This is a genomic window from Bacillus sp. MMSF_3328, assembly GCF_030733525.1.
Lineage (GTDB): Bacteria > Bacillota > Bacilli > Bacillales > Cytobacillaceae > Bacillus_AB > Bacillus_AB infantis.
This window is the reverse complement of sequence record NZ_JASHIV010000006.1, coordinates 1-230,686: the sequence shown is the minus strand read 5'-3', so window position 1 is coordinate 230,686 and position 230,686 is coordinate 1. Positions and strand designations below refer to the sequence as shown.

The window sequence follows — 230,686 nt, the reverse complement described above, 5'->3', positions numbered from 1 at the left end:
GCGTACCACAGAATAAGCCACTGAGCTTCCGGAACTTAGGGACAAAACATCTTCTTCCTCACAGCCTTCGGCCAACTTGACATTCCCCGCCATTCAATAAATGATAAGGTTAATAAATATAAGGATGATTACAATGAATGATACGGTACATATTTTGATTATCGAAGACGATGAGGACATTAATCGCCTGCTGTGCAATATTGTGAGCAAAAGCGGCTATTCGCCGAAGCCGGCTTATTCGGGAACGGAAGCATTGATTTACCTGGATTCCGGGAAGTGGGATATGATTCTGATTGATCTGATGCTCCCTGGATTATCCGGTGAAGAGCTCCTGAAAAAGGTGACGAATGAGAGCAATATCCCCGTGATCATCATTTCGGCGAAGCTTGAGACTCAGTCAAAGATCCATGCGTTAAGAGCCGGGGCTGATGATTACATAACCAAGCCTTTCGATATTGAAGAGGTTTCTGCCAGGATTGATTCATGCCTGAGAAGATATCGGGACCTGTCGGGTACGCCGGTAACGAATCAATTGACCTATAAGGATATTGTTGTGGATGTGGACGCTAAGACTGTGAGCGTGAATGGGATTCAGCTTAAATTGACGGCCAGGGAATATGATATATTGCTTCTGATGGTGTCGTCCCCTCATAAGGTTTTTTCCAAGGCGAATTTGTTCGAGAGCGTGTGGAATGAAAAATACCACGGAGATGAAAATACGATCAATGTCCATTTGAGCAATATCAGGGGCAAGCTGGCGAAAGCAAATAGTGATGAAGAGTATATTGAAACGGTCTGGGGAATGGGCTACAAGCTCAAATCTTAAGGTTTTCTTAAGGATTTGCTTAAGGGTTTCTTATGTTTTCCTTCTTATAGTATAAGAGTGTTCAAAGTTGAATAATGACGTAAGGAGGAAACTCTTCATGAATGACTATGTATTGACGACCAGCCAGCTGTCGAAGAAATATCAAAAGAATATGGCGCTCGATAAAGTGAGTGTAAAAATAAAAAAAGGCTCCATTTATGGTTTCATCGGACAGAATGGGGCAGGGAAATCCACGCTGATCCGGGTGATAACAGGACTTGCGTATCCAACCGCGGGGACATTTGAGTTATTTGGAAAAAACAATGAACCGGATATCATCGAGGCCAGAAAGAGAATCGGAACCATTATTGAAGGGCCGGCCTTATATCCTCAGATGACGGCCAAGGAAAACCTGGAAGCACACCGCCTTTTGAAAGGCATACCAGGCAAAGAATGCATCGACAAAACGCTTAAGTTGGTTGGTTTGCAGGATACAGGAAAAAAGAAAGCGAAGAATTTTTCTTTAGGAATGAAGCAGCGCCTCGGACTGGCGATTGCCTTACTCGGAGATCCTGAGTTTTTGATTTTGGATGAACCTATTAATGGGCTGGATCCTATGGGGGTTGTGGAAATCCGCGAACTGCTGAAAAAACTGAACAGGGAATATGGCATCACGATTTTGATTTCAAGCCATATTTTAAGCGAGCTGCATTTATTGGCCACTCATTATGGCATCATCCATAAAGGAGAGCTGCTGGAACAGTTATCTGCGAAAGAGCTTCAAGAAAAATGCCAGCAGTACTTGCATATCAAAGTAGATGATCCAAGCAAGGCGGCAACGATCATAGAAAGCAGGTTATCTGCGCCTGATTTTGAAGTGATGCCTGAAGGTACAATTAAACTGTTCGCCTCTGTTGATCTACCAGGAAAAGTTTCCAAAATGTTAACCGATGAAGGCTTGATCATCGAAGAGTTCATGCCGATGGGAGAAGATTTGGAGACATATTTCACCAATCGCATCGGGGGTGTCCAGCATGGGTAACTTAGTGAGAACAGAGTGGTATAAATTAAAGAAAGATCGATCATTCCGATTCCTGAGCTGGATGCTGCTTGCTGCAGCAGTGCTGTTTCCTCTTCTAGAATTCGACAATGGCGCTACAGGCCTGCCGGCAGTAAGTGATTTCTACCGGGAAAGCATTCTTGGGCCGCATGCCAATATAGTGAAGCTGATCCCCAGTATTCTCGCCGGTTTCTTTATTACGAGTGAATACTCCATGGGGACGATGAAAAGCATCGTATCTTCAGGAAAAAGCAGGCTGAGTATCTACTCTGCGAAGTTAATCGTGTTTTCCATTGGAGCGGTCATCATATCTTTGATTTTACCTGTTGTGATGACAGGGGCGAGTGCTGTCTATTTTGGATTTGACGGTATGCCTGACCTCTCCTATTATCTTCAAACCATAGGGCTGATTATTTTATACGGAGCGGCCTTTGCCTCCATCATGGCTATTTTTTCGATCCTGTTCACGGACAGCGGAAAAACGATAGGGTTTTTATTGCTATTCTTTATTTTTGCTGACTGGCCGCTGCAAATGCTGGCAGCCAAAGTGCCGTTTTTTGAACCGATACTCAATCATTCTGTTTTTAAGCTGATCTATGACATCAGCATCGTGAACAGCTTGAACAGCAGTGACTTGTTTTTCATAGTAGCGATTCCCATTCTGACGTTCCTGCTGTTTTGGGGAATAGGCGTCTATATTTTTAAACGAAAAGAAATCAAGTAACCAGAAAGCGGGTGAGGTCCAATGCTCTATCTGTTCATCATTGTCCTGATTGCATTCGCCATTGTCCTCACCCGTTTCTATCTGCTGAAAAAAGAAATCAAACGGACAGCCTGGCAGCTGCGGGAATTAAACCAAAATAAAACAGCCAAGAAGGTCGATATCAGCTATCATGACCGCCATTTTGAGGAGCTGGCAAAGGAAATCAATAACCAGATTGACCAGACGAAACAAGCAGAGGCAGTCAAGCGCTCAACGGAAAATGAGCTGAAACAGGCCATCTCTCATATCTCACATGATATCCGCACGCCGATGACCTCGATTCTGGGATATATTCAGTTTTTGGAATCCGATGAACTAAGCCCCGAGTTGAAAAAGGAATACATCGCAACGATAAAAAATAGTGCAGGAAGATTAAAAACCCTCCTGGAAGATTTTTTCGAGCTGTCGATCATCGAACAAACCGATTACCCGATGAAGCTGGAGAGGGTCAGATCCAATGACTTGATCGCAGACGCTTTATTAGGATTTTATGAGGAATTCAAAAAGAGAAACATAGAGCCGGACATCCATATTCCTGATCATGAAATCATGATCGATGCCGATGCATCTGCTGTTAAAAGAGTCGTGGAAAACCTAGTGGTCAACGCGATTCGGTACTCAACAGGGAATGTGTCCATCAGGCTTGAAGAAAGGGATGCAGCGGTTGTATTGAGAATTTCCAACACCGTCGACAAACTGAGTGAACAGGACGTACACCACATGTTCGACCGGTTCTATAAAGCCGACCAAACCCGGACAGGCAAAGGAACCGGCCTCGGACTGCCCATTGCCAAAAGCCTGATGGAAAAAATGAACGGCAAAATCTCAGCTGAACTAAAGGGGAATCAATTGACTATGGTTTGTGAATGGAAATAAGCCGAGGTAAGCCATGGGGACAGACCCCCTGGCTCTTTTTTTGTTTGGATCGGAGACCTGTCTCTGTTTGTCTCTTTAGCCTCAGGGAGGGAATCGATTATTTCGGGATAACAACCATTGCATTACGTGTAGACTCATTGCGCAGTTTATAAGTCAATTACAGAATTTTGTGTTAAAATATCCCAAATGGGTTTAGGGGGGAATTATTTTGAAGGCTCTTTGCTTTTCTTTTTATAACAATAATCCTTCTTACTGCTTGCCAATCTAAGACATTGTATTTTGAGGGCGCAAGTCAAAACTGGTATGGAAAAATCAGAGTGATACAGACAGAAGACACACAGGAACAAAACTTCACATTAAAGTATGAAGGGAGTAATCTAAAAAGTATTACAGGTAAAGAAATTAAATATCGTATTGAAGCAGAGTCTGGAATTACCGAGGGAATGGGAACTTTATCTAATGGCGGGGTTCTGCAAAGTCAGGATTTTGGAGATATGTGCAGTGGGTGTGCCTTTATCCAACAAAATACTGTGATTACAATGACTGTTGAATGGGATGAAGAAACCGAAAGTATCGAATTAAAGAAGGAATAACGCCTTGTATTTGTTTAATCCCTCTGTTCAATCAGCTGCCGCTGCGAGGCGGCTTTTTTTATAAAAAGCCGTGTGAGTCCACCACGAAAAACCATGCAAATAGATTATAATTAGAAGAAGCGACAGTGGTGTATTGCCCTGCTCATTTATTGAAGAAAAGGTGAGAATAGCTTGCAAGGAAAATATGTCACAAACCGTTCAATATCACTTCCCAGATTAGCAAAATATTATAGTTCCGGAATGTTAATTACATTCATAGGCTTTTTATTGAACGAATCTGGAGTAGTGGCTCATTTGACCTTCTCATTAAACACCTTCATCATTCTATTTCTTCTTTTACCCTGTTTCTATACTTACATTATGGTTTTCAGTGATTTCAATGAAGCCGCCTCCCGCGTGAAATTGATCCTTGGTGTAGTGACAATGATCGGAGTAGTAATGGGCCTGTTTGTCTGTGGTTTTCTTTTTGGAGTGGAAGCTGAATGGTTCAGATAAGATGATTAATCATGTAAAGGTATTGGGGAATAGTTTACTTTTAAGCTGATCGATGAAATTTTGAGGAATATATAGCTAATTATAATCAAAGCAGAAATAATAAACCAACTGGTCAGCACTCTTAAAAATTGGGGGGAGAGAAATATGCTTATTGTGGCAGGATGGTATGTTGGCTGGTTTTTGATGCCCATATTGTGCATTGTGTTTTGTTTGAATTTAGTCTCTATATTGAAAAAGGTGAAGAGCGGCGAAAAAACAGCAATCAATACAGTATTGCTGACAATATCTTTTACACTTATCATGTGGACCATTGCCGTACTGGCTTCAGCAAGTATGTATTAAGATTATTACTTGCAGATCATGCGGTCCGGGAAGATAAGCTCAATAGCGATTGGAGGATTAATGGAAAACTTAATAGATTTACAACAAAGTTATAAACAAAACCAATTTTCTATTGAAATAAGGGATTATATTAGTGCTGTTGAACACAGTTTTGTTGTACATTGTGAATCTTTATTAAATGAGTTTAAGCCTTGTTTTGAAAAGAAAAACCAAAGAATTCTCATTGAGGTATTGAAAGATGGTGTAGATAAATTTCTGCCTGGTTATATCTCTTATGTTTTTATAGAAATTGAATCCCACTTAGGAAGACATAAGATTCAATTAAGAATTCCTATATGGAGTTGCCAAAGAACAATTTTAGGAATTCCAATTGCCAAAAAGGTTCCTGGCAGTAAAGTAACAGGAACTTTAAATACATTAAAAAATGCCGAAAGTGTCCTTCGGGAATTTATTCAAGACAACCTGGAAAAGGGGAGTTAAATTCCTTTATTAAGCTGCGAAATCAAACAGCTTTTTTTCTTTTTATAAAAGGGGAAGGATAGTGAAAATAGTTATGAAACTTATTTTATCGAAAAACGTCTATTCTATAAGGTTATAACAAAGTAGCATGATTAATGGAGGTATATATGAGGGGCTTATTTATTAGCTTTGCAATCATCTTGTTAGTTTCTTGTGATAACCAATCCTTAGCAACAGTTGTTGATGATTATGATGTTAGTAAATTAAGCATTGATTTTGGTAATGAAAAGGCATACGAGATAGGAGCTAATGCTGAAGGAATGCCGATTTTTAAAGATTCTAAAAAAGCATTAGAACAGGCAAAGCTGGACTACAAGGAAGCCTTTGCAGCAGCAGCTAAGGAGTTTGATCTAGAACCCGTTAGTGATAGTAACTATAAAGAATACAAACAATATGGGTGGCAATTATCTGTGGGGGATAAAGATGTTCAAGAACAAGGTGTGGGATTATCGAAGTTTTTTGATATATATGAAAATAGTTTTGAATAAAAGTTAATATTAGGCTGTCATAAGGCTGAGTTTTTGGAGCCAGGGGGTCAGGTCCCATGGCTCTTTTAGAAATTGGGCCAAGGGGTCTGTCCCCATGGCCCGGTATTCATTATAAGGAGAACTCTAAATCACGAAATGGATTAGGATTGTATAGACACAGCTTCTATTCGATCTTTAGGTTTTAAATTGCCTGCGACAATGCCAATTAATATGATGACAACTCCCAGCCATTGTGAAAAGCTTACAAATTCAGCTAATATAAGTGCCGATAATGTTACAGCTACTGGAAGCTCCGAAGCAGTCAAAATCGTGCCAAGTCCTGGGCCTATATGGGGCATGCCAATTGAAAATAAAAGTGGTGGTAAGGCAACACCAAACAAGCCGAGTAATAAACCATACGGGGCGACGCCCATTAAGACAGGTAAATCAACTAGAAACATTGGTGGATATACTAAAAGTACGACAATTAAACCACCAGTAGATAGGAAAGCACTTTTCAGGACAGGCGGAGTATCTTTTCCGACTGAACTGCTGAGAAATATAAAAGTTGTAAACGTTAAAGCCGAAAGCAGCCCCCAAGCAGACCCATGCAAGGAGAGAGCAACTTCATTTTTTGCAAGTAAGCCCGCAGCTAGAAATGAGCCTATAATAAGAATGCCAATTGAGATGATTTTCCCTTTTGTTGGTTTTTTCTTATGAAAGACCCACTCGAAAAGCGTACCAATCCATACAAATTGAAATAAAAAAATGATGGCTAGTGAAGCATTGAGTGTCTGCAGCGCCTGATAATAAAACACACCTGTCAAACCAAACGGAATTCCAGATAATAGTAATTTGTAAGTTTGTTTTAAAGAAATTTTTTGTTTTTTTCTAAACATAACTAGCACCCAGGTAAGTAAGACCCCAAATAAATATTGGGCACCCGTTACCTCTGTTACCGAATAATTTGCTGCATAAGCAAGCTTCACAAATGTAGACAACACCCCATAGCAGCATCCACCTAGAAAAACGATTAGTACATAATGCCAAGTTTTCATTTACTCTGCCCCTTTCTTTACATAAAAAAGCCACACAACCGTCAACTGACAATTGTGTGGCGAAAATAGAGCTAGCTCTAGAAAAATCCACGTCCTAAATTGGTTTTATTATTCAATTCTTCAAAAAGTATAAGAGTAAGGGTGCCTATTGTCAACGGGTATTTTGGGTGACACTCTCTAGGAATACTGAAGGTTATTTGTACTAAAAGGTGCTTTAAAATCCAGCTGTCAATAAGGCAGCTGAATCTTATTTAACTAATGGGAGAGTAGTTCAATAGGATTTCGCTCCCCACCTTGCTAAAAAACTGTATAATTTAGTAAAAGGGGGAGGGAGTTTATGAGAGACATACTAGGTTATTTCCTTATAGCTCAAGCCATTCTCACAGGCGTTATTGTTTATTCAATAAATAGTTTATCTGATTCTATCAAGGCATCTGCTGCTTACGTTGCAACAACAGATAGAGATAAGCAATTAAGCTGGGGCTCTGATCTAGGGATGCCTGCAATTGCGTTATTTTTGCTAATAGCAGTTGCAGGCTTGGGTATTTTTTTGGTTGTAAATAAAAAGGGAAACTGAAATAGAAGAGTGTATTATTCACTAAGGAAAATGCACTTTTTCTACGTTCCTTACTAAACTAATGGGTGATTGATCCAAGAAGGATTATCGCCTTTTTTGCTGAAAATTACTTAATGGCTAAAACATCTATTTGCTCACGCTGTACCAGGAGATATGATTTTAAAGGGGAGATTAAACAGTGGAAGGAGAAAAACAAAAGAAAGTCCAAAACTTATATAGAAGGATAAAACACCAGAATAGAGCAGATAAAAAAGGCAATGAAATAGGAAGATTTGGAATCCTAGTTATTCTGCTATGGCTCTTACTTCTTGTATTGAATGCCCTTTTTGATATATAAAATAAGATTGGAATTTGGAGCTCACAAGAATGTAAACGTGATATTAAGAAGATCCAGCTGTCATTAGGTGGTCGTTCTTTGCGAGGAAGGGACAGCTTAGTTGAAGAAGAATACAATAATATATCGTGATTTAAACTAACAAAGGGTGATGAGATGAAAAAGGTGCGGTATATACTTGGCATATTAATAATAACTATTGTTGTGTTCATTTTTGCAGGTAAATTACACTACCCCTCTCTTCCAGTTGAGGATGTATCAGCAAATGAAGCTATTGATAAACTAAAAGAATCGGATAGTAAGATAACTGAAATTTCAGTAGATGGGGACTTTCTTTGGTATATCACACGTAGTGAGGATAAAGGTATTTCAATCGCTGATGAATATACTAAACAAATGGTTGCCTCATATGGATGGGAATTTAAAGAAAAAGATGGTGCCGGCCTGTTCTTTGAAAAAGAAGGTAAGAGGCTAATTGCCACCACTCAAATGTGGACTGAAAATTATGTACTCGTAAAAATTCCTAGTGATTTTAAATGAACTTGAGGAGCCAGGGGGTCAGGTCCCATGGCTCTTTTTGAAATTGGCCAAGGGGTCTGTCCCCATGGCTCTTTTTGAAATTGGGCCAGGGGGTCTGTCCCCATGGCTTTTTTTTGAAATTGGGCCAAGGGGTCTGTCCCCCTGGCTTTCTTTTTTGAAATTGGGCCAGGGGGTCTGTCCCCATGGCTTTTTAAGAATTATTTAAGAACTACATAAGGATTCATTTAGAATTGCTCCTTATAATGAGTGCATATTAGCCGATAAGGCTATAAAAACTTATGATTAGAAGGAGTTTTTTGCATGGCAAAGAAAGTAGGGTATTATACGGTTTTATCCCACCTTTGGATTCAGTGGATCATTTTGGGGAGCATTTTACTTAATACGTTTATGGTGTATCCAAATATTTTTCATAACGTACCATTTTCATTGGAGCAGTCCATGGACTGGATGGCAGTTGCTAGTCCACATACTTATTTTCCGCCTTTGGGCTTTGTAAGTATACTGACCGGCGTTTTGGCAGGAATTTTTGTGTGGAAAGTGAAATCTGCAAGAAAGTGGGTGCTCCTCAGCCTGCTGGCAATCATATTAGAAGGGGCAGCTTCCATTCTTTTTGAATGGCCACGGAATGAAATCATGTTTATTGAAGGTGCTGACCTCCATTCTATAGAATTCCTTAAGCAAACGGTGAAGGAATTTAAAATCGTCCATTGGTTTAGGGTTATATGTAATATTCTTGGATCACTGTTCATCTTCACAGGGTTTATTAAGCTTGATCGATTCTTGACAGCAGATAAAGGCTATCAAGGGGAAGTTAGTAATTAAGAATATCGAGATGTTGTTTCTGTCTATTGTAATTTTAAACTATAGGTGCGATGTCCAAAAACAGCTGCCAATTCTAGGCGGCTTTTTTTTCGTGATTAAAATTAATAAAGGGTGATGAGATGGGATATTCCCAGACCCCAAAAGAATAAGCTTCAGAAAAAAGGCGACGAAGAAGTACAAAAAGTATTATGAATGAACAACCTGAAAAGGAACATATTAAAATTAAGTAAAGTTTTAAAAAAAATCAAAACCTGTTGCATATATAAGTGAATTATTATATATTGATATCGTAAAGCGGGAGGTGAATAGACGTTGAAAGTGTCCACAGTTGAAGTTGAAAAAGCTGCCAGCATCTTAAAATTATTGGGTGATAAAACGCGGTTAACTATGCTGAAGATCCTGGATAATAATGATTGCTGCGTTTGTGAATTTGTTGAGATTTTTAAAATGAGCCAGCCTGCCATCAGCCAGCATATCCGAAAGCTAAAGGATGCAGATGTGGTAAGGGAGGCCAGGAGAGGCCAGTGGATCATTTATTCTCTGAACAAAGCGAGCGGCTACTACCCGCTGGTGAAGGATGTACTGGATCACCTTCCGAGTCAGGATTATAAATTGAAAGAACTTGAAGAACAGGGATTAAGAATTTCTTGTGAGTAAGAGGGGGGTAGCATGTTTTGACTCAAATAATTTTGGCATCATTGATATTTTTGGCAACCCTCATATTGGTAATATGGCAGCCGAAAGGATTATCGATTGGCTGGTCTGCATGTGGGGGCGCTATTCTTGCCTTGATTGTAGGAGTAGTTGACTTCAATGATGTGATTGATGTGACATCCATTGTCTGGAATGCAACGCTTGCTTTCATTGCGATCATTATTATTTCGCTGATTCTGGACGAAATTGGATTTTTTGAATGGGCAGCTCTGCATATGGCAAGAGCAGCAAAAGGAAGCGGAGTAAGAATGTTTGTTTATGTTTCCATTTTGGGTGCTTTGGTTGCAGCATTTTTCGCTAATGACGGAGCCGCATTGATTCTGACACCCATTGTTCTTGCAATGGTCAGAAACTTGAAGTTTGATGAAAAAATGGTTTTTCCTTTCATCATTGCGAGCGGATTTATTGCCGATACAACATCATTGCCGCTGGTAGTCAGCAACCTTGTTAATATCGTTTCGGCTGACTTTTTTGGAATCGGGTTTGTGGAGTTTGCATCCAGAATGATTATTCCAAACTTCTTTTCACTCGCAGCAAGCATCATTGTCCTGTACTTATACTTTAGAAAAAGCATACCGAAGAACTATGATTTATCCCATCTGAAGGAACCTTCTGCAGCGGTTAAGGACAGCAAGATGTTCCGGCTGTCATGGCTTGTACTGGGAATCTTGTTAATTGGCTACTTTGCAAGTGAATTTATTGGATTGCCTGTTTCAATCATTGCCGGTGTCGTTGCCATCTTCTTCTTATTAATGGCACGCAGGAGTTCAGCCGTGAATACCCGCACAGTCATTAAAGGGGCACCTTGGGCAATTGTGTTTTTCTCCATTGGAATGTATGTAGTGGTATACGGGCTGAGAAACGTGGGCCTTACCAATGTGCTGGCCGATGTGATTCAAATGACAGCTGACCAGGGGCTGTTTGCGGCAACCATCGGGATGGGCTTCATTGCAGCCATTCTTTCATCTGTGATGAATAATATGCCAACCGTTATGATTGACGCACTGGCCATTGCTGACACGGATACCAGTGGAGTGATCCGGGAAGCATTGATTTATGCCAATGTCATTGGATCTGATCTGGGGCCGAAGATTACACCTATCGGATCTCTGGCAACCCTGCTGTGGCTGCATGTATTGTCTCTAAAAGGAGTAAAAATCTCCTGGGGAACCTATTTCAAGACTGGAATTGTTCTAACCATTCCAACATTGTTCATCACATTAGTTGGGTTATATATTTGGTTGCTGATCATCTAAAAAACTTACCTAAAAGGAGAATCTCAACATGACTAAAAAAACAATCTACTTTCTATGCACAGGAAACTCTTGCCGCAGCCAAATGGCAGAAGGATGGGCTAAGCAGCATTTGAGTGATGAGTGGAATGTATACAGTGCAGGAATTGAAGCACATGGTTTAAATCCTAATGCTGTAAAGGCCATGAAGGAAGCAGGCATCGACATCTCCAATCAGACTTCTGATATCATTGACACTGAAATTTTAAACAATGCGGACCTGGTTGTAACACTTTGCGGTGATGCAGCTGACAAGTGCCCGATGACTCCTCCTCATGTAAAACGCGAACACTGGGGATTTGACGATCCAGCCAAAGCGGAAGGAACAGAAGAAGAAAAATGGGCCTTCTTCCAGCGTGTACGCGACGAAATCGGCGACCGCATCAAAACGTTTGCCGAAACTGGCAAGTAAAAGAAAATAGCCAAGAGAAATTACTCTCTTGGCTAGCTTTTTGCCTTTCATATAAGCATATGCTTATTTCATTTTAAAGGAGAGAGTCTCATGACAAAAGTGGAAATTTTTGATCCGGCTCTATGCTGCCCTACCGGGGTGTGCGGACCGAGTGTGGATCCGGAACTGACCAGAATGGCTTCCGCCGTATTTTTGCTGGAAAAAAAGGGTTTGACATTAAACGATATAATTTGGCAAATGAACCTGCTGTGTTTGCGGACAATAAAGAAATCTGCAAGGTTCTTCATGAAAAGGGGCCAGAAGCCCTGCCGGTCACGCTGGTGGACGGATCAGTTGCCAAGGCGGGCAGATACCCCTCTAACGAAGAATTGTCTCAATGGTTCGGAGTGGATGCTGACTCACTGGCTGAGAAAAAGCCCAGCGTTAAATTCAAGATCGACCTGAAATAGGAAGGAGGAATAAGCATGTTTCAACCATTTGATGCAAGAGCAGTTGCGAACACTAAATTCCTTTTCTTTACAGGTAAAGGCGGGGTGGGCAAAACCTCAGCCGCTTGCGCTTCTGCTGTCAAGCTGGCTGATGAAGGAGAAAAGGTCCTGCTCGTCAGTACAGATCCTGCATCGAATTTGCAGGATGTGTTAGAGGTTGCTTTAACAAATACACCCATGCCCATTCCCGGAGTTTCCAATCTTTCAGCATGTAATCTTGACCCGGAGGAGGCTGCACGTGCCTATCGCGAAAAAACAATCGGGCCTTATCGCGGCAAGCTTCCGGATTCAGTCGTAAATACAATGGAAGAACAGATGTCAGGTGCCTGTACAGTCGAGATTGCCGCGTTTGATGAATTCACCAGCTTGCTTTCGGATGCTTCAGTTGTAGAAGCTTACGACCACATCATTTTTGATACAGCACCAACAGGGCATACCCTTCGCCTGCTTCAGCTGCCAACAGCCTGGAGCGGCTTTTTGGAGGAAAGTACACATGGTGCCTCATGTCTGGGTCCTTTATCTGGACTCGCGGAGAAGAAGCAGATTTACTCCGTAACCATGGAAGCACTGGCCAATCCCGGCCTCACCACACTGATTCTGGTGTCAAGACCGGATGAATCATCTTTGCTGGAAGCGAGCCGTGCTTCCAAGGAATTAAAAGAGATTGGGATCAAGAACCAAAGTCTGATTATCAATGGGTTCATGCAGTCGCATATTCCTGATGATGAGGTTTCAGCATCATTTTTCCAGCGTCAGCGGAGTGCATTAAAAAGGATGCCGGATGAATTGAAGCAAGTGGCTGCTTATTCTATTCCGTTTGTATCATATTCCCTTACAGGGCTTAACAATCTGCGCTACCTATTTAAGCAGTTTACTCTTCCGCAGACAGAATTGGCTATTGATCAAAAGTTCTTCAATTTGCCTGGATTAAGTGAGGTCATTAAAGACTTTTCTACAAGGGGCACCCGGGTCATTTTCACCATGGGCAAGGGCGGAGTTGGCAAAACCACAATGGCATCTGCCATTGCAGTTGGGTTAGTGGAAAAAGGTCATCATGTGCATTTGACCACCACTGATCCTGCTGCGCATCTTGAATTTGTTTTTCAAAACAGCCAGTTGAATCAAAAATTGACTATCAGCCGGATTGATCCGAAAAAAGAAGTTGAGGCCTATAAATCCCAGGTACTGTCCAATGTAAGGGATGATTTGGATGATGAGTCTCTTGCTTTTATAGAAGAGGACTTAAATTCCCCATGTACTGAAGAAATTGCCGTATTCAGAGCATTCGCAGAAGTTGTAGCAAAATCGGAGAATGAAGTAGTGGTCATTGATACTGCTCCATCAGGACATACCCTTCTGCTGTTGGACGCAGCACAGTCGTTTCATAAAGAACTTGCACGCTCTGCGGGTGATATACCTGAAAGTGTCCAAATGCTTCTTCCAAGGTTAAGAAACCCAAAGGAGACGGGTGTCGTCATTGTGACCTTGGCTGAGGCCACTCCTGTGCTGGAAGCTGGCAGACTGCAGGAAGACTTGAAGCGTGCAGATATCACACCTGAGTGGTGGGTGATTAACCAAAGTCTGTATGCGACAGAAACAAAGGATCCTGTTCTAAACGGAAGGTCAGGTGCCGAATTCAGCTGGATTGAAAAGGTGGCAGATGAGCTGAGCGAGAAATGCGCCATTGTACCGGTTCAGGGAGAAGCAGGCACTGGATATCAGGAATTAAAGAAGTTCATCAACCACTAATGGAGGGATTAGGATGGAAAAAGTCGTTATTTTAGGGACCGGTCCAGCTGGATTGACAGCTGCTATCTATTTAGCTCGTGCAAATATGGAGCCGCTGGTAATTGAAGGCACACAGCCAGGAGGCCAATTGACATTAACAACCGAAGTGGAAAATTTTCCGGGGTTTGCAGGTGGAGTAATGGGCCCGCAATTAATGGACAATATGAGAAAACAGGCAGAAAGATTTGGAGCCAGGTTTAAAAGGGGATGGGTTACTGAAACCGACCTCTCGCAAAAGCCATTTATACTAAATGTGAGCGGTTTGGGAGAAATAAAGACAGAAGCGCTGATTCTTTCAACCGGTGCATCTGCCAAGCTTCTGGGTATTCCTGGTGAATTAGAAAATATCGGACGGGGAGTCAGCACATGTGCTACTTGTGACGGATTCTTCTATCGCGGCAAGAAAGTAATAATTGTTGGAGGCGGAGATTCGGCTATGGAAGAAGCAAGCTTCCTAACGAAATTTGCTTCCGAAGTGACCATTGTTCACCGGCGTGACGAACTCAGGGCCTCAAAAATTATGCAGGACCGCGCGAAAGAGAATCCAAAAATATCCTGGGCGCTTAACAACACACCGATTGAAGCGGTATCAGATGGAATGAAAGTAACAGGCTTAAAAGTCCGCAACAATGAGACGGGTAAAGAAGAAGTAATTGAAACAGACGGAATCTTCGTGGCGATTGGACATACACCAAACACAGCATTTCTCAACGGGCAAATCGAAACAGACGAAACAGGCTATATTAATGTTATCCCTGGTACGGCAGAAACCAATATCCCTGGCATTTTTGCCTGCGGGGATGTACAGGACAAGAGATATCGCCAGGCAATTACAGCTGCAGGGACAGGATGCATGGCAGCACTTGATGCCGAACGATATCTGGAAGGAACGGCAACACATGATTGGAGCAAATCATTATAAAAGGCGGGAACAGCATGACAAAAAATTATCATGAACTAATAAAAGATCGCATTTACATTGGCGGAGCAGATGATGTAGAAGAAATGATGAAAAATGAAAAAGCAGATGTGATTTTCGATCTTCGGGCAGAGGCTCCAGAAGCGGACTATGAGCGGATTCACAGCCCGATTGTAGATGATGCTGAGCAGCAGGATGAATCAATTAAACAGTCTGTGGAGCATGTGGTAAATGCCTATAATAGAGGGGAAAAAGTATACTTCCACTGTGCAGGCGGAAGCAATCGTACAGGAACCGTTGCGATCGGTACATTACTCTCTTTGGGGAAAGCAAAGACGATCGGGGAAGCAGAAGAAATGGCGAAGGCCGCCCGGCCAAAAATCAATGTGAAGCCAGAGATGAAAGCATCCCTTCAGCGCCTTTTCCCTAATGCTTAATGTAGCCAGGGGGTCTGTCCCCTTGGCTCTTTTTTGAAGCCAGGGGGACAGACCCCTTGGCTCTTTTTGCTTTTTCCTGCAGCTCTAAACACCCTCGGTGAGAGACAAATATTACAAAAGTAGAGACACTCTTATTCCTGAAGCTGCTTTCCTATGATTTACTCTTCCTTATAAACATATCGGGAACCCATTATCAATCAACCATTCCCTAGAAAGTGGGTGGGAATGTTGCAACCTCGAGAAGAGCCAGGGGGACAGGTCCCTTGGCTCTTTTTTATAACGGGCCAAGGGGTCTGACCCTGTGGCTTAATTGCCTCTTTAACCGATTGGATTTTAATAACTGGTATCCGATATGTTTTCCTAAACTTAGAGACAGGCTAGTGAGTAAGAAAATACATTAGCTCCTAGAGGATATGGATATTAGCATATAGTATCGGAAAGGATAAGTGTAGATTTAGGGTAGGGGTTGAAAAGGCATGAAACCATCATATGAAGATGTTAAAGAAGCTAGAGAATTATTGAAAGAAGTGGCTTTTAAACATTGGATCCAAGATGATTTATTCACTTGGAAATGGTGGGTATTACTCGCAGCCACAATTATCCCATGGATATTATGGCTTAGCTTTCGCGATAAAAAGAGAACATTTGAAATTTTAAGCTATGGACTCATCTGGGCAGCTGCGGCTTCGCTTTTTGATGTCATTGGCGGAGAATTGATCCTATGGGGATACCCAGACAAATTGTTGCCGATGGTCCCTCCTTTGTTTCCGGCAGATATTACAGTCATTCCTGTTTTATTTATGTTTATTTACCAGCTTTCTAAAAGGTATTATAGTTATTTTATTCTGTCTGTGCTGGGGTCGGCATTGTTTGCTTATGTTTTTGAGCCCCTATTTGTTAAAGGAGAAATGTTTATTTTACATAACTGGACACATACAAAGTCCTTCTTAGGATTTTTTCTTCTATCTCAGATTGTGTATTTGATAATAGCCAGACTGAAATCGAGTATATAGACTTGAATTGTTTCCAAGTCATTAAACTAAATATGTCTCCGAATTCCGATTTAGGAGCCAATGTTGCAGGTCAGCTGACAAAATAGGCAGATGTTCTATTTGAAAAGAGACGGTATTTCTGTAATTAGTTTTATCTGTGGAAGATTGTATTGAACAAATGGGTGCTATAGCAAGATTTATCCACTACAGGAACATTAGAAATTAATCCATATAGTTAGTAGGACTTTGAATAAACTCTGCCTAATTCCTCGGTAAAAGATAAGGAGGATTAGGCTTCTTTGCAGCAAACCCTTCAGAATTTAAAGGGTCAGCCCCTTTTTCTTAGCATCCTCATCCAGCCCTGTGCCAATTGCTATACCCATACACATTCCCAGCGGCAGGCCCAGTACCAGATTATCAATAACAACAAGGCCAATTGCTGTACCAATACTTATGCCAATGGACATATATAATGCCAGATAATACCCTTGCGTTACCAGTTTGTGCTGTTTCTGCAGATGGGAGCTAATGGTGCCAATTAGTTTTTTATGATGTTTAATCTCACCTTCTGTAAGATGTTCTGCTTTGCTTTTAAGACGGATCAGGTGATTTTCTAATTCTAAAAAAAGCTGATCACATTTTTCACAATCTGATGAAAAGGAACTTAGCCTTTGTATGATTCTTTTGCATTTATCCAATTCAAGCTTCGCAGCTGTTTTTGCATCAGCTTTTTGTCCGATTTCTTCAAGGAAACTGTTAAGTTCATCAACCCGCTGATTATCCATATTCACCCTCCGGAGAATGTTATTATCTTTATTTACGTTTTACTGAGGGTATAGTTTCAATTTTCTGATGAGCCAAGGGGACAGACCCCTTGGCTCTTTTTGAGGCTGAGCCAGGGGGACTGTCCCCCTGGCTCGAAAAAAGACAAAAATACCCAAAATGTGTGAATATTTGCTAAAATATAAGTACATAGAACAGAAGGCGAATGGTGCCCAGATGAGTATAGTGAAAGATTTCCTGCTGCAGTTGACACTCATGGTTATTCCGATCTTCAGTTATTTTACGTTTATTCTGGAGAAGGTAAAAGAGGAGCGGTCCATTAAGATATTGATGACACTTTTGTGGGGAGTGTCTATCTTATTGTGCATGTCCTTTCCTGTGGAATACGCTGAAGCGGCGCGGCTCGATATCCGGTTTATCCCTCTCTTATTTGGAACGTTGTACCTCGGAGTATGGTCCGGTGTGTTTCTGACAGCCCTGATCATTCTATACCGCCTGTCTTTCGGAATCAGCATGGGTTTTTTGACGACTGTCATGGTGTCAATCATTACGCTCCCCGTCATTTTGTCGGTTCAGCGATTATTTTTACGTGTGAATAAAGATCGAAGGATTATCATTTCGACAGGATTATCGTTCTTTTACTGTCTCTGCGGCATGGCGGTGTCCGGGATCATGAATGGCTTCTCTACCAACGTGTTGAAAGTTCAGGGTATTCATCTGCTTTTTACCGTTGCCGTGACGTGGTTCTGTACCGTATTAGTTGAGAAAATCCGTGTGAACCACCAGCTCAGGCTGAAGGTCCAGGACTCTGAAAAATTCAGGGTGATCAGTGAACTCACCGGTGTGTTTGCCCATGAAATCCGCAATCCTATGCAGGTGACCAGGGGATTCCTGCAGCTCCTTGATGACCCGGAGCTCCCTTATCCCAAAAGAGAATACATTAAGCTTTCAATTGAGGAATTAGACCGGGCCAATGAAATCATCAACGATTTTCTCACTTTCGGAAAACCTTCCGGCAGTACAGATAGAGCCGTCAATGTCAGTGAACATTTAAAACGTACAGCAGCGCTGATTCAAACTTTCAGCGTGAATCAGCAGGTTGAATTTCAAACCGACATTCAGGATGACTGCTGGATAAAAGCAGATCCCCAGAAGCTGAATCAGTCCCTGCTCAATATCTTGAAAAATGCAGTGGAGTCCATGCCGAATGGCGGGACCGTGTCGCTTTCATGTCATCATACCGCCAGTGGACACATCAGGCTCACCGTCAAGGACCAGGGAATCGGCATGAACCCGAAACAGGTCCAGCGCCTTGGATCGCCTTATTATTCTCTTAAGGAAAAAGGGACAGGACTCGGGATGATGGTCAGCTACCAGATCATCCATTCCTTTAAAGGGAGAATCAGAGTAGAAAGCGAAGAAGGGGTGGGGACGGAATTTATTATTGATTTTCCGGGTGTTGAACCGTAGGGAGCCAGGGGGACAGACCCCGTGGCTCTTTTTGTGAAAACTGTTGTTATATTTAGACCTAGTGAAAATTTACATTTTGTGGTATTGTTCAAAGGGAAGGCTTATTCAGCTAACAGTCAGTTTAGTAGAAGATTATGAAAAGGGGTGATGTTTTGCCCAAGTATATAGTTCTAATCTTTACTTTTATTATAATTGTCACGGGTTGTCGTGAAACAGAAATACAACTAAGTGAAAATGCCAAAATCGCAAAAGACTACCTAGAACAGAATGAGTATGAAGTTATTTCATATCAGGGTGAGAGTGATCTAGAAATTACTAAAACAGAATTACGCACTATGCCTATCCAACAACTTTGGTCTGTTCAACGTATAGAACCTGATGAATATCTGAATAAGAAAATAGATGCAATTCTTTTTACAATTAAAAATCATCCATTAGATGATGTATTTAATAGGGGAGAAACTTCTGTAACAGTTTGGTTATTAGATGGAGAAGTTATTGGAGGTTTGTCATCTCCGATTTCTAAAAGCAACGATATAGTTGGAGCTCCATATTCTTTGAATGGTAAAACCAGTGAGGAAATAAAAGGAGATTATTCAACGTGGTTAAAAGAGTGGACAGACAAGTACGGAGATTAATACCTTATTAAGTTAAGGAGAGAGCCAGGGGGACAGACCCCGTGGCTCTTTTTGTGAGTGAGCCAGGGGACCTGACCCCGTGGCTCACTCTACGACAATATTTCCAACATATTGGGCATCGCCTTTGTCTGTGTCGAGGTCAAACACTATCACATATTCACCAGTTTCTTCAGGTAAGTAGAAAGATTGCCCTTTTTCTAATTTCAATTTTGTCTCACTGTCGTTTTTCCAAACCGAAACACTGACTCCATCAGAATCAAAATGGCCAGCTTCGAGGATGTATTGAACTTTTTGTCCTGAATTAAAGTGCATCACTTCTTGTTTTTTAGCTAATGCTTGAACATCATCCGTTTTCTTGTTGTATTGTTCGTCGAAGTCCCACTCAACATTCGCTTCTTCAAGTGCTGTTTCTTGGGTAATATCATCAGGATTAAATAGAGAAACTGTTGGCGGGGAAAAATCATAGTCTTCTCCAAAACATCCGGCTAAAACAGAAACACATAGCAAACATGAAATGAAGCTTAAAAACCTCATATTAATCACTCCACATTTTTTGTAAAAACCATGGGGACAGACCCCTTGGCTCTTTTTGAGATTGGGCCAAGGGGTCTGTCCCCATGGCTCGGATCTGCCCCCATGGCTCACGGCAGCTAAAGCGTCTCATCCAATCTCTCAATCTTTGACCGGGAAATCAAATAGACAGTGCCTAAAATATCGATTTTGTCTCCCTTAACTCGCACAGCGCAGTCTTTGTTTGAAGCATAGATATTCATTTCCTCGGATAAGGGGGAGAGTTCATTTTGAACGAGTGCAAGGTTATGTTCGAGGTCAAAATGAGAAAGGACGGCAAAATCGCCAAGGCCGATTCCGTCGTACAGAGTGCTGACTTCGACGTTATAGCCAAGGATTTTTGAACATAACCATTTAGCAGACATATTAATCGCACCAGCGCTGGCTCCCATAACAGTGGCACGGCTTTTTTTTATAGGATCCGACAGCTCATATTCTGCAAGGAACCTATTTTGTTCAACGGTATTTCCGCCTAACAAGAAAATGACTGAAGCATTACTAATTAAAGTATGGGCCTCTTCCTTCAGGATACGGTAATTAATCAGGTGGTATTCATCAAATGCGATGCCGGCCTGGTCCAGCCACGAGCGTTCCGTAGCGCCCATTTCTTCATAGATAGATGGATTTGAGCTGATCATAACAAGCGATTTTCTATCAATTATATCCTCCTGAAGCCGCTTGCTCAGCTTCTCTGGAAAATGATTATTAAACCAGCCTAAATAGTAGTGAGTTTTCATGTTTACCTCCGTAGTAGAAAAGAGCCAGGGGGTCTGACCCCGTGGCTCTTTTTGTGAATGGGCCGAGGGGTCTGTCCCCGTGGCTCAAACTGGACCAAGGGGTCTGTCCCCCTGGCTCAGTGAATATCCTGAATAACCTTCTCCAAAAACTCACCCATCCTTTTAACGGCGGATTCGGAAAAGTCGAAGCTGACGCCGGTTTCTTTATAGATATCGGCGATGGATTGATTGTAGTCGGCACTTGCGCCTTTTTTAAATAATTCCACGGCTTGCTCTGGGTTGTTGTGATAGTTCTCAAGGATTTGCAGAGACCCAAGCATGGAGATGGAGTATTCGATGTTATAGAAAGGCACTTGGAAGTAGTGCAGGGTGTCTGCCCACAAAATGCCCATTACGTCTTCGAGACCGGATGTGTCGACAGGGCTTAGGCCATATCGTTTTGCGATTTCGAAGTATTTTTCATCGCGCTCTTTGGCGGTGTGATTTGGATTGGTGTACATCCAATGCTGGAAGAGGTCGCCTGATAATGGGCCGTATAGCATGGTGAATGCCCGTCTCAGTTCTTCACGCTGGGCGCTCTTGAAGTCTTCTTCTTCTGGATAGAAGCGGTCGAGCTTGTCGAGTAAGAGCAGTTCCATCCCATGGGAATAGAGTTCAGCGACTTCCATGCGGTGCTGGTGTTCTTCCAGCGGACCGTGCTCAGCAAACTCGAGGTATCCATTCACTGCATGGCCCATTTCGTGGATAAGGGCGATCAGCGAGAAGAAGGATGGACTGAAGTTAGCAAATACAAAGGTATCTCCTGAAACAGACAAGGTGGTGCAGAAACCGCCTGGGCTTTTGCCTTTCCGGTCTCCTAAATCCAGCAGCCCATTTTCTCTCATATAATCGAAACGGTCTGCAAAATACGGATCCGTCTTGCCCAGCATTTCAGAAACGCCATCCATCAGATCTGACACTTCGGTATATGGCGGGTTTTTCATCAATTTAGCGGTGTTATCCCAAGGGCGATAGGCATCAACGCCAAGCTTGGATTTGAAAACCTCTGCGAGGCGGTTCCAGGCAGGGATGATATGCTTCTCAACATTTTCATGGAAGTCATAGCAATCCTGGATCGTGTACTCGCGGTTTTTTACCACAAACATATAATCGCGGTAATTCTCAAAGCCTGCATTTAAAGCGATCTGGTGGCGCAGCTGAACGAGTTCGTCCATGATGCTGTCCATATCTGGCTTGATTTGTCGGTGGGCTTCCAGCATGGCATAATAAGCTTTTTCCCTCACGCTTCTGTCCAGATTATCGAGCTGGGACTGGATAAATGGATAAGGCTTTTCCTCGCCATCCCATTCAACGGTCAGCCCTGCTATGATTTCGCTGTACTTTGTAGAAAGCTCCTGCTCTTTTACCATCAATGGAATGTTTTCTTCCCTAAAAAGTTTAACCTTGGACTCACGGACACGGCGCATTAAACCGTAGCGCTTGTCATCCAATTGAGCAGCATAAGGTGACTCACAGAATTTCTCATTCATTTTGGCTTCATATTTCATTAGCAGCGGCTGAATGACCTGCTGATCGTGAAGATAAGTCGACTTAATGTCCGCATCTTCGGTATTTCGGTAAAAATCAACCTGGTGGCCTGTCATGGCTTCATCAATTTTAATTCCTAATTCCTTTTCATCCTTCAGCCAATTTTCAAGGTCAGAAACGGAATCGATCGGCACCTCAAGTAAAGCTTGAAGCTGCGCTTCAACTCCTTCCGCATCCTGGAGATCGATTAATTCTTTATAATAATTGCTTTTTACTTCCTGTGTCATGAAATAGCTCCCCTTACCCCTTTGAATTATTTTAATTGTCTCAATAATCATATTATAGAATTCCGGCTATTATTTCTAGCTTTTCAGACCGATGCTTTAAAAGATTGTGTGGAGGGTAATATATATTTATAAACTTTGAGAAGATGGAGGACTGTTAAATATGCTAAAACAAGAAGAAATGGAAACGCTGAGAGAGTTAATCAAAGACGTGGACACGGCCATGCTGACAACGGTCTCTGAGGAAGGGCTCGTTTCACGCCCGATGAAAACACAGGAGGTCGAGTTTGATGGGGACCTATGGTTTTTTACTAAAAAAGAGACAGATAAATATGAAGAGATTTTACATGACAAAGATGTGAATGTTGCATATGCAGGCAAATCCTATGTTTCTGTCCGCGGCAGAGCGGAAATTGTTGAGGATATAGGGAAGAAGAAGGAATTGTGGAGCAAAATGTATGAGAAGATTATGCAAACTTCTTATGACGATCCGAGCGTCGTGCTGATCAAGGTAAAGGCAGAAGCAGCCGAATATTGGGAAAGCGGCAGCTTTACAAAGAAAGCCGTCTTCATGCTGAAGCGGATTACAGGGCAGGATGCAGAAGAAGCAGGAGTTAATGAGACGGTGGAGATGGAAAAGTGAGCCAAGGGGTCAGGTCCCTTGGCTTTTTTTGTGGTTTGAGCCGGGGGGACAGGTCCCTTGGCTCTTTTTGAGTTTGGGCCGGAGTGGGCCATGGTGTCTGTCCCCCTGGCTCGGCCGGGGGACAGACACCATGGCTCGGCCGGGGAAGCCAACTCTGCGGCTTAAATATTTTGAATTTTCAGCTTGTCATAGTAATATATTTTTAGTCGAAAAATGTGAAAAGGGGGCGAAGTTTTGGAGGATACTTTGATTAAAGCCGATGATTATGTGACGCTGTGGGGGATTATTGTGGTGTGGGCTTCGGCGAGTATTATTCTGGAGCAGCGCTACAGCTGGGCGGCGAAGATTTCTGGTGCAATCATTGCGCTGATTGGGGCTATTATTCTATCTAATACCGGTATTATTCCGACAGCGTCGCCAGTGTATGATGCGATCTGGACTTTTATCATTCCGCTCGCCATTCCGCTGCTGCTGTTTCATGTGAATTTTAAGAGAATCTGGAAGGAAAGCGGGCGGCTGCTGATTATTTTTCTGATCAGTTCGATTGGTACGGTTGCAGGAGTGATGATCAGTTTCTTTTTATTGAAGGATCATATACCGGTCCTGGATAAGCTCGGCGCCATGCTTAGTGCCTCCTATATTGGCGGCGGGGTGAACTTTGCAGCCATGGCAGCTAAATTCGAGGCACCTGGAGAAATGGTTTCTTCGGCAGTGGTCGCAGACAACCTGATGATGGCGATTTACTTTATCGTTTTGATGATGATTCCGGCCATGGGCTTTTTTAGACGGCGCTTTAGGGCACCGCACGTGGAGAAAGTGGAAAGCGGAGGAGTCAGAGAAGAAGGGAAGACACTTGCGGAAAGCTTTTGGGAGCGAAAGGATATATCTTTGAAGGATATTGCGTTGTCTGTAGGGACTGCGTTCCTTCTTGTGGTGGTTTCTTTTAAAATCGCCGCATTCATGGATGGGTTGATACCTTCCGGGGAGGATACTTCTTTCTTTTTAAATCTGCTGAATGGATTGTTCGGTGACAATTACTTGATGCTGACAACGTTAACTTTCTTGGCACTTGCCTTGTTTCCGAGATATTTTGAGTCGATTAACGGAAGCCAGGAAATTGGTACTTTCCTCATTTACTTATTTTTTGTGGTGATTGGCATTCCGGCATCCATTCCGCTGATTGTTCAAAATGCGCCGCTGCTGCTGGTGTTTGTATTCATTATTGTGGTAGTGAACTTGGCCGTGTCATTGACTGCTGGCAAGTTGTTAAAGTATAACCTTGAAGAAATCCTGCTGGCCAGCAATGCGAATGTTGGCGGCCCGACAACTGCAGCAGCCATGGCTATTGCAAAAGGATGGAAGGATCTGATTGGGCCGATTCTTGTGGTTGGGACGTTAGGGTATATTATAGGGAATTATGTAGGGACTACGTTGGGGTTGTGGTTTTCTGGATTTATGTGATGAGCCGGGGGGACAGGTCCCTTGGCTCTTTTTTGAGTTTGGGCCGGGGGGTCTGTCCCCTTGGCTTGCTTAGGACTTTTTGGGCCGGGGGGTCTGTCCCCCTGGCTTGCTTAGGACTTTTTGGGCCGGGGGGTCTGTCCCCTTGGCTTACTTGGGGCTTTTTGGGCCGAGGGGTCTGTCCCCCTGGCTTGTTTTTAATTTATCCAATAAATGTTATAATAGGTTTACAAATGTTTTAATCGTATCCGGGATTTCGCTGTATTGTTTTGCAGATTGAATTTCGGATACTTTTTTTATTTCCTTTTCAAACTGAAGGAAACTTAAACAATTGTGCAGCCTTTTAGGAAAGATAGTCGGATGAAAAACAGCATCTGGGTTTTTCTACAATATAAGGAGGATTAGAATAATGAATCTAATCAATAAGAAGGTTACGCACAAGCTGTTTGGTATGGGGAGTATAGTTGAACATAATGATACTAGTATAGTGATACATTTCGCATCGGAAAAGAAGAAGTTTGTTTTCCCTGATGTATTTGGAGAGCACTTGAAACTGCATGATGAAATGATTTCTAAATCACTCGATGCGATTATACAAAATAAGGAAAATGAGCGTAGGGAAGAAGACAGGAAGAAGGAAGAAGAAAAGAATCGATATCGGAAAAGTCAGGAACTCCGCTTGGGATATGAAAAACTGATGAAAAATCATAAGCTTCATCCGGAATCACAAATGGTTTTTTGGTGTGATGCAGAAGAACAGGATCGTTCTTTTTCAGAGTGGAAGGTTTTTTCTGGTGTTATTAAAAGCGGCAATAACAAGGGGAAGCCAAACAAACCCAGCCGCCTGCACCAAAATAGTGCTGTTCTGCTGACAGCAGTAGATCCCAGTAAGCCTGAAAAAGACAGACGCATCTTAGGTGTCTACATGGTGAAGGAGAAGTTTATTGGCAAGCTTTGTGAAGATGGAAATATTCCGGCTCATTCAACATACAGACTCCAGCTTACAGAAGAGGAATCGGAACAGATGCCCTTCTGGGATTATTATGTGAATGAAAAATCTCCTCAAAAAATGACATGGAATACAGGGAAATACCGCTATTTTGAAAATTCATGGATGGCTCAAACTTTGCGTGATATAGTCGCGCTGAAAAGTGACCCAAAAGAACGGGAGCATGCACAGCAATTTTTTGAGCATTTTTGTAAGATGAATCAAATAATCGAGCAGGATTTGCCCAAGCCTAACGGTGCGTTAATGCGTAGTTAGAGGTGAGGGAGCCAAGGGGACAGGTCCCTTGGCTTTTTTGTTTTTTGAGCCAGGGGGTCTGTCCCGGTGGCTGGGAGAGCCAAGGGCAGAGAGCCAAGGGGACAGACCCCCTGGCTCTTTTTGAGTTTGGGCCAGAGGACCCGACCCCCTGGCCCGGGCAGGTTCCTTGCTTATAAAAAATATCTGTACTATAGTATGTCGAGTCAACAATAAATGCATTAATTTAATGGGCAAGGCCATATGTGAATAGGAGAAATCATTCCCATAAGCTTTGGTTCCAAGCTATAAAATCACTAGAGTATACAATACAAAGGAGTGTTCATGATGGAAAACTACCAAGAGCTTTTGAATAAACAACGCGCCTATTTCCGTTCAGGAGAAACGAAAAGCGTTTCATTCCGACTCCGCACATTAAATACATTAAAATCCCTTGTGCTAAAGCACGAACAGGATATTTTTGATGCTGTTAAGCAGGACTTGAATAAGTCCGAGCTTGAAGCGAAGCGAGCTGAAGTTGGACTAGTTATCAGCGAGATTGACTATATGGTGGAAAATCTAGAAGAATGGGCAGCAACGAAGGAAGTGCCGACACCAGCTTCTCACGAGGGTGCCAGAAGCTTTGTTCAGCCTGAGCCATATGGTTCCGCACTGGTGATTGCACCTTGGAACTACCCGTTCCAGCTAGCCGTGACACCACTTGTAGGTGCGATTGCCGCTGGGAACACAGCTGTGTTAAAGCCATCTGAACTTACGCCGAAAACATCTGCCCTGCTGTCTGCAATGATTAATGACAACTTCCCTGAAGAATATCTTCGGGTGGTGGAAGGGGAAGTGGAAACAAGCACAGCTCTTCTGAAAGAAGACTTTGACTATATTTTCTTCACAGGCAGCACAGGCGTTGGGAAGATCGTAGCGGAAGCGGCGGCCAAACATCTGACACCGACGACGCTTGAGCTTGGCGGAAAAAGCCCGACGATCGTTCATAAAGATGCTGACCTGGATGAAGCTGCACAGCGTATTGCGCGCGGTAAATTCGCGAATGCCGGCCAAACATGCGTGGCACCGGATTATCTTCTTGTACACAGCAGTGTGAAGGATGAACTCATGAACAAGTTCAAAGAAGTCATCACAGCGGCTTTCGGTGAGAATATCGTGGAGAACCCGAACTTCGGACATGTTGTCAGCGAGCGGCATTTCAATCGCCTTGTCGGCTTCCTTGATAACGGAAGCATTGTGGCAGGTGGTCAGCATAACCGCGACGAGCTCATCATTGAGCCGACCATTCTGGATAACATTTCATGGGATGATTCCGTCATGCAAGATGAAATCTTCGGACCGATCCTGCCTGTTATGACCTATGATAACCTGGACGAGATCATTGAGCCGATCATGAACCGCCCTAAACCGCTTGCTCTCTATCTTTTCTCAAATGACGAATCGGTACAGGACCAAATTCTGGGCTCAATCTCCTTCGGTGGGGGATCCATCAACGATACCATCAACCACATGACATCCCATTACCTGCCATTCGGAGGTGTAGGCGCGAGCGGCATGGGAGCCTATCACGGGAAAGCAAGCTTTGATACGTTTACTCACTTTAAGAGTGTGTTGAAACGATGAGCCAAGGGGACAGACCCCTTGGCTCTTTTTTTTGTTTGGGCCAGGGGACCTGACCCCCTGGCCCATGTTATGCTATTGGCAATGATAGGAATGGTGATTATAAATTACGAGGGTGGATTAGATGGCTAAAATGGATCAGATGATGCAGATTCTCTGGATGCTGAGTTCGGGGAGGAAGGCTACTGCGAAGCAAATGGCTGAAAAGCTGGAGGTTAATATTAGAACGGTTTACCGGTATATTGATGCTCTTTGTGCCAGCGGTGTCCCGATTATCGCGGAGGCCGGCCATCATGGCGGATATACGCTTTTACACCAATTCGTTGAAAGTCCTCTCCTGTTTAGTGCGGAGGAACAAACTGCCTTGCTTCAGGCAGCTGCTTTGGCGAAAGAGGCTGGGTATTTTTCAGGGGAGCTATTGGATAAAGCAGCATCAAAGCTGTCCATGTTCTCAACGCCTGAGCAGGAAAGCATGGTCCGGCGGCGTGTGGAGGGGCTTGATGTGATCGGTTCTGCCGCTGGTCTGCCTGAGGGTGCCATTTTGAGGGAGCTTGAGCATGGGGTCTTCAACCAGGTTTCTATGGAAATTGATTATTATACGGTTCGTGAAGATCAGCCTAAGCGGAGGAAGATTGACCCTTATGGAATCATTTATTGGAACGGCCGCTGGTATGTGGCGGCATTCTGCCATCTGAGGAACGAAATCCGCAGTTTCAGGGTCGATAGGATTGCCGGTATGGCTGAAACCGGAACCAGCTTTAACCGTCCAGCAGGTTTTTCAGCCAGCGGTTTTTTTATGAAGAACCTGCTTCCGGAGAAAGAACAAACGCAGGAATTTGTGCCTTTTGTTGTCAGCGGCAGAACCGGCGCACTGGATGACTTATGCCGGCATTGGTTTTTAGGTCATCATCTGGCAGAGCGCACTTCAGAAAGGGCTGTGTTTCTTTTGGAAAAAGAAGCCTTGCATACCTATGTGGCGCATCTGCTCCTGCCTTATGGGAAGTCGGTTCAAATTCTGGAACCGGCCAGTATGAAGAAGAAAATGCTGCAGGTTTTATATGAATTGGCTGATCACTATCAAAAATGAAACTTTACTGGCGCGGGCTGTCAGTGAAGTTTTTTTATAATGGGCCTCTAATGACTGGTAGAGGAGATCTGATGATGCACAAAAGAAAAGCTTATCTTTATGTTTTTAATACGATGTCAGACTGGGAAGCGGGGTATTTGATTGCCGAACTGAATTCGGGCAGGTATTTCAGGAAAGGGGTGGCGCCAATAGAGGTGATGACCGTAGGTGCGGACAAAAAACCTGTAAAAACAATGGGAGGGGTGGCCATACAGCCTGATTTATCTATGGAAGAGTTCAGTTTGGGGAGCCAAGATATCCTGATTCTTCCGGGCGGGGATACCTGGCTTGAGCCCATTCACGAGTCCATCCTGGAAGAAGCCTCTAACGGGCTGCAGAGGGGAACTATTGTTGCCGCCATCTGCGGCGCAACCATGGGCCTGGCAAATAAGGGGCTGCTGGACACAAGGAGGCACACAAGCAATGATCCAGGCTATTTGAAAGCCGTCTGCCCGCTTTATGCCGGGGAACAGCTGTATCAATTCGAGCCCGCAGTGGCAGACGGGAGTCTGGTTACCGCTTCAGGCATAGCTCCCTTGGAATTTGCTGCAGAGGTCTTGAAGGAGCTCGATGTTTGCAGGCCGGAAACATTGCAGGCATGGTTCAAGCTTAATAAGACGCATGAGCCGGGGTACTTCTATGAGCTGATGAATACTCTACAATGAAGGAATGGGGTTTCAGGCCGGCTGAGGCTGGCCCCTTTGCAGGTGTGGGCCGAGGGGTCTGTCCCCTTGGCCCGCAATTTAGAGCCAAGGGGACAGACCCCCTGGCTCTTTTAGATTTTGAGCCAAGGGACCTGTCCCTATGGCCTAATCTTATCCAAAATAAACGCATAACAAGCCGCGGTTTCCTTGAGATGGTTGAAACGTCCTGAAGCGCCGAAGTGGCCGGCCCCCATGTTGGTTTTAAGCACGAGAGTATTTTCATCCGTTTTCAAAGTTCTTAGGCGTGCCGCCCATTTGGCGGGTTCCCAGTAGGCAACCCGAGGGTCGTTCAAACCGGTTGTGATATACATGTGCGGGTAGTTCTTGGCTTCAACATTGTCATAAGGGCTGTAAGATTTCATATAGAAATAGTCTTCTTTATTTTCAGGATTGCCCCATTCATCCCACTCCAGGGTGGTGAGGGGAATGGTTGCATCAAGCATGGTTGTGACGACGTCGACGAATGGAACTGCCGGCACGGCCACCTGGAACAGATCACCGGCCATATTGGCCACTGCGCCGACGAGCAAGCCGCCCGCACTGCCGCCATAGGCTGCCATTTGGCTTGAGGATGTGTAGCCCTTTTCAATAAGAAATTTCCCCGCAGCAATGAAGTCGGTGAAGGTGTTCCGCTTGTTCTGCATCTTTCCGTCTTCATACCAATTCCGTCCCATCTCGGATCCGCCGCGCACTTGTGCCGTGACATAGATGACCCCTTTTTCCAGCAGCGGCAGACGATACGGATCAAAACGAGGATCGCTGTTTGCTCCATAAGATCCATATGCATACAGAATCAACGGTGCAGGTCCATTATCCAGCGCACCTTCCTGATAGACGACGTTTAGAGGGACTTGGACTCCATCCTCGGCAGACGCCCACAGCTGTTCCTGCTGGAAGAGGGACGGATCATATTCACCGCTGACAGGCGCAACTTGCAAACAATTCCTCTCGCCCGTAAGAAGATTCAGCCCGTAAGTTGTTTTTGGCGTAACCAAGGACTCAAATTGGAGAAGTGCCTCTGCTGTTTCGTAGCTTTGACCGGGCAAAACGGATACGGTAAAGAGGGGCTCATCCCATTCTATTCGAGCCATCTCACCATCGTGCAGTACCCAAATTTGCGTCAGTCCGTTCTCCCGGCCAAAAAGAAGCAGCGTATCCTGATATGGGTACATAGCTTGAAGATAACGATCCTCGCTATGCCCGACAACCTTCATCCGTGCAGAAAGGTCATCAGCCGGGCAGCGGAGCAGCTGGAAGTTCAACGCATCCTCATTTGTCAGTATGAGCAGGTCATCCTCCCAATGCTCGACACTATACTCTATCCCTTCCCGGCGCTCATCTACTAGCTGTAAAGGAGTCAACGGAGAAGCTGCATCCAACAGGCGGATCTCGCTCGTCGTTTTTGACCTGGAATGTGCAAAAATATATTTCCCGCTCTGCGATTTTGACACATACAAAGAGAATGTTATGTCTTTTTCTTCATATAACAGTTCATCACTGCTGTTTTCACTTCCAAGGCGATGCCTCCAAAGCTGGTATGGCCGCTGACTTTCATCAACCGTTATGTAGAAAATATACTCTCCGCACTCACTCAGCTCCATGCTGCCATGTATAAATACATTCGGTACTTTGTCCGGAAGAAGCTCACCTGTCTCCAGATCTTTTACATAAATGGTATACCGGTCAGTGCCATCACGGTTCTCCAAATAAGCCAGTCGGTTATGATCTGTGCTTATACGCTGCAGTGTTACACTTAAATAATCACCCTCAGCGGCTAAATTGTTCAGGTCCAGTATGACTTCCTCTGCCGCTTCCGGCAGCTGCTCGCGGTTTGCTGCCTTCTTGCGTGCATAAATCGGATACTGCTTGTCCTTGTCCAAAAAAGAATAGTAGAAGTACGGTCCATGCTGCACAGGCACCTTCACTTCTGAATCAGGAACACGGTCAACCATGCTTTGGTAAAGCTGTTCAGTCTGTTCCTCCAACGGACTCATGATCTCGTCGTAATATCGATTTTCTTCCTCGAGATAAGTAATGACCTCCGGATTGTTGCGGTCCCTCAGCCAATAATAATCATCTTCTCGCACATCCCCATGCAGGTTGTGCGGGTGGGGGATTCGTTTTGCAATAGGTGGTTTCATTGGGATTCTCCTTTCGTTGTTGGTAATAGTTTCGAGGTATTGGGGAGGAAATCCTCTTTTTGAGCGGAGGGCGGTTTTGGGCCGAGGGGGCGGGTACCTTGGCTCTTTTTTGAGGCTGGGCTACAAAAGCAAGGAACAAAACACTATTACTTTCTTCTGCTTTCTTGTTAGCATAAGAATACATTTGAATAATTTTCCAATAAGGCACAGTTAATTATAATATTTTATTTTAAAATAGAAGGACAATTAAAAGAAAGTGGATTTAGCTATGCTATTAGATGCAGCTACAAACAAGCCAGTTGTTTTTTATTTTCGAGAAGTGGGAAAGAAGAAATAAAGAGTAACCGGTACCTTTCTGATTATGGCTGGGAATTTAATTGGCTCCACCCAATATCGCATGGTTTTAGGGTATTCGGGTTAGTTACCAACAAAAATCCCGACTTTGTAGAAGGTCTTATTGCTTTAAAAGAAAATCCTGATGAAGACTTTCTTTGTGTAGATGTAGATATAATTGAATCTGCTCCGCAATACAAAAAGTTTATAAAGGGTGTACTAAACAAAGAGCGCTCAAATATTAATGTGGGCAAGAATTCTCATAGCATTTGCCTGTTGGTACAGCATAGATAAAGGGTATGATGGGTATGTAGGACTTACATCCAAGAGCAGCAAATATCCATTTTATATGAGTATGGGAGCCAGACAGACGTTTGGGCAATACATTATGTTTGATGACATTGCAGCTAGTAGGCTGGTCAAGCAATATTTTCCGGGAGGTGTATTATGGTGGCAGGACTCAAATTCAAATTGAGAAAGATTAAAAGAACGCCAGATGTGCATACTATTGCCAGGAGTGATATTATGCGCAGAGATATCGACAAGTTTGATAATGCTTTCCCAGATGGTGTATTTGTATTCCCGGCATCCCCCGAATCCCCAAAAGTGAAAATAAGAGCGTTAGATAAATACTGTAAAGAACATGGAGTAGAGCCAAAAGATTTAACAGAAGACGAAATGAAGCCGTTTCTTGTATATTAAGAAGTCCCTGCAGGTTGGGGGGCTTTTATTTTTGGGCCGAGGGGACAGACCCCTTGGCTCTTTTTAAGACTGAACCACTTGACCTGTCCCTATGGCTCCGCTTTATTGGGTATAATAAAGAAAACACTGTTTGTTTCGGCTACTCATAATTTCAGAATGAGCCACGGGACCTGTCCCCCTGGCTCACCACCCAATAGTATGGAGGCGAATATAACTTGAAATCATATATTCTAAGAATAGAATTAGAAGGGTCAAACCCATTAATATGGAGAAGAGTCGTCATGCCAGCGGGAGCGACGTATAAGAGGCTCCATGATGTCATCCAGAATGTGACCAATTTTCGAAGTGGTTATCCTTATGACGGTTATCATCTTTTTGAGTTTGACCTGATTGAGGACCAGAGGATTGTTACAGATAATGAAGAAGCTTATCTTGAGCATCAGCATTTTAAGAAAAACAAGGCCATGTATGCAGAGCGGCTTAAATCAATGCCGGTGGAAATGTTAGATTTTGAGAAGAATTATCAGGAAAGATTGAAGATTGAAGTGCGCAAGCCTAGCGGTTTAAAAATCGATGATTATCTGGAAAAATATAAGGAAATCAAATATTCCTATGATTTTGGTGACGGCTGGCGTTTCAACGTGAAGCTTGAGCAGACTGTCGATGACTACTACTTTGGTTTTCCAACCCTGCTTGATGGAGCAGAAACGGCACCCCCTGAAGATGTGGGCGGGATGCATGGATTCTATGAATTTCTAGAAGCTTATCAGGATGAGAAGCATCCTGAACATGAGGACATGAAAGTTTGGGCAGAAACGATGTATTTTCGGGAATATGATCCTGATTCCCTTAATAGTAGACTAAAAGGGCTTCATTATAAGAAAACTGAGTGGGATAAGATTAACCACGAAAGATATGAAGTTATTGAGGATAAGTATCGGAAGTGAGCCAGGGGGACAGACCCCTTGGCTCTTTTTAAGAATGGGCCAGTGGACCTGACCCCCTGGCTCAAAAATGCAGGAGTTTTCATCTCCTGGTCGAATAGGTATTATGAAAGCCAGGGACTGCATGGCTGAATGGCTGGTCCCTGCGGCTAAAGAATGGAGGTGCCAAATGCCTAGACAGGCAAGGAAGAAGAGTATGACCGGAATATATCACGTCATGTTAAGGGGGATCAATAAGCAGACGATTTTTGAAGATGATGAAGACAGGAGGCGATTTATTTATACGGTATTGAAGTATAAGAAGAAATATGATTTCGATCTTTTTGCTTACTGCCTTATGGATAACCACGTTCACCTGCTGCTGAAAGAAAAAGAAATAACTTTATCAGATATAATCAAAAACCTCAGCTCAAGCTATGTTTATTGGTATAACACTAAATATGATCGCAGCGGCCATCTGTTTCAAGGCCGGTTCCGAAGTGAAAATGTTGAAACCACACCTTATTTCCTCAAAGTAATCCGCTATATACACCAAAACCCTCTGAAAGCTGGTCTGGCCAGGACTGCATTCTCCAGTAAATGGACCAGTATCAATGAATATACATCTCCATCAAGCGCATTAAACACCGCGGCTGCCCTTAAATTATTCTCCCAAAACAAAGACGAATCCATAACCTTATTCAAAGAATATATGAATACACTAAACCAGGATGAATGCCTGGAGGATAACCCGCGTTCACGCAAAACAGATGAACAACTGATCAGCTATATACGTGAAATTGGAATTCATCATACCAGTATGCTGCAGCAAATGAATAAACCGCAGCGAAATAAGATCTTAAGAGAATTAAGAAAACTAGAAGGAGTCTCGGACCGGCAAATATCGAGAGTTACGGGGGTATCGAGAAGCATTATTCAGAGATTAGGCTGAGCCGCAGGGACAGGTCCCGTGGCTCATTTGGGAAAGTGGGCCAAGGGACCTGACCCCTTGGCCCACCCCCTTTGCTCAACCCCCTGGCCCAAAACGAGCCAGAGGTCCTGACCCCCTGGCCCACCAAAACGAGCCAGAGGACCAGACCTCCGCCAAATTCCCCTTTGATTTTTCCCAATCCTTGTCATATAATAAAAACTAACTAAGGATGATAATCATTATCAACTGAAATGACTGTTTATAGAGACAGAGAATTAAGAGGATTAGCTATGAAACTATGGGTTATGACAATTGCAGCTTTTGTGTTGTCTGGTGTGTCGCTTTTTATTGGGGCGATTGATATTGGGATAGGTGATTTGCTTGATTGGGAGTCGGATGAGGCGCAGATTTTCCTGATCAGCCGGGTGCCGCGTTTGATGGCGATTGTTTTGGCTGGGGCGGGGATGAGTATTGCGGGTTTGATTATGCAGTCTTTGAGCCGGAATAAGTTTGTGTCGCCGACGACGGCCGGTACGCTGGATGCAGCGAAGCTGGGGATTTTGATCTCGATGCTGTTTTTTACGAATGTGACGTATACGCAGCAGGTGCTGTTCAGCTTTGCGTTTGCTTTGGCGGGGACATTTGTATTCATGCAGATTCTCGACCGGGTGAAATTCAAGGATGTTATTTTTGTGCCGCTGATCGGGATTATGTATGGTAATATTTTATCCTCGATCACGACGTTTTTTGCTTATGAGGCAGACCTTCTCCAGAATATTTCTTCCTGGCTGATGGGGAGCTTCACGTTAGTGATTTCTGGCCGGTATGAGCTTTTATACATAAGTGTTCCAGCGGTGATCCTGGCGTATATTTACGCAAATAAATTCACGGTGGCAGGCATGGGCGAGGATTTTGCGAAGAATCTGGGCTTGAGCTATAAGGTTGTGCTGAACCTGGGGCTGATCCTGGTTGCCATCATTTCCACAACTGTCGTGCTGACAGTCGGTGTCATTCCGTTCCTTGGGCTGATTGTGCCGAATATCGTTTCGCTTTATCTGGGCGATAATTTGCGCAAATCCATCCCGCATACCGCTTTATTGGGGATTGTGTTCCTGCTCATTTGCGATATCATCGGGCGGATTGTGATCCATCCATACGAGATTCCGGTGAATGTAACAGTGGCAGTCATCGGCAGTGCGATCTTCTTAATTATGCTGTTTAGGGGGAGAGCATATGCGAAAAAATAGTACGAAGCTGATATTCCTTGCCGTGCTGGCCATTATTAGTATATTATTCTATGCTTTTTACGATATTAAAGGCGGCTTCGACTACGCCTTCCCAAGGCGGATGATGAAAATAGCTGCCATGGTGATAACCGGAACCGCGATTGCTTATTCGACCGTCGTGTTCCAGACGATCACCCATAACCGCATCCTGACGCCTTCGATGATGGGGCTTGGCTCCATGTATGAAGTGGTGCAGACCCTGATCTACTTTTTCGGCGGATCGATGTCTGTCTGGGTGCTGAATAAATACTTGAATTTCGGCACAGCGATTTTTGCGATGGTCCTGTTTGCGCTCCTGCTTTATCGCTTCTTATTCAGAGCTGATAAGTATCCTATATATCTGCTTCTGTTGATTGGGATGATCATCGGGACGCTGCTCGGCAGCCTTGTGACTTTCCTGCAGGTTATCATCGATCCAGTTGAATATTTAAGCCTTCAGAGCCGCTTGTTTGCGACTTTTACCAATGTGAAATCTGATTTATTAATGATTGCGGCAGGCATACTGCTTGTGGCGTTCATTTACGGATTCCGCATCATGGGCCAGCTGGATGTGATGTCGCTCGGACGCGACAATGCGATGAATCTTGGCATCAATTATGACCGCATGGTGATGAATATCCTCATCCTGTCGTCCGTGCTGATTGCCACTTCGACCGCATTAGTGGGGCCGATTACCTTCTTTGGCCTGATCGTAGCCAATCTGTCTTATCAATTTTTGGTTACCTATAAGCATTCAGTGCTGATTTTGGGTGCCAGCCTGATCAGTATCATTGCCCTTGTCGGCGGGCAGTTCCTTGTGGAACATATCTTTGAACTGCGCACCACATTAAGTGTGATTATCAATTTTGTCGGCGGTATTTACTTCATTTACTTATTATTAAAAGAAAGTAGGTCAGCAGGATGATAGAGATCAAGGGTCTTACAAAGCATTTTGGCAAAAAGCCTGTTGTGGAGGATGTGTCGGTCACAATCGAGCCGGGGACGATTACGTCATTCATCGGACCGAATGGGGCCGGGAAATCGACGCTTCTTTCGATGGTAAGCCGTCTATTGGATTCAGATACAGGTGAAGTCCTGCTGGATAAAAATAATATTAAAAAATGGAAGTCCAATGGGTTCGCCAAACGCGTATCCATTTTGAAGCAGTCCAATTATATCAATGTCCGCTTGACCGTGCGCGAGCTGGTTTCGTTTGGCCGCTATCCGTATTCAAAAGGCCGCCTGACAGCCGAGGATGAAAAACTCGTTGAGCAGGCGCTTGAGTATATGAATCTGATGGAGATGCAGGATCAGTTTCTGGATGAACTGTCAGGCGGGCAGAAGCAGCGTGCGTTCATTGCCATGGTCATTGCGCAGGATACGGATTATATTTTGCTTGATGAGCCGCTCAATAACCTTGATATGAAGCACTCTGTCCAGATCATGAAAATTTTGCGCAGGCTGGTCGATGAGCTTGGAAAAACGGTTGTCATTGTGCTCCATGATATTAACTTTGCGTCTGTGTATTCGGACCGCATTGTCGCTTTGAAGAATGGGAAGCTTGTGAAAAACGGGAAGACCCATGAGATTATTAACTCTGACGCTTTGCGGGAAATTTACGATATGGACATTCCTATTCAGGAGCAGAATGGATGCCGTATTTGTGTTTATTTTAATTCACATGCTTGAAAAATTTCTGGGCAGTCTCTGCAAAATAGTCTACTAGAAGGCTGTCTTGCGGTGATTGTCTTTTTTTTACAAAAAATCAAAATTATTTATAAATCTAGTTGACTTTGAGATTTACCAGCTCTATAATGAGAATTGTTATCAGTGATAATGATTATCATCATCAAATACCAAATACATAGCAAGGGGAGAACGACAGATGAAAAAATGGAAAATCGCGAGTGCACTACTAGCAGCTTCACTCATGCTTGCAGCATGTGGATCCGATGAGGAAGCCTCAGGAGAAAAAGAAGTTAAGCCTGCAGCTGAGCAGACTTCCGGGGCAGCAGCTGAGCAGAATGGTGCTTACCCGATGACGGTATCTCCGACGGTGGCTTCTGTCGAAGGGGAAGAGGGCGCTGAACCGTACAGCTTTGAAGATATAACATTTGAAAAAATGCCGGAGAACATCGTTGTCTTTGATTACGGTTTCCTGGATACATTGGATGCACTCGGCGTTGAAGGAATCACAGGGGTTGCAAAAGACTCTTCCTTGCCGGATCAGCTTGAAAAATATACTTCTGACGAATATACAAGTGTGGGCAGTTTAAAAGAGCCGCTACTTGAAGATGTTGCCGAGCTTGACCCGGACGTCATTTTCATCTCAGGACGCCAGTCACCATTCTATGAAGAGCTGAGCGAAATTGCACCGGTCGTATTTGTTGGAACTTCACAGGAAGACTATTGGGGCACATTCCAGTCATCTGTTGACCTGGCAGCGAAAATGTTTGGAAAAGAAACTGAAGCAGAAGAATATATGGCGAAGATCGATACAGCTTTAGAGGAAGTCAAAACGCTGTCTGGAAACTATGAAACATCTTTAGTGACCATGTATAACGAAGGGAAATTGTCCGGCTTTGCTACAAACTCCCGTTACGGCTACATCTATGATCAATATGGCTTCAAGCCGGTAACAGAAGATATCGAAGCTTCATCCCACGGATCAAACTTCGGTTTCGAAGCACTACTGGAATTTGATCCACAGGTATTATTCGTAATCGACCGCACAGCAGCCGTTGGCGGCGACTCCAACATCAAAGCCGATATGGAAAATGCCATCATCAAGAAAACAGAAGCCTACAAAAACAAGAAAATCGTATACCTCGACGGCCCGCTATGGTACCTGAGCGGCGGCGGACTCCAGTCCGAACTTTCAAAGATCGAAGAAGTATTGGCTGAGTTGAAATAAAAGTGAGCCAAGGGGTCGGTTCCCTTGGCTCTTTTTTGAGACTGGGCCAGGGGGACAGGTTGGCTGCTCTTTATGAGACTATGACGCGGGATTTGTCCCTGGCAGGGCCAGGGGGTCGGTTACCTTGGCTCTTTTTGAGACAGGGCCAGGGGGACAGGTTCGCTGCTCTTTTTGAGAATATGACGCGGGATTTGTCCCTGGCACATAGGGGAGTGATTTTATGAAGAAGATAAATGATTATATTGATTCGGTGTTCTATAAGGAGGATGCACTGCTGGAGGAAGTTCTTTCATCCATCGTGGAAAATGGGATGCGGTCTATCTCTGTCTCACCATCCACCGGAAAGCTGCTGACAATGCTTATCTCCATTTCAGTTGCCAAGAATGTACTGGAAATAGGAGCGCTTGGAGGGTACAGCGGAATCTGCCTTGCCAGGGGATTCGGCAGCGAAGGAAGATTGACTTCACTTGAACTGGTGGAAAGCTATGCAGAATTGGCACATAGGAATCTGGCAAAAGCAGGTTTTGGTGGTCAGGTGTCGTATTTGACTGGACCAGCTTTGGAGAGCCTGGACCGGCTTGTGGGAGATAATAAGAAATTCGATTTTTTCTTCATTGATGCAGATAAAGAGAATTACGAAAACTATCTGGAGCATTGCATCCTGCTGGCAGAAAAGGGAGCATTGATTGTTTGTGACAATGTACTAGCAAAAGGTACGGTGGCTGATGAGGATAGAGAACCAACACGCCATACCGAATTTATGAAAAAGTTCAACCAAGCTGTTGCAGACCACCCGAGATTGGAATCTGTACTGGTGCCGATTGGGGACGGGCTGACGGTATCTAGGGTAAAGTGAGCCAAGGGGACAGGTACCGTGGCTCTTTTTGAAACTGGGCCAAGGGGTCTGTCCCTATGGCTTACTAATTGGAGGGATCTAAATGTTTGTACAAATACGCAAATGGACATTGACAGAAGGAAATGCTGATAAGATTCTTGATCGGTTTCAGAAGAAGCCGGGTGAGGAGCCTTCACTGATCGAGCAGCGAGAAGGATTCATTGGACGTGAGCTGATGGTGAAGAATGCCCGCCGCGGAGAAGAAGAGGTGGTAATGATCATCCGCTGGGAGTCAGAAGAAGCATGGAAGGCATGGGAGAAGAGTCCGGAGCATATTGCGGGGCATAAGAACAAGATTAAAGAGAATGGCGGGAAGCCGCCGAAGCCTGAGTATGTCATAGATATGGAGATTGGTAATTATACGGTGGTTGAGTGAATTTGAGCCAAGGGGACAGACCCCTTGGCTCTTTTTTTGAAGTGGGCCAGGGGGTCTGTCCCCTTGGCCCGCGGCCCGGCCAACGAACCTCAACCTTCACATATAAATTAGTTGAAAGTGACCTAACGTCATCTTATATACTGATAATTAGATTTTCTACTTTAGGGTGTGGAAGGGGAATGTTTAATTTGAAGAAAGATGACGTTGTTATTTATGCATGTGTGATTGCTGGAGCTGGTGTGGGCTTGCTTTTTGATCATGCTTTTCCAGGAGTATTGATTGGCTTAGGAATAGGCTATTTGTTTAAGACTCTATTATTCGATAGTTCGGATAAGAAATAAGGGAGTGGTCATAGATTGTTCCATATTAATGAAGTGAAGAGGATGAGTGGATTATCTGTCAGGACACTAAGATACTACGACAAAATTGAGCTTCTGAAGCCCGCTTCAAAAACTCAGGGAGGGCACCGTTTATATTCTCATGCCGAATTAAAAAAGCTGCAGCAGATCCAATTTTTAAAAACCATTGGGTTTCAATTGAGTGAAATTAAAGAAATGTTAGAGTCCGAAGATTGGGATTGGTCCATCAGCCTACAGAAGCAGCTTTCATATGTGTTGGACGAAAAAGAACGCCTTTCGGGAATAGAGCTGAATCTACGGGAGCTAATAAATGGAATTGCCATTGAGGGAGAGGAATTCAGGATACAAAAAATCATGAGTTTATATACCAGGGATCCCAAAGCTGTGTTTACTTACAAGAGCGGGGAGTTTCAGGTGAAGGATACAGACGTGCTGGAAAAACTTCCGCATATGGCCAGTACTGACCCGGATTCTTTGGAATGGATCGCTCTGGTCGGGCAATTGAAAAAATACATGCATCTTGGCTATGAACATACACGCGTCGTCAATATTATTAAGAGAATGGTTGAAAAGAAAGAGGAAGATTTTAAGGACGAAGAAGAATTTTTAAATAAACTATGGGATATTAGAATGTCCCCTGAGGAGTCCGAAAAATACAGTCTTTATCCCATCGACCAAGAGGTCCTTGTCTTTATGGAACAGGCATATACCTATTATCTCGGCAAAAAATCTTAGTTTTCAAGACAACTTTTCAAAGTGGAGGGAGAAAAATGGGGACAGATCTATTGATTTATCTGGGCGGCCTGGCGCTGCTGGATACATTAAGCCCGGCCATCATAGGTGTTACGCTATTTCTCATCTTAAAAGATAGCGAACACCTGACATCAAGATTAATGACCTATTTGGCAACCGTGGTGCTGCTATATTTCTTTTTAGGCATCATCCTGATGGCAGGGCTACAATATATGACTGAAGCATTCACCAGTATTCTTCAAAATAGATTATTTAGTACAGCCGTTTTTATCATAGGCATATGCTTATTTGCGGCCAGCTTTTTTATTCCTCAAAAAAAGGACCACAGTATCCCGGAGCCTAAATCGAAAAGTCTCATCTCCATGATCCTTATTGGCCTCACGACGTTTTTAATTGAGGCAGGCACCGCATTCCCTTACTTTGCCGGTATTGGCTTATTGTCGGCAAGCGATCTAACGATTTATTATTGGCTCCCCATTTTAGCAGCATATAATATGATTATGATTCTGCCGGCGATGTTTATTTTTCTAGGATATAAGGTGTTTGGAAAGCGGGTAAACACTGCCTTGGCTAAACTTCGAGTCAAAGTTGCAAAAAGTTCAGGTTCTGTCCTCTCTTGGGTTATGTGTATCGTGGGGCTGTTATTGATGTTTTATACGATTGATTATTTATGATGTTAGCATTAACTTTCTTGACTAAGGAAATGCATGTCCAGCCGTCTCGATCGATTTGTCTATCATATAAGTCCGGCACTTTTTGCAAAAAAAAGAAGCAGATTATCTGCTTCTCTCACATGCCCAATTATCATTATCACGGTCATGTTTTGAATCATACGCCGGATGACTGGAGTCTACTCCATCTGGATATACTTTTCTTAGTTCGGTGCAATTCGCGAATGATTCTGTTTGTACAGCTGTCTGCTCGGCCTCAGCTTCAGCAGCTTCTTGTTCTTTGCGTTTACGTTCTGCTTCCAATGCGGCTTCTTGCTCCTTGCGTTTACGTTCTGCCTCTAAAGCCGCTTCTTGTTCTTTTCTTTTACGCTCTGCCTCAAGTGCAGCTTCCTGCTCTTTTTTCTTTTTCTCTTCTGCTAGTTTCTGCTGTTCAGCCTGCTTTTTTGCCTCTTCTTCAAGACGTTTTTGCTCAGCGGCTTTTTCAGCTTCATCCTGCTTCTTCTGTTCAGCTAATTTAGCGGCCTCCTCTTCCTTTTTCGCATTTTCAGCAGCCTCTTTTTCAGCAGTACTATCGTCTACAGTAGCTGTTGCTGCTACCTTACTTACCTTAAGGTCCGCAGCACTATCCTTTTCAGTTAAAGTAGCAGATGGGAAAGCGGCTGCCAGGATGAATGCTGAAATTAGTCCTAGTGCCATTAGATATTTGGATTTGGAAAATTGAATCCTGCCTTTTTGATAGAGTCTATTTAAAAAATATCCTGCAAGGAAAATAATGATGCCTATCCATGCTTTTGGGGACAAGGCTATACAGCCGAATAAAAATATAATGGCGATTATCAGCAATATTAACTTTACAAACTTCAAGATGTATCCTCCTAATGGTAATATAATCATAATACCATATATTTACTGTAGGAGAAAATGTAATTTGGGCCAAGGGGACAGGTACCTTGGCTCTTTTGAGATTGGGCCACGGGGTCTGTCCCCCTGGTTCAAAACAGGGCTCTGTCCCACATTGAGGTGCCAAATGATTAAGTTAATTAGAAAGATACCAGGATTTGTTTTAAGTCTCGTCTTTGGAATATTTCTGGGGGCAATAGCCAAGTATTTAGATACGGTCTCTGTTGATGGGCACTGGGGGCGCTATATCCTAAGCTATTCAGGGGATATTTTTACGAGGCTCGGCATTTGGGTATTGATCGGGACCATTTTGGCTGCGTATAGTAAGACATTGTTACGAGCGGCTCTGAATACGTTCCTGTTCTTCAGCGGCATGCTGATAAGTTATTATGTGTATTCTGCCTATTTATTCGGCTTTTTTCTAACGAGTTATTTTCTTCTGTGGGGCAGTATAGCCATCGTATCTCCTTTCTTGGCTATGATTGTTTGGATAGCTAAGAATGACCCACGTCTAGCTTTTGTCCTGCCGGCTCTCCCGATGGGACTTTTATTAAGCCTTGCCCTGGGAATAGGTCTATTTTATGTGGATGTATCTTATGTAGAAGAGTTAATGATGTACATCGTTCTATGTATCATCTTTTATAAAACAGGTAAGCAAATGGCTATTGTCGTTATTCTTTCATTCGTTGTTGCTATTATTTTTGGCCTTTATAGTCCATTTCAATTTTGAGCCAGGGGGTCAGGTCCCGTGGCTCTTTTGAAGTGGGCCAAGGGGTCTGTCCCCCTGGCTCTATCCCCCCAGCTTCTCCGGATTCATAGTAATATAAATCTCCGCAATACATTCGTCAAAGATCGAAAAGCTTATGGTGCTGTGGATGCGGCCGTTCATGTAGTTGACCATGGCAGGCTGGCCATTGACGGTGGTGAGGGTAAATTGCACTTCATTGGATAAATTGCGTGTAATTCCCTGTAAGAAGGCCAATACCCGCTGGCGGGTCAGAATCGGACGTACGGCTGCTTTGACTTTTCCGCCGCCGTCGGAGTAGAGTGTGACATTTTCTGAGATGAGTTCGAGCAGGTCTTCTGTACGTTCTGTTTGGAATGCGAGGATGAAGCGCTGGATCAATGAGAGATTCTTTTTGTAATCCAGGCTTTCTCCTTCCGCTCCGGCCATTTTCTGCTTGGAGCGGCTGAACAGCTTGCGGCAGTTTTCTTCTGTTTTTTCAATCATTCTGCTAATCTCCGAATATGAAAAGCCGAACGCCTCCCGCAGCAGCAGGACTGCCCGTTCATGAGGGGTGAGATACTCCATCATCCGTAAATAGGCGATGCTTAAATACTCCTTTTCCATGAGGATTTCCGACGGATCGGTGTGCTGGCCCACGGGCTGCAGAAGGGGCTCCGGGTTCCAAGGGCCGATGTACTGTTCTCTTTTTACCTTGGCGGATCTTAAAAAATCAATGCAGCTGTTTGTCATCATTCTGCATAAATAAGCCTTTTTGTTCTCAACCTCCAGTTCAGGCAGCTGATAGGCCCGCAGGAAGGTTTCCTGGATCAGATCTTCTGTTTCTGAGACAGAGCCGGTCATGCGGTAGCCGAGAGAAAATAATAATGGCTTATACAGCACATAATCTTCATTGCTAATTTGCATGCTTTATCCTCATTTCTTTATCTATCACTTCGAGGGCAGCCTGTTGTCCGCTTTCTGCCGCAGCCTCTGACAATATGAAAGAATGCGAAGCCCAATCTCCCGCAGCATAGAGCCCGGGGAGAATGGCGGAACTGCGGGAAAATAACGATGTGTCATTGACCTTTGGCAAGCGGCCATTAACCGTTATTTGCGGAAGGCATCTCTTCGTAATGATATATTTCTGCCAGCCAGGCTGTAATACCTCTAAAAAATTCTCCAGCTTCCTTTTTTCTTCAGTAGCATTAATGGACTCATTGGGATGGTGGTATTTCAGCACATGGAGAATGGTGCTTTCTCCTTTCTGTGACAGCCGGGCATAGTTGGAGTGAACAGAGTAATAGTAGGGTGCATCGATTCCCATGGCAAATAAGTTTTCCGGATTGGGAAGCCTGGATAATGCAACATCCAATGCGGCCGCTTTGATGGGTTCAAAGTGATTGAAAGGCAGCTTGGCAGATTCGCCGAGCAAACCATTCAGTGCTTGAGGGGGGCCGGTATAAATGATGTTACTGCAATAGATCGGTTCCTGATTGGATACTGTGATCTGCCACTGGCCGTTGTCCAAAGCAGTCAGCTGCTTCACATTTGCACTGGTCTGAATCTGTACATGGTTGGTCACGGCTTGGTTGTACAGCTGATCAATGATGGATTGCCACCCGCCATCCACATAAATCACACCGCCCATGCCGATTTGCATGTGGGCCAGCATGACGCTTGCACTGATTTGTTCGGGGGCATGGGAATAGCTCACAAGACGTCCAAGTGTAAAAAGAAGCTTCTGGATTTTAGGAGTCTGTGTTGTTTCGTCCACGAACTGCTGGAAGGTGAGATTGCTGAATTGGCCTGGCTTCAGCTTCTGAATCCTGCGCAGAATCCCTATCCATTCTATTTTTTCTTTCCAGTTTAAAAGCTTTGATTGCAGGACTCCGGTTGGTGAAAATGGTGCCGTAAAAGATTCGTGGCCATCCATTAACAAACCGCCTATTTTAGGCGCACTGCCATTGATCTCTACACCCAACTCTTTGAGGATGGGTACAGCCTTGCCATTTTTATAAAGGGCATGCGGTCCCATATTAAAATACTGTCCGCTGATGATATCCGTTTTCGCGCGTCCCCCGGCAGATTTCGCTTTTTCAAGCAGCAGAGTCTTCATCCCGGCTTTTCCTAAAACAGCTGCGGAAACAAGGCCGGCTAAACCGCCTCCTATAATGACAGTATCCCAATGATTTTGAGTCATAAATATCCCTCCTGTTTTAAATTCATTCTTATGACGGTTGAAGGAGGAGTTTTGTGACTGATGAGCCAAGGGGACAGGTCCCTTGGCTCTTTTTAAAATGGGCCAGAGGACCTGTCCCCTTGGCTCAAAGAAGAGAAAAGAGGATTATTAGGAGGATATTCGATAGAGACCAGCGAAACAGAAAATATGGAGTCATAGGGTGATGGTAAGATGAGCCACGGGGTCAGACCCCTTGGCTCGTTTTGAGATAGGCCACGGGGTCTGTCCCCATGGCTCATAAGGGAGGCTGAAACATGAACTTAAGTAATTTCAAAAGTGCAATTGATGCCGCGATTCTCGACAGAGGACATGACTATTATATAGACGGGCGCCTGGAGCATATAGAAACCAATGCTGAAAATAAGTATTTTTTCCAAGCGGAGGGGACGGATTTTTATGAGGTTTGGGTTGAGATTAAGGAAGATGGGGAGATTGCCGATTCCGAATGTGATTGTCCCTATGATTATGGCCCGATCTGTAAGCACCAGGCTGCAGCTTTTTACCAGCTGGCGGGAATGTTGGATGGAGTTAAGCAGGAAAATAGGGCAGTGAAAAAAACTGAGAAAGTTCCCGCTCTGGAAGAGGTCCTGGCTGATTTATCAAAGGAAGAATTGATTCAAATTCTTCTGGAAGCCGCCTATTATGATGAGGGACTTGAAAGAAAACTCTTATTGAAATATGTAAAGGGAGGCAGCAAACAAGAGCTGAAGGCATGCAAAAAGCTGATCAAGGATATTGTGAGGGAGTATAAAGGCAGGGGCGGGTTTATTACTTCCAGAAACGCTGGCCGGTTTACGATCGAGCTGGAAACAGTCCTCGAAAAAGCGGGTGATGTCAGTGATCCGGAGCTGGCTGCAGATATTTCTTTGTTACTTCTGGAGGAAGCTATAGCTTCCTTTCAATATACAGATGATTCAGATGGAGACGTTGGTTTTCTAATCAAGGGGACTCTCGAGAAGATTGAGGAAATCGCCATGGATGCAGCTGGAAGTGACCAGGGAGAAGTGGTGTTCAACAAGCTATTAAAGGCTGCAAATAGTAACATGTTTGAAGGCTGGGACGAATTCCAGATTGACCTTCTCCAAATTTGTCTGATATTTGCCTCGACTGATTATTATAGAGAACAATTAAGAAATATTATTGAGTCCCAGCTACTAAGAGAAGCGCCGGATGATAGGTATTCGAAATACAGGAAGGAAAACCTGCTTCAGCTATTATACCAGCTGCTTGATCAGTATGGGCCGGCGGAGGAAGCGATGAAGTTTATGCAGGAGCACCTGCACTTTTCCTCTTTTAGAAAGCAGCTGCTGGAGAAATATCTAGTGGAAAGTCATTATGAAAAAGTCATCGAAGTTTCTTTGGATGGAGAGGACCAGGATAGAGAGTATCCTGGACTGGTAACTAAGTGGAAGGAATACCGTTACAAAGCGTATAAAGACCTCGGAAGGAAAGAAGAGCAGCAATCATTGGCGAGAGAGATGTTTTTAGATGGCGACTTTGGCATGTACGGGGAATTGAAAGAGCTTGGAAAAGAGAATGAACGGTTTTATGAGGAGCTTAAGGAAGAGCTGAAGGGGAATAATAGATGGCTTAGTGAACGCCTGCTGCTTCAATTGATAGAAAAGGAAAATGATACGGAAGAGCTTATGATCTTTGTCCGGAAAAATCCCAGCTATATTGAAAAATATGCCGGAAAGCTCGCAAACCATTATAAGGAAGAAGTTACCGGGATTTACAGGGTATATATCTATAATGAAGCAAAATCTGCATCCAATCGAAGCCAGTATCGGGAGGTTTGCCGGAAGTTAATTCATTTTAAGAAACTTGCCGGGAAGCCGGAGCAGGCTGAAATCATTGAAAGGCTGGCAGAAGATAATAAAAGAAAGCCCGCTTTTTTGGACGAGCTGGAGAAGATACGGTGATGTGAGCCATGGGGACAGACCCCTTGGCTCGTTTTGAGACTGGGCCAGGGGGTCTGTCCCCATGGCTTAAGGGAAGGAGGTCAAGCATGGGACAAGAGAGAGGTTTGAATCGCATACATATTTTGTTTGGGGAGTCCCCTGCTGGATCTTTGAAAAATGCCTTTAGGGATATGGGTATTTATGAGCAGGAGAGGGTTGTGTTTTTTAGGGACATCTTTTCAGTTGGTCCTGTTTGGATGCTGCATGAAGAGAGCGGGAGAGAAAACAGGATAGAATGGATGAAGGATTTGATCAGTGATGATTATGAGGAATATCCCGAATATCGAAATAAGTTTGAGAAGACGATCAGACAGATACAGGGTATTTCTGATGGCTCTCATATTATTATCTGGCATGCTGATAATGCCCACGAGCAGACGGGATTGCAGTTTGTTGTGTATCTTTTGAAGGGGAAAAATATAGATATCTCCGCGATCAACACAACAAAAGCGGGTGAAGAAATGTTTCCAGACAAAAAAGTGAAATTTACTCCATTGCACACAGGGGAAATATCCCCTGAGACACTTCAGCTGATCTGGGAAAGCCCATTTGGAAAATGGTTAACAGACCATGATAGAGAACATCTGGAAAAAGAGTGGCTGATCCTTTCAGAAGATCGGGCAAATTTAAGAGTATGGAGAAACCAACTGATCCACAGCTTTCCCGAAGACTACTATGATACATTTATAAAAAGCAGGGCCGAAAAGCTGCATGCCAAGCAAAAGGAAAAGGATTTCATGAAATCAGCAAGGCTGATTGGCGACGTGCTTGGGCGTTTGGATCAGTATGTAGGAGACGAATTTCTTGAATATCGATTGAAGAAAATGATAGCAGCAGGCGTATTCGAGGCGGAAGGCAGCCTGCTGGCGATGAGGTTTTATAGTGTGAGGCTGCACCAGGGGTACAGGTCCCTTGGCTCGTTTTGAAAGTGGGCCAGGGGGTCTGTCCCCATGGCTCAAAAAGGAGTTGTCACTCATATGCCAGATTTATCTCATGATGAAATAAAAGCTATTTTGAGGGGCGCAGATGAAATCATTCTTCAGGGAGGCAGGACACTTCTTGCCAAGATTTTGAAGGGTTCAAAAGAGAAAAAGGTGCTGAAGCTTGGATTGGACAAGTCCCCTGTTTACGGTTATTACCGGGCAGAAAAGCTGGAAGAAGTAATTGGGAAAATTGACTGGATGCTGGACCATGACTTTCTGGATATAGAGTATCAGGGGAAACTCCCGATGATTGTGTTTACGGAGAGGGGCTGGCTGATTGAAGCTGACCAGATGACCGATGAATTGATCTATGAATGGAAGGACTGGATCCACCAGGGAGTACTGGAACCGGATATGCTGTATTTAAAGGATCGAAATCGCGAGATGATTCTTTTGATGCTGGAAAAAATCAAGGAATCCAGAAACAAAGAATTTATGCCTTACTTACGGTTATGGGAAAATATCGAATATAAAAAAGTCCGCGCCGCAATTAGGGAAACCATTAATCTGCTGGAAGAGAATAAGCAGGGAGATAGCAAGGCAGCCAAGGAACGAAAATTGATACTGGATGAAGCTTTATTAGGTTCAGCTCCTCAAGATCTTCTATTAAAGTGCTATGAGTGCGGAGATAGATTCACTTTTTCTATCGGTGAACAGCAGTTTTTTAAACAGAAGGGTTTTGCACTTCCGAAGAGGTGCAGCGGATGCCGGGAATCACGCGAGTTGGAAAAGTTTTTCGATTGGGAGTATTAGGATTGTAGATAAGGAGCAATAGCAATTGGGAAAGAAGAAAAAGCATGGGCATTTTTGCATAGGATGCGGCATGGATAAGCCTAAGGAAAAGTTTAGCGGGAAGGGTCACAGGCAGCATATTTGCAAGACTTGCAAGAGAGCGGGGAAAACAGGAATGGTTTTCTCCACTTCTGAATACGACCGAGAAATGAATAGGTTAACCAGGGCAATCAGAAAGGGCATGATTTTGTATACGGAGAGAATGAACTTTTTCTTATTCGAATATAAGAAAGAACTATATATCACAAGAGAAGAGTTTAACTCTGAGATTTTTGTGTATCAGGCAAATAGGCAGCAGGATTTTATTGTGTCAGAATCCTTATATCAATATGAATCTCGGCTGGCAGTCTTATATAGCAAATACTATAATGCGATGGAAAACGGGCAGAGTGTAGAGTATACCGAATTAATAGAAGAAGATGACGATCCAGAAGTAACCTTGACCCAGAAACAAAGGCATTATAAGAATATGATTCTTTCAATTAATAATATGGAATGAGCCATGAGGACAGACCCCTTGGCCCGTTTTGAGACTGAGCCAGGGGGTCTGTCCCCATGGCTTCTAACTAGGAGGCGAAATAAGTGAAAAAGATCATTCTCACGACTGAAAGCGGCGCTGATTTGCCGGCTGATTTAACTGAAAGGTATAACGTTCAGGTGGTTCCGATGCACATCGTAATGGATGGGAAGGATTATTTGGATGGCCATTTGCCGGTTGAAGATATTTATGATTATTATGCACGAACGAAAAAGATTCCCTCTACGACATCAACGAACTCTTATGAATACGAGGAGTTTTTTGCGAAGATAAGAGAGGATTATCCGGATTGCGTCATTATCCATATTGGCTATACAAGCAAAGCTTCTTCTTCTTTTCAGAATGCCGTAATCGCAGCGGAAGAGTTTGAAGATCTATTCCTGATTGATGCCCTAAATGTGACAGGCGGATTGGCTGCCGTTGTCATCTACGCAGCAGAACAGCTGGAACAGGAACCTGGCATGGAGCCTGCAGCCCTGGTTGAAAAAATAGAAAGCATCGTGCCTAAGTCCAGGCTGGCTTTCATCCCTGGCAGCCTGGATTTCTTGCGAGCGGGCGGGCGCGTAAGCAATATGGCGTACCTTGGCGGAACACTTTTAAAAATAAAACCTTGCATAGAATTGGTTGACGGGAAGCTCGTCTCCACGAAAAAATACCGCGGAAAAATGAGCACGGTGGCTGAAAAAATGATGCAGGATTATTTGAATGATTACAAGATTGACAGAGAGCAGCTTTACTTCATTTACTCAATTGGCCTTGATGAAACAATTAAAAAGCGGATGGACAAAATCGCCGAAGAAGCTGGATTCAAAAACGTAATGTGGATCCAAGCAGGCGGCATGATCTCCACCCACTCCGGAGCCGGCGGTTTTGGGGTGGCTGGATTAGAAGTGTGAGCCGAGGGGACAGGTCCCTTGGCTCTTTTTGAGATTGGGCCAGGGGGTCTGTCCCCTTGGCTCTTTTTGAGATTGGGCCAGGGGGTCTGTCCCCTTGGCTCTTTTTGAGATTGAGCCAGGGGGTCTGTCCCCCTGGCTCACTAACAGGTATAATTAGGAAATAGAGGGGGGAACATGTTGATCATCCCAAATAAAGTGAATGCTGGTTTACTTGAGGATATTAGTAGAAACGATTTACTGTGGATTGTTGGTTGGTTCGAGAAGCATCAGCGGTCTCTTTATATATTAGGCTGGTCTTATCTTAGGAATCAGCAGCAGCTGGAAGAGCTTTTCTACCAGACTATATTAAAAGCACGGAAGGATTTTCCGAAAATAAAAAGCAAAACAACATTTGATATATGGGTAACAAGGGTTTTTATAGATAAATGCCGTGAGCTTGCTGCAAGCGGGAGTATAGAAGCTTCAGAGGAAAGTGATGCGCATGAGGAACTGTTCAACGCGCTTGAACAGTTAAAAGGAGAAGAGAGGGAAGCGCTTGTTTTTACCTATCTGCAGGGACTATCCAGTGAGGAAACAGCCAGCCTTCTCCAGCTTTCCGTTAAAGAGGTAAAGGAGCTGCTGGTTTCTGGAATCCAGTCGCTCAGAAATGGACTTAGGTATGGGGAGCATTTTAATGGCTGTGCGGAGTACCAAAAGTTTTACTTAGATTATCTTGGGCGGAACATGGAGAGGCCGCTTAAGATTGATTTCGAAAAGCATATTTATCATTGCCCGGACTGTCAGGAGGATCTGGCTTCTTTTCAGGAAGCACAGCTGCATTTGACGAAGATCATGGAGGCGTTTCAAATTCCGGCCGGCTTTATGGAGAGCATTAAAGAAAGAATTGCCCAGACTGAAAACCTGAGGCAGCAAAAGAACAACAAACGTAATAGAATCGGATTTATTGCTGCAAGTGTATTGGCTATACTCATGTGCACTGGTTTCTTTACAGGGGCTTTCGCAAAAGTCTATTATTCCTTATCTGAGGAAAATCCAGAGCTCCGTCCTTTTCTGCAGGCGAAACTGGGTGAAAGGCTGAATTTGGTAGCAGAAAATAATGGGGTGAAGATTAAAATTAAGAGCGTGATCGCTGATGAGGTTCAGACGCTGATTTTTTATGAAATCGAAGATACGAAGAAAAACAATCAGTATATGATTAATTTTGATGATGGCGTTTATGTGGAGGATGAGCAGTCCATCATGAATGAGCAAATGTATCCTCCGTATAATCCCCCTGACCTGGAGTCGGATTTAAACAAGGAAGAACAGAACATCTATCATGGAAAAATCAGTCTGAGGCCGCTGCTAAAAGATAGCGGCACTATTAAGCTGAAGATTACAAAGATGATGAAATTAACCCGCGGCTCCTCTGTCCGGGATACTTTTAGCGGAAGCTTAGAGGAGGCAAGAGGTGAGTGGGAATTTGAGATTCCTGTAGTCAAGCAGCCTTCCACCGAGTATGAACTGGAAAAAGACATAGAAGTTGAGGGTCTCCCAGTCCGGATGGAAAAACTGATTCTTACTCCGACAGCCACCCTTCTGCAATATAGCATGGGTTATGCACAGTCAGGAAAAAAGAGGATAGATAATATTGATTTTGCCAGTTTAGAAGTGAACAATAAAATATTAAAAGCGGATCTTTATGGCGGTGCCTCCTTAGGTTCATGGCATGGTTATCAAGCACAATTCGAACCTCTTTTTGAAAAAAAGGCAGGGAAGATTGAGGTGAAATTCAAGAGGCTGTATTTATCTTTTGATGATTATAAATCAATTAGATTGGACCCATCCAAGCAGTACCCGCAAACCTTTAACTATGCTGGCAGCAGGATTTCCATTGATAAGGTAGAGGTTGGCAAGCCTACCACTGTTGTCTTAAGCAATCATGACATTAAAGATCGCGCCTACGAGTCGTTTCACTTCAATATTGTAACGGAGAAAAGCGAAAATACTTCAATCGAAATGGAGTCTGAAGGAGTCTACGTCGATAAAAGCGGGAAAAAATACGATGTTCATCAAATCACACCTGCTCTATACGAAAAGCTCGAGTACCTCCGCCATTTCTCTACCGTTGAAAGAGTCAAAATACAAGGTGATAATTTAGTTCCCCAAGCCCTTGAAATCTATGGGTACAGTACTACTAAATATTTGGAAGATGTTGTGAGGATATCGTTGGAATAGAGATCCAGGGGGACAGACCCCTTGGCTCTTTTTTGAAACTGGGCCAGGGGGTCTGTCCCCCTGGCTCAAATAAGGAGAATGCCGAATGATTAGAAATGCTGTTGGGGCCATCGTATTTCAGGGAGAGGAATACCTTTTGGTTCATAAGGTTAAAAGAAGTGCTTTAAAAGCTTCGGAAGGACATATGAAAGGGGAGTGGGATTTCCCTAAGGGCGGGGTCGAGGATAGCGATGAAAATCTTAAGGACGCGATATTAAGAGAGCTGGCAGAGGAAACAGGATCTGCTGAATATCGAATTATAAGGCAGCTAGAGGAAAAGATCTGTTTTAATTTTGATAAGGAGTTTGCTGAGAAAACAGGCTGGAGCCGGCAGGAAACGGTGATGTTTGTTGTTGAGTATGTGGGGGATAGGTCTGATTTGAAGGCAGAGGACAGCGAGATTAATGAAGTTGAATTTGTAGAGAGGGATGCGGTCCTGGAGCGGCTGGTTCATGGGGAGAGCAAGGAGTTTTTTATTGAGGTGTTTTGAGCCAAGGGACCTGACCCCCTGGCCTAAACCAGCCCAAGGAACCCATTCCCCTACCTCACCGCACCCCCAACAACCCCCGATTAATCACCCCATTAATAATCTCCGCCATCTCCCTAGGACTGTGATCCATCCCATTATTAAGCCATTTCTTTATCGCATGAATGCTGCCGCTGATGATGAAGGTACTGAGGTATTCAGAAAGGTTTTCATCGTACGCTGTGTCGGCGAGCCAGCTGGTCATGAAGACCTGGTGGGCGAAGTTGATGACTTTTGTTTCGAAGGTTGTGTTTGTTTTTTCGTTGAGGAGGGTGGTGCATACTTCGTGTTTGCTGGCGAAGTATTCGAGCAGTTTTTCGATCATTTGGAGGGCCTGGTCTTCTTTTTCGAAGTTGTACTGGCTCATATAGCCCTGCATGTCCTGGATGATTTCGTCTTCGATGGTGTCCAGGAGGTCATATTGATCGGTATAGTGGGAATAAAATGTGGAGCGGTTGATGTCGGCGAGACTGCAGATTTCTTTGACGGTGATATAGGAGATTTGCTTGTCCTTCAATAGCTTCATGAGGCTGTCTTTCAATACCATTATTGTATATTTTTTGCGTCTGTCCATTTTGGGAAAGGTCATAACCAGTTTCCTTTCTTTTTGCGTTTTCCAACACTTTTGATCATTGTGTCGGGAATACCACGGAAGTTAGAGAACTGTTCGTTGAATAGGCAACACCGTGTTTATATAATGATAAAGTGTATAGAAAAAAAGGGCAAGAGAGGGTGAACACGCATCAATATTGCTGCACGAATACTTAAACATAAAAAAGCCGTTGCCATTATTTTCGCGGTTTTGACTGTGCTTTGCGCCCTGGCGCAGTTCACTGTGTCGGTGAACTATGATATGAAGGAATATCTGCCGGAGGACGCTCAGTCGACGAAAGCCATGGAAGTGATGGAGCGGGAATTTGAAGGAAATGTCCCGACGAACCGGGTGATGATGCGGGACATGACCATACAGGAAGCTCTTGATTTCAAAGAAAAGCTGGCCGCGATTGACGGTGTATCTGATGTCATGTGGCTGGATGATGTGATCGACATCAAGGCTCCGCTTGAGATGGCGGACCCGAATACGGTAGATGACTATTACAAAGATGACTATGCCTTATTCTCTTTCAGCATCCGTGAAGGAGAGGAAGTCCAGATTACTGATCGCATTTATGATCTCATCGGCAAAGACAATGCGATGGCCGGGGAATCGCTGAATACGGCCACCCAGCAGAAAATGGCCGGCACAGAATCGATGTATGCGGCCGCCTTTTTGGTGCCGATCATCATCATTATTTTAGTCGTTTCAACGACCTCGTGGGTGGAGCCGCTGCTGTTCCTCACCGCCATCGGTGTATCGGTTCTGATCAACATGGGGACGAATATTTTTCTCGGTGAGGTTTCCTTTGTCACTCAGTCGGTCGCCCCGATCCTGCAGCTTGCAGTCTCGCTGGATTATGCAATTTTCCTCCTGCACAGCTTTAACGATTACCGGAAAAAGGTGGGAGACCCGCGGGAAGCGATGGAGCTGGCGATGAAGAAATCATTTTCGGCAATCGCAGCCAGCGCGTCCACAACCTTCTTCGGTTTCATTGCCCTATCATTCATGGAGTTTGAAATCGGGTCGGATCTTGGCATCAACCTGGTTAAAGGGATTTTACTGAGCTTCATCAGTGTCATGGTGTTCCTGCCGGCATTGACATTGCTTTGTTATAAATGGATCGACAAGACGCAGCATAAGCCATTGCTGCCATACATCCGCGGCAAGGGGAATTTTGTGCTGAAGTTCCGGGTGCCGGTTCTATTGCTTGTCGCCATCCTGATTGTCCCGGCCTTTCTTGCGCAAAGCAAGACCAATTTCACTTATGGAGTTGGAGAGCTGCCGGAAACAACCAGGGCGGGGAGCGATTTTGCGAAAATTAAAGAAGAATTCGGGGAAAGCACGCCGATGGTCCTGCTTGTACCAAAGGGGGATACGGCTAAGGAAGAAGAGCTCGCCAGCGAGCTGGAGAAGCTTGACCATGTAACGAGTGTCATGGCATATGTCAACACCGTCAGTGCGGCTGTCCCTCCAGAGTATCTCGACCCCAGCATCACCGAACAGTTTTACTCGGAAAATTACAGCCGGATCATCCTTCAGACAGACACAAAAACTGAGGGAGATGAGGCATTCAAGCTGATCGAGCGGGTCCAGGATACTGCTGAAAAGCTGTATGGGGACAAGGTTTATTCAGTCGGGGAAAGCGTGACATTGTATGATATCAAAAACACGGTCAAAAAAGACAACACACTGGTCAATCTGCTGACTCTCCTGACCGTCGCATTCGTACTGTTTGTAACCTTTAAGTCGATTTCGATTCCGTTGATCCTGCTGCTGACCATTCAGACAGCCGTCTGGATCAATCTGTCGGTCCCTTATTTTACAGATTCTTCATTAGTATATGTCGGCTATCTGCTCGTCAGCATCATCCAGCTGGCAGCGACTGTCGACTATGCGATCCTGCTGACAGATGCTTATAAAGAGGACCGGCAGGAAATGTCTGCGCTTGAAGCAGTCAAGAAAACGATGGATGAAAAAATATTCTCGATCGGCATTTCAGCCTCAATTTTATCAAGTGTAGGCTTTATCTTATGGATTACGTCATCGAACCCGATCGTAGCTTCAATCGGACTGCTGCTTGGAAGGGGAGCGCTGCTGGCCTTGATCATGGTTGTGTTCTTCCTTCCGGCGTGCCTGCTGATCTTCGATAAACTGATCATGAAAACAACATGGAAAGCAAACTTTTATAAGGAGAAGTGATGATGAGGAGAATGAGAAAATTCTTGGCTGTCTTTGCCAGCATCCTAATGATGATGCCCGCCCTGCTCGTTTCGGCTGATACAGCGGGCAGCAAGTCAGGGGAAAAAGTCTCCCAGGAAACAGGAGAGCTTTCCTCAAAGGATGAAGTGGTGTATGCAAAGCTCAGCCCAGCCGGTGAAAATCAGGAAGTTTATGTGGTCAACATTTTAAATATTGAAGAACCTGGGGAAGTGACTGATTATGGCCCCTATACGAACCTGAAAAACCTGACGGATCTCTCGCCGATTGAGAAATCAGACGCAGCGGTGAATGTGACGGCTGAAGAAGAAGGAAAGTTTTATTATCAGGGTGATTTGAATGAGTCAGCCCTGCCATGGAGTGTTTCCATTACGTATACATTGGATGGGCAGGAAACCGCACCGGAAGAATTGGCTGGAAAAAGCGGCCATGTACAAATTGGGATTCAAACATCCCGGAACGATAATGCAGATCCATCCTTTTTCGAGAACTATCTGCTGCAGATTTCCTTCCCGCTGAATGGGGAGAAATTCAGCAATATCGAGGCTCCGGACGGGATGCTTGCCAATGCGGGGAAAAATAAGCAGGCCACATTCACTGTGATGCCGGAAAAAGAGGGAAATCTGACACTTGAAGCAGATGTGGCGGATTTTGAGCTCGATGGCATTGATATCACAGCCATTCCGTCTTCTCTCCCGATTGATGCACCTGACATCGATGACATGACAGGTGAGATGGATACACTGACAAAAGCGATCAAAGAGGTCAATGATGGAGTGGGGCAGCTGCAGAACGGCGCTTCGGAATTGCATAATGGCGCAGCTAAGCTCAGCGATGGCTCCAGGGAGTACCGTGATGGCATAGCGTCGCTCGATGGTTCCTCTTCCAAGCTGGTCAGCGGCTCAAAGAGCATCGAGCAGGCTCTGCAAAAGCTGAATAGCAGTCTGAGCGCTGGCTCTGGAGATATGGGTCTCGGCGATTTGAAAAAGATGCAGGATGGACTGTCCCAATCCGCAGCCGGCCTGCGGGAAGTGTCCAGGAATCTGGCAGCATTGCAGCAGGCTTTTAGTGCCTCTTACAATAGCTTGAGCGAAGCAATGGAAAACATCCCGAATCATGAGATTTCCCACGCACAGATCGAGCAGCTGATACAAAGCGGCGCCGATCCGGATGTGGTCGCGCAATTGCTTGAGACTTATACAGCTGCTAAAAATGCAAAGGGAGTATTTGCTGCTGGGCAAGGCAGCTTTGCCGCTGTCAGCGGGACATTGCAACAGGTCAGTGGTTCTCTGACAGGAATGGCCAAAAATCTGGATGCAATGGCCGCGGGACTTTCGCAGGCTCTGAACAGCTCAGATGCTGCCGATGCAATGGCCCAGCTGCAGGCAGGCGTTAATGCACTTGCCGCCAATTACGAATCCTTTCACTCGGGATTGGTGGACTACACCGGCGGAGTGAACAGGCTGGCAGGTTCCTATTCTGAACTGCATAACGGCATTGCTGGCGTCGCCGACGGAACAGGAGAAATCGCCAACGGCGCAGCCAGCCTTCATACCGGTACCACTGAACTTTATGAAGCAACCAGGGATCTGCCTGAACAAATGAAAGAAGAAGTTGAAGGCATGCTCGAAGAATATGACAAGAGTGACTTCAAACCGGTATCCTTCGTATCAGCGCAAAACAAAAAGGTCAACTCTGTTCAGTTTGTGCTAAAGACAGAAAGCATTAAGCAGGAAGAAACGAAAGAAAATGAAAAGCCTAAAGAAGAGCCGAAAGGGTTTTGGGCTCGTCTGAAGGCGCTGTTTTCATAGGAGTGAGCCAAGGGGACAGGTCCCTTGGCTCTTTTTGATATTGGGCCACGGGGTCTGTCCCCGTGGCTTGGAGTACTATTAAAATTTTTTCTCACATAAGCAGCCTGAGTTAAAAGTAAAGAGGTAATCTTCCAGAGAATGTAGAAATACTAAAATATAATTTCAGACACTTTTCTTCACATGCATTGAGATTTAAGTAGAGATCCTAATGGTCTAAAGATCCAAGGGGGTTATATATGATTACGGTGGGTGAATTTGCTAATGTGTTAGAAAAGGCTAATATTATGCTGGTTGGCGGCAGGAATAATGCGGATAAGGAGATAGGGTACCTAAGCAATTTAGAGCTTACTGAAAGAACGTCGCGGATTAAGGAAAAGGGGTTTATCATGACCACTTTTCACGCCTTCGAAGACGTAAAGCAAATTGTCAGCCATCTGGAGTGGCTGCAGAATATCGGAGTCAGTGCCATTGGTTTTCATATCGCTGCTTTGAAGAAGATTCCGTTCGAAGTTATCGAGTTTTGCAACATAAATTCTCTTCCCCTCTTTGAAATTCCTGAGGATGTACCATACTTCATTATTTATGAAAAATATAATCAGTTAGTGAATCAAAGAGAAAATGAAGATGTTACGAAAATATATAAACTGAATGAAAAACTTATGGAAATCGTGCTTTTAGAGAAAGATTTAAATTCAATTGTAAAGGTGATAGGAGAGCATATAAACCATATTGTTTGCGTCTTGGATCCTTATTTCGAGCTGATTGGCTATTGGAAAAAGAAAGAGCAGACCAGGAACGAAATCAGGCATTTGATTGAGCTTATCATCGGCCAGCATAAAGAGAATGTATTAAAAGTGAGATTTACAAATCGAGAAACCAATATCACCGTCAAACAGGCAGGGAAAACTGCCGTAGATTTTAAAATATATCCTTTGTACTCAAAGCAGAACTTTCTGGGTTATATGATCATTTGCCAAAAGGGTATTTCAGACAGGTACTCGGAAGAGGTTATAAAAAATGGCCTGCGCGCTTTAAGTTTAGCGGCCTACAACAAAAATACACTATTAAACTATCAAAAGAAAAAGGATATAAAGTTATTTGAAAGCATTTTTCAAGGCGAGGCTGCAGGAATTGATCCTTCGGAGTTCTATATTGACTTAAAAAGGGTCACATGTATTCTTCAGATGCAATCGCATTACCTGGAAATGCTTCAATCAAAGCTGCAGATGCTTGCAGAGCTATTAAAAGAAAATGAGGCAAACTCGCGGATATGGATCTATAATGGGAAAATTGTGGCTGTTTTAGCATCAGATTTTGATAAAGAGACATTAACTCAGATTCTCAGGGATTGTTCACATGTCCGGATAGGCGTAAGTGCATTAGGCGCAGTCGGCACTATTGAGAGTATCCAAATCCTGTACAGCCAGTCAGCTACAGCTTTGACCCATTCTAAAACACATGAGTTACAGCTGTCATTCTGGGATGAGATGGGCATTGAAAAAGTAGGCTATAATCTCCATTCCCATCATCTATTCCCCCATTTTGATGAAGAAATACTTGGTCCTTTATTATCGTATGATCAAAAGAAAAATGCTTCATTAACAGAAACTCTCTATATCTATCTCAAACATTTCCGCAGCCTGCAGAAGGCAAGCAGTGAATTATACATACACCCGAATACAGTGAAGTACAGATTGCAGAAAATCAATGAACTTCTTCCTCTGGATATCCAAAACTCAACTCATTATTCCCTGCTCGTACTGGCCTTTTCTATATACTATTCTAAACAAAACAATGACTAATACCATTTGTTTATAAGAGACAATCTATGTCTCTTTTTTTGTTGGATCATGACAATGTAATGGTTTAACTATATTGTTATAATTCTGAATAATCAAATTAAAAGGAGAGGGTTAACCATGACAGCAGATGGAAATTGGCTTTTGCAAAATGCCAGTGTTATTGATGGGACAAGCGATCAGATTAAGGAAAATGTATTCGTCAAAATCGAAAACGGCAGGATAACAGAGGTCAATCAAGGCGAGCCGTCTAATACAGATGGGTTTGAAGTGATTGACTGTTCAGGGAAGTACATACTCCCGGGGCTTATTGACTGCCACGTTCATTTAGTGTGGAATGGCAGCGCCGATCCGCAGTCGGTTATTAAAAACGAAGAAAATGACAGAATCGCTCTGGAAGCCTATAAACATGCCTTGGACACACTCAAATTAGGCGTAACAACTGTACGGGATTTAGGTTCTCCTGACAGAACTGTGCTCCATGTAAGGAATATGATAGATTCCGGCTTACTAACTGGGCCATCTATTATTGCATCTGGCGCACCGATTTGTATGACAGGCGGACATGTATATTATCTGGGCTATGAATCAGACGGGGCAGATGAGGTCCGCAAGAATACGAGAAAGGTACTGAAGGAAGGTGCGGATCTGGTAAAAGTAATGGCAACGGGCGGGATTTATACCAAAGGTGAAGAACCGGGATCGGTTCAATTAACCATTGAGGAGTTAAGTGCTGCAAAGGAAGAAGCCTTAAAAAAGAACAAGAAAGTTGCTGCCCATGCAGATGGACTTGAAGGGATCATGAATTGCTTAGAGGTCGGAATTGATACGATTGAACATGGCATTTATGCGGACCGCCAGGCACTGGAAATTATGAAAAATCAAGGGACATTTTTAGTGCCGACCATGAAGGTAATGAGACAGCTGACCAGCAGTCCGGATATCCCGGATTATGCACTGGAAAAGGCGAAACAAGTAGTTGAACCCCATTTTAATATGTTAAAAGAGGCCGTCCAAATTGGCGTGAAAATTGCTACTGGGACAGACTGCGGCTCTCCGTTAACTCCTCCAATTTACTATTTTGATGAATTGGCGATCATGCAGGAGGCAGGGATGTCCCAGCTGGACGTCATAAAAGCTTCAACCAGCATCGCAGCAGAGTGTCTCGGAATCGAAGAGCAAACCGGCAGCATTACTCCAGGGAAGTATGCTGATTTGTTAATTGTAAATAAGAATCCGCTTGATGATCTAAACAGCTTGCGTGGAGAAAAGAAAGTTATGAAAAATGGAGTCTTCATTAATTAAACAATAAGAGGTGAGCGGGTTGAGTATATATTTAGCAGCTGTTGTTATCTATTTAATTTTAATGCTCTTGATTGGTGTGTATTTTGCCAAGAATTCAGTGAAGAACAGCGATGATTTTATGGTTGCAGGACGGAGCTTGCCTTTATTTGTTGTGATGGGGACACTGCTGGCCACATTTGTTGGATCAGGGACCGTGGTGGGCGGTGCCAGCTTTATCTATCAATACGGTCCATTTGCCGCTATTTTTAATCTGTCCGGCGGGATTGTAGGGGCAATCATCTTGTATTTTATCGCAGGAAAGATCCGGCAGGTTGAAATCTATACTGTGCCGGAATTATTGGAGCGGCGCTTCGGAAAGGGAGCCCTCTATATATCTTCTATTATCATTATTTTCGCTTTTATTGGAATTACCGCTTATCAGTTCACAGGCGGAGCATATGTCCTGCAGCTGACTACCGGCATTCCTTTGGAGATTGGCGCCATTATTATATGTGCACTAGTCATCTTTTTGACGGTTAGCGGGGGATTGTTCTCTGTAGCTTATACGGATGCCCTTAGCGCCGTATTGATTATTCTCGGGTTTATTATAGGACTTCCTTTTGCTTTAAATGCCGTCGGCGGATTTGAGGGTCTGGCGGTATCCTTGCCGGAAGTGAATAAAAGCTGGAATGGCGGATTAACTTTTCCGCAGCTGATCGGCTACTTCCTGCCGCTGTTTTTACTCGTATTAGGGGACCAAAACATGTATCAGCGATTTTCTGCGGCGAAGGATCCGGATGTAGCCCGCAAATCGACGATAGGATTTATTGTTGGCTGTATTTTCGTCATCAGTTTGACCATCATGCTCGCTACAACCTCGATTGTTCTGTTCCCGGAGATTGCGCCTGACACGGCTATTTTGTCTCTGGCAATCGATGGAGTGCCAATGGTCATTGGGCTCCTGATTTTATGTGCGGCTGTTGCTTTTATTATTACCACAGCAACTTCTTATCTGTTATCTGCCTCCGGCAATATCATCCGTGATCTGATTCAGCGTTCTAGTAAAAATGAGTTCTCAGAAAGCAAATTATTATGGCTGAACCGTATCATTGTCGTGGTATTAGGTGTCCTTGCTTATGTGTTAGGCCAGTTCTTCCCGAGCGTATTAGCTATCCAGATGTATTCCTATACGATGTATGGAGCTTCTCTCACTCCTGCCATCCTTGCGACCGTCATGTGGAAAGGCGCCACAAAAGCAGGTGTGCTGAGTTCCATGGTTGTCGGCGGTTTCGCAACCATGCTGTGGGAGATAGGGCTGGACAGGCCATTAGGCTGGAATAGTGTTCTTTTCGCCCTGCCATTATCGGTGCTGACTCTGATCATTGTCAGCCTGCTTACCAAAAACAAGAATGCTTCAGCCGACCATAATCAAACTGGCCAATATAATCTGTAAAAGGAGCTGCTAAACATGGATACATCCAAAAGGATAAAAAAATTGGGAAACTATATGGAGGAACACTCAATATCTGCTGCTTTTGTTTTTAATCCGGATCATCAATTTTACTTAACGGGTTTTAAAGCTTTAATTTATTCAAGGCCCATTATCTTTCATCTGCAGCATGGAAAATCGTCGATGATTGTTCCCGGGCTTGAGGAAACCCATGCAAAAGAAAGCGGAAGCATTGATGATGTGCTTGTGTATTATGAGCACCCAAATGCTGAAAGAGTGGAGAAAACACACGCCGAGTATATCCAGGTCTTGGCAAAGCAAAGTCCTGATGGGGCAAAGATCGGTGTGGATCTATCGTTTATCCCTGGAGAGATTCTTTTATCCCTCCAAGAACTAGGCTACCAGGTGGTGGATATCGGGGCAGTTATTTATAAAATGCGGTTTGTTAAAGATGCGGAAGAGATTCATATGCTTGAACAGGCAGGGCAATTAGTGAATCTTGCGGTAAGTAAATCATTAACGAGAATCGGCATAGGAGTAACCGAGATGGAAATCGACGCAGCGGGAAATACGGCTGTTTTTGAAGCTGCCTCTACTCAATACCCTGATGCCGTCCTAGATCTAGTGGTGATGTCTCCCTCTGGATTAACAAGAAGCATTATGCCGCATGTGTTCTCTAATACCAGAAAAATTGAAGCAGGGGATGTTATCATCCATAGCAGGCAGGTTGGTCTGAATGGATACCGCGCGGAATTAGAGAGAACGGTCATCGTCGGAAAACCCACAGCAGAGCAGCAAAGAGCATTTGAAGCCGCTATGGAGGCACAGCAGCGTGCTATCGATTTTATTAAACCAGGTGTCAAATTATCAGAAGTAGATAAAGCCGCCCGCCAGGTATTTGAAAAGGCAGGGCTCGAAAAATTTGCCATCCACCGGACCGGGCATGGTATTGGCGTCTCAGCGCATGAACAGCCATTCCTGCGGTATGACCACCATGAAATTGTGGAAGAAGGCATGGCCTTTTCAATTGAACCGGGAATCTATATTCCTGGTGTGGGCGGCTTCAGGCATTCCGATACGGTTTTAATCACATCTGATGGCTGCCGATTGATTACGGAATATCCGCGTGATATGGAGTCTTTGCTTTATTAATCTAGAAAAGCCAAGGGGACAGGTCCCTTGGCTCTTTTTGATAATGGGCCACGGGACCTGACCCCGTGGCTCCATGGTTTAAATTGGAAGTCTTGCCGCTTATCCTTTAAAATTAAATAGATAAATATACAGGCAAATTCATCGAAAGGTGAGGGCGCAAGACTATAGGGGCTAAAGCCAAGGGGCTATGTCGGCCAGTTACCGATTCATCTTTATGGACGATAGGCTAATCGGTTTCGGTTGGTCTATTTTTTATGCTGTAGGATCGAGGAAAATGAAGAGGGACAGCAATGATGAACATACAATTTGCACAAGGTTTTGGATTAGGGGCACTGACTGTTTTATTGATTGTAATTTATTTTTTCAGAAGTTGGAAAAAGAAAGAAACGGACTCTTTTAAAAATCATGAAAGTTATATGCATGTGATCGAAAACACCAAGGATTTCCTTTATTATTGCCAAGTCTATCCGGAGCTGCAATTCAAATATCTTGGTCCTTCAGCTGATGCTTTTTCGGTGCAGGTTCTAATGTAGATGCCTATTCGGACGCAGGTGTTGCCTTCAGGGATATTCACCCGGAGGATATGGATATTCTGCAAAAAAAGGTGCAGGGACAGGTGGATTTCAATCAAGCGATCGTTCAGCGCTGGAAGGATAAAGACGGCCATTACCGGTGGTTTGAAGAGTATGCGTCTCCCATATATGAGAATGGCGTGCTGGTTGCTCTTCAAGGGGTGGTGCGGAATATTGATGAGAGAAAAAAGCTGGAGGAGACATTGACATATCGAATCGCCCATGATGCGTTGACAGACATATATAACCGTGAATTCTTCGAGCAAATGATGGAGAAATATAATGAACGTGAGGATATAGCTGCAGCCATCATTTTGTGTGATTTGGACGGATTGAAATGTTTAAATGACAACCATGGACACAAAACAGGGGATTTTCTAATTAAAGAAACAGCACATCTATTAGAACGTTTTTTTACAGAGGATGCTTATGTTTCCAGGATTGGAGGAGATGAATTTGCCGTCATTCTTTTAAAAAAGGAAAAAGAACAGGTGGAGTTACTGGCCGAAAAGCTAGCTGAAGCGATTAGCAGATATAATGAAAATAGCCAGGAAGTCAAAATCAACCTATCAATAGGCTTTGCGTTCAGTGAAAATTCCCGAGGCGTAATGGAACGCTTATTTGTTGAAGCGGATAACCATATGTACCAGCATAAAAGAACGAAAAAAGGTGCCTGAATCTATCCTAACAGATGGGAGAGAGATGCCTTTCTTCGCAAAAATGGAGGATAACTATGCCCGCCAAAAAAAGAATCAGAGACTATGGAGTAAAAATAGGAACCCTTCAGACAGGTCCACGCAATAGCATCACAGATGTGGAAGGCGTAACTGTGGGGCATACCACGCTGAGCGAAGCTGACAAACAAACCGGGGTTACGGCAATTGTGCCGCATCCCGGAAATCTATTTGAAGAAAAGCTGATCGCCGCAACCCATGTGATCAACGGGTTTGGGAAGAGTATGGGGACAATTCAGATCAATGAGCTGGGTACGCTTGAATCCCCCATTATCCTGACCAATACGCTCGGCATCGGTACAGCTGCAGATGCTTTGATTCAGTATATGCTGGAGTCTAATCCCGAAATCGGCCGGACGACTGGAACGGTGAATCCGATTGTGTGTGAATGCAATGATATGTTTTTGAATGATATCAGGGCTGGGTTTATAGAGCGGGAGCATGTTTTCCAGGCACTGCAGAATGCCTCGGCGGACGTGGAAGAAGGCACTGCTGGAGCAGGGACCGGCATGCTTTGCTATTCGCTGAAGGGCGGGATCGGGACAGCTTCAAGGGTAATGGAGATGGACCATGGGACATATTCATTGGGCGTTCTCGTGCTGACGAATTTCGGCGGTTTAAAGGATCTGCGGGTGAATGGGAAAGCGGTCGGGGTAGAGCTGAGTGAGGCTATCCAAGCTAAGGAGGAGCAGGATAAAGGTTCAGTTATCATCATTGTGGCTACAGATCTGCCTGTGTCAGAGAGGCAGCTAAATCGAATTATTAAAAGGACGGTTACAGGATTGTCCCGGACGGGGTCAATCATCGGGACGGGAAGCGGCGAGGTTGTCATTGGGTTTTCGACTGCTGTGAAAATTCCTCATGAAAAACCGGCAGATTGCCTGACCTTTTCTATGATACATGAAGAAGATATTGATCTGGCCTTCAGGGCGGCAGGCGATGCAACGGAAGAAGCTGTCCTGAATTCTTTGGCAGCGGCAACACGGGTGGCGGGCCGGAATGGGAATGTGCGGCCGGCTTTGAGTGATTTGCTGCGGAAGCATGGTATCCGGCTGGTGTAAAAAAAGCCATGCTCCCAATATTGCGGGGCATGGCTCCTATTCATGATCAATCAATTCTCCGTACTTTTTCCTATTATCTTCAGTCAAAACCCCAGCTTTATAAAAATGATTTGCATAAACGAACAGCATCATTTCATTTTCTTCGGTAAACTCCAGTTTCTCCATGATGAGATTGATCGTCTCCGCATGCTCTTCAGGACTGGTATACATCGTATTCCAGGCGCGGACCTGCTGTTCAGGGATCCCGCTGAAAATGGCAGCTTCCAGCTCTTCCGGCGGGACCGGCTCCTTTAAGTGTGCGTATGGGTCTTCATCAATGTCAGTGTAGATGAAGCCGATCGGATTATATTCCTCCAAAGGGTAGGTGTATTGCCCGCTTGAGGTTGTAACCACTGCGTTTATTTGGTTTACTTCCAGCTTTCCATCTGCTAGAAGAACGGGTTCCTCCAAGCTGCTAATCTCGCTTATAAAGTCAGGCGCAGCCAGCCAATAGCGCTGCCCCTGCGGCAGCTGTGCGATATATTCCCCAAGCAGCATATCTTCTAATTTTCCTTCATCTTTTAATCTTGTATAAAGCACCGGCCTATAAAAATACTGCACAGTCAAATCCTTCATATAAATGGTCCACTGGGCATCCGGGCATTCAAACAGAACACGGAAGGCAAAGCCCGCAGCCGTTTTCTGCAGCTCATAGTATATCAGCCATTGGCCGGTCTGCAGCTGCTCAGCGGCTTCTTCTTCAGTGATATCATGGAAAGTAATGTGAATATAAGGCTTGGTGGAAAAACCGCTCTCTGTATTGATATAAAGATGAAGATTGCCATTCTCCCGCTCAATCCGCTCTATGATGGCATCATGGAGGCTATCTGTGAAAACTTCCTGGACAGCAGGTGATAAATGGGCAGCAGCCTGTGTTGTCTGCTCGTATGCGGCATCCAAAACCTGTTCAAACTCCCTGTCACTGTTGCGCATCCATTAAAGATAATCCTCCCGGACCGATTTTGGCAGGGAAGGCTGATTGAGCGTTCCATTTTCAAGATAAGGAACAAAGCGGCTCGGGAGCACAGTCAGCAGCTCAGCTTTTATATCCTCCAGTTCCTCTTTCAGGCGGGCAGGGAGATCTTCTCCTTCTTCCTTGGCTTCTCTCAAGGTGCTTTCCCAGTCAGAGTCTGTCTCAGGAATGGGGAGGAGGTTATGCTTTAAGAATGCTTCTTTTGCTTGAGTTGTTAGATTCCACATTGGGGCACCTCAAATCATTTGGTAAAAGTAGTATATTGTACATCTCCATTGAATCTAGTACACAACCCCAAATTGCCGCGATGCGCAGCCATGGCATGTATCATTGTCAAACCGATGCTCCTTGGCAACCTTTTCACCGCAAAACTGACACTTTCGATATTGCCTTTTTCTGGTGTTAATAGTCTTAAGCAGCAGTTCAAGCATCACGTCCTGCTGCTCTTCTCTGTTCAAGGATTGAACTTCCTTCCAGGATAAAGAATGTTTTGTATAAATGCCAGGCACCGGAGCCGGAATAGGTCCATTCCATTGTACAGCTTCATATCCAAAGTCCAGACCAGCATCGGTAAAACGGATATAAACCTCTGGTTCATCGGCAAATCCATCAAGCTTAAAATAAGCGGCATGATTACCAGTAAAGCTGTTAATTGAGTATTGGTCACTAAGTGATTCAATCCAGGTGAAGGCCTTCATTTTTAAAGATTTCAATGTGAGCATCCTTTTGGCTTTTTCTATTATTATAGCATTCTGGAAATTTATGTGCCCCTGCTCATTCATGCCATTACCGCGAGTAAGGGAGCCAAGGGGACAGACCCCCTGGCCCAAAACGGAGCCAAGGACAGACCCCTGGCCCAAAACCGAGCCAAGGGACAGACCCCCTGGCCCAAAACGGAGCCAAGGGGACAGACCCCTGGCCCAAAACCGAGCCAAGGGACCTGACCCCCTGGCCCACCAACCAAGCCAAGAAACCCGCTTCTCAAGCTGTTTATCCCCTCAAACTCTCGGCAATAATGCTTAATGAAGAGATTAATCTGCCCTGCAGCCAATATCCCAGTTGAAACTATCCCGCTCTTCGATTAATATATATGGTGTTGAACTAAACAAACGAAATCGATGATGAGGAAGAGTAGCTGGTGCTGTAATCTAAAGCGAGTCAGGGATGGTGTGAGCCTGATGAGGATGCATGAGCGAAGAACACCTCTGAGTTCTAACCGAAAAGGCTCACTGAGTAGGCTTAGACGTGTCCGGGACGTTATCTGCCGGAATTGATAAGCTGGCCGCATATTGCGGCAATGTGGGTGGTACCGCGGAAGCAAAGCCTTTCGTCCCTTTTAGGGGGACGTAGGCTTTTTTTTATGAACATTATTTTTTTAGGAGGATCAATCATGATTAAAGCAACTGTTAAAGAGCTGTACAGAGATCCTGAAGCCCATTTGAATGAGAAGGTGCGTATAACCGGCTGGGTCCGTACGTCCCGCGATTCAAAGACTTTCGGCTTCCTTGAAGTCAATGACGGCACTTTTCTTAAAAATGTCCAGGTTGTTTACGGAGACGAGCTGCCGAATTTCAAGGACATCACAAAAGCGGCCATCAGCTCTACTGTTTCTATAGAAGGTTCCATCGTTCTGACGCCTGACATGAAGCAGCCATTTGAAATGAAAGCTGAACAGATTACGATTGAGGGTAAATCAAATTCAGACTATCCGCTGCAAAAGAAGAAGCACTCTTTTGAATACCTGAGGACGATTGCCCATCTGCGTCCGCGCACGAATACGTATTCAGCTGTTTTCCGGATCAGGTCTCTGGCTTCTTATGCCATCCATAACTTCTTCCAGGAAAAAGGCTTTATTTACGCTCAAACTCCAGTCATCACAGGCAGTGATACGGAGGGTGCCGGCGAGATGTTCCGTGTGACAACGATGGACATGAATAATGTTCCTAAAACGGATGAAGGCGACGTGGATTTCAGCAAGGACTTCTTCAATGGAGAAGCCAATCTGACAGTCAGCGGGCAGCTATCAGCAGAAGCATTCGCTCTTGCTTTCCAGAAGGTGTATACATTCGGGCCGACTTTCCGTGCAGAAAACTCTAACACAACCCGCCATGCGGCTGAGTTCTGGATGGTTGAACCGGAAGTGGCATTCGCAGAGCTTCCTGATATCCTTGACCTGGCAGAAGCGATGATTAAGCATGTCATTCAGTATGTGCTGAACGAAGCTCCTGAGGAAATCACATTCTTCAACAGCTTTATCGATAAGACTCTTATCGAAAGGCTGAACACAGCGCTGAATACTGACTATGCACGCGTGACTTACACGGATGCAATCGAGCAGCTTAAAGAGTCAGGCGAGAAGTTCGAATATCAGCCTGAATGGGGTGCAGACCTGCAGACAGAGCATGAGCGCTACCTGAGTGAAGTCATTTATAAGCGTCCTGTCTTTGTCACAGACTATCCAAAAGATATCAAGGCTTTCTATATGAGAGCGAATGATGATGGCAAAACCGTTGCCGCTGCAGACCTGCTTGTCCCTGAAATCGGCGAGCTGATCGGCGGAAGCCAGCGTGAGGAGAGGGAAGAGCTCCTTAAAGAAAGAATCACTGAGATGGGCATGGACCTGAAGGACTACTGGTGGTATCTTGAGCTCCGCAAGTATGGAGAAACCAAGCACTCCGGCTACGGAATCGGCTTTGAGCGCCTGATCATGTACCTCACAGGCATGAAGAACATCCGTGATGTTATCCCATTCCCGCGTACTCCGGGGAATGCTGAATTTTAATTTACCTCTAAATCATTTTAAAAAGCCTGTCTGCTATTCCTTTAGCGGACAGGCTTTTTCATTTGGGATTCCAGTAAGCCGGCAGCAGAAATCCAGAACCATTTTAGGGAACCGAAATACAATGAAAGCATTGAGAGCCTAAATGCGGGAAGGGGAAGTAACAGCGTGGGGGTTATTTTAGCCATTTTCTGTGCCATAGCTTATTCTTTCAACTATATATTCATCCAGCTTGGGATGAGAAAATCCCCGCAGGATAATGGCAGTTTCCTGTCTCTGTTCATTTGTGTGCTGACCGTGACGGGGATATACGGATCGATGTTTCTTTTTGGGGAAAAAGAGATGGCGCCTGTTAGCTGGATTGGTGTCTTTTTTTATATGCTGGCAGGATTTTGTACGGTATTTTTAGGCAGGACTCTTCTGTTTGCCGGTATTCGAAAAATAGGCTCCTCCAGGGCGGCCGCGCTGAAAAATGCTGCCCCGGTTTTCACCATTATCATGGCCGTTCTTTTACTAGGAGAAACCATTTCTCTTCTTGCCGGGACTGGAATCCTCGTCATCCTGACCTTCCTCTTTCTGCAGGCACGATTTGACTTCCGCTCAGCAGGGGACCATGCGGAACGAGAGGATAAATCGGGGTTCATGCTGGCGATTGCTGCGGCCATCTGCTTTGGCATTGGCCAGGGGCTGAGAAAATTAGGAATTCTGTATGATTCTGATGCAGTCTTAGGATCATTGATAGGCTCCGTATTCGCCCTGCTCGTGTTTATTTTGATGGAAATTGGCAGAAAGCAGCTGAAGCTGACATTGGCATGGAACTTTAAAAATATCAATCTCTATTTTGTGGCAGCCGGCATTGTGACAGGGTTTGCCCAAGTCTCTTTTTTCGTGTCCCTTCTTTATACTCATGTATCGTATGTCAGTACCATAGCGGCTATTGAGCCGATCATTACGATTTTCCTGGCCAGGATGCTGTTGGCCTCTGAAGAAAGATTCGACTGGAGGCTGATTGTAACAGCCTGTGCTGTCTTTTTGGGGACGGTAATTATTATTATTGGGCAGTGAAAGCCAGAACGGATGCCATTGCAGGTTGGGGCATTCTCCAGCTTGATCAAGAAAGGCTGACAAAAAGAGAAAATGGGATAATAACAGAGTGGAAGGATCAAGAAAGCCCATACATAATTGAAGCAAGAGCTTTTATTCATGCGATTAAGACAGGGGACGCCTTAGGAATAAAATCGGACTATCTTGATGCCTGCCGAACCCAGAATGTTGCTGCAGCTGCTGTGGAATCAGCCCGTACCGGCAGCTCAGCGAGAATAGCGGAAGATTTTTAGCGTGGCAGGAAGCCGGATGGAAATTTCGTAAAGCACTCTGCTCCCCGGCTTATATAATGCAGCCGTGCAAAATACAAAGATGAATTTCCATACAATTGAAGAACTAAGCTAGAAGCTCCACGCTCAAATAGCAGTGCAAGTCTTTCCGCAGAAGTTTCTACCTCTCCATGGAAGAGAAATGCTGCTGCCAGTTCTAACTTTAGAATACGTTGCGAAAAGTCTAGAAGTCTTGATTGCAGACGGATTCATCAAATGTGTTTTATAAATAAAAAAGGTGCCTGCCCCAGCCAAAAACAAACGGAGGGAGGGCTCCTTTTCTTTATTTTACGCCAATCACATACTTGGCCAATTGAGAGTTTATCTTTTATAAAAGGTAACAAATGCAAGAGATTGGCTAAAATATGATACACTGTAAAAATGAAAATAGAGTAAAGGCAGGAAATTTTATGACTGAAAAGAGAAAGCATAAGTCGAATAAACTGAAATTTGCTATGAGGGTGCTGCTGGTCATCCTCGGGGGAGTCATAGCTGCATATGGCCTCGAAACCGTTCTGATTCCGAACGATGTCTCAGATGGAGGTGTCACAGGCCTCAGTATCGTTGGGGCGCAATTATTTGATTTTCCATTAGGGATTTTAATCGCGGTCCTGAACATCCCGTTTATCTGGCTGGGATATAAGCAGATCGGAAAAACCTTTGCGATCCTTTCCATCATCGGGATTGCTTCCCTGGCTATAGGGACAAGCATGATGCATCATACCCCGGCAATCATTGAAGGCGATACCTTGCTGGTCACAGTGGTTGGGGGGATCATCCTCGGGTTTGGCATGGGGCTGGCGCTGCGGAATGGCGGTGCTTTGGATGGCATCGATATGCTAGCCGTGCTGCTGTCCCGGAAATTGCCGTTTGGGACGAGCGATATCATTCTCTTCTTGAACATCTTTGTATTTATCTTCGTTTCAACCGTGTTTGGCCTGCAGGGGGCAATCCTGTCAGCAATTGCTTACTTTATCGCATCCAAGGTCATTCACATTGTTGAGGTGGGACTGAGCGGTTCCAAAACTTTTCAGATCATCACCACTCAGCCTGCATTGATGGTAGAGACCATTCGCGACCGTCTGGGCCGAAGTGCGACTTATAAAGAAGTCTACGGAGGCTTTTCCCATGAAAAATTCAGGGAAATCACCTGTGTCATCAACCGCATGGAAGAAACCAAGCTGAAAGAAATCATCAATGAAATTGACCCCGATTGCTTTGTCACTGTTTATGATGTTTCCGAAGTAAAGGGCGGAAATTTCAGGAAAAAGGATATCCACTAATAGAAAAGATGCCTGCTCCAAAAACTTTGGGGCAGGCGTTTTTTTGTAGAAGGGATTCCTAAAGATAACTCGAAGTTAGTATTAGAAATTATAATTGGAAATCGGGAGGTAATCATGGGAAGACTAATTCATTTCGAAATTCATGTGGATGAAATGGAGCGTGCGAAAAAGTTTTATGGAGATGTGTTTGGCTGGTCGTTTCAGGACTGGAGCGAATATGCCGGGATGCCTTACTTCGGCGCAGTGACGGGTGAAGACAGTGAAATGGGCATCAATGGGGCCTTGATCAAACGCCAAAGCCCGCCGCCCGAACCTGGTCAGCCAGTGAACGGCTATTCCTGTACTTTAGGTGTTAAAGATTATGACAGCACCGAAGCTAAAATCATTGAATACGGCGGAAAGGTCGCATTGCCGAAATACGCTCTGCCGGGGATGGCGTGGCAGGGATATTATGTGGATACAGAAGGCAATATCTTTGGAATCCATCAGCCTGATGAGGGTGCGAAATAGCGGCAAGTGCTGAAATTTCTGCGAAAATCCAGGAAGAATTTTTATATCCTATTGCTTATCATCCTGATAGCCTGGTTTAGCTTGTATGACTTTCTAACAGAAAAGGAAGTCCACCTCCTTTCTAATTGTATCCAGGCTGCCGTATATATGGCCGTATATGCCTTCCTGGATTGGGGCTTTTTCGGAAAAGAACGGAAAAAAGAATAAAGAAGCAATGGGCATTTCCTTTTGATGGGGAAATGCTTTTTTTGTACTAATAAAAAGGAACTTTTTTCCTTATAAACCGTATATGTGATTAAGTAAATTGTCGGCAAAGGGGGAGCAAGGATGTTTTATAGTGATATACAAACGGTGCTGACCGCTTTATTTTTCTGGTGGCTTGTGCTGCTTCTGTTTCAGCGCTTGGCCAATCGCTATCCTGAAAGGAATACGTGGAAAAAGGATATTTTGACTTCTTTTTATCAAAGCGTTTTGATTCTGATCCTGCTGCCGGTGCTGAAATTTATATTGAACCAGTTTGGTTACTAATCATGCGGCTAAGTAAGGAGTGAATCGATGCGAGTCAAGAATATACTTATTGCTGCATCTATTTTTCTGAACATAGGATTAGGGTTGGTTGTTTATAAAGAGTTGAGCAAACCAGATGCTGGTGAAGTTGGTGTGATGTTCAAGGAAGCGGTTAGGACAGAAAATGATCAGCAGGCCAGAACCCTCATGGCCGAGGGAAGAAAGGCGAAAATCTCTGATGAGCTGCTGCAGCAAATTAAGGTAAGGATGAGTTCAGGTACAAGCTTCAATACCTATGAGCTGTTAAAATTTGAAAATGGCGAAATGGTGCTGCTTCATTTAACGCCTGATGATCGGTATGAAATACAGGATGTGATGATTGTGCCTGAGGAGATGAGAGGGGTGTTTGATGGAGATGGACATTAACAATAGGAAGGGGAAGGCGGGCAGAAGGATAAAGGCTGCCTCTGCTGCCATTTTGCTAATGGGGCTTCTTATCGGCTGTACCAATACTGACAAGGATGCCGAGGTCACCAAAAGAGCTGAGCCTCCAAAAAATGAATTGACAAATTTTAAAACAGAAGATGGGAAAATTGATATTGTTATGCAAAATAAAGGAGAGTTTTCAACGGATACGCTAAAGCAGATCAAAGAAGAAATCCTCGGCTTTTATGCGGCATTGCAAAAAGAAAAGATTTCTCTTTCTCCACCCTCCAGGATTTATTTGAATCTGCATAATGAGCAAAAGGTCAGCTCCCATAACGGCGGCACCATCAATCTTTATTATATTTCAGAAGGAAATGATCCGCTCATTCATGAAATGACCCATGCACTTTTTAATGATGAAAAAGGACAAGTTACACAAGAAGGCTTGGCGATTTTTATGCAGGAAACCTATTCGGAAAGAAGTGTGAATCCTAATTATAAGGAAGATACACATGAAATCATGAAGGATTTAATCTCTAAAGACATCATACTGCCTCTTGAAACCCTGCTGCTAGATTCTTCTCCTATACAAACCTGGATAAAGACTCATCCTCCCTCAGATGGCTGGCTTACATCGAATCCGCTTCGTTTACAAGGTATCTTATCAATGAATATGGAATGGGAAAATTCCTGGAAATTCATGGTGAACCGGACCTTGCAACAACGATCCAGGCCGTCTATGGAAAATCACTGGAGCAGTTAGAAGGAGAATGGAAGCAATTTTTGCAGAGTGGTTCTGAACCAAATGAAGAAGCGGTGAGAAGCTATGAGTCTGGCATTCAAGGAATTATGAAGCATTTGGAAGAGAATAAAGAGCGTTTATTGGGCGGGTGATAGGGAGATTTTATAAGGATAGAAGCTCTTCCTTCAGGCTTGTTGGCAGGATAAAAGGGGCTTGGTTTAAAAAGCAGTGAAACGATTTAAACTCTGAGCAATTTACCCAAAAAATGATGTAGATTAAAAAAGCTGAGAGACAAATATCACCTGCAAAAGGGCAATATCTCTCTCAGCTCAAATTTATTAATGAGCAGTCATTTCATGCACTATTTCCTCTCCGCTTAAATCAGAGAAATAATAGGTTGGCCAGTGCTCCAGTTCTTTCAGAAGCTCTGCATGTTCTTCATCCCCGAAATAAATGTGGTAATGGTCTGCTTTTGTCGGGTAGATGCTGTGATCGCTGAATTGGACATGCTTTGGCAGCCCGTCTGTTTCTTCTCCTGCCAGATCAAATAGAAAACGGACGCCCCGGTTTCCGGCTTCATAGGTCAGGATTTCGTAGCCGTGATATTCATATTCTCCTGTTTTTGCTTCACCATTTCTGTAAAATGTCATCTCGTTATCCTTGATAACAATTCGTTCAACGTCTGTCTCATAACCAGTTTTATAATAAGCTTTGTACTCCTCAGCGGATTTATCCTTTTTTGTTTCAGCTTTGTGTTCAAAAACCTCATCCAGCGTTCCGTCCAGCAGATAAGGGTAAACAGACTGCCAGTCTCCTTCCCAGTCAGATAAAGGACGGTCTTCGACTTGGTCATCTTCAAATATCCCTGAATAGATTTGTTGTTCTTCCTCTGAGCCGTGGCTGTGGTCATGCTCGTGTTCATGATCTTCCTCGTCATCATGGTCATGTTCATGATCATGGCTCTCTTCGGCACTCTCAGTGGATTCCTCGGCATTTTCAGCGGATTCCTCAGGGGCTGCCTCTTTAGCCGGTGCATCGCTCTTTTCCTGGCAGCCTGCAAGGATGATGCCTAATAAGAAAAGGAAAAAAATAGAACTGGTAAGCTTTTTGCTCATAAATGATATCGCTCCAATCATTATGTATTGTATAAATCGTAATTGTTACTATTTATACCTTACTGAATATACTATGTGCGAAAAAATGTGTCAATGTAAACCGTAATTATTTTGATTTATGATTAAAAAAACTATTTGAAAAAATAATATTGCAGACAACATCATGTGTTATAAAATGGAGTTATTGTATACATTGAGGGGATCATTTCAAAAAGAAAATGATTAATGCTTAATTAAATGGTTATAAACTGCCTTATCAGGGAAATCTACAAAAAATGTATTGTTGTTGAGAGGAGTGTTTTTATGGAGGGCATATGGCTTGAATATGCATGGGCATTACTGATTTTAATTGGATTGGAGGGCTTGCTTTCTGCTGACAATGCGCTTGTACTGGCTGTCATCGCGAAGCATCTGCCTGAGGAAGAGAAGAAAAGAGCTATCAACTACGGAATTATTATGGCATTTGCCTTTCGATTTATCGCGCTTTTTGCCATTTCCTTCATTGCCAACGTGTGGCAGATACAGGCAATCGGGGCGGCTTACCTGCTTTACCTGGGATTGAAGCATGTGATTAAAGCGAAGTTTGGGAAAGACAACGAACATAACCGCGAGGATCTGAAAGAAGAGTCCCGCGGCAAGGGATTTTGGCCGACGGTAGGGAAAATTGCATTAGCCGATTTGGCATTTGCAATTGACTCAATCCTTGCTGCGGTTGCACTTGCTTTGGGACTGCCGGATTCACCGCTCGATGATTTCGGCGGCATGGACGGCGGACAGTTCATTGTCGTGGTCCTTGGCGGAATCGCGGGCTTGGTCCTTATTAAATTCGCTGCAACCTGGTTTGTGCAGCTGCTTGCGAAACGACCGGCACTTGAAACAACCGCCTATGCCATTGTAGCGTGGGTCGGAGTCAAGCTTGCTGTCATCACGCTTGCACATGAAGATATCGGCGTCCTAGACCACCACTTTCCGCACAGCACAGGCTGGACACTGGTCTTCTACGGAATACTGATCGCAATAGCCCTCCTCGGATGGTTTGCACCGCAGAAAAAATCGAATACCGAAACATTATAAAGAGCCAAGGGGACAGGTCCCCTGGCTCTTTTTGCGGCTGGGCCACGGGGTCTGTCCCCCTGGCTCTTTTTTCAAGAAGGATTGGCGCCGTGTTTTGTGGAACTTATGGTGGATGTCATTATAAGAAGGAGTTCAAAAAATGAATGACCGCCACGAAAATCTTTTCACCCAGCTGCAAGCTTATAGGGAAGATATTCTGCTTGTGTTAGAAGGAATAACCGCCTGTCAGGCAGAGATTGTTCCCGATAAATTCCGCAATAACATCAGATGGAATATGGGGCATATTTATCTGGACCAATATTTATGGATTGAAGCGCTGACGAAGGAAAAATCACCGGTGCCGGAAGCATTCCGCACCTGGTTTGGCTATGGCTCAACACCTGCTGATTTTACTGAAGAAACACCCTCATTTGATGAACTTAAGGATCTGCTGAGACAGCAGCCGACATGCCTGAGGAAAGCCTATGGCCACCGCCTTGAAGAAGAATATCCGCCAACAGAAATGGGAATGCAGACAATCGAACAAGTGCTGATCCGGACGATATTCCATGAAGGCATGCATCTGCAGGCTATCATGGATATTCGGAAGTGGCTTTGAGCCAAGGGGAGCCAAGGGGACAGGTCCCTTGGCTCTTTTTGGGAATGGGCCATGGGGTCTGTCCCTCTGGCTTGATTGCAGGAGGTGCAGTAAAAACCAGGACCGCAAGTGAACCTTTTTTAAATGATATTAAGAGGAAAATAGGGTTCATTGTATAACTGTTTAACCAGCAGGATTCTAACTTCCCTGCTGTACAATGCCGATAATTGATTTATTTGGAGGTTGCCTTGGGAACTAAAATCATCGTATTTCTACTTACTCTTTTCACCTTTCTTACATGGCTGTTCATGGCCATCTATTTTTCCACAGAGGATGATTGGTGGTCAGTGCTTGAAAGCAGAGAGACCAGCTATGATACAGCTGCAGCTGGAGTGTCTTATGTAAAAGTTCTCTTGGGCACAGGTCTATTTCTAGCGGGGGGAACCTTAGTGTACATGTTAATCCGCAGAAAATGAACCAGGGGGTCAGGTCCCTTGGCTCATTTTGAGGCTGGGCCAGGGGACCTGACCCCCTGGCACGAAATGAGGAGATATTTTGGAGGATCAAATAACCTATAAAATCTGGACAGTTGTGATGATTCAGGATGGAGATAAAGTGCTGCTGCTGGACAGGCAGCATGACCACTTTAAGGGCTTTCTTCCGCCGGGCGGGCGAGTGGAATTCCCGGAGAGCTTTACTGATGGAGCAATCCGGGAGGTCAGGGAAGAAACCGGCCTTGAAGTGAGCAATCTTGTATTTAAGGGGATTTCGGAGTTTGTGAATCCTGTGAAAAATGAACGGTATATGATGATGAATTATTGGACGAAGGACTTTGAGGGCGAACTGCTGGAGAATCCGCTGGAAGGGCAGCTGCATTGGATCAGCATCGAGGATGCGAAAAATCTGCCGATGCAGGAAGATATCAAACAGAGATTTGATTTGTTTTTCGAGCCGGGGACATTTGAGATTCAGACGGTTTGGGATGAGGAGAGGAATGGGCCGGGGGCCATTATGATTAAGAGAACATGAAGAGCCAAGGGGACAGGTCCCTTGGCTTTTTTTTGAAGCTGGGCCACGGGGTCTGTCCCCTTGGCTCACAATTTGGGAATGCTAAAAACGAGGTGAGGGCTATTGAAGAGAGTAGTATTTTTCTTATTGTCTATACTCTTAGTGAGTTTATCAAATGAAGCTGGAGCTGCAGAACCAAAACATAAAATAGTCGCCAAATCAGACAGCATCACTTTGCATGCCATAGAGAGGAATGGTCTTTTTTACGACTTTAAGTTGAATTTTCAGGGAAGTGAGTATTCCAGGCCCTTCTGGATAAATGTCTCCAATCCCACTTACGCCCCTGAAATCCATTACGATGATATTAATGGTGATAAAAAGAAAGAACTGATTATTATCCTGACCAAAGGTTATGGTACAGGTGTCTTAGAGCAAGAAGTGGCTGTCTTTCATGTAAATGGTCAGCAGTTGAGAGAAGTACTGGTTGACAACCCAATGGCAATTGTAAATAATAATTTAAAATCAAGCTTAACAAAAAACAAAGCAGTGATAACGATTGGACAAAAGTCTTATCAAATTGATGTTAAAAAGTTGAAGCTTTTGCCCCATACCATATTTCCAGGGATAAACTTTGGCAGCATCATTAAGTACGAAATAAGAGATAATAAACTTTATGCTGTATTGTATCCCCAGCTGTCTCCAGGTGCTTTTGCAGGCAGCATTGTCATTGAATATGAATACCGGGATCGTATGTATCAGGCAAAATCAATAATTTTTGTGAGCCAGGGGGACAGGTCCCTTGGCTCTTTTAAAACTGGGCCAGGGGGTCTTACACTATGGCCTCAAACTGGGCCAGGGGGTCTGACCCTGTGGCCTCATTGCTGTTTTAAGGGTAACTAAATAGATGAATTTTTCGTCTAGATTATAAAAGGGAGAAGGAGACATGCCAGCCATGAATCTTAAGAAACTAATTTTAGTTGTTTTGTTAGTATTGTCTATTGGTTTTCTTTTAGGATGTGGCATCAAGGAGCAGTCAAGATATTTCAAAGTCTCAACCGAAGTGAGTAAAATATCTCTATCAGGACGGGGTTTGCAGAAACTTTTTTCAACAAGCGATGCAGGGCTGCTTAGTGTTGAGGTAGTTGATCCGAAAGATGTTAGTACTTTTATAGAGATACTTGAAAATGCTGAGTTTTCTTCCGGTCCCAAGACGAGAAAAGAACCAAATCTACAAGTTACCCTTTTTTTCGAAGACACAAGTCATATGGTTTTTGACTTTTGGCTAAACCCTTACAGAAAGACAGCCAGATTTACTAACGAAAGCGGTGAAACATTTATTTTTAATAAAAAAGAAGTACTCTCCCTAGTGGAATTCTTTAGCATATCCAGATAAGGGCTCCTGTAAATTGATCATACTAGATGGAAACTTAGCTTGCGGGAAGCCAGTTAGTAAATGGGAGATAACAGACCATATATATGAACTGAGATGGCCAATGATTTACGAAGACCACCTCAGAATGAATTCCAAGTTTATTCGAAGCCTAATAAAATGCTGTGACCTAAATGATAGTAGCCAGCCTGTTGAATATGGCTACATTAATTACTGCAAATAAAAAGAAGAAAACTGATACATTTACACCTCTTAATCGTCTAATAAAGTGAGTACAAGAACTTTTTTAGGAGGAGGAAGTATGAAAAAATCTCTAACGTTTTTATTTGTTTTGATGTTGTCACTGTCTTCATTATCAGTTCCTGATGCTCAAGCAAAACCGGCTAATGAAAGGATCTTGAAACTTACCGTCAATTCACACATTTATTATGTTGATGACGTAAAATATGATTTTGGAGCAAATGAAAAAGTTGTCCCGCTTATAAAGAATGGTTCAGTATATGTACCGGCGAGAACCATACCTAATTGGTTTGGTACACCTAACTCCTATAAATCTGGTCAATTCAGAATTGTAGCTAAGGATAGAACGACTATCTTTGATACACATAAAAAGAAAATCTATATTAACGGCCGTCAATTCACCACATTAGAATCCTTTGTTTTCGAAGGAAAACTTTATTTGCCAATTGGCCGTGTAGCTGATGCAGTTGAGCAGCCGCTGGTCCGCAATGGAAACTCAATTACGATTGGACAAATGAGATAAAATTCAGGTGCTATTCTAACGAAACCTGAATCAGAAGAAAGTGACAGACATATAATTTTGTCTGTCACTTTTTCCTATTTATTCGGAATCTCTTTAATGGTTTGTTTTCCAGTTTTATGATTGTAATTCACAATGTAAAGGAGCTTCCTGGTTTTTTTTATATCAATAATCTTAACTGTTTTAGTACCGTCTTGTTCCTGCCAGGTATCCATGATGACAGGTTCAATAAATTTCCCGCTTTCAGTTAAGGATTTTACCCATTCTGTAGATGGCGATTTAGTCATGAGTTGTTCAAGTTGATACAGTGTTCCTTTATACGGAAAAGTCTCTGTTGATAAGCTGGCATGGTAGGCAGTTACAAAATCTCCGACCAGAAAGTTTTCTAATGTTAGACTTGCTCCTTTTTGGTTTTTAAACGTTATTGACTTGTCAAAAGTAAAATCGACTCTGTTAATACGGAATCCATTTGGTAAAACCTTCGTGATGTACCCGGTGTACATAAAATCTTTTTTATTTTTGAGGATTGCCTCCTGTTCTTTTTTTAACTTCTCGGCAAACTCATTTTTAATCTCTACTACTTTTAGATCCTTATTTTTTAAATTGAGAGTAGCTTCGTATTTTTTTCCGTTGGTAGTCCATTCAAAGAAATGAATGATTAGTTTATCATCAGTTATTTTTTGTAAAGAAGGCGAAATGATATCTCCCATAGGCTGATGTTTGAGGATGTAACGAACCGCTTCGCTTATTTCCTGGCTTCTCTGGTCATCATAGGTGATGACACTAGTAGCTTCTCCTTGACCAGGGAAGGATGCCATGATAAATCCAGTCGTTTTTAGATTTATAAGGCTTCCGGGCTGAAGATCTTTGGCAGTAATTTTTTTGCCAGAAGTCGTACTAATTACAGCTTTATCGATTGAATAATAAGTACTATCAACAAGAATACTTCCTTCACTTGTGTCTTGAATAATCCTTGCCGAATTGACGAGTTCCTCATTCATGTTAAGCCGACCAACATCTGCTGTGCTGTCTGGGGTGCAGCCAGTTAATGCAATAAGGAGTATAATAATTAAAAATATATTCATTTTCTTAAGCATTCTTCTTCTCCTCCCTGAACCAAGTGGAAAAGACCCTTGACATTTTTCTAATGTAAAGCCATGGATGTAGCCATTAAAAATAACGAAATGAGGCATTTGATGAAATTCCAGCTGTATTTTAGTTTATTTGTTTATGAAAAAATTGATTACTGGGTTCCTTTAATGAAGTACTTTTTATTACGTTCAGATACTATAGAAATCCATTGCTGGAATGAAGAGAAATTGATTGTGGAGGAAGTGCAATCTGTGCTTAAAGGGTTTGAAAAAACTAAGGAATACGACCTTACTATATTCAAAGGGAAAATTACACCAGACGTTGTAAATTATTTATCATATAACAATATAGACATAGAGGGGAAGATCAAATGGTTCTCTATCTTCCTAATAAATAATACCACAACCATCTTCCATTCCGAACATTGGGGTATGGAGTTTTTTGCTCCCGACGTTTACAAAAAAGATGTCGCATTCATCAAATCTATAATGCCAGTGGAAACAAATTTTCATCAATATATATGAAGCCAATGGGAGAAGCCAGGGGGTCTGTCCCTGTGGCAAGTCACTTTGTAATGTCAAAACTGAAAGTCTAAAAAAGATAAAGAGCTAAAAAATATGAAATTATAATGTAACAGGCGGGTTGATCCAGGAAGGATAACCGCCTTTTTTATTGAATTCTTATTCTATGAAAGTGCAGCTTAAAACAAGTGTCTTGTTATTAAAATAACATGGGACAAGTTTCTCCATAGTTAGGACGGTGTATGATGAAGAATCCGCGGAACATAGTACTCTTTATTGCTCAAAGCTTGGATGGATACATCGCAACAAAAGAAGACTCATTAGAATGGTTATTTAAAGTAGAGGGTGAAGGTGATAATGGCTACTCGGAATTTTATGAAGAAATTGACACAATCATTATGGGCAAAAGAACATATGACTGGATAATGAATTACGAAAAAGGTCAATTTCCATATAAAAATAAAGAGTGTTACGTCTTTTCCAGGTCTCAATTAGAAGACACAGTGATGTTAAGTTTGTGAATGAAGATATTGTAAATTTCGCCAATAGCCTAAAAAAAGAAGAAGGTAAAAATATTTGGGTAGTTGGCGGCGGAGAATTGTTACACACGTTTTTGAAAGAAAAATTACTCGATGAACTGTTTATCACAATTGCCCCTTCCATCATCGGAGATGGAATTCCATTATTTAAATCCGGCAATTATGAGCTGGACTTAAAACTTAAAGGGACCCGAACCTTTAACCAATTTGTTGAAATACATTACACAGTAAAAAAGTGAGCCAAGGGGACAGGTACCTTGGCTCATTTTGAGACTGGGCCACGGGACCTGTCCCCCTGGCATGTTTAAGGGGGAAAAATAATGGAAGTGAGAATGGAGTATTATGTTCTCGGGCTACTCACAATATCATTTATGTTTTTCAATATTGCTGCCTATTTGATGGGTGGTGTAAATGAGCCGTACAGAGACCTATTATTAACTATTGCAGTCGGTCATTTTGTGATGTCAAAACTGATTATAATTAAAAAGAAAGAATGAGCCACGGGACCTGTCCCCCTGGCTCCACATAAGTGGCAGTCGAAGAAGGAATTTTTACTTCTTATTCAAAGGGGGCTTAAGATGAATATCACCATCCGCAAGATGCACTACCAAGATACAAAACAAGTTCAAAGCATAGCGAAAACAACTTGGAATGCCACATATGAGGGCATAATCCCCTTAGAAGTACAAAATAATTTTATAAAGTTAAATTATAGTGATGAAAGTATGAAACAACGTATAGAACGTTCTATAGTTTATGTTGCAGAAGTTGAGGGAGAAGTTGTCGGTTTTGCAAACTATTCTACAGTGAGGGATGGCGGAAAGGTCGAATTGGCGGCTATTTATCTTTATCCAGAATTCCAGGGCAGAGGGATTGGCACTGCTTTGATACAACAAGCGGTTAAAGATTTAAAAGGTATAAAAGAAATTTATATCAACGTCGAAAAAGATAATAAGATTGGCATGTACTTTTATGAAGCGAAAGGTTTTGAAACAGTTAAAGAATATGAAAAAGAGTTCGATGGTCATATCTTAAAACAAGTACGGATGGTAAAAAAAGTTTAATACCTAAGTTCAGATCAGCTGCCAAACCAGGCTGTTTATTCATTAAGGGATTTTTTGACAATGTTTATGAAAGAGGATATAATTTTTGAAAATTCAATATAAAAGTGTGGATTTTTACAGAGAGCTCCAGTTTGTTGAAATGGAGCAATATTCTTCTTAATGAACAAAGCCTTGGAGCTGCTTACCAGCCTAATGAAAATTAGGGATAGTAAGACGAATCCTTCAGATTGAATGATAGGTTATGAAAGTCCTGAATAAGTTGATTTGGTGACATATTAACAAACTGAGGTGGGTACCACGAAGTTATAACTCTCGTCCTCAATCATTTTCTTAGAGGTGTGAGAGTTTTTTTGTTGCGCTATTTTGCACTTTGAATTTTAAGATCCAAAGGGGGAAAAATTCAATGAATCCTTTATTGTTAGATGTTCCTTTACAATTAGAAACAGACAGGCTTATTCTTCGAGCACCACTTCCAACAGGTGACGGTAAAATTGTAAACCAAGCAATTCGAGAATCCTTTAATGAATTAAAACCTTGGCTGCCGTTTGCTCAGAAACTTCCTGATGTTGAAGAAACAGAGATTAACTTAAGAAATGCTCACATAAATTTTTTGAAGAGGGATAGTTTTCGTTTTCTTATCTTCGATAAAGAGAGTAAGGATTTCATAGGAATAACGAGCCTTGAGGCTATTGACTGGAATATTCCTAAATCTGAAATTGGGTATTGGATAAATACAAAATTCAGCGGCAATGGATATATGTTAGAAGCAGTAAAGAAATTAGCAGACTTTGGTCTGTATTATATCAAATTGAGAAGAATCGAAATAAGGTGTGAACCAATGAACTTTAAAAGTCGTGCTATTGCAGAAAAACTGGGGTTTGTATTAGAAGGCACTTTAAGAAATGATGATTTATCCGCAGATGGCAGCGAGCTGAGAGACACTTGTTTCTATTCCATAATAAATAAAGTAAGCCTGTGACCAAATTTAAAGTAACAGAGGCTTTTATTTGAGAAAAATTCCAAATGAAGCAGCATTTCTATAAAAAGATTTAAAGGGGTTGAATTAGTTTTGCTATCCTTTCGCAGCATTGACCTATCAAGAGATGCAGAAACAATAATTAAATTCCGAAGAGATTCTTATGTTATCAGTTTTGGGGACGATTATTTATTCGGCGATAATAAAAGTTACCTGAAGAAGATTGAGACAAGGCTTGTTAAATTTCCAGGTGGGATTGTTCTTGTGGAAAATGGCGATAAACCAGTCGGACAGATTGAAATGCAAATTAAGGATATTGATAATAAACAGATTGGCTATGTAAACCTATTCTACTTAATACCAGCATATCGTGGTTTAGGATATGGATCTCAACTGATTGAGTATGCGGAACACTTTTTTCAAGAAAATAATATCAATGAATACCAATTAAGGGTATCAGCTGCCAACAAGAGAGCTATAAGGTTTTATAAAAAGCAGGGCTTTAACTCCCTGAGGATAGAAGAGGAAGGTACTGTTCCAAGAATTCGCATGCAAAAACTTTTGTAGGTAAGCAATCGCAGGATCTAAAGATTCAGTGAGGATAAGAAGCGAATCGTTCTTTATAACAAGAAGTTTAGAGATGTGTCTTATGAACAAAAATACATGCCCTTGCTGTGGTTATAAAACATTGGACAGCGAAGGTGACTATGATATCTGCGAAATCTGTTATTGGGAGGACGACCCATTTCAAAAAGAAAATGAGCTTGAAACAGGTGCTAATAAAGTGACTCTAATTGAAGCACAAAAAAACTTTATTAGGTATGGTGCTTGTGAACTGGGATTTGTTAAAAATGTTAGAGAACCAAATTCACAAGATAAGAGAGATTCTAACTGGAAGCACTTATTCACACAAGGAGGCATCACATGAAATTCACAAAAATCTTATTTCCTATAAGTATGTTGTGTATTTTCTTAGTGGGATGCAATAACGGTCTTATTAACAATCCGGTTCCAAAGGACTTTCTTAGCGATGATAGTGCTGATATATTTCTTCTGGATGGAATTGTGTATTCTAATGCCCAAGATGTTGATTGGGTTTCTGATCTGGAATATCAATTGGGTGATCAAATTGGAGAAATAACTAACATAACAGATAAGACCCGCAGTTTTAAAAACGGTACGGCAAATATATTACCTGTTGGAACTAAAATATATGAAACAGATACTCCAGCATATATTGCAAATGTTGATGGAGAGGAAATACCATATTTAAAACAGATTGAAGGTTAATCGTTACTATGGTTCAGATCGCTGCCTAACCGATGCTGCTGAAGCTTGTTCCGATCAAGGAAAATGATAGCCAGAGGAATGATACCTTCTTTCATATTACTTTTTGAAAATTCCATAATTTGATATGATATAAGTAAAGTAATAGACAGAGGGAGTGCATAAATATGGAATACATAACACTTAATAATGGGCTTGAAATGCCTATAGTAGGTACAGGTACAAATACGTATGGAAAAGAAAACAACGATTATAACGGGGCGTTAACAAATGAAATTCCTGAACTGGCATCAGCAATTGAGCTGGGTTACCGTTCCATAGACGCAGCCATCATGTATCGAAACGAAGAGCTTGTTGGAAGTGTGTTGGCAGAAAGCAAAGTGCCACGGGAAGAGTTTTTCATTACGACCAAAATTCCAGCCAGTGAAGAATATATTTCTTCCAAGGAAGCTACCCGGGCAGCTATTGATAATAGTCTGAAAAACTTCCAGACAGACTATCTTGACCTGCTTCTTATTCACTTCCCTATCGAGGACAAAGTACAGCTTAAAAACACTTGGGAAGTCTTTGAAGAATATTATGAAGCGGGCAAATTAAAAGCAATCGGTGTTTCAAACTTTGAAAAAAATCATCTGGATGAATTGAAAAAATTCGCCAAAGTGAAGCCGGCTGTTAATCAGATACAAATCAACTTAAAAGAACCCAACAAAAATCTCCTTGCCGTATTAAAAGACGAGGAAATTACGCCTGTTGCCTGGGGACCTATGAAAGCCGAAGCCCACCAAAAAGAAGCTTTGGATGAAATCGGTAAGATCTATCATAAATCCGGTGCACAAGTCTTATTAAAATACCAAATCCAACGCGGTGTGATTGTTATCCCTAAATCTCACAAACGAGAAAATCAAGCGTCCAATCTGGAACTTTTCGATTTTGAATTGACTGCGGAGGATATAGAAAAGATAGAAAATCTATAATTGCTTAGTCCTTTATCCTGGCGATATGAATATTATCGCTGGGATTTTGATTTTAGAGCAATTCAGCTGCCAATCCAGGCAGCTTTGAGATGAAAGCAACCATTATTTGTTAATTTATGGTAAAATTAAACCGATAAGGAGGCGATTAAAATTAAACGAATGCCATTTGAGCCACCAGCCGATTTTTACGATGAACGGTTAAGCAAAGTTGATGAACAAATATGTTCTTTGTTGAAACAGCGGAGGGATATTTCAAACGATAACCCAGGGTTTCCGGCGGATACTTTTATCTCTGACTGGGCTATCAAGTATGATCTCTATGAAGAGTATTTGAAGGCGTTATTCGGGGGAATGAGAATATACGATTTCTTTAAACCGCGTATTGAACCGTCTGGATTCAGAAAACACCTATCGGTTTTAAAATCGGTTGAAAAAGATGATCGGATATATTCCATAACCGTTATTCGGCAGTATGAGAATGCCAGCGTTATACAGCTGCATATTGATTGGGATGAGCCGGATGATCCGCCAATCGGCCGGCATCATCATAATAGTTTTGAATTGTTTTTAGGAGAGCAATACGATTGCTGGCAGTCTCGTGGTGGTGGCTCAACAGGGCATTTTACATACAGCTTCATTGTTTCTCCGCCATTGCCTGACGATATTTCCAATACAAAGATAGTCTTTAAAGAGTATAGCGACACCTTTAAGGAAAAGCCAACAGGGCTTGAAATTGTTATGAATATAGAATAATAAGCTAAATGCGGGAAGGCTTAAGATCTGAATGTAAGTTGGTCAGGTCTTTTTTTAAAATAAAACCAAGGGGACAGGCCCCCTGGCTCTTTTCTAGACTTGCCCATAGGACCTGTCCCTGCGGCATTCTCAATCCGAAGCCGGCCGGCGTGAAGTATATGGATAAATAGGATCCAGCAGTTCAAATTCATAACTCTCGCTATTTACTTTTCCAACCGTTTTCTCACTATCATAAAGGTCCAGCATGAATCCGGCCATTTCCCGGGCGGTATGGTATTTTTGCACGTTGTCACGGTAGCTGAATTCATCTATTTCGCGAGCGTTTATAACAAATTCAGTTTCTGTCATAGCCGGCGCAAGCACTTTTGCTTTCATGGCAGCTCCCTGATCCTGAAGTTCCTGGGCGAGCCCTTCTGTAAATGCACTCACATAAAACTTAGTAGCAGCGTACGTTACCCCGTTTGGTACCATTCTATAGCCTACATCAGAAGCCACGTTGATTAATTGGGTGCCTGTCTTTTGAGAATAATCATGTGTGTATAAAGTGGAAAGGGTTGTGAGTGCTTCAATATTGACTCTGAGCATCTTTTCAATCTTTTGTACATTCTGTTCGGCAACGGGGGCACTGTTTCCGAAACCGGCGTTATTGATCCAGGTTTCAATATCGTATTCTTTTAAACTCTCATATAATGAATGAACATTTTCGCTTTCAGAAAGATCTGCCGGCAGAATTACCACATCCAGATCGGCGTTTATGTTGTGGATTTCTGCTTTTAGCTTATGCAGCTGATCTTCCCGCCTTGCAGTCACAATGACATTTTTATTGCGTGAAGCAAATGCAAGCGCCGCTTCGTAACCAATTCCTGAGCTGGCACCTGTAATCACCGTATACTTCATGAGAACTCCCCCTTTTAAATATTTCACAATTCATACTTATCTTACTGTTAACATTAACCAAAAAGCAAATGAACCAAGGGGACAGGTCCCTTGGCTCTTTTTGAGCCATGGGACCTGTCCCTGTGGCTTCAGGGAAAGGGAGGCTCTGTTAAGTTGAAAGTTATCTAAATTCCCGGCCCTTTTAATCTGTTTTTAATCGTTATAAGGTACACTGAAGATACTGGAGGTAGGAAAGAAATGAAGAAGAAGATATTGATTGTTGAAGACGAAAAACAAATCGCGCATATTTTAACACTGGAACTTTCCTATGAAGGCTATGAAACGGTATCTGCCTATGACGGGCAAAGGGGGCTGGAGCTTGCGCTGCAGGGTGGATGGGATGTAATCCTGCTGGACGTCATGCTGCCGAAACTGGATGGCATCGGAGTGCTGCAGCATTTTCGTAAAGTAAATAAGGATACCCCGGTCATTATGCTGACGGCGAGAACTGCGACAAGGGATAAAGTAAACGGACTGGACCAGGGTGCGAATGATTATATCACAAAGCCGTTTGATATTGATGAGCTCTTTGCGCGGATCAGAGCGGCACTTCGCTTAACACAGGTTAATAATGATCATACTCAGGAGGTAATCGAGCTTGCCGGCATCCGCCTTGAAAAAGGAACACGTGAAGCCTATCGGGATGGAAAGCCCGTTGAATTGACCTCCCGTGAATTCGACCTTCTTGCCTACTTAATGGAAAATAAAAACCTGGTTCTGACCCGGGAGCAGATTATCCTGAACGTATGGGGATACGACCATCATGGAGAAACGAATGTGGTTGATGTGTATGTCCGTCACCTGCGGAGGAAGCTGGATCTAAAGCAGACAGATCCCATTCTCCATACTTATCGAGGTGTTGGCTACAGCATGAAGGAGCCGGGGAAATGAGGATCCAGACAAAGATTCAATGGTATTCCAGCCTGTTTCTGATTGCCATGCTTGTATTGCTGAGTCTGCTGGTCGCCGTCATGTTTTTCTGGATATCACTGGACCGTGAAAGGGATGTTCTTGAAGAGCAGGCCTCGCTTTTTGTCCAAAATAACCCCATCGGGCAATTGCCGAACGGGCAGTCTGGGTTATTGGAGCCCTATACGCCGGACGATGGAATGCTGCGCATTATTTCTCCACAGGGTCAAGTGATCAGCGTGTATTCTGATGAAGAAGATTATAGACAGCTGGAGATCGAAGGGGCGGGAAGTGAAGACTTCAGCATCAAAAACGTCAAGGGAGGGTTTATTCTTCGATATCAGGAGCCTATAACTGCAGATGGTGAACAGGAAGGAATAGTTGAAATTGTCCACAGCCTGGAAGATCTATGGGAAAACACACTGCGATTGCTCTATGTGCTCGGCGGTGCCTCATTAATCATCATTATGTTTTCCATATTGGCCGGGAAATGGCTCTCCCGCCTGATCCTTAAGCCCATTGCTCTCATGAGCAGAACAATGAGTGAAATTGAAGAGAGCGGAAGGTTCCAAACTACTGTATTTGAAAAAGAATCAAAGGATGAGCTTCAGCAAATGGGCCTTGTCTTTAATAGGATGATTGAACGGCTGAAAGAGAACCAGCACAAGCAGCAGCGATTTGTTTCTGATGCCTCACATGAATTGAAAACACCGATCACAGTGATTGAAAGCTATGCCAATTTATTGAAACGCAGGGATATCAGTGACCCTAAAATGCAAAAACAGGCGGCCGAAAGCATTCACCATGAAGCGCTTAGAATGAAGCGGTTGACGGGTCAGCTATTGGATATCGCGGCACTCGATGAGCAGAAAATTTCGCCGGATGAACAGGTTGAATTAGTAGCATTCTGTGAGAAAATTGCCCGCATCTTTACCGAGACAAAGAAACGTTTTGTCCATGTGGATTCAGCCAAAAGGGAAATTACAGCTTTTATCCATAAGGAAAAGTTTGAACAAGTCTTTATCATTTTATTGGATAATAGCATTAAATACAGCCAAGGTGATGTAGCGATTTATGTTGACCAGGATGATAAAGGCCAGGTCCGTATTACAGTGGATGATGAAGGAATCGGAATACCGGAAAAGGATCTGCCATACGTGTTTGACCGATTTTACCGGGTCGATTCTTCCCGTTCAAGAGAAACAGGAGGCAGCGGCCTGGGATTATCCATTGCCAGGGAACTGATCCACAGCCTCGGTGGGGAAATTTCCATTACGAGTGAAGAAAACAAAGGAACCCAGGTGACAATTACGCTCTAAACTTCATTTTTCATCTGTTTTTAATGTTCATTTCATCTTCCTTTCATTTTCGTCGGATATCTTAAAGGTACGATATCGAATGGAGGCTGAAGGGAAATGAAAGAAGTATTAATGAAATATAAAAAATGGATTTTGGGCTTTGCCGGCGTTTTTGCGGCTGCCGTGATTGGCGTCGGGATTTATTTTGCCGCCGAAAAGATGGGTGAAATTACGCAGAAGGAAGCGGAAGCCTTGATGCGAGACAATGATGGGGAAGTGCTGAGTTTTGCAAGAGAATGGGATTGGGAGTTCGGCAGCCCTTCCACCATTGAAATGGCAGTTAAAACGGAAGGCAGCTATGAGGAAATAGAAATGGACGCTTCAAATGGAGAAATCCTACGCAGAGAAAAGAAATATCTGGAGGCTTCTGCGAACAGCCCTGTTTCTGTAGAATCAGCTGCGGCTGCTTCCACTGCTCCTGGCATCACGCCTGAAGAAGCAATTAAATTAGCATTGGAAGAAGTCAAAGGAAATGTTAAAGAAATTGAACTGGATGACGAGGAGCGGCGCTTGATTTATGAGCTCGAGATCGAAGAAGGTAAGAGAGAATATAATGTCCATATTGATGCCATGACTGGTTCGGTTCTGATGGTCAGTACTGAATCATAACTATAAAAGTGCTATTGAAAGGAGCCGTTCGCAAAAGGATTATACGGTTATCATTAGTGCTTGTCTTTACATTATGTTAGAGTGAAAAAAATAATAAGCTCAAATATGAATGAAAAGAGGGCAATCATGTTTAAAAAAATCATGAAGCAAATAAAGCAGCTTTCCCATGGCAGCAGTGAACGAAGGCATAACCATTACCGCCGCAACAGCAGCAGTGATCGAAAAAGGTATTATCACAAAGGAAGCAGCAGTGACCGCCGCTATAAGCATAATCCGTTGAGCGGAAGCCGCCATTACAAACGGAAGGGCAGAAGCAGCAGCTGAGTCTTCCTCTAGGCTACTGTTGGTTTTCCGTCGCTTTTAGGGCTGTTTGAAGATCAATTCTGATATCCCGGGTATTAGAATAAGGTTCCTCAATCTCCAGCAGCCTTTTTAGCAGAAAAACTGTCTCCTTTTCTAAAGAAAGCTCTTCTGTCCATGGAAGGGCTTTTTTGTTTTTGGAGGAGTATGTCGTATAAAGCAAAAATAAGAGTATTTCTCCAAGATCATAATAATCCTGCTGCTTCATCCCTGGGATATCCTCTTGCCTGGCGGGTGACTTGGCCAAGCCAAGGTCGATCAAATATAGTTCTTTGTCTTTAAGCAGTACATTGGGTATGCGAAGGTCTTGATGGTAAATGTCTTTATTATGCAGATATTCTACAAATTCAAGCAGTTGAGAAAGTACCTGCAAGGACGCCCGTTCGTTAAAAGTAATCTTTTTTGAGAAGATAAGTTCTTCCACATTTTTTCCATCAATGTAACTCATGACGTAAAACAAGTATCTGTTATAGGAGAATTCCTCAAAGAACTTGGGGATGTTTTTGTGGTCAAGCCTTTGTAAAACAGAGATTTCCTTTTCAAACATCTCCACATCTTTATTATTGCGGCCCTTACTGGGGCGGAGCTGTTTAACCACGCGGTTTTCATCCGCAGCTATATCCCTGCACAAGTAGACAATTCCGAAGCTTCCCGTTCCTATAACACTCAAAATCTCATAGCGATCATTCAAAACTGTTCCTTTTTTAAAAGGTTTGTCTGCAAAAAACTGATAAAACTTACGGATTGCACGCAAAATTGGATTTTTCCTCCCCGGTTGGACCCTCAGTAATAATAGTCAATAAAAACAGTCATATGCTGTCTATCTTTTCAAACAGCCGAATGCTCTACTAACAAAATATCATTCTCATATTAAACTGAAAAGGTCATAACCAATAATTCTCCTTGTACAATACGTTTTTATCAGGTTAAAGGCAATGTGGGTATCGGGCTATATAAGAGAAACTTATTAGAATCCATCAAATAATTTAGGACTTTGCAAGAACATGACTTTTTGTAAGAGTTCATAGCCGGCGAATGGGAAGATAGTTTAATGCAGGTGGAACCGCACAATGTTCTGGTGATACTTTGGAGAAGTATATGAGTGCAAACCATGTTTTTAGCGGCGAATTTGAAGAGGCACTCAATAGTTTCGAGCGCTTGCCTGTCATACCAGCACGGACCTGTTTTGTACAGCAGAAGGCAATAAATACAAAGCCAGCCTCATACCTAATGCGGAGGTTTAATCCCGGCACAGCACACCCTTACTACTACCGACGGAAACATTGTACAGGCAGGAGGCGGCTGTTTATTTAAGTTAAGGCTGGGGAAAAATCGCATAAAAAATGATAGAGGCTTTTAATCGGGAATCGGCCTCAGAACAGCTTTGTCTTCATTCATGATTGCCAGTTCTACTTCCTATATTTTTTAAACTTAATAGGATTAATTCCTATTTCGCCAAATGAATTTTTAACTTTCTGAGGAAGCTCCTTTATGGTTCCCGCCAATTTTGGCATGAAATGGCTATATACAATCGGGTTCGTTAATCCAGGCAGGACTTTAGGAACCTTTTGATGAATTCCTTATGAAGCGAAAAAGCAGCTATTTCAAGAAGGAATAATAAACGATGGCGGGGAAATAATAAAGAGATTGGTGTATTTTGGAAATAAAAATGCACTTTAGTTAATTTATGGGAGGTTATTAATTTGACCATAGCAGCGATCGAGGATTTTCAAAAGCTGGATATTCGCATTGGTACTGTAATAGGTGCTGAACCCTTTCCGGAGGCTCGTAAGCCGGCAATTAAGTTAGAGATTGATTTTGGTGAAGAATTAGGAATTAAACAATCTAGTGCACAGATAACAAAAAGGTATACTCCAGAGACAATATTGGGCTGTCAAGTAGCCGCAGTTGTAAATTTTCCCCCTCGCCGAATTGCAGGATTTAAATCTGAAGTATTGGTTATCGGCGGCGTTCCAGAAGAGGGTGATGTAGTGCTTTTGAAGCCTGATGGGCCTGTGAAAAATGGTACATCGATTGCCTGATTAATCAGCAGCATATTAAAAAGGATTAACGCTTCTTCTGTTGAACTTAAATTATATTAAATAGATATATTTAATTGACCTGCATAGGAAGGTGTTTAAGGATGAATAAAGAGAAGGCAGTATTGTTTTTGCAATTGGTTGCTGCGGGGAATGTGCGAGAGGCATACGATAAATATATCGGTCCTGATTTCCGCCATCATAACCCCTATTTCCCTGGGGATGCTGAGTCGCTTTTGATTGCCATGGAAGAGAGTGCTGCCCAAAATCCTCATAAGACTCTTGAAGTGAAGCGGGCTGTTGAAGAGAATGACATTGTTGCTGTCCACTCCCATGTTAAGCAAAACGAGGAGGACTTGGGAGGAGCGGTTGTACATATTTTCCGTTTCCATAACAGCATGATCGCCGAGTTATGGGATGTGGGGCAGGCTGTACCGGAAGATTCTCCTAATGAAAATGGTGTGTTTTGATAAGAACCAAGGGAAGAGCCAAGGGGACAGGTCCCTTGGCTCTTTTTGAAGATGTGGGCCACGGGACCTGTCCCCGTGGCCTCTCGAATAGGAAATGCCTCTCCCTCCAATATTCAAAATGGCATTGGCTAATCTGAGGAAGAGCTGAAGGCCGCGGGTCTGAATGCCTCACTTTTGTTAGTCAATGTGACCTTTGGCAGCGAAGATATGAAAGTAGTGGGCATTAAAGAAGATGGAACTGAAGTTTTGTTAATGAAGGATGGGGATTTTCAATTTTAAGGTTTCTATAACTATATGAGAAAACAGGAAGTAAGAAGGAGAAATAAGCTCCTGGAGAAAAATAATAAGTTTTCAAAGGTGGCAAGCAGCTGATTATGTGGAGAGATTATTTGACAAGTATTTCAAGAGAGTGTGAGTTTAAAGCACCTGCAACGGAAGCAGAGACCGCTTTAATTAAGAAGGAACTAAAAGTTGAATTGCCGGATAAGTTGGTTGAATTATACAAGGAAACAAACGGAGTTTATGGGAACTATGGAATTTCGTTTGTTTGGTCCATAGAACAGATGATTAAAGAAAATTTATTTTTTTGGATCCTTCATGAGCGAAGCGATTTTATGAAACCTCTGGATACCTTTTTATTTTTCTCTGATGCCGGGAATGGAGACTTATTTGGCTATTTAATAGCAGATGGAAGGGTTCAGACAGAGTATATTTATGTCTGGAACCATGAAGATGACAGTCGTTGGAGAGTAGCTTCATCTTTAGAGGAGTTTATCAGAGGATGGATGATTGGGGAGATATCTGTATGAGTTTTCCTATGGGAAATCTTTAATTCATCCAGTCTGCTTCCTTTTGTGGATAAAGGAGCATTTAAGCTTAATAGAAATTGCCAAATAATTATTTTGAAGTTCTAACTAATAAAAGAGTTTTTTGGGAGAGAATGCCGCTGTGAAAAAGATATGGCAAGAAGATGATGAATACTATAAATTGGAACCTTTAAAAGATAAAGAAGTAGAAAGAGCAGAAAAAAAACTTAAAGTGAAGTTGCCTAAATCCTATATTTATCTTCTTAAGATCCAGAATGGTGGATATATCAACTATAATTCGTTCCCTTCTAATGTCCCAACATCTTGGGCTGATGATCATATTAATATTGATCACATTTTAGGTATAGGTGAAGAAAAAGGTATATTAGAAAGTGAATACTTAATAAAAGAATGGGGTTTGCCGAAAAATATTGTTTTAGTCTCAGGAAGTGGGCATTCGTGGGTAGCATTAGATTACAGAAATACAAAAGTAGAGCCTCCGGTTATATACATTGATATGGAATCTGAACAGATTATTGAATTAGCTCCTAATTTTGACATATTCTTAAATGGATTATACGTAGAAAAAGCAGAACTTGAAGATATTTATCTTGAACAAGAGGAAAGACATTGGACCCCTGATGAACTCAACACAGCCTTATCAACGACTAACGAGCAAGAGATTACCCTCGCTTTGAACTATCTTTATGAAAATACTAAGGGAAATGAACATTTGATTGAACAAAGCTTGATTGTTCTCCTTCAAAATCCTGTTATTGATATCAAACAGTTAGCAGTCAATTTTGCTCATCATTTCAATGAAGAAGGAATACTTTCTTCTGTAGTGGTTGAAGAAATGATATCAATTATACGGAAGGACAAGGAAATTGATTATTATGCCGATATGTATTTCAGTGAAACCTGAGATGACATCTTCAGCTACCGGGAGCTTAAATTCCAAATCGCTTCCAAAACTGGCGGCTTTTTTATTTTATAAAAAGAGCAGGTATCCTTTGTCTAAAAATAATTGTAACCTTTCTTGCAGCTCAAACGATTAATATTTGAAGACTAAACAAGGGGGGAACCATTTGGCTGGCAATGAAAGGTTAGAGGAGAGAATCGATCAGATCTACAAGAGCCATTATTTGGATGTATATCGTTTTCTTATTTGCTTTACTGGTAACCAGAATGATGCCGAGGACTTAACTCAAGAAGTTTTTTTACGCATACTGAATAACTTGACCAGAGGCAAAAATATTGACCATCAAAGAACTTGGATTTTCTCCATTGCAAAGCATGTTGCCATTGACAGTTATAGAAAAAGGAGATTTTCTTCCCTTTTTACCGACGGCTTCTTTAAACATATTATCTCGGCTGAAAAAGAACCCGGAGAATTAATGGAGGAAAATGAAATGAAAAGGATTGTTCATGGTGCTATATCTGAGCTGAAACCCAAGTATAGGACTGTAGTGATTCTAAGAGGCATAAATGAATTTTCAATCAGGGAAACATCCGAGATCCTTCAATGTAGCGAGTCAAAGGTCAAAGTAGATTATCACAGGGCTTTAAAAATACTTAGAATGAAGCTTGAGTGGGATATAGAGGAGGTCATCGGGAATGCAAACTGATAAAGACTTGTTCGACTTAATAAAGGAAACATACCCAATCAACCCAAGAGAGGAGTTTGTCTTAGATACAGCTGATAAACTCAGAAAATCGGCCAGGCAGATAAACAGAAGAAGCAGGCTCAAACAATTTACGTTTGCCTCAGCCAGTATTGCGCTGTGTACATTGGCTCTCTCATGGTTCTTCCTTTATGATGGAAAAGATACCTTAAATAACACATTTTCCACTCCTCAAAATGAACATTCAGCTTCAACAGCAGCTATAAAAAACCAGGATCCTTTAGTATACATCTACCATTCACACAATCAAGAATCTTTTATGTCAGAAACTTCAACTAATCACTCAGATGATTTGTTTCACGAGGAAAGAAATATTTCATTGGTTGGTGAGCGACTTAGTCAAGCACTAAAAAATTATGGAATTCATTCTATTCACGATAGCACGGATATTAAGGCGGAATTAGAAGAAAAAAGACTCTCGTATAGCGACGCATATAAAGTTTCCAGAGTACCACTCGAGAATGCCTTATCACATAATAAAAAGCTGAAAATGGTCCTTGATATACACAGGGATTCATTAAAGAGAAACCAGTCAACGATTAGCATAGATGGAAAGGACTATCCGAGAATTGCATTTATAGTGTCGAAATCCAGTGCTAAATACGAAGTGAATTTTAAATTTGCCCATCTGCTGCATGAATATACTGAGGAAAGATACCCCAACTTATCCAGGGGAGTTTTTACTAAGGATACCCCTACTCAAAATTCTTATAATCAAGATCTGTTTGGTAACTCTGTGCTGTTAGAAGTTGGAGGGAAGGAAAATACTTTGGAAGAAGAGTATCGAACTGTTGATGTTCTTTCAGAAGTCATTAGTGAGATCCTTGCCGACTGGAACGAACAAGAAAAGGAGTAAACTATTCTGTACTTACATTAAAAGTTAGCTGCCAAAAGTCTGGCAGCTTTTCTTATTCCATGAAAGGGGCAGGATAGTGAGGTATGGTTTTAAAAAAACAGGAATTCTTATCCTTATTTGAGTGCCAGCAAGCATCAAAATAAGCGGTGATTCTCCGGTTAGGATGCTGAGTACTGCACTGTAGAGGGTAAATTAGAGGGTGAATTTCCGGTTAAGCGGACCGATGTTGCAAGTTTTCTTGTTTATTGAATCGATAGCCGGAATTTCTCCGCCTATTTGAGCTATTTTAGAGTATTTTTGAAATTAGGGTGAATTTCTACGTTTATTTTTCAACCTGACACTGATTCTCTCATTCAGGTCCAGGGAGGGCCGCTCTGGGCGGGGAAGAAAAAAATTATAAAGACTAAAGACTACAGCCTGATAAGAAATACTTATCAGGCCATTTTGTTTTTCAAAGGTATTCCACTTATCCATTAAAAAGGATTTTACGCTTTTTCTGTTGAACTTTTATGGAAAAGTGAAATTTCTATAATAAGACTAAATTTGGAGGGGCTATGAAAGATAATTCTAAGTTGCTTTTATATAATGCAAACTTAATCGAGGTGATTTCGGGGACTGTTAAGAAAGCGTCGATTTTCATTTCTCACGGATATATTGATGAAGTTTTTTACGATAAAGAGCCGCTGAATGGAGAAGTTCCTCCTGATGTTAAAAGAATCAATGGTGAAGGTAAATGGATCATTCCGGGTTTGATAGATATGCATGTTCATATAAAGGAGGGATTTGCCCCATTTTTTACAGCTTCGGGAGTTACTGCTGTGCGGAATACAGGCGGTAATGTGCTAGAGCTGGCAGATTTAATCAAAGCTTCCACAGATGCCCCGACTCCAAGGGTTTATTCGGCAGACAGGGTGATAGATGGACCTCCAGGACTATGGGGGGAAACGAGTCCTTGGAATGTGAATATTGAGGATTCTCAGACAGCCAGGCAGGAAGTTAACAGACAGATTGAAGCAGGAGCTGACTTTGTAAAAGTGTACGGCTGGCTTTCAAAAGAAATGATGGAGTCTGTTTGCCAGGAAGCAAGGAGTCATGGCAAAGAGGTGAGCTGTGATTTGATTTATTCCTTCCATATTAATGCCGTTGAGGCCGGGCGGATAGGGATCAAGTGGAATGAACACGCTTCAGGTGTTCTGCAGGCCATGTATCCGCAATGGAGCATGGGGGCGGATCAGTCCACTTGGGATGCAATCAATTGGCTTGAGCCTGACTTTGAAAAAATAAATACGGTGTGCCGGCAGTTAATTGATTTGGATGTGAAGATATGTCCAACGATGACTCTTTTTGATGGGATGGATCGGGGAGCGGAATATTGGAAACCCCTTAATGAAGTCACATCCAGGATATTAGAGAGCAAGGCTTTAACAGGACAATGGCAAACCCTCTCCCAATACGAGGATGCCTTAAAATCCTTGGGAGTCCAGCACCAAATCAATAAAGCCATTGCAAAAGCATATTTCGATTTGGGCGGAACCGTAGTGGCTGGCACAGATACCCCGGCTGGAATATGGACATTTCCCGGAATGGCTCTCCATAGGGAATTGGAGCTGTTTGTTGAAGCTGGATTCAGTGAAATCGATGCAATCAGGTCTGCAACCTGCACAGCCGCTGAGGCCATAAATCAATCTGACCTTGGTGTAATAAGGGCTGGTGCAAGAGCTGATATGGTTATCCTGAATCAGAATCCTTTGGCAGATATAAGACATACAAAGGATATATACTCTGTCATAAAGGGCGGGAAAATTTTTACACAGTCTGAAATTCTAGATAAAGTTCCCGATGAGGAGTCTGCCAGTAAAAGAGCTGAGGAGTTTATAAAGGATTTTAATTTACTGCTGCAGTAAGTTAAAAAGGTGCCTTGCCCCACTGGAGAAAAACACCTCTTTTTGTTTCCTAAGGGAGAGCCTGTTTCCGCTGTCCCTATTGAGCGGGGAATCTTAACCATCTTTCCCTGAAGGCCAGTCTCCGTCTCAACGTTTCAAAGATTACTCAGCAAGCTTCATCTCATTTCTCTTTTTCATTTCACCAGGCCGGATCCATACTACATTTCCCTGGTGCTCTGTTTGTTCTTTTAAGTGATCCTGGATTTTCCGGATATGCTCTCCCATGGTCATGACAGTCATGTCGAGCTCTATCAGGTGTGCCTGCTGCTCCATCGTCAGTTCAGATGAGCCCATGGTTTTTTGGCTTAAGTTTTCTGTGATTCCCAACACTTCCTGCATCATTTCAATCAGACGCTGATTCTCGGCTTCCACCTCAGTTGAGTCGCGTTTGATTTCGTAAGATTGCAGTGAAAGTGTATTGATGCTTGAAATCACGCCATCAAAGATATCGATCATCTGCAGGCTCTTATCTTTTCCTTCTTCTAATACCGACACATTCGAACTATACGATTTTTCTTGTTCTTCTATATTTCTGTTCACATCGGTTACGATGGTGTTAATCGTTTCTGCACTCTCTTTGACCTGAACGGACAGCTTGCGGATTTCAGAAGCAACAACTCCGAATCCAGCCCCATTTGAGCCTGCACGGGCAGCTTCAATAGAGGCGTTCAATGCAAGGAGATTTGTCTGGTTGGAGATATAATCGATAGCTCCGAGAGCCTTTGTGACTGCTTTCATTTTCTCAAGGAGCGTCTGGTTATAATCACCGAACTGCTTTGTGAGAGAGATGATTTTTGTGAAAACAATGCTGAAATCGTCGACCTTCAGCTTCCCCTCGTTGGACAGCAGCGTTACATCTGAGGTAGTGGAGTTCGTTACTTCAATAATGGCATCCAGGTTTTGTATCATCCCATTCATTTTTCCTAATTGATCCCCAAAGTACGAAATCAGCTCATGCTGCTTTTGAATATCCTGTACCATATCCATAAGCTGGCCGCCAACCATTTCAGAAGAAGCGCTTACCTGTGTGTTCATTGAAACTAAGTGCCCGCTGTGTGCTTCGAGATGGCGGAGCTCCTGCAGCGACTCCTCGATTGAGGTCTGAGCTGATGAATTCTTCTCAGCAACCTCCTCATTTTGAGCATTCTCCTGTTTCATCATCCTGGCACAGCCGATGAAGAGGGCTGCCGTAATGACCAGGGTTCCGATAAGAGAAAGTATGAATGAGTCTACGTAATAGTGGAGTGCCGACAGCAGCACAGAAGCCAGGAGGACCGAAGCTGCCATCACAAGATTCTTCTTGTTTTTCATACAGCCAGACTCCTTTTCTGTAAAATACGCTCCAGCCTGAAAGCGAACGGCAGGCCGATTGAATAAACTACGAATATCTTAATTAAATTAAAGGGGATGATAATGAGCAGAACAGCTGATTCAAAATCTTTCACAAGCGGGTTCGCATTGGTGAAAGATGTCAGATACTGATCCATATTCAGTCCGAGCAGGTTCATGATCGCCGGCAATATAAAGTAATAGTTGAGCAGGTACATAGCCGCGAGAAATATACTGATCGACAGGGTAAAGCTGATCCAGCTCAATTTTTTCTGATAGTGATAAAAAGCGCCTATCATTCCCACAATGAGCGCGCCAGAGCAGAAGTTGGCAATCTGGTTCACCGGAAGTCCCACATAGCTTCCATGAGTTATATATTCAATGACATTTTTCAGGAATTGAACAAGGATCCCGGCAGCAGGCCCCAATGTAATGGCACCGATTAAGGCAGGAATATCGCTGACATCAAGTGTTAAGAAAACAGGGAAAAAAGGAAGCGGGATTTTAAATAAGTATAAAATAAGGCTAAGTGCTGTTAAAATGCCAATCGAGGCCATTTTCTGAATACGTGACATATGTAAAATCTCCTTTATTCATGATAAAAGGGCAGCCCTGGGGCTACCCTTGGCATTAACCGATAAGTGAGAATCCTATATGTGGTGTTAACAGTTTTGTTGCATGAGCAATTACTTGCGGGTTTGAAGTCTTAACTCCTTTAAACTTGCGCCCTTCTTCCACCTCATGTACGCCGAAGCCCTCCATGTCATAGGCAACCATCATGGATTTGAATACCGGGCTGTCAATAATGAGGAACCATTCGCGCATCAGTTCACTGTTCTTTGGAAGCTCAATATAATGAATGCCATCACTTGGATCCATGGCTGCATCATTTTCTCCAAAGATATGAACGTTAGAGTACTCGGCCATAGCCTGGAAACGGTCCAGCACGTTCTTCGTGCGCGAGAACTTTTGAAAGCCTGCATAAACGTTCCCCTGAAGCTTCTTCGTTAGGACGATGTTCTCCATCATTAAGCACATATACTCCAGCTGCGGAACTTTAGTCTCGTACTTCAAAGACTGTGCATTCAACTGGCTTAAGGGAGCATTGTCGAGCTTTTGAGTCTCCCCCTCAACCTGGCCAAAACATTCTTGAAACAATGACAGCTTCTTTAATTCCATGAAAAATCTCCTCCTGTAAGTGGTTTTTTGGGCCTTAAGAACCGAGAAAAAAGAACTAGTTCAAAGGTAAAAAAAGTAGTCCGCTACAGCGTGGACTATGCTGGGTATGTATGAAAAGTATGTATTACTTCTTTCGCTAATTCTTTACCTTACTAAACTCCCTACCTCCTTTACCACGTTAAAACTAATTTAAACACAGTAATATAAAAATTTAAAATCTGAATGTTCTATGAGCCAAGGGGAGCCAAGGGGACAGGTCCCTTGGCTCTTTTTCAAAACTGGGCCATGGGGTCTGTCCCCCTGGCACAAATCCTTTTTGGTTTTCTCTGGAAATAGTGTGGTAAATAATAAAGATTAACTAAAGCGGGGAGGCATTCTATGAGAGTCCTTGTGATTGGAACGGAAGACTTGACGGGGGAGCATGTAATCAAGCAGCTGTCGGACAAGCAGCATGAGGCGGTGGCATTGGTTGGGACAAAGAGTAAGGTGGATGAAATGGGAAGGCTGGGGGCAGCGGATGTTTTTGTGCAGGAAAATGATGGTTATGCCAAGGCCTTTTCAGCTTGTGATGCGGTCATTTATGTGGGCGATGCCAGTGCGCGGACGGGTGAAAGCAAGCCGATCCTGATTGACCATCAGTCGGTCATTGATTCGGTGCAGGCGGCAAAGGACCAGGGAGTAAAGCGCTTTCTGCTGATGAGTGCGATGCGTGCGAATGAGACGGACAAAGGCGGTTCAGGAACAGACGGCGCGAAGGATCAGCCTGAGGAGCTTTTAAGAAATGCAGAATTAACTTATACCATATTACGGACAGGCAAGCCCGTAGACAAGCCGGGAAAAGGGAAGATTGAAGCAGCACTTTCTCTTAAAAGTAAGGAAAGTGAAATTCCGAAAGAGGATATCGCTACTGTACTGGTCGAGGCACTGGAACTGGAGGAGGCTTATAACAGAACCATTGAAGTGTCTTCAGGAGAAATACCGATCCGCGAGGCATTGCAGCAGCTAAAGAACTAAAGCATAACTATTTCATGAAAAGGGTGATAAGATGTCCAATATGAAAAAATACCTCCCAGCCGTTCTGAAGGGGACTGCGGCACTCGGGGCTGCGGCAGCTGCGACTTATTTCTACCGGAAGGATGACACGCAGCAGCAGCATTCCATCCTGAGGAATTTCCCGCTCCTTGGCAGGGTCAGGTATATGACAGAGAAGATCGGCCCCGAGCTTAGGCAATACTTATTCGAAAGCAATAATGAGGGAACGCCTTTTTCCCGGAAAGAGTTCGAGGATATCGTCAAGGCCGGGAAGTATAAGGAGCGTCTGATCGGCTTCGGTTCGGAGCGGGATTTTTCAAAAAGCGGCTATTATATCCGCAACAGCATGTTTCCGAAGCAGCGGGAAGAACTGAGGATCGATAACAGCCAGAAAATCAATACAAAGGTTTATAAAGTGGATGAAGAAGGCCTTATGACCAGGAAAGAGCACCGGGAGGAAAGCCAGACAGATCCCTATTTTCTAACAGACCAAGACGCAGTCATCCTTGGCGAGCATACATGCCGGCAGCCTTTCAAGCTGAAAGGGCTTGTCGGGCAGTCTGCGATGAGCTATGGAGCGCTCGGCGACCGGGCGATCACGGCTTTGTCAAAAGGGCTGGGCCTTGCCGGCGGAACATGGATGAATACCGGGGAAGGCGGTCTATCAAAATATCATTTAATCGGAAACCCGGACATCATGATGCAGATCGGGCCGGGTCTGTTCGGCGTCCGGACTCCGGGCGGAGAGTTTTCATGGGAAGAATTTGAGAAAAAGAGCAAAATTGAGCAGGTGAAGGCATTTGAAATCAAGCTTGCCCAGGGGGCTAAGATCCGCGGCGGGCATATCGAAGGGGAAAAAGTTAATGAAGAAATTGCGCAAATCCGCCTTGTAGAGCCCTGGCAGACGATCAACAGCCCCAACCGATTCTACGAATTTAACAATTATGATGAGCTGTTTCAGTTTGTAGAAAAGATGCGGGATAAAGGCGGCAAGCCGGTTGGCATCAAGATCGTGGTCGGTGATTTGGATTCTCTTGAGGAAATGGCCCAGGTGATGAAGGAAACAGGAATGGGTCCTGACTTTATCACTGTCGATGGCGGCGAAGGCGGGACAGGCGCCACCTATCAGGAGCTTGCCGATGCAGTGGGGCTGCCTATTGGATCTGCGCTGCCGGCTGTTGATGAAATGTTGGTTAAATATAAAGTCCGCGACAGGGTGAAGCTGATCGCATCAGGCAAATTGATTACCCCGGATAAAGTTGCGATTGCTCTTGCCATGGGGGCAGATCTCGTCAACATCGCCCGCGGATTCATGATCAGCGTCGGCTGCATCATGGCGGAGAAATGCCATACCAACCACTGCCCTGCCGGTGTCGCCACAACCGACCCGAAGCTCCAGGACGGGCTTGTCATTGAGGAAAAACAATACCGGGTAGCCAATTATGTGGTTTCCCTCCGTGAAGGGCTGTTCAATCTGGCTGCAGCTGCTGGCCTCGATACTCCGACCAAATTCGAACGGAAGCATCTTGTCTATAAAGACGAATGGGGAAGAGTTTCAGCTGTCCAGGATATGATCCTTACACCGAAAAAGGTAGATGAAATACAGGAGAAGGAACAAGAGTGAGCCAGGGGGACAGACCCCTTGGCTCAAACGAGCCAGAGGGTCTGTCCCCCTGGCTCATTTTTGATATAATATGAAGTTATATACGTTATTGGCGGTGATTTGGAGAGTGAAGAGTGTTAAGGTTAGTGATTTGGTTGAGAAGTTTTCGTTGAAGGTGCTGGCTGGGAAGGATAATCTGGATAAGCTGATCACTCAGTCCAGAGTGCACAGGCCGGGCTTGGAATTTGTGGGGCATTTTGATTTTTTCCCAACAGACCGGATTCAGATTTTGGGAAGGAAAGAGATCAACTTTTTACATAAGCAGACAGAAGAGGAACGGAAAATACGGATTGGCAATATCGTCAACTATCATCCGCCATGCTTTATTGTAACAACAGGTGATAAGGGGCTGACGTACTTAAGGCATTATTGCAATGAGTACGGCATACCGCTGCTGACAACTGAAATTCCTGAAACGACTTCAGATTATATCTCTCAATTAGATGCTTATCTGGTCAAAGAGCTGGCAGAGGAAACCTATGTTCACGGAGTTTGTGTGAATGTGTATGGAATGGGGATCCTGCTGCGGGGGAATTCGGGAGTGGGGAAGAGTGAAACAGCTCATACGCTGATTGGCCGGGGACACAGGCTTGTGGCAGATGATATTGTCGTGCTGAAAAAGCTTAGCCCGCAGACGCTCTTAGGGACGCATGATGAAAAAACAAAAGAGTTTCTGGCCCTCCGCAGTGTTGGGCTGATCAATGTTGTCCGCTCTTATGGACTGAAGGCATTCCAGAATGAAACACGGATTTCACTGGATATTCAACTGACGAAATGGGAAAAGAATTCGTTGAACAATGATTTGGAGCATCAGCCTGATTTCACGGAATATCTGGGCGTTAAAGTGCCATCAATGGAAATCCAGCTTCAGCCAGGCCGTGACGTGGCCGGGTTGATTGAGGCAGCTGCGAACAACTGGTATTTGAGGCAGCAGGGGTACAGCGCTGCATCGGATTTCATGAGCAGGCTGGATAGTGAATTTTAACTGTTTAAAGAAGGGCCTTGCGGGGCTCTTTTTTTGTGCTTCTTTCCTGCTGCATAAATAGAGCGGGGGAAAATGAAACATTACAGCTTTTGTTTCGTCTATAATAAAGATGAATTATTTGGAAATTATGGTTTTATTCATAGTCCTGATGTTTTATTAGCAGGCTGCTGTGGTGTTGGAGCATTGCTTCGGGGGGAAATAATTTGCGATTCATTTTAGCTGTTCCATTATTAATAATGGGGAGCTTTTTAATAAGCATCACCGTAGATCGTTTAGGCAGCACCGGCAATTTTATCATGCACGCAATGGGTGTGGCCATTAATTTATTTGCTGTCTTTTATATATGGAAAAGAAAGCCGAAGCTGGAGGGGAAGGATGATAAGAAATAATATTCGGGCTATTGCCATCTGTGTGTTCAGGAAAAATGACTCTATACTTGTTGCTGAGGGATTCGACAAAGTTAAGCAGGACTATTTCTACCGTCCGATTGGCGGGGGAATCGAGTTTGGCGAAAAAAGCACTGAAGCGCTGGAAAGAGAAGTGTTCGAGGAAATTGGTGCAAACGTTAGGAATCTCATTCATTTAGGCACCCTTGAAAATATCTTTACCTACAATGGGATTCCCCACCATGAGTTCGTTTTTGTCTATGATGGGGAGTTTGTTGATCTATCCTTCTATCAAAAACCATCTTTTATGGGTCTTGAGGATAATGGGGAAGAGTTCAAGTTAATGTGGAAGCCTATCAATGAGTTTCGGGATAAGGGATTACGGCTGGTCCCTGAGGAACTATTAGCGCTGATTCAATAGACAGGGGGAGTAAGGTTGAAAAAAATACTCTTGTTATTTTTTTCCTTGATGTTTTTAGCTGCCTGTTCGAAAGAAGTGAACCATTATGACTACAGATTTGTCGGGGAAAGCGGCCATTGGGAAGCGGAGTACGTATTTAAAGGAACAGAGGTGTGGGACGAGAAAAATGGAAGACGCTCATACTCTAACGAAAATAACGATGAATTCTTTTTAGAGTATAAAGGGCCTTTAGAAGAGCTTTCATCCATGAAAAAAATAGAGTACTCTTATGAAACGTCAGCAGGGAGCGGAAGCGGCGCAACAAAATTTGATGCACCGCCGACGAAAAAGGTTTTTAAAAGCGGCGGATCTTCGGAGAATAGCGGCATAGTGAATGAGGATGATATTATCAAAGTTTATGTAAAATGGGATAATGCCGAGGAGACTTTTGAATTGCACAGAGAAAAGCAGTAGACTTTTAAACTTATAAAAGAGAGGTTCGGGTTAATGTCTGTAAAAAAGCGTTTCTTCATTGGAATAGCCATTGCGGCTGTTTTCTCCTTCATTTGGCTTCTGCCTGCACGGGGGAGCGAGGCACAAATTGCTAATGAGATTGCGAAAAAAACAAACGGAGCCAGCATAGACCATATCGATATGATTGATAACCATCTATCCGTTGCTTTCCTGCACACTGCAGCAGGTGAGGAAAGGGAAATGTATTTAGAGAGGTCGTTATTTTCTTGGGAGGCCAAAAAAGAGTTTGCCTTTACACCGGAAGGAATACATGACCCGATTCACCTTGCCTTCTTCACTTCGCCATTTACAGGTGAAGAAGAATACAACGCTGTGATTCTCAGGGTATTTGATAAAGAAATAGACCGTGTTGAAATAGTAAAGGGAGATCAAACTATTCACAGCTTCAAGCTTCTTACTAAAGCTGCGGATGAAAAGTTTGGACTATTCAGAACAGATAGCGATGAAATCTATGATGCTGAATATATTGCTTACAATGCAGAAGGAGAAGTGGTTTTTAAGAACAAGTTATCTTAAAGACCTGTCCCTTTGTCCTAAAAAGGAGGCTCGCATCGTTTTAGGATGATTACTTTTGGAGAAAAAATTGAGAAAATAGAATATACCAGCAGACCGGCTGTCTACGGACTGTTTCTTCACCCGGAGAATGGGAAAGTCGCTGTCATACAGACCGGGGACGGAAAGTATTTTCTTCCCGGCGGAGGAATAGAGGCCAGGGAGACGCATGAAGAATGCATGAAAAGAGAGGCTCTTGAAGAAATGGAGACCGAGATTGAACTCGGTCCTTTTCTGGGGCAGGCACAAAGATATTTTTACTCTACCAATGAATACAAATACTATTTGAGCCAAGGGTATTTCTACTTATGTGAAATCGTCAGGCAAATAAGCCTGCCGCTGGAAGAGGACCATACGCTGATATGGCTGGATCCTTTGGAAGCTGAAGCAGGTCTGTTTCATGAGCACCAGGGATGGGCAGTGAAGGAAGCGTTGAAAATACATAGTTTAAGTAAGGGGGAAAGCAGATGATTTACCGCAGAAAAAGCTATAAAGTGGATGAAAGCATTGTAGAAGATTTCAATCTTCATTTTAATCAGACGCTGCTGCCGGCCCAGCTGAAATACGGGTCAAGGCTGGTCGGAAGATGGATGGGACAGCCGGCAGAAGGGGCAGTCGAAATCTTTGCAATATGGCAATATGACAGCCGTGAAGCATATGAAAACATTGAAAACAATGTGAGAAATGATAAAGAGCACGTCCAGCGTGTGCAGGATTGGTTTGAGAAAATGGGCGGTAGGGAGAATCTGGGCAGGATATTTTTTAAGGTGGATGAGGACTTTTTGGAGACTACGGTACCTGAAGGAAATACGATTCTTTCATGCTAGTAATAAAGATCATTTCCAAGTTGCGAGGAGAAAAAGGCAGTGAAATCAAAAATAGAAAATGTTATTAGGGATTTACTGGACAAGAGGATTATTGATTTAAACGAACCAGATATCAACATGCTTAAAGGAACGACTGAAGGAATTGTGTATACTTTAGCTGAAAATACTGTGCCGAAGTATGTGATAAAGTATGACCGGCCGCAGGAAATTGAATACGTGGAACGGTTTCTTCAGAGCTGCCGGAATGTCAGCCTCCTGCCTGAATGGCTCTATACAGATCCTCAAAAAGAGTTTATCGTCTACTCTTTTATAACGGGAACCACCCATTATAATCGCGGCTTGAAGAAGGACTGGATGAGAACCCTGGCGAAGGAAGTATTGAATCATTACGAAGAATGCCATCCTGAGGAAGCATGGGGCAGGCTGGATCAGCCAAGAAAATCATGGCATGAGTTTAATAAGATTAGTGTAGAACTCGCATATAGAGATTTAGGGGATTTGCTGCCGGAGGAAGATTATTTTAAAGTAAAATCCATTGTCGAGCGGATAAGCAGGTCTGGGGAAGAAAAAAAGTACCTGCTTCACGGAGACACAGGAGTCCATAATTTTGTTTTTAATCACAGGGTTCTGACAGGAGTCATCGACCCTTCCCCGATTATTGGGCCAGTCATTTATGACTTTACCTATGCCTTCTGTTCTTCTCCGGATGATTTAAATATAGAGACATTGCTTTCTTCATTCACGCTGCTGGAGCATGTATCAATGGACAAATCGCAGCTTATTGACGAAGTTGTGGTGCAATTATATACGCGCCTTGGCATTTGTGTCAGGGTTCATCCTCAGGATTTAGAAGGATATCTAAGAGCCTGGGATTATTGGAAGTCCTTGGTTTCTTCCTGATTTGTAGGAATACAAGACATAGAGAAAGGTTTCATGTCCAAAGCTGCTCAAAGAACCAATAGGTGCAAAAAAGGGGGAAGCAAGTTGTTTCGGACGCTAATCTGTCTCTTGATTGGTTTAACGCTTTTCACTGCAGCAGGATGTGCGAATGGAGAAGAAAGCACTTCAGTTTCTGTTGACACCATTGATGCAGAAGAGGTTTTAAGGCTGGACCCTGATGCTGATATTTTTCAGTATGATGGTGTCATCTACCAAACGAATATAGATTGGGTCGAGAAATTGTCATTAAAAAAGGACGCTCAAATTGGTGAAATACAATCCAGAAATGAGAACGATACAGATTTTGAAAATGGAATGTCGAATAAGCTTCCTGTCGGTGCAAGGATATTCTCTGCTAAGGAGAGAGAAGATATTTTACTAGTGGAGTCTGAGGGGAAGGTTTTGAAGTATCTGGTTATTGTTGAGGGATAATGGAAGAGTAATGAGGTACACTGAAGTCAATTTAAAATAGGTCCAACCGGGCTTTTTTTTTTGCCCGATCTGATTCCGAAAAGCAGAAAGCAGGTGAAGGTGAATTATGGGTGAATTAACCAGGCTGTCACTTTTATGCGTAGCCATCAATCTAATCTCAAATATACTGTTTTTTCTTATAGGAGACTGGGGCGGATTCTTTACTATGCTGTTAACTTTAAGCAATCTCGTATTGCCAATGTTTCTGTCATTTACAGGCGTTCTTTTAGGAATCGGGGCTTTAGTGTTAAAAGAACCGATCATAAAATCTTTGCTGGCCATAGCAGCAAATATAGGTTACGTGTTGATCTTCTTTTCTGTTATAAAAAACTTTTAATAGAATAAAGGATGAAGAAATGAAATATTTTGTTGATGACGACCATTGGGATGTACAGGAATATAGTAAAGAATTACAGAAGCTGTTGCCCAGATTTAATAATGAAACAGCCAATTTCCTGAAAAACCATTCTTTTCATGATGGAAAGGTTGTTTCGCTGACGGTTTTAAATAAAGAGAATGGAATAACAAAGGATCCGACCGCCATTCTGATGGTCATTAAGCAGTATGATGAGACTGCAGGCACCTATGAAATACAATGGGAGAATGTCCGCAAGTTTTTCATGGACTATGATATCACGCGAAATGTTTATGGCCACAATTCCAAAAAGATTGCATTTGGCGGCAGAAATGGCCTCGATGATTGGGGATATGATGAAATCACTCCGCTGAGCAAAAAAAAAGCTGAAGCATGAGATTTTTCTGTTTTCACAGACGAAGATAATCATCCATTGCTCCAATATAAAAATTAGAAAAGTGAGAGCATAGGAAACTCCAAATATACACTTGGTCAGGAGGAAATGATGAAATCACTTGCCAGAATCTTAAAATTGCGTGATCTGGAGATTTTCCAAGTAATAAGGAACGGAAGAGTTTTAGCGTATAGCATCATTGAGGATACTCGGAATCCTTTTACAGAAGAAGACAAAAAAATGGATCCTTTATGCTTTATGGATGAAGAGGATATTAGTGAGATTTTAAATGTTTTCAGGATTGCATTGATTAGCGATAAAAAATTAAGCAAAGCTGATTCGATCACATTAAGAACATTCTTTTCGGAGTTTGTGAACAACACCCATTTGACGAATTTCATCATTCAGGAATATGTTCAAAAGGACTTGTATGAAGAGGAAGAGGTTCTTTCTAACACTAAGTAATTTTCATTATACAGAAAAAAACAGGCCCTATTTATATAGGGCCTGTCTGTATTATGCGAAGATTAAGCTTTTTGAACGTTAGCTGCTTGAGGTCCGCGAGCACCTTGCTCAACGTCAAATGTTACTTTTTGACCTTCGTCTAAAGATTTGAATCCTTCGCTTTGAATAGCAGAGAAGTGTACGAATACATCGTCTCCACCTTCGCGTTCGATGAAGCCAAAACCTTTTTCTGCATTAAACCATTTAACTGTACCTTGTTCCATTTTTGTTGCCTCCTAGTGCTGCCGCACAATGTATTACTATCCCTGCTCAAAGTATTTATATAGACGAAAAGTCATTAATTAACTTATACCGAACAAAAATAATTCTTTTTCATCATAACAGCAATCGGAAAAAATTGCAAATTATATTCTTGTTTTATTATGGCAATATTTGTTAGGTGGGATGAGTTGCTTAACCGGGTGCCAAATTTTCAATCATTTCTATAATGAATGCTATATTCTCACAAAGGAGCAGGCAGAAAGTTTTATCCGATATCGAGCTGGGTATAATTTTTTTACGCCGCTATACATAGGTTCAGCTATCTTCCTGGCAGATGAGAAAGTGAAAGTTTTTTTGAAAAAATGAGATAACCATGACACTTATCATGTATGGTATATGACAGCTGGGACTACCGCAAAGATAAAACGTTTTCTATACTTAAATTAACTAATTGAGTGAAGGAGAAACTTTTAAAAATGAACGAACAAAACCCAAGGGCTTTGAGAAAAATGGTTACTCCTTATGAAAAGTCCGATTTACAAAAAAGTATCTGGCAGATTATTAACACATTGGTGCCATTCTTCCTGTTGTGGTACCTGGCTTATAAGAGCATACCGGTCTCTTATTTCCTTACATTAGCGATTTCTGTGGCTGCAGCAGGCTTTCTAGTGAGAATCTTCATTATCTTTCATGACTGCTGCCACTATTCCTTTTTCAAGAACAGGAAGGCGAATCGGATCCTTGGCACGATAACGGGGATTCTGACGCTGCATCCTTTCGACCAGTGGGCACATGACCATTCTGTCCATCATGCCACCAGCAGCAATCTGGACAAGCGCGGTACAGGCGATATTTGGGTACTGACTGTTGAGGAATATTTGGAAGCTTCAACTAAAACCAAAATCTTATACCGTTTGTACAGAAATCCGTTTGTTATGTTCATCCTCGGCCCGATTTACGTTTTTGGCATTACAAATCGTTTCAACCGCAAAGGGGCAAAGCCCAAAGAACGGATGAATACGTATATTACGAACCTGGGAATCGCGGCTGTGGCGGGACTTGTATGCTGGGCTATCGGCTGGCAGAACTTCCTGCTCGTTCAGGTGCCGACTTTCATGATTTCGGGTACTCTCGGAGTATGGCTGTTTTATATTCAGCACACGTTTGAGGATTCTTATTTCGAAGAAAATGAGCATTGGGAATATGTAAAAGCAGCTGTTGAAGGAAGCTCATTTTACAAGCTTCCCAAAGTCATGCAGTGGCTGACAGGCAATATCGGTTTCCATCATGTGCACCACCTGAGCCCAAGAGTCCCGAACTATAAGCTTGAAGAAGTGCATAAAAACACGGAACCCTTGCAAAACGTTCCGACCATTACACTGGCAACCAGCCTTCAGTCCTTAAAGTTCCGTCTTTGGGATGAAGATGGGAAGAAATTTGTTGGGTTCAGCCATCTGGGGAAGGCTGCTAAAGCCCAGGAATCAGCACGGCTGGGATCTGATTAATTGATCGGGATATCATGATAAGAGGTTTGTACCTTGCAAAAAAGTGCTGACATGCGCAAATGATTTGTGCAGTCAGCACTTTTTTTGTTGGATAAAATGTACTTTTTACATTCTGGTGCACCACCGAATGATCGGGCAAATGAGATATGTATAGAACTGCAATTATATGGTGAATTTATTGGTAAAAAAGCAGTAAGTCTATTAAAATAAACAGGCGTAAGAATAGCGGGGAGTGAACTTTATGGCGTTGGCAAGGGAAAAAGTAACGGTAGAGGTAAACAGTAATGAGTTTGTGTGGGATCCCCAAAACGGGCTCTTTACCTTTGATGGTGCACCAGCGCTTTTATTTTGGGATTCAGCAATAGAATTATTTTTGAAAACCATTGAAGAAGTTTCTGGTGAAGATGTATCTAAAACTGTTTATGAAGCTACGGGATATCGGATGGGCCACCTGGTAACTTCTTATTATACCGGCCGAAGGGACCTCGAACAGCTCCTTGAAGAATATAGTGATATATACAGAAATGCCGGCTGGGGCAACGTCAAAATTGTTCACTATAATTTTGAAGAAAAGAGAGCAACCGTTCAGCTGACCAACAGCTGGGAGCACAGGATTTTTAATCATACAGACAAGGAAAAGGCTGGCGTATTATTGCCGAGCCACTGGGCAGGAGTCTTTACAGGCCTATTTGAACAAAAAGTCTGGTACAAAATCAACAAAAGCCAGCTGGATGGAAACGAATATGACGAAATTGAAATCTTTCCTTCTGATGTTTCACCTACAGAAAATATCTTCGAACTAGCAAGACAAAAAGAGACAGAACATATCCTGGAGCTGGAGCAAAAAGTAAAAGAGAGAACCGAAGAACTTTCCACCCTTGTGAATGAATTATCCACCCCTATTATTCCGGTATTGAAAGGAATTGTTGTCGTCCCGCTTATTGGCAATTTCAACGATGAACGACTATCCAATTTTATCGAACGTTCACTGCTTGAATTTTCCAGGCTGAAAGCCAATTACCTGTTAATTGATCTGACAGGTGTGAAAGGGCTGGACAGCTACACGATAGAAGGCATCCAAAAGCTGATTCTTTCTATCCGCTTGATAGGCGGGGAATGCTTTATTGTCGGTATTTCAGCGGACCAGGCCATACAAATATCACATTCAAACATTCAATTCAGCAAAGTACAAACCTTCTCTACATTACAGCATGGAGTAGAATATGCCATTGGGCAAAACGGTTTTGAGATTAAAGAAAAGAAGGCGTGAAGTGCCTTCTTTTTGTTTTTTTTCGACCTGGTTCCGCCTTCTGACGGCTATCTATCCACTTAAAAGAGAGCCCCGAAAAACCTGGCTGCAATCATAAGAAATCTTTATGAAGAGTCATCATATACTTGTAATTCCTTTATGGAATGAACTCAGTTAGCATAGAAATATAGATTCTATAGGGAGGGAAAGGAATGGAGGCCAAAGTAAGCATTAGAACCGCAGCTCAGGAAGACTTGGACAGCATTGTGCTCATGCTTGCGGATGATGTTCTCGGGAGTACCCGCGAAAGGTATGAGCATCCGCTTCCCGACAGCTACAAAAAAGCATTCCAAGCTATTTCATCTGATCCTAATAATGAGCTGATCGTTGCATGCAGGGGAACTGAAGTCGTTGGGGTTCAGCAAATAACCTTTACACCCTATCTCACACATCAAGGCGGATGGAGGGCTGCGATTGAAGGGGTAAGAACAGCGGCTTCAGTAAGAGGTATGGGAATAGGGTCTGAACTGATTACATGGGCCATTCAGCGTGCAGAAGAACGCGGCTGCCATCTGGTGCAGCTGACAACTGATAAAAAAAGGCCGGATGCGCTGAGATTTTATGAGCGTTTAGGGTTTAAGGCAACACATGAAGGGTTGAAGCTGAAGCTTATATAAAACAAGGCCCTCAGGCTTTTAAAAACAGCGGCCAATCCGGCAGCCGTTTTATTTATGGATTTCTAAAGTTATTCTCAATAAATTTCTCCTCATCAGCTGGCTTCAGAACCCTGTATGCCTTGCCAATCTGGCCGCCATCCATTTCCCAAAAATAATTATGATCCTCTATGATGCCAGTAAAGTCTTCGTTTCTCCACTTCGCTGCTATTTCCAGCAGCGTTTCTTTTTTTTCAAAATCACTCGATTGCAGGATGCTAAAGATTTTTTCAACATTTTCTTTGCTCATCTCGACAGCACCGGTCTTTTTCTCGGCCATGACTTTCTGATGTGTCATATAGTGCATGGTATCCATGACTTCTTTTTCAGCAGAGCTTTGGTCTACCGGGAATGTTGTAGTTGCCCCTTCCACTTTGGCAACCTGTTCAGGTGCTGCATCTGGATCCCAGGCTTCTTCAGAGGGACCGGACTCTGGCTGAGTTTGTTCTATGCTTTCATTCTGATCTGTGTTATTGGTTGTTTTCATGAAATTGACTGTGATAAAGAGAACCAGGAGCAAGGCGATGGCTGCCAATATGAAGATTATTTTTTTCATGGATGGCTCTTCTCCTTTTCTCCATTATACCACTCGGGTTTCACTGGAATGCTAATATTTGGTATTATAAAAATTGAGAGATGCATAGAAAGGGGAATCTATATTGCACATGTGGAATATCTTGAATTGATTTGTAGAATTGGATAGAGGCAGTGGGCGGTCCTTGTTGGGGGATACGTTTATTTGCTGATCTTAATTCATTCAAGGGATACATGATGCGGCCATATAAATTTCCATTGCCAGGCAGATATTGCAGGTGAAGGTGCATCTCTATTGGCATAATCATAGCGTCCCTGACCAGGAGGAATCTTCATGAAGAGTCAGGAGAAAAACGAAGAGCTGCTATCAGGAGGAAATGTTTCGAACGTTTATCGTTCTGGAAATACAGTCCGGCGCGAAATCAAGCCTGATAGTAAAAACATTCATAAGTTATTGCAGCATCTAGAAAATAAAGGATTCAACTTCGCACCGAGGTTTTTAGGCATTGATGAAAAAAATAGAGAGATCCTGACCTTTATTGAAGGAGAAGCCGGCAATTATCCTTTAAAAAAGTATATGTGGTCTAATGATGCTTTAAAAGAGATTGCAGGAATGCTTCGGCTCTATCATGATGCTGTTAGTGACTTTCCAATTGATGAGAGCTGGCAGCCGATTGATAACACCCCTCAGCCGTTTGAGGTGGTATGCCATAATGATTTTGCCGTCTATAACATTATTTTTAGCGACGAAAAGCCGGCAGGGATTATTGATTTTGACGTTGCTGCGCCCGGCCCGAGGCTTTGGGATATCGCCTATGCTCTTTACACTTGTGTTCCTTTAAGCAGACTGTACCATACGGAAACAGGTGAGGCAGTCTATTATGACCGGTCAAAGGATGCCGAACGCATAAAACAGAGGGTTGCCTTATTTTTTCAATCTTATGATATGGCTGGATTGGAAAATGGTTTTCTAGAGATGGTGCTGCTACGGGTAGATGGGTTATGCAAAACCATAAGAAGGAAAGCTGAAGAGGGAGACAGGGCGTTTCAAAAAATGATTGATGAAGGGCATCTTGAGCATTATCAGAAGGAACTTCAATTCATTCGTGCACATGGGGAAGAGTGGATCATGTGAGTGAAAAGCGCTATGCCTGGCCGGTTTAGCGCTTTTTTAACGATTATTTAAAAAGCGCTGTCACTGCTTTCATTGAAATGAAACTTACCAGCTCTCTCGTGCGTATATCCACAGTAAAGGCTGATATAAAAACGCTGGGGAGATGCCAAATGACCATCTATAAAAATGAACATGGCAAACGCACGCTGGAGAAGGATTATGAAGCGTATATAGGCACTTTGAGTTTTAATGTGGAAAGGGTATATGCGGAAACCAGCTATGGAAGGACACATGTCCTCGCTGCAGGGCCAAAGGAGGCGAAGCCTGTATTTATTTTTCAGGGAGGCAATTGCATCAATCCGATGACACTGTCGTGGTTCTCCTCATTAGCGGACAGCTATCGGATTTATGCCCCGGATACCATCGGACACCCGGGTTTCAGCGCAGAAACAAGGATTTCAGCTCAGGATGATAGTTTTCCGAAATGGGTAAAAGAGCTGATGGATCATTTCCAGATCAGCAGCTGCGCTTTTGTCGGTCCTTCTTATGGCGGAGGAATCATTATGAGGATGGCAGCCTATATGCCCGGCCTGATTGACTGCGCAGTGCTGGTGTCGCCGGCAGGGATCAGCCTTGGGCCCAAGGCCAGGATGATTAAGGATATTCTACTGCCGATGCTTGCCTTTAAGGCCTTTTCTTCGGAAAAACAGCTGGATAAACTTACAGGAGTGATGTCCGGCGGTTCTATGAAAGTGCGGGATAAAGAAATAATTGGACATGTATTCAAATATGTGAAGCTTGAACAGGATATGCCGAAGATAACGGAGCGTCATGAGTTGGCGGGATACCAGGCGCCGACCCTGGTTATAGCGGGAAAAAAAGACGTCTTCTTTCCTGAGCAGAGTCTTAACCCGGCAGCAAAAAAAATCATCCCAAATCTAACCGACTTTAAGGCATATGAAATGGGGCATTTTCCTTCTGAGGAATATTTGATTAAGATCAATAAGGATATTACAGCGTTTTTAAGTGCTTATTATTAGGAGGGGCCACATGATAAGAGGGCTCACTTTTGAAATTCCCAATGAATATGGCGGTTTCTTTTTGAGATTCTGCTGGCGCTGAAAGCTTCCATCTTTAAGTGGATGATTGCTGGTGAGGAAGGTTATTTTATAGAAAACGGAGAGCTGGGCAGAGAGCTTTTCCCGGAAAATAAAATGGTCTTGGCAGGCGGGGATCTGATGCTGTATCTCAGCCCTTACACCTGCTATCTCATTTTTGCCGACTTAAAGGCTTTTCCAAAAGGAAAGGCTGCTGATGATATCCGGACCTATAAAGATTTCTTGAAAAGTGATTGCCAAATAGCAATTCTCATTGTGGACAGCTCTTATACCGCTGTTTATTGCAAGGATAGGGAGAGGACAGAAAGGCTGTACCGTTTTTGCAGGGAGCGATTCTTGAATGCGGGATATATTACGGATGAAAATGATAGAAATGAGCTTGCTGTGTGGTGATTAGAAGCTGGATGCCTGCCTTGAAAAAGGGCAGGCATCCAGCTTTTTTTGAGCCAAGGGACCTGTCCCCCTGGCTCTAACCAAGGGGACAGACCCCCTGGCTTATTTAAGAATTATTTAAGATTTCCATAAGCCCCGGTTTAGAAATTCTCTGTACGATGTTCACAGAGTCAATTGAAGGAGGATTGGTTATGAAAGAGGGTTCTTTAAGGTTTCGGGCCGGGGGGATGGCTTTTGTGGTGTTTTCGATTTTGTTTGCGGTGTGTGTCCTGACACAGCTGTATATTGCCGGGATGGCGGTGTTTGTAAATCCGGCAAGCTGGATGAGGCATGTCAGGTTGGTCCACCTTTTTGGGTTTTCTCTCCCGCTTTTAATGCTTATCTCGGCTTTTGTTGGCAGACTGCCGCGTTCTATTTTAGTTCAGGTGCTCGGTGTGATGCTGTCGATTTTTTTGATGTATTTTACAGCGAATATAACGGGTACGCTGCCATGGGCAGGGGCGCTGCATCCGGTTATAGCGGTGATTATTTTAATTCAGTTGCTGCTGATAGTGAAGAGTGCCTGGGGATTGTTATTCCCTAACCATAAAGGGGAGGGTGGTGAATAATGAGGGGTTTTGCAGCTATGCTGCTTGGCATTGTGGGCGGTTTTATTGTTGGGATTGCGTTGTCCAGTGTAATTGGGATCATCAGCATGGGCTTGTTCAGCCTGCCGTTTGGGATTAAATATCTCCCTTATTTTACAGCGGCCATCTGTGCAGTGCTTGTACCTGTGATGGACCGCAGAAGCTTGAAGAATAAAAGATAATAGGAGGGCTGTCAGGGGAATCTTGACAGCCGGCCGCTATATATGTGGAAATTAGGATAAACTGGATCAGGAGAGCAGGTGAATAAATGTCGATAAGAAAAAGGCTGATCTTGTCCAATGTCGGGATGATTCTGATTCCGGTCCTCAGCTTGCTGCTGGTGGAGGTTATTGCCGGGTATTTCTTCTTCTATCTATTCAACGGGAAGCCTGAGGGACGGGATCTGCAGCTGTTCCTGACTGCCCGGTTTGCGGCAGTGATTGTGATCCTTGTGCTGACCAATGCAATACTGACTTATTTTGTATCAAAGAGCATTCTTGTGCCAATCCGGAAACTGTCTAAGGCGGCCGGAAAAATCAGTGAAGGAAATCTGGAATACAGTGTGAAATCCAGCAGCCGGGATGAACTGGGGCAGCTGTCCAATACATTTGAAGACATGAGGCTGAAGCTGAAGGAAGCTGAGCGCATGCAGAAGCAGTATGAAAGAAACCGACAGGAGCTCATCGCCAGCATTTCGCATGATCTGAAAACACCTTTAACCTCAATCAAAGGCTATGTGAGCGGGATTCAGGACGGCATAGCAGGAACTCCCGAAAAGCTGGAGCGGTATATGAACAAAATCAGCAGGAATGCCAATGATATGGACGCCTTGATTGATGAGCTGTTTTTATATTCGAAGCTGGACCTGGAGCAGATGCCCTTTCATTTTGAAAAAGTGAGGCTTGATTCCTTTTTTGCCGATTATATTGAGGAGCTGTCATATAAGATGGAAAGGGAAAATGGGCGTGCAGAGCTGATCTTAGAAGGGGAGCAGAGCTTTCTCGCTGAAGCCGACCGGGAAAAGCTGAACAGGGCTGTTATGAACATTACGCAAAACAGCCTGAAATACATGGACAAAACATCTAAACGGATTCAGATCAGGCTGACTTCGGGGACGGAAGATCTAGAGGTTGAAATCAAGGATAACGGGGCCGGCATCGGTAAAGAGGATCTTCCCCGCATATTTGACAGCTTCTACCGTACTGATGCATCCCGCAATTCGGCGACAGGCGGCAGCGGACTCGGCCTTTCAATTGCCAGGAAAATCATTGAAGGGCATGGCGGGAGGATTTGGGCAGCCAGTGAGCCGGGGAAAGGAACAAGCATTCATTTTACATTGAAAAAGGTGAAGTAAATGAAAAGGATACTGATTATAGAAGATGAGACGGATATTGCCGAGCTGGAGAGGGATTATTTGGAAGTGAGCGGCTTTGACAGCGATATTGCTTCCAATGGCGAGGAAGGGCTGAGGCTGGCTAAGACAAATGAATACAGCCTGATCCTGCTGGATTTAATGCTTCCGGGGATTGATGGCTTCCAGCTATGCAGGGAAATGAGAGAATTCCTGGACATCCCGATCCTGATGGTGACTGCGCGCAAGGAGGATATTGATAAAATCAGGGGCTTTGACCGGGGCGCGGATGATTATATTGTGAAGCCGTTCAATCCGAATGAGCTTGTCGCCAGGGTTAAGGCGCATACAGCCAGATATGACCGGCTGATCAGCCGCCAGCCGGAGAATCGGGAGGTACGGAAGAGAGGGCTGGTGATCGATGCCGATTCACGGCGGGTGTATGCAGATGGAGAAGAGAAGGTGTTCACGGCAAAGGAATTCGATTTGCTGTGGTTCCTTGCTTCAAACCCGGACAGAGTTTTCTCGAAGGAGCATCTGTTTGAGCGGATTTGGGGCTATGATTCCCTGGGGGATATCACGACCGTCACCGTTCATATTAGGAAAATACGCGAGAAAATTGAAAAAGATCCATCGAGTCCGGAGTATATTGAAACGATATGGGGAGTGGGGTATCGGTTTAAATGAGGGAGGGGGGAGAAAATGATGGGGCACCTTTTTTGCGCTTAAGGGTGAAAAGATTGACATAGTCTAGTTTCAAGTGACTATCTTATAATAGAGTAAAGGGAGGTGAGAAAATGACGGAAGAAAGATTTGACCGACTTGAAGGAATGCTAACGCAGCTGCTTACAAAGGTAGCCAATATGCAAACCGTTCAACAGGAGCACAGCAGGAAATTTGAGTCAATTGGTAGGAAGTTTGATGCCATTGAAAAGAAGTTTGACTACATTGATAGACGCTTTGACATTATTGGAGTAAGAATGGATAGCACTGATGCAAAAATTGATGGTCACCATAAAGAAGTAATGGACCGATTCAATAAATTGGAACTGGATCAGGACTTTATTCGGGAAAAAGCTGCACGTAATGAAAGAGCTGGAGCTTATTAAAAGGAGGCTTTCTTTATAATCTCTATTCGACACTTTCTTTACCCTCAATAAATAACTTTCTCTTGAAAGCAATACTCCTCTGTTTTGTTTCACTAAAATATATTCCTCTACAATAAAAATCAACACAGCCAATTAAGAACTACGGGGTTTTAATAGAATATAAAGTTTAATACTAGTCTAAAAAAACTCCGCCTGGCTGATGGCAGCAAGCGGAGTTTTTGTGATTCGGATCCTTAATTTTGGGCCAGGGGGTCTGTCCCCATGGCTCCTCAATTTTGAGCCAGGGGGTCTGTCCCCATGGCTCCTTAATTTTGAGCCAAGGGACCTGACCCCATGGCCCGATAAACAAAATAATCAAAATCTGCATGCAGCTTTTGACCGGATGTGTCCTGGCATTGCATGCCGACGAATGCGCCGGTGAAGAAGCCGCCTCCGTTGATGTAGTCGTCTGAGAGTTTGTAGGACTCCAGGGTGACTGGGACTTCGGTCCAGCTGTTTCCGTCGAAGGAATAGGAATAGCGGTAAGTGTTAGTGCTTACATTTACGCGCAGGTAAACATAGTCTGCTTCGTCCGGAACGGTGATTGGGCTGTCCCGGAGCGGCTGGCTGAATGTGAAGTTGTCGCAGACTGTCAAGTCGAGAATGCGGCCTTTTTCTTCATGCCAGGTGATCTGCAGGGCTGTCCAGTTCTGAGTATTATAGTAGTTTACGAGTCCGGCAGCCTGCTGGAATGTGTCAGGATTGAAGGCCACTTTTGTTTCGGCCGTAAAATTGAAATGCTGCCAGCGCCTTGCAATATGTGCTTGCGTAAATTTGGATGTTAAAGATTCCCGTCCATAAAGGCGCAGATGCCCAGGGTTGTCTTTTAATGAAACGATCTCTTCACCGAGCGGAATTCTTAGTGATTGGAAGTGAAGATTCAAAGTTTCAGAGTTGAAATCATCTTTCTCATCAAAATCTTTCTCCCATTTGACTTCCTCGATGGCTGGTCCTTCGATTTCGACAGATGGCTGATTGCCTCCGACCACATATGGCCAGTCGTTTTTCCATTCGAGGCGCTGGATGGCAGTCTCTCTTCCTAGCGGACAATAGCCGCGCGGATCGAGGAGCGCTTTATTTTCCTGCGGCAATGGGCGGCCGGTCAGGTGCACAAGGAACCATTCGTCTGTATGTGTCTGTACAATCGAAGCATGTCCGGCTTTCTGCAGCGGATTCCTTGGGTAAGGGAATGACGTGATCAGCGGATTGTCAGGATGCACTTCATATGGCCCCCACAGGTCTTTTGAGCGGGCAATGGTTGCCTGGTGATCGTATTTTGTTCCCCCTTCAGCTGTGAGGAGGTAATAATAGCCGTTCATCTTATAAAGATGAGGCGCTTCAGTCAGTTTAATATCGGTGCCTTTAAAAATGACCTCTTTTTTGCCGACAAGCTTCTGCTCCTCAACACTGAATTCCTGCAGGACGATACCATAGAAGTTATGGTTGCCGACCCGGTGATCCCACATCATGTTGACGAAATATTTCTTTCCGTCCTCATCATGGAATAAAGAAGGATCAAAGCCTGAGCTGTTCATGTAGACAGGCTCGGACCATTCGCCATCAATCTTATCGCAGGTGACGAGATAGTTGTGGCTGTCTTTCCATTGGCCGTCAACGACTTTGACATCTGTGTAGATCAGCCAGAATTTATCATCATGGTAGGACAGGGCAGGGGCCCAGATGCCGCCGGAGTCAGGATTGCCCATCATATTCAATTGGCTGAGGCGGTTGAGCGGGCGGGAGATGAGCCGCCAGTTTTTAAGGTCCTTGGAGTGATAGATCCCGACGCCAGGGAACCATTCAAATGTAGAAACGGCAATATAATAATCTTCGCCTGCACGGCAAATGCTTGGATCAGGGTTAAAGCCTGTTAATATCGGATTTTGAATGATTGTCATTGTACAGCACCTCTCCTGGATATAATTATTAGACTTCCTGTATATCGATGGTCAGGAAGTTTTCGCTTGCATAAGCGGCCGCTCCCAATGCAGCAGCATGGGTGGATAACTGGGAAAAATCAATCTTAAGATCCTTTTTGTGAGTGGAAAGCGCATGGACCAGCTTCTTCTTCAGCGGTTCCTCCAGCCACTTGGAAGAAGAGGCGAGGCGGTTGCCGATGATAACCTGCTCAGGGTTGAAGATATTGATGATATTATTGATTCCTACCCCGATGTAGCCGCCGATCCCTTCGAAAATACGGATGACCCCGGCATCCCCGTTTTCAGCCAATTCATTCAGGCTTTCAAGTGAAAGCTTCTGCCCATCCTCCGGCTGGATTTCATTCTTTGCCGCAGACTCGACCAGTGCTTTTTCAGAAGCATAAAGCTCCCAGCAGCCCTGGTTGCCGCATCGGCATACAGGTCCGCCCGTTTCAATTGTCATATGGCCAAGTTCACCGGAGAATCCATTATTTCCTTTATAAAGCTCTCCGTTTAAAATGAGGCCGACGCCAATTCCGATGCCGATGCTTACATAGATGATATTATTGGCTTCCTGTCCGGCACCGAATTTTTTCTCACCGTATGCTCCTGCATTGGCTTCGTTTTCAATCAGGATGGGAACATTGTACTTTTCTGTCATCACTGATTTCAGGTCGATATGCCGCCAGTTCAGGTTGGGGGCAAGGAGGATTTCGCCTTCCGTGCTGACGGTGCCCGGCACGCCGATGCCGATGCCGACCAGCCCGTAACGGCTTTTCGGCATTGAACCGATCAGGGTATCGACAATGTTGAATAACTTTTCTTTGATTTCGTCATAAGTCAGGTCATTAAACTTAATCAGTTCCTCGCTGCAGACTTTACCCTGAAGGTCGGTCAGGATTCCAAGAATATAGTTGACGCCGATGTCAATGCCGATGGAATAGCCGGCAACCTGGTTGAAGAGCAGCATAACAGGCCTGCGCCCGCCGCTTGAAACACCTGGCCCTGATTCAAGGATCAGGCCTTCACTGAGCAGCTCGCTCACCTGGGAGGAGACGGTCCCTTTATTCAATCCGGTCAGGTTGGCGATATCCGCCCTTGAAATAGGGGTATACTCCTGGATGGTCTGCAGAACTAACGACTTATTGCCTTTTTTTACAACATGCTGGTTGTAGGTCTGGGTCAGCCTCATTTTTAAAAGCTCCATTTCGTTTTGTTTTCCTAAGTGTACCATTTTCATTTTATATTATAAACTTAGTTTATCCGCTAGACAAACATTCTTTGAGATGGTAATCTATGTTTAGTAACAAATCTCGGTTTCAAAATAAAGAATATTGGGGGTATTTAGTTTGAGAAAGAAGAAAGCGATTACAACAGTCTTTGCCATTTTTTCCTCCCTTGCCCTGATTACAGGCTGTTCAGGATCCGACGAAAAAGCGAGCGGCGGCTCCGGTGATGAGAAAACAATTGAATTCATGCACCTTTGGCCTGAAGGAAGCTCTAAACTGCACAACGAAATTGTAAGCGGAATCATTGAGGATTTTGAAAGCGAGCACCCGGATGTGAAAGTGGACCTGGAAGTGCTGAGCAATGAGCAGTATAAAGATAAGCTGAAAGTATTATCAACTTCTAACCAATTGCCTGATGTAGGGCTGACATGGGCTGCAGGATTCCTGGACCCTTATGTAAGCGGAAAGAAATTCACCCCGCTGGATGACCTTCTTGAAGGAGATTTAAAAGATAAATTCGTATCCGGCACAGCAGAAGCATATGAAGTCGATGGAAGCACATATGGACTGCCGCTAGAATTGAACATTGCAACAGTATTCTATAATAAAGCTATTTTTGAAAAATATGGACTGGAAGCGCCTAAAACTTATGAAGAGTTTCAGAATGTAGTAGAAACATTGGATAAAAACGGCGTTGCTCCAATAGCGCTTGGAAACAAAGACCGCTGGACCGGGTCTCTATGGTATATGTATCTGGCTGACCGGATCGGCGGCGGAGATGTGCTGACAAAAGCGATCGACCGCAGCGGTTCATTTGAAGACCCTGCCCTGGTTTCAGCTGCTGAAAAGGTGCAGGAGCTGGTTGATATGAATGCGTTTGTCAAAGGCTTCAACGGTCTTGCCGATGAAGAAGCGAAGAGCATGTTCATGAACGAACAGGCAGCTATGTACCTGATTGCCACATGGGATCTGCCGAATTACACAACCAATGAAGACGTTCCTCAGGAATTCAGGGATTCTGTCGGCTACTTCAACTTCCCGACCGTTGACGGAAAAGGTGACATGGACAGCTTTGTAGGCGGTCCTGGTGTAGGATTATTCGTTGCAGAGGATTCCGATGTGAAGGAAGAAGCAAAGGAATTTGCCTCCTACTTCATCCAGCAGTGGGGAGAAAAGTCAGTGACAGATGCAGGCGTCATCCCGGCAACGAAAGTGGATGCGGCATCACTTGACCTTCCTGATATGTATGTCGATGTCCTGGAAGACCTGAACTCTGCCAGCAATATCACGCTTTTTGCAGATGTGCAGATGAGCGCAGATACAGCCCAGGTCCATTTGGATATGATTCAGTCGCTGTTTGGAAAAGAAGTGTCTCCTGAAGACTTTGCCAAGGCGCACGAAGAAGCGCTGTCCAAAGAATAAGGGTCCGCGGAACACTAGTAATCAACTAAAGAAAAGGACATACCCTTTGCAGGATTGTCCTTTTCATTTTTAAATATGGGGTTGAATGTGATGAATAAAGTAATGTCAAACAAGTGGATTATCGCATTATACGTTCTCCCTGCACTCCTTCTGATTGGTATCCTCATCTTCATCCCTCTGATCTTGACCGGTTATTACGGCCTGATGGACTGGGATGGCATCGGAGCTATGGAGTTCATAGGGCTGGAAAACTATATCAATGCCATCCAGGATGGGAAGTTTTGGGACAGTGCCTACCATTCTTTCCTGCTGGCCGTATTTTCAACGCTGAGCCTGGTCATCTATCTGGCCATCTCAATGATATTGGCATCCCGGATCAAAGGGGCAGATTTGCTGAGAAAAATCTACCTGATCCCGATGCTGCTGTCATCTGTAGCGATCGCACAGCTGTGGATCAAGGTGTTCAACCCGACCAATGGAATGCTCAACAGCATCCTGATGGCCTTCGGTGTGGATAATCCTCCAGCATGGCTGGCAGAACCGTCAATCGTTCTTTATGCGATTTTTATTCCTATCTTGTGGCAATACGCAGGGTTTTACATTTTGATTTACTATGCAGCACTCAAGAACATTCCGGAATCATTGGTTGAGGCAGCCAGGATCGATGGGGCCACACCGCTCCAGATCGCCTGGAAAATCAAGCTTCCATTGATCATGGGTGTTGTGAAAGTAACGATTGTGCTTGCTGTAGTCGGGTCACTGAAATACTTTGACCTGATATATGTAATGACCGGCGGCGGCCCAAATGGCGCCAGCGAGGTTATGGCATCTTATATGTATAAACTGGCCTTCGCAAGCAATGACTTCGGATACGGCAGTGCCATCGGCTTCCTGCTCCTGATCATTACGCTGATTGTGACAGTGATTGTGCGCAAGGCAACAGCTACTAAAGAAGAAATTCAATATTAAGCGAGGGTTGTACAATGAAACGAGCAGGTTACTTCATACTCTATCTTTGCCTGGCCATCGTAGCCATCTTTCAGGTCTTCCCGGTCATTTGGCTGTTCCTGTTTTCTTTAAAAAATAATCAGGAAATCTTCTCAAAATCCCCTTTCTCGCTGCCAACTGAATTCAGGTGGGAAAATTACAGCAAAGTATGGGAAGGCGGCATTGGAATCTATTTCTGGAACAGCATCTGGATTACAGGCGTGGCCATCCTCTTAACCGTAATCCTGGCGAGCATGGCGACTTTTGCGATTACAAGGATGCAGTGGAGGCTGAGCAAATTGGTGCTTGGGCTATTCATGGTCGGGCTGATGATCCCGATCCATTCAGCGATCATTCCGCTGTTCAGCATGTTCTTAAATGTAAATCTGATCGACAATCCATGGTCAATCGTCATTACGTATACGGCTTATAATCTGCCGATTACGATGATGATCCTCCTCGGCTTTTATTACACTTTGCCAAGGGAAATTGAAGAAGCGGCGATTATGGACGGCTGTTCAGTCCACAGGATGTTTTTCAAGATCATCCTGCCTATGACGATCCCGATCATGTCGACCACTGTGATCATCAATATGATTTATAACTGGAATGAGTTTGTTTTCGTCAATACCTTTATCAGTTCTGATCAGTATAAAACCCTTACGGTCGGAATCCAGAATTTCATCGGCCAGTATATGACTGATTGGGGCGCAATCGGCGCGACTCTCATCATCAGTGTGCTGCCGATCCTGCTGGCATTCCTTTTCTTCAGCAATAAAGTTGTTGAAGGCATCTCTTCAAGTGCAGTTAAAGGATAAAACAAAAAGCACTTTCTCCTCAATCAGGAGAAAGTGCTTTTTGTTTGGCCTGCTTCCGCTGGATTCTATTGAAGGCATGGAGGCAGAGCCACATGATAATAAAAGCGGCTGAACTCCCGCCGAAGATAAAGGCAAGCGCCGGGGCCAGCTGAGTGATAAAGTAAAGCGAAGCAAGGCAGAGAATCATCAATACGGTGTGGAGCGGATTGACGAGCATGATCAGCAGGGCCTGTTTGATGAGCTGCCTGACATTCAAATCAAAATGAACAAATACTGGAAAAAGATAAAGAAGAAACAGCAGAAAAATCATCAGGAACGCGAGCAAAGGGACATGGGCCCAGGTGAGCACATCAAAACCGGCCTGGGTGAACCAAAGATTGAAGCCGGCCAGGGAACCGGTGATGATGATGATGAGGCCCAGGCGATTGCCCTTCCAGAAATCCTTTTTATAATATGAAAGGAAGCTGGGGAATAGGGGTGTGTCTGTTTTCCCCCTCAGCCAGTCCCTTGTGATGGCAAACATGGCGAGGGTGGAGGGAAAGAACCCAAAGAGGATGCCTCCTGCAAGAGTGAATAGTATCCATAAGAGATTCATATAAGCGAAACGGGTGATCCATTCAAATATCCGGTATAAAACGCTGCTTGCCATGGCTCAAGCCTCCAATTCTTCTTATGTAAAACCTATTATACTGGAATAAAAATCATTTCGCAGTATTATGAGGAATCTTTGTTTATTCAATAGACAAACAAATGAAATATTGATATAATTCTTTTTGAAAGCATTTACATTTTATAAAAAGATAATGAACTTTATTATGATTCTGGGAGGAACGAAAAATGGCTTATTTTAACATTGAAAAGATTAAATATGAAGGTTCAGCATCAACCAATCCATTTGCGTTTAAATTTTATAACCCGGAGGAAAAAATCGGCGGCAAAACAATGGAAGAAATCCTGCGTTTTGGTGTAGCTTACTGGCATACGTTCACAATGGACGGCTCCGATCCGTTCGGAACTGGAACAATGCTCCGTCCATGGGATAAGTTCACGGGAATGGATCTGGCAAAAGCGCGCGTTGAAGCAGCCTTTGAATTTTTTGAAAAGCTGGATGTGCCATTCTTCTGCTTCCATGATGTAGATATTGCTCCAGAAGGAAGCAGCCTGAGAGAAACCAACCAAAATTTAGATATCATCGTCAGCATGATTAAAGAGTATATGAAGGACAGCAAAACGAAGCTGCTATGGAATACGGCGAATAACTTCACGAACCCACGCTTCGTCCATGGTGCTGCAACTTCAAACAGCGCGGATATTTTCGCGTATGCAGCAGCGAAAATCAAGAAAGGCCTTGAGGTCGGAAAAGAACTCGGCGCAGAAAACTATGTGTTCTGGGGCGGCCGTGAAGGCTATGAAACTCTCTTAAACACAGACATGAAGCTTGAAATGGATAACCTTGGCCGCTTCATGCACATGGCAGTGGATTATGCGAAGGAAATCGGCTTTGACGCCCAATTCCTGATCGAGCCTAAGCCAAAAGAGCCGACAACTCATCAATACGATTTCGATGTGGCGACAGGGTATGCATTCCTGCAGCATTACGGATTGCAGGACCACTTCAAATTCAATATTGAAGCAAACCATGCAACACTGGCCGGCCATACATTCGAACATGAGCTTCACTATGCACGTGTAAACAATATGCTTGGCTCAGTAGATGCCAACCAGGGCGATCCATTGCTTGGCTGGGATACAGATGAGTTCCCGACAGACTTGTATTCTACTACACTTGCAATGATCGAAATCCTTAAAAATGGCGGACTTGGCCGCGGCGGACTCAACTTCGACGCGAAAGTGAGAAGGGGTTCATTTGAGCCTGAAGATCTGTTCCACGCCCATATCGCCGGAATGGACAGCTTTGCGGTTGGCCTGAAGGTCGCACAGAAGCTGATTGATGACAAGGTGCTGGACAATGTGGTTGAAAACCGCTATAAGAGCTATACAGAAGGCATCGGCCTTGAGATCGTTGAAGGCAGGACAGATTTCCATAAGCTTGAGGAGCATGCATTGGGCTTGGCTGAAGTGAAGCACCAGTCCGGCCGCCTCGAAAGCATCAAGGCTACGATCAATCAATATCTGTTAAGGGCTTATGCGGGAGAGTAACTCTTAGAGGGCAGGTGCACCAATGAAATATGTAATCGGCGTTGACTTAGGAACAAGCGCGGTAAAAATATTGCTGGTCGATCAAAAGGGGAATGTGGTCCAGGAGGTTTCCAAGGACTATCCCCTGATCCAGGAGAAGACCGGCTACAGCGAGCAGGATCCGAAAGAGTGGGTAGATCAGACAGCGGCAGGGCTGTCTGAACTGCTCCAAAAATTTGGCGGAAATCCGGAAGACATTGAGGGACTCAGTTTTTCCGGGCAGATGCACGGCCTTGTCCTTCTGGATGAGAACAATGAAGTGCTTCGCAATGCCATTCTTTGGAATGATACAAGGACGACGGCACAGTGCCGTGAGATCTACGATCGGGTCGGCGAAGAGAGGCTGCTTGAGATTACGAAGAATCCGGCACTGGAAGGTTTTACTTTGCCGAAACTGCTTTGGGTGAAAGAGCATGAGCCGGAGATCTATGAAAAGGCGAAAACCTTTGTCCTTCCGAAGGATTATGTAAGGTTCAAGCTGACCGATGAGCTGCAGATGGAATATTCCGATGCAGCGGGGACTTTGTTATTGGACATTGCGAAAAAAGAATGGAGCAGCGAGATCTGCGATATTCTCGATATTGACACAGCACTTTGCCCGCCATTGGTGGGATCTCATAAAAAGACGGGGAATATCACTCCTGAGTTCTCAGCAGCGACCGGCCTTCCGGCTTCTGTCCAGGTATTTGCCGGCGGTGCCGACAATGCCTGCGGAGCGATCGGCTCCGGTATCCTTGAGGAGGGGAAAACCCTTTGCAGCATCGGTACCTCTGGTGTGGTCCTTTCTTATGAAAGCAGCAGCGATAAAGATTTCGGTGGAAAAGTCCATTATTTCAATCATGGGGCCGAGGACGTTTTTTACACGATGGGAGTCACCCTTGCAGCAGGCCACAGCCTGAGCTGGTTCCGGAATGTATTCGCAGCGGAAGAGAGCTTTGAGGAACTGCTGGCTGAAGCAGGAACGGTTCCGCCAGGATCGAACGGACTGCTGTTCACGCCTTACATATCCGGGGAGCGCACTCCGCATGCGGACGCAAGCATACGGGCAAGCTTCATCGGGATGGACAGCTCTCATGAACGCAAGGATTTCGTCCGTGCCGTTATGGAAGGAATCACTTTCTCGCTGAACGAATCTTTGGCTATCTTCAGAGAGAATGGCAAAAAGATCGATACCATCGTATCTACCGGCGGCGGCACGAAGAATGAAGACTGGCTGCAAATGCAGGCGGATATTTTCAACAGCAAAATTGTTAAGCTTTCGAGCGAGCAGGGTCCTGGCATGGGTGCCGCTATGATTGCGGCTTATGGCAGCGGGTGGTTTTCTTCTCTGAAGGAGTGCGGCGATGCATTCCTGAAGGTCGAAAAAGAATTTGTCCCTGATGCAGGAAATGTGGAGATTTACCAAGAATTATTCCTTGTATACCAGGAAGTCTACGGGCAGACAAAAGCACTTAATGAAAAGCTGCTGGCCTATCGAAAATAAACATAATGAAACCAGAAGGCTGCCTTGGAAGGATGCATCATATATGCAAAGTCCCGGGGCAGCCTTCTGGGTTTCTGTATAAAAGAAGGAGTTGGCGAAATGAAATATAATCAGCTGGGCAATACCGACTTGAAAGTAAGTGAACTGAGTTTCGGCACTTGGGCGATCGGCGGTTCATGGGGAAAGACAGATGACGGGGAAGCGCTAAAAGCCCTGGAACGGGCAATGGACGCGGGCGTTAATTTCTTTGATACGGCCGACGTGTATGGAGACGGGCATAGCGAGGAGCTTTTGGCGAAGGCCACGAAAGGGAAGGAAGATTCCATTCATATCGCTACAAAGTTCTGCCGCAGCGCTGATATTTATGATCCTGCAACCTATTCAATGGAGAGTGTCCGGTCTTTTTGTGAAAATAGCTTGAAAAGGCTGGATAGGGAGGCAATCGACCTTTATCAGATCCATTGTCCGCCTATGGAAATTCTTAAAGATGGCAGTGTTTTCGAAGTGCTTGAGCAGCTGAAGCAGGAAGGGAAGATCCGCTATTATGGCGTCAGTGTGGAAACGGTCGAGGAAGGGATCTTCTGCCTGGAGAATACAAAGGCAAGCGCGCTGCAGGTCATTTTCAACCTGTTAAGGCAAAAGCCGCTGGATGAGCTTTTCCCAATGGCGATGGAAAAGAAGGTAGGGATTCTTGCGCGTGTACCTCTGGCTAGCGGGCTTCTGACAGGAAAATTCTCAAAGGATACCACGTTTGAGCAAGATGACCACCGCAACTTCAACCGCAACGGGGAAGCCTTTAATGTCGGCGAAACATTCGGCGGACTTGATTTCGAAAAAGGCGTGGAGCTGAGCGAGCAGGTGAAGTGGATGGAAGAAGGCAGGGGAAGCATGGCAGGAGCGGCCATCAAATGGATTCTTCAGCAGCCGGAGGTGAGCACAGTCATCCCGGGCTTCCGGAATGTGAAGCAGGTGGAGAGCAATCTCGAAGCACTGGATGCAAAGCCGTTCAGTGAAGAAGAACTGCAGAAGTTGAAGGACTTTTATCAGAAGGAAGTGCATGCCCATATCCGGGGCGTTTATTAATAGGCAAGGCCTCCAGCTCTGGCTGGAGGCCTTTTTTGTTTGGGGACAGGTTTACTGTCCCGTTATATAGCTTACATTGCTTTAGAACGCTTTGTTTCGGCAGGCGCCTTCCACAGGCTTTCCATCTGCTCCAGGGATTTGCCTTTCGTTTCAGGCACATACTTCCAGACGAAGATGGCGGAAAGGACGCTCATCAGGCCATAAATGCCGTAGGTCATGCCGCCGCTGAATTCCATCATCATCGGGTAGGTGGAGGAGACCAGATAGTTGGCACCCCATTGGGCGGCAACAGCAATCGCCACAGCCTGTCCGCGTATGCGGTTCGGGAAGATCTCGGAAATCAGCACCCAGCAGATCGGCCCCCAGGACATCATGAAGGAAGCGGTATACACGATGATGAATAAGAGCGTGCTGATGCCGATGATATTGGCAAAAGCAAGGCCCGCGACACCGAACATGCCGACTGCCATTCCGATCGAGCCGATGATGAGGAGCGGCTTGCGTCCCCATTTATCCACAGTCATGATGGCGATGACTGTGAAAACGACGTTGACCAGTCCCATGACGATTGTCTGCAGCATGGAAGCATCCTTTGCAGCGCCCATGCTTTCAAAAATGCGCGGAGCGTAATAGAGAGCCACATTGATGCCGACAAACTGCTGGAAAACGGATAGCAGGATGCCGATGACAATCACTTTTTTTCCAAAAGCAAAGGTGGACATTTTCTCAGCTGTTGTATTCATGGAACCCTTGATGTCGCTAAGAATCTGTTTGGCGCTTGCCGGGCCGTTGATTTTTGAAAGAATCCTCAATGCGCTTTCGTCCTGATTCTTCAGAGACAGATAGCGGGGTGTCTCCGGCACGAAGAAAAGAAAAATGAAGAACAGCAGGGCCGGGATGGCTTCAGAAAGAAACATAAACCTCCAGCCGGTTTCATTGATCCATTCCACTGACTGCCCGCGGGCAATGCCCCAATTGACAAAATAAACGACCAGCATGCCGAAGATGATGGCAAATTGATTGAAAGAAACCAGCCGGCCCCTGATGGCTGCCGGGGCGATTTCCCCTATGTACATCGGCACGATGGCAGAAGCGAGTCCGACGCCGATGCCGCCGATGATGCGATATAGATTGAATGTCAGCAGAAGGCCGATAGTAGGTTCACCCGCTGAGAAGAAGAGAAACTCAGGGTAAGCAGAGCCAAGTGCTGATAAAAGGAATAATACGGCTGCAATGATCAGTGATTTTTTTCGGCCAAATGCAGAAGAAAAATAACCGGAAATAATGCCGCCGATAATGCAGCCGATCAGAGCGCTGGAGATGGTGGCTCCATGAATGAATGAGCTTAAGCCCAGGCTGTCCACCAGATAGGTTTGGATCGATTTTTCAGCCCCTGATATGACAGCTGTATCATAGCCAAAGAGCAGGCCGCCAAGAGTGGCAACGAGTGTAATAGAGAAGATGTAAAGCGAACCATTATGCTGTTTCGTCATGTGTGAAGGCAGTTTTCATTATACTGGAATGATAGTTAAACGCTTACATTGTTACGGTAACTTTTGAAGCGTTTACATTTACCGGCATAAAATGAAAGGAACTGCCCATTCCCTCCCCTGCTGATAATTTTTTTACAATAATGAATAATTGCATTATAGCAGACTATATTAAGTTTGTCTAATGAATGAACTAAGTTTCGGATAGTAGGAAGGAGCCAAGGGGTCCGCCCCCCTGGCCCACTCCCAAAAATTGAGCCAAGGGGTCAGACCCCCTGGCCCACTCGCAAAACGGAGCCAATGGACCCGGCCCCCTGGCCTACTCCCAAAACGGAGCCAAGGAACCAGACCCCCTGGCCCGGTTTTTTTAGTTACAAAATTCTCCCGCACTTTTGTAAAGTTTTATAATAGTAGCTGGTGCTTTTCTTCCATTTATGAATTCTGCTGGAGCTGCTTAAGAGGGGGAATTTGCGTGGCTATTACGTTTACGATGCTGTTTTTGGGGATTTTGCTTGGTTTTATCGGGGCCGGGGGATCCGGTTTTATTATTGCGCTATTGACGGTGGTGTTCGGGGTGCCGATCCATACAGCGCTTGGGACGTCGCTTGCGGCGATGGTGTTTACAACCTTGTCGGGGGCTTACAGCCATTACCGGCAGGGCAATATTGATGTGAAAATGGGACTGGCTGTCGGGTGCTTTGGAGCGGTCACTTCGTTTCTGGGCTCGGGAATCGCGGTGTGGATCCCGGTTGATTCGCTTCATTGGCTGACGGCCGGAATGCTGTTTCTTTCAGCAGTGATGCTGCTGGTCCGTTTGTTCATCGTCAGCCGGATGGAGGACAAGGGAGCAGAGCCGCAGCGCAGGCTCTTCATGAAAGCTGCATTTGTGGGCATTGTCTGCGGCTTGCTGTCAGGCACGTTCGGCATCGGCTCTGCGCCTTTCATTCAGCTTGGACTATTAGCCGTCTTAGGCCTTTCTGTGCAGAAGTCTGTCGGGACGACGATGCTGGTCATCCTGCCGATTGCACTGGCAGGCGGCATCGGCTATTATTTTGAAGGATACTTTGATATGATCCTGCTCCTGCAGGTGCTGGCTGGAACGATGATCGGTTCTTACCTCGGAGCGCGGTTCACCAATTATGTGCCGCTTCCGGTTTTAAAAAGTGCAATGGTGCTGACGCCGATTATGGCCGGATTCATCCTTCTGTTCTAAAATAGGAAAAGACAGACTGCAAGGTACTTCCTCAGGGGAGGGCCCTGCGGTCTTTTGTCATTAGTTTGTGTGGATAAGGGTATTGAGGAGAATACTTTAAATAAATCTATGGCTGGAGGAAACTATGAAGAAGGGCCGCTGGAGCTTGCAAGCCATCATTATTATATTTGTTTGTGTGGTGGTCATGATTTCCCTTATGATCACCGACCTGCTGATCAGCAGCAGGGTCACCTCCAGTGTTGAGGAAACTCAGGAGGATAAAGCTTTAAATGTCGCTAAAATGGTAGCGCACAGCCGGATTGTTGAAGATGCTTTGGAAGGGGATCCTGAGGGCGCAGGGGTCCGGGATTTTGCCAATGAAATGCGGAAGCTTACAAATGTCAATTTCATTGTAGTAATGGATATGAAGGGCTACCGCTTGTCACATCCGGAGTCATCTGAGATAGGAAAGCACTTCAGGGGCGGGGATGAAGGCCCTGTCCTAAAGGGGGAAGAGTATGTTTCCTATTCCAAAGGGATACTCGGCCCATCAATGCGGGCATTCACTCCTGTAACTGGCAGCACAGGAGAGCAGATAGGGGCTGTGGCAGTCGGGATTTCTCTTGAGACGGTAACGAAGGCTGTCCATAAGAGCCAGAACGCAATCTACATCGGCACACTGATCGGCATACTGGTGGGGATTATCGGTGCGGTTATACTAGCCAGGTACATTAAAAAAATACTGCTGGGACTGGAACCTTCCGCGATTGCCAAGGTGCTCGAGGAGCGGAGCGCAATGCTGCAGTCTGTGCGTGAAGGGATCATTGCCGTCGACCAGACCGGGAAGATCACACTCGTAAACCGGGCGGCAAGGAAGCTTTTTCAAAAGGCCGGCATTGAAAAGGATCCGGTTGGGTTACAGATTGAGGATTATCTGCCGGAAACCCGCCTGAAGGATGTACTGACAACAGGAAAAATTCATCTTGACCAGGAGCAGAGCTTCCATGGGGTAACCATCCTTGTCAACCGTGTGCCTGTGGTGGTGGATAATCAGCTCGTCGGCGCCATTGCGACCTTCCGGGATAAGACGGAGGTCCAGCTGCTTGCCGAACAGCTTACAGGTGTCCGCAATTATGCAGATGCTTTGAGGGCACAGGCCCACGAGTTCATGAACAAGCTTCATGTTATCCTGGGGATGGTCCATACCGAGCAGTACGAGCATCTTGCCAGGTATGTGAACGAGACGGTCAATCACCGGGAGAATGAAATGGGCTTTGTAACAAAGAAGATCCATGACCCGGTCCTGGCCGGTTTTCTCATCGGCAAGCTGAGCAATGCCCGGGAATCAGGGGCGGTGCTGTCGTTTGACTGTGCCGATAATCTGCCAAAGCCGGCGGACCCGGAAATCACCCATGATCTGATCACGATCATCGGCAACTTAATCGATAATGCATTGGAAGCTGTATCAGGAAGGCCGGTCAAAAAAGTGGAGTTAATGCTGGATTATGCCGAGGAAATTTTAACAATAGAAGTAAGAGATACAGGAAGCGGTATGACAAAGGAAATCCAGGATCGGATTTCCGAGAAGGGTTTTTCCACAAAAGGGAAGGACAGGGGCTTCGGGCTGTACCTGGTCACACAGGCGGCTGATAAGCTGGAGGGGGAACTGATCATTTCCTCCAAGGCAGGAAAGGGGACGCAGTTTGCCGTCTATATACCTTATAAAGCGGGGGATGATGAGACATGATCAATGTAATGATTGTTGAAGATGATCCGATGGTCGCTGAAATTAATAAACGGTATCTTGCCAAGGTAGAAGGGTTCCGGCTGGCTGCGTCGGCCAAGTCGGTCGATGAAGCGGTCAGCCTTCTGGAGAAGGAGGACATCCAGCTGATTCTCCTTGATATTTATATGCCCGGGAGGCTCGGGCTTGAACTGGTCAATTATCTAAGGAAAAATGAGCTGGAAACCGATGTGATCATCATCTCTGCCGCAAAGGATATGGACCGGATCAGGCAGGCCCTGCGTTCCGGTGTGGTGGATTATCTCATCAAGCCATTTGAATTTGAACGGTTCAATGCGGCGCTGACAGCCTATGAGCAGCAGAGCCGGTTCGCTGAAAAGAGGGAAGAGGTCACCCAGCAGGAGCTGGACAGCCACCTGCTGCGGCGCGAGGAGCCGTCGGTTGTGGAAGAGCTCCCGAAAGGACTGACAAAGGATACGCTGAAACAGGTCTGGGAAGCCGTGCAGGAGCTTAAGGAAGGACCGTTCTCCACCGACGAGATGGCCGAGGCGGTAGGCGTCTCAAGAGTATCGGCGCGGAAATACCTGAACTTTTTAAAAGAGCTTGGCATACTTGATGTGAAGGTCATCTATGGCACGATCGGCCGCCCCGTGTACCAGCATGAATATAACCCATATAAAGAGCATCTGATTAAGAACTTTCTGTAAGCAGTTTCTGAAACTGCTTACTTTTTTTAATTTCAAAAAGAATTTCTCTAATTACATAATCTATGAAAACGCTTTTAGAAAAATTAAGATGGACATGTAGAACAGATGGGAGGAAAGCTTTATGGAACCAGCTAAGAAACTGCAGCCGATTTCTGCACCAGAAGATCAAAGGGAAGAGAAAAAAGGCTTTTTTGCAAAATTGGGAAGTATAAAAGTAGGAGCAGTGCCGCTTCCGCTTTATGTTTTAATAGCACTTGTTGTATATGCTGCGGCAGCTTATGAATCACTGCCGGCTGATATGATCGGCGGATTTGCCGTCATTATGGCAATGGGAATCCTGCTTGGCGATATCGGAATGAGAATCCCGATCCTGAAGGATATCGGGGGCCCGGCGATACTATCGCTGCTCGTTCCTTCTATATTGGTATTTTTTAATATTATTAATACAACCGGAATGGATGCTGTCACCCAGCTGATGAAAACATCCAATTTCCTGTACCTGTATATTTCGATCCTGGTTGTCGGAAGTATCCTCGGTATGAACCGCAGGGTCTTGATCCAGGGGTTTACCAGAATGTTTGTGCCGCTTGTTCTGGGTACACTTGCCTCAGTTTGTGCGGGCGTTCTTGTCGGCATGCTGTTTGGATATGATGTAAAGCATACGCTGTTTTATATTGTTGTGCCGATCATTGCCGGAGGGATTGGCGAAGGAATACTGCCGCTGTCCATCGGGTATGCCGATGTCCTTGGCCAGAGCTCAGAATCATTTGTCGGCCAGCTGATTCCTGCAGCGGTCATCGGAAATATTGCAGCAATCATCTGTGCCGGCATCCTGTCCCGCTTGGGGGAGAAAAAGCCGGAGCTTACAGGAAAAGGAGTCCTGGTCAAATCGAAGGGCGGAGACGGGATCACAGAATCTTCGACAATCAACAAACCTGTCGAGTTCCCGCTAATGGGGGCAGGGCTCCTGATTGCCTGCAGCTTCTTCATTATCGGAGGGCTTGGCCACCATGTCCTTGGCATCCCGGGTCCTGTCCTGATGATTTTTGCGGCTGCCCTTGTTAAATGCCTGCAGCTTATGCCGGCCAAAATGGAGCAGGGTGCCTTCCACCTTTATAAATTCGTTTCATCCAGCCTCACATGGCCATTGATGGTCGGCCTTGGAATGCTGTATATCCCACTTGAGGATGTTGTGAAAATCGTAACGCCTTCTTATATTGCAGTTTGTGTGGCTGTTGTTCTGGCCATGGTCATCACAGGCTACTTTACAGGAAAACTGATGAAAATGTATCCTGTTGATGCCGCAATCGTTACAGGCTGCCACAGCGGCCTTGGCGGAACAGGCGACGTTGCCATCCTTTCAGCTTCCAACCGCATGTCCCTGATGCCGTTCGCACAGGTTTCCACAAGAATCGGCGGCGCATCAACAGTCATCCTTGCCATTCTGTTAATGAAGATCTTGAACTGAACCGGGTCCGGGACTGGGCTGAGGGGGCTGGGCCAAGGGCAGGGCCAAGGGGACAGGGCCAAGGGGACAGACCCCCTGGCCCGAAAACTGCGCCAAGGGGACAGACCCCCTGGCTCGAAAGCTGGGCCAAGGGGACAGACCCCCTGGCTCGAAAACCGCGCCAAGGGGACAGACCCCCTGGCCCGAAAACTGCGCCAAGGGGACAGACCCCCTGGCTCGAAAACTGGGCCAAGGGACCTGACCCCCTGGCCCGCGAATTGACAGAAAAGCTGGAATAGTATTTAATGGATTCTGGTATAGGCGGGCGGCATGTGATGCTGCTTGCTTTTTTAAATAATTTTAGTTAAATAACCTGGAGATAATGGGTAAAGGCTACTAACATGGAATAGTACGGAAATTGACTCCAATTGAAAGGAAGAACTATGATCTATGACTGCTTCAGATGGTGCAAAAAACGTAATTTACACAGATTTGAGAGGAAAAGAGCTTCTATCAAATCCTTATTTGAATAAAGGTGTCGCATTTACAAAAGAAGAGAGGGATGATCTGGGGCTTCAGGGCTTGCTGCCAACCCAGGTGCTGACTCTTGATGAACAGGCAACACGTGCGTATGAGCAGTTCTCCAGACGGACAAACAATATGTTCAAAAACGGAGTGCTCTATGATTTATATAATCGTAATGTCGTCCTGTTCTACCGTCTCCTCAGGGATCACTTGAACGAGATGCTTCCAATTATCTATACACCGACTGTGGGTGAGGCGATCCAGCGCTATTCCCATGAATATCATCGTCCGGGCGGCCTCTATTTGACCATTGAAGATCCGGAGGAAATGGACAAGGCATTCGAAAACCTGAATAAGCCCCATGAAGGAATCGATCTGATTGTTGTGACGGATTCTGAGAGTATCCTGGGAATCGGCGACCAGGGCGTCGGCGGGATCAATATCGCGATTGGCAAGCTGGCAGTTTACACAGCGGCAGCCGGCATTGATCCAAGCCGTGTGCTTCCGGTTGTGCTTGATGTAGGGACCAATAATGAGGACCTGATCAATGATCCTTTATATATCGGAAATAAATTCCCGCGCGTCCGCGGTGAGCGCTATGAGCAGTTTGTCGACCAGTTTGTTGTAACGGCGCGCAAATTTTTCCCGAATGTTCTTCTTCACTGGGAAGATCTTGGCAATGTGAACGCACGGAACATCATGGAAAAGTACGGCAATGAAATCCTGACTTTCAATGACGATATCCAGGGAACAGGGGCTGTTACACTGGCTGCCGTCATGTCTGCCCTGAAGGTGACAGGCGGATCCTTGAAAGACCAGCGCATCCTTGTTTTTGGACCTGGGGCGGCAGGTATCGGAAACGCAGACCAGATGGCAGAAACGATGATCCTTGAAGGTCTTGACCGTGAAGAAGCATATGACCGGTTCTGGGCATTTGACTATCGCGGACTGCTGACGGAAGAAACGCCTGATGTCCTGAAATTCCAAAAGCCTTATGTACGCAGTGCAGAGGAAGTCAAGGATTGGGAAAGAGACGGAGCGGACACGATTCCGTTATTGGAAGTGGTGAAGCGGGTAAAGCCGACGATCCTGATCGGCACCTCCGGCCAGGCCGGCGCCTTCACAGAGGAAATCGTAAGGGAGATGGCCAAGCACGTTGAAAGACCGATCATCATGCCAATGTCCAACCCGACACTCCTAGCTGAAGCGGTGCCTGAGGATCTTTTCAACTGGACAGACGGCAAGGCGCTCATTGCCACAGGAAGCCCGTTTGCGGATGTAGAGTATAACGGAATCAGCCATGAAATCGGCCAGTCCAATAACGCATTTGTTTTCCCTGGCCTCGGCCTCGGAGCGATTGTCGCCAAAGCTGAAATCATTTCAAAAGGCATGTTCGCTGCTGCAGCCAATGCAGTTGCCGAGAAATCAGACAGCAGCACGCCTGGTGCTTCCCTGCTGCCGGCCATCACCAAACTGGCTGACGTCTCAAGGCATGTTGCCATCGAAGTAGCCAAGGCTGCCGTCCAGGAAGGCATTGCCAAAGCGGAGTTCGACGATATTGAACAAGCTGTAGACGATGCTATGTGGAAGCCTGAATATAAACAAATTAAGAGTAAATAGTGGTACAAGGGGGGACAGGTTATGCTGTCCCTCTTTTTTGGGATTAGGGCGGTGCTCTATGTACTGATCGGACACTGTATTGGCCTAATGCGGGACAGTCATGAAAAAAAGGTTTTCTATCAGGATAAATGTGACAGCAGCCTGTGTCCCTGCGGCCCCTTTCATGATATAATAGATTCAACTTTTAACAGAAATGGAGGTTTTCTTTGTGGCAGCCAGCATCAGACTACGTTTTTTCCCAGCTTTGAATCGTTAATTAAATACGTTCAAGGGCTCTGCCTGTGTGCAGGGTAAATGGGATTGGTCTGCCTATTTTTAAGAAAACCTTATTTTACGTTTGATTGTATAAGGAAAGGGAGGACGAGTCTGTCCTCTTTTTTTGCTGTCTTTTTTCATGGCCTTTTGAGTTTTGTCTTCTCTATGGCATTTCTTTTTTAGGACAGACATAACTATATTTTCCATTTACTTTAAACACAGGCGGCCAGTCTGTGTTTTTTTAGTACAAAATAGCATTAAAGGAGAATGGACTATGAGTATGGCAAAAGAAAAGGTATTGGGAATTGCAAGAAAAAATGGTATTGAAGCTAAAGAAGAGCCGCTGGAATTCAATGAGTCGGGGCTTGATTTCCTGGTTGTATTTGTGGAAGATGTCAAGGGAGAGAGATGGGTGCTCCGTTTCCCCAGGAGGGGGGATGTAATACCGTCAACTGCGAAGGAAAAGAGGACACTTGAGCTGGTCGGCTCCTATATCCTGATCCAGACTCCGGATTGGCTTGTATATAACGAGGAACTGATTGCCTATAAAAAGCTGGATGGCGTTCCTGCAGGCACCATTGATCATGAAGCTAAAGCCTATAAATGGGAGCTGGACGTGAATGATTTGCCAGAGAAGTATATAGAGAGTCTGGCAAAAGCCATGGTTTCCCTCCATAAGATTGGGAAGGACGAAGCTGAGGGAGCGAAACTGCCAGTTGAGAGTGCAGAAACGGCGAGAGCCAGTATGATGCTGAGAATGGAAAAAGTGAAGGAAAAGTTTGAAGTACATGACGCCTTGTGGAAAAGGTGGCAGACGTGGGTGCACGATAGCTCGATGTGGCCCAAACAGACTGGTCTGGTGCATGGGGATCTGCATCCCGGGCATATCCTGATCGACGAGGACTCACGGGTGACTGGTTTTATCGACTGGACAGAAGCGTCAGTAACTGATATAGCCAATGATTTCGTAGGGCATTACCGTACATTTGGCAAAAAAGAGCTGGAACGGCTAATCGGCTGCTACAGTGCTGCCGGGGGGTACGTGTGGCCAAACATGGCCAAGCATGTCATGGAGCTTGAAGCAGCCTATCCTGTAGCCATTGCCGAATTCGCCTTGAAATCCGGCCTGGAAGAATATATGGAAATGGCGAAACAGATTCTAAGCCAGGAAAACTTATAAATGCAGCGGGACAGGGGAAGTGCACCTTGTCCCGCTTTTTATTATGGAACATTGTGCATGACCTGCCCCTCAAGATCAATTGCCTATTCTGCCTCATTTCCTGCACTTGCAGGATTTGAACCTTCATCACCAGCAGTGAGCGTGTCCCACGATTGGCTGCTGCCGCCCAAAACCGCCTCGCTGATTGGATGTGTATATCTGTTTCTCACCTCAAGCAGATCATCATGGCGGAAGAACATGGTCGGTTCATTCATTTCATCAGCAAGCCTTTGTCCTACAAAGGAAAGCTCCAGTTTTACCGCCTGAAGCTCCACATCACCGACTGCGAAGAAGCGGAGCTGGTCACCGGCATTTCCTCCTATGTCCGGGTCTAAAAAACCGAATGTCCTGTTTCGGCAGCTGCCTGCCGGGATGACAAATACAGCGTCTGGAAAGAGGGTTGATTCGCCAACACCGTCCTCGTCTAATGAACAGACTTCCGCAAACAGCTGAATCCTATAATCTCGGTTAGTCGGATTGGAGATGGAAACTCTTACAACGTCAGGCGGACCTCCTGCTGGATCCCCTGAGATTTGGCCTGGAATTTTCATCGGTCCTGTCGTCAAAATATTAAATCGCATTCATTTCACTCCCTTCATAATCAATATATGAAAAGCAGGAAGAAACGAATGGACAAACCTCCTGGAGCTGCAGACTATTTTAGGGCGGAGGAAAGGTCTTTTGCCGGCGGGGCAGGAGCTTTGTTTTGTGCCGAAAAGACTGGACTTTTTTCCATTTGTTTGTAAGATAAAGAAAGAAGTTTATAAAGCAGAACTGCACTGCGACTTAAAGGGGAAGCGGATTTGAGAAAGTATAATTCATATATGGATTTCAAACGTATGATCTATCTGTATATGATTCCTTTGATTCTGTTGGCGATGGTTAGTTATAATCTTATGGAAAATGACTCGGAAGACAATTTGGAAACATATCTGACAAGGATTTTGATAGCTTGGAATATCATCAGCTGGGCTGCTGTTTATAAAAGAAAGTTTTTGCGTGCTTTTGAGCTCGCTACTTTGGCGATCATCAGTGCTGCACATATAGCCATCATATATGATGGTGTTTTTAATTATATCGGAAAAGGAAAGGAAGGAGCATTTGGGGTCTCTGTCATCTGGGTTCCGGCAGTTATTTTGATTTTCTTCCTGATCTTAAGGGCAAAATGGGGCGCTGTTTATTCGCTTTTCATTTTTGTCATTATATTTGCTTTTGGACTGATGAATCTCCCTAATGCCTCTGGCGACAGCCTTGAGTCACTGGCTCAGTTTTATGTGGCCTACCTTTTTTATATACTTGTATTTTATATGGCCCTTCACCTGTTCAAGCTGTTTTCAGAGCTTGAAAGCATGAAGAGGGTCGCCTATACTGACTCGCTTACCGGCATTGCAAACCGGCTTCGAATTGATGGGTGGCTTGAAGAATGGATAAAAAAATCAGAAGGTTTTTCAGTGATCTTCTTTGATATCGACCATTTTAAATGTGTGAACGATACTTATGGGCATGATGCAGGTGATCTTGTCCTCAAACAGCTGGCTTCACTCGTCAGACAACCATTGACGGGTGCTGAGCTTTTTGGGCGCTGGGGAGGGGAAGAGTTTATCATTCTTACCCCAAAGACAGGGGAAAGTGCAGTAAACCTGGCTGAGAAACTGAGAAAGGTGATCATGGAAAGCAGCTTTCCCCCGGCAGGGAATCAGACTGCCAGCTTTGGCGTTGCCCAGTATAAAAAAGGAGATACTGTAGATTCCCTTCTCTCAAGAGCTGACCAGGGACTTTATCAATCTAAACATGAGGGGCGGAACCGGGTGACGTTTGGGGATGAGGGACAGATTTAGTATCCCTTTTTTGCTGCAGGGACAAGGTACCGGTTTCTTCGTCCGGTGCATTTTTTTAATATCATAGTTAGTAGAACAATGATGAGCAGTACCGTGCTAAAGCTGAACATATTGATATAGACAGCATTAGTGTAGATTGTCATGCCGAATGTTAACTGACTGACATCGCTGCTTTCAAAATGTGCGGAAAGAGATTTTCTGATGTGGCCCAGTCTTGATTTTCCAATATAAATAGAAATCAGCATAAGAAGGGAAACTGAGAAGAAAACAGCTGCAATCCAGCTGTTTTTAATTGTATTTGGGATAGATTGATAGATCGGCACTATGAGAAAAATAGAAAGAAGGAGCAAGAAGCCTGCAGGCAGGAGACCGATATTTCCGTTGCCGGACATAATGTCAAACCGTTTGATCGTGTAAATTTCGGTAATCATGAAAACGGTGAGATAGGAAAGGGAAAGGCCTATAATCAATATCCAAGCTTTTTTCATGGTATGCTCCTTTTGGGAATGGCTTAGATTTCTGTATAAAGACACTCTTCATTTTTTTTGAACGCAAGGACTGTTTCATCAAACTCATTAAATAGCGAAATATAGCCTTTAGCTGTCTTCAATCCTAATCCTTTTAGTGTGCTGGAGTGACCTCCTTGTGCTGTTTCAATCAAGTCTGCCCCCTCTACTGGACTGCCGGTGAAAGCAGAAGTGCCTTTTATCGCATTTTTTCGCCATTCAAGTCTTAAATCCCAGGATCCATACCATATTATACTTTCATTTACATCAATTGCATTCCAGCTTACAGCGATTTGATCTTTAAACGAACAAAACTCCAGCTGCTGTCCTCCTATTAGTAAGACGACTGGACAATCACCCCAAAATTCACCGCTCGACACTTCGTGGACAGTCCACATCCCACATAGATTTTTATTAACCATGGATCTAAGGCGATTGCCGTGATTCTTTATGAATTCCAAAGAGTCTCCGTAGAAAACTGGCTTATAGTTTTTAATGCCAAGCATGAAGAAGCCTCCTGTATTAATATTCATATTAACTTTAGCAGGAGACACTGCTTTTGGAAATGCTAATATTTCTTGTTTTTTGAGCCAAGGGACCTGTCCCCCCGGCCTCACAAAGGATTTCCTAATTGGAGTGGAGAATAGTAGTGTCAGGGACTTTGGAAAGGAGCGGGAGCGATGGCGGAGCAAAGTGTCATGGAGATTTATAAACAAAGCCTCGGAAAGTATGATTTGGAACAGCTGAGGCAAATTCCGGCTGATGGGGTGTGGTCTCTTGCGCAGATGTATGATCATGTGATTGTGGTGGCCGATGAGTATTTGGATGAAGCGGAAGCGTGCGCTGCTGCTGAGCCTGTACAGGGCAGAGGGAAAACGGAGTTTGGCGAAAAGCTGTTCAGGGAAGGAGGCTTCCCGCCTGTTAAAATCAGGCTGCCGGATGAGATGAACCAGCCGCCGGACAACTCAGGTACTTCAGCTTCCCTGCTCGAAAGGCTTGTGCAGCTGGAAAGAAGGATAAGGGAGCTGGGGGAAAAACTGGATAAGATTCAACCTGACCTTAAAACTGAGCATGGAGGCTTCGGCTGGCTGAGCGCCATGGAGTGGCACGAGCTGGCTGAAATGCATTTCCGGCATCATCTCCGGCAGAAAGGGGAGCTGGAGGAGAGGCTGGGGATTTAAGAGTATGAGTAAAAGGAGCAGTAAATAATGAACAAACTGACTTATGAAACAATAATAGCGGGATTTATGGAGATGGCTAAAAACGATGAAAAGATCCGGGCGGCGCTCATTGTAGGTTCCAGGGCAAGAACGGAGGTGCCGGCTGACGAGTATTCCGACCTTGATCTTGTGGCTATCGTGGAAAACCCGTCTGCATTTCTTGATGATACAGACTGGCTGGGGAAAATAGGGAAGCATTATCTGACATTCCTTGAGAATACTGCCGTTGGGGGAGGAAAGGAAAGAAGGGTCCTGTTTGAAGAGGGGCTTGATGTCGACTTTGCGTTTTTCCCTGTTTCCGCACTGCCGGAGCTTGAGCAGGATCCGGAGCCGCTTGGCGTATTTGCAAAGGGTGTGAGGGTACTGTTCGACAAGGACGGCACCGTCACAGCCCTGGTTCATCAGGCGCCCAAAAATCTGCCTGCCCCTCAGATGCCTGGTTCAGAGGAGATAAGAAATGCTATCCATGATTTCTGGTACCATGCTGTATTGGCTGCAAAGAAAATCAGGCGGGGAGAGCTGCTTGACGCAAAATCGATTTGCGACTCTTATATGAAGCATTTGCTCATGCAGCTGGTACGGACGCAGACCAAGCTTAATAAAGGCCTTGCTTTTGACACCTGGCACGGTAACCGCTTTTTTGAAAAATGGGCTGATCCTGAAACAGTGTCCGCCTATAAAAACCTTTATGGAGTTTATGAAGAAGAGGATGTCTGGAGGGCCCTGCATAATACGATGAGCTTTTTCAGAGAAACTGCCAAAGATGTTTGTGTAAAAATGGATCTTCACTATCCTGAAGAAGGGGATGCATATGCAGCAGGGCTGGTGGAGTCTCTTTATAGCCAGGAGCAGCGGCCAGTGTGAGGCTCGATAAATTCCTTCTATAACTTGTCCGCAATATAGACAGAAGGAGTGTTAAAGGCAGTATCATCCGTACCATCATTGGTTTCCATATAACTGAAAAACAAATTCATCACAACAAACAAAATAATGACCAGAGCCAAAACACCAACAAAGATGAATACGGCTACTTTTTTTCCAGACATCAGGTGTCCTCCTTTTCCTTATTTTTACGTATTATATCACAATGTTCCGCCATTTTGTGGTATACTAATATCCAACTAAGTGCGAAAGGAATGATGGGTGGACGATGGATAACTGATCTTATTTTTTCTTGATTGAAATAGCATATTTCAATTCACACAAAAAATAGGATTAGTCTGCCCATTTTTCACTTATACATCATTCAGCCATTATGATAATGGTTTATTTGCTGATGCAAAGGTACGGCTAATCCTTCCAATTCAATTGGGAGGATTTTTTTGGTTCTCCCTTAAAGAGAGGGATGAGAGTATGAAGGAAATGTTGAAACTGAAAGACATTAGCTATGAAATTATGGATGTAAGCCTGTTTGAAGGGGTGAATAGCAGTGTCCTGCAGGGGGAAGTGATCGGCATCATTGGGAAAAATGGAGCCGGAAAATCCACTCTGCTGCAGCTGATCACCGGTGAGAGGCAGCCATCCAGCGGGCAGATCCAGTGGGTGGGGCAGGAAGCTGATATCCTGATGGTAGAGCAGGAAACAGAATCCTATGCTTCAGGGCATCAATCTCCATTGGAAATTAAGCTGCTGGAAAAATGGCAGGTTCCTGCTGTGGGCTATGTACGGATGAGCGGCGGGGAAAAACTGAAGGCCCGTCTCGCAAAAGGCTTTGCGGCAGATGCAGGCCTTCTGCTCCTTGATGAGCCGACCAACCATCTGGATGAGCAGAGCATGGAGATTTTGAAGGAACAGATTGCAGCCTATAAAGGGACGATCATCCTCGTATCCCATGACCGCCACTTTTTGGATGCTGCGGTTTCTAAAATCTGGTCGATCGAGGATAAGCAGCTGATTGAGCATAAAGGGAATTATTCGAGTTATATGGAGGCCCGGAGGCAGAAACGGCTTGCACAGCAGCGGGAATATGAAAAGCAGCAGAAGATGGTCGAGCGGATCGAGGGGCAGCTGAATGAGCTGAGCTCCTGGGCAAACACCGGCCATGCTAAATCGATGAAAGAGGAAGGCTTCAAGGAATATCACCGTGTGAAGGCGAAGCGCCTTGATTCACAGGTGAAATCCAAACGGAAGCGGCTGGAAAAGGAGCTGGAAAAATCAAAAGCAGCTCCTGTCGCGCCTGAGCATGAGGTCCGCTTTTCGATTTCGGCAAACACAAAGCGGGGCAAGCGGTTTTTGGAAGTGAAGAATCTTGCAAAATCCTTTGATGGGCGCAGGCTGTTTGAAGGAGCGCATTTTACCATCCAGCATGGCGAAAGAGTGGCCATAACAGGGCCGAACGGCAGCGGGAAGACGACTTTCCTGAAAATCATCATGGGAAAGGAAACAGCAGAGGGAGAGGTCTGGGTGTCGCCGGCAGCCAGTGTCGGCTACTTGACGCAGGAAGTATTCGATCTGCCGCTCGACCAGACGCCGGAAGAGCTTTTTTACCGGGAAACGTTTGCTGAAAGAGGGAAGGTTCAAACCTTAATGAAGCATCTTGGCTTTTCGGCATCGCAGTGGAAGGAGCCGATCAGGAATATGAGCATGGGCGAGCGCGTCAAGTGCAAGCTGATGGAATACATCCTGGAGGAAAAAGATGTGCTCATACTTGATGAGCCGACCAACCATCTTGACCTTCCTTCGCGCGAACAGCTGGAAGAAACCCTGTCAGCATATCCAGGGACACTACTGGCGGTGTCGCATGACCGCTATTTTCTTGAGAAAATAACCAGCAGCAAGCTCGTGATTGCAGGCGGGACTATTCAAAGGCAATTCGGCCAGGAACCGGAAACAAGGGATGACCGGGAAGAGCTGAGGATGAAGCTTGAAACTGAAAGGCAGGAAGTGCTGGGGAAGCTCAGCTTTATGACGCCGAAAGACAAAGAATATCAGGAGCTGGACCGGAAATTTAATGAGCTTACAAGGCGGATAAGGGAGCTTGGATGAATGTTGTGCGGATATTAGGTTGGGGAAGGGTGCAGGGGACGGATATTAGCAACTTTTTGATGTTATTAGCAACTTTATCCATATATTAGCAAGTTTCCCGTTTTATTAGCAACTTCCCAAATATATTAGCAACTCGCCTTTTCAAAAGTCCAAATCAAAAGGAGCCCTGCCGCCGCAGCAGGGCTCCTTTCTGTTGTATCCACAAACCCGGCCTAAAGCACTTTGCCAAGAAAAGCCTTAGTCCGTTCATGCTTGGGGTTGCCGAATAATTCGCCTGGGACATCTTCTTCGACGATATATCCGCCGTCCATGAAGATGACACGGTCCCCGACTTCGCGGGCAAATCCCATTTCGTGAGTGACGACGACCATGGTCATGCCTTCACGGGCAAGATCTTTCATAACCTCGAGCACTTCCCCGATCATTTCAGGATCGAGGGCAGATGTAGGCTCATCGAACAGCATGACCTTTGGCTCCATGGCAAGTGCCCTGGCGATGGCGACACGCTGTTTCTGCCCGCCGGATAATTCGCCGGGGTAGCTGTCCGCTTTTTCCTCAAGCCCTACTTTTCTAAGAAGTTCGAGGGCTTTCTTTTTTGCAGTTTCTTTGTCGACGCCCTTCGTTTTCATTGGGGCCAGGGTAATATTCTGCAGCACTGTTTTATGAGGGAAAAGGTTGAAGTGCTGGAACACCATCCCGACTTCCTGGCGGATTTTATTGATGTTGATTTTAGGATCGGTTATGTCATTTCCATTCACGATGACATGGCCACCCGTAATTTCCTCAAGTTTATTCAGGCATCTCAGAAAGGTACTCTTTCCAGAGCCGGAAGGGCCGACAACACAGACCACTTCCTGCTCTTTTACCTCTGTACTGATATCTTTCAATACTTCGAGTTCGCCGAATGATTTTTTCAGATTATTGACTTGGATTACGCTCATCGCAGCTGATATCTCCTTTCAATAAAGTCGCCGAGCTTGGTGAGCAGGTAGATCAGGATGAAATACATGAGCGCGACCATGCCCCATATTTTAAAAGGTTCATAGGTCGCTGATACGACGACTTGCCCTCTTTGAGTCAGTTCGGCGATTCCGATGACCGACAGGAGGGAGGTGTCTTTCAGGCTGATGATCGCCTGGTTCACAAATGTCGGCAGCATCCTTCTTAAAGCCTGGGGCAGGATGATATAGCGCATGGTCTGCGTACTTGTCAGCCCCAGTGTGCGGGCAGCTTCTGTCTGCCCTTTATCGATGGACTGAATGCCGGCCCGGATGATTTCAGCTATATAGGCGCCTGCATTGATGGCAACGCCGAAAATACCTGCCGTTACAGGCTCAAGCGAAATAAACGAAAGTGAATTCAATCCAAAGTAAATGAAAAATAATTGAACGAGGAAAGGTGTTCCCCGTACTAAGTTGATGAACCAAATGGCGATCCACCTTAAAGGCGGAATCGGGGAAAGGCGGAAAAGTGCGGTGATCAGCCCGATGATGAATCCAAACAGCAGACCGAGAACGGTAATATATGCAGTCAGTTTTAGCCCGGCCCATAAGACAGGAAGGGCTTCTATGAAAATATCCAAATCGCTGCTCCTCTCTTTCTCGAAAAAGACAGCGCGCTTTTGAGGAGCGCGCTGAGCAAATTCTTACTCTTCCAGATAACGTCCTAAAATCTCATCATATGTGCCGTTATCCTTTATCTTCTGGAGGCCGCTGTTGATTTTTTCAAGCAGCTCCTGGTTCTCGCCTTTCTTTACAGCGATACCGTATTGGTCGCCGGTCAGGCGGTCCCCGACGGTTTTCAGATCAAGGCCGCTTGTTTTAATGGCGTACGCGATAACCGGATAGTCTTCAATCAGCACGTCTGCGTTCCCGTTGGCCACTTCCTGGAACATGGACGGGCTGTCATTGAATTGGCGGACTTCTTTTATGCCGGCTTCCTCTTTAATTTCCTCGGCATGCTCCGCACCTGTTGTACCATTCTTAACGGCGACCACTTTCCCTTTTAAATCGTCTATACTGGTAATGTCGCTGTTATCTTCTGAAACAACAAGGGTCAGCCCGGCATCAAAATACGGGTCTGAAAAATCAACTTTTTCTTTGCGGTCATCTGTAATGCTCATGCCAGCAATAGCTACATCAAGCTGGTCAGCCAGGATGGCCGGGATGATGCCGCCAAAATCCATAGGCTTTAATTCAATCTCAAACCCTTCTTCCTCTGCAATGGCATTGATGATATCAATATCAATCCCTTTATACTCGCCGCCTTCTTCAAACTCAAACGGAGGATAGGTTGTATCGGTCCCAACCGTATAGGTTTTGCTTCCGTCGTCACCGGAGCTCCCTCCATCACCGCTGCTGTCTGCATCATCTGTGCCGCATGCAGCCAGGACCAGCATCACTAGCATCATAAAGCTGAATAATTGTATTTTTTTCATCTAACCCCTCCCAATCTATTGTCTGATAATTCGCTACATTGACAATGTTAGCAAATGTTTACAGGTAATTTCAAAGGAAAAGGCTTTCAGCAGGAGAGCTGGGTGGGTAATGTGTCCCGGTTTTGCGTTGTTATTGGACAGGGAGAAAGGCTTTGTGAGGCAGTTTATGTGTGGGGAAAAGGCAGGGGGAAAAGGTCCTGTACCTGCGTCTGTTATGCTATACTTGGAAAAAAACGGGAGAATACCTTCAGTAAGCTAGAGGGAGGCTGGGGTTTATATGCTGGGAAAAGAAGAATATCTTGAGTTCATTTCGGATGAATATCCAGACTTAAAAATAAAAAAGTTTCAAGCAAATGAAAAGGGCTGGGATAACGATATTGTGATCATTAATGAAAGTCTCGTCTTCAGGTTTCCGAAATCTGAAAATGTGATCTCAAAAGTAGAGGCGGAAGGAAAGCTCTTGCATCTGCTGAAAAAGAAACACCCCATCCTGCAGTTGCCGGATTATGAATATTTGTACCAGAATCAAATGTTAAGATGTGTCCGGTATGATTATCTCGAAGGCAGGATGCTAGGCGATATCAGCATGGACTCCTTCAAGAATAACAAGGAAAATGCAAGGCTGCTGGGCGATTTTCTAACTAAGCTGCACTCCATAGACCCTGCAGAGGCAGACACTATGAATCTGAAAACCCTTCATACATTGGAGTACTGGGAAGCCTTGCATTCATCTGTCAGGGAGGAAATTCTCCCTTATCTAAAAGACAGGGAAAAGGATCTGATTAATAGGATATTCAGGGATTTTCTTGAAGAATTCCCTGGCTATTCTATTAAAAAATCTATCATTCACGGTGATTTGACAGCTTCCAATATCATTTACAGCGAAAAGAAGGGCCGTATCAGCGCGGTCATTGATTTTACCGACGCCCAGCTTGGAGACCCGGCATTCGACTTTGCGGGCATTTACTGGGCTTATGGAGAAAACTTCACCAGGGAGGTCCTGTCCTGGTATCAGACGAATGAATCAGCAGATGCCCTCTTTAAAAGGGTTCAGAGCTTTTACGGGCTTCAGCCTATTTTTCATGAGCTCCTTTATGATGTACGGAATGGAAAGAAGCCGGACTGGAAAGCGGGACTGGGAAAGTTTGGAGCCTTAGTGTCATTGGTTTTATAAACAGCGTTGAACTCTTTAAGCGGTATGAATCTATCAAAAGGAGACCTCGATATGGAATTCAAAACGGATATTTTGCAGCTGCGGAAGGGCCCTTATGAAAACGGTGCAGCCTTGGGCAGGCACTTGTCAGGGAAGCCTATAGTGAATGTGTTTAAAAGTATCACAAAGGCTGCTATCAATATAGAGAAAATGGAGGGAATCCTTAAAGCTTATTCTCCTCATCTCCTGGATGAATTAAAAGGGATTGCTGACGGCTTGGAGATTCCTTATCATAAGGCAGCAGCACTTTTCAGCGGTTATGATGTGCCCAAGGTGGCTGCCATGGGCTGTACAGCGGTTATGACGAAAGACTTTTATGTGCGCAATTATGATTTCTCCCCAGAGTTCTATGACGGTATCTTCACTCTATCAGAGAATCTGCCGGCTCTTGCGTCAGCCGGCTACAATCTTCAGGCCATCGGCCGGCATGATGGGGTGAATGAAAAAGGGCTCGCGGCAGGGCTTCATTTTGTCAGTCACGATGGCTATCAGGAAGGGCTATCGGCATGGACAAGTGTGAGGATGGTGCTGGATACTTGCGCCACTGTGAGGGAGGCTGCTGAACTTCTGAAGGAAATTCCCCATGCAGCCTGCTATAATTTCTCCCTAGCTGACAGCTTTGGCAATCAGGGGGCAGTGGAGGCAAGCCCCGATAAGGTATTGATAAGACAAGGGCCGGAAGTGTTTCATTCCTGCGTCAACCATTTCAGGTCAAAAGAGATGGCAGGGAAGAATCGTGAGCATATTGATGGGTCGATCAAGCGAACCGGTTATCTCGATTTGGTCGGAAGTAAACAGCTTTCTTTCCAGCAAACCTTCGATCTGTTCAGGGACTCAGAGTCACCGCTGTTTTTTACAGACTATGAAGATCTCTTTGGAACACTGCACACGTTTGGCTACTCTTTTCAGGACTCTCAGATAGTTACTTCTCTCTGCCGTGGAGAAGATCCGCTGCAGATTAATCTAAAAAAGTGGCTTGCTGGGGAAGATCTTGAACAAACAGCAATGCAAGGGAAAATATGAGCCGGATTATTATTAGTCCGCATGCTCATTTACAACTAAAGGATAACATGAGATAATACAGAAAATTATGAAGGGGTGAAGTAAGTTTATGGAACCAACTAATTGCCAATATTAATTGATTTTAAAATTAATATGAATTTTGTATTGAGTGTTAAAATGCCTAATCTGATTAGGTCTATTTGTTATGCTCTTTATGGAATGATGGCAAATTAGAAGGAAACTTACTTTACTCACCGGGTTTATAATTTACGGGATCAGTCCGGCAGCTCTAGGCTGCTCCAGAGGCTGAAATGGGCTTATTTTGTGATGGGCGCATTTCAGGCTTCACTGGCGATAAATTATAGAAGCATCCAGGCTGCAGGAAGGGATATCTTCTTGCAGCCTTTTTATATGCGGGAAAATTCAATAGTTGGAAGATCTTCTTTGCCTTGTCCATAAAAGTGTAGCAGCCAATATGGATGAAAGAAGGAATAAAAGATGCTCGAATTAAAATTGAACGGAATCAAAAAATATATGGAAGCCACACTGATCATGAGGAATGTATCAATTGAAGCCTTTGAAGGGGAGAAGATTGGGATTGTCGGGGCCAATGGCTGCGGAAAGAGCACCATCCTGAAGCTGATCGCGGGGATTGAAAAGATGCATTATTATCCGGGTTATCCGCAGACATCCAGTCCCGGCTATGATGAGGGCCTGATTCATTTTCCAAGAGGGGCGAGCAAGGCATATCTGGAACAGTCGCCGGTTTTTCCGCCGGGCTTGACTGTGAACGATGTACTGAATCTTGCTTTCGAAGAAATCGATGAAATTGAAGCACGCATGCGTGAACTGGAGGAGCAGATGAAGGTGCTCACAGATAAGGAGCTTGAAAAAGCCTTGAACCAATACAGCGATCTGGTTATGCAGCTTGAGGCGAAGGGCGGCTACGAGCGGGAAGAGAAGCTGGGCAAGGTGTGCACCGGACTTAAGTTCAGCGAAAGCTTTTTGAACACAAATTTTGATCTTTTGAGCGGCGGGGAAAAAACGACCGTTGTGCTCGGCAAGCTGCTGATCCATAATCCTGACATCCTGCTGCTGGATGAACCGACGAATCATCTTGATATGGAAGCGATCGAGTGGCTGGAAAGTTATCTGAAAAGCTGCAGGGGCATTGTCCTGATCGTCTCGCATGACCGGTATTTCCTTGACCGCACCGTGACGAAGATAGTCGAGATTGAGGATATGGAATCCATCACTTACAAAGGCAATTATTCTTCTTTTATCAGCCAGAAGGAAGAGAATATGCGGATTCAATATGAGCATTTTCGTGAGCAGCAGAAAAAAATCAACGGCATGGAAAAGACGGTGTCCGACCTGCGCGAATGGGCGATGAGAGCGGATAACAATAAATTCTTCCGGCGGGCAGCGAGCATTCAGAAGAAGCTTGATAAAATGGATATCATTGAAAAGCCTGTCTTCAAACGGAGAAATATGAGGCTGGATATTAAAGCCGCCCAGCGTTCAGGCAAAGAAGTCATCAAAGCTGACGGGCTGTGCAAAAGCTTTAATGATAAGGTTATTTTTAAAAACAGCGTCCTTTTGGTCCAATATGGAGAAAGAGTCGGTCTGCTTGGCTCAAATGGCAGCGGCAAAACCACTTTCCTGAAAATGCTCCTCGGCGAGGTGCTGCCAGATGGAGGCACAGTAGAGCTCGGCGCCAATGTGCAGGCAGCCTATCTGCCGCAGAAAATCGTATTCAATGATGAAGAGCTGACCGTACTCGAGGCCTTCCGGGAGGACATTTCCATTGTGGAAGGAAAGGCCCGCGAGTATTTGGCTAAGTTCATGTTTTATAAAAAAAGTGTCTTCACGAAGGTGAAGCAGCTGTCAGGCGGCGAAAGAATCAGGCTGAAGCTGGCGATGCTATTATACCAGGATATCAATCTGCTGATCCTGGATGAGCCGACCAACCATCTGGATATCCCATCGATCGAAACACTGGAAGCTGCCTTGGAAGACTTTGAAGGAACGATCTTCTTCATCTCACATGACCGTTATTTTATCAACAGAATCAGCGAAAGAGTGGTTGCAGTAGAAGATTATTCGCTGAAAAACTACCCAGGCAACTATGATTCCTATAAAATGATAAAGGAACAAAAAGCCGTCCAGGTGATGCCAGTGCCTGAGGAGAAAAAGAAGAATCAGCATTCTTATCCAAAACAGGACACGTCAGCTGAGAAGGCTGAAGCAAGAATACAGCGGCTTGAGCAGGAATTAAAGGAAATTGATGCCTTCATGGCAGAGGCCGGAAGTGATTATGACAGGCTCAATCTGCTGTATGGCAGGAAAGAGAAATTAAATAAAGAACTGGAGGAAGCCATCGGGCTTTGGCTGGGATGAGAGTTCCTCCGGTTCATCAATAAATTGGGACAGTGTGCCTGTCCCGGTATTACAGGAGTGTGTTAACGTGGATAATAATGATATTTTGATTCGGTGCAGGTATGCAATGGATATTAAGAATAACGATGTAGTGGAGATTTTCAAGCTGGGCGGAATGGAATTTACGCGGGAAGAAGTGCTGCTGATTCTGACGAAATCGCCTGATTTGGAGGATGATGCGGCTCCAGTGGCAACAGATAGGCATATTCCGTGCACAGATGACATGCTGGAAACGTTTTTGAATGGATATATTGTTTTTAAGCGCGGCCGTCAGGAACCCAGGCCAGGTGAGCCGGAAGCGCCGCAGGTCAGGCTGTCGGACAATGAACATCCCAATAATCTATTGCTGAAAAAGCTGAAAATAGCATTGTCCCTGACAAGTGAAGATATGCTCGATGTATTCAAGCTGGCAGGGCTCACAGTGACTAAAGGCGAGCTTGGCGCTTTTCTCAGGAAAAAAGGCCATAAAAACTATAAAGAATGCGGAGACAATTTTGCCCGTAATTTCTTAAAAGGATTAACGGTTAAATATAGAGGAGAATGACAGGATCATGCTGCACACATTTCAAGGGGAGACGATCAGTTTTCAGATTGTCCATAAAAACAGGAAGTGGGCCGGGATTTATATCGATGGTCTTGGCCATATTGAAATCCGAGTCCCTAAAGGCACAAAGGATGAAAGTGTGCTGAAGCTGGTGGAGGAGAGATGGGATTGGATCCTGGAGAATACGCAGGAAATGAAGGACCGGCTGGAGGGCCCAAAGGAACGGAGCTATGACCGGGATGAGAAGTTCCTCTATCTGGGGAAATCTTATCCTATTGAAGTGACCATGGATGCCGGGGTTGAGCAGGATTATGCTGCAGTGGACGGAGATACGCTGCGCATTTTTGTGAAGCAGCCGGGGGATGAACAGATCCAGCAGGCTCTGAAGCGGTTTTACTATCAGCAGTGCAAAGCGCTTGTTGAAAAAAACATTCAGACCAATCAGCAGCATTTCAAAATGAAGCCGCAATCTATTCGCATCTCCGACAGCCCTACTACATGGGGAACCTGCGACTCCAACCGCCGGCTTACGTTCAACTGGAAGCTGGCCATGGCTCCGCCGAAGGTGATTGAATATGTGGTGATCCATGAAATGTGCCATATGATGCATATGAATCATGACCGCTCCTTCTGGCGCCTCGTCGGGAAGCTGATGCCGGATTATAAAGAGCAGGAAAGATGGCTGGCTCTTTCAAGCTGGCAGATGACGGTTTGAGCGGAGTTTGGGGAACACCAGCCTGGGGGGCTGGTGTTTTTTTGAGTTGGCGGGGAGGGTTATTTTGGGCTAGTTGCTAATAAAAAGTGAAAGTTGCTAATATATCTGGAAAGTTGCTAATAAAAAGGAAAAGTTGCTAATAAAATCCAAAACTTGCTAATATATCGAAAAAGTTGCTAATAAACATGATCCAGCCCGCAAACATACCCTCCATTTGGGAGTGAGAATGTAAAATTCCTGCCGGCAGGGGCTTTCTAAAGCTAAATTCACCAAATATCATCTGCTCAAAGCACCATTTCCCGGTCCGAAACCTGAATCCATCCAAATACTCCACCCCAAACCCACACAAAAAAAGCTGCCCTCCAGCACAATAAGCACCATCGGGCAGCTTTTTCAAATGATCAGCTGTCTAAAAAGTCGTCTTCCATATAGCTCGGGTTCGGATATTTGTAAAATCCTTCGCCTGTTTCTCTTCCAAGCTTGCCTTTGTCGATATAATCCCGCTTCAGCATTTCAGCGAGTTTGGCGGATTCTGCCATGCCGGCCTGGCCTTTGCCGTTTGCGATATTGTAGGCAGTTGTGACGCCGACGATATCGAGGATGGCGAATGGGCCTTTTGGCGCGCCGGTTGCGATCATCCAGGTTTTGTCGATCGTCTCCGGATCGGCAACGCCATTCAAGAGCAGCTTTTGGCCTGCTTCCAGGAATGGAACAAGCAGTGAATTCAGGATATAGCCGGGCTGTTCTTTGTGCACAGGCAGCGCAACCATGCCGATTGCTTTCGCAAACTCGATGACATCGTCGAATACTTCCTTGCTTGTGCCGGGATGTCCCATTACTTCTGCTGTATTGTTTGTCCAGATTTCATTCGCAAAGTGCAGTGCCAGGAAATGTTCCGGACGGCCTGTCGCGTCAGCAAACTGGCTTGGCAATAGAGTAGAAGAATTAGTGGCAAAGATGGTTTTCTCAGGTGCCACAGACCCGAGCTTTGTATAAAAATCAATCTTGATCTGCACGACTTCTGGAACTGCCTCAATCACGAGGTCGGCATCAGCAACCGCTGCAGCCAGGTCACTGTGGAAGGAAATGCGCTCATAGGCTGAATTTACTTCTTCTTCACTGGCTCCAAGGTCCTCCTGGTAGCGCGGCTTCAGCTTCCCGATTCTATCTCTTGCACGGTCAAGTGCCTCGTCGTTGATATCATATACAGATACATTGAACCCTTTAAATGCCGTCTGGAATGCGATCTGGCTTCCAAGCACTCCGCTTCCGGCAACGGTTACATTCTTGTAATTCATAGAAAAAACTCCCTTTCTATTTGTATCATTCATAGATTTACTACCACTCTTATTATAAACCTAAGCTGAGAAATTATAGAAGTATAATGCTTGGGTAAAAAGAACTATACCGCCGTTCTTAAATAGGATGATGCACAAAAGTCCCGCACAGTTCTCAGCCTTTAAAAACATCCATCCGCTCCTCCCGTGCATTCCGCGCGTCAACTGAAAACGGAAAGGGTATAATAAAACTATCGACTGCAAATAGGATTTTTATGTCAAAAACGTAAAGGGGATACAATGACAAACAGCAATAGAACAGGGTGGAAGTTAGATAACAGCTACACACGCCTGCCGGAGATGTTTTTTACAAGCCAGGATCCCAATCCTGTGGAGGCGCCGGAGCTGTCCATTCTGAATGGGCCTTTGGCGGCTTCACTGGGACTGGATGCTGAAGAGCTTCAGAGTAATGAAAGCATCAGCATTCTGGCCGGAAATGAAATGCCTGAAGGAGCGTCGCCGCTTGCACAGGCATATGCGGGGCATCAGTTCGGCCACTTCAATATGCTTGGGGACGGCCGCGCGCTCTTGATCGGCGAGCAGATCACCCCGGAAGGCGACCGCTTTGACATCCAGCTGAAGGGCTCGGGGCGGACACCTTATTCCCGCGGCGGAGACGGCCGGGCGGCACTAGGCCCGATGCTGCGCGAGTATATCATAAGCGAAGCGATGCACAGCCTCGGAATCCCGACGACCAGGAGCCTCGCCGTTGTCACGACAGGTGAAATGATCCGGAGGGAGACCATGCTGCCCGGCGCCATTTTAACAAGGGTAGCTGACAGCCATCTCCGTGTCGGCACCTTCCAGTTCGCCGCGCAATTCGGTGAGAAGGAAGATGTCAAAGCTCTCGCGGACTATGCCATTCTCCGCCACTACCCGGAAATAGAGGGACACGAGCAGCCTTATCTTGAACTCCTTAAAGCGGTCATCAGGCGCCAGGCCTCATTAATCGCCAAATGGCAGCTGGCCGGGTTTATCCATGGGGTTATGAATACCGATAATATGACGATCAGCGGCGAGACGATCGATTACGGCCCATGTGCTTTTATGGACACCTACAATCCTGAAACTGTCTTCAGCTCCATCGATGTGCAGGGACGCTATGCCTACGGAAATCAGCCGTACATGGCCGGCTGGAATCTGGCCCGTCTGGCGGAGAGCCTCCTGGTCCTTCTGCATGATGATCAGGACCAGGCTGTTGAGATTGCCCAGAAGGAAATTTCCGGTTTTATGGACATTTACCAGGGCAACTGGCTGGAAGGTATGGGGGCAAAGCTTGGGATCTTCTCTGTTGAAAAAGAAGACAGAGCGCTAGTCGATGAACTCCTTTCCCTGATGAAGGATCATCAGGCGGATTATACGAACACATTCCGGGCCTTAACGATCAGCAGGGAAACAGCTCTAGAGGGCAAGCCGGGGTTTGCCGAGTGGCATGATAAATGGAAGTCCCGTTTGGAAAAACAGGATAGGACACCAGAAGACATCAAAACGCTGATGCAAAACAGCAATCCGGCAGTGATCCCGAGGAACCATAGAGTGGAAGAGGCCCTTAAGGCGGCTGTTGAAGGAGACTACAGTGTGATGGGCAGGCTTCTGAATGTGCTGGCAAAGCCATATTCTCTTGCAGAGGCTGACGAGGGATATTGCACTGGTCCCGATGATGATGGAAAAGGCTATGTAACTTATTGCGGAACCTGATCAGCAGGAGCTTGCCCCGATCATGGGGCAGGTCTCTTTTTTTGAAAAAAACCAAAGGGAGAGTGTGTGTGAATGGATTCAGCCATTGTGAAAACCAAGCAAGGATTTGTAAGGGGTACTGAGGGAGGCGCTGCCACAGTATGGAAAGGCATTCCTTTCGCAAAAAAACCGGCCGGCGAGCTGCGCTTTCAGCCTCCCGAGCCGCCTGAAGCATGGGAAGGAACCCTCGAGGCGAATGAATTTGGCCCTGTTTGTACGCAAAATAAAGATATAGCAGCCATGCTTGGCGCGCCTGCTGACAATATGTCAGAAGACTGCCTGTATTTAAATATATGGGCACCGGCAGGTCCAAGGGAAGGGCTTCCGGTTATGGTATGGATCCATGGCGGCGCCTTTCGGGCAGGTGCCGGGAGCAGTCCTCTCTATGATGGGACAAGTATGGCGGAAAACGGCGGGGTTATTGTCGTCACGATCAACTACAGGCTCGGCGCATTCGGCTTTCTGCACCTTGCCGGAGTGGACAGCAGCTATACAGCGAACCTTGGATTGCTTGATCAGATTGCAGCTTTAAAATGGGTCCGGGAAAACATTGAAGCTTTTGGCGGCGATCCTGAACAGGTGACGGTGTTCGGGGAGTCGGCAGGTGCAATGAGCATCGCCTCTTTACTGGCCATGCCGGCTGCAAAGGGGCTGTTTCAAAAGGCCATCCTGGAAAGCGGGGCATCGCAGATCATCCCGCCGGAGCAGGCTTCCATGATAGCGAAAGCGGTGCTGCAGCAGCTGGGCATTGATGATCATAACATGGAAAAATTAAATGAAGTGCCGGCAGAGGATATTTTGAAGGCTGCGGAGCGGGTCACCGCGGGTCAGGGGCCGGGTATGATTTTCCAGCCAACGGTTGATGCGGAGACACTGCCGGTTCCTCCATTGCAGGCAATCATCGGAGGAGCAGCAGAAGGGATTCCTGTCATGATCGGGACCAATCATGATGAAGGGGCCTTTTTCTTCAGGCCGGGCTCAGCCCCTATGCCAGGTCCTGCAAGAGATGAAGCGATGGCCAAGCTCATTGGTCCGGAGGCGGCGGAAAAGGTGAAAAGGCACTACCCGGCAACAATTGAAGGGGAATCCCAGTTCATGACCGATTTTGTTTTCTGGAAGCCTGCGATTGAATATGCTGCCGCGCAAACAAAGCATGCTCCTGTCTGGATGTACCGGTTTGATTGGCATATTCCCGGGCATCCCCATGTCGGCAAGGCAGCACATGGACTGGAGATTGCGTTTGTTTTTTCAAACCTTTTCTACTTCAGCCGGCTTGGCGTCCAAGTGGATGAAACCATACAAAAACTTTCCCGGCATATGCAGTCAGCCTGGATATCGTTTGCCAAGGCGGGCAATCCGAATGCGGCTGGAGATGACATGAATTGGCCGGCGTACCAGCCGCTGGACCGCTATACCTATATTTTTGACAGTGAAAGCCGGGTTGAAGCTGACCCTTACAAAGAAAAGCGTGAGCTGATTACCGGACGGGGATAATGGCCAGGTTAGTTGTCCCGCTTCTTCAACAGGCCGGGACAACTAACCTGGCACCTTCGTCCTGAGGAGGTGCAAAATGAAGTTTCTGGATGGGGCATTGGCTCAGGAGATCGCGGATCGGACGATGCAGATCATCGGCCGGAATATTAATGTGATGAATGAGAAGGGTGTGATCATCGGTTCGGGAGATGAGGCAAGAATCCAGTCTGTCCATGAAGGGGCAGTCCAGGTGATCGGGGCGGGCCGCGGGTTTGAAATTACTGAAGCAGAGGCCGGGCGGCTGAACGGCGTCAGGGCAGGGATCAATCTTCCGATCACCTTCCAGGATCATATCATCGGCGTAATCGGGATCACGGGGGAGCCGGAAGAAATCAGAAGCTACGGAGAGCTTGTCAGAATGGCGGCCGAAATGATCCTTCAGCAGGCTGTTTTGATGGATGAGATGCAGTGGGATGAAAGACTGAAGGAAGAGCTGACGAGCCAGCTGCTGTCTGGGAGTGAAAATCTGGATCCGCTCTATTTTGAAAGAGTGAACCGCCTCGGAATTGACTTGGATATACCGAGGACGGCAATCGTTATTGCAGCCGATGAGCAGACCAAGAGCTATAAATGGATCCGCGACAGGCTGGAAAAGGAAGATTTGTATGTGATGAACCCCGGCTATATCATCCTGCTGAAAAAGGTGATTATAAAACGGGAAGTCTGGGATCATGGCCAAACCATGAACCAGTTGGGAGACTGGCTTTCCGCGCTTGCAGGCAGCCAGGGGCTGCCATGCCAGGCGGCCATCGGCCAGTATCATCCCGGTTTGGAGGGGCTCTCCAGATCATACCGGGAAGCTGTACATACGCTGGAGGCGGGAAGGAAGCTTGACCCGCAGCAGGCACTTTATTTTTATGAAGATTATAAGCTGCCAGTCTTTGTTGCCAGGGCAGCAGAGCTCGGGATAGCAGGAGCGTTCCAGTACCATGCCGCAAACTTAAATCAGCATGACAAAAAAGGCGAGCTGCAGGAGACTTTGAGGATTTATATTGAAGAAAATGGGGACAGCAGCTCTGCGGCAAGCCGCCTCTATATACACCGCAACACACTGAGATACCGCCTGGAGCGGATCAAGGAGCTGACCGGAAAGGATCCGCGCTCCATAAAGGATCTGCTGGAACTCTATCTATCTCTTTTGCACAACCAGCTTAAGTGAATTGTGCATGTGCACAAAAAGGTCCGGAAATACCGGGCCTTTATTTTATATTTCGAACAATGTAAACCTTTACGGAAACGCTTACAATAAAGCTAACATCTTTTAAGGGAGGAATCATCTTGGAAGCCACCATTCAAGTAAGCGCTTTAGGGGCCATAGTCGCTTTAGCTGTTGCCATACTATTGATATTGAAAAAGGTTTCCCCGGCCTATGGCATGATTGCCGGTGCTTTAATCGGCGGCCTGGTCGGCGGGGTTAATATAACCGATACAGTCACTTTAATGATGGAGGGTGCCAAAGGCATCATCCCTGCGGTTCTGCGGATTTTGGCTGCCGGCGTCCTGGCCGGTGTGCTGATTGAATCTGGGGCCGCGTCCGTCATTGCAGAAACGATTGTGAAGAAGCTCGGTGAAACGAGGGCATTGCTTGCATTGGCGGCTGCCACGATGATTTTGACAGCGGTAGGCGTGTTTGTCGATGTGGCTGTCATCACGGTAGCACCAATCGCACTGGCCATTGCGCAAAGAGCAGGGATCAGCAAAACGGCGATATTGCTGGCCATGATAGGCGGTGGAAAGGCCGGCAATATTATGTCGCCGAACCCGAATGCCATTGCAGCATCAGATGCATTCAATATCCCGCTGACCAGCATTATGGCAGCCGGGATCATCCCTGCAGTCTTTGGTCTTGCGATGACCTATTTCATTGCGAGAAAGCTTGTGAATAAAGGGACTGCCATTTCAGCAAGCGAAGTTGCCCCGCACACTGGAGGCGCGCTTCCGCCGTTTTGGGCCGCACTGATCGGACCTGTCGTTACTATCATTTTACTGGCATTGAGGCCATTATTTGATATCAGCATCGATCCGATGATTGCCCTGCCGCTTGGAGGGATTGCGGGAGCGATTGTGATGGGCAAAGCAAGGAAGATCAATGATTTTGCCGTCTCAGGACTCGGAAAAATGACAGGCGTCGCCATCATGCTGCTTGGAACAGGCACATTGGCGGGAATCATCGCCAATTCAGGGCTGAAGGATGTTCTTATAAATGGACTTGAGGCCGTCGGTCTGCCAGGGTATGTGCTTGCACCTGCATCCGGGATCTTCATGTCGGCTGCCACCGCTTCGACAACGGCAGGTACAGCTGTAGCAAGCCAGGTATTCAGTTCAACCATCCTGGAAATGGGCGTCAGCGCCTTAGCAGGCGCAGCCATGGTCCATGCGGGAGCAACTGTCCTTGACCATCTGCCGCACGGAAGCTTTTTCCATGCAACAGGCGGAAGCGTCAATATGGAAATGAAAGAACGTTTGAAGGTCATGCCGTACGAATCACTGGTGGGACTTACAATGGCGGTAGTATCTACTCTCATTTACGGTGTATTTCAGCTGTTCGGATAAGATTCAAAAACAGGAGTGATAGAAATGAAGATTGTCATTGCACCAGATTCCTATAAAGAGAGCTTGTCGGCCATGGAGGCCGCTGATTGTATCGAAAAAGGCTTCAAGCGCATCATTCCTGATGCTGAATATGTGAAGGTGCCGATGGCTGATGGCGGGGAAGGTACGGTCCAGTCACTGGTCGATGCGACCGGCGGAACCATTATACCGGCACTGGTGACAGGACCGCTGGGGGAGCCTGTGGAAGCCTTCTTCGGCCTTTTGGGAGATAAGAAAACCGCTGTCATTGAAATGGCGGCAGCATCAGGACTTCACCTGGTGCCTGCCGGAAAAAGAAACCCTCTTGTGACAACCACAAAAGGGACCGGCGAATTAATCAAGAGTGCACTTGATGTCGGAGTCACCCATATCATCATCGGAATCGGCGGCAGCGCGACGAATGACGGAGGGGCGGGTATGGCTCAGGCACTTGGCGCCCGCTTGCTCGATGAAGAAGGCCGGGAAATCGGCGGGGGCGGAGGAGCGCTATCAGGCCTCTCATCAATTGATCTTTCACAGCTCGACGGACGCCTTGCAGATGTAAAGATTGAGGTCGCATGTGATGTCGACAACCCGCTGACCGGAGAAAAAGGGGCTTCCGCCATTTTTGGTCCGCAAAAAGGCGCCGATCCTCAGATGATCGGAATGCTGGATCGAAATCTGGCGCATTATGCTGGTGTGATTGAAAAGAATCTTGGGAAGAAAATCAAGGATGTGCCTGGGGCAGGAGCTGCAGGCGGCCTTGGCGGGGGACTGCTCGCCTTTCTTCCAGCTGAGCTGAAGCGGGGAGTCGATATTGTCATTGCAGCTGCCGGACTGGAGAAGATCGTGGCAGATGCTGATCTTGTCATCACAGGAGAAGGCAGGATCGATGGACAGACGATTTTCGGAAAAACCCCGATCGGCGTTGCCAGAACCGCCAAAAAATCGGGCGTTCCGGTGATCGGGCTGGCCGGCAGCATTTCAAGAGACTGTGAGGTTGTGCGGGAGCATGGGATTGACGCAGTCTTCAGCATCGTGCCGGGAGCAGTCCCTTTGGAGGATGCCTTCCGGAACGCAGCAGAATATGCAGAACAGGCGGCAGCCAATGTTGCGGCTGTTTGGAGGCTGGGACGGCAGGGCAGGCATTAATATTGGAAGGCTATCATACAAAAAGCGCCCTGATTTTTAAATTTCAGGCGCTTTTCTTTGTGTTTCTTTTCCCTGCCATCCGTCCATAACGCCGGCTTAGCATATACCTCCAAAGATTCTGGTTTTCCATTTAATCACGGTAACTTTGGTTCCCATCTCTTTGCTGGAATCAATCCGGAATTCATCCATCATCCGTTTTACAGCAGGCAGCCCTGCCCCAAACCCATTGCTGCTGGAATAGCCCTGCTCCAGTGCCTTCGGAATGTCTCTGATTCCCGGTCCATGGTCGATGGCAGTAAGGCGAAGCCCTATTTGAGTTCCTGCTGTGAGCTTCTCATACTGAATTTGCCCGCTGCCTGCATACCGGTAGATGTTTCTGGCAAGCTCTGATATGACTGTCAGGATTCTTGCCTGATCAATGGGATTAAAGTAAAGGGATCGAGCAAGTTCTCTACCCATCTTTCTGGCCAGAATGATATCATTCTCCTTTATAATTTGAACCACTGCTGATTTCTCCATGCCTGACAAACCCCTTACTGCCATTTCTTGCTCTGGCATTTGTTTGGTCAATCGTCTATTAAAAAAAAGAGCCAAAAGAAGGAGGCTTCCTTCTCTTGGCTCATGTCCAGTTCTATCGCCTGGGTCATTGCTGCCTGTTATGATTCGGTTTTAAGATGAAGAGGCACACGCTTTTGTCTTGTTCAAAATCCCATGAAACAAACACATTTTCCAGCTCTGCATCCAAATAGTGTTCGAACTGCGGCCTGTGCTCCATGAACAATCTTTTTTCCAGATCCCGTTTGGCGAGGGTAAGCACTTCCGGATAGCCCTGCCGGATTAATTCTTTTTCAACAGCTACCAGTATTTGATTCCGGACAATCACAAGAGTCCTTGGATTCAGCAGGGAAGAATATACTTCGCCTGGAGGCTTTTCGGCTTCCAGACTGACTTGGATGACTTCCTTATGTACAGCTTCCTGGTTCTGATAATGGCTGTATTCCGGGGCGGCCTCTGTCGAAACGCCGATGAACATCCCTGAATGGCTTTCCAGATTCCAGTCATAATAGAATTCATCAATGGTGACGCCTATATCCATTTGGATATATACCTTTATCTCCTCTATGAGTGCGGGCATCAGCATGTCCCTGATTTTCTCGACATACTTGCTTTGCTCTGTATCTAATAATCTATCTTCTATCTGTGACATAAAGTCTTTCATATATACAGTGATATAAGGGGGAGAAATAGTGGCAAACACGGCCCCCGGCCCCTTGCCAAAAGCTCCGCGCAAAACCCGTCCAATAAAAGATCCCAATTCTTTTTCTTTTTTCTTAATGTCCATTCTCGCCATCCTTTAGATTCAGGCATCATATCCCAAATCCGTTCAGCAGCGGGGACGGGGATCGTTAGTCTTGAGATAATGCAATTATACCGTAAAAAACTGGATCTACCTATTTATTCTTCCAAAATTAAAATATTCCTCTATATTTTTACAGATTATTCATAAAATATGTTTTTTTTGTGATAAAAAGGGGAAAATTATGTTGTGGAGATTTGCCTTTTAGGAGTTTCCCTTCTGGCAGGCAGATGCTAAAATGGAAAAAAGGAGAGAGGATATGATGCTTCTTTCTAAGTGCAGGGATAGACGGAAACATGGAAATTAAGGCGCAGCAGACAAAACTGTCGAACAACTTTGGCAAGCTGCTGCGGGAGAAGTTCGGAAAAGGCCCGGAAGCCATTTACGTGACGGTATCAAAGCCATATGTCCTTATTTATATAAGCGGCTTTATATCAGCCACTGAGCAGGTGCTTCTTGACCAGGGCCAGGATTTGACGGTACTGACAACAAGAGAATATCTGATGAAATCGCTTGACCCTGAAATGCGGGGCCAGATCAAAGCGATCACGGATATAGACATTCAGCATATGTATTATGATTGGAATCTTGACAGGCAGACAGGGGTCTTTGTCGGCGTAGGCCCGTCCATTGTGGCTGAAGGCAAAGATTCAGAATCTGACTACAAGGGAAAGAAAAAGGTCCACGAAGAAATCATCAGCATAAGCAGGCAGGCGGAGAAAGCCCCGGATCGGGTTGAATCTTATATGCTCGGATCCCGGACATTGGTTGTCATCCGCGAGGGAATATTGGTGCCGATCGAAAAGCAGCTGATAGCCCTTGGGTTTGTTGAAACGCTCCGGGTTGCCAAAAGGCAACTGGAAGGTGAATTGCTCAGCAATGATATTCATTTTTCTGCTATCCTGGAAGCGGGGATACAGGACGTTTTTGTTGATTGGAATTTTGAACTGGATAACAGTGTTATTTCTTTTATACTCAAACCTAATGATTCATAAGGCAGTAATGAACCGGACAAATTGTGCCGGACATAAGCCGAAAAGAACAGGAGATCCTGTTTTTTTTCGGCTTTTTTCTTTTGCTCAGCAGCAGATTTTGCAATAGGGCCAATGGGACCTATTATAACAGGAGGATATCGATGGCACACAAACAGCCAAAGACTGGCATAATGGAGGAAGAACTGGATTTGTTTATGGAAGAACTTTTTCGTCTGAGGCAGGATTATGAACAATGCGAAGATGAAATTTATCAAAAAGAACTCCAGGCTGATATTGAGGTTCTCTTAGTCGTTATAAACAGGATGCAGAGAATGAGACATTCCTGAAAGATAGGAGAGCAAGAAATGAAGGAGAGGCAAAGCCCCGCCTCTCCTTAAGAATGGCCCTGCCCTCTATTCCTCTCAAACCCCAAATACCTTGTTCCCTGAAACGTCAGCATCCCGGCGTCTCCTTCTGCAAGTAAACCATATTCTTTCCCTGATACATGGAATTCCGAGCGGTCGCCGCTGTCAAATTCAAATGTCACATAATAGCGGGTGCTTGAGGAAACATGATGATGGTTATCATGATGGGCATGTGATCTCCTGGATACATCTGTCCGCTTTGATTTGACTGCGGCCGTTACACTCAGCCTGGGGGACTGCTCATTTTTCTGCCACTGGCCGACCCCTTTGAAGATGTTGAATATAAGGCCGCCGATAACGATGATAAATATGATGCCAATAAAAACGGGGGCAGCCTGAAAGATAAAGTCCCCCATGAAAAATGGTTCTGGCATATCAATGCTCCTTTCGCAGTGTCCTCTATAAAGCATACGTTACAGAGCAGGAAAAGGTTTCAAGAGTCCTATTGTATGAGGCCTGTCCTATTTGCCTTTCGGGAAGCCTCCCTGACCATACCAGCGCATTACTAAGAATATAGGAGTTAAAAAGCTCTGAAGTCAGCTCACCATATTTCATCATGAAATATGCGCTTATATCGGAATTTACAGAAAAATTCCACTATAGTATTATTTTTATATACCTTTTTAAAAGGTCAGCGGGAAGGTACCCCTGCAAAAGCCTTCCAAGTAAAGCCTGTCACAACAAGCTTTGCACGCTGCTGCCCTTTTTAGGGCCCTCTGTTTTATCCTATTTAACCTCGTACTGCAAAAACACACGATCTTATTTCATTCATGTCAAAAAACATTCCAGGACAGTTGTAAGATCAAAATTTACCGTAAGGAGTGGTTGGTTGGAAACCGATATTAGAAAACCGTCTTTTATTTATGCGCTATTAATGCTATTTGCGGCGATTGCCGTTATTTCGGTCGGCATTCTTGCTTTTGATGCACCGATTCAAATTCTGATGTTTATTAGTATGCTTGTATTGATCCCTTTCATGATGGGATTGGGATACTCTTATAAGCAAGTGGAGAAATCGATGCTGTCATCGATGAGCAAGGCGCTGCAGCCTTCGCTGATTCTATTAACCGTCGGCATTTTAATCGGTGCATGGATTGCATCTGGAACCGTGCCTACCTTGATCTATTATGGAATTAAAGCCATATCTCCACAGTTCTTCCTTGTTACGACTCTTTTGTTCTGTTCACTGGTGTCTGTGGCAACAGGGACTTCCTGGGGAACCATCGGAACAGCAGGGATTGCCATGATGGGTGTAGGGACCACATTAGGCATACCTGTCGGCGTGACAGCCGGCGCCATCATTAGCGGTGCGTATTTCGGGGATAAAATGTCGCCCTTGTCTGACACGACGAATCTGGCTCCGACCGTCTCAGGCGGAGATTTGTTCAGCCATATCAAGCATATGCTCTGGACGACTGTACCCGCTTATCTGATCACGGCGATCATTTTCACCTTCATTGGCTTTAGATACAGCGGAGCCACTGTAGATGCCGCAAGTGTAAATGAACTGACATCCTATTTGGCTGAAGCATTTAATCTCGGGCTGGTGCCGATGATTCCTGTCATCGTCCTGATCGGGATGCTTATGCTGAAAAAGCCGGCCATCCCGGCCATCTTTATCGGTGCAGCCGTTGGCGGAATCATTGCCATCGTTTATCAGGGCTTCAGTTTTTCAGAAACGATCAGCATTTTTTATAATGGCTATGGAGTAGAGTCCGGCATCGAAATGGCCGACAGCCTGCTTCAGCGCGGCGGACTGGTCAGCATGCTGGCGCTCATTGCGCTGTTCCTGTTCGCGCTCGGCCTTGGCGGGATGCTCGCCGAATCCGGCGTCCTGGAAGCGCTCATTGCTTCTTTTGCTGATAAGATCCAAAGCACTGGTGTTTTATCCCTTGTGACAATTCTTGTCAGCTATGCAACACTTGCCATCGGCGGATCGGTATACTTCTCGACCGTCATGGGCGGAACACTGATGAGACCTATTTTTGAACGGCTTAACCTCAAGCCTGAGAATCTGTCGAGGATATTGGAAGACACCGGGACACAAAGCTCCTCACTTGTCCCGTGGACTGGAAGCGGCATTTATACCGCAGGCGCACTTGGCGTTGCAACAGGGGCCTATCTGCCATTCTGTTTCCTTGCCCTGATCACTCCGCTCGTATCCCTGTTCTACGGATTCACCGGGCTGACCATGACTGAGAAAGATCGTCCAAAGAAGAAAACTTCCATGAAAACGGTGGAAGCATCATAACATAATAAAGAGGCTGCCAGACAATGTTGTCTGGCAGCCTTTCTTTATTTTCACCCTAATCCTGCTCTTCTTCTTTCCCTGAAGAACCCATCGCTTTCATAAAATAAGCAGTTGGCAGCAGGACACCAATGGCAGCTTCAAGCAGGGCAAAAAACCGGAGTGAACCTACCGGGATCAGGTCTCCGTAGCCGACAGATAGAATGGTGACTCCGCTGAAATAGAGCAGATTCATAAACGATTGGTCGGCAGGCTTCCCGTCCAGTGTTCCAACCCGCAGCACCACATCATCGAATGAAAGGGCGTAAAAAATGACGGAAAAGCCAAGCGTGAGGCCGAGCATCACAAAAAACAACTTCAAAAATAAGACAGAGCTGAAGCGGCTCTTCTTATAGGACTTATTGGCAAAAAAATAATACAGATTTGCCCCGATAAAAACGAGGGCAGCCCCTGTTAAAACAGAACTCAAAACAAAGTGAACCTCCTTGTATCCAGCCTATATTATGTATTTGACCTTAATGGTCGGCGGGTAAACGTTAGAACTGCCAGCAAACGTTCCTATCTGGTAAAAGGAGGAAATGCGGCCGGTGTGAAGAAATAATATGCATGGAAGCGAAACGGATGAAAAAAGAAGAAAGATGACGGATAAAATTGGGCTCTCATCATCCTTATCTTATACGCATCCTTGCAAACTAGAGAAAAAGGAAGGGGAGAAATATGCCTGCTGCAGTACTGAAAGAACTAAATGGAGAATGTCTTGGGGAAGGCTGCTACTGCCTGCGCAGCAAGCCGGGTTCCTCAGGCTACCAAAATAAAAATCTATGGCTGACCGAGAGATTTACAGAGGGCCTGAAGTATTTGAAAGTCCTGGAGAACGGCAGACAGGCCGGATTCATTGAATATACGCCGATCGAATTTTCCTCAAGGGCTGTCTATGGGGAAAATTATCTTGTCATCCATTGCCTTTGGGTGCATGTGACAGGGAAAGGCTATGCCTCGCAATTGATTGAGCGTTGCTTGGAGGATGCCAGAAAGCAGCAGAAAGCAGGTGTCATCGTAATCACGAATCCGGATACCTCCTGGACGCCAAGCGCCGACATTTTCATCAAGCATGGATTTGTGGAAAAAGGAAGGGCTCCCTATGGGTTCGAGCTCATGGTTTATAAATTTGGGGATGATCCTGACCCCTATTTTCCCGGTGACTGGAAGAAGCGGCTGGAACCATTCGAGGAACTGACGATTCTGCGAATGCCGCAGTGTCCGTTTGTGGAAATTGCGGCAGACAACCTCACAGCCGCTGCAGAAAAACTGGGGCTGAGAGCGAATATCATTGAGCTGACAAGCAGGGAAGAGCTGCTGCGCCTTTCGCCGGCACCGTATGGCATTTATGGGGCAGTTTTTAAAAAGAGACTGATTTCTTATCATAGGCTGACTGTGCATTCGGCGGTGAAGCGATTAAAGGCGCTGGGTGGCTTAGGCTAGATTTGGATTTTCAGCGATATGGTGAGGCAGGGTCTTAAATTTTATTTCCGGTCTTTTTACATTAATGGCCAAGCCGATGTATCTCCCTGCCCATCGATTCAAGAATATACACAACCGGAACCTGAGTGGTGATATTCGACTCTCCCATAAACTCTTCGCTTACATAATAAGAGATATTTAAGTCAGATATCTTTGCAATCGTGGAAGCGCGGTTATTCGTAATGCTGATGACTCTGCTTCCTTCCTGCTTCAGCCTATTCAGGTGGGCAACTGTAAAAGGCGTTTCCCCTGAAACGGAGAGGGCAATGACAACGCTGTTTTTCTGCCACTTTGAATGGATCGGAAAATGAGGATCTTTTATATACAGCGAGAAAGCGCCTAAGCTTGAAAAATATCTTGCCCCATATTCCGCCAGGATGCCTGAGCTTCCGATCCCGATAAAAATGACACTGTCTGCCTCTGCCACAAGCCTGGAAGCTTTTGCAATGCTCTCCTCAAGATCCCCTTTAAGCGCCCTTTCCAGAAATTCGGCTGCCGACTCCCGTGAGCTTTTGATGTTTGCTCCCTGCTGTTCTTTCAGCTCCATTTTCAGCTTTACCTTAAACTCCGAAAAACCTTCGCAATTCAGTTTGCGGCAAAAGCGGAGAATCGTACTTGTCGACACATGTGTTTCATCTGCCAGCTCCCGGATCCGCATATAGACCACTTTCTCGCGATTTTGGGAAATATAATTATATAGAGAAATCTCAAGCGGATTAAAGCTGGCAATCATTTCATTTGTAAACAAGGCTGTTCCGCTCCTATCTAAAGGATATCATCAATCGTTTTTCTATTTTATCACAAGCATGCTCTCTGAAACATAGTGTTTCAGTTATGAAACAATTCTCATTTTCGGTAAAAAAGAACTGAATGGGCAGTCTTCATTTACTCTTCTTGAGATTCAGCGTTAAGATACTTAGTACAAGGCTTATTAAGAGAAGAATAAGCTAAAAGTAAAATAGGATCAGCCAGAGGAGGCAACATCATGAAAGAATACCGTTTTCCAGAAGGTTTTTTATGGGGAGGCGCGACGGCAGCCAACCAAATAGAAGGCGCCTATAATCAAGGAGGCAAGGGACTGAATATAGCAGACGTCCTTCCCGGCGGAAAAGGGCGCTATGACATTTTAACAAGGCCGGGCTTTGACTTTGAGATCCATCCTGACGATTACTATTATCCCAACCATGAAGCGATTGATTTTTACCATCGCTATCAGGAGGATATCGCTTTGTTCGCGGAAATGGGCTTCAAGGCTTTCCGGATGTCGATTGCGTGGACGCGGATTTTTCCGAACGGGGATGAAGCTGAAGCAAATGAAGAGGGATTGGCATTCTATGACCGTGTCTTTGATGAGCTTCATAAGCATGGCATTGAGCCGGTCGTAACACTCTCCCACTATGAAATGCCGCTTCATCTGGTGAAGGAATATGGCGGCTGGAGAAGCCGGAAGGCCGTTTCTTTTTTTGAAAAATATACAAGGACAGTTTTAACCCGTTATAAGGATAAAGTAAGGTATTGGATGACCTTTAATGAAATCAACAGCGGCCTTGTCATGCCGATTCAGGGGCTGGGCTTTTCCATCCAAGAAGAAAAAGACCGTTATCAAGCCACATTCCAGGCGTATCACCATCAATTTGTCGCCAGCGCTCTTGCAGTGAAGCTGTGCCGGGAAATCAGCCCTGAATCCAGGATCGGATGCATGATCCTGTTTGCCCCTGTGTATTCTTATGACAGCAATCCGGCCAATGTGATGCACAGCTTAAGGGAAGAACAGCTCTTCAACTATTTTTGTGCAGATGTGCAGGTCAGGGGAGCATATCCTTCCTATATGGACAGATACTTTAAAGATCATGGTATCCAGCTTGAAATGGAAGAAGGAGACCTGGATATTATCAGCGAAGGGACTGTCGATTATATCGGCTTCAGCTATTATATGTCCCGCACCGAGAAGAAGGAGAAGTCAGATGAAGAAGCTTCACAGGGCAATCTGATCGGAGGCGTCCGCAATCCGTTCCTGAAGAGAAGCGACTGGGGCTGGGAGATTGATCCAGAAGGGCTGCGGATCAGTTTGAACCTGCTGCATGACCGCTACCAGAAGCCGCTTTTCGTAGTTGAAAACGGTCTGGGTGCCTATGATGAACCTGAGGAAGACGGCACAATCAATGATGATTACCGGATCGATTACCTCCGCGGCCATATTGAAGCGATGGGGGAGGCCATTGAAGACGGAGTTGATTTGATGGGCTATACAAGCTGGGGCTGCATCGACATGGTCAGCATGTCGACGGGTGAATTCTCAAAGCGCTATGGATTCATCTATGTGGACAAGCAGGATGACGGAACCGGCACCATGGAGAGAAGCAGAAAGAAATCTTTTTATTGGTATAAGGATGTAATCGGGACAAACGGGCGTACACTATAGGGTACAAGAACCCGGATGTACCCAGTCTAAGGCTGCTGTAACCGGCAGCCTTTTTATTTGGGCAGGCATCCTATTCAAGGGAGATGTCACAATGAGTATTATCCTCGCATTATTGGCCGCTCTTTTCGCCTCAATGACCAATATCCTGGCGAAAATCGGGATGGAAAATGTAAACACCAACCTGGCAACTGCCGTCAGGACGATCGTTGTCCTGCTCCTCGCTTTCCTCATGGTCCTGATCACAGGCAAGTTCGGCACAATCGCTGCGATACAGCCGAAAGCCATGCTTTTCATTATTTTATCAGGCTTCGCCACAGGGCTGTCCTGGCTGTTTTTCTTCAAAGCGCTGGGAATCGGCGAGGTTTCCAAGGTCGTGCCGATTGATAAGTCCAGCATCGTCCTGACGATCATCCTCTCCATTTTGCTGCTTGGCGAGCCCGCAGCGCCCCAAATCCTGGCCGGAGGTGCCCTCATCACCATTGGCACCTTCGTGCTGATCGGCAAAAATGAAGACAAAAAGAGATTCACCGGATCACAAAGCTATATTGTGTACGCGATATTGGGCGCTGTTTTTGCTGCCCTGACCTCAATCCTGGCCAAAATCGGAATGGAGGGGGTAGATTCCAATGTCGCTACCTTTCTGAGGACCATCGTCATTCTCCTGTTTGCATGGGCCATTGTTTTTTACCAGAAGACATACCGGGAAATGAAAACTATCTCCTCCAAAGGCTATCTGTTTCTCATCCTTTCGGGAGCGGCAACAGGGCTGTCCTGGCTCTGCTACTTCGGGGCGCTCGCGATTGGCAAGGTCTCCGTCGTGGCTCCGATTGACAAATTCAGTGTGGTGATCACTATGATTTTGAGCTTCGTTATTTTAAAAGAAAAAGCGAGAAAGCATACTATTGTGGGCGGGGCAATCATCACTTTGGGGACGGTTTTTCTAGTTTTTTAGTATAGGGATTCAAAATATTCAATGAAGTTATGGGGCTGCTATTCCTTTTTAGGAAAGCGGTCCTGTTTTGTTTGAGAATCCCGTGAAAAAGCAGTCCTTATACAACCAAGCTAAGTCACCGAAAATCAAAAATATTATAAATAGTCCATTTTTGCACAAATAGGATGGCCGTCATTTGGTCTTCCTCATTTCTGAACCGTGGGAGTATAGTATAAATAAGGCAACACTCTTTTAAAAGAGAAAGCTTTTGCACATTCTAATGTGCAAAGGAGGAACAGTCAATGTTTATCGATAAACGAAGTATGTCTTTATTGACTTACCTTGCAAAGCAGGATACTTATGTAACCATTAAAGCCCTGATCGAGAAGTTCAATATATCCAGAAGAACAGTGTATTATGACATAGGGAAAATTAACGGCTGGCTGGAGGATCGGCATCTACCCGCAGTTAAATACGTCAGATCAACAGGTTTTAAGCTGGAGGACGAAACGAGGGAAGCGGTGTTAACCGATGCCGGCACAAAGACGGTTCAGCATTATGAGCTTTCTCAGGTAGAAAGAAAAGGCCTGCTTGCAATCTATCTCATGTCATCAGACAAGGCTTTATATCTGGAAAGCCTGATGGAGAGAACAAGGGTGAGCCGCAATACAACCATTGATGATCTGAAAGAGCTTAAAGCAGATCTGAAAAAGTATTATCTCAAACTTGTATGGGATCGAAAATTCGGCTACCTCATAGAAGGTGATGAGGGGAGTAAGAGGAAGGCACTCATTTATTATCTTCAGCATGCACTGCCGGCAGGTGCAGCGGAGAACCTGTTTTGGGGACGGGAGCTTCCTTTCCGGAACTACTATGAGGAAATTGATCTATGGGATGATGAGAAATTATACTCAGTCCAGCATTTGGTGACAGCTACAGAAAGAGAGCTTGGCATCCAGTTTACTGACGAATTTCACTATAATCTCGCTTTCCGGCTTCTGCTCTTTGCAAGCAGAGCGGCCCAGGGAGACGAAGTTCAGATTGACGGCTATGAAAAGGAAGCACTTGCAGGAACAATGGAATTCCGTGCTGCACAAGCCATCGGCAAGGGACTTTCAGATCTGTTTCGTTTAAAGCTTCCTGAAGATGAAATCTATTACATTACTAAACATCTGCTTAGTTCCCGGGTAAATGTGACGAGTGCCCCCTTTCACGAAGATAAGGGGCGAATAGCAAAGCAGCTCATGCAAGTAGTCGAGGAAATGGTGACAGATTTTCAAAGATATGCCTGCGTATTCTTTGAAGCGAGGCAAGAAATAGAGAGCGGCCTTCTGCTTCATGTTAAACCCGCATACTATAGGGTTCTTTACGATATTGAAGCTGAAACTGATATTGCTTCCGCTATTAAAGAAAAATATCCAGATATCTTTCAGCTGACCAAAAAAGTCATTCCCAGCCTGGAGAAGCTAACTGGCAAAGCGGCGAGCGATAACGAAGTTGCCCTCATCGCACTTCATTTTGGCGGCTGGATGAGAAAGCTGGGGACGCTACCCGCAAAAAGGAAGAAAGCACTCGTTGTATGTACGAGCGGCATCGGCACCTCCCGCCTTCTCCAGCATCAGCTTGAGGGATTGTTTTCTACCGTAGATATAGTTGGCTGTTTTTCTTTAAGGGAGTACAAAAACTATGAAAATCAGGCTGACTTTATTATCTCCACCACTGATTTGAAGCAGAACCGAATCCCTGTTTTTACAGTAAGCGCCATCCTAACAGAGAATGAGAAGGAAGAGCTGCTCAAAAAGGTAAACGCTATCATTGGTGTTAAGCCAAAGCAAAGATCTGTAGAAGCATTAATAGACATTATCGGGACCCATTCCGTTATCAAAGACAAAAAGTCATTGCAAAGGGCTTTGCAGACCTATCTTGCAGAGAACAATACACAGGTGCAGAAAATAGAAAAACCGCGGCTGCAGGATTTGCTAAAGCCCTCGCATATTCTCCTCGAGGATGATGCTGCGGACTGGAAGGAAGCAATCAGGCTTGCTTCCAGGCCTCTGGTTGAGAGCGGAGCCATAACAGAAGGCTATGTTCAAAAAATGATAGATACCGTTGTGAAGATGGGTCCATATATTGTCATCGCCCCTGGGGTTGCGATTCCCCATGCCAAGCCCGAAGATGGAGTAGAAAAATTGGGGCTGAGTTTGTTGAGGCTGAAAAATGGCATCGCTTTCTCCGGACAAAAGAGCCATGAAGTAAATTTAATTGTTGTACTGGCTGCAATAGATGGTGACTCTCATCTGCTGGCACTTTCTCAATTAACGCGCATGATGACTGCAGAAGGCAATAAGCAGCAGCTGATAAAAGCAGAAAGTGCAGATGAGATCTTTGAAATGATTAGACATTACTCAGCACAAGATCAGTGAACAAGAGAGGTACATCAACATGAAGTTTATTGAAGAGAACCTGGCTGCTTTCAATGTAGAAGCGGCAACACCTGAAGAAGCCATTAGGAAGGCAGGAAAACTACTTGTTAATGGCGGAGCGGCTGAAACATCTTATATTGAGGCTATGGTCAGCTCCTATCACAAAAACGGCCCTTATTTTGTACTGGCCCCCCAGATCGCCCTGCCGCATGCAAGACCGGAGGACGGGGTGAAGGAAGCATCGGTATCCTTTGTAAAACTGAAAGACCCGGTTGTTTTCGGCAATAAGGCCAATGATCCAGTTCAGCTGGTATTTGCTTTAGGGGCATCAAGCAGTGACGAGCATTTGCAGATTCTGCAGAAGCTGATGGTTATGCTAAGTAATACTGAGAATGTAGAGAGATTGAAGCAGAGTTCAAGCTATGAACAAATACAAGAGATATTAGGGAGGAACTAACTATGAAAATTTTATGTGTATGCGGACTGGGACAAGGAACTAGCCTGATTTTAAGAATGAATGTTGAAACTGCTTTAAGGGATATGGGCAAAACTGCCGATGTGGAAAATACGGACGTATCGAGTGCCTCAAGTATGTCATCCGATTATATCATCACCAGCAACGAGCTGGCAGATACCCTGCAGGGGACAGGCTCAAAGGTGTTAGTGGTGAATAACTATTTCGATATGAATGAAATTAAGACAGCTTTGGAAAACGGATTGGAATAATAGCTATAGGGGGAATTTGGGATGGAAGCTATTAAGTGGATAGCCTCAAATATATTTGGCACACCGGCGATCTTGCTCGGGTTTATTGTGCTGCTGGGTCTGCTGCTGCAGAAAAAGAACTTCAGCCAGCTTACCTCGGGTACATTTAAGGCGATCATCGGGTTCCTGGTCATTGGAGCAGGCTCCAATGTAATCGTGAACGCTTTAATGGTATTTGAGCCATTATGGAAGGAAGTTTTCAATCTTGAAGGTGAATCTCTTGGGTCCTTTATGGGACAGGATGCCTTCAATGCAAAATATGGAAGTGCAGTCACGCTGGCAATGACTGTTGGTTTTTTGATAAATGTACTCCTTGCCAGATTTACGAGATTTAAATTTATCTATCTGACAGGACATATGATGTTCTGGACCACTACCATTTTTGCGGGTGTAGTTGTCCATAGTGTTGGTGATGTCTCATTTGGAAAACTGGTCGTCTTCCTATCTATCTTTATGGGAATTTACTGGACGCTCCAGCCTGCTGTGACACAGCCTTTTATGAGAAAAATTACAGGCAATGACAATGTTGCCTTAGGACACACCTCCGCATCAGTAGCCCTTTTGGCTGCCCTCGCGGGTAAGGTGCTCGGCAATAAGGAAAATGATTCAGAGAAAATCAAGCTCCCTAAGGGACTGGAATTTTTAAGAGATTCCAATGTCATTACTGCCATGACAATGGGATTGCTGTTCTTGATAGGTGCCATTATCCTGTCAACAAAGAATACCCCGGAAGCTGCCGAGCTGATTGCTCAGGCCGGTGATCAGAATTTCATTATTTACTCTATTGTGCAATCGTTTACGTTTGCTGGGGGAATTGCCATTGTATTGATGGGGGTTAGGATGTTCATTGGGGAAATTGTTCCTGCCTTCAACGGAATTGCGACTAAGCTGGTGCCGGGAGCAAAGCCGGCTCTTGATAGCCCGATTGTATTCACATATGCACCGAATGCAGTCATCCTTGGATTCCTTGGTGCTTTTGCAGGGGCGATTCTTTGGCTGCTGGTACTGGGGAATACAGTGAGCTATGTGTTTGTACCAACCATGATTGTACTCTTTTTCCATGGTGCGACGGCCGGTGTATTCGGGAATGCAACCGGTGGAGTAAGAGGGGCTGTATTGGGCGGTTTTATTACGGCAACTGTAGTAGCCTGGGGGCAATATGTAATGGTCAAAATGCTGATAGCTGATACCATTCCGGATTCGGCCATGTGGGCAGCGGATTCTGATATGTTTATTCTGGCCCCGATGGTCAGGTTTCTGGCACAGCTGTTCTTTTAATAGAGGGAATTTTCTGGGAAGGGCATGAAAATGCCCTTTGCTTATTCCAGTAATAACTAAATTAGGGAGGTTCCAACATGAGTTTCATACGCACACTGAGGGGAGATATTTCTCCTGAAGAATTAGGTTTTACCTATTCCCACGAACATATCGTCTGCCGTCCTGCCTATTGGGCGGAAAGAAACGAAGATGATCTGCTCCTGGATGATAAGGAAAAGTCCAAGCTGGATGTCGCAGATTTCAAAGCACATGGCGGCCGTTCGATCATTGACGCCACAGCTGTGGATTATGGGCGCGATGTGCAGGCAGTAAAAGAAATATCCGAAGAGCTGGATATCCATATAGTCGGTACAGCAGGTTTTAACAAGAGTTTCCTTTGGGATGCGGGCATCAAGGAAAACTTAAAGCCGATCCTGGGAAATCATCGGACTTATGCTGAATGGATTGATTCAGCATCCATAAATGAGCTTGCGGATTTTGTCATAAGAGAGGTGGATGAGGGCCTAGAAGGAACGTCTATGAAAGCTGGACAAGTGAAATTCGGCACCGGTTATAACCGGATAACACCGCTGGAGGAAAAAACGCTGAGGGCAGTTGCGAGGGCGCATCATGAAACTAGAGCACCTATGCATTCCCATACAGAAGCGGGAACGATGGGCCTTGAGCAGATTGAATTGTTAAAAAGTGAAGGGGTGGATTTATCCTATATGAGCTTTGGCCATATGGACCGCAATCCTGATCCTTATTATCATGAACAAATTGCCAGTACAGGCGCTTATCTCTGCTTTGATGGCATTGCCAAAATTAAATACGCACCAGAAAGCGCACGAATCGCCTGTATTCTAGAACTCGTAAAAAAAGGATATGAAAATCAGATTCTGGTCAGCGGGGATACGGCAAGGAAGACGTACTACAAGCATTATGACTATGGGCTGGGACTGGAATATATTATTGCCAAGTGGGTTCCAAGATTCATAGATGACGCAAACAGACAAGGGTTTAATGGGGAAAAGCTGATCCGCAAATTCTTCGTAGAAAATCCGGCAAAGTGCTTTGCCTTCAAAAAGTAGGTGGCCAAAACCATGATATTTCAGAATGAGAATTCCTTTGAAGTAAAAGAGAAAATAAAAGCTGCAAAAACAGCTATATTGCCAATTGGGGCTGTAGAGGCGCATGGCCCCCATCTTCCGCTCGGGACCGATAATGTACTGGCTGAAAGGCTGGCTGAGAGAGTGGCAGAGAAAACAGGAGCTTATATCCTCCCAACGCTTCCATATGGACAGGTATGGAGCCTGAAAAACTTTCCCGGGAGCATCAATGTAAGCAATGAATCCCTGATCAGCCTGATTGCTGATATTGGAAGGAGCCTGTATGAACAAGGCTTCCGTGTATTTGCTGTGATCAACGGCCATCTTGGTAATGCAGTTGCATTAAAAGAAGCTGCACGCAAGCTGTACAGTGAAATTCCGAATCTTAAAGTCCTCTACCTTTTCTATCCTGGCGTAAAAGAAGTAACCGAATCAGTCAGAGAGACTCCCTCTGCCCATTCGAGCTATTTTCACGCGTGCGAAATTGAGACGTCTTACATGCTCTACCTGGCAGAGGAATATGTAGACATGTCAAAGGCAATCAATGACGTGCCCGTAATTCCTCTGAGTGCTGATGCCACACCGACGCCATGGGAGGAGTTTACGTCTTCCGCTGTATTAGGAAATGCCAAACTGGCTACGAAAGAAAAGGGAGAGATAATCATCCATAAAGCCATAGAAAATATGGCAGCTATGATTGAAGGTGCAAAAGATGATATTAAATGAGATGAAAAAACTTAATGATTACATTCTTTTCAATTTCCTTGCCAAGGATAAAGAGAATGCGGAGGAAATTATATCTGCTGGCGAAGGCTATATCGTCCCGGGAATCGTATCTTCCGATTTTACTGCTATTGAGGAAGCTGCTAAAACCGTAGAAGAGATAAAAGAAGTCGCCCCATTGGTCAGTATAGGGCTTGGCGATGGCGGGAATCCCGCTAACTGGGAGAAAGTTCTCGGCATTGCTGCTAAGTCACAGCCGGGCCATATTAACCAGCCTTTTGAGAAATCCAGTTATGTAAGGGGAGTCCTATATGGAATGGGACAGAAGCAGATGGTTAACGGCCTTGTTGCACCAACTGGAAGGATTGGTTATGTAAAGGCCGGCGGCGTTGAGATGGCGGCAGAAGAGCTTGTAGAGCTGGCAGCGGCAATGGGGATTCCATCGATTAAGTTTATGCCTTTAAAGGGAACCATCCATCTCGAAGAGCTAACGTATCTAACAAAAGCCGCTGCCCAAAAAGGAATTATGGCAATCGAACCTGCCGGAGGCATTTCAGAGTCCAATATCACAGAAATCATTGCTGCGGTTAAAGATACAGGCATTCCTTTATTCATGCCCCATATCTTTGGGTCAACGATTGATAAGCATACCGGAAGGACCCTTGCTGAAGAGGTTGCAAAGATCGTAAAGAAAGCCAAGGGGGGATTATCATGATTGAGAATTATTTTAACAAGGCAAAGGAAAGACTTGATGTAATCCTGGAGAATGAGAAGGATGCTATGTCAAAGGCCGCCGGGAAGGCAGCAGAATCAATTTTGAATGGAGGCATCGTCCAGCTTTTTGGCTGCGGACACTCCCATATCCTTACTGAAGAAGTCTTTTATAGGGCCGGCGGGCTTGTACCCATTAAGCCCATCTTTCATGAACCGCTTATGCTTCATGAAGGGGCTCTCCGCTCTTCTCAAATTGAACGGAAAAATGATTATGCCAGAAGCTTTCTTCAGGAACAGGATATTCAGAAGGATGATACCGTATTTGTCCTATCCACCTCTGGGAGGAATCCAGTACCAGTCGATGTAGCACAGGAGGCAAAGAGAAATGGCGCATATGTGATTGCCCTTACATCCATTGAATACTCTCAGAGCCAGCCTTCCAGGCATAACAGCGGGAAATACTTATATAACTCAGCTGATCTGGTCATCGATAACCACTCAGTCCCAGGAGACGCCATTCTTCAATACGATAAAGTTGCTGTCCCGTTTGCTCCAACCTCAACAGTAGCAGGAAGCACTATTTTGAATGCTATTTTTGCAGAAGCGATCAAAATAATGGCTGACAGAGGACATGAACCGCCTATCTTTCTAAGTGGAAATATTGATGGGGCGGATGAGCATAATAATAGGCTTGTTGAGAAGTATAAAACTAGAATACCTCTGCTGTCATAGGTAAAAGCTGCCGCTCAAAATTAATGAGGGGCAGTTTTTATTTTAAATATTCTTCTTTACTCCTTTGCCTCATACATCCCCGTAATCCCCCTAATAAACTCCCGTGTTGCATGCGATACATAACGCCCTTTTTTCTGGATGATTCCAAGCCTCCATGGAATGGACGGCCCCTTGAGCCTGACATTCCTGATGTGGTCCGAGTTCATCCTTTTGGCGATGGATGGAGGCAGGATTGCAATCCCCAGATTTTCAGCGATCATCTCGCTGATAAAGTCCCACTGGGAGCTTTCATAGGCGACTTTCGGCCGGAAGCCGGCTTTGATGCAGGCTTCGGTGATGCGGTCATGGAGGGTGAATTCCTCGCTGAACAATATAAAGGATTCCTCCTGGAGGTCAGCTAACTTCACTTCTTGCTTTTGGGAGAAAGGAGAGGTGGCATGCATATAAAGCATCAGTTCTTCATGTATGAAAGGGGTGATGTCAAACTGCGACTCATCTGCCGGCAGCACAGCTACCCCGAAGTCGAGCAGTCCCTCTGCCACCTCTTCCATGACTTTATTGGCACCGTGTTCAGTCAGCAGAATCTCCACATCCGGATATTTCTCCTTAAACGATTTAATTACCTTTGGAAAAAATAACACCCCTATCAGCGGCGGGATGCCGATTTTGATTTTTCCCTTCTTCAGGTTCATCAGGTCATAAAGGTGTGTCGATAGATCATTGATCGATTCGATTACCTTCTGCCCCTGTTCATATACGATTTCACCTGCTTCTGTCAATTCAATCTGGCGTGCAGAGCGGTCAATGAGCTCGATATCAAGTTCATCCTCAAGACTTTTGACCATTTTGCTGAGTGTTGGCTGTGTGAGATGAAGAACGCTCGAAGCCTTAGTAAAGCTCTTTTGCTGGGCAACTTCAATAAAATAGGTCAGTTGGCGTATATCCACATGCTTTCCTCTTTCCTCTATCTATGAATTTTTTGCATAGGAACTATAGTTATAATTCATTTTACTTATTATTCCTGCGGGAGTAAAATTTCCTTTGTTCCTTGTTAACAGGGTGAACAGAATAAGGGCAGGAAGAAAAGCCCTTGAAGTTTAGGGGGAAAAAGAATGCTGAGTATTGTGATCGGCCTGATCCTTTTAATGCTGCTTGCCTATATGGGCTGGTCGATTATCTGGGTGGCTCCGATTGTAGCCGGAGCTGTCGCTTTAATGAGCGGCCTTGATTTAATGAGTACTTACACGGATACGTATATGGGCGGATTCGTTGATTTTACAAAAAAATGGTTTCCGATTTTCCTGCTTGGAGCGGTATTCGGGAAGCTGATGGAAGATACAGGCGCTGCCAAGTCGGTCGCCTATCAGATTACAAAGTTCATCGGCAAAAAGCGGGCCATCCTGGGCGTGCTTATGTCCTCAGCCATCCTGACATATGGCGGGGTCAGCCTGTTTGTTGTTGTGTTTGCAATTTATCCTATTGCTGTCGCCTTATTCAAGGAAGCGGATATCTCACGGAATCTGATTGCGCCAACAATTGTGCTCGGTGCATTTACGTTTACCATGACCTCAATGCCTGGCACGCCGCAGATCCAGAATCTGATTCCGATGGTCACATTCGGAACGACGCCAATGGCCGGAACGATCATGGGGATCGCAGCGACTCTTATCATGGCGGCTGGAGGCTATTTATGGCTGACATTCCGGGAAAAAAGCTTTTCTGCCAAAGGCATCATCTTCAAGGATGCAGCAGGCGAGGAAAAAGAAGCAGATAAAAATGAAGTGCTGCCCAATTGGATTTTATCTCTTCTGCCGCTTCTGATTGTTGTCATTTTGCTGGACTTTGTAAAACTCGAAGCCATTCCGTCACTTATAGCGGGGATTGCTGCCATCATACTTATTAATATTAAACAATATAAAACTTTCATCCCAGCCATCAATGAAGGCGGGAAAGGGTCAGTAATGGCCATCATTAATACGAGTGCCGCCGTCGGATTCGGCTCAGTTGTTACAGCGGTGCCTGATTTTGATAAGATCACCGGCATGCTCCTTGGCATTTCTGATAATCCGCTCGTTTCAGAATCGCTGATTGTGCAGGTGCTAGCAATGATCACCGGGTCGGCATCAGGGGGGATGGGGATTGCCCTGCAGGCACTGGGTGATACTTACGCACATCTCGCCCAGAACTCGGGAATCAGTCCTGAAGCCTTCCACCGGATGGCGGCGATCGCATCCGGCGCGTCCATCCTGCCGCATAACGGCGCATTGCTGACCTTGTTAGCAGTGACAAAATCGACCCATAAAGACAGCTATAAAGATGTCTTCATGGTTGGCCTTGTCATTCCGGCGATTTCAATGGCCATCGCCCTCCTGCTTGCAGGCATGGGCATCATTTAAAAAACAAAGGAGAGAATTCTATCATGGTTGAAAACAAAGTAGTAGTTATTACAGGTTCTGCAAGCGGCATCGGGTTTGAAATAGGCAAAAGCTTTGCGGAAAACGGAAGCAAGGTCGTACTGACAGATTTGAACGCAGAAGGAGTCGAAAGAGCTGCTGAAGACCTCCGCCAGCTTGGCTATGAAGCAATCGGCCTGAAAGCCGATGTAACAAGTGAAGAAGATATCAAGAATATGATTGAAATGGCTAAAGAAAAATACGGACGTCTGGATGTCCTGATCAATAATGCAGGCCTGCAGCATGTATCTCCAATCGAGGAATTCCCGACTGCGAAATTCGAACTGATGATCAAAATCATGCTGACAGCGCCATTCATTGCGACAAAGCACGCGTTCCCGATCATGAAGGAGCAGGGCTTCGGCAGAATCATCAATGTTGCTTCCATCAACGGCCTTGTCGGATTTGCCGGCAAAGCGGCTTACAACAGCGCCAAGCATGGCGTCATCGGCCTGACGAAGGTAGCTGCATTGGAAGGTGCGCCATTCGGTGTGACAGTCAACAGCATCTGCCCGGGCTATGTTGACACTCCGCTCGTCCGCGGCCAGCTTGAGGATATTGCGAAAACAAGAAATGTTGCATTAGACAAAGTACTCGAAGAAGTGATTTATCCGCTTGTTCCGCAAAAGCGCCTGCTGGATGTCAGCGAAATTGCTGACTATGCAATGTTCATTGCAAGCGATAAATCAAAAAGCGTGACAGGACAGGCCATTGTCATCGATGGCGGCTATACTGCTCAATAAATCATGATCAAGCTTCCCCTGCCTCTCCACGCAGGGGATTTTTTTCCTTTCTATCCCCGCAAAAGCCCCCAAACATGCTATGTTAAAAGAATGATATAGGAGGATGGCCTCATTAATGATTGTCCGCAAACATGCATACATATAAAACAGACCAAAATGCAAAGGTAGTGTCCAGATGATAAAAGAAACCTTAATCAACCCTGAAGCCTGCTACCGGGAGGCGGAGAAGAAGGCCGCTGCCTATTTTCAGGCTCTATTTGCGCAGGCATCAGAAAAAAGCTTTATCCCTGTTCTGGAAAGAGACTTTCATTCATGGAAAAAGAATCATCGGCAGACATCGTCTTTTTTGCCGTTTTTTTCACGGAAAAACAGAAAGCCTGATTCCAAAGCTTATCATTCTTATATCAAGTGGCTGGAATACAGGGGCAAGCTGGATGATTATCTGGACCGGAGCATTTCATATTTATATATGAGGGATTTGGGGAAATCCCTTGATGACCGGGATACGAAGGAAAGTATCGGAAGGGCAGTGGAGAGCCTGAAGGAGCGTCTCACGGCACCGAAGCAGCAGGAAGCAGGGAATTTCGGCATGGCCGGGCTGTACAGATGGGCTGAGAAAGAGGGCATCCAATCAGCTGTCATCTGGCTGATGGAAAAATTGCAGCAGACTGCACGGAATATCCCTGAAGGCATGGATGCTGCCCATGCCCAGCGGAAGCTGATTAAGATCATTGCAGGCGTACTGATGCATGAAACTGAAGCTATGAAAGAAGGGATAGAGGCAGGGGAGCGGAAAAGAAGATTGGATCGGGCTATCAGGCTTGGCTATTCTTATGGACTGACTTATCCTTTCATAGATGATCTGCTGGACAGCCGGGTACTGTCTGAAGATGAGAAAAAACAGTTTTCTGAGCTGATCCGCACTACCCTGACAACAGGTAGCGTCCCGCCGCTTGGCAGGTGGCAGCGTGCTATGCTGCCTTTTATCACCTATGTACATAATGAGCTGCGGGAAGCCTTCCATTATATAAAAGCCCAGCAGACGCCGGAGACGCTGGCCAGCTTCCTTGAACAGGCTTATGTCTTTTTCCAGTCCCAGGAGGTGGACCGGCAGAAGGATCTGAATGATTCATCATACACAAATGAAGAATTGTATATTCCCGTTATCCTGAAGTCGTCCTCGTCGCGCCTGATTGTCCGTTCCGTACTGAACAGTGGAAAGGATGACGGCTTTGACAGCCGGACCTTTTATTATGGAATCTACAACCAGCTTGCCGATGATTTTGCTGATCTGTTTGCTGACCTGGAGGATGGGGCGGTCACCCCTTATACATACTACCTCACCCATTACAGGGCGCGGCATGACCTGCTGAATCCGTTTGAGGTGTATTGGACCGTTATTGTCCACCTGATCCATGATGTCTACGGTTCCAATCCAAAAGCGAGGGAAGTAATTTTGGACCGGGCCATCAATGGTTTAAAGCGAAGCAAGGAGAGGCTCGGAAAAGAAAAATACAGGGAAGTCATGGAGCTGTTTGCACCCGGAAGCCCGGAGTTCAGCCGGCTGATTCAGCAGATGGCAGCAAAGGCCGCTGATGTCGACTTTTTCGATAAGCTGCTGAGAGACCATATGCTTGACAGCCTGCAAAAGGAGCGGCTGGGGCAGGAGGATTTCCGGTATAAAGTGGAGGAAGTGCAGAAAAGGATTAATAACGTGCTTCCGATTGAGGATAAAGATCTGCTGATGGGGGAGCCTGTCCGGGAGGCGGCCAATTACAGCCTGGCAGCCGGGGGAAAAAGGCTGCGGCCTGTCATTGCCTGGTTTGTGGGCGTTGAGGCATACGGTATGGAGGAAACTGCTTTGATGCCGCTTCTCCGGTCCTTGGAATACATGCACACAGCTTCTCTGATTTTCGATGATCTTCCGGCCCAGGATAATGCCCCGAGCAGAAGGGGGAAGGCTGCTGTCCATGAGGTATATGGCACGGCAGCAGCTGAGCTTTCCGGTCTTTATTTGACGCAGAAAGCTATGGAGGATCAGGCATCGCTCACCTCTTCCACGCCGGATGCGGTCCTGGAACTGATCCGCTATACCGCCCGTTCAACCGCTGAAATGTGCCGCGGGCAGGCGATGGACCTAGAGGCGAAAGGAAAAGCATTGACGGCAGGGGAGCTGGATGCTCTTTGTTTTTATAAAACAGGCATCGCCTTTGAGGCGTCCATTATCATGCCGGCCATCCTTGCAGGAGCAGAACAGGATGAAATTGATGTCCTGAAAAAATTTGCCCGGCATGCCGGGATCGCATTTCAGATACGGGATGACCTGCTCGACGTGGAGGGAGATCCGATGCTGCTCGGCAAGCCGGTAGGAACGGACAGCAGAAACAAGAAGGAAACATATGTATCAGCACTTGGGAAGGATGGCGCCAAAAGGTCGATGTGGGAGCATTATTGTTCGGCAGCTGAATTGCTTCAGGAGCTGCGGGGGGAGTTTGCCTTTTTGGGATATCTGCTGGACTATATGGTTCATCGTGAAAAATAAAATAGATTGCGTACGGCTGCTGTGAAGCGGCCTTCTTCTATTTTTAGCGAGCACACTATCATTTTCTTTCAATACTTGCCAATTTTATCATTATGATCTATAATATATATAGATTATATATAATATAAAACATACTTAACGGAGGACTATCATGGTTGTTATGGATTTTAAAAATATGCTGTGGAACTATACACGGAAAATCAGCGAAAATACAAATGTGATTATCACTTCCATTTGTGAGCAATATGGACTTACAAGCCTTCAGATCCGGATACTGGTCGAAGTTCAGCAGCATGGTTCCCATACAATCGGCAGCCTTGCATCCCGTCTGAACATGGCTGGCACCAATATTTCAACCATGTGCAAAAAACTCGAAAAGCTGGAATTCCTGAGGCGGTTCCGGGATCCGAATGATGAGCGCGTCGTCAAGGTAGCTCTTACCGAGAAGGGTGCTCAAACAGTTGAGGAAATGAATGCAGCACTGATAGAGAGGATTTCTTTTTCCATAAAAGACGAATCCGATGAGTCGCTTACTGACATTATTGAAGGCCTTAAAAAGCTGAATGAATTGCTGGAAAGAATGAAATAAATAAGCTCAAGACATCAAAGGAGATATGAAGAATGTGGCAGGAAATATTATCAACGTACGCTTCAATGTTTGATTGGCATATGTGGGCGGAGATGCTGACCTCATCAAAAGCATGGGGGATGATTTTATCCCTGGCGGTCCTTGAATGTATACTATCAGCCGATAATGCACTGGTCCTGTCGGCTTTCGTCAAGCCGCTGCCTAAAGATCAGCAGAAGAAAGCCCTCATTTTCGGACTGTGGGGAGCTTATCTGTTCCGATTCATCTTCATCGGTCTCGGTACGTTCCTGATCAAGTTATGGTTCATCAAATTGATCGGTGCCTTGTATCTGCTATGGCTGTCCGTTAAGTTCTTTATGGACAAGCTGAAAAACAAAGAGGAAGGCGAAGAGGATGAGGCCCGCAAGCCAAAAGGCTGGCTTGTTACGACATTCGGGCTCTTCTGGGCAACCGTCATCAGTGTCGAGCTCATGGACCTGGCGTTCTCAGTCGACAGCATCCTGACCGCCCTGGCTGTATCAGAGGAAGTCTGGGTCATCCTGCTCGGCGGCATGATCGGCATCCTGCTGATGAGGGGTGTTGCAACCTTCTTCATCAGCCTGATGAACAAAGTGCCTGAGCTGGAAACAACCGCTTATGCACTGATTACCTTCATTGCGGTTAAAATGGGACTGACACTGGTCGAAATCCATATACCGAATGAAATTTTCATCGGCGTGATGATCCTTGCGTTCATTGTTACCTTTATCATTCACGCTATCCGCAAAAACAGGACAGAGAAATTCTCACACTGATTAAAACGCCCGGCAAAGCTGGAATCCAGCTTTTAGCCGGGCGTTTTTGTATTGAGAAAAATGGAATGAAGGTTTCACAATTTGGCTATTTACAGCCATTGGCTAATCTGGCAGCAGGTGAAAGAATAGACCTCCACTTATTCCTGTGTTTAGGACAGCCCCTGATGGGAAGAGAGAATGGTAGAGCAAATAATAGGAGGAATCAGATTATGAGCAAAACCATTTTCATTACCGGTGCAGGCAGCGGACTTGGAAGAGGGGCTGCCATCGGCCTTGCCAAAAAGGGGCATAAAATCATCGCGACAACAGAAATTACACCGCAAAAGACAGATCTTCTCAGGGAAGCACGCGATCTTGGACTTGATATGGAGGTATTCAAGCTGGATATCACCAATGAGCGTGACCGGGCTCAGATAGAGGAATACGATTTTGATATTTTTGTGGCCAATGCGGCCATCAATGAAGGCGGACCGCTCGGTGAAGTGCCGATGGACCGCTTCAGGGCTTTATTTGAAGTGAATGTGTTTTCCACTTTGGAGACTGTTCAAATCGCTGCCCGGAAATTCGTCAAAAAAGGCAGCGGCAAAATCATTTTCTTGAGCTCGATGGCAGGCATTTCCGCAACTCCTTATGTCGGACCTTACACCGCTACTAAGCATGCTATTGAAGGAATTGCACAGACATTGAAGAGCGAGCTCGAGGGATTTGGCGTAAAAGTTGCCACGATCAATCCAGGCGCCTATAACACGGGGTTTAATGACCGCAGCGCCGAGGAAATATGGAAATGGTACGATGAAGACAAGAATTTTACCAGGAAAGAAGATATGCTCAAGCAGCAGGAAGGGCTGAAGCATCAATTCGATCCGGAGGACATGATTGAAAAAATGATTGAAATCATTCCGGCGGACCATCATAAATTCCGTACGGTCCATCCGCAGGAAACCGAAGAACAATTGAAGAAAACCCAGCAGGAGCGCTGGGAGATGGAGATATAGGATAAGGGGTGCCAGGCACCTGCTGCGGCAGGTACTGGCACTTTTTTTGTCACTATTTGAAGTCTGCAGGCATATTTCCCCGGAAATGGTCGAATGCAATGGTATTGTGAAGATGTCGTGCCAGGCACCGGCCGTGGACAGAATAGGTTGTAGTGTCCATATGGAGTGTCAGGCACGGTCATTACAGGGAATGTATTTTTTGTAGAATTAGGCCGATTTTATGTAGAATAACTGAAAAACTTGGTAGAAAAACTTATATTTTATGTAGAATACTAGGAAACTTATGTAGAATCGAATGGCAAATGACTGATAAAATGCCGGTCCGAAGCCAATCGGACCGGCATTTTTTTACATTAAAAACTCACTAACTAGCACCAAACCTTCAAGCAGAAATTTCTTACTTCATCACTTTAAAACGTCCATACATAAAAATGTAAACGGTTACTTAAATATTTAAAATAATTTAAATTGACTGACTAATTTTGCTGTATTATTATACTAATATTAATAATTTTTCGCTCACCGAAATAATAAATTCAGAAAAGGAGGGAGTTTCCTATGTCCCAAATGTTGGCAGTTGTTATTCTTGTTTTAATTTTATTCATCGGAGATTTTGTGGCAGTCCGTACGAAGGCATGGGTGCCTTCCATCTTTGTGTGTGCAGTATTATTCCTTGCGGGATATTGGACATTTTTTCCGCAGGATATCGTCGCGCTGGCAGGTGTGCCGCCGGTTGTTGCGACACTAATGATGTATCTGCTGATTACAAATATGGGTACGCTCTTATCGGTCAAGGAACTGAAGGATCAATGGAAAACGATAGTTATTGCTATTTCCGGCATCCTTGGCATCATCGCCATACTCTTCGCAGTCGGAACATTTATCTTCGGCTATCAGACGATTGTTGTGGCAATTCCGCCGTTGGTCGGAGGTGTAGTCTCTGCCTTGATCATGTCAGAGGGTGCAAAGGAAGCGGGGCTTGCTTCACTGTCCGTGTTCGCCATTGTCATCTATGTGATGCAGGGGTTTGCAGGCTATCCGATTACATCCTTTGTTTTGAAAAAAGAAGGAAAGAACCTGCTGGAAGCCTATCGCAAGAATGGCGGTGCCACACTGAAGGAACCGCAGCCTGCCAAAGCGGAAATGGCAGCGGCGGCTGAGGCTCCAGCCGCGCCGGAGCTCAAGCTGTTCAGGAGTATGCCGGAAAAATACAATACCGATTTCTTCAAGCTGCTGCGCCTTTCGGTCGTTGCTTTCCTGGCCTACCAGGTTTCCGCCTGGCTGGCGCCTGTTGTCAGTGTGAGCCCGTTTGTCATCTGCCTGCTGTTTGGCGTAATCGCCACAAGCTTAGGCTTCCTGGAAAAGCAGGTCCTCCAAAAGGCCAATGCCTTCGGTTTCGCAATTATGGCCTTGATGCTCTTTATCTTTGATGGTCTGAAGCAGGCAACACCGTCCATGATGCTGCAGATCATCGGGCCGCTGGTCGGCACTATTGTGCTTGGCGTCATCGGGATGTACATCTTCTCCTTTATTGCCGGAAAAATTCTCGGCGTCAGCAAAAATATGGCCTTCGCCGTATCATTGACAGCTTTATATGGATTCCCGGCAGATTATATAATCACGAACGAAGTGATTAAATCACTGACCGAAGATGAGGAAGAAAGGGAGATGCTGACTAGCCATATGCTTCCGCCAATGCTCGTCGGCGGCTTCATCACCGTCACCATCGTTTCCGTTGTCCTCGCAGGGTTCTTTGTCAGCCTCTTATAAAGAAAGGAAGGATTAGAACATGAGTCTAATAAAAGAGCAGCTTGCTGCCAGAATAGAGAAGCATATAGAAGCGCTGAGTCATTTTACGGCTACACCTGGAAAGGGTACAACACGGCTCACCTACAGTCCGGAAGACCTTCAGGCCCGCAATTATATTAAGGGAAAAATGAAAGAAATCGGATTGGAAGTCACTGAGGACGGCCTTGGAAATATTTTTGGAAAGCTCGAAGGAACCCTGGAGGATGCACCAAGCGTGCTGATTGGCTCACATTTTGATTCTGTTCCGAATGGCGGCTCCTATGACGGACCGGCAGGCGTTGTGGCAGGTCTTGAAGTGGCTGCGCTGTTTGCAGAGAATAATGTGAAGCCGAAATACCCGCTGGAAGTCATCACAATGGTGGAAGAGGAAGGCTCCCGCTTTGGAGGCGGTCTCATGGGGTCGAGAGGTATCACCGGGCTGATGTCCGAGACAGAATTTTTCAAGCTGGCAGACCGGGATGGCGTGCTGGCGAAGGACGCAATGGAGAAAATCGGGCTGGATCCTTCTCTTCCAAAGCAGAGGGACCCGAAAACGATTAAAGCGTTCCTGGAGCTGCATATCGAACAAGGGCCAATACTCGAGGAAAAAGGTATCCCGATCGGTGTGGTAGAAGCGATTGTCGGTCTGACCCAGCTGGAAGTAACTGTGAAGGGGCAGGCAGGCCATGCCGGGACGACTCCGATGGACCGCCGCTCGGATGCACTCGCTGCGGCGGCTGCCATCATTGCCGGGCTTTCGGGACTGGCTGAAGCAGAAGGGGAAGGGAGCGTTCTGACCGTCGGCCGCCTGAATGTTTTTCCTAATGGAGCCAACGTCATCCCGGATAAAGTGGTGTTCTCAGTGGATATCCGCTCAGGCAAGGAAGAGCATGTACTGAATATGGTTGAAAAAGTGAAAGAACGAATCGGCTCCTACGATGGCGGCGGAATTCAGACCTCCGTCGAACAGCCGCTGTATATGAAGCCTAAAGCAATGAACGAGGAAATCCTGACGCTATTTAAAGAAAAAAGCGCTGAATTGAATATTCCATACTGCCCGATCAACAGCGGAGCCGGGCATGACGCAATGGTCCTTTCCGATTTCACGGACGTAGGCATGCTATTCATTCCAAGCAGGAACGGCCTGAGCCATTGTCCTGAAGAATGGTCAGATTCCAAGGATATTGCGAAAGCCGTCGAAATTTTCTATGAAGCAGCAAAGAAGCTGACGGAGGCTGAGTAAGATGCTCCACCCTGCAATCAAAGCCTCTATTCAGGCTGGCAGAGAAGAGCTGGTCAGCATCCGGAGGAAGCTTCACAGCGAACCGGAGCTCCCGTGGGAGGAAGAGAAAACAACAGAGTTTGTGGTTACCTCTCTTGAAAAACTCGGCATTCCCTTCAGGAGGATGAACCCAACCGGGGTGTTGGCTGAAATCACCGGCGGCAAACCCGGAAAACGGGTGGCCTTGAGGGCAGATATGGATGCCCTTCCTGTTGATGAGCTGAATAACAATTTGCCTTATGTGTCAAGCTCTCCCGGAAAAATGCATGCCTGCGGACATGATGCCCATACAAGCATGCTGCTTGCCGCTGCGAAGGCCCTTGTGGAGATCAAAGGCGAGCTGCCAGGCACCGTCCGCCTGATTTTCCAGCCGGCTGAGGAAATTGCCGAAGGGGCGAAGGAGATGGTGAAGCAGGGAGCGATGGAAGGGGTCGACAATGTGTTCGGCATCCATATCTGGTCCCAGATGCCGACGCATAAAATCTCTTGCACTCCTGGCCCGTCATTTGCTTCCGGCGATATATTCAGAATCAAGTTCAAAGGACGGGGCGGACACGGTGCCATGCCGCACGAATGCATTGATGCCGCTGTTGTCGCATCTTCCTTTGTCATGAATGTCCAGGCAGTCGTATCACGGGCCATCGATCCGCAAAGCCCGGCCGTCTTGACAGTCGGCAAGATGTCAGCCGGCACCCGCTTCAACGTCATTGCGGAAAATGCCGAGATTGAAGGAACGGTCCGCTGCTTTGATGCGGAAACGAGGGATCATGTCGAAAAGCTGCTGAAGCAATTTGCAGAGCAGACCGCCTCTGTCTACGGGGCAGAAGCCAAGGTGGAATATATCCGCGGCACGGAAGCTGTCATCAATGAGGAACAAAGTGCAGGATTGGTGCAGAAGATCGCGGAAGAAGCTTTCGGGAAAGAAGCGATCTATCATGAAAAGCCGACAATGGGCGGCGAGGACTTCAGCATCTACCTCGCACACGCACCAGGAAGCTTCGCACTCGTCGGCAGCGGCAATCCTGATAAAGATACCGAATGGGCTCACCACCACGGACGTTTCAACATAGACGAAGACGCACTCACAACAGGCGCAGAGCTTTATGCGCAGTATGCATGGGTGTATCTGAATGATTAGTGTGGGTGCCAGGCACCGCAGATGGACAGATTGGGTAAAAGTGTCCATGGGCGGTGCCTGGCACTTTTTTTGCGCTTAAACACCGTGTTGCTACCCATTACAGAAGGCGCAGAGGGCCTTGCGGACACTACCAACCGGCTACTGGAACGGTCAAATCAGGCTGCCAAAGAAGTGGACAACGCAGATGAAGTGCTTTCGATCATCAAAAAAATCGCTGACCAGACGAATTTGCTAGGTCTGAATGCGGCCATTGAAGCAGCAATAGCAGGCGATAAAGGCTTTGGTGTAGTGCAAATGAAATACGAAAGCTGTCCCATGAAACCATCTCTTCCACCGAAAAAATTTATTATTCTAAAGTGGCCCCCCGCTCTAAATTAAATGTGGCTATTTCATTTCCCCTCATTCCTGCTTTCAGAAAGTTATGATAAAATTCCTAAATAGATAAAAACATATTTTTATAGACTGGTATTTTGTAAGGGTTTTCCTGGAGGTGTTTAATGTTTTTTTCGCTGCGTAATCGTCTCTTTGTGGTTTTTACTTTTTTGCTAACGATTCCATTTATTATTTTTTCCTTTCTGATACCCAACTGGTTTGCATCCATTATAGAGGATCAGACTCAGGAGCTGACCGTGGAGATGATGGATCAGTATAAGCTTTATGTTGACTCCATAGCAGTACAAGCTGAGGATCTTGGAAAGCAGGTGCTTGTAAGCCAGGCAGCCCAGGAATGGATGAAGGCAGACGGGAGTCCTGCAGAACTATCTAAGGAAAAAAGGCTGCTTTTAAGAAATCAGTTGAAGATGCTCTTATCATCCATGATGGTCAATAATTCAAATGGAATGTCCATATCCGTCATTCTGAACAATGGAACAGGAACCTGGGGGAACATACCCAATCTATATAGAACGGCATGGTATAGAGAATATACAAAAACGGACCAGCCTTTCATTAAATCCCATTCAGATGCATACCAGCCGGTTCAAGGGAATATGAACAGCTATATACTGCCGCTGATTGATATGAACACCTTTATTTCGTATGGGGTAATAAAGGTCAACTTCCCTACCGATCTGCTGGAAGCCGGGTTACGGAAAAATACAATCGGGTCAAACGGCAATGCCTACCTGGTAGACCGGGAAGGCGATAACGTATTGAAAGGGAAACCTGATACTCCAAAGGAAGTATTGAACAGCAGCCTTGACGAGATTGTACAGCAAACATCTGACAAAGGATTAGTCAGGACAGATTATAAAGGCGAGAATTATTATGTGTTTTTTCAAAAGCTTTCTGTCGGAGATTGGATTTTGATCAGTGAAGTGACAGAGTCTGAACTGTTCTCTAACGTAAGAAGCCTGCAGCGTACCATGCTTATCATCAGCGGAATTGTTTTCCTTATGACGATTGCAGCCTCTTATTTGCTTTCTTCCAACATTGTCAGTCCTTTGGGAAAGCTTGCAAAAGCAATGCAATTAGTGGAAAAAGGAGAATTTGCTGGTGCGAAGCGGCTCCTTCCTGCAATAAAATCATCAAATAATGAAGTAGGATATGTCATCAATGTTTTCGGACACACGGTAGATCAGCTGAAAACTAGGATTGAAACAGAATATGAAGCAAATATCCGGCGCCGGGATGCAGAATATAAAGCCCTGCTGCTTCAAATTAACCCCCATTTCCTTAATAATACCCTTGAAATCATAGGCGGGCTTGCGGCACAGGGGAAGAATCATGAGGTAATGGATGTAAGCGTCCATTTAGGAAGAATGCTTCGCTATTCATTAAATACTCATTCAGACATTGTAACTGTAAGAGAAGAATTTAATTATATCCGGAGCTACGCAGAAATTTTGAGAATCAGGTATGAGGAAAGCATTCACATCCGTATCGAAGAAGATCTTCTGCTTAAAGATTTCCCTGTAATAAAGTTCTTTCTTCAGCCGCTCGTTGAAAATGCAGTCAAATATAGTTTTACCGAAAAGACTTATGCAGATATTTTCATCAAGTCTGAAATGCTTAAGGGGAAAGCCTGCTTCATAGTGGAGGACAAAGGGGCTGGAATGAGAAAGGACACAACGGAGGAACTAATGGAAGAAGAATCCATGCAGGAGACGGAAAGTGTATTGAAAAGTAAAGGAACAAGCATTGGCCTCAGAAACGTGCTTGGGAGAATGAAGCTTTACTATGGGGAGCGTTTTTCCTATTCCATTAAAGCAGAGTCTGGAGCAGGAACACAAATCATCTTTTATATTTCATTTGAGGAAGGAGTACGGAAAGATGAAGGTGCTTATAGCTGATGACGAAATCCAGGTGAGAAAAGGGCTGCGTATGAAGGTGGATTGGGAAGCAGAAGGCTTTGTCATCGCTGGGGAAGCATCCAATGGAAAAGAAGCACTCGAAATGCTGAAGGCAATCGAATTCGACCTGGTGATTACAGATATGAGAATGCCAATCATGGATGGACTGGAATTGGCCAAAGTGTGCCAAAGAGAGTTTCCTGCAGTAAGGATCCTTGTTTTGTCCGGGTATTCCGACTTTGAATATGTAAGGGGTTCTATGAAGGAGGGCGTTAAGGACTACCTCTTAAAACCTGTCGCACCGGAAGAGCTCAGGGAAGCACTGCTCAAAATTAAGAAAGAGGCTGCCATAGAGCGGGAAAGGCGGGAAGAAGCTAGCCAGCTGCGCATGCTTTTTAACAGCCACCTCCGGGAAGTGCAGGAGCAATTTTTATTATATCTGGTGAAAGAGGAGTGGCTTCAAAGTCATATGGTGATGGAGAGGCTTAAACAGCTGCAGCTGGGAGTGCTGGCAGATGAGGAGCAGTCAGTTCAATTTATTTCTGTTGAAGCAAGGGCAAGCAAGGGGATGGAAAAGAGGATGGAAGAGCTGTGGCAGCCCTTCCGACTTCTCTCGAGGGAACTGGCAGAATCAGCAGAAGTGACGTTTTCCTTCTATGATCCAAATTATGGGGGAATCATCCATTTCATCAGGCAGCTGCCGGCAGCCGGCTGTAAGGAATACCATACAAAATTTATAAATAGCCTTCAAATTAAGGTGAAATCAGCTCTTAGGCTGGAAACGGTCATTGGGATTGGCAGGCCTGTTGCCGGTTATTCCAGGTTTAAGAATGGCTATATTTCCAGCATGCTTGCCTGGAGCAGAAGCCGGATCGGCCCATATTCACAAGTAATTGACGGAAATGAGGCAGGAGAGGATCCTTTTGAATTTTCCCCGGAAATTGAAAAGAAACTTGTAAACTCGCTTGAAAATGCAAATCTGCCTTCTTTTCATGCTAATGTCTCTTCTTTGCTAGGCGGGAGGGACAATCAATCAATATTGTCATTTTCTTTCGTATCAAACAGGGTACTATTTCTCCTGGGATCCATTGCACGTAAGTATGATATTGAAACTAATGAAATACAGCAGCGCATGTGGATATGCCAGCAGACAATCTGGGAGTTAAATTCGTGCGAAAAGGTCATTGAACAACTGAATTCCTTAGCTGTAACCATTTCAGATAAAGTCCGGGCAGCACGTTTTTCAAATGGAAGGCTGATCCTTGAAGGGGTTCGCCAATATTTGGACCAGCATTATGCGAGTGATATATCCCTCGGGATGCTTTCAGATATGTTTCACATCAACAGCGCTCATCTGTCCGAGACGTTCAAGAATCATTTTGGACAGAATCTCAGTGATTACCTTGTAAACCTGAGAATGAAAAAAGCATGTGAATTTCTGAAAGATCAGCAATTGAAGATTATTGATGTGGCTTATCTGACAGGGTACTCCAATCCCGGTTATTTTAGTACGGTGTTTAAAAAGCATTTTGGCCTGACTCCGGCCGAATACCGTCAGATGCAGTGATCAGCAGTTCACTTAGGGGGGAATTATATGAGTAATAAACTTTTCGGTGTTGGGATTGCCGTTATTTTTGCTGCTTTATCACTCTATGTTCTGCATCTGATTGAATCACTTCCAGACAAGAATAAAGACACCCAGCCAGTCTCTGCCAGCAGGACACAGCTGACATTCTGGAGAAACAGCGGAAATGCGACAGAAAATAAAGCATATGAAGAATTGATTGCTGACTTCGAAAAAGCGAACCCTGATATTGACATTCAGATGAAATCTATTTTATACAGCGATTATGAGATTAAATTAAGAACAGAGATTGCCAACGGGAATCCTCCGGATATTATGGCGATCGACAGCCCGACTCTTGCACTGTATGCCAATAACGGTTCCCTTCTCTCCATTGACTCCTTTATGAGAGAGGAAGCTAATATTGAAGATTTTCCGGAGGCCACTCTCAAAGGGCTGAGTTATAAAGGGAAAATATACTTATCTCCCATTGTGGAATCCGGTATTGCTTTATTTTACAATAAAAATCTTTTTAAAAAGGCTGGTATTCCTGAACCTTCTTCCGATCCTGCAGAGCCGATGACATGGGAAGAGGTCGCTGAAATTGCCAGTAAAGTCAATAATCCGGCAAAAGGAATTATTGGGATCGACCCGGCCCAGGGGTTTGGCGATGGCGAAGCGCCAGCTTATTTTAAGACACCTTTTTTGTGGCAGTTCGGTGCCGAGGTTTTGAGTCCTGATGCCAGTACTGCAGCCGGATACCTCGATTCAAAAGAGGCAATTGAAGCACTTCAGTTTTTTCAGGACTTATATATCCGTTCAGGAGCAGCCTCGGCGGAGCTTCCTCCCGCCTCGTTTGAATCCGGCAGGCTGGCCATGGCCGTTCAGGGATCATGGGCTTTAAAAAGCATGGAACAGGATGCCAACTTTACGCTCGGAAAGGATTTCGGCATTGCTCCGCTTCCAAAAGCAAAGGTTCAGGCAGTGCCGAATGGAGGGTGGGCTCTCGGAATATCAGCAAAAACAAAGCATCGCCTGGAGGCTTGGAGGTTCATAAAATATGCAACAGGCTATGAGGGAATGAAGACGTATGTGTCAATTACCGGAGATCTGCCGGCAAGGCAATCAGTCGCCAAAGCGATTCCTGAGCTTAATGAATATCCGGCAAATATATTTATGGAGCAGGCGCTCAACCACTCCAGAAACCGTCCGGTAACGCCGGCATATTCAGTCGTCAGCAGCAGTATACGCACCTTGTTTGAAGAGATTGGCATGGGCGGAAGAAATGTAAGGGAAGCAGCTGCAGACGCTGTAGAAAGGATTAACAGGGGAATAGATGATATCAAATCTCCATAAAGTATGAATTTGCTCTTGGCACTTTGCCAAGGGTTATTTATTGTGTCTTTCATCTTTACAGGAAGATTACCGGCCATGCAGGTACAGACCTGAAATAACCGGGTCAGGCAGCATAAATAGCAGATACCGAAATTATTAAAGGTCAAAAACCGAATATTTTAAACTAAAAATTCTGATAAAAAAGCTATAGTTATAGACAGAAAGCAGATGAAGAAATCAGTCAGAAAGATAAAATGAAATCGCTTCCTTTGCTGAAGCGGAGGCAAAAGATAGGGGGTATACAGTTTGCAGGAACTTGTCAGAAATGAAAACGCCAAGCCTCATGAAGCCATCCCGGACAGGAGATGGTCCAAAGCTCTAAAGAAAATGGAGTACATTAAAAAAAATTACTTTCTGTACTTGCTGATAGCGCCAGCTCTCATTCTTACCATTGTCTTTAAATATGTACCGATGTACGGGGCGATTATTGCATTTAAGGATTTCAGTACAATTAAGGGGATTCTGGGCAGCGAATGGGTGGGATTCGCACACTTTACCGAATTTCTGACTTCTCCAAATTTCGGCAACATATTTATGAGTACGCTAAAGCTCAGTGTATTTGGCCTGATTTTAGGCTTTCCCATTCCCATCATTCTCGCCCTCATGCTGAATCAGCTCCGCAGGGCCGCTGTTAAAAAGAATGTACAGCTCATCCTCTACGCTCCGAATTTTATCTCGGTCGTAGTTATTGTCGGGATGCTGTTTATTTTCCTGTCCCCTGCAGGACCGATCAATCAGATTGTCACAATGATTACAGGAAAGCCGGTTATGTTTATGTCAGATCCTGATTATTTCAGGAGCATTTATATTCTTTCAGGAATCTGGCAGGCAGCAGGGTGGTCTTCCATCATCTATGTAGCTGCACTGGCCAATGTTGATCCTGAGCTGCATAATGCCGCAACCATAGATGGAGCTAATATTCTGCAGCGGATCATTCATATTGATCTGCCGACAATGAGACCGCTCATGGCTGTTACGTTTATTCTGTCAGCAGGCGGCATCATGGCCATAGGTTTTGAAAAGGCTTACTTAATGCAGACAGCCATGAACTTGCCAACATCTGAAATTCTTCCAACTTATGTCTACAAAATCGGTCTTCAAGCCGGGGATTATGCCTATTCCACTGCTGTAGGACTCTTTAACTCTGTGATCAATGTCATTTTGCTGGTGATTGTCAATTCTGTAGTGAAAAGGCTCAATGAAGGAGAAGGCCTCTACTAGTCCAGGGAAGGAGAAACTTGCATGAACATCAAACATACTCGGCTTGACCGCATTATTCTGAATCTGAATAACCTTTTCTTGTGCCTCGCGGTGCTGGTTGTCCTCGTTCCGCTGGTGTACGTAGTCATCGCTTCATTTATGGATCCCACCGTTCTTTTGAATAAGGGGATATCGTTTAAATTGTCAGACTGGAGCCTTGAAGGCTATAAGCTGATACTTTCAAATGACGCAATGGTAAGAGGTTTTATAAATTCTGTTATCTATTCTGTTGGTTTTGCACTCATAACTGTAGTTGTGTCCCTTTTTGCTGCTTATCCTTTATCTATCAATGGCTTTGTCGGCAAAAATTTATTCATGACTTTATTTATGATCACCATGTTTTTTGGAGGCGGCCTGATCCCGACCTATCTGGTTGTCAAGAATCTGGGGATGCTGGATACCATGTGGGCGATTTTGCTTCCAGGTGCCCTGAATGTCTGGAATATCATTCTCGCCAGAACTTATTTCAAAGGAATCCCGTATGAGCTGCACGAAGCAGCTAAAGTGGATGGAGCTTCGGATGTACTGATCTTTTTCAAAATTGTTCTGCCGCTGTCTAAACCGATTATCTTCGTCCTGGCCATGTACGCATTTGTCGGGCAGTGGAATTCTTATTTTGATGCCATGATCTATCTGGATGATCCAAAGCTTCATCCTTTACAGCTTGTTTTGCGATCAATCCTTATTCAAAACCAGGCAGAGCCGGGAATGATCAGCGACCAGCTGGCCATGGCTGAACTGAAGCGGATATCTGAGATTATAAAATATTCTTCTATTGTTGTATCCAGCCTTCCGCTAATCATTATGTATCCATTCTTCCAAAAGTACTTTGAAAAAGGGGTTATGGTTGGTTCGTTAAAGTGACGGGCCGGCTGAAATATATAAAAATATCAGCTTTAGGAGGGGAATTATAATATGTATAAATTTAAAAGAACTGCAGCTGTATCTCTTGCAGCCTTGCTGCTGGCAGCAGGATGCAATAAAACTGAGACTTCATCCAAGGAATATGAACTGGAGGATCTGACGTTTCCAATTAAAGAAGAGGAAGAGGTAACCCTCAAGTTCATGACACAAAGCTCTCCATTGGCACCTAAAGATCCCAATGAAAAGCTGATCTATCAGCGTCTTGAAAAAGATACGGGCATTCACATTGAGTGGAAAAATTACACCTCTGATGTATTTATTGAAAAAAGAAATCTTGCAATAGCGAGCGGTGAACTGCCGGATGCGATTCTGGATGCTGCTTATGGTGATTATGATCTATTAAAACTGGCTAAGGACGGAGCTATTGTGCCTGTGGAAGACTTAATCGAAAAACATATGCCTAATCTCCAAAAAGTACTGGAAGATGCTCCTGAATACAAATCCATGATCACAGCACCTGATGGACATATCTATTCTTTTCCGTGGATTGAAGAACTGGGTTCAGATAAAGAGAGCATCCACTCTGTTGACGATTTTCCATGGATCAATGTTGAGTGGCTGAAAAATTTAGGGCTTGAAATGCCTAAAACAACAGAGGAATTAAAGAAGGTGCTGATTGCTTTTAAAAATGAAGATCCAAACGGAAATGGCGAGGCAGACGAGATACCATTGTCATTCATCCATAAACCAGGCGGAGAAGATCTTGCGTTCCTGCTCGGATCCTTCGGGCTGGGAGAGAACTGGGATCACACAGTCGTGACAGATAACGGAGAAGTCAAATTCACTGCATCTGATGAAGGATACAAAGAAGGCATAAAGTTCCTGAATGAGCTGTATCAAGAAGGACTCATCGATGTCGAAGCGTTTGAACAGGACTGGAACACCTATCTGGCAAAAGGCAAAGATAATCGCTACGGCCTGTACTTTACCTGGGATAAAGCGAATATAACCGGAATGAATGACACATACGACCTTCTTCGCCCGCTTGCAGGGCCGGATGGCAATGTGAATGTGACAAGGACTAATGGCATGGGATTTGACAGGGGAAGAATGGTCATTACCAGTGCCAACAAAAATCTTGAACTGACTGCCAAGTGGATTGACCAGCTCTATGATCCGATTCAATCTGTGCAGAATAACTGGGGCACTTATGGTGACGAAAAACAACAGAATATTTTTGAGTATGACGAGTCAGCGAAGATGCTGAAGCACCTTCCGCTCGAAGGGACTGCTCCGGTAGAACTGAGACAGAAGACCAATATCGGCGGTCCGCTGGCAATATTGGACGAATACTATGGTACTTATACGACAAAGCCTGATGATGCTGCCTGGAGGCTCGGTTTAATGAAAGATGTAATGGTTCCGCATATGCAGGCAGAAAATATCTATCCAAGGGTATTTTTCTCACTGAAAGAGCTTGATAGGCTATCGGCAATTGAAACAGATCTATTCCCATATGTAATGAGAAAGAGGGCGGAATGGATTCAAAATGGCAATGTGGATAAGGAATGGAATGAATATATAGCAGAGCTTGACCGGCTGGGCCTTCAGGAGTGGCTGGAAATTAAGCAGGCCGGATATGACCGCAACGCAGAATAGGACGCTGATAGAGTGGGGCTGCTAATGAGGCAGTCTCGCTCTTTACGATGAAGGAGGGCATATGCATGTATACAAATATGGATGAGAAGCATCGGCCGCAGCTGCATTTTTCGCCGAAAGAAAATTGGATGAATGACCCAAATGGGCTTGTCTTTTTTAACGGAGAGTATCACCTCTTTTTTCAGCATCACCCATTCTCTGCTACTTGGGGGCCGATGCATTGGGGACACGCTGTGAGCAAAGACCTTATACATTGGGAGCAGCTTCCCATTGCGCTGCATCCTGATCACAATGGAGCGATTTTTTCAGGCAGTATAGTCGTAGATTGGAACGACACTTCGGGATTCTTCGGGGGGAAGCCCGGCCTGGTAGCAATCTATACCAGTGCGGATGAGTATCCGGGTACAGATCGCCCGCGCCAGCGGCAAAGTCTGGCTTACAGCAGTGACAGCGGCAGGACATGGACCGTTTATGGCGGCAACCCGGTTCTGACTGATGAAAATATCATTGATTACAGAGATCCAAAGGTTTTCTGGCATTCTGAGACAGAAAGGTGGGTAATGGTTTTGGCTACCGGTCAAACCATCACCCTTTATACCTCCCCTGATTTGAAAGAGTGGCAGTTTGCCAGTGAATTTGGCAGCGGTCAAGGCTGCCATGACGGGGTCTGGGAATGTCCTGATCTATTTCCCCTTCCTGTTGGCGGGAATGACGATGCAATTAAATGGGTAATGCTTGTAAGCATCGGCGATAACCCCCAGTTCGATGAAGGATCCAGGACGCAGTACTTTATTGGAAGCTTTGACGGCAAGGCATTTGTGAATGAGATGGCCGAGGGGGAAACCCGCTGGCTGGATTATGGAAGAGATAATTATGCAGGGGTCAGCTGGTCTGATATTCCTGCTGAAGATGGCAGGAGAATCTATATTGGCTGGATGAGCAACTGGCGCTATGCGAATATAGTGCCTACTGAAGGCTGGAGAAGTGCGATGACACTCCCGAGGGAATTAAAACTGATAGCTGACGGTGAAAGTATTCAGCTGATTCAGCAGCCGGTTGAGGAATTGGCAGATCTTCACCTCGCAAAAACGGCTGCGGAGAATATTCATTTAGGGGAAAGCCAGGAAGAATCCTTTGATTTGCCAAGTGCCCTGGCGGAAATCCAAATTAGCTTTGAAGGCGGAGGCACTGAAGCATTTGGCATTGCCTTTGAAAATTCCTTAGATGAACAGCTGGCCATTCACTGCGAACCAGATAAAGGAGAGCTGGAAGTCGACCGGACCCATGCAGGAGATAACAGCTTCTCAGATTCATTTGCCGCGATACAAAAAGCACGTCTGGAGTGGATGGAGGAAAGTGTTCATCTGCAGATCATTTTGGATGCTTCCTCGGTCGAGGTATTTGCTAATGGCGGAAGGGCAGCCATTACCAGTCTTGTATTTCCAGGGGAACCTTACAAGAAAGTATCTATATTCTCTAAAAAGGGATCAGTTAAGGCCACCATTTTCGAAATAACTGAACTCAGCTCTATATGGACCGCCTGTTTAACGGAGGGAGGGCAAAAATGACGGGCGCTTCAGTTATTTGCATTGGAGAATTGCTTGTTGATTTTTTTTGTACTGACATTGGAATGGAACTGATTGAGGGCAGGACTTTCGAAAAACAGGCAGGAGGAGCTCCCGCCAATGTCTGTGCCGCCATAGTAAAGCTTGGCGGAAGTGCTGTTTTCAGCGGCAAAGTAGGAGAGGATCCATTCGGGCACTTTTTAAAGAAAACGCTGGATCAATTAAAGGTTGATACTTCAATGCTGGTATTTGATAAGGACCATCCGACCACACTGGCATTTGTCTCACTAAAAGCAGATGGAGAAAGGGACTTTATTTTTAACAGAGGTGCCGATGCATATTTTACAGAAAATGATATTCAATATGACCGCTTAAGCAGCCATAATATCCTTCATTTCGGCTCAGCAACAGCGCTGCTTGAAGGGGCATTCCAGCAGACCTACCTAAGGTTAATGAAGGAGGCTGGAGGACAGGGAAAGTTTATCTCTTTTGACCCCAATTATAGAAGCGGCCTCTGGAAGGGGAATAGAGACAGATTCATTGAATTGGCGGGGATAGGTGTGAGCCTTGCGCATTTTGTAAAAGTAAGCGATGAAGAACTGAAGATTATTTCTGGTGCTGACAATCTAAAGGACGGAATAACAGTTTTGCATGATTTAGGAGCAAATACAGTGGCTGTAACATTGGGGAAGGAAGGAACCATGCTTTCAAACGGGGAGACAATAGAACTTATTCCAAGCCTGCCCATTAAAAGCGTTGATAGCACAGGGGCAGGAGATGCTTTTGTAGGAGCTGCACTTTATCAATTTTCCTTGGAGGAATTCCCTCATCAGGTACTGGGAAATTGGAAAAAATTAAGGGAGATCATCTCTTTCAGCAATAAAGTAGGAGCACTTGTCTGCACAAGAATTGGGGCGATATCAGCACTGCCTGATTTAGAGGAAACGAAAGAGTTCCTCCTTTAGAACCATTTGCTATCGTTAAGGCTAAGGTTATAAGAGGCAATACCAAACATAGCAAAGCGGGGGAAGCAGTGTCCTTCCCCCTTTCAATTGTATTACAGTTCTAAAACATAAGCCCTCACAATAATCCCATCACCAGCCGGCTCAAAATCATACTGCGGCAGCCTTTTAAATCCAAAGCCTTCGTAAAGTTTCATCGCGTTTTTCATGAAATCGCCTGTGTGCAGGCCGATTTTATGGAAGCCCTGTTCCTTTGCGCGGCGGATGCATTCAGAGATGAGAGCTTTCGCAATGCCCTTGCCCTGAAATTCAGGAGCAACGGCAAGCATCCGGATTTCCGGGTAATCTAGTTCCTCCACATAACCTTCATAGGCATCAGTCCTGGCCGGAAAAAGGGCGACGCTGCCGGCGAGCCTGCCATCCTCCTCGGCAATGATCAGCTCCACGCCCGGCTGCTGGTCCGCATCAGAGGATATCGCTTTTTTTAATGCTTCCCAATGCGGTCCTGGAATGCTGCCGGTATGGGCCGAATAGGCGGAAACCCGCTGCTCGCGGATGGTCCCGGTCATCTCCTTTTCCGCATTGCGGATGATTACGCCGCTCATCTGCCATCTGCTCTTTTTTTCAAAAACTTTTCTGTCTTACCGCTGAGCTTTTCACGTCCATGCTCTGTGTTCCATACTGACAATTCCGGACCCTTTGGCAGGATAGCCGGCTCTGTCTTGTCGGTTGAGATGGTGATGGACAAATGATAGTGCTGCTTAATTGCATCAAAGTCAGTGGTATCGCCAAATCCCGGTGTCTGGTAAAGATCGCGGGCGTAGCCCCATAGATGCGTATATTCACGGATCAAATTCCGGTTTGTGTTGAACGCGGTATAATAGGCAGCGTCAAATCGGGCAAGGGTTGTGTAGAGCCTCACATCTGAATCGGTGATATAGTCGCCGAACAGGAATCGCTGGCCGGAAAGCCTTTGCTCCAGCTCATCAAGTCGTGCGAACAGCTTATCGTATGCCTCTTCATAGGCCCCCTGCGAATGCGCAAACCCGCATTTGTAGACGCCATTGTTTACATCATGAAAGATGCTTTCATTCAGTTCGTCGATTTCAGCTCTCAATGCTTCCGGATAAAGGTCAGGTGCATCTTCTTTATGCAAAGAGGCCCATTCTGTCTCAAAATAGTTTGTGAGCTTAAAATAATCGTTGTTAACGGCCTTTTTTTCTTTTATATCAACCATGACTGGCACAGTCGGCCTGCCGTCATAATCAGGGTCTGCGTTTTTATAAACTTCGCTCATATATTGAATGCCGAGGACAGGATCGCGGTTTCCTTCATCAAGTGAGAATTCCCAGTCAACATGCTGAAGGCGGGGCCGCATCGGGCTGGCGGTGCCAAGGCTGATGCTTTCTTCCAGGCCAAGCACACTCCGGACAATAACCGAACGGTGCGCCCATGGGCAGGCGGCCGACCATAAAAGGCGGTAGCGCCCCGCTTCGGCAGGCAGCTTATCCGCCCCCTCGCCAAAAGGAGTCATAAACCTGTTCGTCTGGCGCTTGAAAGAGCCATCAGATGAAATCTCCTTTGGTTTATTGCTTGAAGGCAATTCACAATTTGAACCTTGAGATGATTGTGGCAATGTACAGCATCCTTTCTTAATGAAAAAGTAGTTAAGCAGTTAAATATCTCAATCTGCTACTAGTTTAGTATAAGGGCAATATTCAGTCAATTTTCAGTGCGGCTTTATATTGGTGTCAGGCACTGCTGCCACATTCTTTGAAACCAAATTACCGTTTCTTTCGTAAAGAGATTAGGATGAAACAAGGAGGCAGCTATGGATCAAAGAATAAAGAAACTTGCAGATTCAGCTTTTGAGAAGTTCGGGCTGGCAGAATATGATCTCGGTAGAACCGGATTCTATCAAGACTCACCTTTTCAGAATAAGACTGTTTATACTCTCTGTATGGAATGGTTCCCTAACGGTACGGCAGCAGAGGATGATGAGAGCAATCCGGAGGGCACGGCTGTCATAGAAGTGGCCATTCCAAGCAATAAGACAAAGAGCGCTATATTTGTGGGCGGGAAGACATTGGCTGATGGAGTTATTTTCGTTCCCGGGGACCGGGGCAGTATGATTGATTGGATTGAGAAAGAAACTGGCCTGAGCTATGGGCAGCAATTCATGCTGACGAAGGAAGAGGGAAGAAGGCTGCATTTTTCAGCGGCTGTCAATGGCACCGCCCTCTATCCTGGTGGTTATATAGAGCTGGAAACGGATGAGGAAGGAAGGCTGATTACTTTTTCTTCAAATGGAAGTTTCCCAGAAGCAGATCAGGTACAGGAGGAGAAATATGCTCTCTCGCTTGAAGACATAGATGAAGATCTTCTTAGAGAGCAACTGATATTCGCTCAATTCCCGAACCGGGAAAAAGAAAAATGGTTTTCTTTATTTGCGATTGAGGAAATTTTCGTCAAGAATGACAGGATGAAAACGATTGAATTTGACCCAATAGGGATGGAGCCAAAGCTTATGGTCGATCAGGTAATCGATTGGGACAAGCCTTCAGACGTTCCTTTTGAACGAAAGCCTATCATAGAATCCGAAGACATTGGAGCAGACCAGGCATTCGGCGGAGAACCTCATATAGAGTCCTGCCCGATCAGGGAGGAAGAGACTGATAAATGCGCGGATGCTGTCAGGCAGGTGCTCAGCCGGGAATATCCTGGCGAGTCCGGCCAGTGGACATTGAAAACACTTCGCAGGAGCCGCGGGTGCATTGATGCGGTATTAAGGAAATCCGGGCAGGATTCTAGTGTTTTTAAGCGAAAGCTGACGGTTGTGATTGATGCCCATAGTTTTGAGCCGAGAAATTATTTTGACAACCAGATGATGCTCGACATGTTCGACGGTTACCAGGCACCAGGGGAGATAGCGGTCATTAAGGAGGAAGCCTTTGAAATGTTAAAATCATCCTTCTTCTTAAAACCGGTCTATGTCTATGATGTTGAGAGAGAAAAGTATGTTTTATGCGGAAAATTGGACTGCCTGCATGCAGTTGATGCTGAGACAGGTGAGATTGTTCTGCTAGATGATATTTAAAGTGGATTTTATGCAGGAAATGCCCTTCTGATAGATATCAGTGGGCGTTTTTTCATTAAATACTTTGCAGGGGCAAGAGATTCTGCATAAAAATTCTGTTATTCTACCTAAAATTCTTGTTATTCTACATAAAATCAGTGTGATTCTGCATAAAATACATTTATTGGAATTCCGGAATACTCCAGTGCCAGCCGCTGCCGTGCCTGGCACTGCCAAAAGACACTTCCCCCCATTCTGTCCACGGGCAGTGCCAGGCACTAATTTCACCAGGAACATACGTTTTCAAGGGACATGCATAATGCCACCCTCGCCTTAATAAGATGAACTATCATCTTAGAAATGGGGCGAGAAATTGGTAAATGCGAATGGCATTGTTACAAAGGAAATCCTTGCGCGCTATGTGGAATTGAGCAAGACAAAGAAAGCTGCGGAAGAGGAGCTTGAGTCGCTGAAAAAGATGTTCAATCTCCATTTTGATCAATCTGTCGGACAAAATGAAAAGGGCGAAATCACAGTGAGCACATTCAAACTCCAGCGGCAGATCAGGAAAGCCGAGAAATTTGAGCAGGAACCAACCGTAAAAAGGCTGGAAGAGTTAAATCTCCATGAACTGATCCAAAAAAAGCCGGATGAAGGTAAAATTAAATCAGCCCTGGACCTGGGCCTGCTAAAAGAAGCAGATCTGGAGGGCTGCCGCACCATCAAAACCAATGCAGCCATATATGTAAAAGAGATAGATTCCTAACCGTGACAGGCACCGCAAATGGACACTTCTTCTGAATTTGTCCACGAGCGGTGCCTGACACCGTATAGACACCATATTAGAATTTCAATATCGCCGCCAATATTGCTTATAATGGTGTAAACATGTTAGCAGGTGCAGCAGGAAATGGAGGCGGTGAAATGGCAAAGTCAGTATGTATAATCGGAGCCGGGATCGGGGGCCTGACAGCCGGTGCCCTTTTGGCCAATGCCGGCTTTCAGGTGACTGTCCTGGAAAAGGCATCAACCGTTGGCGGATCGGCTGGCTTTTATATACGAAAAGGACGGATGTTCCCGACCGGCGCAACTGTCGCATTCGGACTGGAAGAAGGAGGACTGCTGAGAGAGCTGCTAAATGAATCAGGGGTACAGCTCCCGGCAGAATGTCTGCCCCATCCTATGGATGTTATATTGCCTGATCGGAAAATTTCCATATACCGACGCACAGAATACTGGGAGGAAGAGCTCCAGCGCGTATTCTTTGAGCACCCAGAGCGTGTTTTACGGTTCTGGAGAGAGCTTCACAAAATCGGGGAAATGGTACAGGCTGTTTCCGCTTCAGGGATATCTCTTCCGATAAAGAAACTTTATGACCTTGGGAGCTTTGCACGCCTTGCCCTCCGGCGTCCCGTTTCCATGCTAAGACTCGCACGTTATGCCCTTTCAACAGTAGAAGATCTATTAAAGAAACATAAGCTCGAACATTATCTTCCGTTCAGGCAGTTCTTGGATGCCCAGCTGCTGGATGCCGCGCAGACCGATGCTTCTGAGGCTGCTTTGCTGCCTTCAAGCCTGGCCCTGACCATTTACAGGAAAGGAAGCTTTTCGATTGAAAAAGGGCTGGGGCAGATCAGTTCTTCTTTAGCAGAGAGGATAGTGGAACTTGGCGGAAGGGTGGAGCTTGTTTCTCCAGTTAAGAAGGTTGAGTACTGCAAAAGCGAAAATAAGTGGAAGGTAGAAAGCAGAAAATGCAGTGGAGCGTTTGATCTTATCATCAATAACAGCGGAATTTCCTTTGGGAAAGGGACGAGCCATAGTGAAGGTGATGAGTTTTCATGGGGTGCTTTTCGTGTTGACAGCATTGTGTCAGGAAAGGACCAAAAAACCCTGCCTTTCGCCTATCAGATCATGCCGCAAGGGGAGCAGGAAGCATTTCACGGCCCCATCTATGCAACTCTGCAGGAAGCGAGGGATGCAAGTGGGCTTACAATTGAGGACGAAATGATATTGACGATTTCTGTTCATACCGACAGCACGATATGGGCTTCATTTGGAAAAGAAGAATACAGGCAGCGGAAAGAACAACTGACAGGCAGACTGCTCCATGAAGTGGATAAAATCACCTCAATTAAAACCCGCTTGCTAAAGGCCGAAGCTGGCACCCCTTTAACATATCAAAAATTTGTGGGGAAAACGGAGGTCGGCGGATTCCCCCTGACCGTCCGGAACAGCGTCATTAAGCCGAAAAGCTTTCGTACCTCCTTGCCCGGATTCTATTTAGCAGGAGAGCAGGTCTTCCCAGGACCGGGTACATTATCAGCAGCGCTAAGCGGCCGCAATGCCGCGAGGGCCATTATAAAAGAACATTAACCCTGCGTGCCAGGCACCGCAAATGGACACTTTCCCCAAAAATGTCCACGAGCGGTGCCTGGCACGCATTTTTTGGTATAAAATGAGAAAAACAGAGGAGGACAACCATGAAACAATCTATCATTATGCTAATATTATTCGCCATTCTTTCAGCCGGGTGCCAGGCACCGGAGAAGATGGTTCTGCTTGATGAGCCAATATCAGAAGTGAACGTTTCAAAATCTGATGGATTCGGCGGGATGAACGAAGAAATCCTCTATTCTTTTCAGGACAAAGAAAGTCTAACCAGATTCGAGGATGCAATCACATCTGCGGTCCTGCAGCCTGGGAAGGCCGATATCTCAGATCCTGAATATGACGTGATGGTGGAATATCAGCCGGAGGGGGAGGTTCCGGCACATGGGATCCACCTGTGGCTCGGCGGGGAAAACGAGAGAAGCACCTTCATGTATATCGGGGATGAGGCTGTTTATCTCACCTCTCCTGCACATACAGAGAAATTAAGGCAATTGCTCTTCCAAGAGAAAAAATAATGGCAGCTTGCTCAACTTAGCAATATAGGTCAAAAAAACCGCCATCTGCTTTTGTTATTTTAAATATGGAAGGAGGTGCCAGCAGTGGCCTACAGTTCCATCATCCAGAAAAGCATAGAGCATATTGAATCAAGCCTTCATGAGGACCTGTCACTGGACAATATCGCTCAGACAGCCGGGTTTTCTAAGTTTCATTACCACCGGATTTTCCAGAAGGAAGTCGGGGTGACGGTTTCCGAGTACATCCGCTACAGAAGGATTGCCAACAGTGCCCATATGCTGCTTTATACAGATGAGAAAATCCTTGATATTGCTTTATACTTTCAATTCGAATCACAGGAAGCCTTCACAAGATCATTCAAAAAATATTATCATTTGCCGCCGGGAAAATACAGAAAGCTGATCGGGAAACTGGCGGAGCAAAAGGAGGAAAAAAACATGGACAAAGAACAGAAGCCAAAAGGATGGGTGCTCAGTGGAAGCCATCCGTTCAATTATCAGATGGGAATTGATCATGAGACTTTTCACAAAGGAAAATCATCAGGGTATCTGCAGTCACAGACTGTGGAAGCGCCAGGAGAATTTGCGACCATGATGCAGGAAATCAACGCAAAAAATTATCGCGGGAAGCGGCTTAAGTTTTCCGGTTTCCTGAAATCAAATAATGTGGACGGCTTTTGCAGCTTTTGGATGAGAGTAGATAATGCTTCCGATGAAGTACTGCAGTTCGATAATATGGGCAATCGCCCGATCAAGGGAAGTACAGGCTGGAATTATTATGATATTGTCCTCGATGTGCCGGAAAATAGTGCGGTGATTGCCTTTGGCGTCATACTATCCGGCAGGGGAAAAGTGTGGGTGGATGAATTGAAGTTTGAGGAAGTCAGCACCTCCGTCCCTACAACCAATATTGATTTTACAAGAGATCTTCACGAAGAACCGGTCAATCTCTCTTTTGAAGAGGAGTAGAGAATGAGGAAAAAAGCAGGCATAATCCTTGGGGCGTGCCTTGTAATTGGGATCACATTACTGAAGCTTCAGACAGGCAGCTTTCTGTGGAATTTTATCAGCGGCCTATGGGGCTGACCAGCGTAATAAAGCCCTTCCCATTAATAGGCTGTTGACACTCTTACTTTTATCCTATAAAGTACACAAGTATGTTTTTTATTAGGAGGAAAGTATGGAGACTCAGAATCACACACAAGTTAAAATCACAGCAGCAGATCCATCCGCGTTGGGCTTATTCGGCCTTGCCATGGTCACGTTTGTGGCGTCATCACAGAAATTGGGCCTGACAGACGGATTATCTTATATCCTTCCCTGGGCGTTTTTCCTTGGCGGATTGGCGCAGCTTTTCGCTTCGGTTCAGGATTCGAAGCATAATAATATTTTCGGGACAACGGCCTTCGGGGCTTTTGGATTGTTCTGGTTCGGCGTCGGCATGACCTGGCTGATCCAGCTTGGCTTCTTTGGAGAAGCCCTTGCCTTGGATGGAGACCCGAAGCAGCTGGGGTTCGCGTTCGTCGGCTATTTGATTTTCAGCCTCTTTATGACGGTAGGGGCTATGGAAACCCATAAGGTGCTGTTTTTCATTTTCGTGTTCATCGATTTTCTGTTTATCGGTCTATCTCTGAGCACCTTTGGCATTATGCATGAAGCGACACATATGCTGGCAGCTGTTGCGGAAATGTGCATTGCGCTTCTGTCCTTTTATGGATCAGCGGCCATTGTGCTGAATACGCATTTTGGAAAAGTCGTGCTGCCAATCGGCAAGCCATTCGGGATTTTTAAATAAAAAGAGGGTGCCAGGCATCGGGAGCAATCCCGTGCCTGGCACCTTTTTTATATGAATTTCTCCACATTCACACGTCCGGAAAAGAAGGTGGCGCCTCCGCCCATGTCGGCGATGCGGTCAGGGACGAGTGCGTTGACAAGATGCTTTTTGCCGGGGGAATCTGCCCAGAGGCCTTGGGACACTAGGACTCCCGGCAGCACACGATCCCCGGCATTCGCCTTCAGGATGCATTCGCCCCGGTCATTCCAAACTCTCACCATGTCCCCATCCAGAATCCCCAATTCCTGTGCATCCTGACTGTTCATGAACAGCTGCGGCTCTTTTTCCAGGTCCTGATGCTTTTGATTATTGGAAAAAGTGGAGTTCAGGAAATTATGGTTCGGCGCCGGGACGAAGAAAAACGGGTGCTCGCTGTCTTTTTCAAGCGGCGTATAGACAGGCAGCGGCGGATAGCCGTCCTTTGCCATCTGCTCGGAATACAGTTCAATTTTCCCGCTCGGCGTTGGCAGTTTACCAGGGAAAAGAGGCTGTACCTTACCCTTCACAAAGCTATTCTCCTTCAGCGTTTCGTAAGTGACCCCATCCAGGGCAGGATTTCCGGGATGATCGAGCGCCTGGCTGATCATTTCCGCCTCGGTGTCAGAAAAAGCCTCATCTTCAAAATCCATGCCTGCCGCCAAAAGCCGGAAAACCTCCACATTAGATTTTGATTTACCATAAGGTTTGATGACCGGCTCCTGCAGCTGCAGATAATGATGCCAGTATGAGGTGTACAAATCCGTATTTTCAAAAGAGGAAGTCGCAGGGAGCACGATATCGGCATATTTGGCCGTTTCGGTTAAAAATAAATCATGGACCACCGTGAAAAGATCTTCTCTCTTGAGGCCGCCCCTGACCAGATTGGCTTCCGGAGCGACAACCGCAGGATTGGTCCCGTAGATGAACAATGACAGAATCGGGTGCTCTGATTCTTGAAGCGCCTGGCCGAGAAGGTTCATATTGATGGTCCGGGCCCTGCTCTCCTTCCGAAGATCGGGGCGCTGCAGCTTGAAATTATTGAGTGCCAGATACCCGCCATTGCCTTTAATGGCTCCGCCGCCTTTTTTCAGCCATTGGCCTGTGATCGCGGGGAGGCAGGAGATGGTGCGTATGCACATGCCGCCATTGTCATGGTGCTGGATCCCATTGCCGATCCGGATGAAGGAAGGGGAAATGGTCCCGTACATCCTTGCCAGTTTATAAATATCATCCACAGGGACGCCGGTGATAGCGGAAACAGCAGCAGGATCATAGGCAGCACAATGCGCTTTCAGCTCTTCATGTCCAACCGTACAGTTCCTGAGGAATTCTTCATCCGCCATGTTTTCCTCAAACAGGATATGCATGATGCCAAGGGCAAGGGCTGCATCTGTCCCTGGAAGGATGGGGATGAACCAGTCGGCAGCCCGTCCTGTCTGATTTTTGTGGACATCAATGACGATCAGCTTTGCCCCGTTCTTTCGCGCCTTTTGCGCCAGGGCGATCTGGTGCATATTCGTGCTTGCCGCATTGATGCCCCAAAAAATCATCAGCTTAGAATGGATCGTATCCTCAGGATCAATGCCGAAGCTTCCGCCCATCGTGTAGCGGTAGCCGACGGTGCCTGCCGCCTGGCATATTGTATAATCCAGCTTTGAAGCGCCAAGCCGGTTGAAGAAGCGCCGGTCCATGCCCTCGGAATTCAGCCTTCCCATATTTCCATAGAAGCTGTAAGGAAGGATGCTCTCGGGTCCTGCAGTTTGCAGAAGCTCTTTCCAATGCGAGGTGATTTCCCGAATGGCTTCATCCCAGCTTATTTTCTCAAATCTGCCTTCGCCTTTTTTGCCAATTCTTCGCAAAGGATGTGTCAGGCGCTTTTCATCGTAAATCCGTTCAGCCATATGCCGCACCTTCTGGCAAATATGGCCCTTTGTGACCGGATGCTCCGGATCCCCGGCAATTTTAACAATTCTTCCATTCTCTTTCTGCAGCAGCAGCCCGCACTGATCAGGGCAGTCCAGCGGGCATACGCTCTTGAATATTCCATTCTCTGTATCTGCAGCTGACATCATTTGACCGCCTCTCTTATTTCGTATATTAGTATCTTAAAAGAGTTGGACAATTCCTGCAATATAAGAAAAAGCCTGCTCCGATTGGAACAGGCTAAATTGTGCGGGCAGATTAAAATTCCTTCGCTGCCGCTTTTGCTTTTTCAAGTCCTTCATTGATTATTTCCTGTGCACGGTCAGGGAATTGGTTATGGCCTTCAACGATGATAGATTCAACGTTCTGGACGCCCCAGAAGTTCAGGATGGTGCTCACATAGTTGACGGCCATTTCAGCGCTTGCCGCCGGGCCTTCAGAATAAATGCCTCCGCGTGCATTAAGAAGGACAACCTTCTTGTCTCCCAGCAGACCGACAGGGCCTTCTGCTGTATAGCGGAAAGTTTTTCCTGCCTGTCCGAGATAATCAAGATAAGTGTGCAGTACTGCAGGAACAGTGAAGTTCCAAAGCGGGAATGCGAATACCACTTTATCTGCAGCCAGGAACTGGTCCAGATATTTGTTTACCAGGTTTGCTGCTTCAGTTTCAGCTGGCGTAAGCTCCATGCCTTTAGCAAGCTTGAACATGCCGCCCATCATATCATTGCTGTAGTATGGCAGGTTTTCGCCGAATAGGTCCAGCTCAGTGATTTGTTCGCCTGGATGAGCTTCTTTGTAGCTTTCAACAAAAGCATTATAGAGCTGAACGCTTACAGCCTGATCGGCCGGGCGGGAATTGGCTTTGATGAATAATACGTTTGACATAAGAATACCTCGCTTTATTTTTCTGGGTTGCTATAGCAACTGTGAATGATGCTGTATAAGACAAACATCACTTTACCACATTCTTGGTTGTTGTAGCAACATTTATGCAGGCAAATGAACAGACTACTGGACATTTGCCTGCATTTTGCGGAGAATCCTTCTGACTTCGTTCTGCTCTTCCTCTGAGATTCCCTGGCAGACGAGAGAGTTGAACTCCTCAGTTAGGGGAATGATGTGCTCCCCGAGCTCCCGGCCTTTTTCTGTCAGGAACAGCTGAAGGGAACGGCGGTCGCTTTTATGCTGGATCCTTTGGATAAATCCCTTTTTCTCAAGATTGGATACCATGCGCGCAATATTGGTTTTATCTTTCAGCAGCCTTTCCGCTACTTCATTTTGTGTGATTCCATCCTTTTCCCAAAGCAGCATCATGATTAAATTTTGCTCGGGAGCCAGATTATAAGGCGCCAGCCTGTTCTTTACATAGCTGGTCAGCGTCAGGTCGGTCTGATGGATATAGATGCTGATGTAATCGGTAAAAGAAAGCTTCAAAAGGGTTCCTCCGTTCTATAAGTAAACAGGCTGCAGATAATCATATTTTATGGTTATGACAGCAAAAAAACAATAAGTTGAGCATCAATGTGCCGGAAGGTGATCTTTTAGTTGATAATCGGAAAAAACTGCCGATATAACCAGTATGATATGCCTATAAAAAATGAATGAGGTTATACACCCATGTTTACAGTCCGAGACTCAGAGAATATATATATTCTGCAAGGACATTATTCTGTCCCGATTGTTCTTCTTTCTATTATTATTGCCTGCTGTGCGTCTTATACCGCACTATCCATGAACCAGCGTATGCAGCAGCCAAGCTTTTTCCAGCAGAGGTTCTGGCTGCTGCTGTCTTCCATTGCCATGGGGCTCGGAATCTGGTCCATGCATTTTATCGGCATGAGCGCGTTCATGCTTCCGATGCCGATGAAGTATGATTTGACGCTTACAATCGTTTCTGTGTTTCCAGCCTTTTTGGCCTCTTATCTGGCCTTTTATATCAGCAACCGGAAGAACAGCACTCATTGGCCATCTGCTATTTCAGGGGCCATCATGGGGATGGGCATCTCAGCCATGCATTATTTCGGTATGGCTGCCATGAAGATGGAAGCTGAATACAGCTATAAGCCGGGCCTGTTTGCCGCCTCCATCGCCATTGCTGTCGTAGTGTCCTATGTTGCCTTGTATATATTTTCTGTGCTGCAGAAATATATGGGCAGATTTCTGGTAAAAGCGGCCACTGCTCTTATCATGGGCCTTGCGATTACAAGTATGCATTACACCGGTATGGCCGCTGTTGTTTTTTATACAGATGCGCCATTGGGCCATGCTTTGCATGAGATGCATAGTATGGATATGAGGCTCTTGATAGGCGTCATCACGGCGGGAATCTTGATTCTCCTTGCCATTTCCGGCTTGACGAGCCTTCTGGACCGTTATGTAGAATACCGCCTGAGCTATTTTGATCCGCTTACAAAGCTGCCGAACCAGCGGCAGTTTGAACAGGATTTGAAAAACGGGGGCAAAGGATGCCTGGCCATCATCCATATCCATGACCTGGAGAAATGGAACAGCGGTTTTGGCTATTCATTCGGAGATGAAATCATCCAATCTGTCCATGTGGGAATTAAAGGGCTGCTTCCGCTGGAAATGAAGGCATACCGCATCGAAGGAAATCGTTTTGCGATGTTCGCCTCCGGGGAGCATGAATATGAAAAATTAAAGGCAGCCTTGCATAGAATCATGGCTGTATTCACTCAGCCGCTGATCATCGGAAAACAGCGGCTCGTGATAGATATGGTGTGTGCAGTAAGTTCAGCCAGCGATAAACAGCCGCATAAAGAACTGTTCTCAAGCACAATGGCTGTACTCCTGCATTCAACAACCAGGTACAAGCATGAGGTAATTGAATATAATCCCGCTGTCCATACCTACAGCTTTGAAAAGGAACTGGCTAAGGATATCACACTTGCTATGGAAAATGACGACCTTTTTCTTGTCTACCAGCCGAAAATCTCCTCAAGCACATGGGAAGTTTCAGGCATGGAGGCATTATTGCGCTGGAACCACCCCAGGCATGGCATGATTTCGCCAGGCGTTTTCATTCCCATCCTCGAGGAAAGCGGGAAGCTTTTCAAAGTCACAGACTGGGTGATTGAAAAAGTATGCCTTCAGCTGTCCCACTGGCGAAAAGAAGGGGCAGCCCTTCACCAGATTTCCATTAACATCCCGGGCCCTTATCTGACTTCAGCCAAACTGCTGAACGTTTTAATAGACAGTCTTGAGAAATATGATATCAGCAGCCATCTGCTTGAATTGGAAATCACGGAGACCAGCGTCATCCACGATATCGAGAATGCCATTCAGGCAGTGGCGCAGTTCAGGGAAATGGGGCTTTCTGTTGCCTTGGACGATTTTGGTACAGGCGTATCCTCTCTTTCGTATTTAAAAAGAATACCGATTTCGACCATCAAAATTGATAAATCCTTCGTCGACGGGGTGCCGATGTCAGAAAAGGATTCGGCCATCCTGCGGGCCATCATTTCTCTGTCCTGCTCCCTGAATTTAAAGGTCGTCATCGAGGGAGCAGAATATCAGGACCAGATCGACTTTATTGGTTCTTTAAGCGAATCGCCGCATGTACAGGGCTATTATTTTTCCCGCCCGCTGAAAGAAGAAGAGCTGCAGGACTGGATACAGAACAGGCATGAAGAAGCCTTGGTTTAAGAAAGAAGGCAGGCCGGACACTTTCAGTCCAGCCTGCCTTTTCTATATGCTAGATTTCTTTGAGTGCACTCTCCAGATCTCCATATCCCCTTTTGTCCTGAAGCATCGGATCATCCGTCTCGGCCGTCCAGCCGTTTCCAAGAGCCGTAAATCTTCCATCCTCCTGCTGTGCAAAAGGTGTATGTATATGGAACGTCCGATCATCCTTCTTGACCGTGCAGCCGAAATAATAGCGCCCGCCCTGGCCCGGCTCCTCATAAGTGCCTATACTGTCCGCCCCGTATTCATTCAAATAGCCCTCAAAAGACCTCTGCAAATCCGCCAGAATCTGCTCACGCGTCATCGATTCCACTGTGCTGTCTCCCTTCGTTGTTATCTGCTTTTAATATGGCTTGGTTCTTAGGTTTTATTCTTCACAGTGAATGGGTTACTTGTAAAAAGGTGTGAGATATAATGATAATTATTTGTTTTTTAAAAAAATTTGAAACCCTCAGCTGCTTCACCTCGTCAAATCACGAATTTTAAACAAGGTGGTGGGTTTTGGTGTATATAGAAGGTGAGCAGGATTTTAATCCGGATTTGGCAAAGAATGAAAATTTGGAAGAAATATTAGAAGAAATCATGGTTACATACGGAACGGAGCTTGCAACGCTTGCTTTCTCTTATGTAAAGGATGCCGGGCTGGCCAAGGATATTGTACAGAATGTATTTATCAGCTGCAGCTCCAGCCTGCAAAAGTTTAAAGGGGAGTCTTCCCTGAAGACCTGGCTGTACCGGATCACCATTAACCAGTGCAAAGACCATTTAAAGAGTGCGTACTTCAAAAGGATACTTTTACCAGGTAAACAGGAGGACAACTCAACACCTCATGCGGACAGCCCTGAGGCAGCGTTACTCGAAAAAGACCATAAAAGGCAAATCAGGGATTGTATCATGTCTTTAAGCCCGAAATATAAAGAGGTCATTTTTCTATACTACTATCAGGAGTTTACAGTTGGAGAGGTGCCTCCACTCTTCGTATATCAGAGAATACTGTCAAAACGAGACTGAAACGGGGAAGAGAAAAGCTCGGGGCGATATTGAGAAAGGAGGACATGCAATGGGACAGGATATAAAAAGCAAAGATCTTTTTAGTGAGGTGGAATTTACTGCAGAGGACAGACAGAAGGTGCAGGACTGTATAAAAAATAGTGAAAAACCACTTTTCATTAAATGGCGGATCAAATCGATTGCAGCAGCTGCAGTTCTCCTCACTTTGGCAGGTTCCTTGGCTTTATTCGGATCAGGAACAAAGGCATTTGCTTTTTCAAACTTTCCTTTCTTTGATTCCATCTTCAGCCTTTTTGGCGATGAAGGGCTCCAAAAGGCCTCAAATGACGGAAATGTATCGCTTTTATCTTTAGAAAAGCAGGAAGATGGGATTAAGATGAGCATAAAAGAAGCGGTTTACGATGGACGCAGACTCTCAATCAGTTATGTGATTGAATCAGAAAAGCCGATAAATAATTACTCATATAAACAAATCGATGCTTATATACCCCTTAATCATTCTGAAGAGGGTATCTCCAGGAATGGTGTAAGGGATGAACAGATTTCTGAAAACAAAGTGGCAGGCATCTCAACCTTTACGTACGATTATGATAAAGGCGAAATGCCGGATAAAATAAAGGTGGACTTTCTATATAAAGCTACAACAGACAAATCTTACAAATGGGAAAAGGACTTCTCGTTCCGGTTCCAGTTCCCTGTTGAAAAATCAGAGGATATTAAAACCATCCCTATGAATATGGTTAAACAGTGGGAAAACAAAGTACTAGAACTAAAGAGTATTAAGCTGAGCCCGCTGACTACATCGGTTAATCTCCGATATAAGGAGCCATATAACAATAGGGAGCCCTATCCGTCTCATACAATCAGGCTTATTGATGAAAATGGCAAAGTTTTAAGGAATTTAAACAATTGGACAATGGGAATGGGGACCCAGACAAAAGAAAACGGCCAATGGTACAGTGTGACTGAATACAAAGAGTTTTTCGAGCAAGTGGACAAAGGTTCGTCAACCGTAACCATACAGGTGATAAATGGGACTTCAAACAGGTTTAAAGAAGATACGCCTCTAAGTAGTACCCCGCTCTCAACTGAAGCAGCCTTCCAGATGGGAGAAATGGGCAGCATTGAAATAGAAGGAATTGAAAGGGCAGACCAAACACTCATAATTGCCTATAAATATAAAAGCTCCCTGGCGTTCCTGAATGATTTTCAGTTTATGCTTACAGATAAAAATGGGGGATTTTATCATGGCATTGAGAAGTCCCGGGAATATTTAGGAGGCGAAGCTTATCTTGTTGAAGAAGTGTTCCCGAATACGCCGGATGAAGGTCTTTTCATCAAATATTTTAATGAAAAGGCTCCCGAGCTCATAGAAGAATTCCAAATGGAAGTACCGATCAAATAATCCTTTCAGGAAAAGGATATCCCTTCTCTACTGTAGAAGTTAACTCCAACAAGAATATACAGGAGGCTGAGCAATGGAACAGGAATTCAAATCATTTCTCAATCATTACCTCCAGGTTTGGAGGAACTCATCGCTCGAAGAAATGAAAGAGCTGATATCAAAGGATTATCAGGCAAGGGAAATCCGCGGGGATCAGATTGATGATTTTGGCTACGATGAGTCGGTCAAAGGCTGGGGGCAGGGATTTCGGTATGTAAAAGAGAATGAAGGGATCTGGGATTTGAAGGAGCTTGCTGTCATTCCGCTGAAGGAGGATGAAGTGATGGCGGTCTTGTCGGCCTCGATTATTATAAAGGGAGAACGGATCGGCACAGCCAATCTCTTTTTCGATACCTTCAAAAAAGACGGAGAAGGCAGCTGGAAGCAGGCCAGAAGCTATGTAGAAACAGGAATTTCCCCGGAAAGAATCGGCACCCTGCAGTTCCAGCAGCATATCTGAAAAGGACCATGCGCAGTGGTCCTTTTTCTTTGTTATCATACATATAACAGTAAATGGAACCAGCAGGAGGTGAGCTCCATGATCAATCTGGATTTTACAGGTAACGCAGTAGAATGGGCAGCCACCATATTGGCTTATGCAGCTATTGTGATTGCCGCAATCGTTTTATATAAAAAGCAGGATGAAAAGCCCAAGGTATTAAAAATCATCCTCATTATGTTTATTGGACTCTTTTCTTTTTCAATTAACTGGCAAAGTGACGGCCTGCCCATCCGGCTGCCGATACTGCCTCTCGGGGTATGGATTCTCTATTTTTTCTCCAGGGGCAAAGAAGGGAGATGGGCAAAGTACCGGCGGTTTGCCTGGCTGGGGTTTGCCGCCAATTTTGCTTTGCTTGCGGCTTCACTTGCAGCGGCTATGTTTTACCATGGGGTCTATGACACAAAGGATCCTGCCGTCTATTTGGCCAGTGTTGAGAATGCAGAAGTGGTCCTGCTGCACCCTTCAGCAGAACGGACAGTTCTCCGCCAGGGAGCACTGCTGGAGACAGGAACATGGACCAGGGGAAATTTTGATAGTGAAGAATGGTACAGGGAAATAACGATGGACGACAATCATGATGAAAGATTTCCTTACCTTCTTTCCGGGACAGAGCCTAAATGGGGAAGCGGCCTGGAGTCAGTCATTTATATTGAAAAGGATGGGAAGGGCGTCTTGATCTCAGGGCCTGATGCTCAGATGTATTACCGGTCTGAAAAGCCGCTGATTGAACCCTATGCCAGATAAAAAGAATCTTAGCAGGCCTCTCCGCATTGTCCGTTCATCCATTATGCTATAAAATCAGAAGCAGAAGGATAATGGGGTGAGCCATGTGAACTATAAACGGATTAAACCGCGTAAAATATATGAAGAAATTGCTGAGGCGCTAATGGATATGATCAAGTCAGGAGAGCTGAAGCCGGGAGATAAGCTTGCTTCGGTCCAGCAGCTGGCTGAAAACTTCCAGGTCGGCAGGTCTGCGGTCCGGGAGGCCTTGAGCGCTCTGCGTGCCATGGGGCTTGTGGAAATGCATCAGGGCGAAGGAACCTATATCAGGGAATTTGAATCCAATATGCTGACGCTTCCAGTGTATACAGCCATGCTGATGAAAAAGACAGATGTTAAAAATCTTCTGGAGGTGCGGAGGATCCTTGAGGTCGGCGCCGTCAGTGCTGCTGCAGAAAGGCGTACGGTAGAGCAGCTGGCTGAAATTGAATCAGCGCTTGAGCAGATGAAAAAGGCCAGCGATGAAGAGCTTGGGGAAGAAGCGGATTTTCAGTTTCATATGGCGATTGCCAAGGCGTCGCAAAATGATCTGCTGATCAGCCTGATGAATAATGTTTCGGAAATGATGGTGACCACCATGCGTGAGACAAGGAGAATCTGGCTGTATTCTACCGAAAAAGCTTTAGGCCGCCTCACACTCGAGCACCAGAGCATCTATGAAAGCATCCGGGACCAGGATGGGCCCCGCGCCCAGCAGCTGATGCTTGACCACCTGCATAGTGTGGAAGAGGTCCTGATGAAATATATGAACGAAATGGAAGAGTGAGGGCCTGCATCCGAGGGGGATGCAGGCTTATTTATTTTTTATGATTCTTTGCTCGGTATTTAGGAATCCATTAAAACCGAAAAGCGGGACTCCCTGCAAAAGTTAATATCTGAAAATTTCCTATTGTAATGTGAAAGCGTTTTACTTATACTGTTTAATAGAATAAAGTCATCTGATGACCTGTTAACATGATGAATGAATATGCGATTAAAAAGGAGAGAAAAACCATGAGTATTGGAATGCTCGCTCTCATTGCTACCATACCGATTGTTTCGGTATTTGTTTTTTTAGTCATATTGAGATGGCCAGCGAATAAGGCCATGCCTTTATCGCTGATCGTAACCGTCCTGATGGCCATGGCTGTGTGGAAGGTGCCTGGCGCCCAGATCGGGGCTGCTGCTGTCAAAGGCCTGGCGACCGCCCTTGAAGTAGGGGTGATTGTCTTCGGAGCAATCCTGCTTCTTAACACCTTGAAAGAAAGCGGTGCCATCTTTACGATACGTAAAGGCTTTATGAGCATCTCGCCTGACAGGCGCGTCCAGACGATCATCGTCTGCTGGCTGTTCGGTTCCTTCCTGGAAGGTGCCGCAGGATGGGGAGCCCCGGCGACAATTGTCGGTCCGCTTCTTGTGGCAATCGGATTCCCCGCGATGGGAGCTGTCATGGTTGCCCTGATCCTGCAGTCAACGCCGGTATCATATGGAGCCGTCGGTACACCGATCCTGATCGGCGTCAATACCGGACTGAAGGATTCGCCGCTTGTCCAAAGCTATGTTGCTGAACAAGGAACAACGATGGAGGCATACATAAACGGTATCGGCGGCCAGGTTGCCCTGATTCACGGAGTGATTGGGATATTCATCCCTCTCTTTATGGTTACGATGCTGACTTATTTCTTTGGAAAAAATAAATCGATTGCAGAAGGGCTTGCCATCTGGAAGTTTGCTATTTTCGCAGGACTCGCATTCACGGTGCCTTACGCGCTTGTGGCCAATCTCCTTGGACCGGAATTCCCGTCCATGATCGGCGGTTTGATAGGACTTGCCATTGTGGTGCCGGCAGCAAGGAAGGGATTCCTTGTTCCGAAAAAGTCCTGGGATTTCGATTCAGCAGACAACTGGGATCCTGCCTGGACGGGAACCCTCCAGGTTGATAAAGAAGATGCTGCGAAAAAGCCTGTCTCTTTCCTGGCAGCCTGGATGCCTTACATCCTTGTTGCGGTACTGCTGGTGCTGACAAGACTGAAGACACTCCCGTTTGCCGGGTGGATCCAGTCCTGGGTCATCAGCCTTGAGAATGTATTCGGGACAGTCATCACAGTTGAATCCAAGCCGCTGAATATTCCCGGTGTTGTATTCATTGCTGTATCGCTGATCTCCATCCTTATTTACAGGATGAATATGAAAGCATACGGCCGGGCGGTCAAAGATTCTGTCAAAACCGTTGTCAGTGCCATGGCAGCCCTTATTTTCGCAGTGCCGATGGTGCAGGTATTCATCAATTCCGGCGTCAACGCAGCTGACTATACCAGCATGCCGCTCGCACTCGCTGAGGGCATATCAGAGGTATTCGGCTCCTACTGGCCGCTTGCAGCACCGACGATTGGAGCGATCGGCGCATTTGCGGCCGGAAGCAATACAATCAGCAATATGATGTTTTCGCTCTTCCAGTTCGGGGTGGCAGACAATATCATGGCAGCACCTGCCACAATCGTTGCCCTGCAGGCAGTCGGCGGAGCTGCCGGCAATATGATCTGTGTGCATAATGTTGTGGCTGCGTCCTCTTCTGCAGGCCTGATCGGAAAAGAAGGAAATTTGATCAGAAAAACACTGATCCCGATGACCTTCTATGTCATTTTTGCCGGGGGGATCGGCTATACAGCCATCAATGGCTTAGGCTTGAATGCAGGGACAGCCATCCTCGCGCTTGCCGCCGGCTTCATCCTCGTGATGCTGTACAAAGGGGAAAAACAGAACCGTACGGAAAGCAGGCAGCTGAAAAAAACAGCTTGATAATCGGCAGGTTCCTATAAGGGGCCTGTCTTTTTCTCAGGAAAGTATTTTAGTGTACTAAAGTCATCTGATGACCTGTTGACTATAAACCTATAAAGATTTAAACTATATAGTATCAAAAGTAAAAAAAGTGAATCAGCTTTCAAAAGAAGTGAAAGCGATAACAAGGAAAAGGTGAAACCGATGAAAGTATCATTATTTGTTACCTGCCTGATCGATATATTCCAGACTGAAGCGGGAAAAGATACCGTGGAGCTGCTCGAAAGGCTCGGCTGCGAGGTCGATTTCCCGGAGCGCCAGACATGCTGCGGACAGCCTGCTTACAACAGCGGCTATGTGGAAAAAGCGAAAGAATCGATGAAACATATGATAAAAGTTTTTGAGCATGCAGATTATGTGGTATCTCCTTCGGGATCATGCAGCACGATGTTCAAAGAATATCCCCATATTTTCAAAGGGGACCCGAAATGGGAAGAGAGGGCCCAGCGTTTGGCTGATAAAACGTTTGAACTGACGCAGTTCATTGTTGATGTGCTCGGCGTCGAGGATGTCGGTGCCAGGCTTGATGGGAAGGCAACCTATCATACTTCCTGCCATATGACGAGGCTGCTCGGAGTGAAGGAAGCGCCGATGAAGCTGCTGGGCAATGTGAAGGGGCTTGAGATGAGGCCGCTTCAGAACAGCTATGACTGCTGCGGATTTGGAGGCACTTTTTCGGTAAAAATGACACCGATTTCAGAGCAGATGGTCGATGAAAAAGTCATGCATATTGAAGAATCAGAGGCTGATATTTTAATAGGCGGAGATTGCGGCTGCCTGATGAATATCGGCGGGCGGATCGAGAGGCACGGAAAGCAGATCAAAGTAATGCACATAGCATCCGTCCTGAACAGCAGATAAAAGTGCAGAGAAAGAGGGGGAATAAAAATGGCAATGAAGATTGGAGATAAGCCCTTTAAGGAACGGGTTGCCGGCGGCATCAATGATACGTTTATGCGCGGAGCCGTTTCCTCTGCACAGGGGCGCTTCCGCACAGGGCGCCTGAATGCAGCGGAAGAGCTTGGGAACTGGGAGGGCTGGCGCCAGCTTGGCGAAGAAATCCGCTCCCATACAATAGAAAATCTTGACTACTATCTGGAGCAGCTGAGCGAAAATGTGGCAAAGCGCGGCGGCCATGTCTTTTTTGCGGAAACGGCGGAAGAAGCGAATGACTATATCACGAATGTTGTAAAACGGAAAAAAGGAAAAAAGGTCGTTAAGTCCAAATCAATGGTCACAGAAGAAATCAACATGAACGAGGCGCTTGAAAAGGCCGGCTGTGAAGTCATTGAAACTGACCTTGGGGAGTGGATCCTGCAGGTCGATGACCATGATCCTCCTTCCCATATCGTCACGCCCGCACTTCATAAAAACAAAGAACAAATCCGCGATGTGTTCAAAGCGAAGCTGGGCTATGACAAAACGGAAAAGCCGGAAGAGCTTGCCTTGTTTGCACGGGAAAAGCTTCGCAAGGAATTCCTGGAGGCAGACATCGGCATCACAGGCTGCAATTTTGCCATTGCAGAGTCCGGCACGGTTTCTCTTGTGACGAATGAAGGAAATGCCCGGATGGTTACGGCGATCCCGAAGACGCAGATCACCGTTATGGGCATGGAGAGGATTGTACCGACCTGGGAAGAAATGGAGGTCCTGGTCAGCCTTTTGACAAGGGCGGCAGTCGGGCAGAAGCTGACAAGCTATGTCACCGGCCTGACCGGACCCAAGCAGGAGGGCGATGTTGACGGACCGGAGGAATTCCACCTGGTCATCGTCGACAATGGGCGCTCGAAGATATTGGGGACGGCCTTCCAGTCAATCCTGCACTGCATCCGCTGTGCAGCCTGCATCAATGTTTGCCCGGTCTACCGCCATGTAGGCGGACATTCCTACGGCTCCATCTATCCGGGACCGGTCGGGGCTGTCCTGTCGCCATTATTGGGCGGCTATGATGAATTTAAAGAACTTCCTTATGCTTCGACCTTATGCGCGGCGTGCACAGAGGCATGCCCGGTGAAGATTCCGCTTCACGAGCACCTGCTGCGCCATCGCCAGGAAATTGTCGAGAAAGAGGGCAGGGCTCCTGCCTTTGAGAATCTTTCCATGAAGGCCTTCAGCATGGGTACTGCTTCACCGGCCATGTACAATATCGGTTCAAAGCTGGCACCGGCGGCACTTGGCGTCTTTTCAAAGGATGAGAAAATTTCCAAAGGACCCGGCCCGCTGAAAAATTGGACAGATATCCGCGAATTCCCGGCACCTAAGAAAGACCGGTTCAGGGACTGGTTCAAAAAGAGAGAAAAAGAGGGTGACAAATAATGCCTGCAGGACAAATCCAAAACCGCTCATCTTTCCTGGATAACCTGGCGAAGAATCTTGGACGGGAACGGCGCATTCATGTTGAAAAGCCGGTCTGGAAGCATAATCCGCAGTGGGAGGTCCTAAAGGGCTTTTCACAGGATGAGCTTGCCGAAGTCCTCATCAAGCAATGTGAAATCATCCATACAGAAGTGCATCGGACAGTAACAGCCGACCTTCCTTTTCTGATAACAGAACTGATAAAGGAAACAGGCGGAAAATCAGTCGTCACATGGGATGACCCCCGTTTTGAAGAATGCGGGCTCGGCAGCATGCAAAGCACCCTTAAAACGGACGGAATCGATCTGCATGTATGGGATCCCGAAGCCGGGGAAGAAAACCTCGCCATTTCAGCCACCGCCGATATCGGGATCACCTTCAGTGACACAACCCTGGCAGAATCCGGAACCGTTGTCCTATTCAGCGGCCAAGGAAAAGGGCGGTCCGTCAGCCTCCTGCCAGCCATCTACTTTGCCATCATCCCAAAAAGCACCATCGTACCAAGAATGACCCAGGCAGCCAAAGCCATCCACGAAATCGCAGCCAAAGGAGAAGAAGTCCCATCCTGCATCAACTTCATCTCCGGCCCAAGCAACAGCGCCGACATCGAAATGAACCTAATCGTCGGCGTCCATGGCCCAGTCAAAGCTGTTTATTTGGTAGTAGATGACTTATAAGGAAAGCTGACGAAATAAAGCTGTTCAGTAATTAAAGGCTCCCAAAATCAAGTTATAAGCAGACTAAGAGTTATTTAAGCTGCATAACATTTCAGCCAAGGCTTACCATATAAATTCCGAAAACCTGCTGATTGGAGTGGAAGGCACGCAGACTCCTGCGGGAGATAGCGGCAAGGCTGAGACCCCGCAAGAGCTTGCCCTGAGGAGGCTCAGCGTCGCCCCGCGGAAAGCGAAGTGCCTGCAACGCAAATCAGCAGCCTCCATTAGCAAGAGGAAAAGAGTCTATGAGTTGAATCAGATTGAAAAAAGGGTATAACCACCCAAAAGAGTTATTTGTGTTAAACAACTTTTCAATGGAAACCATGCCAAAATTTCGAAGACCTGTTGATTGGAGTGGAAGGCACGCAGACTCCTGGTTGAGATAGCGGCAAGGCTGAGACCCCGCAAGAGCTTGCTCTGAGGAGGCTCAGCGTCGCCCCGCGGAAAGCGAAGTGC

Annotated in this window: 233 protein-coding genes, 4 pseudogenes, 1 riboswitch and 1 other annotated feature; of the genes and pseudogenes, 192 read left to right on the top strand and 45 right to left on the bottom strand. The window is 45.2% G+C overall.

Annotated features, from left to right (window positions below; all coding sequences use genetic code 11):
- Positions 1-133 precede the first annotated feature (133 nt).
- The 8 genes from RBB45_RS13095 (at position 134) to RBB45_RS13060 (ending at position 5,941) form a co-directional block, all read left to right on the top strand.
- The gene (locus RBB45_RS13095) at positions 134-826 is read left to right on the top strand and encodes a response regulator transcription factor (RefSeq protein ID WP_306009725.1); all 693 of its coding nucleotides are present in this window, start codon (positions 134-136) and stop codon (positions 824-826) included.
- A 97-nt stretch (positions 827-923) separates the two neighbouring features.
- A complete protein-coding gene (locus RBB45_RS13090) occupies positions 924-1,847 on the top strand; it encodes an ABC transporter ATP-binding protein (RefSeq protein WP_306009724.1) in 924 nt (307 codons plus the stop codon).
- Positions 1,840-2,589, top strand: a complete 750-nt coding sequence (locus tag RBB45_RS13085) for an ABC transporter permease (protein WP_306009723.1) — start codon at positions 1,840-1,842, stop codon at positions 2,587-2,589. Before RBB45_RS13090 ends, RBB45_RS13085 begins: the two co-directional genes overlap by 8 nt.
- A 21-nt stretch (positions 2,590-2,610) precedes the next feature.
- The gene (locus tag RBB45_RS13080; RefSeq protein WP_306009722.1) at positions 2,611-3,504 is read left to right on the top strand and encodes a sensor histidine kinase; all 894 of its coding nucleotides are present in this window, start codon (positions 2,611-2,613) and stop codon (positions 3,502-3,504) included.
- Positions 3,505-3,821: 317 nt separating this feature from the next.
- Positions 3,822-4,097, top strand: a complete 276-nt coding sequence (locus RBB45_RS13075; protein ID WP_306009721.1) for a hypothetical protein — start codon at positions 3,822-3,824, stop codon at positions 4,095-4,097.
- Positions 4,098-4,736: 639 nt separating this feature from the next.
- Positions 4,737-4,934: a hypothetical protein gene (locus tag RBB45_RS13070; protein WP_009792042.1), complete on the top strand. Its 198-nt coding sequence runs from the start codon at positions 4,737-4,739 to the stop codon at positions 4,932-4,934.
- 60 nt (positions 4,935-4,994) lie between these two features.
- Positions 4,995-5,414: a hypothetical protein gene (locus RBB45_RS13065; protein WP_306009720.1), complete on the top strand. Its 420-nt coding sequence runs from the start codon at positions 4,995-4,997 to the stop codon at positions 5,412-5,414.
- 146 nt (positions 5,415-5,560) lie between these two features.
- Entirely contained in the window at positions 5,561-5,941 is a 381-nt protein-coding gene (locus RBB45_RS13060; protein WP_306009719.1) for a hypothetical protein, read from the top strand.
- Positions 5,942-6,081: 140 nt separating this feature from the next.
- Here RBB45_RS13060 and RBB45_RS13055 read toward each other — a convergent pair whose 3' ends face one another.
- Positions 6,082-6,978, bottom strand: coding sequence for an EamA family transporter (locus RBB45_RS13055; protein WP_306009718.1), 897 nt, complete (start codon positions 6,976-6,978; stop codon positions 6,082-6,084).
- A gap of 337 nt (positions 6,979-7,315) precedes the next feature.
- Here RBB45_RS13055 and RBB45_RS13050 point away from each other — a divergent pair, with 337 nt between their 5' ends.
- The 12 genes and pseudogenes from RBB45_RS13050 to RBB45_RS12995 all read left to right on the top strand — a co-directional run bounded on the left by RBB45_RS13050 (position 7,316) and on the right by RBB45_RS12995 (position 16,314).
- The gene (locus RBB45_RS13050) at positions 7,316-7,555 is read left to right on the top strand and encodes a hypothetical protein (protein WP_009792038.1); all 240 of its coding nucleotides are present in this window, start codon (positions 7,316-7,318) and stop codon (positions 7,553-7,555) included.
- 178 nt (positions 7,556-7,733) lie between these two features.
- Positions 7,734-7,892 (top strand): hypothetical protein, encoded by a 159-nt coding sequence (locus tag RBB45_RS13045; RefSeq protein WP_180827392.1) that lies wholly within the window; start codon positions 7,734-7,736, stop codon positions 7,890-7,892.
- A gap of 153 nt (positions 7,893-8,045) precedes the next feature.
- The gene (locus tag RBB45_RS13040) at positions 8,046-8,429 is read left to right on the top strand and encodes a hypothetical protein (RefSeq protein WP_306009717.1); all 384 of its coding nucleotides are present in this window, start codon (positions 8,046-8,048) and stop codon (positions 8,427-8,429) included.
- 300 nt (positions 8,430-8,729) lie between these two features.
- Complete coding sequence (locus tag RBB45_RS13035) at positions 8,730-9,251, top strand: hypothetical protein (protein ID WP_101551353.1); 522 nt, start codon at positions 8,730-8,732, stop codon at positions 9,249-9,251.
- 312 nt (positions 9,252-9,563) lie between these two features.
- Positions 9,564-9,908, top strand: a complete 345-nt coding sequence (locus RBB45_RS13030) for an ArsR/SmtB family transcription factor (protein WP_094769967.1) — start codon at positions 9,564-9,566, stop codon at positions 9,906-9,908.
- Positions 9,909-9,925: 17 nt separating this feature from the next.
- Positions 9,926-11,221: an arsenic transporter gene (locus tag RBB45_RS13025; protein ID WP_306009716.1), complete on the top strand. Its 1,296-nt coding sequence runs from the start codon at positions 9,926-9,928 to the stop codon at positions 11,219-11,221.
- A gap of 28 nt (positions 11,222-11,249) precedes the next feature.
- On the top strand, positions 11,250-11,669 hold the full coding sequence (gene arsC / locus RBB45_RS13020; protein WP_009792031.1) for an arsenate reductase (thioredoxin): 420 nt from the start codon (positions 11,250-11,252) through the stop codon (positions 11,667-11,669).
- Positions 11,670-11,759: 90 nt separating this feature from the next.
- Positions 11,760-12,118 (top strand): annotated as a pseudogene (arsD, locus tag RBB45_RS13015) (arsenite efflux transporter metallochaperone ArsD).
- A gap of 15 nt (positions 12,119-12,133) precedes the next feature.
- Positions 12,134-13,906 (top strand): arsenical pump-driving ATPase, encoded by a 1,773-nt coding sequence (gene arsA / locus RBB45_RS13010; RefSeq protein ID WP_306009715.1) that lies wholly within the window; start codon positions 12,134-12,136, stop codon positions 13,904-13,906.
- Positions 13,907-13,919: 13 nt separating this feature from the next.
- Positions 13,920-14,867 (top strand): thioredoxin-disulfide reductase, encoded by a 948-nt coding sequence (trxB, locus tag RBB45_RS13005; RefSeq protein WP_306009714.1) that lies wholly within the window; start codon positions 13,920-13,922, stop codon positions 14,865-14,867.
- A 14-nt stretch (positions 14,868-14,881) separates the two neighbouring features.
- Complete coding sequence (locus RBB45_RS13000) at positions 14,882-15,301, top strand: protein-tyrosine phosphatase family protein (RefSeq protein WP_094769965.1); 420 nt, start codon at positions 14,882-14,884, stop codon at positions 15,299-15,301.
- A 476-nt stretch (positions 15,302-15,777) separates the two neighbouring features.
- Positions 15,778-16,314 carry a CBO0543 family protein gene (locus tag RBB45_RS12995; protein WP_306009713.1) on the top strand — a complete coding sequence of 179 codons (537 nt, stop codon included), beginning with the start codon at positions 15,778-15,780 and terminating at the stop codon, positions 16,312-16,314.
- A 299-nt stretch (positions 16,315-16,613) separates the two neighbouring features.
- Here RBB45_RS12995 and RBB45_RS12990 read toward each other — a convergent pair whose 3' ends face one another.
- A complete protein-coding gene (locus RBB45_RS12990) occupies positions 16,614-17,078 on the bottom strand; it encodes a glycine zipper domain-containing protein (protein ID WP_306009712.1) in 465 nt (154 codons plus the stop codon).
- A 214-nt stretch (positions 17,079-17,292) separates the two neighbouring features.
- Here RBB45_RS12990 and RBB45_RS12985 point away from each other — a divergent pair, with 214 nt between their 5' ends.
- Positions 17,293-18,546, top strand: coding sequence for an ATP-binding protein (locus RBB45_RS12985; protein WP_306009711.1), 1,254 nt, complete (start codon positions 17,293-17,295; stop codon positions 18,544-18,546).
- Between the two features lie 152 nt (positions 18,547-18,698).
- Positions 18,699-19,184, top strand: a complete 486-nt coding sequence (locus tag RBB45_RS12980; RefSeq protein WP_224951144.1) for a hypothetical protein — start codon at positions 18,699-18,701, stop codon at positions 19,182-19,184.
- An 84-nt stretch (positions 19,185-19,268) separates the two neighbouring features.
- Here RBB45_RS12980 and RBB45_RS12975 read toward each other — a convergent pair whose 3' ends face one another.
- The 3 genes from RBB45_RS12975 to RBB45_RS12965 form a co-directional block, all read right to left on the bottom strand.
- On the bottom strand, positions 19,269-19,718 hold the full coding sequence (locus tag RBB45_RS12975; RefSeq protein WP_148950428.1) for a hypothetical protein: 450 nt from the start codon (positions 19,716-19,718) through the stop codon (positions 19,269-19,271).
- A 116-nt stretch (positions 19,719-19,834) separates the two neighbouring features.
- Positions 19,835-20,491, bottom strand: coding sequence for a Type 1 glutamine amidotransferase-like domain-containing protein (locus RBB45_RS12970; RefSeq protein WP_224951149.1), 657 nt, complete (start codon positions 20,489-20,491; stop codon positions 19,835-19,837).
- Positions 20,492-20,607: 116 nt separating this feature from the next.
- Positions 20,608-22,305, bottom strand: a complete 1,698-nt coding sequence (locus RBB45_RS12965; protein WP_022543415.1) for a M3 family oligoendopeptidase — start codon at positions 22,303-22,305, stop codon at positions 20,608-20,610.
- A gap of 151 nt (positions 22,306-22,456) precedes the next feature.
- Here RBB45_RS12965 and RBB45_RS12960 point away from each other — a divergent pair, with 151 nt between their 5' ends.
- From RBB45_RS12960 to RBB45_RS12935, 6 genes are all read left to right on the top strand, one after another.
- A complete protein-coding gene (locus RBB45_RS12960) occupies positions 22,457-22,945 on the top strand; it encodes a pyridoxamine 5'-phosphate oxidase family protein (RefSeq protein WP_306009742.1) in 489 nt (162 codons plus the stop codon).
- A gap of 234 nt (positions 22,946-23,179) precedes the next feature.
- Positions 23,180-24,406, top strand: coding sequence for a DUF819 family protein (locus RBB45_RS12955; RefSeq protein ID WP_009792021.1), 1,227 nt, complete (start codon positions 23,180-23,182; stop codon positions 24,404-24,406).
- A 406-nt stretch (positions 24,407-24,812) separates the two neighbouring features.
- On the top strand, positions 24,813-25,667 hold the full coding sequence (locus tag RBB45_RS12950) for a malate synthase (protein ID WP_148950423.1): 855 nt from the start codon (positions 24,813-24,815) through the stop codon (positions 25,665-25,667).
- A gap of 321 nt (positions 25,668-25,988) precedes the next feature.
- Positions 25,989-27,287 (top strand): aldehyde dehydrogenase, encoded by a 1,299-nt coding sequence (locus RBB45_RS12945; protein ID WP_224951151.1) that lies wholly within the window; start codon positions 25,989-25,991, stop codon positions 27,285-27,287.
- 121 nt (positions 27,288-27,408) lie between these two features.
- Positions 27,409-28,371, top strand: a complete 963-nt coding sequence (locus tag RBB45_RS12940; protein ID WP_224951153.1) for a helix-turn-helix transcriptional regulator — start codon at positions 27,409-27,411, stop codon at positions 28,369-28,371.
- A 74-nt stretch (positions 28,372-28,445) separates the two neighbouring features.
- Positions 28,446-29,075: a type 1 glutamine amidotransferase family protein gene (locus tag RBB45_RS12935; RefSeq protein WP_129613820.1), complete on the top strand. Its 630-nt coding sequence runs from the start codon at positions 28,446-28,448 to the stop codon at positions 29,073-29,075.
- Between the two features lie 137 nt (positions 29,076-29,212).
- Here the strand turns inward: RBB45_RS12935 and RBB45_RS12930 are convergent, their stop codons facing one another.
- The gene (locus RBB45_RS12930; protein ID WP_306009710.1) at positions 29,213-31,255 is read right to left on the bottom strand and encodes a S9 family peptidase; all 2,043 of its coding nucleotides are present in this window, start codon (positions 31,253-31,255) and stop codon (positions 29,213-29,215) included.
- A gap of 780 nt (positions 31,256-32,035) precedes the next feature.
- On the opposite strand from RBB45_RS12930, the gene RBB45_RS12925 reads away from it, so the two are divergent.
- From RBB45_RS12925 to RBB45_RS12870, 12 genes are all read left to right on the top strand, one after another.
- A complete protein-coding gene (locus RBB45_RS12925) occupies positions 32,036-32,290 on the top strand; it encodes a hypothetical protein (protein ID WP_306009709.1) in 255 nt (84 codons plus the stop codon).
- 215 nt (positions 32,291-32,505) lie between these two features.
- On the top strand, positions 32,506-33,237 hold the full coding sequence (locus RBB45_RS12920; protein ID WP_165352684.1) for a plasmid pRiA4b ORF-3 family protein: 732 nt from the start codon (positions 32,506-32,508) through the stop codon (positions 33,235-33,237).
- Positions 33,238-33,403: 166 nt separating this feature from the next.
- Entirely contained in the window at positions 33,404-34,165 is a 762-nt protein-coding gene (locus RBB45_RS12915) for a transposase (protein ID WP_306009708.1), read from the top strand.
- A 269-nt stretch (positions 34,166-34,434) separates the two neighbouring features.
- Positions 34,435-35,391 carry an ABC transporter permease gene (locus tag RBB45_RS12910; RefSeq protein WP_306009707.1) on the top strand — a complete coding sequence of 319 codons (957 nt, stop codon included), beginning with the start codon at positions 34,435-34,437 and terminating at the stop codon, positions 35,389-35,391.
- Complete coding sequence (locus RBB45_RS12905) at positions 35,378-36,334, top strand: iron chelate uptake ABC transporter family permease subunit (protein ID WP_224951165.1); 957 nt, start codon at positions 35,378-35,380, stop codon at positions 36,332-36,334. The genes RBB45_RS12910 and RBB45_RS12905 overlap by 14 nt, the downstream gene beginning before the upstream one ends.
- Positions 36,331-37,098 carry an iron ABC transporter ATP-binding protein gene (locus tag RBB45_RS12900; RefSeq protein ID WP_224951167.1) on the top strand — a complete coding sequence of 256 codons (768 nt, stop codon included), beginning with the start codon at positions 36,331-36,333 and terminating at the stop codon, positions 37,096-37,098. Before RBB45_RS12905 ends, RBB45_RS12900 begins: the two co-directional genes overlap by 4 nt.
- Before the next feature lie 196 nt (positions 37,099-37,294).
- Positions 37,295-38,323, top strand: a complete 1,029-nt coding sequence (locus RBB45_RS12895; protein ID WP_306009706.1) for a siderophore ABC transporter substrate-binding protein — start codon at positions 37,295-37,297, stop codon at positions 38,321-38,323.
- 220 nt (positions 38,324-38,543) lie between these two features.
- Positions 38,544-39,179 carry an O-methyltransferase gene (locus RBB45_RS12890; RefSeq protein WP_306009705.1) on the top strand — a complete coding sequence of 212 codons (636 nt, stop codon included), beginning with the start codon at positions 38,544-38,546 and terminating at the stop codon, positions 39,177-39,179.
- An 82-nt stretch (positions 39,180-39,261) separates the two neighbouring features.
- Positions 39,262-39,594 (top strand): antibiotic biosynthesis monooxygenase family protein, encoded by a 333-nt coding sequence (locus RBB45_RS12885; RefSeq protein WP_094770008.1) that lies wholly within the window; start codon positions 39,262-39,264, stop codon positions 39,592-39,594.
- Positions 39,595-39,782: 188 nt separating this feature from the next.
- Positions 39,783-39,935 carry a hypothetical protein gene (locus RBB45_RS12880; RefSeq protein WP_306009704.1) on the top strand — a complete coding sequence of 51 codons (153 nt, stop codon included), beginning with the start codon at positions 39,783-39,785 and terminating at the stop codon, positions 39,933-39,935.
- Positions 39,936-39,950: 15 nt separating this feature from the next.
- A complete protein-coding gene (locus RBB45_RS12875) occupies positions 39,951-40,688 on the top strand; it encodes a MerR family transcriptional regulator (RefSeq protein WP_306009703.1) in 738 nt (245 codons plus the stop codon).
- 35 nt (positions 40,689-40,723) lie between these two features.
- Complete coding sequence (locus tag RBB45_RS12870) at positions 40,724-41,380, top strand: GAP family protein (protein ID WP_306009702.1); 657 nt, start codon at positions 40,724-40,726, stop codon at positions 41,378-41,380.
- 102 nt (positions 41,381-41,482) lie between these two features.
- Here the strand turns inward: RBB45_RS12870 and RBB45_RS26295 are convergent.
- A pseudogene (locus tag RBB45_RS26295) lies at positions 41,483-41,614 on the bottom strand (excalibur calcium-binding domain-containing protein); the annotation flags it as partial.
- A gap of 790 nt (positions 41,615-42,404) precedes the next feature.
- Between RBB45_RS26295 and RBB45_RS12860 the strand changes: the two are divergent.
- Entirely contained in the window at positions 42,405-43,007 is a 603-nt protein-coding gene (locus RBB45_RS12860; protein ID WP_306009700.1) for a hypothetical protein, read from the top strand.
- A gap of 60 nt (positions 43,008-43,067) precedes the next feature.
- Here RBB45_RS12860 and RBB45_RS12855 read toward each other — a convergent pair whose 3' ends face one another.
- Both RBB45_RS12855 and RBB45_RS12850 read right to left on the bottom strand, forming a co-directional pair.
- Complete coding sequence (locus RBB45_RS12855; RefSeq protein ID WP_306009699.1) at positions 43,068-43,928, bottom strand: RNA polymerase sigma-70 factor; 861 nt, start codon at positions 43,926-43,928, stop codon at positions 43,068-43,070.
- Positions 43,918-45,204: a phytoene desaturase family protein gene (locus RBB45_RS12850; protein ID WP_306009698.1), complete on the bottom strand. Its 1,287-nt coding sequence runs from the start codon at positions 45,202-45,204 to the stop codon at positions 43,918-43,920. Before RBB45_RS12850 ends, RBB45_RS12855 begins: the two co-directional genes overlap by 11 nt.
- A 53-nt stretch (positions 45,205-45,257) precedes the next feature.
- Between RBB45_RS12850 and RBB45_RS12845 the strand changes: the two genes are divergently transcribed.
- From RBB45_RS12845 to RBB45_RS12810, 8 genes are all read left to right on the top strand, one after another.
- Entirely contained in the window at positions 45,258-45,407 is a 150-nt protein-coding gene (locus tag RBB45_RS12845) for a hypothetical protein (protein WP_022543421.1), read from the top strand.
- A 90-nt stretch (positions 45,408-45,497) separates the two neighbouring features.
- Positions 45,498-47,165 (top strand): SWIM zinc finger family protein, encoded by a 1,668-nt coding sequence (locus RBB45_RS12840; protein ID WP_306009697.1) that lies wholly within the window; start codon positions 45,498-45,500, stop codon positions 47,163-47,165.
- 86 nt (positions 47,166-47,251) lie between these two features.
- Complete coding sequence (locus tag RBB45_RS12835) at positions 47,252-48,130, top strand: DUF1835 domain-containing protein (protein WP_306009696.1); 879 nt, start codon at positions 47,252-47,254, stop codon at positions 48,128-48,130.
- A gap of 24 nt (positions 48,131-48,154) precedes the next feature.
- Entirely contained in the window at positions 48,155-48,940 is a 786-nt protein-coding gene (locus RBB45_RS12830) for an RQC-minor-1 family DNA-binding protein (protein ID WP_306009695.1), read from the top strand.
- Positions 48,941-49,286: 346 nt separating this feature from the next.
- A complete protein-coding gene (locus RBB45_RS12825; protein ID WP_306009694.1) occupies positions 49,287-49,478 on the top strand; it encodes a hypothetical protein in 192 nt (63 codons plus the stop codon).
- An 83-nt stretch (positions 49,479-49,561) separates the two neighbouring features.
- A complete protein-coding gene (locus tag RBB45_RS12820) occupies positions 49,562-50,413 on the top strand; it encodes a DegV family protein (protein WP_306009693.1) in 852 nt (283 codons plus the stop codon).
- 174 nt (positions 50,414-50,587) lie between these two features.
- Complete coding sequence (locus RBB45_RS12815; RefSeq protein WP_306009692.1) at positions 50,588-52,630, top strand: DUF4179 domain-containing protein; 2,043 nt, start codon at positions 50,588-50,590, stop codon at positions 52,628-52,630.
- A gap of 85 nt (positions 52,631-52,715) precedes the next feature.
- Positions 52,716-53,159, top strand: coding sequence for an NUDIX hydrolase (locus RBB45_RS12810; protein ID WP_306009691.1), 444 nt, complete (start codon positions 52,716-52,718; stop codon positions 53,157-53,159).
- A 55-nt stretch (positions 53,160-53,214) separates the two neighbouring features.
- On the opposite strand, the gene RBB45_RS12805 is transcribed toward RBB45_RS12810, so the two are convergent.
- Positions 53,215-53,784, bottom strand: coding sequence for a TetR/AcrR family transcriptional regulator (locus RBB45_RS12805; RefSeq protein ID WP_306009690.1), 570 nt, complete (start codon positions 53,782-53,784; stop codon positions 53,215-53,217).
- Between the two features lie 264 nt (positions 53,785-54,048).
- Here RBB45_RS12805 and RBB45_RS12800 point away from each other — a divergent pair, with 264 nt between their 5' ends.
- The 9 genes from RBB45_RS12800 to RBB45_RS12760 all read left to right on the top strand — a co-directional run bounded on the left by RBB45_RS12800 (position 54,049) and on the right by RBB45_RS12760 (position 65,873).
- Positions 54,049-55,992, top strand: a complete 1,944-nt coding sequence (locus tag RBB45_RS12800; RefSeq protein WP_306009689.1) for an efflux RND transporter permease subunit — start codon at positions 54,049-54,051, stop codon at positions 55,990-55,992.
- Positions 55,992-57,821 carry a YhgE/Pip domain-containing protein gene (locus RBB45_RS12795; protein ID WP_306009688.1) on the top strand — a complete coding sequence of 610 codons (1,830 nt, stop codon included), beginning with the start codon at positions 55,992-55,994 and terminating at the stop codon, positions 57,819-57,821. Before RBB45_RS12800 ends, RBB45_RS12795 begins: the two co-directional genes overlap by 1 nt.
- Positions 57,822-58,057: 236 nt before the next feature.
- Positions 58,058-59,623 (top strand): helix-turn-helix domain-containing protein, encoded by a 1,566-nt coding sequence (locus RBB45_RS12790; protein WP_306009687.1) that lies wholly within the window; start codon positions 58,058-58,060, stop codon positions 59,621-59,623.
- A gap of 117 nt (positions 59,624-59,740) precedes the next feature.
- Positions 59,741-60,925 carry a metal-dependent hydrolase family protein gene (locus RBB45_RS12785; RefSeq protein ID WP_306009686.1) on the top strand — a complete coding sequence of 395 codons (1,185 nt, stop codon included), beginning with the start codon at positions 59,741-59,743 and terminating at the stop codon, positions 60,923-60,925.
- 19 nt (positions 60,926-60,944) lie between these two features.
- A complete protein-coding gene (locus tag RBB45_RS12780; protein WP_129613523.1) occupies positions 60,945-62,357 on the top strand; it encodes a sodium:solute symporter family protein in 1,413 nt (470 codons plus the stop codon).
- A gap of 15 nt (positions 62,358-62,372) precedes the next feature.
- Positions 62,373-63,506 (top strand): M24 family metallopeptidase, encoded by a 1,134-nt coding sequence (locus RBB45_RS12775; RefSeq protein WP_306009685.1) that lies wholly within the window; start codon positions 62,373-62,375, stop codon positions 63,504-63,506.
- Positions 63,507-63,627: 121 nt separating this feature from the next.
- Positions 63,628-63,712: riboswitch (cyclic di-GMP riboswitch) on the top strand.
- A gap of 84 nt (positions 63,713-63,796) precedes the next feature.
- Positions 63,797-64,039 carry a hypothetical protein gene (locus RBB45_RS12770; RefSeq protein ID WP_306009684.1) on the top strand — a complete coding sequence of 81 codons (243 nt, stop codon included), beginning with the start codon at positions 63,797-63,799 and terminating at the stop codon, positions 64,037-64,039.
- A gap of 50 nt (positions 64,040-64,089) precedes the next feature.
- Positions 64,090-64,755, top strand: a complete 666-nt coding sequence (locus RBB45_RS12765) for a GGDEF domain-containing protein (RefSeq protein ID WP_306009683.1) — start codon at positions 64,090-64,092, stop codon at positions 64,753-64,755.
- A 56-nt stretch (positions 64,756-64,811) separates the two neighbouring features.
- Positions 64,812-65,873: a DmpA family aminopeptidase gene (locus RBB45_RS12760; protein WP_306009682.1), complete on the top strand. Its 1,062-nt coding sequence runs from the start codon at positions 64,812-64,814 to the stop codon at positions 65,871-65,873.
- A gap of 36 nt (positions 65,874-65,909) precedes the next feature.
- Here RBB45_RS12760 and RBB45_RS12755 read toward each other — a convergent pair.
- Together RBB45_RS12755 and RBB45_RS12750 are read right to left on the bottom strand one after the other, a co-directional pair.
- A pseudogene (locus RBB45_RS12755) lies at positions 65,910-67,112 on the bottom strand (DUF4085 domain-containing protein).
- Positions 67,113-67,166: 54 nt separating this feature from the next.
- Positions 67,167-67,598 (bottom strand): hypothetical protein, encoded by a 432-nt coding sequence (locus RBB45_RS12750; RefSeq protein WP_306009681.1) that lies wholly within the window; start codon positions 67,596-67,598, stop codon positions 67,167-67,169.
- Positions 67,599-67,994: 396 nt separating this feature from the next.
- Positions 67,995-68,223: a binding site (T-box leader), on the top strand.
- Positions 68,224-68,275: 52 nt separating this feature from the next.
- Between RBB45_RS12750 and asnS the strand changes: the two genes are divergently transcribed.
- From asnS to RBB45_RS12715, 7 genes are all read left to right on the top strand, one after another.
- The gene (gene asnS / locus RBB45_RS12745; protein WP_009791976.1) at positions 68,276-69,667 is read left to right on the top strand and encodes an asparagine--tRNA ligase; all 1,392 of its coding nucleotides are present in this window, start codon (positions 68,276-68,278) and stop codon (positions 69,665-69,667) included.
- 165 nt (positions 69,668-69,832) lie between these two features.
- The gene (locus tag RBB45_RS12740) at positions 69,833-70,729 is read left to right on the top strand and encodes a DMT family transporter (RefSeq protein ID WP_306009680.1); all 897 of its coding nucleotides are present in this window, start codon (positions 69,833-69,835) and stop codon (positions 70,727-70,729) included.
- A gap of 718 nt (positions 70,730-71,447) precedes the next feature.
- Positions 71,448-72,320: a YitT family protein gene (locus RBB45_RS12735; RefSeq protein WP_022543433.1), complete on the top strand. Its 873-nt coding sequence runs from the start codon at positions 71,448-71,450 to the stop codon at positions 72,318-72,320.
- A gap of 114 nt (positions 72,321-72,434) precedes the next feature.
- Positions 72,435-72,830, top strand: a complete 396-nt coding sequence (locus RBB45_RS12730; RefSeq protein WP_101551436.1) for a VOC family protein — start codon at positions 72,435-72,437, stop codon at positions 72,828-72,830.
- Positions 72,831-73,157: 327 nt separating this feature from the next.
- Positions 73,158-73,358 carry a hypothetical protein gene (locus RBB45_RS12725; RefSeq protein WP_009791965.1) on the top strand — a complete coding sequence of 67 codons (201 nt, stop codon included), beginning with the start codon at positions 73,158-73,160 and terminating at the stop codon, positions 73,356-73,358.
- Positions 73,359-73,385: 27 nt separating this feature from the next.
- A complete protein-coding gene (locus tag RBB45_RS12720) occupies positions 73,386-73,763 on the top strand; it encodes a hypothetical protein (RefSeq protein WP_306009679.1) in 378 nt (125 codons plus the stop codon).
- Entirely contained in the window at positions 73,747-74,526 is a 780-nt protein-coding gene (locus tag RBB45_RS12715; RefSeq protein WP_306009678.1) for a hypothetical protein, read from the top strand. The genes RBB45_RS12720 and RBB45_RS12715 overlap by 17 nt, the downstream gene beginning before the upstream one ends.
- 317 nt (positions 74,527-74,843) lie before the next feature.
- On the opposite strand, the gene RBB45_RS12710 is transcribed toward RBB45_RS12715, so the two are convergent.
- Entirely contained in the window at positions 74,844-75,620 is a 777-nt protein-coding gene (locus tag RBB45_RS12710; RefSeq protein ID WP_306009677.1) for a metal-binding protein ZinT, read from the bottom strand.
- A 303-nt stretch (positions 75,621-75,923) separates the two neighbouring features.
- On the opposite strand from RBB45_RS12710, the gene RBB45_RS12705 reads away from it, so the two are divergent.
- The 6 genes from RBB45_RS12705 (at position 75,924) to RBB45_RS12680 (ending at position 80,432) form a co-directional block, all read left to right on the top strand.
- Positions 75,924-76,694 carry a TerC family protein gene (locus RBB45_RS12705; protein ID WP_022543436.1) on the top strand — a complete coding sequence of 257 codons (771 nt, stop codon included), beginning with the start codon at positions 75,924-75,926 and terminating at the stop codon, positions 76,692-76,694.
- 139 nt (positions 76,695-76,833) lie between these two features.
- The gene (locus RBB45_RS12700; protein ID WP_306009676.1) at positions 76,834-77,292 is read left to right on the top strand and encodes a DinB family protein; all 459 of its coding nucleotides are present in this window, start codon (positions 76,834-76,836) and stop codon (positions 77,290-77,292) included.
- Between the two features lie 534 nt (positions 77,293-77,826).
- A complete protein-coding gene (locus RBB45_RS12695) occupies positions 77,827-78,300 on the top strand; it encodes an 8-oxo-dGTP diphosphatase (protein ID WP_306009675.1) in 474 nt (157 codons plus the stop codon).
- A 102-nt stretch (positions 78,301-78,402) separates the two neighbouring features.
- Entirely contained in the window at positions 78,403-79,179 is a 777-nt protein-coding gene (locus RBB45_RS12690) for a hypothetical protein (RefSeq protein ID WP_306009674.1), read from the top strand.
- Between the two features lie 43 nt (positions 79,180-79,222).
- Positions 79,223-79,672, top strand: coding sequence for a hypothetical protein (locus tag RBB45_RS12685; RefSeq protein ID WP_306009673.1), 450 nt, complete (start codon positions 79,223-79,225; stop codon positions 79,670-79,672).
- Positions 79,673-79,970: 298 nt separating this feature from the next.
- Positions 79,971-80,432: a stalk domain-containing protein gene (locus tag RBB45_RS12680; RefSeq protein WP_306009672.1), complete on the top strand. Its 462-nt coding sequence runs from the start codon at positions 79,971-79,973 to the stop codon at positions 80,430-80,432.
- Positions 80,433-80,506: 74 nt separating this feature from the next.
- Here RBB45_RS12680 and RBB45_RS12675 read toward each other — a convergent pair whose 3' ends face one another.
- Positions 80,507-81,526 (bottom strand): hypothetical protein, encoded by a 1,020-nt coding sequence (locus RBB45_RS12675; protein WP_306009671.1) that lies wholly within the window; start codon positions 81,524-81,526, stop codon positions 80,507-80,509.
- Positions 81,527-81,625: 99 nt separating this feature from the next.
- Here RBB45_RS12675 and RBB45_RS12670 point away from each other — a divergent pair, with 99 nt between their 5' ends.
- The 10 genes and pseudogenes from RBB45_RS12670 to RBB45_RS12625 all read left to right on the top strand — a co-directional run bounded on the left by RBB45_RS12670 (position 81,626) and on the right by RBB45_RS12625 (position 87,635).
- Positions 81,626-82,045 carry a hypothetical protein gene (locus tag RBB45_RS12670; RefSeq protein ID WP_224951226.1) on the top strand — a complete coding sequence of 140 codons (420 nt, stop codon included), beginning with the start codon at positions 81,626-81,628 and terminating at the stop codon, positions 82,043-82,045.
- Positions 82,046-82,287: 242 nt separating this feature from the next.
- Positions 82,288-82,820 (top strand): annotated as a pseudogene (locus tag RBB45_RS12665) (dihydrofolate reductase family protein).
- A gap of 81 nt (positions 82,821-82,901) precedes the next feature.
- The gene (locus tag RBB45_RS12660; RefSeq protein ID WP_165352667.1) at positions 82,902-83,078 is read left to right on the top strand and encodes a hypothetical protein; all 177 of its coding nucleotides are present in this window, start codon (positions 82,902-82,904) and stop codon (positions 83,076-83,078) included.
- Positions 83,079-83,159: 81 nt separating this feature from the next.
- The gene (locus RBB45_RS12655) at positions 83,160-83,645 is read left to right on the top strand and encodes a GNAT family N-acetyltransferase (RefSeq protein WP_094768752.1); all 486 of its coding nucleotides are present in this window, start codon (positions 83,160-83,162) and stop codon (positions 83,643-83,645) included.
- Positions 83,646-84,048: 403 nt separating this feature from the next.
- Positions 84,049-84,624, top strand: coding sequence for a GNAT family N-acetyltransferase (locus RBB45_RS12650; protein ID WP_306009670.1), 576 nt, complete (start codon positions 84,049-84,051; stop codon positions 84,622-84,624).
- A 90-nt stretch (positions 84,625-84,714) separates the two neighbouring features.
- Positions 84,715-85,188: a GNAT family N-acetyltransferase gene (locus RBB45_RS12645; RefSeq protein WP_306009669.1), complete on the top strand. Its 474-nt coding sequence runs from the start codon at positions 84,715-84,717 to the stop codon at positions 85,186-85,188.
- 82 nt (positions 85,189-85,270) lie between these two features.
- On the top strand, positions 85,271-85,549 hold the full coding sequence (locus tag RBB45_RS12640) for a CPCC family cysteine-rich protein (RefSeq protein ID WP_306009668.1): 279 nt from the start codon (positions 85,271-85,273) through the stop codon (positions 85,547-85,549).
- Entirely contained in the window at positions 85,546-85,911 is a 366-nt protein-coding gene (locus RBB45_RS12635; protein WP_306009667.1) for a hypothetical protein, read from the top strand. Before RBB45_RS12640 ends, RBB45_RS12635 begins: the two co-directional genes overlap by 4 nt.
- A gap of 164 nt (positions 85,912-86,075) precedes the next feature.
- Positions 86,076-86,882, top strand: coding sequence for an aldo/keto reductase (locus RBB45_RS12630; protein WP_148950388.1), 807 nt, complete (start codon positions 86,076-86,078; stop codon positions 86,880-86,882).
- A gap of 159 nt (positions 86,883-87,041) precedes the next feature.
- The gene (locus RBB45_RS12625; RefSeq protein WP_306009666.1) at positions 87,042-87,635 is read left to right on the top strand and encodes a hypothetical protein; all 594 of its coding nucleotides are present in this window, start codon (positions 87,042-87,044) and stop codon (positions 87,633-87,635) included.
- Between the two features lie 129 nt (positions 87,636-87,764).
- On the opposite strand, the gene RBB45_RS12620 is transcribed toward RBB45_RS12625, so the two are convergent.
- Positions 87,765-88,532 carry an SDR family NAD(P)-dependent oxidoreductase gene (locus tag RBB45_RS12620; protein WP_129613499.1) on the bottom strand — a complete coding sequence of 256 codons (768 nt, stop codon included), beginning with the start codon at positions 88,530-88,532 and terminating at the stop codon, positions 87,765-87,767.
- Positions 88,533-88,769: 237 nt separating this feature from the next.
- On the opposite strand from RBB45_RS12620, the gene RBB45_RS12615 reads away from it, so the two are divergent.
- The 4 genes from RBB45_RS12615 (at position 88,770) to RBB45_RS12600 (ending at position 91,771) form a co-directional block, all read left to right on the top strand.
- The gene (locus RBB45_RS12615; protein WP_306009665.1) at positions 88,770-89,462 is read left to right on the top strand and encodes a response regulator transcription factor; all 693 of its coding nucleotides are present in this window, start codon (positions 88,770-88,772) and stop codon (positions 89,460-89,462) included.
- Positions 89,459-90,799: a sensor histidine kinase gene (locus tag RBB45_RS12610; RefSeq protein ID WP_306009664.1), complete on the top strand. Its 1,341-nt coding sequence runs from the start codon at positions 89,459-89,461 to the stop codon at positions 90,797-90,799. The genes RBB45_RS12615 and RBB45_RS12610 overlap by 4 nt, the downstream gene beginning before the upstream one ends.
- A gap of 96 nt (positions 90,800-90,895) precedes the next feature.
- Positions 90,896-91,447: a PepSY domain-containing protein gene (locus tag RBB45_RS12605; protein ID WP_306009663.1), complete on the top strand. Its 552-nt coding sequence runs from the start codon at positions 90,896-90,898 to the stop codon at positions 91,445-91,447.
- A 126-nt stretch (positions 91,448-91,573) separates the two neighbouring features.
- A complete protein-coding gene (locus RBB45_RS12600) occupies positions 91,574-91,771 on the top strand; it encodes a hypothetical protein (RefSeq protein ID WP_148974763.1) in 198 nt (65 codons plus the stop codon).
- Positions 91,772-91,784: 13 nt separating this feature from the next.
- Here RBB45_RS12600 and RBB45_RS12595 read toward each other — a convergent pair whose 3' ends face one another.
- Positions 91,785-92,498 (bottom strand): serine/threonine protein kinase, encoded by a 714-nt coding sequence (locus tag RBB45_RS12595; RefSeq protein WP_306009662.1) that lies wholly within the window; start codon positions 92,496-92,498, stop codon positions 91,785-91,787.
- Positions 92,499-93,516: 1,018 nt separating this feature from the next.
- Between RBB45_RS12595 and csaA the strand changes: the two genes are divergently transcribed.
- The 8 genes from csaA to RBB45_RS12555 all read left to right on the top strand — a co-directional run bounded on the left by csaA (position 93,517) and on the right by RBB45_RS12555 (position 99,567).
- On the top strand, positions 93,517-93,849 hold the full coding sequence (csaA, locus tag RBB45_RS12590; RefSeq protein ID WP_094768824.1) for a chaperone CsaA: 333 nt from the start codon (positions 93,517-93,519) through the stop codon (positions 93,847-93,849).
- 101 nt (positions 93,850-93,950) lie between these two features.
- The gene (locus tag RBB45_RS12585) at positions 93,951-94,316 is read left to right on the top strand and encodes a nuclear transport factor 2 family protein (RefSeq protein ID WP_094768762.1); all 366 of its coding nucleotides are present in this window, start codon (positions 93,951-93,953) and stop codon (positions 94,314-94,316) included.
- A 144-nt stretch (positions 94,317-94,460) separates the two neighbouring features.
- Positions 94,461-94,595 carry an aminopeptidase gene (locus tag RBB45_RS12580; RefSeq protein WP_306009741.1) on the top strand — a complete coding sequence of 45 codons (135 nt, stop codon included), beginning with the start codon at positions 94,461-94,463 and terminating at the stop codon, positions 94,593-94,595.
- Between the two features lie 95 nt (positions 94,596-94,690).
- The gene (locus RBB45_RS12575) at positions 94,691-95,125 is read left to right on the top strand and encodes an SMI1/KNR4 family protein (RefSeq protein ID WP_306009661.1); all 435 of its coding nucleotides are present in this window, start codon (positions 94,691-94,693) and stop codon (positions 95,123-95,125) included.
- A gap of 139 nt (positions 95,126-95,264) precedes the next feature.
- The gene (locus RBB45_RS12570; RefSeq protein WP_148974760.1) at positions 95,265-96,047 is read left to right on the top strand and encodes an SMI1/KNR4 family protein; all 783 of its coding nucleotides are present in this window, start codon (positions 95,265-95,267) and stop codon (positions 96,045-96,047) included.
- Between the two features lie 163 nt (positions 96,048-96,210).
- Positions 96,211-96,750: an RNA polymerase sigma factor gene (locus RBB45_RS12565; protein WP_148974759.1), complete on the top strand. Its 540-nt coding sequence runs from the start codon at positions 96,211-96,213 to the stop codon at positions 96,748-96,750.
- Complete coding sequence (locus RBB45_RS12560) at positions 96,740-97,663, top strand: stage II sporulation protein P (protein WP_306009660.1); 924 nt, start codon at positions 96,740-96,742, stop codon at positions 97,661-97,663. The genes RBB45_RS12565 and RBB45_RS12560 overlap by 11 nt, the downstream gene beginning before the upstream one ends.
- Before the next feature lie 554 nt (positions 97,664-98,217).
- Positions 98,218-99,567: an amidohydrolase family protein gene (locus tag RBB45_RS12555; protein WP_306009659.1), complete on the top strand. Its 1,350-nt coding sequence runs from the start codon at positions 98,218-98,220 to the stop codon at positions 99,565-99,567.
- Between the two features lie 141 nt (positions 99,568-99,708).
- Here RBB45_RS12555 and RBB45_RS12550 read toward each other — a convergent pair whose 3' ends face one another.
- The 3 genes from RBB45_RS12550 to RBB45_RS12540 are packed head-to-tail and all read right to left on the bottom strand — an operon-like array spanning position 99,709 to position 102,114.
- Positions 99,709-100,917 (bottom strand): methyl-accepting chemotaxis protein, encoded by a 1,209-nt coding sequence (locus RBB45_RS12550; protein WP_306009658.1) that lies wholly within the window; start codon positions 100,915-100,917, stop codon positions 99,709-99,711.
- Complete coding sequence (locus RBB45_RS12545) at positions 100,914-101,510, bottom strand: ECF transporter S component (RefSeq protein ID WP_306009657.1); 597 nt, start codon at positions 101,508-101,510, stop codon at positions 100,914-100,916. The genes RBB45_RS12550 and RBB45_RS12545 overlap by 4 nt, the downstream gene beginning before the upstream one ends.
- Positions 101,511-101,565: 55 nt before the next feature.
- Complete coding sequence (locus RBB45_RS12540) at positions 101,566-102,114, bottom strand: DICT sensory domain-containing protein (protein ID WP_129613494.1); 549 nt, start codon at positions 102,112-102,114, stop codon at positions 101,566-101,568.
- 378 nt (positions 102,115-102,492) lie between these two features.
- Here RBB45_RS12540 and RBB45_RS12535 point away from each other — a divergent pair, with 378 nt between their 5' ends.
- From RBB45_RS12535 to RBB45_RS12470, 14 genes are all read left to right on the top strand, one after another.
- Complete coding sequence (locus RBB45_RS12535) at positions 102,493-103,128, top strand: NAD(P)H-binding protein (RefSeq protein WP_306009656.1); 636 nt, start codon at positions 102,493-102,495, stop codon at positions 103,126-103,128.
- A gap of 31 nt (positions 103,129-103,159) precedes the next feature.
- On the top strand, positions 103,160-104,770 hold the full coding sequence (locus tag RBB45_RS12530; protein WP_129613492.1) for an FMN-binding glutamate synthase family protein: 1,611 nt from the start codon (positions 103,160-103,162) through the stop codon (positions 104,768-104,770).
- Between the two features lie 106 nt (positions 104,771-104,876).
- Positions 104,877-105,794 carry an HPr(Ser) kinase/phosphatase gene (hprK, locus tag RBB45_RS12525; protein ID WP_129613491.1) on the top strand — a complete coding sequence of 306 codons (918 nt, stop codon included), beginning with the start codon at positions 104,877-104,879 and terminating at the stop codon, positions 105,792-105,794.
- 203 nt (positions 105,795-105,997) lie between these two features.
- Complete coding sequence (locus RBB45_RS12520; RefSeq protein ID WP_141195042.1) at positions 105,998-106,183, top strand: serine kinase; 186 nt, start codon at positions 105,998-106,000, stop codon at positions 106,181-106,183.
- On the top strand, positions 106,170-106,601 hold the full coding sequence (locus RBB45_RS12515; RefSeq protein ID WP_306009655.1) for an NUDIX hydrolase: 432 nt from the start codon (positions 106,170-106,172) through the stop codon (positions 106,599-106,601). The genes RBB45_RS12520 and RBB45_RS12515 overlap by 14 nt, the downstream gene beginning before the upstream one ends.
- 15 nt (positions 106,602-106,616) lie before the next feature.
- Positions 106,617-107,054 carry a hypothetical protein gene (locus RBB45_RS12510; protein WP_306009654.1) on the top strand — a complete coding sequence of 146 codons (438 nt, stop codon included), beginning with the start codon at positions 106,617-106,619 and terminating at the stop codon, positions 107,052-107,054.
- Between the two features lie 33 nt (positions 107,055-107,087).
- Entirely contained in the window at positions 107,088-107,630 is a 543-nt protein-coding gene (locus tag RBB45_RS12505; RefSeq protein ID WP_009791923.1) for a hypothetical protein, read from the top strand.
- A 45-nt stretch (positions 107,631-107,675) separates the two neighbouring features.
- The gene (locus RBB45_RS12500) at positions 107,676-108,137 is read left to right on the top strand and encodes an NUDIX hydrolase (protein ID WP_306009653.1); all 462 of its coding nucleotides are present in this window, start codon (positions 107,676-107,678) and stop codon (positions 108,135-108,137) included.
- The gene (locus RBB45_RS12495; protein ID WP_009791921.1) at positions 108,134-108,493 is read left to right on the top strand and encodes an NIPSNAP family protein; all 360 of its coding nucleotides are present in this window, start codon (positions 108,134-108,136) and stop codon (positions 108,491-108,493) included. The genes RBB45_RS12500 and RBB45_RS12495 overlap by 4 nt, the downstream gene beginning before the upstream one ends.
- A gap of 39 nt (positions 108,494-108,532) precedes the next feature.
- Positions 108,533-109,393, top strand: coding sequence for a phosphotransferase (locus tag RBB45_RS12490; RefSeq protein ID WP_224951256.1), 861 nt, complete (start codon positions 108,533-108,535; stop codon positions 109,391-109,393).
- Positions 109,394-109,477: 84 nt separating this feature from the next.
- A complete protein-coding gene (locus RBB45_RS12485; RefSeq protein WP_129613486.1) occupies positions 109,478-109,864 on the top strand; it encodes a hypothetical protein in 387 nt (128 codons plus the stop codon).
- Positions 109,865-109,970: 106 nt separating this feature from the next.
- Positions 109,971-110,240, top strand: a complete 270-nt coding sequence (locus RBB45_RS12480; RefSeq protein ID WP_129613485.1) for a hypothetical protein — start codon at positions 109,971-109,973, stop codon at positions 110,238-110,240.
- A 19-nt stretch (positions 110,241-110,259) separates the two neighbouring features.
- A complete protein-coding gene (locus RBB45_RS12475) occupies positions 110,260-110,655 on the top strand; it encodes a hypothetical protein (RefSeq protein WP_224951258.1) in 396 nt (131 codons plus the stop codon).
- Between the two features lie 105 nt (positions 110,656-110,760).
- Positions 110,761-111,117, top strand: a complete 357-nt coding sequence (locus RBB45_RS12470; RefSeq protein ID WP_306009652.1) for a terpene synthase — start codon at positions 110,761-110,763, stop codon at positions 111,115-111,117.
- Between the two features lie 62 nt (positions 111,118-111,179).
- Here RBB45_RS12470 and RBB45_RS12465 read toward each other — a convergent pair whose 3' ends face one another.
- Positions 111,180-111,380 (bottom strand): cold-shock protein, encoded by a 201-nt coding sequence (locus RBB45_RS12465; protein WP_009791915.1) that lies wholly within the window; start codon positions 111,378-111,380, stop codon positions 111,180-111,182.
- Between the two features lie 474 nt (positions 111,381-111,854).
- On the opposite strand from RBB45_RS12465, the gene desA reads away from it, so the two are divergent.
- The 3 genes from desA (at position 111,855) to RBB45_RS12450 (ending at position 114,809) form a co-directional block, all read left to right on the top strand.
- A complete protein-coding gene (gene desA, locus RBB45_RS12460; protein WP_101551516.1) occupies positions 111,855-112,883 on the top strand; it encodes a Delta(5) desaturase DesA in 1,029 nt (342 codons plus the stop codon).
- Between the two features lie 241 nt (positions 112,884-113,124).
- On the top strand, positions 113,125-114,153 hold the full coding sequence (locus tag RBB45_RS12455) for an STAS domain-containing protein (RefSeq protein ID WP_306009651.1): 1,029 nt from the start codon (positions 113,125-113,127) through the stop codon (positions 114,151-114,153).
- Positions 114,154-114,344: 191 nt separating this feature from the next.
- Positions 114,345-114,809: a GNAT family N-acetyltransferase gene (locus RBB45_RS12450; protein WP_306009650.1), complete on the top strand. Its 465-nt coding sequence runs from the start codon at positions 114,345-114,347 to the stop codon at positions 114,807-114,809.
- A gap of 52 nt (positions 114,810-114,861) precedes the next feature.
- Here RBB45_RS12450 and RBB45_RS12445 read toward each other — a convergent pair whose 3' ends face one another.
- Positions 114,862-115,401 (bottom strand): DUF6241 domain-containing protein, encoded by a 540-nt coding sequence (locus tag RBB45_RS12445; protein ID WP_306009649.1) that lies wholly within the window; start codon positions 115,399-115,401, stop codon positions 114,862-114,864.
- A 312-nt stretch (positions 115,402-115,713) separates the two neighbouring features.
- Here RBB45_RS12445 and RBB45_RS12440 point away from each other — a divergent pair, with 312 nt between their 5' ends.
- From RBB45_RS12440 to RBB45_RS12405, 8 genes are all read left to right on the top strand, one after another.
- Positions 115,714-116,514, top strand: a complete 801-nt coding sequence (locus RBB45_RS12440; protein ID WP_306009648.1) for a phosphotransferase — start codon at positions 115,714-115,716, stop codon at positions 116,512-116,514.
- A 149-nt stretch (positions 116,515-116,663) separates the two neighbouring features.
- A complete protein-coding gene (locus RBB45_RS12435; protein ID WP_306009647.1) occupies positions 116,664-117,533 on the top strand; it encodes an alpha/beta fold hydrolase in 870 nt (289 codons plus the stop codon).
- A 102-nt stretch (positions 117,534-117,635) separates the two neighbouring features.
- Positions 117,636-118,004: a DUF2691 family protein gene (locus RBB45_RS12430; protein ID WP_306009646.1), complete on the top strand. Its 369-nt coding sequence runs from the start codon at positions 117,636-117,638 to the stop codon at positions 118,002-118,004.
- A 191-nt stretch (positions 118,005-118,195) separates the two neighbouring features.
- Positions 118,196-118,612: a DUF6220 domain-containing protein gene (locus RBB45_RS12425; RefSeq protein ID WP_306009645.1), complete on the top strand. Its 417-nt coding sequence runs from the start codon at positions 118,196-118,198 to the stop codon at positions 118,610-118,612.
- Positions 118,612-118,812 carry a DUF5957 family protein gene (locus tag RBB45_RS12420; RefSeq protein ID WP_306009644.1) on the top strand — a complete coding sequence of 67 codons (201 nt, stop codon included), beginning with the start codon at positions 118,612-118,614 and terminating at the stop codon, positions 118,810-118,812. The genes RBB45_RS12425 and RBB45_RS12420 overlap by 1 nt, the downstream gene beginning before the upstream one ends.
- A gap of 86 nt (positions 118,813-118,898) precedes the next feature.
- Complete coding sequence (locus RBB45_RS12415; protein WP_306009643.1) at positions 118,899-119,984, top strand: sensor histidine kinase; 1,086 nt, start codon at positions 118,899-118,901, stop codon at positions 119,982-119,984.
- On the top strand, positions 119,985-120,668 hold the full coding sequence (locus RBB45_RS12410; RefSeq protein WP_253616425.1) for a response regulator transcription factor: 684 nt from the start codon (positions 119,985-119,987) through the stop codon (positions 120,666-120,668).
- Between the two features lie 110 nt (positions 120,669-120,778).
- On the top strand, positions 120,779-121,090 hold the full coding sequence (locus tag RBB45_RS12405; RefSeq protein WP_306009642.1) for a hypothetical protein: 312 nt from the start codon (positions 120,779-120,781) through the stop codon (positions 121,088-121,090).
- A 305-nt stretch (positions 121,091-121,395) separates the two neighbouring features.
- On the opposite strand, the gene RBB45_RS12400 is transcribed toward RBB45_RS12405, so the two are convergent.
- Complete coding sequence (locus RBB45_RS12400; RefSeq protein ID WP_306009641.1) at positions 121,396-123,027, bottom strand: glycoside hydrolase family 43 protein; 1,632 nt, start codon at positions 123,025-123,027, stop codon at positions 121,396-121,398.
- A 28-nt stretch (positions 123,028-123,055) separates the two neighbouring features.
- Positions 123,056-124,255, bottom strand: coding sequence for an ROK family transcriptional regulator (locus tag RBB45_RS12395; protein ID WP_224951284.1), 1,200 nt, complete (start codon positions 124,253-124,255; stop codon positions 123,056-123,058).
- Positions 124,256-124,397: 142 nt separating this feature from the next.
- On the opposite strand from RBB45_RS12395, the gene RBB45_RS12390 reads away from it, so the two are divergent.
- From RBB45_RS12390 to RBB45_RS12380, 3 genes are all read left to right on the top strand, one after another.
- On the top strand, positions 124,398-125,699 hold the full coding sequence (locus tag RBB45_RS12390) for an extracellular solute-binding protein (RefSeq protein ID WP_009791898.1): 1,302 nt from the start codon (positions 124,398-124,400) through the stop codon (positions 125,697-125,699).
- A gap of 90 nt (positions 125,700-125,789) precedes the next feature.
- Positions 125,790-126,668 (top strand): carbohydrate ABC transporter permease, encoded by an 879-nt coding sequence (locus RBB45_RS12385; RefSeq protein ID WP_022543454.1) that lies wholly within the window; start codon positions 125,790-125,792, stop codon positions 126,666-126,668.
- Between the two features lie 14 nt (positions 126,669-126,682).
- Positions 126,683-127,504, top strand: a complete 822-nt coding sequence (locus RBB45_RS12380; RefSeq protein WP_129613472.1) for a carbohydrate ABC transporter permease — start codon at positions 126,683-126,685, stop codon at positions 127,502-127,504.
- Positions 127,505-127,523: 19 nt separating this feature from the next.
- On the opposite strand, the gene RBB45_RS12375 is transcribed toward RBB45_RS12380, so the two are convergent.
- Positions 127,524-128,153 (bottom strand): YesL family protein, encoded by a 630-nt coding sequence (locus tag RBB45_RS12375; protein WP_094768796.1) that lies wholly within the window; start codon positions 128,151-128,153, stop codon positions 127,524-127,526.
- A gap of 188 nt (positions 128,154-128,341) precedes the next feature.
- On the opposite strand from RBB45_RS12375, the gene xylA reads away from it, so the two are divergent.
- The 3 genes from xylA to RBB45_RS12360 all read left to right on the top strand — a co-directional run bounded on the left by xylA (position 128,342) and on the right by RBB45_RS12360 (position 132,269).
- Positions 128,342-129,664 (top strand): xylose isomerase, encoded by a 1,323-nt coding sequence (xylA, locus tag RBB45_RS12370; protein WP_306009640.1) that lies wholly within the window; start codon positions 128,342-128,344, stop codon positions 129,662-129,664.
- A 22-nt stretch (positions 129,665-129,686) separates the two neighbouring features.
- Positions 129,687-131,186 (top strand): xylulokinase, encoded by a 1,500-nt coding sequence (gene xylB / locus RBB45_RS12365; protein WP_009791893.1) that lies wholly within the window; start codon positions 129,687-129,689, stop codon positions 131,184-131,186.
- A 99-nt stretch (positions 131,187-131,285) separates the two neighbouring features.
- Entirely contained in the window at positions 131,286-132,269 is a 984-nt protein-coding gene (locus tag RBB45_RS12360; RefSeq protein WP_306009639.1) for an aldo/keto reductase, read from the top strand.
- A gap of 71 nt (positions 132,270-132,340) precedes the next feature.
- Here RBB45_RS12360 and xylE read toward each other — a convergent pair whose 3' ends face one another.
- Positions 132,341-133,762, bottom strand: a complete 1,422-nt coding sequence (gene xylE, locus RBB45_RS12355) for a D-xylose transporter XylE (RefSeq protein ID WP_306009638.1) — start codon at positions 133,760-133,762, stop codon at positions 132,341-132,343.
- 469 nt (positions 133,763-134,231) lie between these two features.
- Between xylE and RBB45_RS12350 the strand changes: the two genes are divergently transcribed.
- From RBB45_RS12350 to RBB45_RS12325, 6 genes are all read left to right on the top strand, one after another.
- The gene (locus RBB45_RS12350) at positions 134,232-134,972 is read left to right on the top strand and encodes a sulfite exporter TauE/SafE family protein (protein WP_022543456.1); all 741 of its coding nucleotides are present in this window, start codon (positions 134,232-134,234) and stop codon (positions 134,970-134,972) included.
- 124 nt (positions 134,973-135,096) lie between these two features.
- The gene (gene dcuS / locus RBB45_RS12345) at positions 135,097-136,698 is read left to right on the top strand and encodes a DcuS/MalK family sensor histidine kinase (protein ID WP_306009637.1); all 1,602 of its coding nucleotides are present in this window, start codon (positions 135,097-135,099) and stop codon (positions 136,696-136,698) included.
- Positions 136,695-137,402 carry a response regulator gene (locus RBB45_RS12340; RefSeq protein WP_306009636.1) on the top strand — a complete coding sequence of 236 codons (708 nt, stop codon included), beginning with the start codon at positions 136,695-136,697 and terminating at the stop codon, positions 137,400-137,402. Before dcuS ends, RBB45_RS12340 begins: the two co-directional genes overlap by 4 nt.
- Before the next feature lie 121 nt (positions 137,403-137,523).
- Positions 137,524-138,870 carry a 2-hydroxycarboxylate transporter family protein gene (locus RBB45_RS12335; protein WP_101551550.1) on the top strand — a complete coding sequence of 449 codons (1,347 nt, stop codon included), beginning with the start codon at positions 137,524-137,526 and terminating at the stop codon, positions 138,868-138,870.
- Between the two features lie 429 nt (positions 138,871-139,299).
- Positions 139,300-140,994 (top strand): NAD-dependent malic enzyme, encoded by a 1,695-nt coding sequence (locus tag RBB45_RS12330; protein ID WP_306009635.1) that lies wholly within the window; start codon positions 139,300-139,302, stop codon positions 140,992-140,994.
- A gap of 529 nt (positions 140,995-141,523) precedes the next feature.
- A complete protein-coding gene (locus tag RBB45_RS12325; protein WP_371931578.1) occupies positions 141,524-142,429 on the top strand; it encodes a macrolide 2'-phosphotransferase in 906 nt (301 codons plus the stop codon).
- Between the two features lie 83 nt (positions 142,430-142,512).
- Here the strand turns inward: RBB45_RS12325 and RBB45_RS12320 are convergent, their stop codons facing one another.
- Entirely contained in the window at positions 142,513-143,049 is a 537-nt protein-coding gene (locus RBB45_RS12320; protein ID WP_129613467.1) for a hypothetical protein, read from the bottom strand.
- A 222-nt stretch (positions 143,050-143,271) separates the two neighbouring features.
- On the opposite strand from RBB45_RS12320, the gene RBB45_RS12315 reads away from it, so the two are divergent.
- The gene (locus tag RBB45_RS12315; protein WP_224951294.1) at positions 143,272-144,306 is read left to right on the top strand and encodes a GGDEF domain-containing protein; all 1,035 of its coding nucleotides are present in this window, start codon (positions 143,272-143,274) and stop codon (positions 144,304-144,306) included.
- Here RBB45_RS12315 and RBB45_RS12310 read toward each other — a convergent pair.
- Both RBB45_RS12310 and RBB45_RS12305 read right to left on the bottom strand, forming a co-directional pair.
- Positions 144,303-144,794 carry a hypothetical protein gene (locus tag RBB45_RS12310; RefSeq protein WP_306009634.1) on the bottom strand — a complete coding sequence of 164 codons (492 nt, stop codon included), beginning with the start codon at positions 144,792-144,794 and terminating at the stop codon, positions 144,303-144,305. The two genes, RBB45_RS12315 and RBB45_RS12310, sit on opposite strands and share 4 nt — an antisense overlap.
- 23 nt (positions 144,795-144,817) lie before the next feature.
- Positions 144,818-145,318, bottom strand: coding sequence for a hypothetical protein (locus RBB45_RS12305; RefSeq protein WP_306009633.1), 501 nt, complete (start codon positions 145,316-145,318; stop codon positions 144,818-144,820).
- Between the two features lie 174 nt (positions 145,319-145,492).
- On the opposite strand from RBB45_RS12305, the gene RBB45_RS12300 reads away from it, so the two are divergent.
- Both RBB45_RS12300 and RBB45_RS12295 read left to right on the top strand, forming a co-directional pair.
- A complete protein-coding gene (locus RBB45_RS12300; RefSeq protein WP_306009632.1) occupies positions 145,493-145,993 on the top strand; it encodes a DinB family protein in 501 nt (166 codons plus the stop codon).
- A 27-nt stretch (positions 145,994-146,020) separates the two neighbouring features.
- Positions 146,021-146,896, top strand: a complete 876-nt coding sequence (locus tag RBB45_RS12295; protein WP_094768809.1) for an aminoglycoside 6-adenylyltransferase — start codon at positions 146,021-146,023, stop codon at positions 146,894-146,896.
- A gap of 17 nt (positions 146,897-146,913) precedes the next feature.
- Here RBB45_RS12295 and RBB45_RS12290 read toward each other — a convergent pair whose 3' ends face one another.
- Entirely contained in the window at positions 146,914-147,078 is a 165-nt protein-coding gene (locus RBB45_RS12290) for a hypothetical protein (protein ID WP_009791875.1), read from the bottom strand.
- Positions 147,079-147,385: 307 nt separating this feature from the next.
- Between RBB45_RS12290 and abc-f (RBB45_RS12285) the strand changes: the two genes are divergently transcribed.
- Complete coding sequence (gene abc-f / locus RBB45_RS12285) at positions 147,386-149,017, top strand: ribosomal protection-like ABC-F family protein (RefSeq protein ID WP_306009631.1); 1,632 nt, start codon at positions 147,386-147,388, stop codon at positions 149,015-149,017.
- Between the two features lie 212 nt (positions 149,018-149,229).
- On the opposite strand, the gene RBB45_RS12280 is transcribed toward abc-f (RBB45_RS12285), so the two are convergent.
- The 3 genes from RBB45_RS12280 to RBB45_RS12270 form a co-directional block, all read right to left on the bottom strand.
- Positions 149,230-149,958 carry an amino acid ABC transporter ATP-binding protein gene (locus RBB45_RS12280; protein WP_094768811.1) on the bottom strand — a complete coding sequence of 243 codons (729 nt, stop codon included), beginning with the start codon at positions 149,956-149,958 and terminating at the stop codon, positions 149,230-149,232.
- Entirely contained in the window at positions 149,955-150,599 is a 645-nt protein-coding gene (locus RBB45_RS12275; protein WP_306009630.1) for an amino acid ABC transporter permease, read from the bottom strand. Before RBB45_RS12275 ends, RBB45_RS12280 begins: the two co-directional genes overlap by 4 nt.
- 63 nt (positions 150,600-150,662) lie before the next feature.
- Positions 150,663-151,454 carry a transporter substrate-binding domain-containing protein gene (locus RBB45_RS12270; protein ID WP_094768812.1) on the bottom strand — a complete coding sequence of 264 codons (792 nt, stop codon included), beginning with the start codon at positions 151,452-151,454 and terminating at the stop codon, positions 150,663-150,665.
- Positions 151,455-151,731: 277 nt separating this feature from the next.
- Here RBB45_RS12270 and RBB45_RS12265 point away from each other — a divergent pair, with 277 nt between their 5' ends.
- From RBB45_RS12265 to RBB45_RS12245, 5 genes are all read left to right on the top strand, one after another.
- Complete coding sequence (locus RBB45_RS12265; RefSeq protein ID WP_094768813.1) at positions 151,732-152,628, top strand: aminoglycoside phosphotransferase family protein; 897 nt, start codon at positions 151,732-151,734, stop codon at positions 152,626-152,628.
- 51 nt (positions 152,629-152,679) lie between these two features.
- Complete coding sequence (locus RBB45_RS12260; RefSeq protein WP_248138959.1) at positions 152,680-153,690, top strand: C45 family autoproteolytic acyltransferase/hydrolase; 1,011 nt, start codon at positions 152,680-152,682, stop codon at positions 153,688-153,690.
- A 477-nt stretch (positions 153,691-154,167) separates the two neighbouring features.
- Positions 154,168-156,069 carry a ribosomal protection-like ABC-F family protein gene (gene abc-f / locus RBB45_RS12255; protein WP_248138957.1) on the top strand — a complete coding sequence of 634 codons (1,902 nt, stop codon included), beginning with the start codon at positions 154,168-154,170 and terminating at the stop codon, positions 156,067-156,069.
- A 67-nt stretch (positions 156,070-156,136) separates the two neighbouring features.
- Complete coding sequence (locus RBB45_RS12250) at positions 156,137-156,652, top strand: YehS family protein (RefSeq protein WP_022543464.1); 516 nt, start codon at positions 156,137-156,139, stop codon at positions 156,650-156,652.
- A 7-nt stretch (positions 156,653-156,659) separates the two neighbouring features.
- Positions 156,660-157,367, top strand: coding sequence for a M48 family metallopeptidase (locus tag RBB45_RS12245; RefSeq protein ID WP_306009629.1), 708 nt, complete (start codon positions 156,660-156,662; stop codon positions 157,365-157,367).
- Between the two features lie 401 nt (positions 157,368-157,768).
- Here the strand turns inward: RBB45_RS12245 and RBB45_RS12240 are convergent, their stop codons facing one another.
- A complete protein-coding gene (locus RBB45_RS12240) occupies positions 157,769-158,665 on the bottom strand; it encodes a 3-hydroxyacyl-CoA dehydrogenase (protein ID WP_022543466.1) in 897 nt (298 codons plus the stop codon).
- A 279-nt stretch (positions 158,666-158,944) separates the two neighbouring features.
- On the opposite strand from RBB45_RS12240, the gene RBB45_RS12235 reads away from it, so the two are divergent.
- The 5 genes from RBB45_RS12235 (at position 158,945) to RBB45_RS12215 (ending at position 165,697) form a co-directional block, all read left to right on the top strand.
- Positions 158,945-160,402, top strand: a complete 1,458-nt coding sequence (locus RBB45_RS12235; RefSeq protein ID WP_306009628.1) for a protein adenylyltransferase SelO — start codon at positions 158,945-158,947, stop codon at positions 160,400-160,402.
- Between the two features lie 72 nt (positions 160,403-160,474).
- Complete coding sequence (locus tag RBB45_RS12230; protein WP_129613458.1) at positions 160,475-161,935, top strand: carboxylesterase/lipase family protein; 1,461 nt, start codon at positions 160,475-160,477, stop codon at positions 161,933-161,935.
- Between the two features lie 76 nt (positions 161,936-162,011).
- Positions 162,012-163,133 (top strand): sugar diacid recognition domain-containing protein, encoded by a 1,122-nt coding sequence (locus tag RBB45_RS12225; protein WP_306009627.1) that lies wholly within the window; start codon positions 162,012-162,014, stop codon positions 163,131-163,133.
- A 119-nt stretch (positions 163,134-163,252) separates the two neighbouring features.
- Positions 163,253-164,527 (top strand): GntP family permease, encoded by a 1,275-nt coding sequence (locus RBB45_RS12220; RefSeq protein ID WP_306009626.1) that lies wholly within the window; start codon positions 163,253-163,255, stop codon positions 164,525-164,527.
- 24 nt (positions 164,528-164,551) lie between these two features.
- Positions 164,552-165,697 (top strand): glycerate kinase, encoded by a 1,146-nt coding sequence (locus tag RBB45_RS12215; protein ID WP_094769122.1) that lies wholly within the window; start codon positions 164,552-164,554, stop codon positions 165,695-165,697.
- Between the two features lie 96 nt (positions 165,698-165,793).
- Here the strand turns inward: RBB45_RS12215 and RBB45_RS12210 are convergent, their stop codons facing one another.
- Both RBB45_RS12210 and RBB45_RS12205 read right to left on the bottom strand, forming a co-directional pair.
- Complete coding sequence (locus RBB45_RS12210) at positions 165,794-166,216, bottom strand: anti-sigma regulatory factor (RefSeq protein WP_165352663.1); 423 nt, start codon at positions 166,214-166,216, stop codon at positions 165,794-165,796.
- A 124-nt stretch (positions 166,217-166,340) separates the two neighbouring features.
- Positions 166,341-167,039: a Na-translocating system protein MpsC family protein gene (locus RBB45_RS12205; protein ID WP_009791854.1), complete on the bottom strand. Its 699-nt coding sequence runs from the start codon at positions 167,037-167,039 to the stop codon at positions 166,341-166,343.
- 311 nt (positions 167,040-167,350) lie between these two features.
- Between RBB45_RS12205 and RBB45_RS12200 the strand changes: the two genes are divergently transcribed.
- Together RBB45_RS12200 and RBB45_RS12195 are read left to right on the top strand one after the other, a co-directional pair.
- Complete coding sequence (locus RBB45_RS12200; protein ID WP_009791852.1) at positions 167,351-168,049, top strand: Na-translocating system protein MpsC family protein; 699 nt, start codon at positions 167,351-167,353, stop codon at positions 168,047-168,049.
- Positions 168,050-168,189: 140 nt separating this feature from the next.
- The gene (locus RBB45_RS12195; protein ID WP_306009625.1) at positions 168,190-168,375 is read left to right on the top strand and encodes a hypothetical protein; all 186 of its coding nucleotides are present in this window, start codon (positions 168,190-168,192) and stop codon (positions 168,373-168,375) included.
- Positions 168,376-168,422: 47 nt separating this feature from the next.
- On the opposite strand, the gene RBB45_RS12190 is transcribed toward RBB45_RS12195, so the two are convergent.
- Positions 168,423-168,827 (bottom strand): DUF2500 domain-containing protein, encoded by a 405-nt coding sequence (locus RBB45_RS12190; protein WP_094769120.1) that lies wholly within the window; start codon positions 168,825-168,827, stop codon positions 168,423-168,425.
- Between the two features lie 455 nt (positions 168,828-169,282).
- Between RBB45_RS12190 and nhaC the strand changes: the two genes are divergently transcribed.
- Complete coding sequence (gene nhaC / locus RBB45_RS12185; protein ID WP_306009624.1) at positions 169,283-170,704, top strand: Na+/H+ antiporter NhaC; 1,422 nt, start codon at positions 169,283-169,285, stop codon at positions 170,702-170,704.
- A 55-nt stretch (positions 170,705-170,759) separates the two neighbouring features.
- Here nhaC and RBB45_RS12180 read toward each other — a convergent pair whose 3' ends face one another.
- The gene (locus RBB45_RS12180) at positions 170,760-171,170 is read right to left on the bottom strand and encodes a potassium channel family protein (RefSeq protein WP_009791840.1); all 411 of its coding nucleotides are present in this window, start codon (positions 171,168-171,170) and stop codon (positions 170,760-170,762) included.
- Between the two features lie 248 nt (positions 171,171-171,418).
- On the opposite strand from RBB45_RS12180, the gene RBB45_RS12175 reads away from it, so the two are divergent.
- Positions 171,419-172,183, top strand: coding sequence for a GNAT family N-acetyltransferase (locus RBB45_RS12175; protein WP_306009623.1), 765 nt, complete (start codon positions 171,419-171,421; stop codon positions 172,181-172,183).
- A gap of 61 nt (positions 172,184-172,244) precedes the next feature.
- On the opposite strand, the gene RBB45_RS12170 is transcribed toward RBB45_RS12175, so the two are convergent.
- Positions 172,245-172,970: a MurR/RpiR family transcriptional regulator gene (locus RBB45_RS12170; protein WP_009791838.1), complete on the bottom strand. Its 726-nt coding sequence runs from the start codon at positions 172,968-172,970 to the stop codon at positions 172,245-172,247.
- 237 nt (positions 172,971-173,207) lie between these two features.
- Here RBB45_RS12170 and RBB45_RS12165 point away from each other — a divergent pair, with 237 nt between their 5' ends.
- From RBB45_RS12165 to RBB45_RS12120, 10 genes are all read left to right on the top strand, one after another.
- Positions 173,208-174,644, top strand: a complete 1,437-nt coding sequence (locus tag RBB45_RS12165) for a glycoside hydrolase family 1 protein (RefSeq protein ID WP_224951316.1) — start codon at positions 173,208-173,210, stop codon at positions 174,642-174,644.
- Positions 174,645-174,735: 91 nt separating this feature from the next.
- On the top strand, positions 174,736-175,596 hold the full coding sequence (locus RBB45_RS12160; protein WP_224951318.1) for an EamA family transporter: 861 nt from the start codon (positions 174,736-174,738) through the stop codon (positions 175,594-175,596).
- Between the two features lie 281 nt (positions 175,597-175,877).
- A complete protein-coding gene (locus RBB45_RS12155) occupies positions 175,878-177,998 on the top strand; it encodes a BglG family transcription antiterminator (RefSeq protein ID WP_306009622.1) in 2,121 nt (706 codons plus the stop codon).
- Between the two features lie 19 nt (positions 177,999-178,017).
- The gene (locus RBB45_RS12150) at positions 178,018-178,455 is read left to right on the top strand and encodes a PTS sugar transporter subunit IIA (protein ID WP_224951321.1); all 438 of its coding nucleotides are present in this window, start codon (positions 178,018-178,020) and stop codon (positions 178,453-178,455) included.
- A 2-nt stretch (positions 178,456-178,457) separates the two neighbouring features.
- Positions 178,458-178,724 (top strand): PTS sugar transporter subunit IIB, encoded by a 267-nt coding sequence (locus RBB45_RS12145; protein ID WP_224951322.1) that lies wholly within the window; start codon positions 178,458-178,460, stop codon positions 178,722-178,724.
- A gap of 21 nt (positions 178,725-178,745) precedes the next feature.
- A complete protein-coding gene (locus tag RBB45_RS12140; RefSeq protein WP_224951324.1) occupies positions 178,746-180,041 on the top strand; it encodes a PTS ascorbate transporter subunit IIC in 1,296 nt (431 codons plus the stop codon).
- Positions 180,042-180,118: 77 nt separating this feature from the next.
- Positions 180,119-181,111, top strand: coding sequence for a phosphotriesterase family protein (locus tag RBB45_RS12135; protein WP_224951326.1), 993 nt, complete (start codon positions 180,119-180,121; stop codon positions 181,109-181,111).
- A 12-nt stretch (positions 181,112-181,123) separates the two neighbouring features.
- Entirely contained in the window at positions 181,124-181,855 is a 732-nt protein-coding gene (locus RBB45_RS12130) for a creatininase family protein (protein ID WP_224951328.1), read from the top strand.
- Positions 181,833-182,567 carry a KDGP aldolase gene (locus tag RBB45_RS12125; RefSeq protein ID WP_371931584.1) on the top strand — a complete coding sequence of 245 codons (735 nt, stop codon included), beginning with the start codon at positions 181,833-181,835 and terminating at the stop codon, positions 182,565-182,567. Before RBB45_RS12130 ends, RBB45_RS12125 begins: the two co-directional genes overlap by 23 nt.
- Complete coding sequence (locus RBB45_RS12120) at positions 182,564-183,298, top strand: SIS domain-containing protein (RefSeq protein WP_224951331.1); 735 nt, start codon at positions 182,564-182,566, stop codon at positions 183,296-183,298. The genes RBB45_RS12125 and RBB45_RS12120 overlap by 4 nt, the downstream gene beginning before the upstream one ends.
- A 56-nt stretch (positions 183,299-183,354) precedes the next feature.
- Here the strand turns inward: RBB45_RS12120 and RBB45_RS12115 are convergent, their stop codons facing one another.
- Positions 183,355-184,245, bottom strand: coding sequence for a LysR family transcriptional regulator (locus tag RBB45_RS12115; protein ID WP_224951333.1), 891 nt, complete (start codon positions 184,243-184,245; stop codon positions 183,355-183,357).
- Between the two features lie 165 nt (positions 184,246-184,410).
- Between RBB45_RS12115 and RBB45_RS12110 the strand changes: the two genes are divergently transcribed.
- From RBB45_RS12110 to RBB45_RS12025, 18 genes are all read left to right on the top strand, one after another.
- The gene (locus RBB45_RS12110; protein WP_224951335.1) at positions 184,411-185,694 is read left to right on the top strand and encodes a GntP family permease; all 1,284 of its coding nucleotides are present in this window, start codon (positions 184,411-184,413) and stop codon (positions 185,692-185,694) included.
- Between the two features lie 23 nt (positions 185,695-185,717).
- A complete protein-coding gene (locus RBB45_RS12105; protein WP_224951337.1) occupies positions 185,718-186,494 on the top strand; it encodes a 3-hydroxybutyrate dehydrogenase in 777 nt (258 codons plus the stop codon).
- A 175-nt stretch (positions 186,495-186,669) separates the two neighbouring features.
- On the top strand, positions 186,670-189,036 hold the full coding sequence (locus tag RBB45_RS12100; RefSeq protein ID WP_224951339.1) for a polyprenyl synthetase family protein: 2,367 nt from the start codon (positions 186,670-186,672) through the stop codon (positions 189,034-189,036).
- 151 nt (positions 189,037-189,187) lie between these two features.
- Positions 189,188-189,625 (top strand): MarR family winged helix-turn-helix transcriptional regulator, encoded by a 438-nt coding sequence (locus RBB45_RS12095; protein ID WP_009791834.1) that lies wholly within the window; start codon positions 189,188-189,190, stop codon positions 189,623-189,625.
- 32 nt (positions 189,626-189,657) lie between these two features.
- Positions 189,658-190,419: a TerC family protein gene (locus tag RBB45_RS12090; protein WP_022543473.1), complete on the top strand. Its 762-nt coding sequence runs from the start codon at positions 189,658-189,660 to the stop codon at positions 190,417-190,419.
- A gap of 209 nt (positions 190,420-190,628) precedes the next feature.
- On the top strand, positions 190,629-191,414 hold the full coding sequence (locus RBB45_RS12085) for an SDR family oxidoreductase (protein WP_094769113.1): 786 nt from the start codon (positions 190,629-190,631) through the stop codon (positions 191,412-191,414).
- Positions 191,415-191,972: 558 nt separating this feature from the next.
- A complete protein-coding gene (locus RBB45_RS12080) occupies positions 191,973-193,184 on the top strand; it encodes a hypothetical protein (RefSeq protein WP_094769112.1) in 1,212 nt (403 codons plus the stop codon).
- Between the two features lie 19 nt (positions 193,185-193,203).
- Positions 193,204-194,445, top strand: a complete 1,242-nt coding sequence (locus RBB45_RS12075; protein ID WP_306009621.1) for a Zn-dependent hydrolase — start codon at positions 193,204-193,206, stop codon at positions 194,443-194,445.
- 1 nt (position 194,446) lies between these two features.
- Positions 194,447-195,622 (top strand): amidohydrolase, encoded by a 1,176-nt coding sequence (locus tag RBB45_RS12070; protein WP_306009620.1) that lies wholly within the window; start codon positions 194,447-194,449, stop codon positions 195,620-195,622.
- Positions 195,623-195,652: 30 nt separating this feature from the next.
- Positions 195,653-196,000 carry a methyl-accepting chemotaxis protein gene (locus tag RBB45_RS12065; RefSeq protein ID WP_306009619.1) on the top strand — a complete coding sequence of 116 codons (348 nt, stop codon included), beginning with the start codon at positions 195,653-195,655 and terminating at the stop codon, positions 195,998-196,000.
- 119 nt (positions 196,001-196,119) lie between these two features.
- Complete coding sequence (locus RBB45_RS12060) at positions 196,120-197,913, top strand: sensor histidine kinase (RefSeq protein ID WP_306009618.1); 1,794 nt, start codon at positions 196,120-196,122, stop codon at positions 197,911-197,913.
- Complete coding sequence (locus RBB45_RS12055; RefSeq protein WP_306009617.1) at positions 197,894-199,480, top strand: response regulator transcription factor; 1,587 nt, start codon at positions 197,894-197,896, stop codon at positions 199,478-199,480. The genes RBB45_RS12060 and RBB45_RS12055 overlap by 20 nt, the downstream gene beginning before the upstream one ends.
- A gap of 27 nt (positions 199,481-199,507) precedes the next feature.
- On the top strand, positions 199,508-200,833 hold the full coding sequence (locus RBB45_RS12050) for an ABC transporter substrate-binding protein (RefSeq protein ID WP_094769106.1): 1,326 nt from the start codon (positions 199,508-199,510) through the stop codon (positions 200,831-200,833).
- Between the two features lie 366 nt (positions 200,834-201,199).
- On the top strand, positions 201,200-202,093 hold the full coding sequence (locus RBB45_RS12045; RefSeq protein WP_094769137.1) for an ABC transporter permease: 894 nt from the start codon (positions 201,200-201,202) through the stop codon (positions 202,091-202,093).
- A gap of 21 nt (positions 202,094-202,114) precedes the next feature.
- Positions 202,115-202,996: a carbohydrate ABC transporter permease gene (locus RBB45_RS12040; protein ID WP_094769105.1), complete on the top strand. Its 882-nt coding sequence runs from the start codon at positions 202,115-202,117 to the stop codon at positions 202,994-202,996.
- A gap of 51 nt (positions 202,997-203,047) precedes the next feature.
- Positions 203,048-204,655 (top strand): ABC transporter substrate-binding protein, encoded by a 1,608-nt coding sequence (locus RBB45_RS12035; protein WP_306009616.1) that lies wholly within the window; start codon positions 203,048-203,050, stop codon positions 204,653-204,655.
- Positions 204,656-204,720: 65 nt separating this feature from the next.
- Complete coding sequence (locus tag RBB45_RS12030; protein ID WP_306009615.1) at positions 204,721-206,223, top strand: glycoside hydrolase family 32 protein; 1,503 nt, start codon at positions 204,721-204,723, stop codon at positions 206,221-206,223.
- Positions 206,220-207,185: a carbohydrate kinase family protein gene (locus tag RBB45_RS12025; protein WP_306009614.1), complete on the top strand. Its 966-nt coding sequence runs from the start codon at positions 206,220-206,222 to the stop codon at positions 207,183-207,185. Before RBB45_RS12030 ends, RBB45_RS12025 begins: the two co-directional genes overlap by 4 nt.
- 92 nt (positions 207,186-207,277) lie before the next feature.
- On the opposite strand, the gene RBB45_RS12020 is transcribed toward RBB45_RS12025, so the two are convergent.
- Together RBB45_RS12020 and RBB45_RS12015 are read right to left on the bottom strand one after the other, a co-directional pair.
- Entirely contained in the window at positions 207,278-207,787 is a 510-nt protein-coding gene (locus RBB45_RS12020; protein ID WP_306009613.1) for a GNAT family N-acetyltransferase, read from the bottom strand.
- Positions 207,784-208,716 (bottom strand): glutathione S-transferase family protein, encoded by a 933-nt coding sequence (locus tag RBB45_RS12015; protein WP_371931583.1) that lies wholly within the window; start codon positions 208,714-208,716, stop codon positions 207,784-207,786. Before RBB45_RS12015 ends, RBB45_RS12020 begins: the two co-directional genes overlap by 4 nt.
- 297 nt (positions 208,717-209,013) lie before the next feature.
- Between RBB45_RS12015 and RBB45_RS12010 the strand changes: the two genes are divergently transcribed.
- The 6 genes from RBB45_RS12010 (at position 209,014) to RBB45_RS11985 (ending at position 214,959) form a co-directional block, all read left to right on the top strand.
- Positions 209,014-210,279, top strand: a complete 1,266-nt coding sequence (locus tag RBB45_RS12010) for a hypothetical protein (RefSeq protein WP_306009611.1) — start codon at positions 209,014-209,016, stop codon at positions 210,277-210,279.
- Positions 210,280-210,631: 352 nt separating this feature from the next.
- Positions 210,632-211,024 carry a hypothetical protein gene (locus RBB45_RS12005; RefSeq protein WP_170939554.1) on the top strand — a complete coding sequence of 131 codons (393 nt, stop codon included), beginning with the start codon at positions 210,632-210,634 and terminating at the stop codon, positions 211,022-211,024.
- A 158-nt stretch (positions 211,025-211,182) separates the two neighbouring features.
- Positions 211,183-212,631: a phytoene desaturase family protein gene (locus RBB45_RS12000; protein ID WP_306009610.1), complete on the top strand. Its 1,449-nt coding sequence runs from the start codon at positions 211,183-211,185 to the stop codon at positions 212,629-212,631.
- Between the two features lie 107 nt (positions 212,632-212,738).
- Positions 212,739-213,164, top strand: a complete 426-nt coding sequence (locus tag RBB45_RS11995) for a YhfM domain-containing protein (RefSeq protein ID WP_306009609.1) — start codon at positions 212,739-212,741, stop codon at positions 213,162-213,164.
- A gap of 84 nt (positions 213,165-213,248) precedes the next feature.
- Positions 213,249-214,133 (top strand): helix-turn-helix domain-containing protein, encoded by an 885-nt coding sequence (locus RBB45_RS11990; RefSeq protein ID WP_170939552.1) that lies wholly within the window; start codon positions 213,249-213,251, stop codon positions 214,131-214,133.
- Positions 214,134-214,344: 211 nt separating this feature from the next.
- Positions 214,345-214,959, top strand: coding sequence for an acetate uptake transporter (locus RBB45_RS11985; protein WP_101551609.1), 615 nt, complete (start codon positions 214,345-214,347; stop codon positions 214,957-214,959).
- A 47-nt stretch (positions 214,960-215,006) separates the two neighbouring features.
- On the opposite strand, the gene RBB45_RS11980 is transcribed toward RBB45_RS11985, so the two are convergent.
- From RBB45_RS11980 to RBB45_RS11970, 3 genes are all read right to left on the bottom strand, one after another.
- The gene (locus RBB45_RS11980; protein WP_306009608.1) at positions 215,007-217,049 is read right to left on the bottom strand and encodes a molybdopterin-containing oxidoreductase family protein; all 2,043 of its coding nucleotides are present in this window, start codon (positions 217,047-217,049) and stop codon (positions 215,007-215,009) included.
- A gap of 109 nt (positions 217,050-217,158) precedes the next feature.
- On the bottom strand, positions 217,159-217,785 hold the full coding sequence (locus RBB45_RS11975; protein ID WP_009791815.1) for an FMN-dependent NADH-azoreductase: 627 nt from the start codon (positions 217,783-217,785) through the stop codon (positions 217,159-217,161).
- Positions 217,786-217,908: 123 nt separating this feature from the next.
- A complete protein-coding gene (locus tag RBB45_RS11970; protein ID WP_009791814.1) occupies positions 217,909-218,334 on the bottom strand; it encodes a MarR family winged helix-turn-helix transcriptional regulator in 426 nt (141 codons plus the stop codon).
- Between the two features lie 183 nt (positions 218,335-218,517).
- Between RBB45_RS11970 and RBB45_RS11965 the strand changes: the two genes are divergently transcribed.
- Positions 218,518-220,563 (top strand): bifunctional diguanylate cyclase/phosphodiesterase, encoded by a 2,046-nt coding sequence (locus RBB45_RS11965; protein ID WP_306009607.1) that lies wholly within the window; start codon positions 218,518-218,520, stop codon positions 220,561-220,563.
- 49 nt (positions 220,564-220,612) lie between these two features.
- Here the strand turns inward: RBB45_RS11965 and RBB45_RS11960 are convergent, their stop codons facing one another.
- Positions 220,613-220,906, bottom strand: coding sequence for a DUF5634 family protein (locus RBB45_RS11960; RefSeq protein WP_009791812.1), 294 nt, complete (start codon positions 220,904-220,906; stop codon positions 220,613-220,615).
- 200 nt (positions 220,907-221,106) lie between these two features.
- Between RBB45_RS11960 and RBB45_RS11955 the strand changes: the two genes are divergently transcribed.
- From RBB45_RS11955 to RBB45_RS11915, 9 genes are all read left to right on the top strand, one after another.
- On the top strand, positions 221,107-221,613 hold the full coding sequence (locus tag RBB45_RS11955) for a sigma-70 family RNA polymerase sigma factor (RefSeq protein ID WP_306009739.1): 507 nt from the start codon (positions 221,107-221,109) through the stop codon (positions 221,611-221,613).
- Between the two features lie 49 nt (positions 221,614-221,662).
- The gene (locus RBB45_RS11950) at positions 221,663-223,018 is read left to right on the top strand and encodes a DUF4179 domain-containing protein (RefSeq protein ID WP_306009606.1); all 1,356 of its coding nucleotides are present in this window, start codon (positions 221,663-221,665) and stop codon (positions 223,016-223,018) included.
- 73 nt (positions 223,019-223,091) lie between these two features.
- On the top strand, positions 223,092-223,517 hold the full coding sequence (locus RBB45_RS11945) for a flavoprotein (protein ID WP_306009605.1): 426 nt from the start codon (positions 223,092-223,094) through the stop codon (positions 223,515-223,517).
- 78 nt (positions 223,518-223,595) lie between these two features.
- Positions 223,596-224,303, top strand: coding sequence for a hypothetical protein (locus RBB45_RS11940; protein ID WP_248138421.1), 708 nt, complete (start codon positions 223,596-223,598; stop codon positions 224,301-224,303).
- Between the two features lie 85 nt (positions 224,304-224,388).
- Positions 224,389-225,108, top strand: a complete 720-nt coding sequence (locus RBB45_RS11935; protein ID WP_101551757.1) for a FadR/GntR family transcriptional regulator — start codon at positions 224,389-224,391, stop codon at positions 225,106-225,108.
- A 227-nt stretch (positions 225,109-225,335) separates the two neighbouring features.
- Entirely contained in the window at positions 225,336-227,120 is a 1,785-nt protein-coding gene (locus RBB45_RS11930; RefSeq protein WP_306009604.1) for an L-lactate permease, read from the top strand.
- A gap of 183 nt (positions 227,121-227,303) precedes the next feature.
- Positions 227,304-228,020, top strand: a complete 717-nt coding sequence (locus tag RBB45_RS11925; protein ID WP_009791805.1) for a (Fe-S)-binding protein — start codon at positions 227,304-227,306, stop codon at positions 228,018-228,020.
- Between the two features lie 27 nt (positions 228,021-228,047).
- Positions 228,048-229,475, top strand: a complete 1,428-nt coding sequence (locus RBB45_RS11920; RefSeq protein WP_306009603.1) for a LutB/LldF family L-lactate oxidation iron-sulfur protein — start codon at positions 228,048-228,050, stop codon at positions 229,473-229,475.
- The gene (locus RBB45_RS11915; RefSeq protein WP_306009602.1) at positions 229,475-230,191 is read left to right on the top strand and encodes a LutC/YkgG family protein; all 717 of its coding nucleotides are present in this window, start codon (positions 229,475-229,477) and stop codon (positions 230,189-230,191) included. Before RBB45_RS11920 ends, RBB45_RS11915 begins: the two co-directional genes overlap by 1 nt.
- Positions 230,192-230,686: the final 495 nt, after the last annotated feature.

Excerpts from the sequence above, each read along its gene's own strand:
- RBB45_RS13095 (WP_306009725.1), top strand. The coding sequence starts at position 134 with ATGAATGATACGGTACATATTTTGATTATCGAAGACGATGAGGACATT.
- RBB45_RS13090 (WP_306009724.1), top strand. The coding sequence starts at position 924 with ATGAATGACTATGTATTGACGACCAGCCAGCTGTCGAAGAAATATCAA.
- RBB45_RS13085 (WP_306009723.1), top strand. The coding sequence starts at position 1,840 with ATGGGTAACTTAGTGAGAACAGAGTGGTATAAATTAAAGAAAGATCGA.
- RBB45_RS13080 (WP_306009722.1), top strand. The coding sequence starts at position 2,611 with ATGCTCTATCTGTTCATCATTGTCCTGATTGCATTCGCCATTGTCCTC.
- RBB45_RS13070 (WP_009792042.1), top strand. The coding sequence starts at position 4,737 with ATGCTTATTGTGGCAGGATGGTATGTTGGCTGGTTTTTGATGCCCATA.
- RBB45_RS13065 (WP_306009720.1), top strand. The coding sequence starts at position 4,995 with ATGGAAAACTTAATAGATTTACAACAAAGTTATAAACAAAACCAATTT.
- RBB45_RS13060 (WP_306009719.1), top strand. The coding sequence starts at position 5,561 with ATGAGGGGCTTATTTATTAGCTTTGCAATCATCTTGTTAGTTTCTTGT.
- RBB45_RS13055 (WP_306009718.1), bottom strand. The coding sequence starts at position 6,978 with ATGAAAACTTGGCATTATGTACTAATCGTTTTTCTAGGTGGATGCTGC.
- RBB45_RS13050 (WP_009792038.1), top strand. The coding sequence starts at position 7,316 with ATGAGAGACATACTAGGTTATTTCCTTATAGCTCAAGCCATTCTCACA.
- RBB45_RS13040 (WP_306009717.1), top strand. The coding sequence starts at position 8,046 with ATGAAAAAGGTGCGGTATATACTTGGCATATTAATAATAACTATTGTT.
- RBB45_RS13035 (WP_101551353.1), top strand. The coding sequence starts at position 8,730 with ATGGCAAAGAAAGTAGGGTATTATACGGTTTTATCCCACCTTTGGATT.
- arsC (WP_009792031.1), top strand. The coding sequence starts at position 11,250 with ATGACTAAAAAAACAATCTACTTTCTATGCACAGGAAACTCTTGCCGC.
- arsA (WP_306009715.1), top strand. The coding sequence starts at position 12,134 with ATGTTTCAACCATTTGATGCAAGAGCAGTTGCGAACACTAAATTCCTT.
- trxB (WP_306009714.1), top strand. The coding sequence starts at position 13,920 with ATGGAAAAAGTCGTTATTTTAGGGACCGGTCCAGCTGGATTGACAGCT.
- RBB45_RS13000 (WP_094769965.1), top strand. The coding sequence starts at position 14,882 with ATGACAAAAAATTATCATGAACTAATAAAAGATCGCATTTACATTGGC.
- RBB45_RS12995 (WP_306009713.1), top strand. The coding sequence starts at position 15,778 with ATGAAACCATCATATGAAGATGTTAAAGAAGCTAGAGAATTATTGAAA.
- RBB45_RS12990 (WP_306009712.1), bottom strand. The coding sequence starts at position 17,078 with ATGGATAATCAGCGGGTTGATGAACTTAACAGTTTCCTTGAAGAAATC.
- RBB45_RS12985 (WP_306009711.1), top strand. The coding sequence starts at position 17,293 with ATGAGTATAGTGAAAGATTTCCTGCTGCAGTTGACACTCATGGTTATT.
- RBB45_RS12975 (WP_148950428.1), bottom strand. The coding sequence starts at position 19,718 with ATGAGGTTTTTAAGCTTCATTTCATGTTTGCTATGTGTTTCTGTTTTA.
- RBB45_RS12970 (WP_224951149.1), bottom strand. The coding sequence starts at position 20,491 with ATGAAAACTCACTACTATTTAGGCTGGTTTAATAATCATTTTCCAGAG.
- RBB45_RS12965 (WP_022543415.1), bottom strand. The coding sequence starts at position 22,305 with ATGACACAGGAAGTAAAAAGCAATTATTATAAAGAATTAATCGATCTC.
- RBB45_RS12950 (WP_148950423.1), top strand. The coding sequence starts at position 24,813 with ATGAATCTAATCAATAAGAAGGTTACGCACAAGCTGTTTGGTATGGGG.
- RBB45_RS12945 (WP_224951151.1), top strand. The coding sequence starts at position 25,989 with ATGATGGAAAACTACCAAGAGCTTTTGAATAAACAACGCGCCTATTTC.
- RBB45_RS12940 (WP_224951153.1), top strand. The coding sequence starts at position 27,409 with ATGGCTAAAATGGATCAGATGATGCAGATTCTCTGGATGCTGAGTTCG.
- RBB45_RS12935 (WP_129613820.1), top strand. The coding sequence starts at position 28,446 with ATGCACAAAAGAAAAGCTTATCTTTATGTTTTTAATACGATGTCAGAC.
- RBB45_RS12930 (WP_306009710.1), bottom strand. The coding sequence starts at position 31,255 with ATGAAACCACCTATTGCAAAACGAATCCCCCACCCGCACAACCTGCAT.
- RBB45_RS12925 (WP_306009709.1), top strand. The coding sequence starts at position 32,036 with ATGGTGGCAGGACTCAAATTCAAATTGAGAAAGATTAAAAGAACGCCA.
- RBB45_RS12915 (WP_306009708.1), top strand. The coding sequence starts at position 33,404 with ATGCCTAGACAGGCAAGGAAGAAGAGTATGACCGGAATATATCACGTC.
- RBB45_RS12910 (WP_306009707.1), top strand. The coding sequence starts at position 34,435 with ATGAAACTATGGGTTATGACAATTGCAGCTTTTGTGTTGTCTGGTGTG.
- RBB45_RS12905 (WP_224951165.1), top strand. The coding sequence starts at position 35,378 with ATGCGAAAAAATAGTACGAAGCTGATATTCCTTGCCGTGCTGGCCATT.
- RBB45_RS12900 (WP_224951167.1), top strand. The coding sequence starts at position 36,331 with ATGATAGAGATCAAGGGTCTTACAAAGCATTTTGGCAAAAAGCCTGTT.
- RBB45_RS12895 (WP_306009706.1), top strand. The coding sequence starts at position 37,295 with ATGAAAAAATGGAAAATCGCGAGTGCACTACTAGCAGCTTCACTCATG.
- RBB45_RS12890 (WP_306009705.1), top strand. The coding sequence starts at position 38,544 with ATGAAGAAGATAAATGATTATATTGATTCGGTGTTCTATAAGGAGGAT.
- RBB45_RS12885 (WP_094770008.1), top strand. The coding sequence starts at position 39,262 with ATGTTTGTACAAATACGCAAATGGACATTGACAGAAGGAAATGCTGAT.
- RBB45_RS12870 (WP_306009702.1), top strand. The coding sequence starts at position 40,724 with ATGGGGACAGATCTATTGATTTATCTGGGCGGCCTGGCGCTGCTGGAT.
- RBB45_RS12860 (WP_306009700.1), top strand. The coding sequence starts at position 42,405 with ATGATTAAGTTAATTAGAAAGATACCAGGATTTGTTTTAAGTCTCGTC.
- RBB45_RS12855 (WP_306009699.1), bottom strand. The coding sequence starts at position 43,928 with ATGCAAATTAGCAATGAAGATTATGTGCTGTATAAGCCATTATTATTT.
- RBB45_RS12850 (WP_306009698.1), bottom strand. The coding sequence starts at position 45,204 with ATGACTCAAAATCATTGGGATACTGTCATTATAGGAGGCGGTTTAGCC.
- RBB45_RS12840 (WP_306009697.1), top strand. The coding sequence starts at position 45,498 with ATGAACTTAAGTAATTTCAAAAGTGCAATTGATGCCGCGATTCTCGAC.
- RBB45_RS12835 (WP_306009696.1), top strand. The coding sequence starts at position 47,252 with ATGGGACAAGAGAGAGGTTTGAATCGCATACATATTTTGTTTGGGGAG.
- RBB45_RS12830 (WP_306009695.1), top strand. The coding sequence starts at position 48,155 with ATGGCTCAAAAAGGAGTTGTCACTCATATGCCAGATTTATCTCATGAT.
- RBB45_RS12815 (WP_306009692.1), top strand. The coding sequence starts at position 50,588 with ATGTTGATCATCCCAAATAAAGTGAATGCTGGTTTACTTGAGGATATT.
- RBB45_RS12810 (WP_306009691.1), top strand. The coding sequence starts at position 52,716 with ATGATTAGAAATGCTGTTGGGGCCATCGTATTTCAGGGAGAGGAATAC.
- RBB45_RS12805 (WP_306009690.1), bottom strand. The coding sequence starts at position 53,784 with ATGACCTTTCCCAAAATGGACAGACGCAAAAAATATACAATAATGGTA.
- RBB45_RS12800 (WP_306009689.1), top strand. The coding sequence starts at position 54,049 with ATGAAGGAATATCTGCCGGAGGACGCTCAGTCGACGAAAGCCATGGAA.
- RBB45_RS12795 (WP_306009688.1), top strand. The coding sequence starts at position 55,992 with ATGATGAGGAGAATGAGAAAATTCTTGGCTGTCTTTGCCAGCATCCTA.
- RBB45_RS12790 (WP_306009687.1), top strand. The coding sequence starts at position 58,058 with ATGATTACGGTGGGTGAATTTGCTAATGTGTTAGAAAAGGCTAATATT.
- RBB45_RS12785 (WP_306009686.1), top strand. The coding sequence starts at position 59,741 with ATGACAGCAGATGGAAATTGGCTTTTGCAAAATGCCAGTGTTATTGAT.
- RBB45_RS12775 (WP_306009685.1), top strand. The coding sequence starts at position 62,373 with ATGGATACATCCAAAAGGATAAAAAAATTGGGAAACTATATGGAGGAA.
- RBB45_RS12770 (WP_306009684.1), top strand. The coding sequence starts at position 63,797 with ATGATGAACATACAATTTGCACAAGGTTTTGGATTAGGGGCACTGACT.
- RBB45_RS12765 (WP_306009683.1), top strand. The coding sequence starts at position 64,090 with ATGGATATTCTGCAAAAAAAGGTGCAGGGACAGGTGGATTTCAATCAA.
- RBB45_RS12760 (WP_306009682.1), top strand. The coding sequence starts at position 64,812 with ATGCCCGCCAAAAAAAGAATCAGAGACTATGGAGTAAAAATAGGAACC.
- asnS (WP_009791976.1), top strand. The coding sequence starts at position 68,276 with ATGATTAAAGCAACTGTTAAAGAGCTGTACAGAGATCCTGAAGCCCAT.
- RBB45_RS12735 (WP_022543433.1), top strand. The coding sequence starts at position 71,448 with ATGACTGAAAAGAGAAAGCATAAGTCGAATAAACTGAAATTTGCTATG.
- RBB45_RS12730 (WP_101551436.1), top strand. The coding sequence starts at position 72,435 with ATGGGAAGACTAATTCATTTCGAAATTCATGTGGATGAAATGGAGCGT.
- RBB45_RS12725 (WP_009791965.1), top strand. The coding sequence starts at position 73,158 with ATGTTTTATAGTGATATACAAACGGTGCTGACCGCTTTATTTTTCTGG.
- RBB45_RS12720 (WP_306009679.1), top strand. The coding sequence starts at position 73,386 with ATGCGAGTCAAGAATATACTTATTGCTGCATCTATTTTTCTGAACATA.
- RBB45_RS12715 (WP_306009678.1), top strand. The coding sequence starts at position 73,747 with ATGGAGATGGACATTAACAATAGGAAGGGGAAGGCGGGCAGAAGGATA.
- RBB45_RS12710 (WP_306009677.1), bottom strand. The coding sequence starts at position 75,620 with ATGAGCAAAAAGCTTACCAGTTCTATTTTTTTCCTTTTCTTATTAGGC.
- RBB45_RS12705 (WP_022543436.1), top strand. The coding sequence starts at position 75,924 with ATGGAGGGCATATGGCTTGAATATGCATGGGCATTACTGATTTTAATT.
- RBB45_RS12700 (WP_306009676.1), top strand. The coding sequence starts at position 76,834 with ATGAATGACCGCCACGAAAATCTTTTCACCCAGCTGCAAGCTTATAGG.
- RBB45_RS12685 (WP_306009673.1), top strand. The coding sequence starts at position 79,223 with ATGCCAGCCATGAATCTTAAGAAACTAATTTTAGTTGTTTTGTTAGTA.
- RBB45_RS12680 (WP_306009672.1), top strand. The coding sequence starts at position 79,971 with ATGAAAAAATCTCTAACGTTTTTATTTGTTTTGATGTTGTCACTGTCT.
- RBB45_RS12675 (WP_306009671.1), bottom strand. The coding sequence starts at position 81,526 with ATGCTTAAGAAAATGAATATATTTTTAATTATTATACTCCTTATTGCA.
- RBB45_RS12670 (WP_224951226.1), top strand. The coding sequence starts at position 81,626 with ATGAAATTCCAGCTGTATTTTAGTTTATTTGTTTATGAAAAAATTGAT.
- RBB45_RS12660 (WP_165352667.1), top strand. The coding sequence starts at position 82,902 with ATGGAAGTGAGAATGGAGTATTATGTTCTCGGGCTACTCACAATATCA.
- RBB45_RS12655 (WP_094768752.1), top strand. The coding sequence starts at position 83,160 with ATGAATATCACCATCCGCAAGATGCACTACCAAGATACAAAACAAGTT.
- RBB45_RS12650 (WP_306009670.1), top strand. The coding sequence starts at position 84,049 with ATGAATCCTTTATTGTTAGATGTTCCTTTACAATTAGAAACAGACAGG.
- RBB45_RS12640 (WP_306009668.1), top strand. The coding sequence starts at position 85,271 with ATGAACAAAAATACATGCCCTTGCTGTGGTTATAAAACATTGGACAGC.
- RBB45_RS12635 (WP_306009667.1), top strand. The coding sequence starts at position 85,546 with ATGAAATTCACAAAAATCTTATTTCCTATAAGTATGTTGTGTATTTTC.
- RBB45_RS12630 (WP_148950388.1), top strand. The coding sequence starts at position 86,076 with ATGGAATACATAACACTTAATAATGGGCTTGAAATGCCTATAGTAGGT.
- RBB45_RS12625 (WP_306009666.1), top strand. The coding sequence starts at position 87,042 with ATGCCATTTGAGCCACCAGCCGATTTTTACGATGAACGGTTAAGCAAA.
- RBB45_RS12620 (WP_129613499.1), bottom strand. The coding sequence starts at position 88,532 with ATGAAGTATACGGTGATTACAGGTGCCAGCTCAGGAATTGGTTACGAA.
- RBB45_RS12615 (WP_306009665.1), top strand. The coding sequence starts at position 88,770 with ATGAAGAAGAAGATATTGATTGTTGAAGACGAAAAACAAATCGCGCAT.
- RBB45_RS12610 (WP_306009664.1), top strand. The coding sequence starts at position 89,459 with ATGAGGATCCAGACAAAGATTCAATGGTATTCCAGCCTGTTTCTGATT.
- RBB45_RS12605 (WP_306009663.1), top strand. The coding sequence starts at position 90,896 with ATGAAAGAAGTATTAATGAAATATAAAAAATGGATTTTGGGCTTTGCC.
- RBB45_RS12600 (WP_148974763.1), top strand. The coding sequence starts at position 91,574 with ATGTTTAAAAAAATCATGAAGCAAATAAAGCAGCTTTCCCATGGCAGC.
- RBB45_RS12585 (WP_094768762.1), top strand. The coding sequence starts at position 93,951 with ATGAATAAAGAGAAGGCAGTATTGTTTTTGCAATTGGTTGCTGCGGGG.
- RBB45_RS12575 (WP_306009661.1), top strand. The coding sequence starts at position 94,691 with ATGTGGAGAGATTATTTGACAAGTATTTCAAGAGAGTGTGAGTTTAAA.
- RBB45_RS12560 (WP_306009660.1), top strand. The coding sequence starts at position 96,740 with ATGCAAACTGATAAAGACTTGTTCGACTTAATAAAGGAAACATACCCA.
- RBB45_RS12555 (WP_306009659.1), top strand. The coding sequence starts at position 98,218 with ATGAAAGATAATTCTAAGTTGCTTTTATATAATGCAAACTTAATCGAG.
- RBB45_RS12550 (WP_306009658.1), bottom strand. The coding sequence starts at position 100,917 with ATGAAAAACAAGAAGAATCTTGTGATGGCAGCTTCGGTCCTCCTGGCT.
- RBB45_RS12545 (WP_306009657.1), bottom strand. The coding sequence starts at position 101,510 with ATGTCACGTATTCAGAAAATGGCCTCGATTGGCATTTTAACAGCACTT.
- RBB45_RS12540 (WP_129613494.1), bottom strand. The coding sequence starts at position 102,114 with ATGGAATTAAAGAAGCTGTCATTGTTTCAAGAATGTTTTGGCCAGGTT.
- RBB45_RS12535 (WP_306009656.1), top strand. The coding sequence starts at position 102,493 with ATGAGAGTCCTTGTGATTGGAACGGAAGACTTGACGGGGGAGCATGTA.
- RBB45_RS12530 (WP_129613492.1), top strand. The coding sequence starts at position 103,160 with ATGTCCAATATGAAAAAATACCTCCCAGCCGTTCTGAAGGGGACTGCG.
- RBB45_RS12515 (WP_306009655.1), top strand. The coding sequence starts at position 106,170 with ATGATAAGAAATAATATTCGGGCTATTGCCATCTGTGTGTTCAGGAAA.
- RBB45_RS12505 (WP_009791923.1), top strand. The coding sequence starts at position 107,088 with ATGTCTGTAAAAAAGCGTTTCTTCATTGGAATAGCCATTGCGGCTGTT.
- RBB45_RS12500 (WP_306009653.1), top strand. The coding sequence starts at position 107,676 with ATGATTACTTTTGGAGAAAAAATTGAGAAAATAGAATATACCAGCAGA.
- RBB45_RS12495 (WP_009791921.1), top strand. The coding sequence starts at position 108,134 with ATGATTTACCGCAGAAAAAGCTATAAAGTGGATGAAAGCATTGTAGAA.
- RBB45_RS12480 (WP_129613485.1), top strand. The coding sequence starts at position 109,971 with ATGGGTGAATTAACCAGGCTGTCACTTTTATGCGTAGCCATCAATCTA.
- RBB45_RS12475 (WP_224951258.1), top strand. The coding sequence starts at position 110,260 with ATGAAATATTTTGTTGATGACGACCATTGGGATGTACAGGAATATAGT.
- RBB45_RS12470 (WP_306009652.1), top strand. The coding sequence starts at position 110,761 with ATGATGAAATCACTTGCCAGAATCTTAAAATTGCGTGATCTGGAGATT.
- RBB45_RS12465 (WP_009791915.1), bottom strand. The coding sequence starts at position 111,380 with ATGGAACAAGGTACAGTTAAATGGTTTAATGCAGAAAAAGGTTTTGGC.
- desA (WP_101551516.1), top strand. The coding sequence starts at position 111,855 with ATGAACGAACAAAACCCAAGGGCTTTGAGAAAAATGGTTACTCCTTAT.
- RBB45_RS12455 (WP_306009651.1), top strand. The coding sequence starts at position 113,125 with ATGGCGTTGGCAAGGGAAAAAGTAACGGTAGAGGTAAACAGTAATGAG.
- RBB45_RS12450 (WP_306009650.1), top strand. The coding sequence starts at position 114,345 with ATGGAGGCCAAAGTAAGCATTAGAACCGCAGCTCAGGAAGACTTGGAC.
- RBB45_RS12445 (WP_306009649.1), bottom strand. The coding sequence starts at position 115,401 with ATGAAAAAAATAATCTTCATATTGGCAGCCATCGCCTTGCTCCTGGTT.
- RBB45_RS12440 (WP_306009648.1), top strand. The coding sequence starts at position 115,714 with ATGAAGAGTCAGGAGAAAAACGAAGAGCTGCTATCAGGAGGAAATGTT.
- RBB45_RS12435 (WP_306009647.1), top strand. The coding sequence starts at position 116,664 with ATGACCATCTATAAAAATGAACATGGCAAACGCACGCTGGAGAAGGAT.
- RBB45_RS12430 (WP_306009646.1), top strand. The coding sequence starts at position 117,636 with ATGATTGCTGGTGAGGAAGGTTATTTTATAGAAAACGGAGAGCTGGGC.
- RBB45_RS12425 (WP_306009645.1), top strand. The coding sequence starts at position 118,196 with ATGAAAGAGGGTTCTTTAAGGTTTCGGGCCGGGGGGATGGCTTTTGTG.
- RBB45_RS12420 (WP_306009644.1), top strand. The coding sequence starts at position 118,612 with ATGAGGGGTTTTGCAGCTATGCTGCTTGGCATTGTGGGCGGTTTTATT.
- RBB45_RS12415 (WP_306009643.1), top strand. The coding sequence starts at position 118,899 with ATGTCGATAAGAAAAAGGCTGATCTTGTCCAATGTCGGGATGATTCTG.
- RBB45_RS12410 (WP_253616425.1), top strand. The coding sequence starts at position 119,985 with ATGAAAAGGATACTGATTATAGAAGATGAGACGGATATTGCCGAGCTG.
- RBB45_RS12405 (WP_306009642.1), top strand. The coding sequence starts at position 120,779 with ATGACGGAAGAAAGATTTGACCGACTTGAAGGAATGCTAACGCAGCTG.
- RBB45_RS12400 (WP_306009641.1), bottom strand. The coding sequence starts at position 123,027 with ATGACAATCATTCAAAATCCGATATTAACAGGCTTTAACCCTGATCCA.
- RBB45_RS12395 (WP_224951284.1), bottom strand. The coding sequence starts at position 124,255 with ATGGAGCTTTTAAAAATGAGGCTGACCCAGACCTACAACCAGCATGTT.
- RBB45_RS12385 (WP_022543454.1), top strand. The coding sequence starts at position 125,790 with ATGAATAAAGTAATGTCAAACAAGTGGATTATCGCATTATACGTTCTC.
- RBB45_RS12380 (WP_129613472.1), top strand. The coding sequence starts at position 126,683 with ATGAAACGAGCAGGTTACTTCATACTCTATCTTTGCCTGGCCATCGTA.
- RBB45_RS12375 (WP_094768796.1), bottom strand. The coding sequence starts at position 128,153 with ATGGCAAGCAGCGTTTTATACCGGATATTTGAATGGATCACCCGTTTC.
- xylA (WP_306009640.1), top strand. The coding sequence starts at position 128,342 with ATGGCTTATTTTAACATTGAAAAGATTAAATATGAAGGTTCAGCATCA.
- xylB (WP_009791893.1), top strand. The coding sequence starts at position 129,687 with ATGAAATATGTAATCGGCGTTGACTTAGGAACAAGCGCGGTAAAAATA.
- RBB45_RS12360 (WP_306009639.1), top strand. The coding sequence starts at position 131,286 with ATGAAATATAATCAGCTGGGCAATACCGACTTGAAAGTAAGTGAACTG.
- xylE (WP_306009638.1), bottom strand. The coding sequence starts at position 133,762 with ATGACGAAACAGCATAATGGTTCGCTTTACATCTTCTCTATTACACTC.
- dcuS (WP_306009637.1), top strand. The coding sequence starts at position 135,097 with ATGAAGAAGGGCCGCTGGAGCTTGCAAGCCATCATTATTATATTTGTT.
- RBB45_RS12340 (WP_306009636.1), top strand. The coding sequence starts at position 136,695 with ATGATCAATGTAATGATTGTTGAAGATGATCCGATGGTCGCTGAAATT.
- RBB45_RS12335 (WP_101551550.1), top strand. The coding sequence starts at position 137,524 with ATGGAACCAGCTAAGAAACTGCAGCCGATTTCTGCACCAGAAGATCAA.
- RBB45_RS12330 (WP_306009635.1), top strand. The coding sequence starts at position 139,300 with ATGACTGCTTCAGATGGTGCAAAAAACGTAATTTACACAGATTTGAGA.
- RBB45_RS12325 (WP_371931578.1), top strand. The coding sequence starts at position 141,524 with ATGAGTATGGCAAAAGAAAAGGTATTGGGAATTGCAAGAAAAAATGGT.
- RBB45_RS12320 (WP_129613467.1), bottom strand. The coding sequence starts at position 143,049 with ATGCGATTTAATATTTTGACGACAGGACCGATGAAAATTCCAGGCCAA.
- RBB45_RS12310 (WP_306009634.1), bottom strand. The coding sequence starts at position 144,794 with ATGAAAAAAGCTTGGATATTGATTATAGGCCTTTCCCTTTCCTATCTC.
- RBB45_RS12305 (WP_306009633.1), bottom strand. The coding sequence starts at position 145,318 with ATGCTTGGCATTAAAAACTATAAGCCAGTTTTCTACGGAGACTCTTTG.
- RBB45_RS12300 (WP_306009632.1), top strand. The coding sequence starts at position 145,493 with ATGGCGGAGCAAAGTGTCATGGAGATTTATAAACAAAGCCTCGGAAAG.
- RBB45_RS12295 (WP_094768809.1), top strand. The coding sequence starts at position 146,021 with ATGAACAAACTGACTTATGAAACAATAATAGCGGGATTTATGGAGATG.
- RBB45_RS12290 (WP_009791875.1), bottom strand. The coding sequence starts at position 147,078 with ATGTCTGGAAAAAAAGTAGCCGTATTCATCTTTGTTGGTGTTTTGGCT.
- abc-f (WP_306009631.1), top strand. The coding sequence starts at position 147,386 with ATGAAGGAAATGTTGAAACTGAAAGACATTAGCTATGAAATTATGGAT.
- RBB45_RS12280 (WP_094768811.1), bottom strand. The coding sequence starts at position 149,958 with ATGAGCGTAATCCAAGTCAATAATCTGAAAAAATCATTCGGCGAACTC.
- RBB45_RS12270 (WP_094768812.1), bottom strand. The coding sequence starts at position 151,454 with ATGAAAAAAATACAATTATTCAGCTTTATGATGCTAGTGATGCTGGTC.
- RBB45_RS12265 (WP_094768813.1), top strand. The coding sequence starts at position 151,732 with ATGCTGGGAAAAGAAGAATATCTTGAGTTCATTTCGGATGAATATCCA.
- RBB45_RS12260 (WP_248138959.1), top strand. The coding sequence starts at position 152,680 with ATGGAATTCAAAACGGATATTTTGCAGCTGCGGAAGGGCCCTTATGAA.
- abc-f (WP_248138957.1), top strand. The coding sequence starts at position 154,168 with ATGCTCGAATTAAAATTGAACGGAATCAAAAAATATATGGAAGCCACA.
- RBB45_RS12245 (WP_306009629.1), top strand. The coding sequence starts at position 156,660 with ATGCTGCACACATTTCAAGGGGAGACGATCAGTTTTCAGATTGTCCAT.
- RBB45_RS12240 (WP_022543466.1), bottom strand. The coding sequence starts at position 158,665 with ATGAATTACAAGAATGTAACCGTTGCCGGAAGCGGAGTGCTTGGAAGC.
- RBB45_RS12235 (WP_306009628.1), top strand. The coding sequence starts at position 158,945 with ATGACAAACAGCAATAGAACAGGGTGGAAGTTAGATAACAGCTACACA.
- RBB45_RS12230 (WP_129613458.1), top strand. The coding sequence starts at position 160,475 with ATGGATTCAGCCATTGTGAAAACCAAGCAAGGATTTGTAAGGGGTACT.
- RBB45_RS12225 (WP_306009627.1), top strand. The coding sequence starts at position 162,012 with ATGAAGTTTCTGGATGGGGCATTGGCTCAGGAGATCGCGGATCGGACG.
- RBB45_RS12215 (WP_094769122.1), top strand. The coding sequence starts at position 164,552 with ATGAAGATTGTCATTGCACCAGATTCCTATAAAGAGAGCTTGTCGGCC.
- RBB45_RS12210 (WP_165352663.1), bottom strand. The coding sequence starts at position 166,216 with ATGGAGAAATCAGCAGTGGTTCAAATTATAAAGGAGAATGATATCATT.
- RBB45_RS12205 (WP_009791854.1), bottom strand. The coding sequence starts at position 167,039 with ATGGACATTAAGAAAAAAGAAAAAGAATTGGGATCTTTTATTGGACGG.
- RBB45_RS12200 (WP_009791852.1), top strand. The coding sequence starts at position 167,351 with ATGGAAATTAAGGCGCAGCAGACAAAACTGTCGAACAACTTTGGCAAG.
- RBB45_RS12195 (WP_306009625.1), top strand. The coding sequence starts at position 168,190 with ATGGCACACAAACAGCCAAAGACTGGCATAATGGAGGAAGAACTGGAT.
- RBB45_RS12190 (WP_094769120.1), bottom strand. The coding sequence starts at position 168,827 with ATGCCAGAACCATTTTTCATGGGGGACTTTATCTTTCAGGCTGCCCCC.
- RBB45_RS12175 (WP_306009623.1), top strand. The coding sequence starts at position 171,419 with ATGCCTGCTGCAGTACTGAAAGAACTAAATGGAGAATGTCTTGGGGAA.
- RBB45_RS12165 (WP_224951316.1), top strand. The coding sequence starts at position 173,208 with ATGAAAGAATACCGTTTTCCAGAAGGTTTTTTATGGGGAGGCGCGACG.
- RBB45_RS12160 (WP_224951318.1), top strand. The coding sequence starts at position 174,736 with ATGAGTATTATCCTCGCATTATTGGCCGCTCTTTTCGCCTCAATGACC.
- RBB45_RS12155 (WP_306009622.1), top strand. The coding sequence starts at position 175,878 with ATGTTTATCGATAAACGAAGTATGTCTTTATTGACTTACCTTGCAAAG.
- RBB45_RS12150 (WP_224951321.1), top strand. The coding sequence starts at position 178,018 with ATGAAGTTTATTGAAGAGAACCTGGCTGCTTTCAATGTAGAAGCGGCA.
- RBB45_RS12145 (WP_224951322.1), top strand. The coding sequence starts at position 178,458 with ATGAAAATTTTATGTGTATGCGGACTGGGACAAGGAACTAGCCTGATT.
- RBB45_RS12140 (WP_224951324.1), top strand. The coding sequence starts at position 178,746 with ATGGAAGCTATTAAGTGGATAGCCTCAAATATATTTGGCACACCGGCG.
- RBB45_RS12135 (WP_224951326.1), top strand. The coding sequence starts at position 180,119 with ATGAGTTTCATACGCACACTGAGGGGAGATATTTCTCCTGAAGAATTA.
- RBB45_RS12130 (WP_224951328.1), top strand. The coding sequence starts at position 181,124 with ATGATATTTCAGAATGAGAATTCCTTTGAAGTAAAAGAGAAAATAAAA.
- RBB45_RS12120 (WP_224951331.1), top strand. The coding sequence starts at position 182,564 with ATGATTGAGAATTATTTTAACAAGGCAAAGGAAAGACTTGATGTAATC.
- RBB45_RS12110 (WP_224951335.1), top strand. The coding sequence starts at position 184,411 with ATGCTGAGTATTGTGATCGGCCTGATCCTTTTAATGCTGCTTGCCTAT.
- RBB45_RS12105 (WP_224951337.1), top strand. The coding sequence starts at position 185,718 with ATGGTTGAAAACAAAGTAGTAGTTATTACAGGTTCTGCAAGCGGCATC.
- RBB45_RS12100 (WP_224951339.1), top strand. The coding sequence starts at position 186,670 with ATGATAAAAGAAACCTTAATCAACCCTGAAGCCTGCTACCGGGAGGCG.
- RBB45_RS12095 (WP_009791834.1), top strand. The coding sequence starts at position 189,188 with ATGGTTGTTATGGATTTTAAAAATATGCTGTGGAACTATACACGGAAA.
- RBB45_RS12090 (WP_022543473.1), top strand. The coding sequence starts at position 189,658 with ATGTGGCAGGAAATATTATCAACGTACGCTTCAATGTTTGATTGGCAT.
- RBB45_RS12085 (WP_094769113.1), top strand. The coding sequence starts at position 190,629 with ATGAGCAAAACCATTTTCATTACCGGTGCAGGCAGCGGACTTGGAAGA.
- RBB45_RS12080 (WP_094769112.1), top strand. The coding sequence starts at position 191,973 with ATGTCCCAAATGTTGGCAGTTGTTATTCTTGTTTTAATTTTATTCATC.
- RBB45_RS12075 (WP_306009621.1), top strand. The coding sequence starts at position 193,204 with ATGAGTCTAATAAAAGAGCAGCTTGCTGCCAGAATAGAGAAGCATATA.
- RBB45_RS12070 (WP_306009620.1), top strand. The coding sequence starts at position 194,447 with ATGCTCCACCCTGCAATCAAAGCCTCTATTCAGGCTGGCAGAGAAGAG.
- RBB45_RS12060 (WP_306009618.1), top strand. The coding sequence starts at position 196,120 with ATGTTTTTTTCGCTGCGTAATCGTCTCTTTGTGGTTTTTACTTTTTTG.
- RBB45_RS12055 (WP_306009617.1), top strand. The coding sequence starts at position 197,894 with ATGAAGGTGCTTATAGCTGATGACGAAATCCAGGTGAGAAAAGGGCTG.
- RBB45_RS12050 (WP_094769106.1), top strand. The coding sequence starts at position 199,508 with ATGAGTAATAAACTTTTCGGTGTTGGGATTGCCGTTATTTTTGCTGCT.
- RBB45_RS12045 (WP_094769137.1), top strand. The coding sequence starts at position 201,200 with ATGGAGTACATTAAAAAAAATTACTTTCTGTACTTGCTGATAGCGCCA.
- RBB45_RS12040 (WP_094769105.1), top strand. The coding sequence starts at position 202,115 with ATGAACATCAAACATACTCGGCTTGACCGCATTATTCTGAATCTGAAT.
- RBB45_RS12035 (WP_306009616.1), top strand. The coding sequence starts at position 203,048 with ATGTATAAATTTAAAAGAACTGCAGCTGTATCTCTTGCAGCCTTGCTG.
- RBB45_RS12030 (WP_306009615.1), top strand. The coding sequence starts at position 204,721 with ATGTATACAAATATGGATGAGAAGCATCGGCCGCAGCTGCATTTTTCG.
- RBB45_RS12025 (WP_306009614.1), top strand. The coding sequence starts at position 206,220 with ATGACGGGCGCTTCAGTTATTTGCATTGGAGAATTGCTTGTTGATTTT.
- RBB45_RS12020 (WP_306009613.1), bottom strand. The coding sequence starts at position 207,787 with ATGAGCGGCGTAATCATCCGCAATGCGGAAAAGGAGATGACCGGGACC.
- RBB45_RS12015 (WP_371931583.1), bottom strand. The coding sequence starts at position 208,716 with ATGACTCCTTTTGGCGAGGGGGCGGATAAGCTGCCTGCCGAAGCGGGG.
- RBB45_RS12010 (WP_306009611.1), top strand. The coding sequence starts at position 209,014 with ATGGATCAAAGAATAAAGAAACTTGCAGATTCAGCTTTTGAGAAGTTC.
- RBB45_RS12000 (WP_306009610.1), top strand. The coding sequence starts at position 211,183 with ATGGCAAAGTCAGTATGTATAATCGGAGCCGGGATCGGGGGCCTGACA.
- RBB45_RS11995 (WP_306009609.1), top strand. The coding sequence starts at position 212,739 with ATGAAACAATCTATCATTATGCTAATATTATTCGCCATTCTTTCAGCC.
- RBB45_RS11985 (WP_101551609.1), top strand. The coding sequence starts at position 214,345 with ATGGAGACTCAGAATCACACACAAGTTAAAATCACAGCAGCAGATCCA.
- RBB45_RS11980 (WP_306009608.1), bottom strand. The coding sequence starts at position 217,049 with ATGATGTCAGCTGCAGATACAGAGAATGGAATATTCAAGAGCGTATGC.
- RBB45_RS11975 (WP_009791815.1), bottom strand. The coding sequence starts at position 217,785 with ATGTCAAACGTATTATTCATCAAAGCCAATTCCCGCCCGGCCGATCAG.
- RBB45_RS11965 (WP_306009607.1), top strand. The coding sequence starts at position 218,518 with ATGTTTACAGTCCGAGACTCAGAGAATATATATATTCTGCAAGGACAT.
- RBB45_RS11960 (WP_009791812.1), bottom strand. The coding sequence starts at position 220,906 with ATGACGCGTGAGCAGATTCTGGCGGATTTGCAGAGGTCTTTTGAGGGC.
- RBB45_RS11950 (WP_306009606.1), top strand. The coding sequence starts at position 221,663 with ATGGGACAGGATATAAAAAGCAAAGATCTTTTTAGTGAGGTGGAATTT.
- RBB45_RS11945 (WP_306009605.1), top strand. The coding sequence starts at position 223,092 with ATGGAACAGGAATTCAAATCATTTCTCAATCATTACCTCCAGGTTTGG.
- RBB45_RS11940 (WP_248138421.1), top strand. The coding sequence starts at position 223,596 with ATGATCAATCTGGATTTTACAGGTAACGCAGTAGAATGGGCAGCCACC.
- RBB45_RS11930 (WP_306009604.1), top strand. The coding sequence starts at position 225,336 with ATGAGTATTGGAATGCTCGCTCTCATTGCTACCATACCGATTGTTTCG.
- RBB45_RS11925 (WP_009791805.1), top strand. The coding sequence starts at position 227,304 with ATGAAAGTATCATTATTTGTTACCTGCCTGATCGATATATTCCAGACT.
- RBB45_RS11920 (WP_306009603.1), top strand. The coding sequence starts at position 228,048 with ATGGCAATGAAGATTGGAGATAAGCCCTTTAAGGAACGGGTTGCCGGC.
- RBB45_RS11915 (WP_306009602.1), top strand. The coding sequence starts at position 229,475 with ATGCCTGCAGGACAAATCCAAAACCGCTCATCTTTCCTGGATAACCTG.